Origin of the sequence: Curtobacterium sp. MCBD17_003 (assembly GCF_003234885.2) — a bacterium.
Taxonomy (GTDB): Bacteria; Actinomycetota; Actinomycetes; order Actinomycetales; family Microbacteriaceae; genus Curtobacterium.
In genome coordinates this window covers 1,359,084-1,589,769 of sequence record NZ_CP126275.1, presented here as the reverse complement: position 1 = coordinate 1,589,769, position 230,686 = coordinate 1,359,084, and the positions used below count along the sequence as shown (strand labels likewise).

The window sequence follows — 230,686 nt, the reverse complement described above, 5'->3', positions numbered from 1 at the left end:
GTGGCGAGGAGCTGGAACTGCACGTAGCTGAGGTCGCCGGCCTCACGCAGCTGCTGCTCGACCGTGTGGCGCAGCAGACTGCTCACCTCGATGAGCGCGAAGTACGCGTCGAGTTCGACGGGGTCGAGCAGGGGTCGGGCTTCGTCGGCGGGCATCCGTCCATCGTAGGTGCTTCGAATTCCCAGCACCCGAGGGGCAGCGGCGCGCCGGTGACCGCGCACATGCCGGGAGGCCCGGCGGACGTGACCGGTGAACCGGACGTCCGCCGGGCCTCCCAGCCGCGCGGCGTGCGCGTCAGCGCTTGAGGTTCGTCAGCTCCTCGAGCACGGAGTCGGACGTCGTGATGATGCGGGCGTTCGCCTGGAACCCACGCTGCGCGACGATGAGGTTCGTGAACTCCTGCGAGAGGTCCACGTTCGACATCTCGAGCGTGCCCGACGCGAGCGAGCCGAGGCTGCCGGACGTGGGGCTCCCGACCTGCGCCGATCCCGAGTTCGCCGTGGCGCGGTAGCCGGAGTCGCCGACCTTCTCGAGGCCACCCGGGTTCGCGAACGACGCCAGGGCGATGCGGCCGAGCGCCTCGGTCGAGCCGTTCGAGAACTGGCCGACGAGCGTGCCGTCCTGCGAGATGGAGAAGCCCTTGAGGGTGCCGGCCGCGTGGCCGTTCTGGCTGCTGATCGACGCGGTCGAGAGCGTGGCGAACCCGGTGAGCTGGGTCATGTCAGCGGTGATGCCACCGATCTTCAGCGTCCCACCGCCGCTGATCTTGCCGTCGGCGCCGAACGTGATCGTGCCGGACGCGGCGTTGCCCTCACCGTCGGTGCCGCTGACGTTCCAGCCCGCGGCGGTCTTCGTGAACGCGAGCGTCATCGCGTGCTTGGTGCCGGACGCGTCGTACACGTCGCTGTCGCGGGTGATCACCTGTCCGGTCGCGGTGTCCGACGGCAGGTTGCCGTCGACCGTGGCCGAGGTCGTCACGGCAGCGGGTGCCGCTGCGGTCAGCGGCAGCGTGATGTCGCCGAGCTGGCCGCCGTCGTCGACGACGCCGTTGGTGGCCGAGTAGCCCTGGACGATCTTGCCGTCCGGGGTGGTCAGGCGGCCCTGGGCGTCGAAGTCGAACGAGCCGGCCCGCGTGTAGACGGTGTCGTTGCCCTGCCGGGTGACGAAGAACCCGTCGCCGGAGATCATGAGGTCGGTGGCCTTGCCGGTCGCCTCGGCCGAGCCCTGCGCGAAGTTCGTCGAGACGCCGGCGACCTGCACGCCGAGGCCGATCTGGGCAGGGTTCGTGCCGCCGAGGCCGGACTGCGGGGAGCCCGCACCCTGGGTCATCTGCGACAGGGTGTCCTGGAACACGGTCGTCGACGACTTGAAGCCGGCCGTGTTGACGTTGGCGATGTTGTTGCCCGTGACGTCGAGCATCTCCTGGTGGGAGCGGAGTCCGGAGATCCCGGAGTACAGCGAGCGGAGCATGGTGCGTCCTTTCGGAGGGCGACGGGCCGGCTGGCTCGCCGTCGGTGACGGAAGTGGTGGTCTCCGCGGCGCGTCCGTGCTGTGCGGTGGTGGTCCGACCGGCCGTCCTGGCCGGGGTGGTCGTGCGGGCAGGGCCCGGGGATGTGCAGGGCCGTCAGGATCCGCTGCTGGTCGTGGTCGTGACCCCGGAGACGCTGTCCAGAGCGACCTCCTTCCCGTTGACGGTCACCTGCGGGACGCTCCCGGCGTACGAGACGGCGGTGGCGGTGCCGGTCACGTCGGTGCCGGTCGTCGCGTCGGTGTAGGAGACCTGCTTGCCGACGAGGTTGGCGGCGGCGATCCGCATCTGGAGCGAGAAGTTCTCGTTCGCGGTCGACGTCTGGTTCGTCATCTGCTCCATCATCGCCATCTGCGTCTGCTGGCTGATCATGGCGTTCGTGTCCATCGGACTCGACGGGTCCTGGTTCTGCAGCTGCGTGACGAGCAGCTTGAGGAACATCTGCGAGTCCATCGTCGACGAGGTCGTCGTCGGGTTCGCCGCGAGCGCTGCTGCCTGGGCGGCCGTGTCCACGGTGCCGGTGATGCCGTCGAGTGCCATGTGCGGTCCTTCGTTCGTTCTCGGTGACTATCGGTCGTCGTTCGGGTCTCGTCAGCGCCGTCAGGCGAGGACGTCGAGCCCGGTGGTCGGAGTGGCCGTCCGTCCGGCGGCCGCAGCGGCGTCAGCGGACGCCGCCGTGGCGCCGGTGGGCCCGACCGGACCGCCCGACGCGGGCGTCGGGGCGGTCGAGGGTCGCCGGTCGCCGCCGCCCGTGTCCGACGGCTGGTTCTGCCCCGAGAGGTCGAGTGTCGTCGCCACCCCGGTCTGCCCGAGGTCACGTCGGAGCTCGGGCAGGATCGACCGCACCGCGTCCCGGCCCGCGTCCGACGCGGCGAACAGCTCGACGCGCATCCCGTCAGCGGACACGTGCGCGCGGACGGTCACCGATCCGAGCGTCTCCGGGCTCACCGTGACGGTCACGACGTGCTCGCCGTGTGGCGCTGCCGCGAGCGTGAACAGCGGTCGCGCGAGCTGCTGCGCCAACGGCGCGGTGGTCGGCGACGGCGCTGCGGCGGTCGCCGACACCGCGGGACCGGCCGGTCCGGCTCCCGGGGCCACCGCGGGTACGGCGAACGGGAGGGACGGGGCCGCGTCCGACGCGCGCTGGTCGACGGCCGCGGGTCCGGTCGTCGTGCGCGCCGGACCGGCCGGAGCCGGTCCCGCGGTGCGGGTCGGGAGGGACGGTGCGGCGTCCGCGGAGGCCATGCGGACCGCCGGTCGCTCGGTCGCCGTCGACGGCGGAGCGGTGAACGCCCCGCTGGCCGCCGCCGCGCTCGGCAGGGGTCCGCTCGTCGCGGTGCCGGTCGTCGCGGTACCGCTCGTCGCGGTACCGCTCGTCGCGGTGCCGGTCGTGGCGGGTCCGGTGACGCTCGCTCCGGTGCTCGAGCCGTCGGTGGCGCGCCCGGTGATGCCGACCCCGTCGGTGGTGGCTTCGGAGGTCCTGGTCTCGACGGAGCCGGATCGGGAGGTGCCGGTGCCGGTGGCACTCCGGCCGAGCCAGCTGCGGCCGACGGTGTCGAGTCCGACCGGCGACGTCGACGTGACGGAGGCGCCGCCCGGGGCCGTGGTGCCTCCGGCGAGCGTGCCGGGGACGCCTGCGGTCGCGCTCGCGTCGGACGTCGCGTCGGCCGCGGTGTTCCTCGGAACGGCGTCGGGCACCGGGGCGGCGGCGAGCCCGGGCAGTCCCCCCATCGGGGTGAGCGTCGCCGGCACGGCGGGTGTCGGGCCGGAGGCACCGGACCCGAGCGCCGCGCGGCGGCCGGTGGTCGTGTCCGCGCCGAGACCGACGCCCGTGGGCGCGGCGCCCCCGGCGACGGTGGTGGCCGTGGCGGTCGTGGCACCGGGGACGTCGAGCGCAGCACCCGCGCCCGTCGGGACAGCGCCGGCCGAGCCGGACGCGGCTCCGGTGTCGGCCACGGCCGAGGGCGCACCGGCGGTCGCCGAGGACGCCCCGGTGACGGCAGCAGCCAGGCTCGCGAGCGCCGCGGCACCGGCGACGTCCACGAGCCCGTCCCCGACGTCGGCGCCGGACTGGTCGCCCGCGTCCGTCCCGTTCGTGGGCGTCGATGCCGACCGGGCTCGTTCCGCATGGCGGTCGGCGCCGTCGTGGCGACCCCGTGGTCGTGCGGCGCGGTCCTCGTGGCTGCTCCCGGGCCTCCCGGTCGACGGAGCGGGCCGGTGATCGGGTCGGACGACGGCCTCCTGGTCCAGCCGGTCGTCGGACCGGCCGTCCCGATCGCTGTCGGTGACGACGGAGGCCAGGGTCGCGTCGAAGTCCCCGGAGCCGGTGGGCGACGTCGGACGTCCCGTACCGGACCGTGGCGCCGCGGGCGGCGGTGCCGCGGGCGTGGCGAGCACGGTCATGCGATGCTCCCGCCGCCGAGCAGCGACATGAGCGCCGCTGTCTGGAGGTCGGCCGACGAGGTCCCCGCGGTGCCGCCGAGCGACGAGAGCGAGGACAGCCCCCCGAGCGAGGACAGCGAGGACAGCGAGGACAGGCCGCCGAGTGAGGACAGCCCGCCGAGCGACGCCAGCGCGTCGAGCGACGACGCGCTCGAGCCCGCTCCCGTCGCGGACGACAGCGACGCCAGGAGGGATCGGGCGGACGCGACCGCGGACGCGTCGGAGGCGGAGGCGGCCGGGGGCGAGGACGTGGCGGTCGACGGCACGATGCGTCGGATCGTCGCGATGTCGCTGTCCTTCAGCCAGTTGTCGACGATGCGGACGTCCTTGCCGGGGTGCGGCGCGTGGAGCACCTTCCCGTTGCCGACGTAGATGACGACGTGGCCCTCGCCCTTCGGGATGATGAGGTCCCCGGGCTGCGCCTGGGCCAGCGAGGGCACGGCGACGCCCATCTTCGCCTGGTCCGGCACGACGCGGGGCATGTGGACGCCGAGGTCCTTGAACACCGTCTGGACGAGTCCCGAGCAGTCCATACCGGACCGGGTGGTGCCACCGAACACGTACGGCACGCCGAGGTATTTCTCCGCGTCCGCCACGACCTCGGTTCCCGTGGCCCCGGACCCCGTCGCCAGCGTGCCGGCCTCGGCATCCGTCGACGTCGGCGCGGCAGCGTCGGTGGTGGCCGGAGCAGCGGTGGCACTGGCGCCGGTCGCCGTCGTCGGGTCGCTCGCGGCGCTCAGGGCGTCCGCGAACGCGGTCGAGGCATCGGTGGAACTCGTGGCGGTCGCGCTCGCGTCGACACCGCCGCGCAGGGTGGCGATCTGGGACTGGATCTCCTGGATCCGGGCGAACACCGCGTCGACGGTCATCGGGCACCTCCGGTGGGGTCGGTCGGGGCCGCGGGACGCTCGGTCTCCGGCGGCGTGGGTCGTGCCGTGCGGGCGGCGATCTCGTCGAGGACGAGCTGTTCGGCGCGCAGGTCCTCCTCGGCGACGCGCTCGGCGTGCCGTTGCTCGAGCTTCTCGAGTCCGATCGCGGCACGGCGTGCGTCGTGGTGGGCGCTGCGGGCCCGGTCGGCGGCGGCACGGCGGGTGGCCTCGACCCCCGCGAGCTCCTCGAGCATCCCGCGGGTCGCGGCGCGGGCGGCGGCGACCGCGCTGAGCACCGCGGCGTCGGTGACCTCCGCCTGCGGGTCGTCGAGCGTGCGGCGGGCGGCCATCCGTGCGTCGGCGGCGTCGCGGAGCCGCTCGTTGGCGGCAGCCAGCTCGGCGGCGGCCTGGTCCTGTTGCGCGTGCCGGAGGCGGAGCAGTCCGGCCAGGGCGAAGCGGCGGGGCATCAGACGCCCCCGAACCGCGCGACCAGGGCGGCGAGCCGTCGCCAGGAGTCCTCGGCCTCGGCGCGCTCGTCCATGCCCTGCCGGAGGAACGCGTCGATCGCGCCCTGGTGGTCCACCGCGGCGTCGACGAGGGGGTTGCTCCCCCGCTGGTACGCCCCGACGTCGAGCAGGTCCTGCGCGGCCTTCCGCGCGGCCATGACCGATCGGAGCGTGGTGGCGAGGGCGCGGCGGTCCGCGGGCGTCACCTTGCCGGCGACGCGGGACACCGACCCGAGTGGGTCGACGGACGGGAAGTGTCCCGTGACCGCCAGGCGCCGGTCGAGCACGACGTGCCCGTCGAGGATGCTCCGCGCCGCGTCGGCGATCGGCTCGTTGTGGTCGTCGCCGTCGACGAGCACCGTGTACAGGCCGGTGACGCTGCCGACGCGGTCCGTTCCGGCACGCTCGAGCAGGCCTGCGAGGAGCGAGAAGGTCGACGGCGGGTACCCGCGGGTCGCGGGCGGCTCGCCCACGGACAGGCCGATCTCCCGCTGCGCCATCGCGACGCGGGTGAGCGAGTCCATCATGAGGACGACGTCCTGTCCGGCGTCGCGGAACGACTCGGCGATGCGGGTCGCCAGGAACGCCGCCCGGAGCCGCATGAGCGCCGGCTCGTCGGAGGTGGCGACGACGACGACCGAACGCGCGAGCCCGGCTGGCCCGAGGTCGTCCTCGAGGAACTCCCGGACCTCGCGACCGCGTTCACCGACGAGGGCGATGACGCTCACGGCCGCGTCGCTCCCCCGCGCGATCATCGACAGCAGGGACGACTTGCCGACACCCGAGCCGGCGAACAGCCCCAGGCGCTGCCCTCGGCCGACGGTGGTGAGGGTGTCGAGCACGCGGACACCGAGCTGGAGCGGGGTCGCGATCCGTGCGCGGTGCATGGCGGAGGGCGTGTCGTGGTCGAGGGGCACCAGGTCGTCGGCGTCGAGCGGCCCGGCACCGTCGATCGGCCGCCCGAGCCCGTCGAGCACACGCCCGAACAGACCGGTACCGGTGGGCACGAGCACGGGACGCCCGGTCGGCCGTGCCGGGGTGCCCGCGGTCACGCCGGTGAGTCGGCCGAGCGGCATGCAGCGGATGCCGCTCGCGTCGGTGGCCACGACCTCGACGGCGACCGGTGGTTCGCCGTCCCGGCCGACGGCGACGACCTCGCCGATCGCGCAGTCGAGCCCCGCGATCGTGAGTCCGAGTCCGACGGCGCTCGTGACGACGCCGACCCGCTGCGGACGTGCCGCCGCGACGGCGCGGTCGAGGGCCGCCGGACGGATCCGCGGCGGCGTTCCCACGCTCACGAGGCGGTCCCGTCGTCCGGCGCGAGGTCGAGCGCGGCACGCACGCGGGCGAACGCCGTGGTGATGCGCGCGTCGAGGATCCCGGAGGGCAGGTCGACCACGGCGTCGCCGTCGCGCAACGCCGGGTCCGCGACGACGGGGACCGGCAGAGCGGCCCCTGCGACGGCGGCGGCGTCCGCCGGGCTGAGGCGCACCGCCAGCGCGACGTCGGTGTCGAGGGACGCGAGCACGCGTCGGACGGTCGCGAGCGCGCCGGACGGGTGCTGCGCCTCCCGGCCGTCGCTGGGCACCGCCCGGGAGGCCCGGATCTCGTGTCCGACGACGGCTTCGGCGAGCTCGACGGCGGTGGTGACCACGGTCTCCTCGGCCTCGTGCAGCACCGGGACCACGCGTGCCACGAGCGCGCGCGTCGCGGTCTCGAGCGCGGCCACGGCGGCGGCCGTCCGCGCCTCGAGCGCTGCGGTGCGGGCCACGTGCTCGGCCTCGAGCTCAGCCCGCCGCACCGACGCCTCGGCCTCGGCGGCGCGCAGGCCCGCCGCGTAGCCCGCGGCGTGACCGCGCACGTCGGCCTGCGCCTTCCGACGCTCCTCGGCCGGGGCCGCGATCGAGGGGTAGGCAATCCGGGTGAACGTGGCAGCGCTCGTGTCGACGTCACTCAACGAAGTCGTCCTCCTCGGCGCGGTGCACCGTGATGACGCCCTGGGCCTCGAGCTCGCGGATGGAACGGACCACCTCGGCACGTGCTTCCTCGACCTGCGACATGCGGACCGGCCCCATCGACTGCACCTCGTCGTCGAGCAGGTCACGGTTGCGCTCGGACACGTTCGCGCGGATGGTCTCGACGACCGCCTGCTGCGCGCCCTTCATCGCCGTCGCGAGCACCTTCGAGTCGATGCCGCGGAGCACCTGCTGGATGTCCCGCGCCTCGAGCTTGACGATGTCGGCGAACGTGAGCATGCGCGACCGGATGTCCTCGGCGAGCTCCGGGTCGCGCGACTCGAGGCTGTCGAGCAGGGCCCGTTCGGTCGACACGTCCGACCGGTTGATGATCTCGACCAGGGGCGCGATGCCGCCGACGACCTCGACGCTCTCGCGGGGAGCGACGACGGCGCCGGCGCGACCGCGGAGCGTCGCGGCCACGATCCCGACGGCCTCCGGGGTCGCCGTGCCCATGGTCGCGAACGCCTGCGCGACGTCGGTCCGCGCGGCCTCGTCGATGCCGGCGAGCACCGCGGACGCCTGCCCGGCGCTGAGGTGCGCGAGCACGAGCGCGATCGTCTGCGGCAGCTCGCCGTCGAGCAGCGTGACGACCTGCCCGGGCTCGGCCTCGTCGAGGAACTCGAACGACGCCCCGGCCATCGTGGACGCCAGGCGTTCCATGACACCCGCGGCCCGCTCGGAGCCGAACGACGCCTCGAGCAGTCCGAGCGCGGCGTCCTTGCCCCCGCGGCGGGTGACCCGACCGGTCGTGCTGATGCGGTGGAACTCGGCGATCGCGCGGTCCGCCACCGTCTGGTCGACGCGGCGCATCCGGACGATCTCGGCCGTGATCTCCTCGGCTTCGAGCTCCGAGAACTGCTTCATGACCTTCGCGGCGCTGGCCGTGTCCATCTGCATGAGGATGACCGCGACCTTCTGCGCGCCGGTGAGCTGTTGCGTCCCGGCCGTCGGGCCCCCGCTGCTCGGGGTCGTCAGCGGGGTGCTCACACCGAGGTCCTGTCGTCGAGCAGCCCGCGGAGCAGGTCGGCGGTCTTCTCGGGATCACGCTCGGCGAGGGCGGCGATGTCCGCCCGCCGGCGCTCCGCCGTGACGTCCTCGCTCGAGAGCACCTCGGTCGGGGCGTCTCCGGTGGGCGCCTCACCGAGCGTCGGCAGCGCGATGGTCGGTGCGTCCGCCGCGGCGAGCGACGCACGCGGGTCCGCACCGTCGAGCGCGATCGGCAGCTCGTACGCGTCGGAGAACGCGTCGAGCTCGCCGAGGTCGACGTCCTCGCGTTCGGCGCGCCGACCCCGGCGGGCCATCATGACGAGCACGGCGACGATCGCGAGCACGACACCGCCCACGATGGCCGCGGTGCGGATGGTGGACCACATCGCGGTCGCGGCGGCCTGGGCGTCGGCGGCCTTGAGCGCGGCGGCGGCCTGCTTGGCCGCGTCGTTGTTGAAGTCGACGACCGCGACCTTCACCTGGTCGCCGCGGGTCTGGTCGACACCGGCGGCGTTGGCCACGAGGTCGTCGATGCTCTGCAGGTTGACGCCCTTGGCGGCCTTGCTGTTGAGCGCGACCGAGATCGTCTGCCGGTTGAGCGCACCGGCCGGGATCGTGGTGGTCTCGGTCGTCTTGTCGACGGCGTTGTCCTTGGTCGACGACTCGTTCGTGTAACCGTTGCCCGAGCCGCTGGACCCACTCGATCCGCTCGTGCCGCTCGTCGAACTGCCGCTCGGCACGGCGATGTTGTCGGGGCCGAGGACACCGGTCGCTCCGGAGCCGTCGGCGCCGGACCCGTCGTAGCTCTCGGTCGAGCTGGACTCGTTGAGCGCCACCGGGCCGCTCGTGGGCTGGGCGAACGACTCGGTGGTGCGCGTCCCGGAGTTCGGGTCCATGGTCGCCGCGACGACGACCGAGGAGTTGCCGGCGCCGACCACCTTGTCGAGCAGTGCCTGGACCTGCTGGCCGACGCGCGTGTCGTAGTCGCTCGCCTGGTCGTCGGACCCACCGGTGGTGCCGGTGCCGACGGCCGAGAGCACGTCGCCCTTCGCGTCGACGACCGAGACGTCGGTCGGCTGCATGCCCTCGACCGCGGCGCTCGTCAGGTGCACGATCGCCTGGACCTGCTCGGTGCTCAGCGTCTGGCCGGCCTTCGGCTCGACGAACACCGACGCGGTCGGGTCCTTGGTCTCCGAGACGAACACGCTCTTCTCCGGGATCGCGAGCTGCACGGACGCCGTCTGCACGCCGTCCATGGCGCTGATCGTCTTGGCGAGCTCGCCCTCGATCGCGCGCTTGTACGTGACGTTCTGCTGGAACTCCGACGCCGTGACGCCCATCTTGTCGAGCAGTGCGTACCCACCCTCGTTCGACGACGGCAGCCCGTTCGAGGCCGCCTTGAGGCGTTCCTGGTACACGTCGCCCTGGGGCACGAGGATGGTCGCCCCGCCGTCGGTGAGCTGGTACGGCACGTTGTCCGTCGTCAGCTGGTCGGTGATCGAGCTGGCGTCGGTGGCGGCGAGGCCGGTGAACAGCGGCGCGTACGAGGGCTTCGAGAGCCAGCTCGTCAGGGCGATCGCGCCGAGCACGACGGCCGCGATCCCGATGACCGCGATGGTGCGCTGCGCGACACTGAAGCCCTTGAGGGTCGCGCCGAGACGCGCGAACGCGTTGCGGAGTGCGAGCGGCATCAGGCCTGCATCCTCATGATCTCGTTGAAGGCGTCGACGCCCTTGTTCCGCACGGCGGAGACGAGTTCGAGTGTCACCTGCGCGCGGGTGGCGGCGATGGTCGCGTCGTGGATGTCGTCGAGGTTCCCGGTCACGGCCTTGACGGCGAGCGTGTTCGATTGGCTCTCGAGCGACTGGAGGCCGTCCACCGCGTTGCCGAGACTCGTGGCGAACGACCCGTCGGTGCCGGTCGTGGGCTCGGCGGTGGTGGCGGGCGTGGTGGCCTGCGAGGTGCCGAACACGCCGGAGAGCGCGTTCGTGGTGACCCCGTTGACGGCGTCGATGGGCATCAGTTCTTCCCGATCTGGAGTGCCGCCTCGTAGGCGGTCTTGGCACGGTCGACCACGGCGGCGTTCGCCTGGTAGCCGCGCTGGGCCATGATGAGGTCCGCCATCTGCGTCCCGAGGTCGATGTCCGGCATCCGGACGTACCCCTCCTTGTTCGCGAGCGGGTTGTCCGGGTCGTAGGTCACGCGGCCGGCGGCGCTGCCGAACGCGGCGCCCTCGACGTAGGCGCCGGAGACGCCGTCGCCTTCCTGGACCTCGACGTACCGGGCCTGGAACGCCGAGTCGTCCATGGACTTGACCGTGTTGACGTTCGCGATGTTGTCCGAGATCGCGTCGAGCCACTTCCGGTGCACCGTGAGGCCGGTGCTCGCGATGCCGATCGCGTCGAACGTGGTCACGAGTCGGTCCGCATCGCCGCGCGGATCGCCGTGAGCTCCGCGTTCATCGCCTGTGACGCGAACTGGTACCGCAGGGTCGTGTCGACGTTCGACAGCGTCTCCTCGTCGAGGTCGACGTTGTTGCCGTTCGTGTTCGTCGGCTCGAGGCTCCGCGCGATGGTCGGCGTCGTGCTGCCGTTCCCGTCCGCGACGGACTGGGCGAGCGCGTCCTCGAACTGCACCTTCTCGGCGCGGTAGTTCGGCGTGTTGATGTTCGCGATGTTGTTCGCGATCACCTTCTGCCGGAGCGAGAGACCGTCGAGCGCGCTCTGCAGCGCCGAGGTCGACACGGAGTCGAGCATGACCAGCCGTTCCACGAGGACGGCGACCGTGCGGGGTCGCCGGTGGCGGAGGCCGATCCGTGGCCGAGGACGAGCGATCCGTGCTCGAGAGGGGCTATCGGCGCACCGCCCGCCCGACGTAAGCGGTCGCCCCGAACGGGGGTCGGTCAGCCCGTGACGTCGAGGTACCGAGCCGGTTCCGGCGCCCGCGACGACGCGACGGACCGCAGCGCGCCCAGGTGCGCGGCGACGTCCCTCCTGGCCGCGTCGACGCGCGCGACGGCGTCCCGCTGTGCTGCGAGCAGCCGGGAGGCCCGACCCATGAGCTCGCGCGGGATCCGTCCCAGCCCGGTCGGCGGGGTCCACGGCGGCACCGCGACGCCGACGGCGTCGGCGCGCGCGACCGCGACCTCGAGGTCGGTGAGGACGCGGTCCCACGCCGAGTGCGCGTCCACGGTCACCGCGTCGCCGCGATCCTGACCGGACTGCTCGCCGGGCGTCGACCACTCAGGCGACACCGAGTGCTCCCCCGGTCCCGGTCGCCGTCGCCGACGCGGGCAACGCCGCGGCGGCGTCGTGCCACGCGGCACGGAGCGGCTCGAGCAGACGGATGCACTGCCGTGTCGCGTCGACGTCGTGGTGCACGTTCGCGGTGATCAGCGCGGTCGACGCGTAGTTGTAGATGGCGAGCAGCCCCTCCCCGCCGTCCCACACGTCGATGCGGAGCGACGTGGACAGCTCCCCCACGATCGCCTGCGCGTGCATGAGCTGCTCCCGAGCGGTCGACCAGTCGGCGGTGGTCTGCGCCTGCTCGGCGCGGTGCAGGTCGAGGAGCAGCCGGTCGTAGAGCATCGTGACGAGCTGGGCCGGGGTCGCGGACAGCACCGACTGGGTCGCGTACTGCGCGCGGCGACGGTCGTCAGCGGCGGTGCCCTCGGCGGCGGCGCGACGGAACGCGGCGGCGGAGGCGAGGTCGAAGGCGTTCATCGGGTCACTTGCTCGACGACGAGTACGAGGGCAGCGACGAGATCTGGCTCGTGAGCCAGGTCGACTGCGACTTCAGGGTGGACAGGTTCGTCTCGAGGTTCGTGTACTCCTCCTGCAGCGTCGCACGGCGGTCCGCGAGCCGCGTGTCCCAGTCGCTGATCTGCTGGTTGAGGTCCGTGACCACGGACTGCTGCCCCGTGATCGCGGTCGTGATCGAACCGCTGTACTTGTCGGACGCGCCGTTCGCGACGTTCGCGACGTTCTGCGCCAGGCCCGAGAGGATCTTCTGCGTGCCGGCGGGGTCCGTCGCGAGCGCGGCCTGGAACGCGTCCGAGTCGAAGGTGAAGTCGCCGTCCTTCGTGATCTCGATGCCGATCGAGGACGGGGACTGTCCGTTCACCGGTGTCGACATCGCGCTCGTGATCTGCTGCACGGCGTCCCGCGTCGTCGCGTCACCGAGGAGCACACCCGCGGTCGTGGACTGCGAGCCGTCGGTGGCGCTCGTCGTCGTCGACACGCTCGTGTTCGAGGAGTAGTAGCTCGTGATCGCGTTGAGCGCGTCGACGAGACCGGACGCGACGGCGGTGGCCTTCGTCGTGTCCTGGGCGACGTTGATCGTGACCGGCGACGCGGACACCGCCGACACGTTCACGGTGAGTCCGGGCACGAGGTCGGTGAACGTGTTCGTCGAGCTCGTGATCGTCTGCGCGGCCGCGGTCCCCGCCCACAGCGTGACCGAGGCGTCGGACGCCTGCTGCACCACCGCGGCGCCGGACTCGGTGAGGACGTTCGTCGCGGTCCCCGCGTCGACGTCGCTGCCCGAGCCGCGGTAGAGGCTGAACGCGCCCGCCGACCCCGAGGCCGTGGCGGTGAGCTGGAGCCGGTACTGCTTCGTGCCGTCGGCCGTCGTGCCCGCGGCGACCTTCGTCGCGGTGACACCGGCGCCCGCCTTGTTGATCGCGCTGACGACGTCGTCGAGCGAACCGGAGGCGGGGCTGATCTCGGTCTTCGCACCGCTCGCGGAGACGAGTGTGAGCGTCGGCGCGCTGCTCGACCACGTCGTCATCGCGGCGGTGACACCGACCTGCGTGGCGGCGGTGCTCCCGACCGTGAAGCTGACGCTGCCGGCGGCCGCGGTGCTCGACACGCTCGCGGTGACCGCGGAGGACGAGCTCGACGCGGTGAGGAGGTTGAGGGAGGTGCTCGTGGCGGCGGCCGTGGCCTTCGTCGCCATCGTCGCGAACAGTCCGTTGATCGTCTGCAGCGACGAGATGAACGCGCTCGTCGACGTGACCTTGTCCTGGAGCAGCGACTGCGGCAGCTGCTCGATCGACATGAGCGAGTTGATGATGCTCGTGGTGTCGAGGCCACTGGCGAGGCCGTCGATGCCGAGCGTGCCCGATGCCGACGTCGAGGTGGTCGTCAAGGCGGAGGTGGTGGACACCGTGGGGCTCCTTCCGGTCGTTCGACGGCAGCGACGCCGCCGCACGGATCACCCGAACGGATCCGTACGGCGGCGGCCGCCAGGGGTGTTACTTGAGCAGCGAGAGGACGCCCTGCGTGCTCTGGTTCGCCTGCGCGAGCATCGCCGTGCCGGCCTGGCTCAGGATGTTGTCGCGCGTGTAGTTGACCATCTCCTCCGCCATGTCGACGTCGGTGATCCGCGACTGCGCCGCGGTGAGGTTCTCCTTCGCCACGTTCGTCACGTTGATGGCGTGATCGAAGCGGTTCTGGACGGCACCGAGGTTCGAGCGGGCGGTCGACACGGCCGTGATCTGCGCGTCGATGGCACGGATCGCCGCCTGGGCGTGGTCCGCGGTGTCGAACTGCAGGCCCGTCGTGGACGAACCGGCGGCACCGACCAGGGTCGGCGTCGTGGCGGTGGCGTCCGCGGTGAGCGGGCTGGTCGTGCTGACGGCGCTGCCGTCGTCCGCACGGACGTTGAAGCCCGTGGTCGCGCCGTTCGCGTCCTTCACCGCGGTGGCGGTGAAGTTCTTCGAGAACGTGGCGTCGCCGTTCAGCGCCGACACGACGTCGTCGATCGAGGTGAACGAGCCGCCCGTGCCGGAGCCCTGCAGGGCGCCGGTCGTGATCGACAGGTCCGAGGTCGAACCGGCTCCGGACTCGAACGAGAGCGTCGCGCCCTTGAACGCGGTGTCGAGGTTCGTGCCCGCGGCGATCGTGAACGCGGTGCCGTCGGACTGCGTCGCGCCGAGCGCGTCGACGACCTTGTTCACGTTGGCGCCGGACAGGTCGACCGAGATCTGGCTGTTGGCGTCACCGTTCGCGCCGACCTGGAACTTCAGCGTGCTGTTGCTGTTGAGCAGCGACGTGCCGTTGAAGTTCGTGGACGAGGCGATGCGGCTGAGCTCCGACTGGAGCGACGAGACCTCGGTCGTGATCGCGGTGCGCGAGTCGGCGTTGTTCGAGTCGTTGCCGGCCTGCACGGCGAGGTCACGCATGCGCTGGAGGATCGAGTGGACCTCGGTGAGGCCACCTTCAGCGGTCTGCACGACGGAGATGCCGTCCTGGGCGTTGCGGGCCGCGACCGTGAGGCCACCGACCTGCGACTTCAGGCCCTCGGAGATCGACAGACCGGCGGCGTCGTCGGCGGCCTTGTTGATCCGCAGACCGCTCGAGAGCTTCTCGAGCGAGTTCGACAGGTCGTTCTGGGTCGCGTTGAGGTTCCGGTACGTGTCGAGTGCCGAGAGGTTGGTGTTGATGGACATACCCATGGTGATTTCCTCCGTGAAACGTGGGTGTGGTGCGCCGGCCCGTCCATGGGCTGGCATCGAGGACTCTCGGCCGTGCGGCCGGAGCCGTTAGGAGACGGTGCGGACCGATTTCCGCGGTGCCGTGCTCCCGACGTTCTCAGCTCGCCGCGGCGGCAGTTCCGGCGAGGGGTTCGATCACGGCGCGGGCCATGCCGACCGCCGCGTTCGAGGCGACCCGTGCGAGGTAGGCGCTGCGTCGCGCGGCCGTCGTGCGGGAGCGCGGCTCGACGACGACGTCGTCGCTGTCGCCGTAGTGGGCGGTCAGGCCGTCGTGGAGCAGGCGCATCGCCTCGGACCGCTGCTGCGACACCGCCGAGTGGGTGATCCCGAGCTCCTCGGCGACCTCGGTGACGGTGCGGTCCCCGAAGTACACGGCCTCGACGATGAACCGCATGCGCTCCGGCAGAGCGGCGACGGCAGCGCGGAGGTAGCGGGTGCGCTCGGTGGCGAGGAGGTCGTCACCGGGCAGCGGGACCTCGGCCGCGAGCGAGTCGTGCACGGTCTCGTCGATCGTGGTGACCGTCCGGCCCGCGTCGGCGAGGGCGTCCGCCGCGGACTGGCGGTCGACCCCCATGGCGTCCGCGAGCTCCTGGACCGACACCGCGCGTCCGAGCTGCGCCGTCAGGGTGTCCTGCACGGCGAGGGTCTCCTTGATGCGCTTGCGCGTCCCACGGCTGGCCCAGTCGCCGGCGCGCATGTCGTCGGCGAACGCCCCGGTGATGCGCGTGCGGGCGTACGCGCCGAACGGCACCCCGAGCGAGGGGTCGTACGCGTCTGCGGCGGTGACGAGCGCCAGGGCACCGACGGAGGCCATGTCGTCGCGCGACAGGTGGGTCGCACGGGCGCAGACCTCGGCGACGAGGTACCCCACCAGCGGGAGGTTCTCCACCACGAGTGCGTTGCGTGCCGTGCGGTCCATCCGGTGTCTCCCCCTCGATGATCGGTGCGGTCGCCCGCGGTGCAGTCATGAACCTATCGACGAGCTGAGGGGGACAGGAGACCTCCACCGGCCCCAGTCCGGGGGTTTCCTGGGTGGCAGGTGTCGTCATTTCGGGGGACAAGTCGGACCGCGTCCCCCCGAAGTGGAGGCGCACTGCCACTGGTGCCTCCCTGAGGGTTCGGCTAGCGCACGCCCAGCTCGCTCTTGCCGTGACTCCTAACGACGGCGTCCGCGCGGACCGATAGTCCCCGTCGACGCAGCGAGCCGATCACCGGGAGGAGACCTTGGGCATGAACGAACTGTCCGCCGTGCTGTGGCGGGAACGCGAGCTCCTCGAGCTCCTCACCTTCAAGCTCGAGGAGGAGCAGCTGCTCCTGACCGCCGGACGCTCGCGGTGGGTCGACCACGCGAGCCGTGAGGTCGAACAGGTCCTCGAGCGGCTGCGCGCCGTCGGCCTCGAGCGCAGCGTCGAGAGCGCCGCCGTCGCCGAGCAGCTCGGCGCGCCGACCGACGCACCCCTCCGCGAGATCGTGTCGGCCGCCGCGCCGGAGGGGCCGTGGGGCGAGATCCTCGCTGCGCACCTCCGCGCGATGATCGAGCTGACCGCGCAGGTCGCCGCGCTGCGGGACGAGAACGAGCGGTTCCTCCGAGCGGCGGCGCGCGCCACGCAGGAGACGCTGGCCGGTGCGGTCGGCGAGGTCGCGACGTACGACGGCCGCGGGTCCGCCGACGCCGGCGCCGCCGGAGCGCACTTCTTCGACGGGAGCCTGTAGTCATGGTCAGCACCTTCGGATCGCTCGCAACCGCCTACTCCGGGCTCTCCGCCGCCCGTGCCGGACTCGACGTCGTGGGTCAGAACATCGCGAACGCGGGGACGACCGGGTACACCCGGCAGCGGATCACCCAGACGTCCATCCCGCCGGTCGCCGCGACCGGGCTCCTCACCGGTACGGTCGCGACCGCCGGCCAGGGCGTCTCCGTCGACGGCATCGCCCGACTCGCGACCATGACGCTCGACACGCAGGTCCGTGCCTCCGCGTCCGCCTCCGGGTACGCGTCGGCTCGCTCGTCCGCACTGTCCGACCTCGAGACGTCGTTGAACGAACCCGGGGCGAACGGACTGTCCAGCCAGCTGGACACGATGTGGTCGGCCTGGTCGGACCTCCAGAACAATCCCGGGGACACCGCGTCCGGCGGCGTCGTGCTCAGCTCGGCCACGCAGGTGGCGAGCACGCTGCGGACCGGATCCCAGGCGATCGACGCGCAGTGGGCCTCCGCGCGGTCCGACGTCGGCGACGCGGTCGGGCAGCTCAACACCGCGGCGACCCAGGTCGCGGCGCTCAACGACCGCATCCGCACCACCGCCGCAGGGGGCGGCTCGACGAACGAGTTGATGGACCAACGCGACGTGCTCACCGAACAGATGGCGTCCCTGTCCGGCGCCACGGTGCGGGACAACGGCGACGGCACGGTCGACGTGGTCATCGGCGGGAACGCGATCGTCGACGGCACGTCCGCCCAAGCCGTGGCCGTCACCGGCTCCGACACGCTGCGCGGCGCCGCCGCCTCCCCGGTGACCCTGTCGTGGGTCGGCGGGTCCGGCTCGGCCGTCACACTGGACGGCGGCAGCATCGCCGGCACGCTCAGCGTCCTCGCGCCCGCGAACGCCGACGGCACCGGGGGCGCCCTCGCCGAGGCCTCCGCGGGGTACGACCGTGTCGCGACCGCGCTCGCCACGCAGGTGAACGCCGTGCACGAGACCGGGTACACCCCCGCGGGTGCCACCGGCACGGACTTCTTCGCGATCGCGGCCGGTGTCCCGGCCGCGCAGGGCCTCACCGTCGTCCCGACCGACGCCGCCGGCATCGCCGTCCGGACCGCGGACGGCTCGTACAGCGGCAGCATCGCGGACACCATCGGCCAGATCGGCTCCGCCGCGGACGCCCCCGACCGGACCTGGTCGGACGTCGTCACCGGCATCGGCACGACGTCGAAGACGGCCGCGACCCAGACCACCCTCACCGGACTCGCCGCGACGAGCGCCAAGACGCAGCAGCAGTCCGGGGCCGGCGTCGACCTCGACGAGGAAAACGTGAACCTGCTCACCTACCAGCACGCCTACCAGGGGGCCGCGCGCGTGCTCACCGCGGTCGACCAGATGCTCGACACCCTCATCAACCACGTCGGCGTCGTCGGGATCAGCTGATCGTCATGCTCACTCGTGTCACGACCCAGATGTCCATGGCGGCGGCGCAACAGCGTCTCCAGACCGGTGCCGCGCGGCTCGCGCAGCTGCAGGACCAGGCGTCGAGCCTGAAGAACATCACCGTCCCGTCGGACGACCCCAGCGGTACCGGCAAGTCGATCACCGTGCGGAGCGCCCAGGCCCAGAACGCGCAGTACTCTCGCAACGCCGACGACGGCGCCGGGTGGCTGGCCACGACCGACTCCGCGCTCGCGAGCGTGTACTCGGTCATGAACAAGGTCCGGGACCTCACCGTGCAGGGATCCAACAGCGGCACCATGAACGACACCGACCGGAACGCGATCGTCACCGAGCTCCAGGGACTCAAGCAGGACCTGCTCCAGGACGCCAACACGCAGTACGGCGGTCGGGCCGTCTTCGCCGGCAACACGGACGCGTCCGCCGCGTACGGCAGCGACTTCACCTACAACGGGTCGACCGACGGCACCGACGTCGGCGTGCAGCGCCGGATCGCGTCGGGGACGACCGTGCGCGTCGACACCGACGGCAGCGCCGTCTTCGGGACCGGGAGTGACTCGGTGTTCAGCCTCATCGACGACATCAGCAGCGACCTGCAGTCCGGTGCCGAAGTCAGCGCGCGGATCAGTCAGGTCGACAGCCGCATCGCCGCCGTCCGTGGCGTCCAGGGCGACGTCGGCACGCGACACTCCTCGGTCATCGCCGCGCAGTCGACGCTCGCGTCCCGGTCTACCGACCTCGAGGGACAGCGCTCCCAGATCGAGGACAAGGACGTCGCCAAGGCGATCCTCGACCTGCAGCTCCAGCAGACCAACTACCAGGCAGCCCTCGCCGTCACCGCGAAGACGCTGCAGCCGACCCTGATGGACTACCTCTCATGAACATCCCGCTGACGTTCACCGTCCCACCGTTCGGTCTCGAACCCCTGACGTCGTTCACCCTGCAGGAGGTCACCGGTGCCGAGGGGCTCTTCGCCCTCGCCGGGCACGGCACCACCGCTGCCGGCACCGATGACCCACGCCTGTTCGTCCTCGACGCCGCCGTGCACCTGCCCGACTACGCGCCCGTCATCACCGAGGAGCAGACCGCGCTCCTCGACCTCCGCGACGCGGGCGAGGCGATGCTCCTCGTCGTCGCGAACCCCGCCGAGAGCGGCACGACGGTGAACCTGCTCGCGCCGGTCGTCGTCAACGCCCGGACGGGCGTCGGCGCGCAGCTCATCCTCGAGGGGCAGGACCACCCCCTCCGAGCGGTGCTCGCGCGCCGCTGACGCCGCCCCGCCGCTCCCGCTGGTTTCCCGACAGGTCAGCGGTCGTCCGACACGCACGACGTCCCCGAAGACGCGTGCATCTGGTTCCCGCGCATACGACGACATCGCCGATGACGGACGACAGCGGGATCGTCGCCAGGTGACGCACCACTCGCTTCCGACGGTGACGACGCTCCTCCCCAGGTGATCCACCAGGAGGCCCGTCCCCAGTCCAGTGCTCCCGGTGCGTGGGCGCGCCCGGAGCTCCACGAGCATCACTGCATGCCGTCGACTCGTCACGCCCGCTCTGGTCGCGCCGCCGACAGCCGCCGGTGCCGCCACCGACCGGGAGGCCCACCTCGTCCCCGCCGGACCGGCAACCGCCGGGCGCGCACGGTCGGTGCGGGCCCCGTTCACGGATCCCCGCAGCGCACGACCGGCGTCCACGCCGCCAGCACGCGTCCACGACGCCGACGCCGCCCGCGGGCCGAGCTGCCGACGCTCCCCCGCGCGGGCTTACCCCTCCGCCCCATCGCCGCCCCGACGCGCAGTCTGAAGCGGAAGAAGCGCGCAGGCAGGGCGGGCGGAACGCACCGGCCCCGGCACCCGCGAAACCGCCGAGCGTAGGGTGCACGAATGGCCAAACGAGGCACCCCGGGCGATCGAAACGCCATCGTCCCCCTTCCCGTCACGGTTCCGACCGACAACACCTCGGTCGAGGCGCAGACCGACGTACCCGGCCCGAGCGGCCTGGCGTCCACTCGCTGGTCGGCGACGCTCGACCGCGTGCTCAGCGTGCAACGCCCGGTCGTGGTCGCACACGTCGACCGGATCCGTCGGCGCCGCCCGGACGCCACACCGGCCGAGGTCATCGCGATCCTCGAGCGCCAGTACCTCACCGCCGTGTCGACGGGCGGCGCTGCGGTCGGAGCGAGCGCGGTGATCCCCGGGGTCGGGTTCGCGACGAGCCTCGGCCTCACGGGCGCGGAGACGGCGGCGTTCCTCGAGGCGAGCGCCCTGTTCGCCCAGTCGGTCACCGAGGTGCACGGCATCGCGGTGACCGACCCCGAACGAGCGCGGACGCTCGTGATGGCGATGATCCTCGGCGCGCCCGGAACCTCGCTCGTCAAGCAGCTCGCGGCCCAAGCCGGGGGTGGCCCGACGCGGACGGCGTTCTGGGGCGAACTCGTCACGTCGAGCCTGCCCCGCTCGGTCGTCAGCGGCATCGGCGGGCGGCTCCGTGACTCGTTCGTCAAGCGCTTCCTGGCGCGGCAGGGGGCGAGCGTGCTCGGCCGCGCGGTGCCGTTCGGGATCGGTGCGGTCATCGGCGGGGTCGGGAACCACGCGCTCGGCCGCAAGGTGATCGACGGCTCGCGGACGGCGTTCGGCCCGCCGCCGGCACACTTCCCGCTCCCGGTGTCGCCGCGCACCGAGCGGGCTCGACGCGGGCGCGACGTCGCCCCGGGCGAGGCCGGGACCTCGCGGCGCCGGCAGCGCGCCCTGCCCTGGCGTCGTCCGGCCGACACGGACGACCTCTGGGCCGACCCGGACACGGGCACGGACACGCCCGCGTCGTAGCGAGCGGGCCGGGCGCGTCACGGCCGCGCCGACGGTGGACTCAGCCCCGCCGGACCGGCGTCCGGACGACCTGTCCGGCGTGCGCGAAGCCCCCGCCGAACCCGAACAGCAGCGCGGGCACGCCCTCGGGCAGTTCCCCGGCCGCCCACGCCTTCGACAACCCGAGCGGCACGCTCGCGGCCGAGGTGTTCCCGGACTCCTGCACGTCGGTGATCACGAACTTCGTGTCGCCCCCGAGCGCCTTGGCGAGCGGCTCGATGATCCGGAGGTTCGCCTGGTGGAACGCGAGCACCTGGATCTCGTCCATCGTCATCCCGGCCTTCTCGACGACGCGGCGCGCGTGCCCCTCCGCCTCGGTGATCGCCCAGCGGTAGATCGAGCGGCCTTCCTGCGAGAACCGTTGCGGGTCCCCGTCGACGAGCACGGCCTCGAGCAGGTGCGGGACGCTCCCCCAGGACACCGGGCCGATCTCGGCGGTGTCGCTGCGTTGGACGACGGCGGCTCCGGCTGCGTCGCCGATGAGGACGCACGTCGACCGGTCGGTCCAGTCGACGAGGCCGGAGATCTTCTCGGACGCGATCACGAGCGAGGTCGTGGCGCTGCCGAGCCGGATGGACTGGTCGGCGAGGGCGAGCGCGTACTCGAAGCCGGAGCATGCGGTGTTGATGTCGATGGGCGCCGGGCCGGCAGTGAGTCCGAGCGCGACGGCGACGCGTCCGGCGGTGTATGGCGCGCGGTCGGTGGCGGAGGTCGACGCGACGAACACCTGGTCGATCTCGGCGGGGTCGATGCCCGCATCGGCGATGGCGGCGCGGCCGGCCTCGATCGCCATGCTCGTGACGGTGTCGGTCTCGGACGCGATGTGCCGCGTGCGGATCCCGGTTCGGGTCCGGATCCACTCGTCGTTCGTGTCGACGATCGCCGCGAGGTCGTCGTTCGTCATGATCCGGGCGGGCTGGTGGTGCCCGAGGCCGATGATGCGGCTGCCGGGCGTGTTCGCGTCGTTCACCGGATCGACGCTAGTCGACGCGCGCCCGGCGACCGTGCAGTGCGCACGACAACGAACCCGACCCCGTCTTGGGGGCCTCGTGCACGTTCACGAGCGGGCGTCGCGCGTCGCCTTCGCGTTGGCCTTCTTGATCGCGTCGATGAGTTTGTCCTTGGTCATCGACGATCGCCCGCTGACGTCGAGCCGCTTCGCCACGTCCATGAGGTGCTGCTTGGACGCGTTCGCGTCGACGCCCTGCTGGGTCTCACCGTCGTCACGACTCCCGGCTGCACCGGAGTCGGACGGACCGTTCTCCGCCTTGCGCTCCCAGTGGTCGCCGATCTTCTCGTACTCGTGCTTGACGGCGGCGAACGCGGTCCGGTGGGCGCGCTCCCCGGGGCCGTAGGTCTCGTTCGCCGAGTCGAGCGTCTTCGCGTAGATCTCCTGCGCGTGCTCATCCGAGCGCTGCAGGGTGCTCGGGATCTCGTCCTTCGCGGGCATGGTGTCTCCTCTCGCTGGTCCAGTCGTACCCCACACGGCCGGGTGTCGGACGGGAGGCGCGGCACCGGCCCGGTGTCGCGCCTCCCGTCCGTCCCGTGGTCGCGGATCAGAGGATCGGCGTGCCGCCGGTGACGGCGATGCGGGCACCGGAGACGTAGCTGCCGTCGTCACTGGCGAGGAGCACGTACACCGGGGCGAGTTCCGCGGGCTGGCCGGCGCGACCGAGCGGCGCCTGCGACCCGAACGACTCGACCTGCTCCTCGGGCATCGTCGACGGGATGAGCGGCGTCCAGATCGGCCCGGGCGCGACGCTGTTCACGCGGATGCCGCGCGACCCGACGAGCTGCGCGAGCGCGGCCGAGAAGTTCGCGATGCCGGCCTTCGTCACGTCGTAGGGCAGGAGCGTCGGCACGGGGTTGTCTGAGTTGACCGAGCTCGTGCCGATGATCGACGCGCCCGCCTCCATGTGCGGCAGGGCGGCCTTCGCGAGGTGGAAGTAGGCGCTGAGGTTCGTGGCGATGGTGTGGTCCCACTCCTCGTCGGGGATCTCCTCGAGCGTCTCGTGCGTCATCTGGAACGCGGCGTTGTTGACGAGTACGTCGAGCCCGCCGAACTCCTCGACCGCCGTCGCGATCACGGAGCGGCAGTACGCCGGGTCGGACAGGTCACCGGGGAACAGGACGGCCTTCCGGCCGGCGTCCTCGATCCAGTGCTTCGTGTCCTGGGCGTCCTCCTCCTCGTCCGGGAGGTAGCTGATGAGCACGTCGGCGCCCTCGCGGGCGAACGCGATGGCCACGGCCTTGCCGATGCCGCTGTCGCCGCCCGTGATGACGGCACGCTTGCCGGTCATCCTGCCTGAGCCCTTGTACGACTGCTCGCCGTGGTCCGCCTTGGGGCCGAGCTCGGCTTCACTGCCGGGGGTGTCCTGCTGCTGCGGGGGCTGCTGCTGGTCGCTCATGTGGTCCTCTCCTGTCGTTGCTCCGTCGGCGTCCGTTGGCGATGCGTGGCGGACGCACGGCACCCAGGCTGGTCCGCTGCTCCTGGGCCCGCGCTCAGCGGGAGGCGTAGACCCGGAGGCATGGAATACACACACCTCGGACGCACCGGCCTGTCCGTCTCCCGCGCCGTGCTCGGCACCATGAACTTCGGACCACAGACGAGCGAAGAGGACTCGTTCGCGATCATGGACCGCGCCCACGACCTCGGCGTCAACTTCTTCGACACCGCCAATGTGTACGGCTGGCAGAAGGGCGAGGGCGTCACCGAGCAGATCGTCGGCCGCTGGTTCGCGCAGGGCGGCGGCCGCCGCGAACGCACGGTCATCGCGACCAAGCTGTACGGCGACATGGGCGACTGGCCGAACGAGTCGAAGCTCTCGGCCCTGGCGATCCGTCGTCAGCTCGACGACTCGCTCCGCCGGCTGCAGACGGACCACGTCGACCTGTACCAGTTCCACCACATCGACCGGGAGACGCCCTGGGAGGAGATCTGGCAGGCGATGGAGGTCGCCGTCCAGCAGGGCAAGGTCCTGTACGCCGGGTCGAGCAACTTCGCCGGGTGGCACATCGCCCAGGCGCAGGAGGCCGCCGCGCGCCGGAACTTCGTCGGCCTCGTCAGTGAGCAGTCGATCTACAACCTGCTCGTCCGCGACGTCGAGCGCGAGACCCTGCCCGCCGCGCGCGCGTACGGCCTCGGGATGATCCCCTGGTCGCCGCTCCAGGGCGGTCTGCTCGGTGGCGTCATCGAGAAGACCGAGGAGGGCTCGCGCCGGCTGGAGGGTCGCGCGAAGGAGGCCCTCGAGGCGAACCGACCCGCGATCGAGCAGTACGAGGCGTTCGCGAAGGAGATCGGCCACGCGCCGGGCGAGCTCGCGCTCGCGTGGCTGCTCCACCAGCCGGGCGTGACCGCGCCGATCACCGGCCCGCGGACGATGCAGCAGCTCGAGTCGGCGGTGGCATCCGTGGACATCCACCTCGACCAGGCGGCGCTCGACCGCCTCGACGAGATCTTCCCGGGGCACAAGACGTCCCCGGAGGACTACGCCTGGTGATCACGACCACAGCGGACACACGGCACGTGGCCTGGACCACGGAGAGGACGACGACATGGTGAACGACCGCGGCGGGATGAACGAGGGTGCCGCGAGCGTGGGTGCGAGCCTGCAGCACGAGGCATCCGAGTCGGGCGACCGGCACATGGACCAGCACCCGGAGCAGATGGGTCGCGCCGAGGACGGCTCGTCCGGCCTCGACCGGGAGGACCGGGGCGAGCAGGAGCAGAGCGCTCTGGCCGCACTCGGTGACGACGCGCGCGGCGGCGACGCGATGGTCGGCGCGGCCGATGCGGCCGGCGACGCGTCCTCCGGCACCCAGCAGGACGACCAGGAGGCACCGGGCGGCGACCGTGCCGACGGCGCCGACGTGCCGTGACGGGCTGACCCGGCCGATGCCCGGGGCCCGGCTCCGGGATCCGGGACCCAGGACCCAATCCGCGAGATCGCAGGAGATGCCGCTCTGGAACACTCCGGGGCGGCATCTTCCGCGATCTCGCGGTGCTGTGCGACCTCGCGGTGCTGTGCGATCTCGCGGTCCTGGGTGCGGTGCCAGGTCGGATCCGGGTCAGAGCCGGTCGACCTCGCGGTCGCTCAGCCCGAGCCAGCGTAGGTAGCCGCGGACGGACAGGAACCGCTCCTCCACGTGCTCGACGACCGCGACGGCCGTGGCGGCCTCCGATCGGGCGTTCCGGTCGAAGTGCTCGGCGTCGGCAGCCTCGGCGCGTTCGCGGGCGAAACGGTCCGCCAGCGCCGCCCCGGTCGCGGCGTAGTCCGCGCCGATGCGGTCGAGGTCCGCACCCCAGAGCCGGGCGAGCAACGCGCTGACGACGCCGGTGCGGTCCTTGCCCGCGGAGCAACAGACCAGCACGTCGCCCTCGGTCTCGGCCAGGGCGCGGAACACGAGGAGCATCGTCGCTCGGTGCCGCACGAGCCAGTCCACGTACTGGTCGCGGAGCTCGAGGGCGTCGGGGGCCGACTCCTCACCGGCCGCGGGGTCGAACAGCGGCACGTTCCGGTAGCCCGCGGCCGCGCGGAGCGGGTGCGCGAGCGCGGCGACCTCGTCGCCGCGGCGCAGGTCCACGACCGTCTCGAGCACGACGGGGTAGGCGGTGGCCGGCACGTCCTCGGTGTTCGAGCGGTAGACGGTGCGGGTTCGCCCCGCCTGGAACCCGGGTCCGCCGACCTCACGGAAGTTCGCGAGCGTGGGCGGTGTCGTCGTGGTCACCGCGTCAGTCTGCCACCGGACACGACGACGCCCCCGGCGCGGAGCCGGGGGCGTCGTGCGTGTCGCGTGGGTCAGCGGACGGAGACCGGGGTGCGGTCGGCCTCCTCGTAGAGCACGTAGCCCTCTTCGCCGTGGACGGCGGTGTCGATGCCCGCGACCTCGTCCTCGGCGCGGACGCGGAACCCGATGGTCTTCTCGACGATCCAGCCGATGACGAAGGCGAGGACGAACGAGTAGACGAGCACGACGCCGGCCGCGGTGGCCTGCTTGCCGAGCTGCACGAACGAGCCGGAGTAGATGAGGCCGGTGGTGTTCGCGAAGAACCCGAGCCACAGCGTGCCGACGATGCCGCCGACCAGGTGGACGCCGACGACGTCGAGCGAGTCGTCGAAACCGAGGCGGTACTTCCAGTCGATCGCGAAGCAGCAGATGATGCCCGAGACGAACCCGAGGACGACGCCCCAGCCGGGCGTCAGCGCGGCACAGGCGGGCGTGATCGCGACGAGACCGGTGACGGCGCCCGACGCCGCGCCGACCGAGGTGGCCTTGCCGTCGCGGATCTTCTCGATCATGAGCCAGCCGAGCACGGCGGCGGCGGGTGCGGCGAGCGTGTTGATCCACGCGAGCGAGGCGATGCCGTCCGCGGCGCCCTCGGACCCGGCGTTGAACCCGAACCAGCCGAACCAGAGGATGCCGGCGCCGAGCAGGACGAACGGGGGGTTGTGCGGCTTGTGGGCGCCCTTGGCGAACCCGACGCGGCGGCCGAGCACGATCGCGAGGGCGAGGCCCGCGGCACCGGCGTCGATGTGGACCGCCGTGCCACCGGCGAAGTCGATGACACCCCACGTGGCGAACATGCCGGACTTGAGGTTGAACACCCAGCTGGCGACCGGGAAGTAGACGAGGGTCACCCAGATGCCGGAGAAGATCATCCACGCGCCGAACTTGGCGCGGTCGGCGATGGCGCCGGAGATGAGCGCGACCGTGATGATCGCGAACGTGGCCTGGAACCCGACGAACGCGAGGTCGGGGTACGTGGCGTGGAGCGTCGACGCCTGCGACTGCTCGAACGCCTGGCCGAGACCGAGCTGGTTGAGGTCGATGCTGAAGAACCCGACCTTGCCGACGACGTGGGTGCCGGGGCCGGTGTTCGCGAACGAGATCGCGTAGCCGTACAGCACCCACAGGACGCTCACGAGACCGATCGCGCCGAAGGACATCATCATCATGCTGATGACGCTCTTCGCCTTGACCAGGCCGCCGTAGAAGAACGCGAGGCCCGGCGTCATGAACAACACCAGCGCCGCCATGATCAAGATGAAGGCCGTTTGACCTTGGTTGAGCATCTGTTCACCTCTCTGTTGCTGTGGACCGCGTCGGCGGCGCTGTCCGCGTCTGACGGGCCCGCCTCGGGTGGGACCAGTGTGGCGACGAGAGGTTTCACTCCGGAGCACGGCGTGTTTCACGGATGTAACACGACGCGCCGCCGTGTGAACGTTGTGTTTCGGCAGGCTGGCGCGGCGCTCGACAGCAGCCGAGGACCTCCCCCGAACAGGTGCCGACGCGCAGCCGACGCGCCGGAGCGGCGTTCAGACGCGCGTCAGCGCGACCACGCGCGACGCGGCACGGAGGTACTTCTTGCGGTACCCACCCGAGAGCATGGACTCCGGGAACACCTGGTCGAGCGGAGTGCCGGACGCCACGAGCCGCACCTGGGCGTCGTACAGGCGGTCCACGAGCGCGACCCACCGGAGCGCGTCGGTCTGGTCGGTGAACGGCACGACGTCGACGAGGCCGGCCGCGTCGAGCCCCTCGACCATCGCGACGTACCGCGAGGGGTGCACCGTCCCGAGGTGCGCGACGAGGTCGGCGAACCGGTCCTCGGTGACGCGCGCCTGGCCTCCCGGCAGGGCGCGGAGGACCGCGGCGACGTCGTCGACGGTCGCGGCGGTCTCGTCGGTGGAGCGGCGGCGGAAGTCGAGCCCGTCGATGCGGAGCGTGGTGAACCGGTCCGCCATCGCCTGGATCTCCCGGAGGAAGTCCTGCGCCGCGAACCGGCCCTCGCCCAGGGCCCCGGGCGGGGTGTTCGACGTCGCCGCGATGCGGGTACCGCGCTCGGCGAGTTCCCGGATCAGCCGGGTCATCATCATGGTGTCGCCCGGGTCGTCGAGCTCGAACTCGTCGATGCACACGAGCGCCGTGCCCGTGAGCAGGTCCACGGTGCCCTGGAACCCGAGCGCACCGACGAGTGCCGTGTACTCGATAAACGTCCCGAACGTCCGGCGGCCGGTCTCCGCGTGGTACGCCGCCGCCAGCAGGTGGGTCTTGCCGACACCGAAGCCGCCGTCGAGGTACACGCCCGACGTCGTCGGCTCGGGTGCGGGACGCCGACGGCCGAACAGTCCGCGGCGGGCGGACACGGGCCGGTCGGCGACGAACCGCTCGACGGCGTCGCGGACCTCGGCCTGCGACGGGAAGTCGGGGTCGGGTCGGTACGAGGCGAACGACGCGTCGGCGAACTGCGGCGGCGGGACGAGCGCCGCGGCCATCTGCTCCGGCGTGACGACGGGGTCCCGGTCCGCCAGACGCGGCAGGGTCCCGACGGCGTCGTTCGGCATGCTGGGCGGACCTTCCGTCGAGGGATCGGGAACAGCGTCACCCGTCGTCACGTTGATCGACCACGGACGGTGCGGACGCGTAGCGTTGTCCGGGCGCCGCCCATCGATGCTATCCGCGTCCGATGTCCACCCGCACGATCCGAACCGGCCCCGAGGGGCCCAGGAGGTACCCATGACCGCCCCGGTCGACCCGTCCGAGCAGTTCGCCGCGTACGCCCACCCCGAGCGACTCGTGTCGACCGCGTGGCTCGCCGAACGGCTGACGGCCGCGGAACCCGGTCAGCACGACCTCGTCGTCGTCGAGTCCGACGAGGACGTGCTCCTGTACGAGACCGGCCACATCCCCGGCAGCGTCAAGATCGACTGGCACACCGACCTGAACGACCCGGTGCAGCGCGACTACATCGACGGCGAGGCGTTCGCGCGCCTGGTCGGCGGCAAGGGGATCGCGCGCGACACGACGGTCGTCATCCACGGTGACAAGAACAACTGGTGGGCCGCGTACGCGTTGTGGGTCTTCACCCTCTTCGGGCACGAGGACGTCCGTCTGCTCGACGGCGGGCGGGCGAAGTGGGTGGCCGAGGGTCGCCCCATGACGACGGACCGGACCGAGGTGACGCCGGTCGAGTACCCCGTGGTCGAGCGGCGGGACAGCGCCGTCCGCGCCTTCAAGGAGGACGTTCTCGCGCACCTCGGCGAGCCCCTGATCGACGTCCGGAGCCCCGCCGAGTACTCGGGTGAGCGCACCACGGCGCCGGACTACCCGGAGGAGGGCGCGCTGCGCGCCGGCCACATCCCGACCGCCACGAACATCCCGTGGGCGACCGCGGCGGCGCCGGACGGCACGTTCCGTCCTCGGGCCGAGCTGGACGCCGTGTACCGCGACGGTGCGGGCATCGGCGACGACGACGCCGTGATCGCCTACTGCCGCATCGGCGAGCGGTCGAGCCACACCTGGTTCGTGCTCACGCACCTGCTCGGGATCCAGGACGTCAAGAACTACGACGGCTCCTGGACCGAGTGGGGCAGCGCGGTGCGCGTGCCGATCGCGACGGGCACCGAGCCGGGCGACATCCCGGCGGGACGGACCCGATGACCGACACGCTGCCCGCGTCGCTCGCCACGATCCGCGACGACTTCCTCGCGCTGGGGCTCCAGGACCGCCTGCAGCTGCTGCTCGAGTTCTCGGACGAACTCCCGGCGCTGCCGCAGGAGTACGCCGAGCACCCGGATCTGCTCGAGCGCGTCGAGGAGTGCCAGTCCCCCGTGTTCATCTTCGTCACGGTCGACGACGGCGTGGTCACGATGCACGCCACGGCTCCGCGCGAGGCCCCGACCACCCGCGGCTTCGCGTCGATCCTCGCGCAGGGACTCAGCGGACTGACCTCGGACGAGGTCCTGGCGGTGCCGGCGGACTACCCGCTGACGCTCGGACTCAGCGAGGCCGTGAGCCCGCTGCGGATCCGCGGCATGGTCGGCATGCTCGGCCGGGTGCAGCGGCAGGTCCGGGCGGCCGTCGCCGCGTAGGTCACGGTGCGTCCGAGGGTGACCGTGCCGGCGCCGCGACCGACCGTGAGGACACTCCTCGCGAGGCGCGCCGACGACGTCGTTCCGGTCATCGCACGCGTCCTCCCTGCCGAGCAGACCGACGGACGGCGTGCCGCCCCTCCCGGTCCCGGCTCCGGAGCCTAGTCTGCAGAGGTGTCCGATACCCCTGCACCGACCGCGGAACCCGAGGCGTTCGCGCGCCTGCGGGCGTTCGTGGCCCAGGGCTCGACCCGGTCGGAGACGACCGTGACCGAGATCCCGTCGCCGAGCCGGGTGGCGCCGCACTCCCTCGCGCTGGCCGCCGACGTCTCGGGAATCGCTCACGGGGTCGACTCCGACCTCGGCACCGGTCGGTTCATCGCCATGTACGACCCGGCGGAGCCCGAGGGCTGGTACGGCCCGTTCCGCGTCGTCACGTTCGCCCAGGCGCCCCTCGAGCCCGAGATCGGGGTGGACGAGTTCGTCGCCGACGTCACGTGGAGCTGGCTCGTCGACGCCCTCGCGGCGCACGGTGCCGCGTACGACCACGCCTCCGGCACGGCGACCAAGATCATCTCGCGCGGCTACGGCGAGCTGAGCGCCCAGGGCGACGGCGCCCAGCTCGAGCTCCGTGCCTCGTGGAGCCCGACCGATGACGACCTCACGGCGCACGTGCGGGCCTGGGAGGACATCGTCGCGATGCTCGCCGGACTCCCACCGTCGTCGGACGGCGTCACCCTCCTCGCCCCGAGGCGGCTCGCCCGTGACTGACCAGCGCACGACGCCCGACGGAACGGACCCCGGCGTCGAGGACTCCCACGCGACCGTCCGCGTCATCGAGGACCTCGCGGCGTACCGGCAAGCCGTCGCGCACATCGCCGCCGGTCACGGTCCGGTCGCGGTCGACGCCGAGCGCGCGAGCGGCTACCGGTACTCCCAGCGCGCCTACCTGATCCAGGTCTACCGCCGCGGTGCCGGGGTGTTCCTGCTCGATCCGATCGCGATCCGGGCCGAGGACGCCGACGCGTTCGCCGCGCTCCAAGAGGTCATCGGGGACGAGGAGTGGGTGTTCCACGCCGCGAGCCAGGACCTGCCGTGCCTCCGCGAGGTCGGGCTCGTGCCGCGGCGCATCTTCGACACCGAGCTCGGAGCGCGGCTCGCGGGGCTCAGCCGCGTCGGCCTCGGCGCGGTCGTCGAGGAGCTCCTCGGGATCCACCTCGCCAAGGAGCACTCCGCCGCCGACTGGTCCACACGTCCGCTCCCCCAGGCGTGGCTCGTGTACGCGGCCCTCGACGTCGAGCTCCTCGTCGACCTCCGCGACGAGATGGCCGAGCGCCTCGAACGGTCCGGCAAGGCCCGCATCGCCGAACAGGAGTTCGCGGCGGTCCTGACGCGCGTGCCGAAGCCCGCGCGCGCGGAGCCCTGGCGTCGGCTCTCGGGGCTGCACACGCTCCGCGGACAGCGGTCCCTCGCGATCGCACGGGCGCTCTGGCAGGCGCGTGACGCCTACGCCCAGGCAGCGGACGTCGCGCCCGGGCGCACGATCCCGGACTCGGCGATCATCGCCGCCGCGGCCGCGAACCCGTCGTCGAAGCGCGAGCTGGGTGCCGTCAAGACGTTCTCCGGACGCGCGAGCCGCAGCGAACTCGACCGGTGGTGGGCCGCCGTCGAGGAGGGCCGGGCGACCACGGACCTCCCCTCGGTGCGTGGGACGGGTGAGCCGTCCCTCCCGCCGCCGCGCGCGTGGTCGGACCGCAACCCCGCGGCCGATCGGCGGTACAAGGCGGCGCGACCGGCGGTCGTGGCGCGCGCCGAGGAGCTCGTGCTCCCGGTCGAGAACCTGCTCACTCCGGACACCCTCCGGACGCTCGCGTGGGAGCCCCCCTCGCCCGTGACGCCCGAGACCGTCGCCGACGCCCTGGCCGCGCTCGACGCCCGCCCATGGCAGATCGAGGAGACCGCGGACCGCATCGCCGCCGCGTTTGTGGCAGCCGGACAGGCCGACGAGCCGGGTGGCGAGTCCGCCTCGTAGGAACCGGCCAACCGACTCGCTCCGGGGTCGCGCCCGGCATAGCGTCGGCGATGATCGAGGAAGATCAGGAGGCTCATGTGACCAAGGCATCAGACGTCGTCTTCGTGGACGGTGTCCGGACCCCGTTCGGACGTGCCGGCGAGAAGGGCGTGTTCTGGAACACCCGGGCGGACGACCTCGCGACGCACGCGATGCGTGGCCTGCTCGACCGGAACCCGTCGCTGGACGGCGCCGCCGTGGACGACGTCGCGGTCGCCGCGACGACGCAGCAGGGCGACCAGGGGCTGACGCTCGGCCGCACGGTCGGCATGCTCGCGGGCCTCCCGAAGTCGGTTCCCGGGTACGCGATCGACCGGATGTGCGCCGGCGCGATGACGAGCGTGACAACCCTGGCCGGGGCGATCGCGTTCGGCGCCGCCGACGTCGCGATCGCCGGCGGGGTCGAGCACATGGGTCGGCACCCGATGGGTTTCGGGGTCGACCCGAACCCCCGGTTCCTCGCCGAGCGCATGGTCGCGGGCGACGCACTCGTCATGGGCAACACCGCGGAACGACTGCACGACCGGTTCCCCGCGATCACGAAGGACCGCACCGACGCCTACGCCGTCCGCTCCCAGCAGCGGTACCAGGCGGCGTGGGAGGCCGGGAAGCTCCAGCCGGACCTCGTCCCCGTCGCGGTCGCGACCGGATCGGGCTGGGACGTCGTCGACCGCGACGAACCGCCGCGGCCCGGCACCACCCTGGAGGCCCTGGCCGCGCTGGGGACACCGTTCCGGCCCCACGGACGGGTCACCGCCGGCAACGCCGCCGGCCTCAACGACGGCGCCACCATGAGCCTCCTCGCCTCGGAGGACGGCGCGAAGCAGCACGGACTCCCGACGAAGATGCGCATGGTGTCGTTCGCGTTCGCCGGCGTCGACCCCGAGGTCATGGGCGTCGGACCCGTCCCGGCGACGGACAAGGCGCTCCGGAAGGCCGGGCTGTCGATCGACGACATCGGGCTGTTCGAGATCAACGAGGCGTTCGCCGTGCAGGTCCTGGCGTTCCTCGACAACTACGGCATCCCGGAGGACAGCGAGAAGGTGAACCCGTGGGGCGGGGCCATCGCGGTCGGCCACCCCCTCGCGTCGAGCGGTGTCCGGCTCATGACCCAGCTCGCCGCCCAGTTCGCCGAGCACCCCGAGGTCCGGTACGGGATCACGACGATGTGCATCGGACTCGGGCAGGGCGGCACGGTGGTCTGGGAGAACCCGGGTTTCTCGCGCAGCGCGGCACGGAAGGCGGCCTGACATGACCACGACCGGCACGAACGCCACCGCGGCACCGGACCAGGCCGTGCTCGACCGACTCGAGGCGCTCGCGGCCGACGAGGTCGTCACGAACGCCCACGTCAAGCACGTGGCGCTGCCCTCCGGAGGCCGTCTGGCGCTCATCACGCTCGACAACGGCAAGGACCACAAACGCCCCAACACGCTCGGCCCGCGGTCGCTCCGGGCGCTCGGCGAGGCGCTCGACCAGGTGCGCGCGGACGCCGCCGCCGGCACGATCCGCGCCGCGGCCATCACGGGCAAGCAGTACTGCCTCGCCGCCGGCGCCGACCTCTCCCAGGCCTCCCGCGTGCCGGACCGCGAGACCGCGCACGCGCTCGCCCGGCTCGGACACGACACCCTCCGGCGGCTCGGCGACCTCGGCGTGCCGTCGTTCGCCTTCGTCAACGGGATGGCCCTCGGCGGCGGACTCGAGGTCGCGCTGCACTGCACCTACCGCGTGTTCTCGTCCGCGGCGCAGGGCATCGGGCTGCCCGAGGTGTTCCTCGGGATCATCCCCGGCTGGGGCGGCGCGACGCTGCTCCCGCGGCTCATCGGGCCCGAGCGCGCGCTCCGCGTCATCGTGGAGAACCCGCTGAAGAACAACCGGCTCATGGACGGGCCCACCGCCGTCGAACTCGGCATCGGCGATGCGCTCGTGCCCTCGGCGATGTTCCTCACCGATGCGCTGCGCTGGGCCGACGGCGTGCTGTCCGGTCGGGTGACGGTGCAGCGCCCGAACGAGCCGGGCACCCTCGCCAAGGCCACCTGGGGCACGGTCGTCAAGGTCGCCCGAGGGCAGGTCACGGGCCGGATCGGCACCGTGCCGCGCTCGCCCCGGGTCGCTCTCGACCTCGTCGCCGCCGCCCGTTCCGGCAGCCTCGACGACCGGTTCGCGGCCGAGGACGACGCCCTCGCGGACCTCATCAGCGGCGACCAGTTCGCCGCGTCGATGTACGCGTTCGACCTCGTGCAGAAGCGGGCCAAGCGTCCGGTCGGCGCACCCGAGGCCGCTCCGCGGACGATCACGAAGGTCGGCGTGCTCGGTGCCGGACTCATGGCGTCGCAGTTCGCGCTGTTGTTCGCCCGCCGTCTCGGTGTGCCCGTGGTCATCACCGACCTCGACCAGGGCCGCGTCGATGCCGGGGTGGCCCGGATCCGCAGCGAGGTCGACGCGCTGCTCGGCAAGGGACGGATCTCGCCCGACGACGCCAACCGGATCGTGGGCCTCGTCTCCGGCACGGTGTCCCTCGAGCCGTTCGCCGACGCGGACTGGGTCATCGAGGCCGTGTTCGAGGAACTCGGCGTCAAACAGGACGTCCTCCGCCGGGTCGAGCAGATCGTCGCCCCGGACGCGATCCTCGCCACGAACACGTCGTCGCTCTCGGTCGAGGCCATGGCCGACGCGCTCGAGCACCCGGACCGCCTCGTCGGCTTCCACTTCTTCAACCCGGTCGCGGTCATGCCGCTCGTCGAGGTGGTCCGCGCACCCCGGACGTCGGACGAGGCCGTCTCGACCGCACTCGCCGTCGCGCGGACGCTGAAGAAGACCGCGATCATCACGGCGGACGCCCCCGGCTTCGTCGTGAACCGTGTGCTCGCCCGGGTCCTCGGCGAGGCGATGCGCGGCGTCGAGCAGGGCACCCCGTTCGAGGTCGTGGCCGAGGGCGCCGCACCGCTCGGCCTCCCGATGTCGCCGTTCGAGCTGCTCGAACTCGTCGGTCTGCCCGTCGGCGCCCACGTGCTCGACTCCCACCACCAGGCGTTCCCCGACCGCTACTGGCCGGGCGACGGACTCCGGCGGCTCGCCGAGCACGGTGCCATCACGACGCGCGACAAGAAGGGCGCCGTGACCGGGTACGACCGGGCGGCGGTGGAACTCGTCGCGCCCGCGAAGAAGGACGCGACACCGTCGACCGCGGCCGAGATCCAGCGACGCTTCGAGGACGGCCTCGCGGACGAGCTCCACCGCATGCTCGACGAGGGCGTCGTCTCCGCCGTCGAGGACATCGACCTCGGGCTGATCCTCGGCGCCGGGTACCCGTTCCACTCGGGCGGCATCAGCCCGTACCTCGACCGGGTCGGCGCGTCCGAGCGGGTGTTCGGCGGCACGTTCCACGACCCGCGGATCGTGGGTCCGGCCTCCCGCTGAGCGTCGCTCCGGCCGCGTCGCACCGGGGCATCCCGTTCGAACACCGGGATGCCCCGGTGCGACCGGCACCCGGCGGTGCGACGGCGGTCGGGGACCCCGCCGCCGTCAGCGCTGCGCCGAGCCCGACGACTCGCGAGCGGGGGCGGGCTTCGCCTTCGGCAGCTTCGTGCCCACGACCTGGTCGATCACGTCCCGCGCGATCGCCTGTGCCGACAGTCCGACCTGCTCGAGGATCTGGGACCGCGACGCGTGGTCGATGAACGCGTCGGGCAGCCCGAGCTCGTTCACCGCGGTGTCGACCCCGGCCGCGCGGAGGTCCTGCCGCAGGCGCGTGCCGATGCCCCCGACGCGGACGCCGTCCTCGAGCGTGATGACGAGCCGGTGGTCGCGCGCGAGGTCGACGAGCGAGGTCGCGATGGGCACGACCCATCGCGGGTCGACCACCGTGGCGCCGATGCCCTGCGCTTCGAGGAGCGCGGCTACGTCGAGCGCGATCGGTGCCATCGCCCCGACCGCGACGATGAGGACGTCCTCGGCGTCCGACGAGTCCGAGGCCGACCGGAGCACGTCCACGCCGTCCGCGAGGCGGTGCACCGCGGGGATGTCCGGCCCGACCGCGCCCTTCGGGAACCGCACGACGGTCGGGGCGTCGTCGACGGCGACGGCCTCGCGGAACTCCTCGCGGAGGGTGCTGGCGTCACGGGGCGCAGCGATGCGGATGCCCGGGACGACCTGCAGGATCGCGAGGTCCCACATGCCGTGGTGGCTCGGCCCGTCCGGACCGGTGACGCCGGCGCGGTCGAGCACGAAGGTCACGCCGGCGCGGTGCAGGGCGACGTCCATGAGGACCTGGTCGAACGCGCGATTCACGAACGTCGCGTAGAGCGCCACGACCGGGTGCAGTCCGCCGAACGCGAGCCCCGCTGCCGTGGTGACGGCGTGCTGCTCGGCGATCCCCACGTCGTACACGCGCTCCGGGTGCCGCTCCTGGAACCGGTGCAGTCCCGTCGGCCGGAGCATCGCCGCGGTGATCGCGACGATGCGCTCGTCGTCGTCGCCGGCCTGCGCGAGTGCCTCCGCGAACACGTCCGTCCAGGCGGGTCCGGCGCTCGCGCTCTCGAGCGACTCGCCCGTCTCGGGGTCGATGTGCCCGACGGCGTGGAACTGGTCGGCGACGTCACGGAGCGCGGGCTCGAAGCCGTGCCCCTTCTCCGTGATCGCGTGCACGATGACCGGCGTCCCGTAGTCCTTCGCCTGCCGGAACGCGGCTTCGAGCGCGCGCTCGTCGTGGCCGTCGACCGGTCCGATGTACTTGATGTCGAGGTTCGAGTACAGCGCCTCGTTGTTCGTGAACCGCGACAGGAACCCGTGCATGCCGCCCCGGAGTCCCCGGTACACGGCGCGTCCGGGATGCCCGAAGTGGCTCGCGAAGCGTTGGGTGCGCTCGTACATCTCGCGGTACTCACGCCGCGTCCGCACCTGGTTGAGGAACCGCGCCATGCCGCCGATCGTCGGCGCGTAGGAGCGGCCGTTGTCGTTGACGACGATGACGAGACGGCGGTCGTTGTCGTCCGAGATGTTGTTGAGGGCCTCCCACGTCATGCCGCCGGTGAGCGCGCCGTCACCGACCACGGCCACGACGGTGCGATCACTCTGCCCGGTGAGCTGGAACCCCCGCGAGATGCCGTCCGCCCACGACAGCGACGACGACGCGTGCGAGGACTCGACGATGTCGTGCTCGGACTCGGATCGCTGCGGGTACCCGGCGAGACCGCCCTGGGTCCGCAGGCCGCTGAAGTCCTGTCGCCCCGTGATGAGCTTGTGGACGTACGACTGGTGCCCGGTGTCGAACACCATGGGGTCGTGCGGCGAGTCGAACACCCGGTGCATGGCGAGGGTGAGTTCCACCACGCCGAGGTTCGGCCCGAGGTGCCCGCCCGTCTTCGCCACCTCGGCCACGAGGAACGTGCGGATCTCCGCTGCGAGCTCGACCATCTGGGTGTCGGACAGACGCTTCAGGTCGCGTGGCGACCGGATGCCGGACAACAGGCTCACGGACGCTCCTTTCGTGGGCGAACGCTCAGTGTATTCGCGCCACCGCAGAACGGTCTGGTTGCGGGCGGCGCGGGGCTCGTCGCGCAGATGGTGACCTGGACGGACGGGAGGGACGGTGCCAGTCGCACCCTCCCTCCCGTCCGTCCACCGGTCACCTAGACGAGCGAGCGGAGCACGTACTGCAGGATGCCGCCGTTGCGGTAGTAGTCGGCCTCGCCGGGGGTGTCGATGCGCACCACCGCGTCGAACTCGACGGGCTGGGCACCTGCGGGCGAGTGCTCACTCGGCGTCGCGGTGACGTGCACGGTGCGCGGGGTCGTCCCGTCGTTGAGCTGCTCGAGCCCCGAGATCGACACGACCTCGGTGCCGTCGAGTCCGAGCGAGTCCGCGGTCTCGCCCGCCGGGAACTGCAGCGGCACGACACCCATGCCGATGAGGTTCGAGCGGTGGATGCGCTCGAAGCTCTCCGCGATCACAGCACGGACGCCCAGCAGGTTCGTGCCCTTCGCCGCCCAGTCGCGGGAGGACCCGGAGCCGTACTCCTTGCCGCCGAGGATCACGAGCGGGACACCCTGCGCCTGGTAGTGCTGCGACGCGTCGTAGATGAACGCCTGTGCACCCTCCGGGGTCGTGAAGTCCCGCGTGTACCCGCCCTCGACGCCGTCCAGCAGCAGGTTCTTGAGCCGGATGTTCGCGAACGTCCCGCGGATCATCACCTCGTGGTTGCCGCGGCGCGACCCGTACGAGTTGAAGTCCTTCCGGTCCACCCCGTGCTCGGCGAGGTAGTGCCCGGCGGGGCTGTCCGCCTTGATCGACCCGGCGGGCGAGATGTGGTCGGTCGTGACGGAGTCGCCGAGCTTCGCGAGCACCCGGGCGCCGCTGATGTCCGACACCGGGGTGGTCTCGATCGTCAGGCCCTCGAAGTACGGGGGCTTCCGGACGTAGGTCGACTCGGCGTCCCACTCGAACGTGTCACCGGTCGGCGTCGGCAGGGACTTCCAGCGGTCGTCGCCCTCGAACACCGAGGCGTACTCGTGCGTGAACATCCCGGTGTCGATCGAGTGGTCGATGACCTCCTGCACCTCGGCCGCGTCGGGCCAGATGTCCTTGAGGTACACCGGCTCCCCCGACTGGTCCGTGCCGAGCGCGTCCGCGTCGAAGTCGAAGTGCATGGACCCGGCCAGCGCGTACGCGATCACGAGGGGCGGGGACGCCAGGTAGTTCATCTTGACGTCGGGGTTGATGCGCCCCTCGAAGTTCCGGTTGCCGGAGAGCACCGCGGTCACGGCGAGGTCGTTGTCCTGCACCGCCTGCGAGATCTCGTCGGGCAGCGGGCCGGAGTTGCCGATGCACGTGGTGCAGCCGTAGCCGACCGTGTAGAACCCGAGGTCCTCGAGGTACCCGGTGAGCCCGGCCTTCTCGTAGTAGTCCGTGACGACCTTCGACCCGGGCGCGAGCGTGGTCTTGACCCACGGCTTCGACTTCAGGCCCTTCTTCGCGGCGTTCCGGGCGAGGAGCCCGGCCGCGAGCATGACCGACGGGTTCGACGTGTTCGTGCACGACGTGATCGCGGCGATGGCGACCGCGCCGTGGTCGATCGTGAACGCGTCGCCGCCGTCGAGCGCCACCCGGACCGGCTTCGACGCCGTGTTCGGCGCGCTGGCGGCGTGGAGCGGGACCTCCGACGGCTGGGCGTCCGCGTCGTCCTGGACGGCGTGCTCGTCGCCGGGCGCGGCGGCCACCGGGTCCGACGCGGGGAACGAGTCGGCGACGGCCTTGTCCTCTTCCGACGGCGTCATCGTGGCGTAGTTCGCCAGGTCGACCTCGAACTGGTCCTTGGCGACCGAGAGCTCGATCCGGTCCTGGGGGCGCTTCGGTCCGGAGATCGACGGCACGACCGTCGAGAGGTCGAGCTCGAGGTACTCGGAGTACGCCGGCTCCACCGAGGGGTCGTGCCAGAGGCCCTGCGCCTTCGAGTAGGCCTCGACGAGGGCGATCTGCGACTCCTCGCGCCCGGTGAGGCGCAGGTACTCGAGCGTGACGTCGTCGACCGGGAAGATCGCGGCGGTCGACCCGAACTCGGGGCTCATGTTGCCGATCGTCGCGCGGTTCGCGAGCGGCACCTGGGCGACGCCCTCGCCGTAGAACTCGACGAACTTGCCGACCACGCCGTGCTTCCGGAGCATCTGGGTGATCGTCAGGACGACGTCGGTCGCGGTGACGCCGGCCGGGATCGCACCGGACAGCTTGAACCCGACGACCTTCGGGATGAGCATCGACACCGGCTGACCGAGCATCGCCGCCTCGGCCTCGATGCCGCCGACGCCCCACCCGAGGACGCCGAGTCCGTTCACCATCGTGGTGTGCGAGTCGGTGCCGACGAGGGTGTCCGGGTAGGCCGTCAGCTCGCCGTCGATCTCGCGCGTGTAGGTGACACGGGCGAGGTACTCGATGTTCACCTGGTGGACGATGCCGGTGCCCGGCGGGACGACCTTGAAGTCCTCGAACGCGGTCTGCCCCCAGCGGAGGAACTGGTACCGCTCGCCGTTCCGCTCGTACTCGATGTCCGTGTTGACCTTCAGCGCGTCAGCACGCCCGAAGAGGTCGGCGATCACCGAGTGGTCGATGACGAGCTCGGCCGGTGCGAGGGGGTTGATCTTCGTCGGGTCCCCGCCGATCTCCGCCATCGCCTCACGCATGGTGGCGAGGTCGACGATGCACGGCACGCCGGTGAAGTCCTGCATCACCACGCGCGCGGGCGTGAACTGGATCTCGGTGTCGGGTTCCGCGGTCGGCACCCAGGAGCCGAGCGCGCGGATCTGCGCCTCGGTGACGTTCGCGCCGTCCTCGGTGCGGAGCAGGTTCTCGAGCAGGACCTTCAGGCTGTACGGGAGTCGCTCGTGTCCGGGCACGGTGTCGATGCGGTGGAACGCGTGGTCGACACCCCCGACCGTGAGGACGTCCTTCGAACCGAAGCTGTTCAACGCAGCCATCGTGCCGCCTCCCTTGCTGGTCGGGCCCGCTCCGTCGCGGGCCCGAGATGTCTCGATGTCGAGACAGATGCTACACGCGGTCGGGGCCTCCGGCGGCGTCGACGTCCCCGGTGCCGCCGTCGGCGACCTGCCCGAACACGGAGCGGACGAGCAGCCACGTCACCCAGAGCATCGCCGCGTAGAGCGGTACCCCGGTGACGAGCTTGATGCCGGCCAGGAGCTCCACCTGCGCGGCGAGGTAGAGCGGGACCTCGATCGCGAGCCGCACCGCGAACAGCCCCGCCCAGAGCCAGGTCGCCACGGTGAGCACACGGCGCTTGCCGGGGTCGCTGCGCCAGTGGTCGCCCTCCGGCAGCAGGAGCCCCACGACGATCCCGATGAGCGGCCGTCGGGCCACGAGGGTGGCGAGCAACACGGCCAGGGACACCGCGTTCACGACGATGCCCGGCACGAAGTTGCTCTCGGCGCGCCCGGTGAACAGCGACAGGCCGGCGGAGATCGCGACGCCGAGGATCCCGGAGAGCGCGGTGACGAGCGGCTGACGCTGCACGAGCCGCAGCCCGACGAACACGAGCCCGACGAGCACGGGGACCACGACACTCGGCACGAGCTGGTGCGTGACGGCGAACACGATCAGGAACGCGAACCCCGGGAGGATCGACTCGGCCAGTCCGCGCACCCCGCCGACCGCCGCGACGAGCGCCCGGCCCGATGGCGCCTCGCCCGGAGCGACCCGCGCGATGCCGGCCCGCGCGACCGCGTCACGCAGCTGCGCCGACAACGACAGCGCGTCGGCGTGGTCTGTGGCGTGGTCCTCGGGGAGCGGGGCGCTCGGGTCCGACGTCATCAGATCGTCGCGGTCGGCATCGTCTTCGGCATGTGGAGCGGGATGAGGTCGCGGGGCGGCATGGGACTCGTCCCACGGACGACGACCACGCTCCGGAACAGGTCCTCGATCTCGGTCGCGGCCTCGGGGTCCTCCGCCGCCTTGCCGGCGATCACACCGCGGAGGAACCAGCGGGGCCCGTCGACCCCGACGAAGCGCGCGGTCCGCAGCCCGTCGGTGACGCCGTCCTCGCCGACCACCGGGACGTCCGCGCGGAGCTCCGGGCCGAGCGGCCCGTCCACCTCGGTCGCCACGCCACCCTGCCGACCGATCTGCTCGGCGATCTGCGCGCGGATCTCGTGCCAGAGCCCCGTCGTCCGGGGCGCGGCGAACGGCTGCACCTGGAGCGTCGACTCCTCGAAGTCGAGACCGACCGCGACGACCCGCTGCGAGCCCTCCTCGACCTCGAGGCGGAGGTGGAGGCCCTCACGCGGCAGGATCTTCACCCCGCCGAGGTCGACGTACGGACGCACGGGATTCGCCTCGGTCTCGTCGAGCGGCCCGTTCTCCTCGCGGTCCGCAGGAGCCGACTTCGCCGTCGGCTCGACCGTCACGACCTCGTCGAGCGCCTCGTCGGCCTCGTCCGCGATGTCCACCTCGGGCGTGGTCGAGGCGAGCTCGACCTCCTCGGCGGGCTCGGTGCCCTTCTTGCCCCTGCCGATCCTCATGCGCCGGCTCCTTCCTGGTCGTCCGTTCCGGGTCGCGTGCCGTCCGCCGCGCCCTCCGTCGTGGGGGCGGCCGCCACGCTCACGTCCACCGCCGTACCGTACCCGGACGACCCGAATCCGCCGTGTCCGCGGACGCTGTCCGGGAGCTCGTCGACGGCGACGAACCGCACGGCGGGCACGGGCATCACGACGAGCTGGGCGATGCGGTCCCCCACCGCCACCGAGTACGACTCGCGCTGGTCCGTGTTGAGCAGGGCGACCTTGAGCTCCCCGCGGTACCCGGCGTCGATCGTGCCGGGCGCGTTGACGATCGTGATCCCGTGCTTGGCGGCCAGACCGCTCCGCGGCACCACGAACCCGGCGTACCCGTCGGGCAGGGCGATCCGTACGCCGGTGCCGACGAGTCGACGCTCACCGGGGGCGAGCACCACCGCCTCGGTGGAGACGAGGTCGGCTCCGGCGTCTCCCGGGTGGGCGAACCGAGGGGCGTCCGCCCCGGTCCATGGCACGTCGAGGGGCTCGGTCACGTGACGAGGGTAGTGCACACGGCGTGGTCGAATAGGGGGGTGACCGTGTACCGCGAACGACTCTGGGCTCCCCCGACCCTCTACCTCGCGACCGCGCTGGTGATCCCCGCCAGCCTGCTCGTGTTCCTGCCCATCAACACCACCGTCGGCGTCGTCGTCGCGATCAGCATGGAGCTCGCGGTCCTCGTCATGCTCTGGCTGCTCGCACCGATCGTCGAGGTGACGGAGGACGAGTTCCGGGCGGGCCGCGCGCACCTGCCGCGGAGCGCGGTCGGCGCGGTGCAGGGGTACGACGGCAGCGCGGCGACCCGCGAGCGCGGGCCGACGTTGGACGCGCGTGCATGGACGCTCTTCCGTGGCTACGTCCACGGCGTGGTCAAGGTCGAGGTCGCCGACGCGCAGGACCCGACCCCGTACTGGTTGGTGTCCGTGCGGCACCCCGACCAGGTCGTCGCGGCCCTCGGACGCTGACCGGTCGGGAGGACGACGAACGGCGCCGGTCCGGAGGACGACGAACGGCGCCGGTCCGGAGGACGACGAACGGCGCCGGTCCGGAGGACGACGAACGGCGCCGGTCCGGAGGACGACGAACGGCGCCGGATCCCGATCGGGATCCGGCGCCGTTCGACGTGCGGGGTGTGGACTACGCCGAGGCGCACTCCATGCAGACGGGACCGAGCTTCGTCTCGTGGTCGAGCTGCGAGCGGTGCTTCACGAGGAAGCACTCGACGCAGGTGAACTCGTCCACCTGCGGCGGCAGCACGACGACGTCGAGGTCGACGTCGGAGAGGTCCTGTCCGGCGAGTTCGAAGCTGCCGGGGTTGTCGGCGTCGTCGACGTCCACGACACCCGACATCTTGTCGGGGACGCGCTCCTTCAGTGCCTCGATCGACTCGGAGTCGTCGTCGGTCTTCCGAGGGGCGTCGTAGTCGGTGGCCATGCCCATCCGTTCTCGTTGAGAGGGGTCGTCGCCGGGATCGGCGGCGACAGTTTGCATCAAGTACCGATGATTCGCAAACCGTGCGATCCGGTGCTCCAGCAGGCGGTGCAACCCGTCGGGCCGGCTGCGCATTCCCGCTTCCAGCCCGTCTTCACGCCATCGTCGGCACCGGCGTCAGCGGCCGGCCACGGACACGAGGCCGACGACGTTTCCGCGCGGCACGCCCACGACGTCCCGGTCGCGGGGTCGGGCGGGTGGCACACTTCCGGACTGTACGCATGCACGGGAAGGCGGACAGATGCAAGACGTGAGAGTCATCGGTGTGGAACCGGGCGCGATCCTCCTCGCGACCGACTCCGGGAGCGAGTACCGGCTCGCGGTCACCCCCTCGCTGTCCGGCCAGGTCCGCCAGGCGAGCCCCGCCGAGGGCGAGCCGCACCGCCGGATCCCGCCCAAGGAGATCCAGGCGCGCATCCGCGCCGGGCTGAGCAGCGAGCAGGTCGCCGAGCTCATGGGCGTCGAGGTCGAGGACGTCCGTCGGTTCGAGGGGCCGGTGATGGCCGAGCGGTCGTTCGTGCTCGACGCCGCCCGACGCGTCTCCGTCACGGGCGAAGCCGGAGCACCCGAGGTCTTCGGTGACGCCATCACCGCGCGGCTCGAGGCCGGCGACGCCACCGACGTCCGCTGGTCCAGCCGGAAGGACGTCGAGCACGGCTGGCAGGTGCAGGTCCACTACATCGCGGACGAGGTCGAGCACGACGCGCAGTGGCGCTTCGACCCGAAGACCTCGACGCTGACGCCCGACAACGGCGACGCGCACCGCCTGTCGCGCGAGGACGACGACGAGGGCCTCACCCCTCGGCTCCGCGCCGTCGATCCGGAGCCCGAGGACAGCGCGTCCACCCGGTTCGACTCCGGCGCGTTCCGGGTCGAGACCGACCAGCGTCCGGCACCGGACCGGGAGGCCGCCGACCGTCCGCCACTCCGCGCACCGCTGCCGCGCATCGGCGCGCCGGCCGTCGAGGAACGGGGCCCGGGGAACGAGACCGCCGACCTGCTCGAGGCGCTGCGGCGCCGGCGCGGTGAGCGCGAGGCCGCCACGTTCGGCGACCACTCGGACGACCGCCGCGGGGACGACCGGCAGCGCCGGTCGGTGACCGTCGTGGACATCCCGCTCGACACCCTCGCTCCCGGCGAGGTCGGCGACGCCGACGGGGTCGACGACCCGGTGGGCGACGGCGGCCGCCCGTCGTCCGCGCCCCGGGCGGACGAGTCCGGCTCCACCGCGGAGCAGCCCGACGGAGGCCGACCGGACCGGAAGAAGCGGAGCCGACGGGCGATGCCGAGCTGGGACGAGATCGTGTTCGGCACGCGGCCGGACGACGACCTGGCCTGATCCGGCACCCCGACCTCAGGTGGCGAACGCCCCCGCGAGGAGCAGCGGGACGTAGGTCTCGTCGTCCGACATCGATCCGTGCTGGCCGAGCATCCGCCGGGGGTGTTCGCCGGCCTCGCGGTCGTCGTTGAACGCCCACTGACCGCGAGCGGCGACCACGACGTCGCCGAGTCGCGCCCGGACCGGGTCGGTGACCGCCCCGAACCACCCGGCAGCGATCGCCTCGTCGCGGCTCGCCACCCACGCGCGCTTGCCGACGCGCTCCCGCCACGCGCGCACGGTGGCGTCGACGTCGGTCCCCGGCGCCAGGGTGAGCTGTCGGCAGCGCGGATCCCCCGCGAACCCGACGACCGGTTCGAGCAGGTCGGGAGCGATGGCGACGTTCGCCTCGTCGGGGACGTCGAGCACGCCGTGGTCCGCGGTGACGACGAGGCCGACATCGGCCGGGAGCGTCGCCGCGAGCCGGGCCAGTTCGGCGTCGAGGGCCTCGAGCGCACTCGTCCACCGGTCCGACTGCCAGCCGCGCTTGTGGGCGATCGAGTCGAGCTCCGGCACGTACAGGTAGACGAGCGTGGCCGGCCCGTCGGCGACCGCCTCGAGCGCGGCGTCCACCCGGGCGGGGATGGTGTCGGCGTCGACGTAGTCCGCGCCCGCCAGGACGTTCGCGGTGAACCCCGACGTCCGGTATCGCGCCGGCCCGACCGACCGCACCACGAGCCCGTCGGCCACGGCCCGCTCGAACAGCGTCGGGACGAGCAACCACCCCGCGGGGACCTCGGTGTCCCAACCGCTGAGCAGGTTGACCACGCGGCCCGAGCCCGGGTCGAACCCGCTGTACCCGACGACGCCGTGCGTCCCGGGCGTCGCACCCGTGCTCAGCGTCGTGAGCGCGGCTGCGGTCGTCGTGGGGAATCCGCTCCGCAGCCGGCGCTTCTCGGCGGCGAGGAACCGCGCGTGACCGGCGCGCGCCCGCACGGCGTTCGCACCGAGTCCGTCGACGAGCACGACGATCGCGGACCGGGCGGGACGGAGCCGGATCCGGGCCTCCCGACCGAGCCCCGCGAGCGCCGGTCCAGGGTGGCCGAGTGCGGTCAGGCAGGCCGGCACCACGTCGGCGAGGTTCGCGGTGTCCTGCGTCGCCGTCGGTACCATCGGAGTCATCCGGCCCAGTCAACCAGACAGCGCCGCGACAGAGAGGGCCCATGGCACGCACGGACGCAGTCGGCCTCCCCGACGGTGAGCGCATCGAGGACGTCGACGTCTCCGAGGAGATGCAGGGCTCGTTCCTCGAGTACGCGTACTCGGTCATCTACTCCCGCGCGCTGCCCGACGCCCGTGACGGCCTGAAGCCCGTCCAACGCCGGATCCTGTACCAGATGTCGGAGATGGGCCTCCGCCCGGACCGCGGACACGTCAAGTGCGCGCGCGTGACCGGCGAGGTCATGGGCAAGCTGCACCCGCACGGCGACGGCGCGATCTACGACGCCCTCGTGCGGATGGCACAGGACTTCACGATGCGCGTCCCGCTCGTCGACGGCCACGGCAACTTCGGCTCGCTCGACGACGGACCCGCCGCCGCCCGCTACACCGAGGCACGACTCGCCGAGCCGTCGATGGCGATGACCGACGGCCTCGGTGAGGACGTCGTCGACTTCGTGCCGAACTACGACAACCAGCTCATGCAGCCCGAGGTGCTGCCCGCGGCGTTCCCGAACCTGCTCGTGAACGGCGCGTCCGGGATCGCGGTCGGCATGGCCACGAACATGGCGCCGCACAACCTCGGCGAGGTCGTCGAGGCCGCGAAGCACCTGCTCCGTCACCCCGACGCGACCCTCGACGAGCTCATGGAGTTCGTGCCCGGCCCCGACCTGCCGTCGGGCGGCACGATCGTCGGCCTCGCCGGGGTCCGGGACGCCTACGCCACCGGCCGCGGCTCCTTCCGCACGCGCGCCAAGGTGAGCGTCGAGAGCATCACCCCACGCAAGACCGGGCTCGTCGTCACCGAGCTGCCGTACCTCGTCGGTCCCGAACGGGTGATCGAGAAGATCAAGGACGGCGTCCAGTCCAAGAAGCTCTCGGGGATCTCGGACGTCACCGACCTGACCGACCGGAACCACGGACTCCGGCTCGTCATCGGGATCAAGACCGGGTTCAACCCGTCCGCCGTGCTCGAGCAGCTGTACAAGCACACCCCGCTCGAGGACGGCTTCGGCATCAACAACGTCGCCCTCGTCGACGGCACCCCGCAGACGCTCGGGCTCAAGGAGCTCCTCGAGGTCTACGTCGCACACCGCCTCGACGTCGTGACCCGCCGGTCCCGCTACCGCCTCGCGCGGCGTCGCGAGCGCCTCCACCTCATCGAGGGCCTGCTCATCGCGATCCTCGACATCGACGAGGTCATCGAGGTCATCCGGACGTCGGACGACTCCGAGGCCGCACGCACGCGGCTCCAAGAGGTCTTCGACCTGTCCGAGGTGCAGGCCGAGTACATCCTCGAGCTGCGCCTGCGGCGCCTCACCAAGTTCTCGCGCCTGGAGCTCGAGCGGGAACGCGACGAGCTGCTCACCGACATCGCCGCCTTGGAGGAACTGCTCGGCTCCGACGCCCGGCTCCGGACCCAGGTGGCCACGGAACTCACCGAGGTCGCGGACCGCTTCGCGACCCCGCGCCGCACCCTGCTCACCGAAGCCGACGCGCCCGTGCGCGGCGGACGCAAGGCCGCCGTCGAGCTCGAGATCGTGGACGCGCCGTGCCGCGTGCTCCTGTCCACCACCGGACGGCTCGTGCGCGTCGACCAGACGGAGGGCTCCGACCGCGTCGCGCGCACCCCGGCGCGATCGAAGCACGACGCCGTGCGGTCCACCGTCGCCACCACGGTGCGGTCCTCCGTCGGCGCACTCACGGACCGTGGCCGCGTCGTGCGGTTCTCGCCCGTCGACGTCCCCGCCGTCCCGCCGGCCTCGGTCCGCCTGGACGCCGGCGTGCGTGTCCGCGACTACCTGGGCCTGCCGTCGGGTGAGACCGTCGTCGCGCTCCTCGACCCCGAGTCACCGAACGCGCTCGCGATCGGCACACGGCAGGGCGTCGTCAAGCGCGTCGTGCCGAACGCGTGGCCGGACAAGCCCGACGTCGTGGCGATCGCCCTCAAGGACGGCGACGCCGTGGTCGGCGCCACACAGGGACCCGAACAGGACGACGTCGTGTTCGTGACATCGAACGCGCAGCTCCTGCGGTTCCCCGCCGCCGTGGTCCGCCCGCAGGGGCTCCCCGCGGGCGGCGTCGCCGGCGTCCAGCTCGCCGCGGGTGCCACGGTCATCGCCTTCACGACCGTCGACCCAGCGGCCGACGTCGTCGTCGCGACCGTGTCCACGTCGTCCGCGACGCTCGCCGGCACGGACCCCGGCCGCGCCAAGGTCTCCGCTCTGTCCGAGTTCCCCGCCAAGGGGCGCGGCACCATGGGGGTCCGGGCGCACGCGTTCCTCAAGGGCGAGGACGGCCTCGCCGTCGCGTGGGCCGGCGTCGCTCCCCCGCACGCGCTCGGTCCGGACGGCGCCGCCCGGACACTGCCCGACTGGTTGTCCAAGCGCGACGGGTCCGGGTCACCGCTCGAGGCCGTCGTGACCACGATCGGTGCGAGCCCCGCCGTCCCCATCGGGGCGGAGTCCGACCCCGCGTAGCGGGGCCGGAAGGCGACCCCGCGGAGCGGGCCCGGAAGGCGACCCCGCGGAGCGGCCGGAAGGCGACCCCGCGGGGCGGCCGGGGCCTGGGCCGGTCAGGCGTCGATGCGGTCCCGGTCGAGCCCCTGGCCGGCCAGGATGAACTCCTTGCGTGGCGCCACGTCGTTGCCCATGAGCAGCTCGAACACCCGAGCGGCGTTCTCGGCGTCCGACACGTTGACGCGCCGGAGGGTCCGGTGCGCCCGGTCCATCGTGGTCTCGGCCAGCTGGTCGGCGTCCATCTCGCCGAGGCCCTTGTACCGCTGGATCGGCTCCTGGTACTTCTTGCCCGACTTCTCGAGCTTCCGGAGCACGCCCTGCAGCTCCTGCTCGGAGTACGTGTACAGCGTGTCGTTCGGCTTGCCCCGGTGCACCACCACGACGCGGTGCAATGGCGGGACGGCGGCGAACACCCGGCCGGCCTCGATCATCGGGCGCATGTACCGGAAGAACAGCGTCAGCAGCAGCGTGCGGATGTGCGCACCATCGACATCGGCGTCGCTCATGACGATGACCTTGCCGTAACGGGCCTGGTCGAGCTCGAACGAGCGTCCGGATCCGGCTCCGACCACCTGGATGATCGACGCGCACTCCGCGTTCGAGAGCATGTCGCTCACCGAGGCCTTCTGCACGTTGAGGATCTTGCCGCGGATCGGAAGCAGCGCCTGGTACTCGCTGTTCCGGGCGAGCTTGGCGGTGCCGAGCGCGGAGTCGCCCTCGACGATGAACAGTTCGCTCGCGGCGACGTCGTTCGACCGGCAGTCGGCGAGCTTCGTGGGCAGGGACGAGCTCTCGAGCGCGTTCTTGCGGCGCTGGGTCTCCTTGTGCGCGCGAGCGGAGATCCGGGACTTCATCTCCGAGACGACCTTCTCGAGCAGCGCCTGCGACTGTGCCTTCTCGGTCCGCTGCGTCGACGTCAGGATCTCGGTCATCCGGGCGGCCACGACGTTCGCGACGATCTGCCGGACCGCCGGCGTGCCGAGGATCTCCTTCGTCTGCCCCTCGAACTGTGGCTCGGGCAGCCGCACCGTCAGCACCGCAGTGAGTCCGGCGAGCACGTCGTCCTTGTCGAGCTTGTCCTGCCCCACCTTGAGCCTGCGGGCGTTCGCGTCCACCTGCGCGCGGATCGCCTTCATCAGACCGTTCTCGAAGCCCGTCTGGTGCGTCCCGCCCTTCGGCGTCGCGATGATGTTGACGAAGCTCCGGGTCACGGTCTCGTAGCCGCTCCCCCAGCGCAGCGCGACGTCGACCTCGCAGGTGCGCTCGACCTCGGTCGCGACCATCGCCCCGGCGTCGTTGAGCACCGGCACGGTCTCGGTGAAGGTACCCGTCCCCGTGACGCGCCACGTGTCGGTCACGGCCGTGTCCGGAGCCAGGTGTTCGGCGAACTCGCTGATGCCACCGTCGAACCGGAACCGCTCGACAACCGGTCCCTCGAGCCGCTCGGCGCCCTGCCCCTCGGCGAGCCGGGACGCCGCGGCGATCGCGTGCGGGCGTTCGTCGGTGATGGTGATGCCGAGACCCGGCACGAGGAACGCCGTCTGCCGCGCCCGGTTCGTCAGGTCGCCGAGCTGGAACACCGCGTCGGCGGTGAAGATCTGCCGGTCGGCCCAGTACCGGACGCGCGTGCCGGTGACGCCGCGCTTCACCTTGCCGATCACTCGGAGCTCGCTGCCCGAGGTGAACGGGGTGAACGGTGCGTCCGGGCCGATGCCCGCAGCGTCGTCGAACACGCCGGGCTCACCGCGGTGGAACGACATCGCGTACGTCTTGCCGCCGCGGTCGACCTCGACGTCGAGGCGTTCCGACAGTGCGTTCACGACGGATGCGCCGACCCCGTGCAGACCGCCGGACGCGGCGTACGAGCCGGACCCGAACTTGCCGCCCGCGTGGAGCTTGGTGAACACGACCTCGACGCCCGTCAGCCCCGTCTTCGGCTCGACGTCGACGGGCACGCCACGCGCGACGTCCCCGACCTCGACGCTGCCGTCCGCGTGGAGCCGCACCGTGATCTCGTCGCCGTGGCCCGCGAGGGCCTCGTCGACGGAGTTGTCGATGATCTCCCACAGGCAGTGCATGAGCCCTCGTGAGTCCGTCGAACCGATGTACATCCCGGGACGCTTGCGGACCGCCTCGAGCCCTTCGAGCACGGAGAGATGGCGGGCGTTGTAGTCGGAACTCACCTGCCGAGGCTACCCGCGACCGGTGACGCTCCTGGCGCACCACCCCGGACGTGAGCGCACGACGCTCGGCCGACCGGGCCTCCCGGCGGTGTCCGCGACGCGCAGGTGACCGTCGACGGAATCCGCGGTCAGCGAAACAACGCGACCACAATGCGGGGATCCCAGGGAGCGCGTGCTGAAATGGACGCACCAACCCCGGCACCGCCTCCGATCAACGAGGAGCACACCATGTCCCAGACCGTGCAGGACCTCTCCATCGACGACCTCGGCAGCAACCAGCTCACGGCGGCCGACCGCTGCGACAGCTGCGGCGCGCAGGCCTACATCCGAGCCACGATGGCGAGCGGCGAGCTCCTCTTCTGCGCCCACCACGGTGCCGAGTTCAAGGACAAGCTCGCCGCGACCGCCCTCGAGTGGCACGACGAGACCAGCCGTCTCTACGAGAGCAAGTAGCGCCCGGCCCCGCCACGGCGATCGCCGCGGTCGGTCCGACGAACAGAGGCCGGATCCCCATCGGGGATCCGGCCTCTCGCGTACCCGGCCTGTGTGCCGCTCGCGACCGCGTCAGGCGATGCGCTTGAACGCCTTGTCGACGTAGCGCGTGATCACCGCGCGGGCCTCGCGAGCGTAGCGGTCCACGGCGGCGGTGCGCGCCGGATCCGGCGCGTATTCGCGACCCAGACGACCGGTGGCGGCGGCCAACACCGCATCGGTCAGGTGCGGGTTCAGTGGCAGGAGCGGCCCCTGGGTGTGGGTGCCGAACGCCGCGGCGGTCGCCGAGCCGTCGGTGCCGGTGCCGTCCTGGTTGCCGCCGCCCGACACGACGTCCGCGAACACCGCCGTGGGATCGATGTTCTCGATGCGGGTCGCGTGGTCCTCGAACCCCGCCACGCGTTGGTCTCCGCCGGGCAGGGTCGCACGCACGTCGAGCAGGAAGTAGTTGACCCGGCGCTCGGCGCCGCGCACGGCGCGGGCGTCGAACACCCCGAGGCCGGTCACCGGCTTCCCCTCGGTGGGGACGACCTCGCGGGTCGCCAGGTCGTAGCCGCCACCGACCGCCACGAGCGGCACGCCGGCGGCGACGGCGTCCTGGAGGAACGGTGCGAGCCGGGCGGGGTCCCCGCCGAGCGAGCGCATCGCGCTGAGCGGGCCGTTGCCGACCACGACGACGTCGGCGTCCGTCGGGAGGCTGTCCCCGACGTCGTGGCGCACGACCTCGGTCGGGATCCCGGCGGCGTCCGCGCGGGCGACGAGGGCGGTCACGTTCCCCCGGTCGCCCGAGACGCCCATCTGCCGCGGGTAGAGGTGCAGGATCGTGAGGCGATCGGCCGTCATGCCGTCCTCTCCAGGTCGGGATGACCGAGGGCCTTGCGGGCCAGCATCATGATCTCGTAGTTGACGATGAAGTGCTTCGTGCCGGACGTCGTCGCTCCGAGTCCGGACATCAGTCGGATCGCGGCCTCGACATCGGGCTCCACACGGCCGATCCGCACCCCGGCGAACTCGAGGGCGAGGGCGATCTGCCACGCTTTGTCACCCGACACGACGTCCACGTGGTCGAGATGCGAGAAGTCGATGTCGTAGATCCAGGAGATGTCCGGCGTGCCCTCGTCGATCGCCATGAGCACCTGCTCGGGCGGCGTCGACAGGGCGTCGAGGTTGAGCTGCAGGCTCGCGGCGTTCTTGAACATGGTGAACTCGGCGTGCTCTCCCGCGATCGGGATGCGCTCACCACGCCCGTAGGCCGGCTTCATCGCGGTGAAGGCCCGGGTCACCGCTTCCGCGCGGAACTGCTCGCCGAGGGCGGCCGAAGCGGTCGCGGTGGCAGCAGCGGCGTCCACCGCGTAGTGCAGCCCCCGGGCCGGCAGCCGCACCGGGATGTCGGCCCCACCGAAGCGGACCACCGCTGCGTCCCCGGTGGACTCGACGACCTCTGCGTCCGCGGCGGTCGTGCCCGACGCGTCCCGGGCGAAGTCGTCCGCGTTCTGCAATCCGTTCGGGGCCGCAGCGACGACCTCGGGCGCGGCGCCGAAGCGCAGGACCCGCTGCCCGGCCCGGCCCTCGTAGGCGTCGAGGAACTGGTCGTCGTGGTTCGTGATGACGTTCCGCGACGACGTCGCCGCGGTGTCGAGCATCATCGTCGCGACGCGCTCCGTCTCGAAGAACCGGTACAGCTGGTCCACCTGCACGTTGAGCATCGTGACCGTCGACGGCGAGAGGATGCCGGACAGCTCCACGGCGAAGGCCTCGTCGACCTCGAGGATGCCGATGTCCGCCTTGAGGCGTCCCGTCAGCCCGACCTCCGAGAGGAGCGCCGACGCGATGCCCTGCGGCAGGTTCGCCCCGGACGGGTTCGTGAACACGCGGAGTCCGTGCGCCCGCATGATCTCGGAGATCATGTGGGTCGTCGTCGACTTGCCGTTCGAACCCAGGACGAACACGATCCCGTTCGGGAACTGCCGCGACACGTGCCGGAGGAAGTCGGGAACGAGCTTGAGGAGGATGTAGCCGGGGTAGGCGGATCCCCCGCCGCGCGCACGAGCGAGGGCGCGGAGGATCCGCCCGATGAGGATCGGGACGACGAAACGCACGCGGGGCCTACTCGAGGTAGTCGCGCAGGGACTGCGACCGCGACGGGTGGCGCAGCTTCGCCATCGTCTTCGACTCGATCTGGCGGATGCGCTCGCGGGTGACGCCGAACGTGTCGCCGATCTGGTCGAGGGTCTTCGGCATGCCGTCGCCGAGCCCGAAGCGCATGCGGATGACGCCCGCCTCGCGCTCGGACAGCGAGTCGAGCAGGCTCTCGAGCTGCTTCTGCAGCATCGTGAAGCCCACTGCGTCCGCCGGGACGACGGCCTCGGTGTCCTCGATGAGGTCACCGAACTCGCTGTCGCCGTCCTCGCCGAGCGGGGTGTGCAGCGAGATCGGCTCGCGGCCGTACTTCTGGACCTCGACGACCTTCTCGGGCGTCATGTCGAGTTCACGCGCGAGCTCCTCGGGCGTGGGCTCACGTCCGAGGTCCTGCAACATCTGCCGCTGGACGCGGGCGAGCTTGTTGATGACCTCGACCATGTGGACCGGGATGCGGATGGTCCGCGCCTGGTCCGCCATGGCGCGGGTGATCGCCTGCCGGATCCACCAGGTCGCGTAGGTCGAGAACTTGAAGCCCTTCGTGTAGTCGAACTTCTCGACGGCACGGATGAGGCCGAGGTTGCCCTCTTGGATGAGGTCGAGGAACTGCATGCCGCGACCCGTGTAGCGCTTGGCGAGGCTCACCACGAGGCGGAGGTTCGCACCGAGCAGGTGGGACTTCGCGCGCTGACCGTCGCGGGCGACCCACTTGAGCTCACGCTCCTCTTGCTTGGACAGCCCCGTCGCGTGCTGGAGCTTGTCCTCGGCGAACAGGCCGGCCTCGATCCGCATCGCGAGCTCGACCTCCTCGGCCGCGTTCAGGAGCGGGACCTTGCCGATCTGCTTCAGGTAGTCCTTGACCGGGTCCGCCGTGGCGCCCGTGATCGTGGTCGAGTAGACCGGGACCTCGTCGTCGTCGGCCTGCGAGATGACGAGCGCGCCCGCCGGAGGGGCCGCCTCGGGCGCGGGGGTCGCCGTGTCCTCGGACTCGGTCTCCTCGCCGTCCTCGGTGTCGCTGTCCTCAGAGTCGGCCGCGACCTCGGTGTCGTCGGCCTCGACGTCGACGGCGTCCTCCGACGCGTCCTCGTCGGTGTCCGGCTCGTCGTCGGCGGGGGCGGCCGCCTTGCCGCGCGCGGTCTTGGCGGTCGTCTTCTTCGGCGCGGCCTTCTTGGCGGGGGCGCGCTTCTTCGGCGCGGCGGGTGCCGCGTTCTCGTCGGTCGCGGTCTCCACCGTCTCGGCGTCGGCCGTGGCCTTCGTCGCATCGATCGTCGTGCTCCGGGCAGCCATGCGATCACCTCTCTCGTCGTGTCACGTCCTGGGTCGTGACGGCCCCTCGCTGTCCTGCCCCCGCCGTCGGCGGACCGACGTCAGGACCCTGCGTTCCGGGCAGCATGAGGACCCATGTCAAGTCCTCGTGCCCCGATCACCACGAGCCGGAGCTCGCCGCTGATCGGCGTACCAGGACCCGAACGGGTCCGTACGCCATTATTGCACGTCCCGCCGCCGCCCGACGCGTGTCGTCCGCTCGAGGTCGATCGAACGCACGATGTGTGGTCGGGTGGGATGCGATGTCAGGGTCTGGTCGGCCCGTCCGTCGTACGGCCGGCGCGCATGCGCCGCACCAGTGCAACCCAGAGGGGGCCGACGCGTATTCCGTCCTCGGCGTGGATCCGTGCTCGCGTGCGGTGCCGCGCCACGAGGAGCATCACCACGCCGAACCCCACCACGACGTACTGCACGAGCAGGGCGACCCGGAAGGACGACCACGCGAAGACCGCCGCGCCCGTGTGGTCGTGGACCGCGTCGAGCACGACGCCGATGCAGTACATCATGACGAAGGCAGCCAGGAACCCGCCGACGTTGACGACGCCGTTCGCCGAACCGAGCGACCCGACGGGGTTGAAGGTCCGCGCGAAGTCGAAGCCGATGAGGGACCCGGGGCCGCCCACGCCGAGGACCACCACGAGCACGACGACGAGCCACGTCGGCGGAGCGCCGGGCCAGAGCAGCACGGCCGTCCACGCGGCGAAGATGACGCCCACGATCGTCAGCACGAGGTTCGACCGCCGGAACGGGAAGCGTGCGCAGAGCACCCCGAGGACCGGGCCGACCACGAACCCGACGAGCACGATCACCGTGAGGAACGCCGCCGCCACGGTCGCGGAGTACCCGAGCCCGCGCTCGAGCATCGGCACGCCCCACAACAGGCTGAACACGGTCCCCGACGACTGCGTGACGTAGTGCGACCAGAAGCCGAGCTGGGTCCCGGGACGCCGCAGCGCCTGCCCGAACGTCGAGAACGCGCCACGCCGCGAGCCGGGCAACGGGATGGCGTCCGTCCGCACCGCGATCGGACCGTTGCGGACGAACGCGGCGACCAACACGAACCCGGCGAGGCTCACCGCGGCCGCGACGCCGTACGCGGCGCTCCACCCGGAGGCGTGGAGCAGGACCGCGAACGGGAACGCCGAAGCGATCTGCCCGAGCTGCCCCAGGTTGCCGGTCCACTGCGAGATCTGCGGGAGGATCGGCCCGGTGAACCACATCGGCAACAGCCGGATCACCGAGATGAAGGTCATGGCGTCGCCGGCGCCGACGAGCACCCGACCGCCGATCGCGGGACCGATCGTCGGTGACATCGCGACCACCGCCTGACCGACCGCGAGCAACGCCGCGCCCGCGGCGACGAGCCGACGTGGCCCGACCCGGTCGAGCAGGATCCCGACCGGGATCTGGAGGCCCGCGTACACCGCGATCTGCACGACCGCCAGCGTCGAGAGCACGGCCGCGGACACGGCGAACCGCTCCTGCGCCTGGACGCCCGACACACCGAGCGACGACCGCTGCAGCACGGCCAGCACGTAGGCGAGCACGGCGACGGACCAGACGGTCCACGAGCGGCGGGAGTTCATCCTCGCCAGCGTATCCAGCGGCCGCCCTCCGGACCGTGCGGCTCCGGCTGCCGACGTCCTGCGGCTCAGTCGAGCGTGGCGTCGCCCGCGACCCCGTCGGGGCCGTCCGGGCGGCGGTCCGCCAGGAAGCGCTCGAGCTCGGCCGCGATCGCGTCCGCCGTCGGGACCTCACCGTCGGCACCGGTGAGCGGCGACGACACCGGGTTGCCCTCGACGTACGTGTCGTGCCGCTCCTCGAGTGCCTGCACCAGGTGCTCGAGCTCGCCGTTGCCCGCGACCTGCTCGTCGACGCGGTTGTGGAAGTCGCGCCCGAGTTCGCGGAGGCGGTCCGTCGGGAAGATCAGGCCGGTCGCCGCCGCGATGCCGGAGAGCGCGGCGACGGCGGCGTCGGGGTACTCGGTGTCGGACAGGTAGTGCGGGACGAGCAGCACGAGACCGGTGACCTGGCGGTCGAGTTCGCTCATGCGGTGCTCGACGAGGTGCAGCACGTTCGCCGGTGCCTGGGTCTGCGGCTTCCAGATGCTCATCGACTCGACGAGGTCCGCGCGTGTCCCGCTCACCGTGATCCCGATCGGACGGGTGTGCGGGACGGGCATGGGGATGGACTGGATCCACGTCGTGTCGGTGACGGCCAGGTCCTCGGCGAGGTCGACCACCGCGCGGACGAACCGGTTCCACTGGAAGTCCGGCTCGTACCCGGAGAGGAAGAGGAACGGGCGACCGAGTTCGTCGTGCACGAGGTGCAGCGTCAGACGGGACGGCGTGACCTCGGCGATGTGGTCGCGGTCGAACGTGATCACCGGGCGGCGCGCCCGGTAGTCGAGCAGGATGTCCGGATCGAACTCCGCGACGAGCACCGCCCCCGGACCGGCGAGCAGCGTCTCGGTCACCTGACCGACCGCCGTTCCGGCGTCGGCGAACCCCGTCAGGCCCGCGACCAGATGCAGACCGGGCGGGACGTCCGCCGCTGCCGCGGTCAGCGTGTACAGGTCTTCGGGGTTCATCCCGACCATGCTAGGCGGGGCCGTCGGACACCCCCGACCGCCGCTGCACGCCCAGAGCGAACAGCTCCGACGGTCCGGCACGAGCGCGTCAGTAGGGTTGGCGGTATGGTCCACCCCACGCTCGACACCACCTCCGACCGCCCCGACAGCGTCGACGCCGACGTCCTCGTGCTCGGGGTCCGCCCGGGCTCCGACGGCTCGCCCGCCGTCGTCGCCCCCACCGCCGACGGCACCGTCGTCGACCTCGGGATCGACCTCGCGGCGCTCGGCGTCCGCGGCACGAAGGACCAGCTGGTCCGGCTGCCGGCGCCCGGCCTCGCCGCGCGCAGCGTGGCGCTCATCGGCCTGGGGAGCCGGGTCGACGCGGCGTCGATCCGTGCGGCTGCGGGCAGCGCCGTCCGACAGCTGCACGACGTCGTCTCGATCGCGCTGGGCCTCCCGACCGATCACGAGGACCTGGTGGACGCAGCGCTCGAGGGCGCGGCCCTCGGGACCTACACGTTCACCCGGCACCGCGGCACCGGCACCACCGGACCGGTCCGCGGCGACCAGCGGATCACGGTGCTCGCGGCCGCCCCGGCCGAGGCCACGGTCCGACCGGCGATCGTCGCCGACGCGGTGGCGCTCGTCCGTGACCTCGTCAACACCGCTGCCGCCGACATGGCGCCCGAGGACGTCGCCGAGGCCGCCCTGGACGCAGCGCGCGGTCTCCCCCTCGACGTCGAGGTGCTCGACGTCGCCGCGCTCGAGGAGCAGGGCTACGGCGGGATCCTCGGGGTCGGCCGCGGCTCCGTCCGGCCGCCCCGGCTCGTGGTCGTGCGGTACGCGCCCGACGGAGCGTCGAAGCACCTCGCGCTCGTGGGCAAGGGCATCACCTTCGACTCCGGGGGTCTCTCGCTGAAGCCCGCCGCGAGCATGAACGGCATGAAGGACGACATGACCGGCGCCGCCACCGTGCTCGCCGCCACGGTCGCCGCCGCCCGCCTGGGGCTCCACGTCCGCGTCACGGCGTGGCTGTGCCTGGCCGAGAACATGCCGTCGGGGTCCGCCACGCGCCCCGGCGACGTCCTGACGCTCAAGAACGGCAAGACCGTCGAGGTGACGAACACCGACGCCGAGGGGCGCCTCGTCCTCGGGGACGGCCTCGCCGCGGCGTCGCTCGAGGTCCCGGACGCGATCGTCGACGTCGCGACACTCACGGGTGCGCAGGTCGTCGCCCTCGGTGACCGCACGTCCGGGCTGATGGGATCGGACGACCTCGTCGACCGCGTCCGTGCGGTGGCCGAATCCGTCTCCGAGCTCGTCTGGCCGATGCCCCTGCCCGACGAGCTGGACGCGCGGCTCGCGAGCGAGGTCGCCGACATGGTGAACGCCACGCCGGGGCAGCCGGCCGCCGGGATGCTGCTCGCGGGCCGGTTCCTCGAGCGGTTCGTCGGCACCCGCCCGGACGGCAGCACGATCCCGTGGGCCCACCTCGACATCGCCGGGCCCGCCGAGAACAAGGGTGGCGGGTACGGCTGGCTCGGCAAGGGTCCGACCGGCGTCATGGTCCGGACACTCGTCGCCCTCGCAGAACAGCTGCAGTCCGAGGAGTAGGGTCGTTCCGGCGGATGTGCTTGTCATCCGCCGACTGCTCACACACGGCACGGGACCCGAACCAGGGCACCGACCGCCGGGCGCCGCCGCGGCGCGGCGTTCCACGAGGGCCCGATCGGCCCTCTCGCACGAGGGAGTTGCACCAGGTGACGGAAGAGACTTACGACGTCGTGGTCCTCGGTGGCGGCAGCGGCGGGTACGCCGCGGCGCTCCGGGCCGCGGAGCTCGGGATGAGCGTCGCGCTCGTCGAGAAGGACAAGCTCGGCGGGACCTGCCTGCACCGCGGATGCATCCCGACCAAGGCACTGCTCCACGCGGCCGAGATCGCCGACGGCGCCCGTGACGCCGAGCGTTTCGGCGTCAGGGCCCAGCTGCACGGCATCGACGTCCCGAAGGTGATCGAGTACCGCGAAGGTGTCATCACCTCGAAGTACAAGGGCCTGCAGGGGCTGATCAAGGCGCGCGGCATCACCGTGGTCGAGGGCTCCGGTCGACTCACCTCCCCCACCACCGTGCAGGTCGGCGAACGCACCGTGACCGGCAAGAACGTCGTGCTCGCGACCGGTTCCTACTCGCGCAGCCTGCCCGGTCTCGAGATCGGCGGGCGGGTCATCACCTCCGAGACCGCCCTGCAGATGGACTACGTGCCGAACAAGGTGGCCATCCTCGGCGGCGGTGTCATCGGAGTCGAGTTCGCCAGCGTCTGGAAGTCCTTCGGCGCCGACGTCACCATCATCGAGGCGCTGCCGCACCTGGTCCCGAACGAGGACGAGGCGATGTCGAAGCAGCTCGAGCGGGCGTTCCGCAAGCGCGGCATCGGGTTCTCGCTCGGCGTCCGGTTCCAGGGCGTCGAGCAGCACGAGAACGGCGTCGTCGTGACGCTCGAGAACGGCTCCACCGTCGAGGCCGACCTGCTGCTCGTCGCCGTCGGCCGCGGTCCCGTCACGGCCGGGCTCGGCTACGAGGAAACCGGCATCCGGATGGACCGTGGGTACGTGCTCACGGACGACCGGCTCCGCACGAGCGTCCCCGGCGTGTTCGCCGTCGGCGACATCGTCCCCGGCCTGCAGCTCGCGCACCGCGGGTTCCAGCAGGGCATCTTTGTCGCCGAGGAGATCGCGGGGCTGAGTCCCGTCATCATCGAGGACAAGAACATCCCGAAGGTCACCTACTGCGACCCCGAGGTCGCCTCGGTCGGGCTGTCCCAGGCGAAGGCGGAGCAGGAGTACGGCGCCGACAAGATCGACGCGTACGACTACAACCTCGCAGGGAACGGCCGCAGCCACATCATCGGCACGTCCGGCTCGATCAAGGTCGTGCGCGTGGTCGACGGTCCGGTCGTCGGCGTGCACATGATCGGTGCGCGCGTCGGCGAACTCATCGGTGAGGCCCAGCTCGCGGTGAACTGGGAAGCCCACCCCGAGGACGTCGCCCCGCTGGTCCACGCACACCCGACCCAGAACGAGGCGCTCGGCGAGGCGTTCCTGCACCTCGCGGGCAAGCCCCTCCACGCACTGTGACGCTCCGCCGGACCCGGTCGAGCACCACCGCACCACCACACCACCACGCCTTCGAAGAGGAGTCCACCTGATGAGCGAATCCGTCAACCTCCCGGCGCTCGGGGAGAGCGTCACCGAGGGCACGGTGACCCGATGGCTGAAGAACGTGGGCGACCGCGTCGAGGTCGACGAGCCGCTGCTCGAGGTCTCGACCGACAAGGTCGACACGGAGATCCCGTCACCGGTCGCGGGTGTGGTCGAGGAGATCCTCGTCGGCGAGGACGAGACCGTCGAGGTGGGGACGCCGCTGGTCCGCATCGGTGACGGTTCCGACCAGGGCGCGTCCGACGGCGCCCCCGCGCAGGATGCCGCGCCCGTGGAGTCGAACGAGCCGGTCGCGCCCGAGAACGAGCAGGCGGCCGACCAGGAGGCCCCGTTCGCCGCCCCGACGGACGAGCAGGACCACGAGGTTCCCGCGCCCGTCCCGGCACCGCCGGCGCCGCCCGCCGTCCAGCCGATGCCGGCCGCGCAGGCCGCTCCTGCCGCTCCGCCGGCCGCCGTGCCGGCGCCGCCCGCCGCCGTGCCCGCGCCGCCGGCGCCGGTCCCAGCTCCTCCGGCCGCCGTGCCGTCAGCCCCCGCGGCGGCGGCGCAGTCCCCGGCGACGTCGGCCACGGTCCCGAACCCGACCACGTCAGGCACCTCCGGGTACGTCACCCCGCTCGTCCGCAAGCTCGCGAACGAGAAGGGCGTCGACCTCGCCACCGTGACCGGGTCCGGTGTCGGCGGGCGTGTCCGCAAGGAGGACGTCCTCGCGGCCGCCGAGGCCGCTGCCGCAGCGGCGGCCTCCACCGCGTCGACCACGGCTCCGGCTGCGAGCGGGACACCGTTCGTGGCCGAGGTGTCGCCGCTCCGCGGCACCCGCGAGAAGATGACGCGCCTGCGCAAGGTCGTCGCCGAGCGGGCCGTGCAGTCGATGCAGTCCACCGCCCAGCTCACGAGCGTGGTGGAGGTCGATGTGACGAACGTCGCCCGCTTCCGTGACGCGCACAAGGCCGAGTTCCAGCAGAAGACCGGCTCGAAGCTCAGCTTCATGCCGTTCTTCGCCCTGGCCGCCGCCGAAGCCCTCAAGGCCCACCCGAAGCTCAACGCCACGGTGGAGGGCGACGAGATCGTGTACCCGGAGACCGAGAACCTCTCGATCGCGGTGGACACCGAGCGCGGGCTGCTGACCCCGGTCATCCGGGACGCGGCGGAGCTGAGCCTGGCGGAACTGGCCGGCAGCATCGCGGACCTGGCCGCGCGGACGCGCAACAACCAGCTCAAGCCCGACGAGCTCTCCGGAGGCACGTTCACGCTCACGAACACCGGTTCGCGTGGTGCGCTGTTCGACACCCCGGTCGTGTTCCTGCCCCAGTCGGCGATCCTCGGCACGGGCATCGTCGTCAAGAAGCCGGCGGTGATCACCGTCGACGGTCAGGACGCGATCGCCATCCGATCGACCGTGTTCCTCGCGCTGTCGTACGACCACCGGATCATCGACGGTGCCGACGCCGCGCGGTACCTCGTCGCGGTGAAGAACCGGCTCGAGGCGGGCGACTTCACGGCGCACCTCGGGTACTGACGCGATCACGGCGGCCCCGGTCCTCGCACGAGGACCGGGGCCGCTGTCGTGCCCGCACCGGGCGACACCGGCATCGCGGTCGCCGCACGCGGCCCGCCCGTGAGCACGAGCCCGGTGACGAGCCCGACCACGCCCAAGAGGACGCCGATCGCCACCCGGAGCGGGAGCCGCCGACCCCCGGGTACCGGCAGACCGGCCGACAACGCGCCGACAATTATGCCCACGTGGCTCGGGAGCGGCGCGGACGCGCCGTCGCCGTGGCCCGCGCCGGCACGCACCGCTCCCCCTGCGCCCCACCGCGTCGCTCCCCCATGCACCGCAGCCGGCGAGGCCCTGTCGGTGGCGACCGTGCCCGGGAACGTCGCGTCGTGAGGCCATCGGACCGGGCGAGGCACTGCCGCGGCGACCATCGCCGCGGGCACGCGATCGGTCCAGCCGTCGACGTCGGCGCGCGCCTCGTCGAGTGCGCGCAACACGCGGTCGACTTCGGGCAGACGCGGGTCCGCGCGCTCCCACACGACGCGGCACGCCACGAGCAGGCCGTCCACACCGGCGGGCGCGCGGTGGCGACGTCCCGCCGCCGAGGAACGCATCATGGCGCTCTCCGTGCCGGAACCGGGCAGGTGCGGCGGACCCCCGGATGCGCCGGGGGGCCGCTCGGCGACGACGACCGCCCCCGAGCGGTCCACGAGCACGTCCGACGGGCGCACCGGGCCGAACGGCAGGAGGCCCGGGGTGCTGCCCGACACGGCGGCGCGCACGGCGAGGCGGACGAGCGGCAGCCCGAGCGTCACCGCGACACCGACCGTGAGTCCGCCGAGCACGTCGAGCGCGATGGGCAGCGGGAGACCCTCCACCTGACGGACGAACGCCATCGGGAGGCCGTCCGGACCGGCAGCCAGCGCGGAGACGCGGACGAGGTGGCGGTCCTCGTCAACACCTCTCGCTGCCACCCATCCGAGGAAGCCAGCAGCCGCGTCCACGTCGACGCACGGGATCCAGGAGCCGGGCCACCCCTGGTCGTCCACCACGACCGCCTCGGCGACGTCGGTACCCCCGTCCGCTTCGGTACCGTGGCCCCGTCCACGGTCGACGCGCGGGGTACGCCGGTCGGGTCTCCGGGTGATCCGGACCTGCGGTGGCGCGATCCGCCCGTTCCGTCGCCCGTCCCTTCCTCGCAACCATCCGTCCATGCCCGGTAGCATCGCGGTCCCCACGCCGCCACGGCCCGCCACGGAATCCACCAGGGGAACGATCGGGCGGCCGGGCACATGTGGACGACGGCTCCCGCGCCCTCCACACGGACCAGGACGGTTCGTTCGCCCACAGCGCCGACCTCGGGATCACCGGTGTCCGGGCAGGCCGTATCCTGGACGCATGGCACGCACCACGACCCCGGAGCCGACGGCGAAGGAGCCCGGACGTCTCAAGCAGATGTTCCAGGTCTTCCAGATGACGCGGCGCGCCGACCCGACGTCGCTCGGGTGGTTCATCCTCGCGTTCGGCGTTCCCGTGCTCGCGGGCGTCCTGCTGGCGTTCCTGCTGCCGAACCAGACCGTCTTCGCCCAGATCCTCTGGATCGTCGCGGGCGTGCTGCTCGGCGTCCTGTTGTTCCTCATCGTGCTCGGGCGTCTCGCCGAGCGGGCGGCGTACTCGCAGATCGACGGCCAGCCCGGCGCAGTCGGCGCCGTCCTGTCGAACTCCCTCCGCCGCAACTGGCGGTCCAGCGAGATGCCCGTCGCCGTGCATGCCCGGTCGCAGGCCGCGGTCTACCGCGCCGTCGGGACTCCCGGCGTGGTCCTCATCACCGAGGGACGGACGGCGACGCTCTCCCGCCTGGTCGAGGAGGAGCGACGCAAGGTGCACCGCATCGTGCCGAACGTCGCGCTCCACGTGATCGCCGTGGGTGACGGCGAGGACGCTGTCACGCTGCACCGGCTGCCACGGCGGATGAACCGTCTGAAGCGTTCGCTCAACCGCAACGAGGTCGTCGCCGTCGCGAACCGGCTCGACTCGCTGACCCAGAACCCCGCGTCCGCGATCCCGAAGGGCATGGACCCGACGCGCATGCGTGCCGGGCGACCTCGCTGAGCACCCCGGATCACGACGAAGGCCCCGCTCGACTGCGGGGCCTTCGTCGTCTGCGCCCTCCGCTCGCGCGGCGAAACGTCGGCGCCCTCAGCTCCCGGGGCGAAACGTCGGCCCCCTCCGCTCGCGGCGGCGGAACTCGCGTGTCCGCCTCGTCCCCTGAGGGCGCGCTCGGCTATCGGCGGACGAGCACGGTGCCCGGGATCCGGTCGTGCAACCCACGCTGATCCCGGTCGAAGATGAACGCGGGGATCACGATGCACAGCAGGACCGTGCGGACCACCGGCCGAACCACGCCGATGTACCCGGGTCGAACAGGTACGACCCGCAGCCCCACGCACAGGTGACCGAAGCTGCCGCTGAGCACGGCGATGAAGACGATCTGCAGCACGGCGAAGATCCCGAGGACCCACCAGCCCTCGGCGACGTCGCGGCCGGACGGGTAGACGTGGAGCGCCGCGGCGACCAGGTCCGCCAGGACACCGTCGATCGCGAGGGCAGCGATCCGACGACCGAGCCGAGCGACGCTCCGGGACCCTTCAGCCGGGAGCCCGAGGTCCTTCCCGGGCCAGGTGTCCGACGAGGCGGCGGGGGCTGAGTTGGTCGGACCGGGCATACCACCCAGGGTACTGGGCCGACCGCCACGTAACATGCCGGAAACAATGCAGTCACGTCGGGGAAATGCCGGGTCAATAGCCTCGACGGAGGTAGCCTCCTGGCCCCCGCCATCACCAACCATTGGAGAACGACTCACATGTTCAGTGATTCCTCCGAGGTGCTCGCGTTCATCAAGGACACGGATGTCAAGTTCCTCGACATCCGCTTCACGGATCTGCCCGGTGTCCAGCAGCACTTCAACATCCCCGCCTCCACGGTCGACGAGGACTTCTTCGCCGTCGGGCAGCTCTTCGACGGTTCGTCGATCCGCGGGTTCGCCTCGATCCACGAGTCGGACATGCAGCTCATCCCCGACGTGACGACGGCCTACATCGACCCGTTCCGGGCCGAGCGGACGCTGATCATGGTCTTCGACATCTACAACCCGCGGAACGGCGAGATCTACGCCCGTGACCCGCGTCAGGTCGCCAAGAAGGCGGAGAAGTACCTCGCGTCCACGGGCATCGCGGACACCGCGTTCTTCGCTCCCGAGGCCGAGTTCTACATCTTCGACGACGTCCGCTACGAGGTGAAGCAGAACAGCAGCTTCTACGAGGTGGACAGTGAAGAGGGCGCCTGGAACAGCGGTCGTCGCGAAGAGGGCGGGAACCTCGCGAACAAGACCGCGTACAAGGGCGGGTACTTCCCGGTGTCGCCGGTCGACAAGACCGCCGACCTGCGTGACGACATCTCGCTCAAGCTCATCGACTCGGGCCTCGTGCTCGAGCGCGCCCACCACGAGGTCGGCACGGGCGGGCAGCAGGAGATCAACTACCGCTTCGACACGATGGTGCACGCGGCCGACGATATCCTGAAGTTCAAGTACATCGTCAAGAACACCGCGGAGCAGTGGAACAAGGTCGCGACCTTCATGCCGAAGCCGCTGTTCGGCGACAACGGCTCGGGCATGCACACACACCAGTCGCTGTGGAGCGACGGCTCGCCGCTGTTCTACGACGAGAACGGCTACGGGGGTCTGTCGGACATCGCCCGCTGGTACATCGGCGGGCTGCTCAAGCACGCCCCGGCGGTCCTGGCCTTCACGAACCCGACGATCAACTCGTACCACCGGCTCATCCCGGGCTTCGAGGCCCCCGTCAACCTCGTGTACTCGGCGGGCAACCGGTCGGCGTCCATCCGCATCCCGATCACGGGCACGAACCCGAAGGCGAAGCGCATCGAGTTCCGTGCACCGGATGCCTCGGGGAACCCCTACCTCGCGTTCGCCGCGCAGATGATGGCCGGGCTCGACGGCATCCAGAACCGCATCGAGCCGCACGAGCCGGTCGACAAGGACCTCTACGAGCTCCCGCCCGAGGAAGCCAAGGGCATCCCGCAGGTGCCGTCGTCACTCCAGGAGGCCCTCGCCGCGCTCGAGGCCGACCACGAGTTCCTCACGAAGGGCAACGTCTTCACCGAGGACCTCATCCGCACCTGGATCGACTACAAGTACGAGAAGGAGATCCTCCCGTACGCGCAGCGCCCGCACCCGTTCGAGTACGAGATGTACTTCGGCGTCTGAGTCGCAGCCGCTCACGAGAGGCCCGCACCCGCCAGGGTGCGGGCCTCTCGTCGTCTCGTCACCGCGGAGGACGGCCGGGAGGCACGGATTGGGGGGCACGGGCCGGGCCGCCCGCGAGCGTCACCGCAGCGCGCGACGCGGGACGGACCTCCCGGCCGTGTGCGGGAACGGCGAAGGGCCCGTGTCCGCCGACACGGGCCCTCCGGTTCCCCGCGGGGCTAGCGACTCGTGGCCATCAAGTCGTTCGTCCCGGCGGCGATGCTCACGGGTGCACCCGCGACCGAGGCGGTCCGGCCCAGGGATCGGACGGACCACCCCGCCTTGACCCAGTCGGTGACCGGGATGCAGTTGCGCGCGTCGATCACGATCGCGCGACCGACGAGCGCACGGAGGCTCGACGGGTCGGCATGCACGATGTCGTCCCACTCGGTGAGGACGAGCACCATGTCGGCACCCTCGACCGCGGCCTCCATGCTCTCCGCGTAGGTGAGCGTCGGGAAGCTGCGCTTGGCGGTCTCCATGGCCTCCGGGTCCCAGAGCGAGACCTGGGCACCGCGGAGGTGCAGGGCCGCGGCGACGTTGAGCGCCGGGGAGTCGCGTACGTCGTCGGTGAGCGGCTTGAACGCGGCGCCGATGACGGCGATGCGCCGGTTGAGCACCGAGCCCTGGGCCGCCTCGATCGCCATGTCGATGACGCGCTGGCGCTGGCCCATGTTGATCTCGTCGACCTGCTGCATGAGGCCAACCACCCGGTTCGCGCCGAGTTCGGACGAGCGGTGCATGAGCGCACGGATGTCCTTCGGCAGGCAGCCACCGCCGAAGCCGAGGCCCGCGTTCAGGAACTTGCGACCGATGCGCACGTCGTGCCCGAGGGCGTCGGCGAGCGTCGTGACGTCCGCGCCGGCGATGTCGCAGAGTTCCGAGATCGCGTTGATGAACGAGATCTTCGTGGCGAGGAACGCGTTCGCGCTCACCTTGACGAGCTCGGCGGTCGGCAGGTCCGTCGCGATGACGGGCGTGCCCTCGGCGATCGGTGCGGCGTAGACCTCGCGGATGACGGCGTCCGCCGCGGCGGAGGCACCGCCCCAGACCAGGCGGTCCGGGTGCAGCGTGTCCTCGACCGCCTTGCCCTCGCGGAGGAACTCGGGGTTCCAGATGAGCTCGACGTCGATGCCGGCGGGCGAGAACTCGGCGACGAGGGAGCGCAACCGGGCCGCGGTGCCGACGGGGACCGTCGACTTGCCGACGATGAGGCCGGGGTGCGTCAGGTGCTCCGCGACGGACCGGGTGGCGCTCTCGACGTAGCTGAGGTTCGCCGCGTGGCTACCGGCTCGCTGGGGCGTGCCGACGCAGATGAAGTGCACATCGCTCGCCGCGACCGCCTCGGCGAGGTCCGCCGTGAAGCGGAGCTTGCCGCTCGCGACGTGCTTGGTGATGAGCTCGGGGAGCCCGGGCTCGTAGAACGGGACCTCGCCCGCGGCGAGGGCCGCGAGCTTCGACGGGTCGACGTCCACGCCGATGGTGTCGAACCCCATCTCGGCCATGGCCGCGGCGTGCGTCGCACCGAGGTACCCGGTCCCGATGACGCTGATCCGGGGCGCCGGGCGGGTGTCGAGCCCGGCGGCGGAGTGCTCGCTGTTGCTGTTCGTCACTTGCTGACCTCCTGCAGGTCGTAGTCGATGTCGGTGCGTGCGATGCCCGCCGTGAACGCGGCGAGGCTGTCGGAGCGCGAGTCGATGCGCCAGTCGTTGGTGCTGCGGACCCCGTCCGCGATCGTCGTCGCGGTCTCGTCGAAGTACGAGAACCCGATGATGTCCTTGTTCTGCGGTTCGGCCAGGGCGTCGAAGAGCGACGTGATCCACGCGGCCTTCTGGCTCGGTGCGTTGGCCGAGCCGATGCTGCCGCCGGTCTCGGTCGCGCCGATCTCGGCGAGGAAGATCGGCTTGCTGCCCTCGGTGTGCGGGAGCGCGCGGATCTGCTTGAGCGTCCTGGCGAAGGTCTCGTCGAAGGTCGCCGGCGTGGACGCGTCGCGGTAGTACCCGCTCATCCCGACCCAGTCGACGTACGGGTCGCCCGGGTAGTACTCGTTGAGGTACCCCTGCGTCATCTTCACCGAATTCGCGTTCGGCGACAGGTTGTCGATGCGCGTCGGGGACCAGTCCCAGATCACGTCGGCGTTCGCGCCCTCGTTCTGGAAGATCGTCCAGACGTGCTTCCACATGTCGGTGTAGCTGTGGGTCGCGTTGCGCTCGTTCGCGGGGAGGCTCGTGATGTTCTCGGACCAGTTGTACCAGGATCCGTTCATCTCGTGGTCGAGCCGGATCACGAGCGGCATCCCATTCGCCTTGACGGCGTCGGCGTACTGCTTGATGTAGGCGTCGAAATTGCCGTTGATGATGTCCGCGTTCGAGTACCCCGCGATGTAGGGGCTGTCGTTGCCGGTCTGCGACGGTGCGGTCTCCCATGTCATCACGGGGAGGCGGCCGTTCGCCCACGACCGCTGCACGGCAGTCGCGTTGAACGCCTGGTCGAAGCCCTGGAAGTACCCGGCCATGTTCGCCGCTGTGCCGACCTTCTGCTCGATCGCGTCGTAGTCCGCCCAGTTGAACGGGGACTGCGGCGTGTACAGGCCGTACCAGCGGGCGGTCTGCGCGAGGACCTCGGCCTTCGTCGGGGCCGCGACGGCCGCCGTCGAGGTCGACGAAGCCTTGGCCGGGCTCCCGGCGGCTGCGGGGGCGGCACCGGACCCGCCGGACCCGTTGGAGGCGCTGGCGGAACCGGACCCGCCCGACGTCGATCCGGACGCGGTCGTGGTCCCACCGGACGCCGCCGACTCGGCCGTGCCGAGCTTGGCGTACGCGGTCTTCAGCTGCGCCTGCAAGGAGGCGAGACGTTCGGCGCGAGAGGCGCCGGAGGCGTTCGCGGACTGGAGCTGCCCCTCGAGCTTCCAGATACGGTGCTGCGCGGCGGTGAGCTTCGCCTGCAGCTTCGCCGCGTCGGCTGTGGCGTCCGCGGTCTTCTGGGCCTGGGTCTTCACGCCCAGCGCGTGGTGCACGGCGGTGCTGACCACGTTGCCGGGCGAGATCCAGACGGCCCACGTGATGAGTGCGAGGGCGACGACGATGGCGGTGGTCCCGACGGCGGTGCGCTTGGCGTGCTTGCTCGACGGGGCCCACCAGCTTCCGGAGTGGCGGATGGATTCAGACAATGGTGAGTGCCTCCAGGGCGAAGATCGCGACACCGATGAGGTACGGGATCACCGCGTAGGGGTTGACGCGCTTGGCGGGCGTCGCCGCCGCCTTGCGCGAGATGCGGGCGTCGCGGACGGTGTCCCGACGCGTCGCGAGGACGGTGGTGGTGGAGGTGCTGGTGGCGTCGGCGCCGGTCGAGGAGCCGAGTTGGAACATCTGCTCGAACTCGCGGTCGACGTCCTCGGAGCGGACCTCGTCGATCCGGTCGATGGGGCTGACGGGCGGGGTGCTGTCGTGGCCGGGGACGGGTACGGCGGGCTCGGTCTCCATCGGTCCGCCTGCGTACGCACCGGCGCGGGTGCCCCAGCCCGAGGCGTGCGCGAGGCGGAAGAACCCGAGCAGCCGGATCGGCATGAGGAAGAACGTCGAGACGATGATGAACATCGGCAGGCGGACGAAGTCGGACGGCTTCTCGGCGAGGTGCCGCATCTGCCGGATCGCCATGCTGAGCACGCTCGAGACGACCATGAGCGCGGCGACGTAGACGAAGCCGGTCGAGAACCCGTACTGGTGCAGGATGCCCTGGTAGAGGTTCTGGCCCTGACCGGTGAACGCGCGGTACACCCAGCCGGCGATGACACCGAAGAGCATGAACGGCAGGATGATGTCGGTCACGAAGAACAGCGCGAGGATCGGGGCGTGGCCGATCATCCACGGGAGCATCCGCAGCGTGTTGTACTGCGAACCACGCGCCCAGCGGAGCTGCTGCTTGAACAGCTTCTTCACCTTGAGCGGCGCGTCCGTGTACACGAGTGACGTGTACTGGTAGACGGTCCGGTAGCCCTCCTTGAGCGTGAGGTTCGTGAGCGTCCGGTCGTCGGACACCTCGAGGAACACGCCCATGAACTTCTCGGTCATGAACTTCTCCATGACGCGCATGAGGATGCTGCGGCGGAACGCGATCGTCCGGCCCGGCAGGCACCCGATCTGCCCGAGCACGCTCTGCGCCGGCATCGAGTAGAGGGCTCGGGAGTTCTCGAGCCAGTCGGCCCAGCGGGTGATCCAGCTGCGCTCGGGTTCGAGGATGCGCTGGCGCGTCGTGACGCCGCCCACGGACTCGTCGGCGAACGGCTTGACGAGTTCGTCGAGCGTGCCGGGGGTCCAGACGGTGTCCGAGTCGACGAGGATCGTGATGTCACCGCGCGAGAGCTCGGTTCCGATCTTGACGGCGTTGCGCTTGCCCGGGATCGGGGTGTGCGTCCAGGTCACGAGGGGTGCGAATTCCTCGCAGACCTGCACGAGCCCCGCGTTGGGCGCGCCGTTGATGACGACGATGATCTCGCCGGGACGCTGCTCGACCATGCGGCCGATGACGTCGCGGAAGAGGTCGAGTGGCTCGTCGACGACGGGGACGACGACGCTCGTCGTCCCCGTGAACGTGCCCGTGTACGGCCGGTACCGGGCGGAGATCACCACCTTGGCGATCCAGAGGAGCCAGATGATCGCCGAGTACACGGTGAACAAGTAGAACTCCGGGTGTCCATCGACCATCTGGCGGATTTGGAGGATGAAAGTGAACATCGATCCCTGCTTCGGCGTTCGAGGTGGGATTCCGCGCCATCGGGGAACCAGGGTCAGTTCGGGTGCTTCATTTCTGACAGAGCGTGCCGGAGTCCGCAACGCGGCCCCCGTCCGGGGGTGTTTCACGCGCGTTACGGGGTACATCGGGGTCGGTCGTTCGCCCTACCCGACATGTCCGCCGTCCGCCCGACAGCAGGAAGGGGGACCGACGGTTCCGCATCGAGCCGATGTTCCAGCGCCGGAACGGCCGTTCGCCGCTTCGGTCCGTCTCGCATGATCCCCTGGTCACAGCCTGTTTTCGTCCTCGACAGGTGTCGTCCGGGGGCCGGACCGGGACCACTGCGTCGAACCGCGGGCGGCGCCGCGCCGGAGCCGCGCAGTCCCTGAGCGCCGGGGTACACCGTTCCCAGGTCGGGGGACGATCCACGCCAACACGAAATCACCCGTGATCGTCGGGCGAATCACCCGCGAGATCTGCATCTCGGGCGTGTCGGGCGCAGATCCGAGTGGTCTGCCGGCCCGGGAGCACCGACCCTCTCGCGGCGGCTCTCGTCCGCAGGAATGTCAGCCCTCGACGGGGCTCCGGTCCGGTCCTCCGTAGAACTCGCGCTCGAACACCTGCCGAGCGCGGCGCGTCGTCGCGAGGTAGTCCTCCTCGAGCTGCGACGCCGACCCGTGCGGGTACCCGAGCAACCGTGCGACGCCCTCGAGCTGGGCTCGCTCGACGGGGAGCACGTCGGTCGTGCGGCCCGTCCAGAGCACCAGCGCGCTGCGGGCCCGCGATGCCAGGAGCCACGCGTCGGCCAGGCGCTCGGCGTCGTCCGTCGTGACCAGCCCGGCGCGCTCGGCGGCGCGCAGTGCCCGCAGGGTCGATGTCGTCCGGAGCCCGGGGATCGCGAGTGCGTGCCGGAGCTGGAGGAGCTGTACGAACCACTCGACGTCGCTGAGTGATCCCCGCCCGAGCTTGAGGTGCCGAGCGGGGTCCGCGCCGCGAGGCAGCCGTTCCGACTCCACGCGCGCCTTGATGCGCTTGACCTCGCGGACCTCGCGGTCGTCGAGGTGTTCCGGGTACCGCGTCAGGTCGGCCAGGTGCTCGAAGTTCCGGAGCAGTGCGTCGTCGCCGACCGCACCGCGGGCGCGGAGCAGCGCCTGCGCCTCCCAGGTCAGGGACCAGCGGGCGTAGTACGCGGCGTACGACTCGAGCGTCCGGACGACCGGGCCGTTGCCACCCTCGGGCCGCAGTCCGATGTCGAGGTCGAATGGGAACAGGGCGTCCTCGGTGCAGGTCCCGAGGCGCGTCACGATGCGGCGGGCGGCACGTGCGGCGGCCTCGCGGTCCCAGCCGTCCGCGCGGTACACGTACAGGACGTCGGCGTCGGAGCCGAAGCCGAGTTCGCGGCCGCCGAACCGGCCCATCGCCACGATGCCGAACTCGAGCCCCGGCGCGGTCCCCCGGCGCGCGAGCTCGAGCGCGCCCGTGAGCATGGCCTCGGACACGTGCGTCAGCGCCTCACCGAGTTCCTCGACCCGGATCCGCCCGATGACCGCGGCCATGCCGAGCCGGAGCGTCTCGCGCCGACGGGCAGCGCGGAGGACCGCGGCGGCGCCCACGTCGTCCGTCGCGTGGCGCGCGACGGTCGCCTCGGCCTCGGCGACGAGCGCGGCACGTGGACGCGGTCGCAGGAGCTCGTCGGGGTCGTCGAGCCACCGTGCGGCCTCGGGCGTCCGCTCGAGCAGACCGGCCAGGAACGCGGACTCCGACAGCACGACGGTGAGGCTGTAGGCGGCGCCGTCCGAGTCACGGAGCATGCGGAGGAACCAGTTCGACTCCCCCAGCGCGTCGCTGAGCCGTCGGAACGCGAGCAGGGCGCGGTCCGGTGCCGGGCCCTCGGCCATCCACCGCAGGAGGACCGGGAGGAGCGTGCGCTGGATCGTCGCCCGTCGCGACACCCCCTGTGTGAGCGCGCGGATGTGCTCGAACGCGCCGTCCGGGTCGACGAACCCGATCGCCGCGAGGCGCTGCCGCACCTGGTCGCTCGTGAGCACGATGCCGTCCGCCGACGTCGCGGCGACCGCCGACAGCAGCGGTCGGTAGAACAGCCGCTCGTGCAGGCCGCGGACCTCGCGCTTGACCGAGCGCCACCGGGTGAGCAACTGCTCGGCGCTCGTCGCGAGCCCGGTCGACCGCGCCAACACGCGCAGGTCGGACTCGTCGGCGGGCATGAGGTGCGTGCGACGCAGCCCCCGGAGCTGGATGCGGTGCTCGAGGACCCGGAGGAACGCGTAGTCCGGCCCGAACCGCGCCGCCTCGGGACGCCCGACGTACCCGGCATCGGTGAGGGCCGCCATCGCATCGAGCGTCGCACGCTGCCGGACGGTCGGGTCCGTGCGACCGTGCACGAGCTGGAGGAGTTGCACCGTGAACTCGACGTCGCGCAGCCCACCCGGTCCGAGCTTGATCTGCCGGTCCACCTGGTCGCCCGGGATCGCCGCCGTGACGCGTTCGCGCATCCGCTGCACGGACTCCACGAAGCCGGGCCGGTCGGACGACTCCCACACGAACGGCGCGACCGCCGCGACGTACCGCTCGCCGAGGTCGCGCGAACCGGCGATCGGCCGCGCCTTGAGCAGTGCCTGGAACTCCCACTCGCGGGCCCACCGGGCGTAGTACGCCACGTGCGAGTCAAGCGTCCGCACGAGCGCGCCGTCCTTGCCCTCGGGGCGGAGGTTCGCGTCGACCTCCCAGAGGGGCGGTTCCGCTGCGAGATCCGTGATGACGTGCGTCGCGGCGATCGCGATGCGCGTCGCGATGAGGACCGCGCGGTCGGTGCCGACGCCCTCGGTGGGCTCGGTGACGAAGATGACGTCGACGTCGCTGACGTAGTTGAGCTCGCGGGCGCCGGCCTTGCCCATGCCGATCACGGCGAGCGGAGTCGCGGCGACGTCGCCCTCCGGGAACGGGACCTCGCGCCGGGCGATCGCGACGGCGACGTCGAGGGCGGCGCCAGCGAGGTCGGCGAGTCCCGCGGCGACGGCCGGGAACGCCTCGGTCGCGTCCGGGTGCATGACGTCGTGGAGCGCGATGCGGGCCAGGAGGCTGCGGTAGCGCACCCGGAGCCGGACCCGGGCGTCCTCGCCGACCGCGCCGTCGACCGCCCGCTCGAGCGCCTGCCGGTAGCTGTCGGCGTCGTCGGGCGGTGCGACGGGGTCGAGCAGCAGGGCGAGCTCCCCGGGCCGACGGACGAGGAACTCCGCCAGCCCCGCCGACGCCCCGACGAGGCGGATGAGGCGCTCGGTGGCTGCTCGGTCGGCGAGCACGGGGGCGACGGCCTCCGGCGCGGCGTCGAGCAGCCGCTCGACCGCGAGCAGTGCGCCGTCGGGGTCGGCCGTGGCCCCCCAGGTCGACGCGGCCTCGGCGACGGGAACCCGACGGCCGAGGGCCGCGATCCGCTCCTGTGCCGTCCCGAGGTCCGCGAACCCGAGGCGCGCCAACACGCTCCGCGACGTCGTCGTCGTCGTGTCGCTCATGCGGTTCCTGGTCCTGCTCGGCGGTGGTTCCGGGTCCGGAGCACCGTGCGCTCGGACCCGCTCGTGGTCCGGTCCGGCTAGAGCCGCTCGAGGTTCGTCTCGAGCTCGAACGGCGTCACCTGGTCGCGGTAGGCCTTCCACTCCTGCCGCTTGTTGAGCAGCACGAAGTTGAACACCTGTTCGCCGAGTGTCTCGGCGACGAGCTCCGAGTCCTCCATGAGGCTCAGCGCGTGGTCGAGGCTCGCCGGCAACTGGTTGTAGCCGAGCGCACGGCGTTCCGCGTCCGTGAGGCTCCACACGTTGTCCTCGGCCTCCGCGGGGAGCTCGTAGCCCTCCTCGATGCCCTTGAGCCCCGCGGCGAGGAGCAGCGAGAACGCGAGGTAGGGGTTGGCGGCGGAGTCCATCGCCCGGTACTCCACCCGGCTCGACTGCCCCTTGTTCGGCTTGTACAGGGGCACGCGGACGAGGGCCGAGCGGTTGTTGTGCCCCCACGTCACGAAGGACGGAGCCTCGTCACCGCCCCAGAGGCGCTTGTACGAGTTGACGAACTGGTTCGTGACGGCGGTGATCTCGGGCGCGTGTCGGAGCAGCCCCGCGATGAACTGACGGCCCATCGTCGACAGCTGGTACTCGCCACCGGGCTCGTAGAAGGCGTTCTGGTCGCCCTCGAACAGCGACACGTGCGTGTGCATGCCGGAACCCGGCCGACCCGACAGCGGCTTCGGCATGAACGTGGCGTACACGCCCTGCTCGATCGCGACCTCTTTCACGACGGTGCGGAAGGTCATGATGTTGTCGGCGGTCGTCAGGGCGTCCGCGTAGCGGAGGTCGATCTCGTTCTGGCCCGGGCCGGCCTCGTGGTGGGAGAACTCCACCGAGATGCCGAGGTCCTCGAGCATGCGCACCGAACGACGCCGGAAGTCGTGGGCACTGCCGCCGGGCACGTTGTCGAAGTACCCGGCCTGGTCGACGGGCTCCGGGCGGCCGTCGGTGAGCGCCAGGCTCTTGAGCAGGTAGAACTCGACCTCGGGGTGCGTGTAGAAGGTGAAGCCGCGCTCGCCGGCACGTGCGAGCGTGCGCTTGAGGACGTTGCGCGGATCGGCCACCGCGGGCTGCCCGTCCGGGGTCGTGATGTCACAGAACATGCGGGCGGTCGGGTCGACCTCGCCGCGCCAGGGCAGGATCTGGAACGTCGAGGGGTCCGGGTGCGCGAGCACGTCGGCCTCGTACGAGCGGGTGAGGCCCTCGATCGCGGAGCCGTCGAACCCGATGCCCTCGGCGAACGCACCCTCGACCTCGGCGGGGGCGATCGCGACGGACTTGAGCGTGCCGATGACGTCGGTGAACCAGAGTCGGATGAACTTGATGCCGCGCTCCTCGATGGTGCGGAGCACGAAGTCCGTCTGCTTGTCCATGCACGCCCTTTCTGATGGTCGTCACTAGGGTAGTGGCCATGCCCCGACTCCGCTTGGCGCTCGCACAGACCAACCCGGTCGTCGGGGCGTTCGAGCGCAACGCGGCAGGCATCATCACGGCCACGCGATCGGCCGCCGAGCAGGGCGCGGACCTCGTCGCCTTCGGCGAGATGGCGATCTCCGGGTACCCCATCGAGGACCTCGCCTCGCGCCCGTCGTTCCTCCGCGCCGCCCGGGAGGCCGTGGAGACCCTCGCACGCCGGCTCGCCGACCAGGGCCTCGGGGACGTCGCCGTCGTCGTCGGCCACCCGGACGGCCCGTTCGAGCCCCGCTCGGTGGACGTCACCACCGCGCCGAGCGCCATCGCCCAGAACTGCGCGAGCGTGCTCCAGCACGGGCGGGTCGTCGCCACGACCGCCAAGTACCACCTGCCGAACTACTCGGTGTTCGACGAGTACCGGGTGTTCATCCCGGGCGAGGACCTGCTGGTCGCGCGCATCGCCGACGTCGACGTCGCGATCATCATCTGCGAGGACCTGTGGCGCGAGGGCGGTCCGGTCGCCCGGGTGCTCGCCGCCGACGCCGGCTTGCTCCTCGTCGTCAACGCCTCCCCGTGGATCGCGGACAAGGACGAGGTCCGCCTCCCGCTCGTCACCCGGCGGGCCACCGAGTCCGACACGATCGTCGCCTACGTCAACATCGTGGGCGGCCAGGACGACCTGGTCTTCGACGGGGACAGCCTCGTCGTCGACGAAGCGGGGACGGTCCTCGCCCGCGCCCCGCAGTTCCGGGAGCACCTGCTCCTCGTCGACCTCGACCCCGCACCGGCGACCGACCCGGTCGTGACCGAGGACGTCCACCGGGTCCTACTCGACACCCCGGACACCACCCCCGGGAGCATGGCGCTGGACGGCCAACGCCCGGCACTCCCCCGCGACGTCGCCGAACCCCGTGACGACCTCGAGGAGATCTGGAACGCGCTCGTCCTCGGCACCCGCGACTACGTCGAGAAGAACGGCTTCCGTTCGGTCGTCCTCGGCCTGTCCGGTGGGATCGACTCGGCGGTGTGCGCGGCGATCGCGGTCGACGCCCTCGGCCCCGACCGCGTGTACGGCGTCTCGATGCCGTCGCAGTGGTCGTCGGAGCACTCCCGCTCGGACGCCGACGACGTCGCCGAACGCCTCGGCCTGCACTACCGGACCGAGGCGATCGCCGACCTCGTACGCCCCTTCGAGGACCAGCTCCACCTGACCGGGCTCGCCGCGGAGAACATCCAGGCCCGCGCCCGGGCGCTCGTGCTCATGGGGCTGTCGAACCTCGATGGTCACCTGGTGCTCACGACCGGGAACAAGACCGAGCTGTCGGTCGGGTACTCCACCATCTACGGTGACTCGGTCGGCGGCTTCGCACCGATCAAGGACGTCCCCAAGACCCTCGTGTGGGACCTCGCCACGTGGCGCAACCGGTTCGCCGCGGGACGGGGCGAGACCGAGCCGATCCCCGAGAACTCGATCACCAAACCGCCATCCGCCGAGCTCCGTCCCGACCAGAAGGACGAGGACTCGCTCCCGCCGTACGAGGTGCTCGACAGCATCCTGGACGGGTACATCACCCGGGCCCTGGGTGCCGCCGACATCGTGGCGGAGGGTCACGACCCCGACACGGTGGCCGAGGTGACCCGGCTGGTCGACCGCTCCGAGTGGAAGCGCCGGCAGGGTGCCATCGGCCCGAAGATCTCGGGCATGGCGTTCGGACGCGACCGTCGTCTGCCGATCACGTACCGGCCGCAGCAGTACCGCTGAGGCCGGGCCTCCCGGCCGGATGACGAACGGCCCGGCACCCCACGAGTGCCGGGCCGTTCCTCGTGTCGGCTAGCGATCGACCAGCGACGACGCGTCGTCGCTGAAGAAGTCCTCGTACCGTGGGCCGCCGCTGCTCGTCAGCGTGCCGCGGCGCCATTGCTGCCGGAGCCGGCGGTAGGTGGCGATGCGGGCCGGCTCCACGCCGGACTGGGACTCGTACAGGCTCATCTGGTGCCTCCTCTCGACGGAGCGAGGACACCGGACCGGATGCTGGCATCGGTGGGTCGCCGTGGTCAGCCTCCCCGCCCGTTCCGACGCTACGTCCGGCGGGGTCGCGACGCGATCGGACTGCGCGAGCCGGACGAGGTCCTGCGCACATCGGACCTCCGCTCGCGCGAACCGGACATCGGCGGGGCAGCGGCGGGACGGTCAGCCCTGCGCGTCCTCCTGGTCCCACCGTGCGTTGTTCGCACGGACACGCTCGAGTGCCGCCTGCGCCTCCTCGCGCGTGTCGAAGGGCCCGATGCGGTCGCGGTTCGGGGACTGCATGCCCTGTTCGACCTGGTGCGTGGTGGTGTTGAACCAGAACTGGGACTCGATCCGTTCGTCGCTCATGACCGCGAGCGTACGCGCGAGGATCGGGCCCGTGACCGCCGGATAGACTCGGCAGCATGCCCCGGGACGAACACGGACACCTCACTGCCGGCCGCATCAGTCCCACCCGCCCCGTCCCCGCGGGCATCGCCCGACCGGAGTACGTGGGCCACGTCGAACCGCACGAGCACGGCCTGGGCGACACGTACACGCCCGACGAGGTCGAGCGGATCCGGACCGCGGGCCGCATCGCGTCGCAGGCCATCGACGCGGTCGCCGCCGCCATCCGCCCTGGGGTGACCACCGACGAACTCGACCGGGTCGGCCACGAGTTCATCGTCGCGCGCGGCGCCTACCCGTCGACGCTCGGCTACCGCGGGTTCCCGAAGTCGCTCTGCTCCAGCGTCAACGAGGTCATCTGCCACGGCATCCCGGACGACACGGTGCTGCAGGACGGCGACATCGTGAACATCGACATCACGGCGTACAAGGACGGCGTCCACGGGGACACGAACCGGACCTTCGTCGTCGGCACCGCGAGCCAGGAGGTCCAGGACCTCGTCACGCGGACCGAGGAAGCCATGCGCCGTGGCATCCGCGCCGTCGCTCCCGGACGCCAGGTGAACGTCATCGGGCGGGCGATCGAGTCCTACGCCAAGCGGTTCGGGTACGGCGTCGTCCGTGACTACACCGGCCACGGCGTCGGGCGGGCGTTCCACTCCGGGCTCATCATCCCCCACTACGACGCCCCGCAGTACGACACCGTCATCGAGCCGGGCATGGTGTTCACGATCGAACCGATGCTCACCCTCGGTGGCATCGACGCGGACATCTGGCCGGACGACTGGACGGTCTCGACCCGCGACAAGTCCTGGACGGCACAGTTCGAACAGACCCTCGTCGTCACCGAACGCGGCGCCGAGCTCCTCACCGTTTCCTGAACCCACCAGCACCGGAAGGCACTCCCCCCATGGCACAACTCGCGGTCGGCGTCGACATCGGCGGAACCGGCATCAAGGGCGCGATCGTCGACGTCGAGTCCGGCGCGCTCACGAGCGACCGGATCAAGAAGGCCACGCCCGAGGGCGGCAAGCCGGACGACATCGCCGAGGTCGTCGTCGAGATCATCAACGAGCTCGGCATGACGAACGACGAGCCGATCGGCATCTGCTTCCCCGCCGTGGTGAAGGACGGCCGGACCATGTCCGCGGCCAACGTGTCGAAGAAGTGGATCGGCTTCCCGGCAGAGGACCTGTTCGAGAAGCGGCTCGGGCGGCAGATCCACTTCGTCAACGACGCCGACGCGGCGGGGTTCGCCGAGCAGCAGTTCGGTGCGGCGAAGGGCGTCGACGGCCTCGTCATCATGACGACGCTCGGCACCGGCATCGGCACGGCCCTCATCAACGACGGGGTGCTCATCGTCAACGCCGAGCTCGGCCACATCGAGATCGACGGGGTCGACTACGAGACGAAGGCGTCGTACGCGGCGAAGGAGCGCGACGACCTCTCCTGGAAACACTGGGCCAAGCGCCTGCAGAAGTACTACTCCCACCTCGAGGCGTACCTGTCCCCCGAGCTGTTCGTCGTCGGCGGCGGCATCTCGAAGCAGCACGAGGAGTTCCTGCCCCTGCTCGACCTCCAGGCGAAGATCATCCCCGCGACGCTCCGCAACAACGCGGGGATCATCGGGGCCGCGAAGCTGGCGGCGGACAGCAAGGAGTGACGGTCGGGAGGGGCGACGCCGCCTGGCACCGCCCCTCCCGTCCGTCGGTCCTGCCGCATCCCGCCCCGTTGAACCGGTTGGTTCCGGCGGAACCGCGGCATGCCGGTGTTCAACCGGAAGGTACCGGTTCGTCGGCCGTTGACGACGTCGGTGCGAATGGGCCGGCCGTACGCCGGGTTCTGTCCCGCCGCTCGCGCGGCGGTGACGGCCATCTATCTCGGACCGACGTCGCCGTCGGCCTCCAGCGGTCCACCCGAGGACTCAGCGAGCAGCTTCGTCGTCCTCTGTCTGACCTTGCTCCGGGCGAGGTTTACCGAGCAGATCCGGTCACCCGGATCCCTGGTGGTCTCTTACACCACCGTTTCACCCTCACCGCCGGGTCGCCCCGACGGCGGTCTGTTCTCTGTGGCACTGTCTCGCGGGTTGCCCCGGGTGGGTGTTGCCCACCGCCCTGCTCTGTGGAGCCCGGACGTTCCTCGGCACCCCGAGGGGTGACGCGACCGTCTCACCGACCCATTCGCGCGTCCACCCTACCGGCCCGATCGCCGAGATCGCAGTCGTCGCCGCTCGGACGGCCCTCAGCGCGGCCACCGCGGCGATCGCACCGGGTGGTCAGAGCCCGGACTCGGCCGTCCGCACGAGGATCGCGTCACTGTCCGGGCAGAGCAGGACCTCGTCCGGCGCGGCCGCGCGGACGGTCTGGAGGTCCGAGGCCGTGAGCGACACACCGGACGCGGTCGAGACCCCACCCTGGAGCAGACTCGCGCCGAAGCCGTACCGCGCCCGCTGCCGCTCGTACAGCGCGAGGAGGTCCGCGGGGACGCGCGCGGCGACGGTCTCGCGGTTCGCCCGTACGTGACCGAGGTCCTGCTCGAGCGAGGCCACCTGGGCCTCCCGCTCGTGGAGCAGCCGGTCGTGCTCGCCGTCGATCTCGGCGAGCTGCGCCTGGACGTCGCCGAGGCGGGCCTGCGCGACCTCGAGCCGTTCCATGACCTCGAGCTCCGTGGTCTCGAGGTCGTTGATGCGGCGGGTGAGGCTGGCGAGTTCGCTCTCGAGCCCGGCGGCGTCCTTCGCGTTCTTCGCCGCCTGGAGCAAGGTGGTGTCGCGGTCGATCCGGGCCTGTGCCGTCGCGGTGTCGGACTCGAGGCGTGCGAGCTCGCGCTCGGCGTCCTCCACGCTGCCGGTCGCCGCGGCGAGGTCGCTGCGGAGCACCGCCGCACGCCGCCCGAGCTCCGCGAGGTGCTCCCCCTTGCGGAGTCCGGTGATGCGGTGGCCGATGCGGGTCACGTCGTTGTCGATGCGCTGGAGATCGAGGAGGAGGAGTTGTGCCTCCGGGGCTGCCTTCACGCGGCGGCTCCTTCCGGGTCGGTCGGCTGGGGCCCCTCGTCGGTCCCGTCGGCATGCGGGGCGGACGACGGGAGGACGGCGAAGTCCCAGGGGTCGGTTCGGATGTCGCTCACGGTCACCCGGACGCCCGTGGCGTCGGCGAGCTGCGCGGCGGCGACGTCGAGCCAGAGCCACTCCGTGGCCCAGTGCGACGTGTCGACGAGTGCCGGACCGTCCGACAGCATCGCGCGCTCCCGGAACTCCGACGCGGGATGGTGCCGGAGGTCGCTCGTGACGTAGACGTCGGCGGCGAGGACCTCGGGAGCACCGAGCAGGGAGTCGCCGGCACCCGCGCAGAGCGCGACGGTCCGGACCGGGCGGTCGTGCTCGCCCGACACGCGGACACCCGACGCCGTCGCGGGCAGGACGTCGACGAGGTGCCGCGCGAGCGCCCCGAGCGTCATCGGGGCGGCGAGGACGCCAACCCGGCCGATCCCGGTCCCCGGTCGGGCGCCCGGTTCGATCGGGCGCTGCTTGACGAGACCGAGGCGGTCGGCGAGCACCGCGGAGGTCCCGGTCGTCACGACGTCGGCGTTCGTGTGCGCGGCGAGGAGCGCGCAGCCGCCGCGCACGAGGGTGGCGAGGACCGACCCCTTGTACGTGGTCTCGGCGATCGTGGTCACACCACGCAGGAGCAACGGGTGGTGCGCGACGAGCAGATCGGCGCCGAGCGCGACGGCCTCTCGCGCGACCTCGGGAACGGCGTCGACGGTGAGGTGCACGTGACGGACCTCGGCATCGGGGTCGCCCGACACGAGTCCGACGGCGTCCCACGACTCGGCGCCGTCGGCGGGCCAGAGGGCCTCGGCGGCGGCGAGGACGGCGCGGAGGGTCGGCATCGGCCCAGTCTACCGAGGGCCGTCGGCCCCGAGCGGCAGGACAGCCCCCAGCGGCAGGACAGCCCCGAGCGGCACGTCAGGCGCGGCGGAGGACCCGCAGCACGCGGGCGACGACGCGTGCCCACCAGCTCGGCGTGGTCGCCGCGACGTCGGACGGCACGGGCTCCCCCGGTGCCGCCACGTCGGAACGGTGCTCCTCGGTGTCGGTGCCCGCGAGCGGCTCGGCCGATGCCTCGACCGCGGCGGCGGACCCGGACCGGACCGGACCGAGCGGGAACGCGGTCGCCGCACCGGCGTCGGCACCCGTGTGGGCGCGCAACGCGGCGACGAAGGCCTCGTGGTCGATCGCGCTCGGGCCCGTGGCGGGCGGCACGAGCGGCGTCGGACGCGTCACCGCGGCCACCGGAGCGACCGGCGCGCTGGCGGACTCGACGTCGAGGTCCTCGCGGTCGAGCGCGTCGGCGAGGACGGACTGCAGGGCGGGGAGTGTGTCGCCACGGGCCGGCGTGGTGGTGGCCCCGGTCGAGACGGCGGTCCGGGCTGGTCGAGTGACCACGGCGGCGGCGAGGAGGTCCGCGAAGACCTCGGTGGCCCAGGCCCGGGCGGCGGCTACCTCGGGGTCGGAGGACCGGGCGATCCGGGCCTCCCATGCGGCGAAGCGCGCGCGGTCCTCGTCGCGGCGGCGCAGTTCTTCCTCGAGCAGGGAGATGCGCTCCACGGTGCTCCGGCCGGTCGCGGTCGCGAGCTCGACGGCGAGGTCCCCGATCCGGAGCGAGATCCGGGCCGGGGGCTCGGGGAACGTCGGGGCGCAGGCGGAGGCGTGCCGTCCGCGATCACGGCGGAAGGCGGCGGGCGCGGGGTCCACGAGCGTGGCGGGTGCCGGGTCGTCCATCGGAGCGACGTCGAGTGCCCGCACGGGCTCGGCGACGACGGCCGCAGCGGCGACGGGTTCGGCCGCCGTCTCCGGACCGCCCGCGTCCGTGCCGCCCGCGTCCGGAGCGGCCGCCGTGTCGGTCTCGGTGGGGAGTGCGACGGGCCCGGTCACCGGCGGCACGACGAGGTCCGGGACGTAGGGGGCGTGGACCGCCGGCACGTCCCGGAGCCACGCCTCGACCTCGCGGCCGAACGGGTCGACGAGGGCGGGACGTGCTCCGGACTGGGTCTCCATGGCCGAATCGTAGGCAGGAGGAGCGGAGGAACCCGGATGATCGGCGGTGTGTCGCGTTCCGAGCGGGGCCGCGGTGTCGTCCGGAGACGTCACCTGCCAGCGCTACCGCTGCCCGCGGCCACGGCTCCGAGCAGTGCAGCGCCGTCCGGGGAGCCGAGCCCGGTGCAGGCGTCCCACCCGGGAGCCGCCGCGAAGGCGCCGTTCGACCCCGACGTGACGTCGCGGAAGGTCGACGCCGCGCTGTACAGCACCGGCTGCGCGAGCCCGAGCGGCCGCCCGGTCGACTGGACGATCCGGGCGATCAGCGCGGCCCACAGCGGAGCGACCGCGCTCGTGCCGCCGATGACGGTGCGGTTGCCGTCGACGAGGACCTCGTACCCGGTCTGGGGATCGGCGACCGCGGCGACGTCGGGGACGCCTCGGCCGCCCGATGACCCGGCGGTGCCCGGCACGCCGACGCCCTGCTGCCAGGTCGGCAGCGGGAACGCATCGCTGACCCCGCCGCCCGTGGCGCCACCGCTCGCGCCGTCGTTCCACACGGTCTCGGAGGTGATCGTCGTGCCCGAGGCCTCGAGCCGGGTCCCGCCACAGGCGAGGACGTGCGGGCTCGACGCCGGGAAGTCCACGTGCTGCCCGCCGTCCGACTGCCCGTCGGTGCTGCCGTTGTCGCCCGCGGCCGCGGTCACGGTGACCCCGAGGGACACCGCGTCGACCACGGCGTCGTCGAGCGCGGAGCGGGCCTGGGCGGTCCAGGCGTCCTCGCTCTGTCCCCAGCTGATGCTCATGGCCGTCGGGGTCGGGGTCGCGTGCGCCGCGGTGGCCACGGCGTCGACGAAGCCGGCGTCGGTGTTCGGGGCGAAGTACACGACGATCGCCGCTCCGGGAGCCAGCGCCCCCACCACCTCGACGTCGAGCATGACCTCGCCGTCCGCGCCGTTCGGATCCCCACCCGGGACGTTCTCGGCGCCGTCGACACCCACGGCGGTCACCGACGGGGAGCCCACGCCGAGACCGGAGAAGTAGGTGTCGAGGTCGGACTGCACGTACCCCCCGCCGAGTTCGATGATCGCCACCGTCTGGCCGGAGCCGTCGGTGTCGGGCGGGAACGCGTACGCGGTGCCGAGCTCGACGGGCGAGTAGCTGGTCGCGCGGGCGGCGGCGGGCACGGAACGGAACTGCGTCCGCGCCTGCGGGCGGTCGTCGAGGCCGAGCACCGCCACGACGACGCCGTCGAGTGCCGCGGGGACGCTCAGGCCCCCCGACCGGTGCCGGTGCTGGGCACTGCCACCGCCGGGCGCGTCGCTCGTGACGGTCTCGAGGTCCGTGCCGAACGCCCGGCCCATCGCCGCGGTCGTCCCCTCGACGCGCACGTGACGCGTGGCGGGGTCGGCGCTGAGGACGGTCAGGTCGAGGGCCTCCAGCGTGGTGCGGACGAGGTCGAGGTCGGCCTCGGTCGCCCCGTGCGCACTGACGAACGCGGCGCGGTCCATCGGGACGGCGGTGCCGTCGAGCGGCGCGACGGGGTTCGCGCGCCGCACCACCACGGTCGCCTGGACCGGGGAGTCGGGCGGGAGGGCCGCCGCGGCGCGGACGCCGGGGGCGGACGGACGCTCGCTGCCGGCGAGCGGAACGAGCTGCGGGTCCTTCGAGCTGTCGGTCATGGCACCGGTCTACTCCGCACCCATGACGTCGCCCGTGTCCCGGGCGGCGCATGCACGCCGACGACCATGCAGCGGCGACCCGCTCCGGCGTGGCGCCCATCCGCCGCCGTGCCCGTTCTGGGGGTGGGAAGCGGGAGCCGCGGCACCTATCGTCGTCACGATCACTCTCGTGGACGCGGACCGGAGGCACCCCCCATGACCAGCGTGCGTCGGTTCATCCACCGGTACTCGGTGACACCGTTCCTCAAGCAGGCACCGATCGCGGTGCTGGTCGCCCTGGCGGCGGTGCTCTCGGTCGCCGTCCCGCAGCTCGCCGTGTCGGACCACACCGGACTCGCGGTGAGCCTGGTGCTCACCGCGATCGCCACGCTCTGGGCGAGCGTGGTGACCGCGCGCAGCGAGCGGCTCGGTGCCCTCGCGCTCCTCGTGCCCGCGGTCGACTTCGTGGCGCTCGGCGTCCTCCGATGGGCGACGGGCTCGTCGGCGTCGATCTTCACCGCCCTCGTGGTCCTGCCCGTCGTGTGGTTCGCCGCCACCGACGGCCGACGGCACGTCCTCTACGCGATGCTCGGCACGGCGGTCGTGATCCTCACGCCGTTCGTCTTCGGGATCAGCGGCAGCGGCCGGGTCACCGAGCTCATCCGCCTCGTCGTCGTGCTCGTCGTCTACACGACCGTGGCGCTCGTCGTCAACGAGTTCGCCCGGCAGCACGCGACGCAGCTGCGCCTCGCCGCTGAGCGCGAGGCAGCCGTCACGGACGAGATCGACCGCGCCGCCGCGGTGCAACGCTCGCTCCTCCCCCAACCCCTCTGCTCGCTGCCCGGCTACTCCGTCGCCGGGACCTGTCTGCCCTCGGCCACGGTCGGCGGCGACTTCTTCGACTGGTACCGCACCGACGAGGGCATCGCGATCACCCTCGGCGACGTCATGGGCAAGGGCGTCGGCGCCGGGCTCATCGCCGCGGCCGTGCGGGCCGTGGTCCGCAGCTCCCGGCGTGATCCCGACCCCGCGGCCGCGATCGTGCGTGCCTCGGAAGGGCTCTCGACCGACGTCGCGGACCGAGGCGAGTCGACGGCCTTCACGACGCTCTTCCACGCCCGGTTCAGCGGGGACGTCCTCCGCTGGGCGGACGCCGGACACGGCCTGTCGATCGTCGTCCGAGAGGACGGGACCCACGAGCGCCTGACCACCGCGCACCTGCCGATCGGTCTCGGGATCGACGACGCCTGGCAGACGATGGAGATCGCCATCGCGCCGGGGGACGTCCTCGTCACCTTCAGCGACGGCGTGCTCGACCTGTTCGGCGGTGGACTCGACACGATCGACCAGGTCGCCGCGATCGCCCGCCGGGATCCGCGGCCGGGCGCCGTGGTCGAGGCCCTCGTCGCGATGGCCCGCACCGCCGGGCACGACGACGACGTCACGGTCGTGGCGCTCCGGCGTGAACCCGTCGCGACCGCCGCGACCGCCGTGCCGACCAGCGCGATCACCGTCGGCGTCTGATCCCGCCCGGGAGGGACGCCTCCACGGAGACGACGGGAGGCACGGGGACCGCGATCCCCCGTGCCTCCCGTCCGCCGTCGGGACGACGGGATCAACCCGTGTTCTGCAGACCGGCGGCCACGCCGTTCACGGTGAGGAGCAGCAGTCGGTGGTCGGCGTCCTGCGGGTCGCCGTCATTCGCGGTCCGGATGCCACGGAGCGCCCGGAGTTGCAGGAGCGACAGGGCGTCGACGTACGGGCTCCGCAGGCGGACGGCGCGGCTCAGGACGGGCCGGTCCTCGAGGACGTCCGACGAGCCGCTCGTCCGGAGCACCCAGGCGCGCGTCAGAGCCATCTCGTCGAGGACCATGCGGGCGAGGTCCGGACGGTCGCCGAGCGCGAGGTACCGGTTCGCGATCGCCTCGTCGGTCTTCGCCAGGGACATCTCGACGTTCTTGATCATCGCCGAGAACAGCGGCCAGGACCGGTAGGCGTCCTGGAGCAGGTCGACGTCGCCGACCGCGGCCAGCGCCGACCCGAGCCCGTACCAGCCGGCCAGGTTGATGCGCGCCTGGGTCCACGAGAACACCCACGGGATGGCGCGGAGGTCCTCGAGGGACTCGACCGACAAGCCGCGACGGGCCGGCCGGGAACCGAGCGCGAGGAGCCCGATCTCCTCCATCGGCGTGACGGTGGCGAACCACGGCGCGAACCCGTCCGCCTTGACGAGGTCGAAGAAGGCCGCGCGCGACGCGCGGTCCATCGTGGCGGCGACGTCCGCGAAGCGATCGGCGGCCGCGGCGGTCACGGACTCGTTCGAGGGCGCGGACGCCTGCAGGGTCGCAGCGGCCATCTGCTCGAGGTGCCGCGCGCCGATCGTCTTGTCGCCGTACTGGGCGAAGATGACCTCGCCCTGCTCGGTGATCTTGAGTCGGCCGTCGACCGACCCCGGCGGCTGCGCGAGCACGGCTTCGTTCGCCGGACCGCCGCCGCGGCCGAGCGCACCGCCCCGGCCGTGGAACAGCGTCAGCTCGATGTCGTGGTCGGCAGCCCACGCGGCGATCCGGGCCTGGGCGTCGTACAGCGCGAACGTCGCCGACACCGGACCGACGTCCTTCGACGAGTCGGAGTACCCGAGCATCACCTCGAGCCGGCGCCCGGTCGCGGCGAGTCGACGTTCGACCGCGGGCAGGCGGACGGCCTCGTCGAGGATCCGCGTGCTCGCGTCGAGGTCGGCGAAGGTCTCGAAGAGCGGGACGACGTCGAGCACCGGCGCGGCCTCGGCGGACCCGAGTGCGGCCTCGGCGAGCTCGAACACCGTGGCGATGTCCTCGGACGACTGCGTGAACGAGATGACGTACCGGCACGCCGCGCGCACGCCGTACCGCGCCTGCAGGGACGCGATCGCCCGGAACACCGCGAGCACCTCGTCCGTCATCGGGCTGTGCTCGACGCCGGCACGGACCTCGGCGAGGGCGGTTCGATGCACCTGCGAGTGCTGCCGGACCTCGAGCTCCGCGAGGTGGAAGCCGAAGGTCTCCACCTGCCAGATCAGGTTCTGGAGCTCGCCGTGGGCCGCGCGCTCGGCGCCGGCGGCGGCGAGCGAGCCCTGGACGGTCCGGAGGTCGGCGAGCAGGTCCTCGGGCGAGGCGTACGCGAGCGGGACGTCCTCGCGCCGGGTCGCGTCGATGCGGGCCGCGACGAACAGGAGCACGCGGCGGTGGACCTCCTGCGGCGCGCGGACCGCGATGCGGGCGGCGACCTCGGCGTCGAGCGCCTGCTGGGCGTCATCGAGCGCGGTGAGGTCGGCCGTGGGCGGGGTGCCGCCGTCGTCGAGGGTCAGCGCGTCGGCGATCCGGGTCGCGGCGCGGGTCAGCCCGAGCAGCACGTGCTCGGACTGGATCCGGGCCGCCTCGAGCGTGACCTCGGCGGTGACGTGGGGGTTGCCGTCGCGGTCGCCGCCGATCCAGCTGCCGAGGCGGATGAACGCCGGGGCGGCCACCGGACGGCGCCCGGCGTCGTCGCCGAGGAGGCGGTCGTCGAGCAGCCGGTACACCGCCGGCACGATCTCGAACAGCGTCTGGTCGAAGACGCTCATCGCCGTGCGGACCTCGTCGAGCGGGGTGGGACGCGTGGTCCGGAGGGGCGAGGTACGCCAGAGCGTCTCGACCTCCTCGAGCAGGCGGCGGGCGTTCTCGGCACCGTCGACGGCGTTCCGGACGGCGTCCCGTGCGTCGAGCAGGTCGCTGATCCGGCGGATCGTCGTGGCCACGGCTCGGCGTCGGGCCTCGGTCGGGTGCGCCGTGAGCACCGGGTGGAACCGGAGGGCCGCCAGGCGGGCGGCGGCCTCGTCCTCGCCGAGTGCGTCACGCAGTCCGGCGAGGGTCGCCGCGATCGAGTCCCCCGGCGTGCCCCCCACGTCACCACGGCGTCGGAGGACGCGGACGCGGTGGTGCTCCTCGGCGAGGTTGCTGAGGTGGAAGTAACACGTGAAGGCCCGGGCGACCTGCTCCGCGCGGTCCTGGTCGAAGCCCTCGACGATCTCCTGCGCCCGGTCGATGGCCCGGTCGTCCGTGCCCTCGTACGCGTCGATCACGGCGGCGCGGAGGGCCTCCACGTCGGCGAACAGGGCTTCGCCGCCGGTCTCGCGGAGCACCCGCCCGAGCAGGTTCCCGAGGAAGCTGACGTCGCCGCGCAGGTCGTCGTCGACCTCGCCCCGGACGTCGTCGCGTGGCCGGTCGTGGCGGGCCGTGCCGTCGATCGTGGTCATCGTCGTTCCTCCGAGGGATGGGCGGGGTGCACACACGTGAGTACCACATCGTGCTCGCCGGGCGCGATTCGCGTGACGCCGGGAGGCCCGGGTCGGCCCGGCGGGAGCGTCCGAGCGGGGACTGTCGAACGCGTCACGGTCGCGCGGCGGCGCGGGGTGCGCCCGACGAGCCGCGGACCACGAGGGAGGGCCGGATCGCCCGCGCGGTCGGGGGCGGGGCACCCGCCATCGTCGCGCGCAGGACCTCGAACGCGGCGCGGCCCAGCCCGGCGAAGTCCATCCGGACGGTGGTGAGCCCGGGCGTCCACACCTCGGCGAGGGGCATGTCGTCGAACCCGACCACGCTGACGTCGCCGGGGACGGCGCGGCCCTGGTCCGCCATCGCCCGGAGCACGCCCATCGCGACCTCGTCGTTGAAGCAGAACACGGCGGTCGCGTCGTCCGGGAGCTGCTCGATCGCGGCGGCCCGGGCGCTCATCGGGGCCCAGTCCGTGGCGACCACGGGCGGCACCGGCGCGTCGCGGGCGGCGAGCTCGGCCAGGTACCCGTACGTCCGGCCGTGCCCGATGTCGTTCGGGTAGTCGACGGCGAGATGGTGGACCGTGCGGTGACCGAGCGCGAGCAGGTGCTCGGTCGCCAGTCGCGCACCGAGTTCGTCGTCGAGCCATGCGTAGGGCAGGCCCGACCGGTTCGTGCCGACCATCGCCGCGGTGGCGGTCGGCATGGTCGCGGGGATCCGCGCCAGTGCCGCCGTCACGAACTCGTCGAACTCGATGCCGATGATCCCGGACAACGGCTGGGACAGCACGAGCTCGACCGCGGACCGGACGTGGTCGGGGTCCCCGTTCTCGACGACCGTGATCGTGACGAGGAAGTCGCCCTCACGCGCGGCCTCCTCGATGCCCCGGAGCACCGAGGCGAACCCGTACCGGGTCGTGTTCCCGGTGATGACGCCGATCATCTTCTGGCGACCCGACTTGAGCGCGCGGGCCGCCTCGTTCGGCCGGTAGCCCAGTCGCACGATGGCGTCCTGCACGGCGGTCCGACGCCGCTCGCTCACGACCCCCGGGTCGTTGAGGACGCGGGAGACGGTCGCGACCGAGACGCCGGCCATCCGGGCGACGTCCGCGATGCCCGGCGCGCGGGGCGGACGCTCGACCATCGGACGATGCTATCCCGACACCACGCGCCGGTCACTTGATGCCGGACTCCGCGATGCCCTGCACGAACTGCCGCTGGAAGACGAAGAACACGATCATCACGGGGATCATCGAGATGAGCGTGATCGCCATGATCTCGTCCCACGGGTGCGAGTAGGACCCGTTGAGCGAGGACAAGCCCACGGAGATCGTGTAGCTCTCCGGCTTCTGCAGGGCGACGAGCGGCCAGACGAAGTCGTTCCACCGCCACACGAACGTCAGGATCGTCAGGACCGCGACGAGCGGGCCGCACGCCGGCAGCACGACGGTCCGGAAGGTGCGGAACTCCCCCGCGCCGTCGACCCGAGCCGCTTCGATGAGCTCGGTCGGGATCGCCTGGATGTACTGCCGGGCCATGAAGATCGAGACGGCCTGTGCCGCCGAGGGCAGGATCACGGCCCACGGGGTGCCGACGAGTCCGAGCTTCGAGATGATGACGAACTCGGGCACCATGACCACCTGGATCGGCACCATGATCGTCACGAGCATCGCGCCGAACAGCAGGTTCCGTCCGCGGAACGAGAACTTCGCGAACGCGTACCCGGCGAGCACGCTGATGAACACCGAGATGACGACCCCGGCGACCGCGATGACCACCGAGTTGACCAGCCACGTCAGCACCGGCTGGTCCGCGAACGCCTTGGCGAACACCCCGAGGTCGACCCGATGCGGCCACAGCGAGAACCCCGACGTCTGGGCGAGGCCGCCCGGGCTGATCGCGGTGACGAACACCCAGTAGACCGGGAACACCATGACGAGTCCCCCGAGGACCATCGCCGCCCAGATGACCCACCGCGCGGGGGTCATCCGGTCCTGGATCGGTACGCGGCGGTCGGGACGGGTGCGCACGACGCGTGCCGTGCCTCCCGGGCGACCGGCCGTGGAGCGTCCGACGGCACGGGCGGGAACGGCGGTGGAGCTGCCGACCCGCTCGACGGGACGCGATGTCGACGTGCTCATGCCTGGTCCTCCTCGGTGCGGCGCGCGAGGACGTTCCGCACCAGTGTCAGCAGGAGCAGCGTCAGCACGAGGAGCACGCCGACGGCGGACGCGTACCCCATCGTCCCCTGCGTGAACGCGGCCCGGAAGATGTACTGCACGAGCACGGTCGTCGAGAACCCGGGACCACCGCCGGTGAGCACGTAGATGACGTCGAACGCCTGGATCGAGAAGACCACGTTGAGCACGACGAGGATGTAGGTCGTCGGTCGCAGCAGCGGCCAGACGATGTTCGAGAAGCGCTTGCCGCTGCCGGCACCGTCGACGCTCGCCGCCTCGAGCACGCTCGGGTTGATGTTCTGCAACGCCGCCAGGTAGGTCACCATGCAGAACCCGATCCGTCCCCAGACCACCGTGAGGATGACCGTGGCCATGGCCCAGTGCGGCGACGACAACCAGGTGATCCGCGGGAGCCCGAGCGCCTGGAGCGCGGCGTTCGCGATCCCGTTGTCGGCGTTGAAGATCCACGCCATGACGAGCGACACGGCCACGCCGGACACGACCATCGGCAGGAAGTACAGGCTGCGGATGACGCCGCGGCCCGGGAGCCTGCGGTTGAGGAGCACGGCGAGCAGCAGCCCGATCGCCGCCGACGTCGGCACCGTGCCGAGCGTGAACACGACGGTGTTCCACACGCTCGTCCAGAACACCGGGTCGCTCGGGATGTCGGCGTAGTTCTTCCCACCGATCCAGCTCCCGCCGCCGAACGTCTGCACGTCCTGGAACGACAGCACGACGGACACGATGATCGGTCCGAACGCGAACACGACGAAGAGGAGCAGCGACGGGGCGACGAAGGTCCACGGCACGGCGACCGGGACGCGACGCCGCCCGCCCCGACGCGGCGGCCGCCCGCCGGTGCGGGACGACGGTCGCACGTCGACCGACCCGACCACCCCGCGCGCGGCGACCTCGCTAGCCGACGACACGGCTGATCCCGTCCGAGATGTTCTTCGCCGTCTCCTTCGGGGTCTGCGTCCCGATGAAGCAGAGGTCGAGCTGGTCGGCGAGCACCTCGTTGATCTGGTTGAACTGCGGGCTCGTCTCGATCTTCGCCATGTTCGTCGGGATCGTGGCGACCTGCTCCACGAACGTCTTCATCTGGTCGTTGTTGGACCTGAAGTGCAGCGAGTCGGCGTCGAGCGCGGTGCGGATCGGCAGGAACAGGTCGTTCTCGCAGAAGTACTCCATGTTCGCCTGGTTGCAGACGAACTTGATGAAGTCGGCGGCGACGTCGGGGTGCTTCGACGACTTCGAGACGCCGAGCAGGTTCCCGCCGAGGTCGGACGCGGCCTTCTTGCCCTTCGGCATGTACGTGACGTCCCACTTCGACTGGTCGAGGCCCTTGCCGACGTCCCCCATGAGCCAGTCGCCGTAGAGCATGACGCCGACCTGACCGGTCGTGAAGCTGTTGAGCGTCGAGGCGTCGTTCGAGGCCTTGATCGTGTTCGACTTCGGGATGAGGCCGTCGTTGTACAGGCCCTGGAACCAGTCGAGCGCGGCGATGCCCTTCTTGGTGTTGATCATCGGCTTCTTCAGGTCGTTGTCGAGCAACCGGCCGCCCATCATGTAGAGGAACGGGAGCCAGCGGTAGGCCGTGTTCGGACCGCCGAAGCCGTAGACCATGCCGTACTTGCCGGTCTGCTTCTTGACCTTGACGAGCAGGTCGTGGAACTCGGACAGCGACCACGCCTGCCCGATGCTCGCCGGGGGCTGCTCGCCGATCGCCGCGAAGACGTCCTTGCGGTAGTAGGTGGCGAACGTGTCGGTGTGTTGCGGGATCGCGTGCGGCTTGCCGTCGAGCAGCGACGCCTGCCAGAAGCTCTTCTGGAACCCCTTGCCGTACCGCGCGGGAACCCACTTCGACAGGTCGATGAGGCCGCCGTTCTCGGCGTACCGGCCGAACGACTGCCACGTCACGCGGACGATGTCGGGCGCGCTCCCACCGCTGAGCTGTGTCGTGAACCACTGGTTGAAGTCGCCGCCGGGCGTCTTCTGGATCTTGATGTTCACCCCGGGATGCGTCTTCTTGTACGCCGCGGCGAACTTCGCGTACGTGACGAGGTCCGCGGCGATGTCCCACGTCGACAGGACGAGGTCGGCCTTCACGTTCTTCGGGACGGCGGCCTCGGCGGCGCCGGACGGCACGCCGGCGGCGGCGAGGGGGGACAGCAGGGCCCCGCCCGCGATGGCCGCGCCCATGCCGACGAACCCACGGCGCGAGAGCCGTCCGTCGTCTCCGGGCTGGGCTTTCTGATCGTTCACGGACGCCTCCTCGAGTCCTGACGAGACCGCCGGCGGGCACGCCGACGGACCACCGGCGCCATCGCCGATGGGGCCCCGCGGACGGGGTGTCCGCCTGGGCCGGATGTGGGTCCCGGGCTGCTCGGCTCCGGAACGTGGGGACGATCATGTCCGGCGGCCGGGAAGCCGGTCAAGCGCGTCCGGTAACGGGATGATAACGAATGTAAACGTTACCAAAACCGCTCTCGCGGTGCTACGGTCGCCGCTGACCGACCCGTCCGACCGATGCGAGGAAGCACCGTGACGCACTTCTCCTGGGAACCCTCATCCCTCACCCTGACGTTCGCCGCCGATGAGGACGGGCCGGTCCGGCTCGTGTCGCTGGCGGGTCCGGCCGCTCCGGCGCCGCGGATCCAGGACGACCTGCTGCCCACGCAGCCCCTCGTCGAGGTGCTCGCGCCCCGGTACGGGCGGCGGAACAACAGCTACCGGTTCGACGGCACCGAACTCGGCGCGGGCCTCCGGTACGTCACGCACGTCGCGACGACCGAGCCCGCGACCGACGGACGGCCCGGGCGCGAGTGCCTCGAGATCCGCCAGGAGCACCCCGACGGGCTCGTCGTGACCTCGCGGTTCGAGCTCGTCGGCGGAGCGCCCGCCGTCCGCACCGCGACGACCGTGTCGCTCCGTGACGGCGCGGCTCCCCTCACGCTCTGGGCGGTCACGAGTCTCGCCACCGGGGCCGTGGTCTCCGAGGACATCGACGACCTCGACATCTGGTCGGCGCGCACCGGGTGGTCCGCCGAGAACCGGTGGGCGCCCACCGCGCTCCGCGCCCCCGGTCTGCCGTCCATCGACCCCGGGGCGCGCGGCGAGACGAGCCGGAACCGCATCGCCGCCACGAGCACCTCGACGTGGTCGTCCGGCCTGTACAACCCCGCGGGTGCCGCCGTCGCCCGGAGCACCGGCCGAACGCTCGCGTGGCAGATCGAGCACAACGGCGCCTGGCACTGGGAGGTCGGCGAGGACCCCGACTGGAACCGGGGCGCGGTGCCGATCGAGGACCGGGTCCGCGCGCCGGAGCCGTACGGACCACCGAAGGGCGACCGCTCCCACGACGGTGCCTACGTCGCGCTGCTCGGTCCCGAGGACGCCGACCACCAGTGGTCGCTCACCCTGACGCCCGACGTGACGTTCACGACCGTGCCCGTCACCGTGACCGTCGCGGCGTCGTTCGAGGACGCCCTCGGGAACCTCGCCACACATCGACGCGCGGCCCGACGACCGCACCCCGTCGGTGACACGCTGCCCGTGGTGTTCAACGACTACATGAACACCCTCGAGGGCGACCCGACCACGGCGAAGCTCCTGCCGCTCGTCGACGCAGCAGCGCGGGCCGGTGCCGAGTACTTCTGCATCGACGCCGGCTGGTACGACGACTCCGCCGGATGGTGGGCGAGCGTCGGCGACTGGCGGCCGTCCACCCTGCGGTTCCCGGACGGCTTCGGCGCGGTCGTCGACCACATCCGAGACCGTGGCATGGTGCCCGGGGTCTGGCTCGAACCCGAGGTGGTCGGCGTCACGAGCACCGCGGCCGAGACGCTCCCCGACGAGGCGTTCCTCCGACGGCACGGCGAACGGATCCGCGAGCACCAGCGGTACTTCCTCGACATGCGCTCCCCGGCGGCACGCGCACACCTCGACGAGGCGGTCGACCGGCTCATCGCCGAGTTCGGCATCGGCTACTTCAAGTTCGACTACAACGTCACGCCCGGCGCCGGCACGGACGTCGGCGCCGAGTCCGCGGGCCAGGGCCTGCTCGAACACGACCGGGCGCTGCTGGCGTGGCTCGGCGACGTGCTCGACCGCCACCCGGACCTGGTCATCGAGAACTGCGGATCCGGGGCCATGCGCTCGGATCCCGCGATGCTCGGCACCCTGCAGCTGCAGTCCACCTCGGACCAGCAGGACCCGCTCCTGTACCCGGCGATCGCCGTCGGGGCCCTCGCACACGTGCTGCCCGAGCAGGCGGGCAACTGGGCGTACCCGCAGCCGACGATGTCGGACGAGGAGATCGTGTTCGCGATGGGTGCCGGACTCGCCGGTCGCCTGTACCTCGCGGGCGTGCTCAGCGGCATGGATGACGACCAGCTCGCCCTGGTCGGTGCCGCCGTGGAGGCCCACCAGGCCACCAAGCACACCCTCGCCCGCGCGGTCCCCCGGTTCCCGACCGGGCTGCCGACGTGGGACGACCAGTGGCTGTCGGTCGCGTTCGACGCCGGTGACGAGACGCTCCTGGTGGTGTGGCGCCTCCCGGCCGCGGCCGGCGACGTCGAGCTCGCCCTGCCGCACCTGGGTGGCAGCGTGCCGACCGTCGAGCAGGTCTACCCGCCCGCCGGCGTCGGCGCGCCCTGGTCCGTCACGCCCACCACCGCCGGGCTGACGATCGGCACCGAGGCGGGGAACGCGCAGGCGCGGATGTACCGGTTGACGGTCTGAGGAGGAACGGCCGCGACGGCGGGCCGCCGCGCCAGGAGCGGGCCGCCGCGCCCGGATCGCGCTGCGCCCGTCGGCCCTGGACGATGACCGTCTTCTCAGGGAGCCGTCCGGCGCACACCACGCCGCCGGCCCTACGCTGGGCGCGGGCGCCGACGGCCGGTCGCCGGAGGGGGAACACCGCATGTCCGAACTCGACCTCGACGCACCGCTGACCCCGCCGGAGCCGACCGGGCAGGAACTCCAGCTCACGCCGCCGGCCGCCGTGCCCGAGGTGGAGCCGGACCAGGCCGTCGGCATGGTGGCCGTCCCCGCCGACAAGCGGTCGGAACTGCAGGACAAGGCCCGGGCCTTCGCCGATGCACTCGCCGCCGAGCAGCCCGGCAGCCCCGAGTTCACGAAGCGGGTCGACGACCTCGTGCGGATGGGCGAACAGGACATCCGGTCGGCGTCGCAGGTGTCGAGCCGCATGCTCGAGCGGCCCGCCACGTCGCTCGCCGCCGCGAAGGGCCAGGGCCCGGCGGGTGATCCGCAGGCGGCGGTGGCCCGGACGCTGCAGGACCTCCGCGAGACCGTCACGGACCTCGACCCCGCGCGCGCCGAGTTGACCGGCGCCCGCCGCCTGCTCGGTCGGTTGCCGGGCGCGAACCGGATCGCCCGGTACTTCCACAAGTACGAGTCCGCGCAGCAGCAACTCGACGCGATCATCACGGCGCTCGTGTCCGGTCAGGACTCGTTGCGCCGGGACAACGCCGCCATCGAGCAGGAGCGGGCGGAGCTGTGGGCCACGATGGGACGACTCGCGGAGTACGCCACGCTGGCGGCCGCCCTCGACGACGCGATCAGCGCGAAGGCCGAGGCGCTCCGGGCCTCGGACGGCCGCGCGGCGGACGCGCTGGTCGCCGACGCGCTGTTCCCCGTGCGGCAGCGGCGGCAGGACCTCGCGACGCAGATCGCCGTGTCCGTGCAGGGGTACCTGGCGCTCGACCTCATCCGCAAGAACAACCTCGAGCTCATCCGCGGCGTCGACCGCGCACGGACGACCACCGTCGCCGCGCTCCGCACGGCCATCGTCGTCGCGCAGGCGCTCGGGCAGCAGCGGCTCGTCCTCGAACAGGTCGCCGCGCTCAACTCGGCGACCGACGCGATGATCGGCCGGACGAGCGACCTGCTCCGGCAGCAGACCGCGGCCGTGCACGAGCAGGCGACGTCGTCCGGGGTCAGCGTCGAGACCCTCCAGCACGCGTTCGACCAGGTGTTCGCGACGATGGACGCGATCGACGCCTACCGAGCGGGTGCCGTGCAGTCCATGGCGACGACGGTGGACGCGCTGGGCGCGCAGGTCGAGCGTGCCCGCGGAGCGCTCGCTCGTTCCCACGCCGAGGACGCGAGCCGGACCGCCTGACGCGCGTGGCAGGCCGGGCGGCTAGGGCAGGTCGAGCCGGGAGGTCCGGAACCGGTCGTCGAGGAAGCGCCCGTTGACGAGGAGGGCGTCGGCGTCGCGTTCGACGGCCGCGTCGCGCATCCGCGCGGCCGCCTGCTCGAGCGCGGTGAGCTGCTGGACGAGCGCCTCGGCCGGGGTCCGGCCGTCGGACAGCCGGTGGTGCGCCGCCCACTCCGCCGGGAGCGCGAGGTACGCCCGCAGCGTCTCGGGCAGGTAGTCGGTCGCCGTCCGGGTGACCACGACCTCGGGTTCGCCGGTGCCGGTGACGCGCGGCAGGGCCTCCTGGAGGGCCGTGGCGATCCGGTCGACGATCGCGGCGGCCGGCTCGGGCACGCGTCCGGCGACGGCCGCGCGGAGCGGGAGCAGACCGCCGGCGACGTCCGACGGGTCGACGCGCACGACGTCGGCGGCCGGGGCGACACCGAGGGCCGCGAGCGCCCGTGCGGCCACGGCCGCGTCGCCGGCGGCGTCCGCGGCCACCGCGGCGACCTCGCCCGCGAACGCCTGGAGCCATGCGCCGAGCGGCATCGCCCGACGCGCGATCACGACGCCGCCCGAGACCTGCGCGGCCTCCCCCGTGAGTCGGTGCCGCTCGAGGCGCAACGTCATGCGCGCGTCGACGCCCTCGAGCCGGAGGGCGGTCACCGTCCCGGGACGCCCGGCGAGGCGATCGCCGAGCGACCGGTCGCGCTCGACCGAGAGCGCCGCGTCGGCCGCGGGGCCGAGCGCGCGCGCGGCGTTCACCGCGAGCGCCTCGACGAGCGCCTGCGGCTCGTCCGCGGACGGCAGGGGCACCGGGAGCGACACGGTCATCGGTCGGTGAGCGGCAGCACGAGCCCCGGCGTGGCGATGACGTGGTCCTCGCGCAGGGGCCGGACCGCGGTGCCGATCGCGAAGAACTCCGTCGTGTGGCCGCCCCACCGGTGCGGCAGCGACAGGAGCTGCACGCCGACGATGCCCTCGGCGTCGAGGTACTCGGCCTCGGTCTGCATCCGGCCCATCGCGAGCTCCCGCGCGTCGTAGAGGGCCTCGGTGTACTGCGGGATCTCGGTGTTCTGGCCGATCGTGCCGAGCGACGCCATCATGCCGCGGTGGGCGATGTGGTAGACACACGTGCCCATGACGAGGCCCTGGGGCGCGTACCCGGCCTGGATGAGGGTCCAGAAGTCCTGCCCGGACAGGTCCGACGTGAACGGCAGGCCCCGGGTGTTGCGCCACTTGCCCGTGGGCGGCGGGGCGTCCGCGACGACGGCGGTGCCGACCGCGACGAACTCGGCGAGGTCGTTGCCGTACTCCTTGAACTCGATCTCGAGCCGGACACCGACGATGCCGTCGGCACCGAGTCGGTCCGCCTCGGCCTCCATGCGCGTCATGGCGAGCTCCCGGGCGTGGTACATCGCCTGGCTGAGCTTGTCGAGCTCCATGTTCTTGCTCCAGCGTCCGGTCTGGATCCCGACGTGGTAGACGCTCGAGCCGAGGACGAGGCCGACCGGACGGAACCCGGCCTGCCGCACGAGCAGGAACTCGTTGACCGACAGGTCCGACGTGAACAGGCGGCGCCGTCCCTCGTCGAGGCGCGCGGTGGCGTCGGCGGGGAGCGGGACGCGGGACAGGTCGGGTCCGGTGGTGCTCATCGGCGGGTGGTTCCTCTCGTGGTGTCGCGGAGCGGGATCACGGTCGTGACGTCGCGCCGGGCGGCGGCCGTCGCGGAGTGGTCGCGGAACGCGTGCATGGGGCCTGGCGCGATGACCGTGCCGGTGAAGGTCGCTTCGGCGTGGAGGTCGACCTCCTCGCCGCACGGGGTGTCGAACTCGCCGAGGCTGCTGCCGGTGATGACGATGTCCGAGCCGTTCAGCGGTGCGGCGCGACGGGTGAGCTGCACCCGGGCGTCGTGACGGGCGGCGTTCACGAGTTCGGTGAGGCCCTCGATCTCGACGTTGCCCGACCAGACGCTCCGCTGTGACTTGAGGAGCGGGTCCTCGTGCTTCGTGGCGATGGAGACGCCGAACGCCATCCCGCGTGGGACCCAGCCCGAGCGGATGAGGGCGGCGACCTCCTCGGCGGTCGACCCGGCCGCCCAGACGTCGCGTGCCGACCGCGCGTGCGGCGAGACCGAGGCGTCGAGCGTGCGCACGGCGGTGCCGGTCGCCGTGAACTCGTGGGTCGCGGTCTCCAGCCGCGTGCGCCGGATGCGGACACCGACGACACCGTCGGCGCCGAGGGCCGCAGCCTCGGCGATCATCCGGTCGAGCGCCCCGTGCCAGGCCTCCTGCACGGCGTGGACGTAGGAGCCGAAGCCGGCGTTCCGGCCGTCGCTCCCCGTGGTGAGGACGGGCGAGGTCCAGGGGACGTACCCGCCGGGCTGGGAGGCGAACGGACCCGAGGCGAAGGGTCCGGACCCGAAGCCGCCCGAGCCGAACGGTCCCGAGCGTCCGAGGGTCGCCGTCCCGGAACCGTTGGGGAAGGCCGAGTACCCGCCGCCGAACGGGATGTTCAGCCCCGACGACCAGATGCCACATCCGCCACCGGCGTAGGCGAGCTGCTCGACCACGCACCCGAAGACCTCGCCGACCGGCGCGAGGTCGACCGCGCGGATCGCGGCCGCGCCGGCGGCGGACAGCAACGACCCGGCCACGCCGCTCGACCGTTGGCGTTCGATGCGGTCGTGCGCAGCGGGCGGCAGCCCCCCGGCCCAGCCGTCCATGCGTTCCCCTCCGTCGGCCCGGTTCGGCGCGCGGACGGCGCGCGGACACGGGAGACCCCGCCAGCATGCCAGGCGCGGGGCGCGCTGGGAACGGCGAGAACGCTCAGGTTCCCGGCAGTCCGTAGGCTGGCGCCGTGACCTCCCGGGTGCGTCTGCTCCTCGCCGCGTCGCACCCGGGTCCGACCGTGGCCGTGACCGTGCTCGCCACGGTGATCGCCGTCGCCGTCGGACACGCGGTGTGGAGCGTGCTCCTCGTCGCGCTCGCGGTGTTCGCGGGCCAGCTGTCGATCGGCCTGGCGAACGACTGGATCGACGCCGACCGCGACCGTGCCGTCGGCCGCAGCGACAAGCCCGTCGCGCGCGGGCTCGTGCCCGTCGCGACGGTCCGCCGCGCGGCGATCGGCACCACCGTCGCCGCGGTGCTGCTGTCCGTACCGCTCGGACTGGTCGCGGGTGCCGCGCACCTCGTCCTCGTCGCCGCGGGGTGGGCGTACGACGCCGGACTCAAGCGCCGCGTGTGGTCCGTCGCCCCGTTCGTCGTCGCGTTCGGGCTGCTGCCGGTCGTGGCGGTGTCCGCCGACAGCGGCCTCGGGCCTGGCGGGATGCCAGCGGTGTGGCCGGCGCCCTGGGCGATCGCCACCGGCGCGGTGTTCGGCGTCGCGATCCACTGCACGAACGTGTTGCCGGACCTCGTCGACGACGCCGCCACCGGGGTCCGGGGATTCCCGCATCGTCTGGGGCTGCACGCGTCGGGCGTCCTGGCGTTCGCCGCGCTCGTCGTGGCGGACGGGCTCGTGCTCGTCGGACAGACGACCGGCGACGACCCCGCGCGGGGTCCGGCGCTCGCCCTGGCGGTCGCGGGCGCGGTCGCGGTGGTCGTCCTCGCCGCGGTGGGCATCCGCCTCGTGCTCACCGGTCCCCCGACGCGCACGCTGTTCCGCCTCGTCATCATCGCGTCGCTCGTGGTCGTGGTGCAGCTGGCGCTCTCCGGCGCACGACTCGCGGCGTGACCCGCCTGGGACGTCGCCCTCAGGCCCACCGCATGGCGTAGACGCGGGCCAGGGCGTCCGCGGTCGGCAGGGCCAGGAGCGTCCGCAGCAGGGCCTCCCGGACCGCGAGCGCGGGGCCGGCAGCCGGTCGCCCGAGCGCCATGTTCAGCTCGGCCTGCCGCGCGGCCCGACGCGCCGCGGCCTGTCGGTGCCGCGCGTACTCCGGCCATGGGCCGGCGCTGCCGGTGGCCACGGCCTGGGCGAGGATCGGTGCGAGCGCGGCCGCGTCGAGCCATCCCAGGTTCATGCCCTGCCCGCCGATCGGACTGATCTCGTGGGCGGCGTCGCCGACGAGCACGACCCGGCCCACCCCGACCCGCTCGGCGGTGCGGCGACGCACCCGGAACGGACTGAGCATGGTGCAGGTCTCCGGGTCCGCCTCGGTGCCGGTGCGCTCCCGGATCGTCCGCGCCAGGTGTGCGGCGGCGCGGGGGTCGGGGTCGTCCGGGTCGAGCGGCCGGCCCGGCGCGCGCGCGTCCCGATCGAGCGATGCGCCGTCCAGCCCGTGCCGGTCGGCGGGGTCCGAGCGGAGCACGACGTACCGGCGGCGACCGCCGGGCAGCGGGAACGACTCGACGACCCCGTGCCGACCGACGTCGACGAGTGCGGTGGTCGCGGGCGACGGGCCCGAGCCGCCGCGACCGGAGCACGGGGGTTCCGCGTCCGCGAAGTCGCCCATGACGTACCGGTCGCGGTAGTCCCGCCCGTGGCTGCGGACCCCGATGCGGTCGCGGACGACGCTCCGGGCGCCGTCCGCTCCGACGACGAACCGTGCGGTCAGCGTGACGGGCCCCTCCGGGCCGTTCCCCTGCGCGGTGACGCGGTCCCGCCGTCGTTCGAGTGCGGTGAGTGTCGTGCCCGTGCGGAGCGATCCCGGGGCGAGGGCCGCGAGACGCTCCCGGAGGATCGCCTCCGTGCGGTGCTGGTCGAGGGTCGCGACGAACGGATGGGTCGACGACGCTCGGGCGAACGACAGCGAGCCGATCGGACGTCCCCCGTTCCGCGCCGTCCCGCGGTCGACCCGCGCCGCCTCCGCGAGCACCGGTGCCGTCGCGCCGACCGCGGCGAGCGCGTCGAGCGACGGCGGGTGGATCCCGATCGCGCGGGAGCCGGACGGCGCTCCGGCGCGCCGTTCCCACACGGCGACGTCGACGCCGGCCTGCGCCAGGAGCGCGGCGAGGAAGAGGCCGACCGGACCGCCGCCGACGACGAGGACGTCCGTGCGCTCCTGCGACATGTCGCCGAGCCTAGTGACGGGACCGCACGGCCGTGCCGGGCCGCTTTACCTCGGTGGTCCGGACGGGCTATCTTCGGCCACACGGGCAGACCATGCTCGCCTTCGACCCGTCCGGAGCCCGAATCCGGCAGCGGGTCCGGTCCGGACACGAGCAGTGTCGCTCGACACGTCCCCACACGCCCCGAACCCGAACGGGAGCACCAGATGACGACGCACGCCCCTTCCGTGCTGCCCACGGCCGTGCCGCCTCCCTCGGCGCGCGTGCGTGCGGGCGCCGCGGTGCCGCCCCGGTCCGTGCACGTCCCCGCGGAGGTCCGGTCGTGAGGGCCGCGATCGCGACGGTGAGCCTCGGTGGCGGGCTCGAGGAGAAGCTCGAGGCAGTGAGCGCCGCCGGGTTCCGAGGCGTCGAGTTGTTCGAGCAGGACCTCGTGACGGGGTGGCTGCGTCCGGAGCAGGTCGCCGCACGCGCGCGTGACCTCGGTCTCGAGCTCGACGTCTACCAGCCGTTCCGGGACCTCGAGCAGGTGCCGGACGACGTGTTCCGTGCGAACCTGCGGCGCGCGGAGCAGCGGTTCGCCCTCATGCACCGGCTCGGGATCTCCACGATGCTGCTGTGTTCCAACGTCGCGACGGCCGTGTCGGACGACGACGCCCGGGCGGTGGACCAGCTCCGGGCGTTGGCGGAGCTCGCGGAGCGGAACGGGGTGACGGTCGCGTACGAAGCGCTCGCCTGGGGCCGGAACGTGTCGACCTACGACCACGCCTGGCGGATCGTCCGCGAGGTCGACCACCCGGCGCTCGGCATCTGTCTCGACAGCTTCCACATCCTGGCCCGCGGCACGGACCTCGGCACGATCGCGGAGATCCCCGGTGAGCGGATCATGTCGTGCCAGGTGGCCGACGCCCCGATGCTCGACATGGACGTGTTGCGCTGGAGCCGGCACCATCGGCTGTTCCCGGGCGAGGGCGACTGGGACCTGGCCGGGTTCCTGTCGCACGTGCTCGACACCGGGTTCGCGGGGACGCTGTCGCTCGAGGTGTTCAACGACGTGTACCGGCAGACCGACCCGACGGTGACGGCACGGGCGGCGCGCCGGTCGCTGCGGGCACTCGAGGACGCGACGCGGGTCCTGCGGTCGGCGTCCGACCGGGACCGCGTGGACGCGGAACCGCGGCCCGACATGGACGAACGGGGCGACACCGGGCGCGGCGCCGAGGAGCCGGGTCGGTCCTCCCGGTCGGCGGCGGTCGGATGGTCAGCGCACGGTCTGGAGGCCCTGCCCGCCGTCCCGGAGCCGGTCACGACCCACGTCGTGCTCGCGCCGGACGCGGAGGGAGCGCTCGTCGCGCTGCTCCGCCGCGCCGGTCTCGCATGCGTGGGGCGGCACCGGACCGGTCGGACGGAGTTGTTCGAGGCGGGCGGCCTCCGGGTCGTCGTCGACGGCGCGCAGGCCGGGCTGGCCGCGCGGGTCGCGGCGGTCGGCCTCGGGGTGGCGGACGCGGCGGCGGCAGCGACGCGGGCCCGGGCGCTCGGGGCGCCGGTGCTGCCCCACGGGTCCGTGCCGGAGGGGACCGACGAGTACGTGGTGCCCACTCCGGAGGGCACCGGCGTGGCGTTCGGTGGCCGCAGCGCGGACGGGACACCGTCCTGGTCCCGGGACTTCGCACCGACCGGCGAACGCGCGTCCGCGGCGGCGTCGGACCTGCTCGGTGTGGACCTGGTCGGGATCACCGTGCCGTGGGACCGCACGGACGAGACGACCGGCTTCCTGCGGGCCGTGCTCGGGGTGGACGGTCCCGTGGCGGCGGACGCCCCGAGGACGGACGGGTTGGCGCGACGGCGGCTCTTCACGACCGGGGCGACGACGACGTCCGGTCCGGCCGTCCGGATCGCGGTGACGACGCCAGCGCCCTCGTCCGATTCGCCGTCACCGACACTCGTCGCGCTCGCGAGCGCGGACGTGGTGGGCACGGTGACCCGGATGCGGGACTCCGGGGTGCGGTTCCTGCCGACGCCGCCGAACTACCACGACGACCTCGCCGCGCGGACCGGCCTGGACGAGGTCACGGTGACGCGGCTCCGGGACGCCGCCGTGCTCGTGGATGTGGACGCATCCGGGACGTACCTGCACGCCGTGGTCGAACCGCTCGGTGGCGTCGTGTTCGAGGTCGTCGAGCGGCGGGGCGGGTACGACGGCTCCGGGGTCGGCGACGCGGCGGTCGTCGCGGCGATGGTCGAGCACCACGGACAGCGCCGCGGGGTCGACCGCCGCGGGGTCGCGCGGCGGACACGTCGCGCGTAACGTCGGGTGCATGACCGATGCCGCAGCACTCGACGCCCGCCTGACCACTCCCGACCGCGTCACCATGTACGGCGCTGCCTGGTGCTCGGACTGCCGTCGTTCCAAGGCGTTGCTCGACCGGCTCGCGGTGGACTACGAGTACGTCGACCTCGAGGCGGTGGCGGACGGCGCCACCCGGGCCGAGGCGATCAGCGGCCGGAAGAGCATCCCCGTCATCGTGTTCCCGAACGGCCGGCACGTGGTCGAGCCGTCGGACGCCGAGCTGACCGAGGAGCTCGCGACGGCCGGCGTCGTGGAGCCGGTGGCCTGACCCACGGACGTGGCGCGCGCGCCGCTCATGCGGCGCTCGCTGCCACCGCCAGCCGCGCCCCGGCCGTGCGGGACCACGCGAGCGCGCCCCGCATCGCCGACGCCCGGTCCGTCAGGTCGGTGAGCGCCACGGCGTGCGCGAACCCACGCGGGTCCACGGCGATCTCCCCCGCCACCAGGGCGACCGGGCGCCGTGCGGCCGCGGCGAGCGCCTGCACGACGGCCACGACCTTGCCGCCCGCGGTCTGACCGTCGAACCGTCCCTCGCCGGTGACGACGAGGTCCGCGTGGAGCACGCGGTCGGCCAGGTCGAGGACCTCGGCCACCGCCTCGCCGCCGAGTGCGATGGTCCCGCCCCAGGCCAGGAGGCCGAACCCGGTGCCGCCCGCGGCTCCCGCTCCCGGGGTGTCCGGGTCGACGTCGGGGAACATCGAGGCCCATCGGCGCAACCGTGCCTCGTGCACGGGGACGCGATCCGGTGTGATGCCCTTCTGCGGTCCGAACACGGCGGCGGCGCCCCGGGGCCCGAGCAGCGGGGCGGTGACGTCGGTCAGGATCCGGACGCCCTCCGGGGTCGGACGGAGCGTGGCGCGGTCCACGGCCTCGATCCGGTCGAGCGCGGCACCGCCGGTGTCGTCCGGCCCCAGCGGTGGGCGCAGGCGGAGTCCGAGTTCCCGCAGCACGCCGAGACCGCCGTCCGTCGAGGCGCTCCCCCCGATGGCGAGGACGACTCCGCGTGCTCCCGCCCCGAGCGCGGCGGCGATCGCGGCACCGAAGCCATGGGTGTGGGCGCTGTCCGGCCGGGGGTGGTCGAGCAGGGTGATGCCGCTCGTCGACGCCAGTTCGACCAGGCCTCGGCCGTCCGGGAGCCGGAGCCACTCGGCGTGCACCGGCCGGTCGTCGGGGCCGCGCACGACGACCGGGACGCGCTCGGCGTCGGGGAACGCGGTGGCGAAGGCGTCGATCGTGCCCTCGCCGCCGTCGGCCATCGGTGCGAGGTCGAGGACGTCACCGGGCCGCTCGGCGCGCCACCCGTGGGCGAGCGCACGGGCGATGGACGCCGCCGACGCCGTGCCCTTGAACGCGTCCGGAGCGACGAGCACGCGCATCAGGGCCGACCCCGGTCGGGTCCGCTGCCGCCGCTCGCGCCGTCGCTCACGTGGCACACGCTACTGCCGGCGCGCTGGTGCGTCCCTCGGGCGCGCGCTGGTGCGTTCCTCACGCGCGCTGGTGCGTCCCTCGGGCGAGGGCCCGGGACGGTTCCTGGATCGTGGTCGCCGGGCGGACGGTAGACGGGGTGCATGAGCGACGAACTCGACCAGGCCGACGCACCGTTCCTCGACGCCCTCCGGGACTACCACGGCCGCGACCGCTACGGGTTCTCGCCGCCCGGGCACCGGCAGGGCCGCGGGATCGACGCGGACACCCTCGCCGTGCTCGGCAAGGACCCGTTCCGCGACGACGTGCTCGAGAGCGGCGGCCTCGACGACCGGACCTCGTCGAACGGCTACCTGCCCACGGCCGAGGCCCTCATGGCCCAGGCGGTGCACGCCGACACCGTGTTCTTCTCGACCTGCGGCAGCTCCTTGTCGGTCAAGGCCGCGATGCTCGCCGTGGCGGGTGTCGACGGCGGGATCATCATGCCGCGGGACGCGCACAAGTCCGTGACCGCGGGCCTGGTGTTCTCCGGACTCCAGCCGTACTGGGTGACGCCGCGGTTCGACACGGACCAGCACATCTCGCACCCGGCCTCCCCCGAGGACTACCGCGCCGTGTGGCAGGAGCACCCCGACGCCGCGGGCGCGCTCGTGGTGAGCCCGACGCCGTACGGCACCTGCGCGGACATCGAGGGCATCGCCGCCGTGTGCCACGAGTTCGGCAAGCCGCTCATCGTCGACGAGGCCTGGGGTGCGCACCTGCCGTTCTCGGAACTCCTGCCGACGTGGGCGATGAACGCCGGCGCGGACGTGTGCGTGACGAGCGTGCACAAGATGGGTCTCGGGTTCGAGCAGGGGTCCGTGCTCCACCTCAAGGGCGACCTCGTCGACCACGACCACCTGTGGGCGTGCGCGGACATGCTCATGACGACCAGCCCGAACGTGCTCATCTACGCGGCGATGGACGGCTGGCGTCGGCACATGGTGCGGGACGGGGCGGGCCTCATCCGGAGCGCCGTCGACCTGGCCGACCGCACGCGGGACCGCATCGAGGCGATCGACGGGATCCACGTGCTCCGTGACGAGCTCCTCGGCGCCGAGGCGTCGCACCAGCTCGACCCCATGCGGATGCTCCTCGACGTCCACGAGCTCGGGATCACCGGGTACCAGGGACTCGACTGGCTCCGCGAGCACCACCGCATCGACCTCGGCCTGTCGGACCACCGGCACCTCGGCATCGACATCTCGGTCGCCGACGACGCGTTCACGACCGACCGGCTCGTGCACGGGCTCGAGTCCCTGGCCGCGTCGGCGTCGGAGCTGCCACGGTCGCCCGAGGTGCGGATCCCCGACCCGTCGACGCTGCTGCTCGAGTCCGTCGTCACCCCGCGCCGGGCGTTCTTCGGCGAGTGCGAGAACGTCCCCGCCGAGGAGGCCGCGGGGCGGATCGCCGCCGAGCAGGCGACCCCGTACCCGCCCGGCGTCCCCGCGTACGTGCCCGGGGAACGCCTGACCGCCGAGGTGATCGACTACCTCAGGAGCGGGCTCGAGGCGGGCATGGTGCTCCCCGACCCGACCGACGGCAGCCTCGGCACGATCCGGGTCATGGTCGAGTGAGGTCCTCCGCTGCGGCGGGCCCGGCCGCAGCGGCGGTCGTCGTCGTCGCGGGCGCCGTCGTCGCGGCGAGCGATCCGAGCAGCGCGAGCGCGGCCTCCGATGTCGACCCCGGCTCCGCGTGGTACAGGACGAGCACCTGACCGTCCGTGCCGGTGACCGCGAGCTTCTCGCGCAGCAGCGTCATCGGTCCGACCTCGGGGTGGACGAGTTCGGTGGGGGCACCCTCGACCGGGCGGACGTCGTGGCGCGCCCACAGGGTGCGGAACAGCGGACTGCGGAGCGACAGCTCCCCGACGACCTCGACGCACCGGGGATCGTCCGTCGCCGCTCCCACGGAGGCGCGGAACCCGGCGACGAGGCGGGCGACCGCGCGGTCCCAGTCGCGCCAGAGCTCCCGCTCGGCCGGGTCGAGGAACACGTCGAGCAGGCGGTTCCGCCCGGGCCGGAAGCCGGGGGCGAGGGCTGACGCGTGCCGGTTCGCGGCGAGCACGTCGAACGTCCGGGTCTCGACGAACGCGGGGATACCGAGGGACTCGAGGAGCATCGCGACCCCGGAGGGGACCCGGTCCGGTCCGGTGCGACGGGTCGGAGCACGGTGTGCGCGCTGCGCCGCGAGCGACATGAGGTGATCGGTCGCGGGCGCGTCCAGGCGGAGCGCGTCGGCCAGCGCGGCGAGCACCTGGGCCGACGGGTTGCGGTCGCGACCCTGTTCGAGCCGCAGGTAGTAGTCGGCGCTGACACCGGCGAGCATCGCGACCTCCTCACGCCGGAGCCCGGGGACGCGGCGGAGGCCGCGGACGGTGAGACCGACGTCCTCGGGTCGGACCTGCTCCCGTCGCGCGCGGAGGTACTCGCCGAGCGGGTTGCCGTCGTCCATGTCCGGCAACGCTAGTCGTCCTCCCGGACCGCGTTCCTGGTCCTGCCGTCCCCAGGAACGCAGGGACGTTCCCGCCGGACGGGCGACACGGCCAGCATGGTCCACGGACGAGGGGACGACCGCGCCAGCCCCGGCCGGCACGTCCTCGTCCGGAGAGGACCCATGATGACCACCACACTCCCCGGCGGCACCTACCGCCTGGCCGACGACCTCGAACTCACCCGCTTCGGGTACGGCGCGATGCAGCTCGCCGGTCCGAACGTGTTCGGCCCGGCCCGCGACCACGACGAGGCGATCGCGGTGCTCCGCACCGTCGTCGAGCTCGGCGTCACGCACATCGACACCGCGGACTTCTACGGACCGTTCGTGACCAACGAGCTGATCCGGGAGGCCCTGCATCCCTACCCGGAGCAGCTGACCATCGTCACGAAGGTCGGCTCCGTCCGTGGCGACGACGGTGCCTGGATCCACGCGAACGAACCGGACCAGCTCCGCACCCAGGTCCACGACAACCTCGAGCGGCTCGGCGTCGACACCCTCGACGTCGTCAACCTGCGCGTCGGGGGCTTCGACTCCCCCGAGCCGGGATCGATCGGGGAGCGCTTCGCCGCGTTGGCCGACCTGCAGCAGCAGGGGCTCATCCGCCACCTCGGGCTGAGCACGGTGAGCCGCGAGCAGTACGACGAGGCCCGAGCGATCGCCCCGGTCGTCACGGTGCAGAACTTCTACAACATCGCGAATCGACAGGACGACGCCTTCGTGGACCTGCTCGCGGAGCACCGTGTGGCCTACGTCCCCTACTTCCCGCTCGGCGGGTTCACGCCCCTGCAGTCCGACGTGCTCGCCTCGGTCGCTGACCGCCTCGACGCGACCCCGATGGCCGTGTCGCTCGCCTGGCTGCTGCAGCGGTCACCGAACGTGCTGCTCATCCCCGGTACGTCCTCGGTCGCCCACCTGCGCGAGAACGTGGCGGGCGCGGCGCTCGACCTGCCGGAGGACGCCGTCCGCGAACTCGACGCGATCGCGGGCTGACCGAACGGGCTGGCGGCGGGTCTCCCGGGCGCCCGGGGCACGCCGTCGTCAGTCGGCGCGCAGGGTCTCGCGGGGCGACCGCCCGTACTCGCGGAGGTACTGCGTGGCGAACCGGCCGGGGTTGCTGAACCGCCAGTGCGCGGCCACCGCGGCGACCGTCGTGCCGGAGCCGTCCCGCGCGAGCAGGAGTGCCTCGTGGGCTCGCCGGAGTCGCTCACGACGGAGCGCGGTCATCGGGCTGTGGCCGAGCTGCCGGAGGAACGCCGCCTGCAGACCCCGGGGACTCATCCCGGCTGAGGCCGCGATCTCGTCGACGGACAGCTCTTCGGCGGCGTGGGCCTGGATGAACTGCAGGGCCCGGCGCACGCCGATGGGCGAACCCGCTCCCGGGTCGACCGGCACGGGAGTGGCCTGCCGGTCGACGAAGGCCTCGACGAACGCGGCGACCAGGACGTGGAACGTGGCCGCGCGCACGATCGGGCTGTCGACGAGCATCCCGCTCGCGGTGACCTGCCGCACGTGGTCGGCGACGGCCTGCCAGTGCAGTCGGGCGACCTCGCCGTCCGGTGCGTCGTGCACGCGCAGGGCACCGGGCGGCAACCCCATCGTGTCGAACTCCCGGCGCGCGTCCTCCTCGCGGAGCACGATCTGGCGGAACTCGGCGTCCTCCCAGACCACGCGCTTGCGTCCGTCGCGGGGGAACAGGAGCGGCGTGGCGTCGGACCGGACGAGGGTGCCGGCGGCGGTGCTCACCTCGACCCGTCCGGCGTCGAGCGCGATGACGGACCAGAACGGCAGCGGCTGGGACTCCATGACCAGCCGACCCTGCACGCGGACCCGGGCGACCGCGAACCGCCCCTGCCCGGTGACCTCCTGCCGGAACCGGAACGGCCCGTCGGCGACCTCGACGCGCTCGACGTCGAAGGCGTCCCGGAGCGCGACGAGGGCACGGTCCGCCGAGTCGGTGTCGACACGGACGGACCGCCCGGAGCTGAAGAAGACGTTGCGCATCGCGGAAGGAGGGTGTCCTGCTCACTCGGCCCTGAGGGTGTCCTCGGGACCGACGGTGTACACGGCACGGTACCGCGTCGCGAACCGTCGCGGTGACGCGTGTCCCCAGCGCGCCGCGATCGTGTCGATGAGCCCGTCGTCACCCGGCTCGGCGGCGAGGAGGTCCCGGTGCGCCCCGGCGAGTCGCGCGCGCTCGAGTTCGGCCTCGGGCGCTCGCGAGCGCCAGAACCCGAAGGCACGGCGGAGGCCGGCCTCGCTCGTGCCGACGTGCCGGGCGATGTCCGCCACCGTGATCGGGAGTGCGGCGTGGTCGTCGATGTACCGGCAGGCACGGTCGACGGTGGCGAGCATCCGGCGACGGCACGTCCGCTCGCGGTCGTCCGCGCCCTCGGTCGGCACGGACTCGAGCAGCCCGACGACGAGCAGGCGGTAGACCGAGGCCGCCACCAGCGCGCTGCTCCCCGCCGCCCGGCCCTCGAGGACCGCGGCCTGCAGCGCGACGGTCCGGGCGAGGTGCTCGGCGCCCTCGCGGGTGGGTGGGAGCGACTGGGCGAACCGGACGGGGCGCGGGTCGTCCCCACGGACCGCCGCAGCGAGGTCGTCGAACCGTGTCTGCTCGAGCCGCACGATCGTCAGGTGCATGTCCTCGGACCGACCGTGGTAGCCGACGCCGTGACGCATGACGAACGGTGCGTCCTGATCGCCCCGCTCGTCACCCGCGGTCCACTCGTAGACCCCGCCACCGGGGACCACGAGCGTCACCCCGCTCGTCTCGGTGCTGCGGCCACCGTCGACGCGCGCGCGGAACCCCCACCGCGTGAGGTCGAGCCGCTCGTCCCGGTACTGCTCGGCGTGGAACCGGAAGTCCGGCCGGTCGGACTCCACGCTCGCCGCGGGCATGGAGCGGCGGATCGCGGCGGTGGCCGCTTCCGGGTCGTCCACGTCGAGGGCCGGGCGCCATCCGGACTGCGGCTCCTGCATGGTGCCTCCCCCAGCCGTTGTCGCCAGGGTAGGCCACCGTCGCCGTCGCGTCCGGAACCCGTGGAGGACCGTGGTCCCGGCGGCGATCAGGTCGCGGCGATGACGCCGGTCGCCAGGAGCACCGCGACGACGATCGCGAGCGCCACCCGGTACCAGATGAACACCGCGATGCTGTGCCGCGCGACGAGGCGGAGCAGCCAGGCGATCGCGGCGAGGGCGACGACGAAGCTGACGGCGGTCGCGACGAGGGTCGCGCCCCAGCCGACCGTGGCGCCGATCGCGCTCGCCTCGGTCGCGGCCTCGTATCCGCCGGCAGCGACGAGCGCGGGGATCGACAGGAAGAACGACAGGCGGGTGGCGGTGACGCGGTCGAGACCCCGGAACAGACCGGCGCTGATCGTGGCCCCGGACCGCGACACGCCCGGCACGAGCGCGAGCACCTGCACGAGACCGATCACGACCGCGTCGGTCACGGTGGTGCGCTGCTCGCCGCGGTCCTGACGACCGACGCGCTCCGCGACCCACATGACGATGCTCCACAGCACGAGCGCGGCGACGACGACCCAGAGGTTCCGGAGACCGCCCGAGATGAGGTCCTTCGCGAGGAACCCGATGAGGCCGATGGGGATCGTCGCGATGATGACGTACCAGGCCAGCCGGTAGTCGTGGTCGCGGTCCTCGCGGTGCGCCAAGCCGCGGAACCACGCGCGGACCAGGCGCAGGATGTCCCGCCAGAAGTAGACGATCACCGCGATGATGGCGCCGACCTGGATCACCGCGGTGAAGGCGGTCACGCCCTGGCTGGCGACCCGGAGGCCGAGCAGCTTCTCGACGATCGTCAGGTGGCCGGTACTGGAGACGGGCAGGAACTCGGTCACGCCCTCGACGATGCCGAGCAAGAGGGCCTGGAGCAGATTCACGCCGGACACTCCATCACGGATCTCCCCAGAAACCGCCCACCGTGCTCGGCTCGGCGTCGGAGCCGACGATGCCTCCCGGCCCCGGGAGCCTCCGCCGTTCCCGGGACGACCGCTCGACGGTCCGCCGTCAGCGGACACGGGCTGGGCGATCGTCGTACGCGGCGGACGCGCACCCCGACCGGTGAGAGGATGAGCGGCGGTCCGTCGCCACGACGGATCCCCCACGACCCAGGAACAGGAGCGACGGTCGGTGACAGACACCCGCACGTCCGCACCCGAGAGCACCGAGAGCACCGAGACGACATCGGGCGGACACGGCGGACGCGGTCTCGCCGCGTTGGCCCTGACGGCACTCGGCGTCGTCTTCGGCGACATCGGCACGAGCCCGCTCTACGCACTCCGCACGGTGTTCACGATCGACAACGGCGCGGTCCGCCCCACCCCGGACGACGTCTACGGCGTCATCTCGGTCATGTTCTGGAGCGTGACGGTCGTCGTCTCGATCAAGTACGTGACGATCCTCATGCGTGCCGACAACAACGGCGAAGGCGGCGTCATGGCCCTCGCCGCGCTCGCTCGTCGGCTGTTCGCCAAGCGCTCCGGCCGGGTGGGGGTCTTCATCCTCATCGGGATCATCGGCGTCGCCCTGTTCTACGGCGATTCCATCATCACCCCGGCGGTGAGCGTGCTGTCCGCGGTCGAGGGACTCGAGGTCGCCGCCCCGGGCGTCGCACACCTCGTCGTCCCGATCGCCGGGGTGATCCTCGCCGGGCTGTTCGCCGTGCAGCGCTTCGGCACCGGCCGTGTCGGCACGTTGTTCGGGCCGATCATGCTCCTCTGGTTCCTCGTCCTCGCGGTCGCGGGCGTCGGCATGATCGTGCGTGACCCCTCGGTGCTCATCGGCCTGTCCCCCACGTACGCGTTCGCCTTCGTGTTCGCCCACCCGACCATCACCTTCGTCGCGATGGGTGCGGTGGTCCTCGTCATCACCGGTGCCGAGGCGCTCTACGCGGACATGGGGCACTTCGGGGCGCCGCCGATCCGCCGCGCGTGGTTCTTCGTCGTGTTCCCGGCGCTGACGCTGAACTACCTCGGCCAGGCCTCGCTCATCCTGCGCGACCCGACCGCACGCCAGAACCCGTTCTTCCTGCTGTTCCCGGACTGGGCGCGGATCCCGGTGGTCGTGCTCGCGACCGCAGCGACCGTCATCGCGAGCCAGGCGGTCATCTCCGGTGCGTTCTCGCTCTCGCGTCAGGCGATGCAGCTCGGTCTGCTCCCGCCGCTGACCGTCCGGCAGACCTCCGAGCGCGAGGGCGGCCAGATCTACCTGCCCGCGGTGAACGCGCTGCTGTTCGTCGGCGTCATCGCCGTGATGCTCGCGTTCCGGTCGTCGGAGCGCCTGGCCACGGCGTACGGGGTGTCGGTGACCGGCGCGCTCGTCGTCGACTCGGTGCTCCTGCTCATCGTCGCCCGGCCGCTGTTCAACTGGCATCGCTGGCAGATCGTCCTGGCCGCGGTCGTCTTCGGCGGTCTCGAGCTGACGTTCCTCGCCGCGAACCTGTCGAAGGTCCTCCACGGTGGTTGGGTGCCGCTCCTCATCGCCGCCGCCGTCATCACCGTCATGACGACCTGGCGTCGCGGGCGGCAGCTCGTGACCGACGAGCGGAACCAGAAGGAGGGCTCACTCGCCGACTTCATCGACCGCGTCCGGTCCGAGGACCCCCCGCGGGTCGACGGGATCGCCGTGTTCCCGCACCCGAACAAGGACACGACGCCGTTGGCGCTCCGCGCGAACTTCGAGCACAACCACGTGCTCCACCACCACGTGCTCATCGTCTCGGTGCAGACTGCGAACGTCCCGCACGTGCCCGCGTCGAAGGCCTACACGTTCGACGACCTCGGCTACTCCGACGACGGCATCGAGCACCTGACGATCAAGTTCGGGTTCTCCGACGAGCCGAACCTCCCGGTCGCACTCCGTCGAGCGTGCGTCGCCGACGTGCTCTCGCTCGACCCGGACGCCGTGGAGCGCGCCTCGTACTTCGTCTCGCGCGGCGCACTCCGGACCGGCCACGGCCGGGGCATGATGCGCTGGCGCAAGAAGCTGTTCGTGGCGCTCGCGCAGAACGCCGCCAACCCGAGCGCACGCTTCGGCCTCCCCTCGAACAGCACCGTGACGATGGGCAGCGACGTCGACGTCTGATCGAGGCTGACCGTCCAGCGGTTCACGGCCCCCGCGCGGCGCGCTGGCCGGGCCTGCCGACCGGGGAACCGACATGAGGACCCGCCGCCCGATGGGGCGGCGGGTCCTCGTGTCCGTTCCGAGCGCGGTCCGCGCGGCGCTCAGTGGATGGCGGCGCGCAGGGCGGCAGCAGCCGCGGCAGGGTCATCGGCCGAGTAGATCGCCCCGCCGGCGACCGCGACGGTGGCGCCCGCGTCCTGCACGGCACCGATCGTGTCCGTGGAGACGCCGCCCGCGACCGAGAACGGCACGCCTCCGGCCTTGCCGTCGTCGAGCAGGGTGTCGAACGTGAAGCCCGGCTCGGCCTGCTCGTCGAGACCGGCGTGCATCTCGACGAACGTCACGCCGAGCGCGACGACCTCCTTGGCTCGTGCGGCCTTGTCGGGCACGCCGATGAGGTCGGCGACGACCCCCTTGCCGTGCTTCGTCGCGGCGGCGACGGCGCCGGTGATGGTGCTGTCACCCGCGACACCGAGGACGGTGACGAGGTCGGCGCCGGCCTGGAAGGCGATGTCCGCCTCGAGTTCGCCGGCGTCCATCGTCTTGAGGTCGGCGAACACCGTCTTGTCGGGATGCGCCTCCTTCACCGCGGTGATGGCCGCGAGCCCGGCGCTCTTGATGAGCGGCGTCCCGAGTTCGATGATGTCGACGTGCGGGGCGACCTTGCCGGCGAGCGCGAGCGCGTCCTCGGTGGTCAGCACGTCCATGGCGACCTGGAGCTGCATGGTGGTTCCTCTTCTCTGGTGGTCCGCGGGGTGGGTGCGGGTGGTCGGCGGGAGGGTCATTCGAGGTTGGCGTGCCGGGGCCAGAGATCCGCGGCCGGGACTCCGGAGCGCTGCCACGCCGCGTGGAAGAGGGCGTCCCCGACGAGCACGACGACCTGCTCGAAGAGGCCGCCCGCGTACTGGATCGAGGCGCCGTTGCCGTGCGCCTGCTTCTCGGGGGCCGGCACCAGGACGACGGCGTCAGCGAGGTCGGCGAGCGGGGACGCCCCGGCCGTGGTGATCACCGCGACCCGGGCCCCGACCTCGCGAGCGGTGCTGGCGGCGCGGACGATGCCCGTGGTGGTGCCCGAGCCACTGGCGGTGAGCAGGACGTCACCGGACCGGATCGCGGGCGTCGTGACCTCGCCCACGACGTGGACCGTCCGACCGAGGTGCATGAGTCGCATCGCCGTCATGCGGAGGGCGAGCCCCGACCGGCCCGCGCCGTGGACGAACACGCGGTCGGCGTCCTCGAGGAGCGCCGCGACGGCGTCGATCCCGGTGCCGGTAGCGGCGTCCGCGTCGGCGGTCGTGACGACGGCGTCCGCGGCGGCGCGGAGTTCGTCGGAGATGGCGCGGAGGGCGCGGGCCGGCGTGGTGGTGTCCGTCATCACCACGATGCTCCTCGCCCGGGGCCGGATGGGTCACTCCCCCGGCGCACGGGTCCGCCTACCCGAACGAGTGGGTGCGGCAGGTCCGGGTAGGGTCGGCCCATGCCCGTCACCGACCAGGACGCCGACCCCGACGCCGAGACCGGTGCCGACACGCTCGTGGTCGCCACTCGCGCCGCCGCGACCCGCGCCGGCCGCGACCGCTCCGAGCTCGTGGACCAGCACGGCGTGACGCTCGAGTCCTTGCTGGCGGTGCTCCGCTCGGAGCGGCTCGACGACCGCGCGGCCAGGACCGTCGCGACCGAGATCGCCGCGAACGCGCTGGTGGCGATCCGCACGGCGACGGACGATCAGCGGAACCGCGTGCTGGAGCCGGTCGTCGGGGCCTTCGCGCGCCTCCAGACCGACCTGCGGCCGCTGGTGCGGTTCGGTGACCTGTCCGTGCAGTTCGTCGAACCGCCCGCGACCGGTCGGGCGCTCCCGGGTGAGGTCGCGCACGCGGCGCGGGCCATCGTCCGCAGTGCCGTGCTCGCGCTCGTCGACGCGGGCGAGTCCCACCGCGTGCGGATCCAGTGGGACTGCGACGGGCGGAACCTGCTCGTCGACATCCGCGACGACGGTGCCGGGACGCTGACGGAGCACGACGACGTACTCCGCCCCATCGCAGAGCGGGTGACGGCACTGGACGGTCGCTTCGCGGTGTCCTCGACGGCGGGCTGGGGCTCGGAGCTGTCCGTGGTGCTCCCCCTCGACCCACCCGCGGAGACGGAGCCGCTCGACGCGGTCGTGGCCCTGAGCCGGCGCGAGCGCGAGGTCCTGCGACTCGTGGCATCCGGCGCTCGCAACCGGTCGATCGCGCGCGAGCTCGGCATCAGTGAGAACACGGTGAAGTTCCACGTGTCGAACCTGCTCCGCAAGGCCGGCGCGGCGAACCGGGCGGAGCTGGCCGCACTCGGGCGGTGACCCGGGCGACGATCTCCCTGGCGAGCGGCACCCGGACGCGCGCGACGCCCGACCGCTGCTGCGGCCGGGCGTCGGGCGGGAGGATCGTCAGGCCTGCACGTCGCCGCGCCAGGCGCCGTCCGGGGCGCCCTTCGACTCGATGTACTCCTTGAAGTTCTTCAGGTCCTTCTTGACCGCGTGGCTGCCGGCGCCGACCGCGCCGCCGACCTTCTCGAGGAGACCGGTGGGCTCCCAGTCGAGCTGCACGGTGACGCGTGTGGTCGTGTCCGAGAGCTTGTGGAACGTCACGACGCCCGCGTGGTCCATCTCGCCGCCGGTGCTGTTCCAGGCGACGCGCTCGTCGGGGTGCTGCTCCGTGATGTTCGCCTCGAAGGTGCGCTCGACCGGACCGACCTTGATCTTCCACTCGGTGAGGGTCGGGGTCGCCTGCGTGATCGACTCGACCTCGTCGAGGAACTTCGGGAACTCCTCGAACTGGGTCCACTGGTTGTAAGCGACGGAGACGGGGACGTCGACGTCGATGGTCTCGATGATCTGGCTCATGCCTGCTCCTTGCGTTCCACGGTTGCTGTGCAGGCCAGACGGTAGGCCGACCACGACACGGGGGTACGGGCCAGCACGAACATCCCAGTGACCTCGGAGATTGCCGCCGCGGGTGTCAGTCGGTGGCGCCGGTGCGCTCGTCGAACGTCCGGCGCTGCGCGACGATGACGTCCTGGTGTTCGCGGACCCATTCCCCGAGCGTCAGCACGACCGTCTGCAGCGACCGGCCGAGCGCGGTGAGGTCGTACACGACGCGTGGCGGCACCTCGGCGAACACCTCGCGCTGGACGAGACCGTCGCGCTCGAGCGCCCGGAGCGTGACCGTGAGCATGCGCCGTGAGATGCTCGGGATGACGTCGGCCAGTTCCGTGAACCGGTGCGGACGTTCGCCGAGCACGCCGATGACGAGGAGCGTCCACTTGTCGCCGATCCGGGCGAGGAGGGACCGGAACACCTCCGGGTCGTGCTCGGTGCAGAGCCGGCTCATCATGGGCAGCGACCGCATGATCCGGTCCTGCTCGAATGCGGCGTCCCGGGTGTCGGTCACGGTGGTCCTCCTGCTGGTGGTCGGGCGGGCTCGGCGCCTGCATCCGAGCGGCCTGCACGGGCACGTGGGGGCCGAAGCGACGGGGTCGGTCACTCCGCGGTAACAGAGGGTCGTTTGCAGTGACCGACCTCAGCAGGGTACACCCGTTACGTGCAGTAACCGAGGGCGACGTGCCCCGCTGCCGACCAGGAGGAGTCCCATGTCCCTGTTCCGTCTCGACGCCAGCATCCGAGTCGAAGGATCCACCAGTCGTGCCCTCGCCGACATCGTCGAGCAGGAGTGGACGGCCGGTGACCCGGCAGCCGAGGTCGTCCGCCGTCACCTGGGCGTCGACCCGATCCCTGCCGACAGCTGGGCGAGTGCCGTCGCCGCGTCCATGACACCGGAGGACGCACGCACCCCCGAGCAGCGCACCGCGGTCGAACTCGCCGCGACCCTGACCGACGAGCTCGCCGACGCGGACGCCCTGCTGTTCGCCGTCCCGCTGTACAACTTCGGCCTCTCGCAGCACTTCAAGACCTACGTGGACCTCGTCATCACGGACCCGCGGATGGCGCCCGGCCAGACCCCGGTCACCGCCGGCAAGCCCGCTGTGCTCGTGACCGTGCAGGGCGGGAACTACGCCGCCGGCACGCCGCGCGAGGGCTGGGACCACGCGACGGCGTGGATGCGCCGCATCCTGGAGGACGTCTGGCAGCTCGACCTCGAGGTCGTCACGCGCGAGTTCACGCTCGTCGGCGTCAACCCCGCGCTCGACCAGTTCACCGAGCTCGCCGACCAGCTCCGCGCGGCCGCCGAGGAGCGCGCCCGGGAGCACGGCCGCACCCTGGCGACGCGGCGGGCCGCGGCGGCCTGACGCCCCAGCACCCGCCGTCACCGGCGACGACGTGACGGACGGGAGGTCCGCCTCCCGTCCGTCACGCTCGCCACGTGATCAACTGAGGGGTCCCGCGAGCTCGACGGCAACGGTCGTCGACGGTCTCGACCGGGTGACCCGCCCGCTCGGACGCGCGCCGGGGATCGGACGCGGGCCATTACCCTGTCCCCATGCGGCAGACGGCACCCCGATGAAGGCCCCGACGATCTACGACGTCGCACGGCTCGCGGGCGTGTCGCACCAGACCGTGAGCCGCTACCTGTCGGGCTTCGAAGGCATCCGGCCGGAGACGCGCACGAAGGTCAAGACGGCGCTCGACGAGCTGCAGTACCGGCCGAACTCCGCCGCTCGGTTGCTCCGCGCCCGCCGCTCGAACCGGATCGCGGTGCTCGCCCACCACATCGACTACACGGGGCCGGCCCGCATGCTCGCCGGGGCGACGCAGACGGCGCAGGAGCGCGGGTACGTGCTCGACGTGGTGATCACGGCGGACCTCGACCGCGACGCGATCGACGAGGCCCTGGCCGTGGCGACCGGGCACCAGGTGGTGGGGATCCTGGCGACGGCACAGACCGAGCTGATGCTCGAACGCATCCAGAGCCACGCCGCGAGCGTCCCGGTGGTCATCGACTCGCGCATCGAGTCGTTCCCGGGTGGCCCGACCGTCAGCGAGGAAGCCGGCCGCCTCGCCGCCGAGCACCTGCTCGAGCTCGGACACCGGCGCGTCGGCTACCTCAGCGGCCCGGTCGACTGGATCGCCGCGGTCGAGCGGTCCGAGGGCTTCGCCCGGTGCTTCCGGCAGGGCGGCGGCGAACTCGTCTGGCAGCACGCGGGCGACTGGTCCGCCGGCTCCGGGCACGCGGCGTGGCGACGGTTGACCGCCGAGGAACGGTCCGTCACGGCGATCGCGACGGGCAACGACAGCATGGCGATCGGGCTCCTCTCGGCGGCCGCCGCCGACGGGGTCGTGGTGCCCGCCGACCTCAGCGTCATGGGCGGCGACGACCTCGACGAGGCACGGTACCTCGTCCCCGCACTGACCACCGTCACGGTCGACTTCGCCGGTGAGGGCCGGTACCTCATCGAGAAGCTCCTGGCGGGGCTGCCCGGGGCCGCGCCGGACGCGCCCGTGACCCCGCCGAACCCCGTGCGGGCCGCGGTCCGCACGTCGACGCGCCGGATCTGACGGAGCGGAGCACCGCCTCCCGGCCACGCGCGGCGACGCGAGCGGAACGGGTGCTTGCGCGATCCGCCCGGATGCGGTTACTGTCATCGCCACCGACGGATGTTATCGACAACATCCGCAGAGCGAAGGTCAACGATGACGACTTCCCCCCGGTTCAGTGGCGTGCTCTTCGGCGCCGCCTACTACGCCGAGTACCAGCCCGCTGGCACCCTCGACGCCGATCTCGACCGCATGCGCGACGCCGGTTTCACGGTCATCCGCGTCGGCGAGTCCGTGTGGTCGACCTGGGAGCCCCGCGAGGGCGTGTTCGACCTGGACTGGCTGCAGCCGGTCCTCGACGGGGCCCACGAGCGCGGCATCGGCGTCGTCCTCGGCACGCCGACGTACGCCGTGCCACCGTGGCTCCAGCGCCTGCACCCGGAGATCGCCGCCGAGCCGTCGACGGGCCACCGCAACGGCTGGGGCGCCCGGCAGGAGATGGACCAGTCCCACCCCGCCTACCGGTTCTACGCCGAGCGCATCGCCCGCAAGGTCGTCGCCCGGTACGCCGACCACCCCGCGGTCATCGGCTACCAGGTCGACAACGAGCCGGGCATGCAGCTCCCCCACAACGAGCACACCTTCCAGCGGTTCGTCGGCTGGCTCGAGGACCGCTACGGCACCGTCGAGGACCTCAACCGCGAGTGGGGTCTCGTCTACTGGTCACACCGACTCAGCGACTGGGCCGACCTCTGGCGGCCCGACGGCAACGCGATGCCGCAGTACCAGCTCGAGTGGCGACGGTTCCAGTCGACACTCGCCACGGACCTCATCGCCTGGCAGGCCGACCTGGTGCGCGAGTACGCCCGCGACGACCAGTTCGTCACGACCTGCATCTCGTACTCCCGCCCGCAGGTGTCCGACGACGAGCTCGTCGCGTCCCTCGACGTGGTCGCCGGCAACCCGTACTACAAGATGCAGGACGGCCTCGACTGGCACGCGGAGGTCCAGCGCGAGGCCGAGTGGTGGCACACCGGCGTGTGGGCGCTGTTCGAGTGGGGCGACCGCGCCTGGTCCTCGGCGGACACGCAGTACCTGGTCACCGAGACGAACGCGCAGTCCATCGGCGGGTCGTGGCAGAACCACCCGCCGTACCCCGGGCAGATCAAGCAGGCCGCGTTCGCCCTGCTCGCCCGCGGCGGCCGGATGATCGAGTACTGGCACTGGCACACCCTGCACTTCGGCGTCGAGACGTACTGGGGCGGCGTCATCCCCCACAGCCAGGTCGGCGGCCGCATCTACCGCGAGGTCTCCGAGCTCGGTGCCGCGCTCGGGGCGATCGGGTCCGCGCTCGACGAGCACGTGCCCGACGCCGACGTCCTGCTGCTCTACAGCACGGACACGAAGTGGGCGTTCTCGTTCTACGGGCCGCTCGCGAAGGCGGACGGCAGCCCCGACGAGCACGCGTACTCCCGCATCTTCGACGCCCACTACCGCGGACTGTTCGAGGCCGGCGCGCAGGTGCGGGTCCAGCACGTCCGCCGGTTCCTCGACACCCCCGTCGAGGAACTCGTCGCGCGGTTCCCGGTGCTCGTCGCACCCGCGGTGTACGTCGCCGAGACGGCGGTGCTCGAGCACATGCGGGACTACGCCGAGGCCGGCGGGCACCTGGTCGTCGGCATCCGCACCGGCTACGGTGACGAGCTCGCGCGGGCCCGGCTCGCGGTCGCCCCCGACGTGCTCGCGGGGCCGGCGGGCGTGCACTACGACGAGTACAGCAACCTCGGCGCGCCGCTCGCGGTCACCGCCGCGTCCGACGCAATGACGCTCGAGCCGGGTGCCGCCGCCACCGAGTGGGTCGACTTCCTGCAGGTCGACGACGCCGAGGTGGTCGTGTCGTACGCCCCGACCGAGTTCGGTCTGGAGGCCGCGCTCACCACCCGCACGACCGGTCGCGGCCGGGTGTCCTACCTGGGCACGGTCCCGGACCCCGCGCTCGGGCGGAGCATCGCCCGCTGGCTCGTGCCCACCACGGCGAAGCAGGCGTGGTCCGCCCCGGACCCCGTCACCGTGTCGACCGGCACCGCCGGCGACCGGCGCCTCGCCTTCGTGTCGAACTGGTCCGCCGAGCCGACGCAGGTCGTCGCGCCGGCGGCCGCCGTCGACCTCGTCTCCGGCGCCGAGTACGCCGCCGGCGACCCCGTACCCCTCGACCGACGCGCAGCAGTCGTGCTCGAGGTCCGGGGCTCCTCGATCGAGTAGTCCCTCCCTCCACCGAAAGAAGACCATGAGACGTCCACGCAGCGCCGCGCTGGCACTCGGAGCGATCGCCGTCACGATCACGCTCGCACTCACCGGTTGCAGCCCGTCGAGCACCAGCGGCGGGTCCACCAAGGCGGTGAGCCAGTCCGACATCGACAAGGCGATGAACACGCCGACCACCCTCACCTTCTGGACCTGGGTCCCCGACATCCAGAACGAGGTCAACCTGTTCGAGAAGAAGTACCCGAAGATCAAGGTCAACGTCGTCAACACGACCGGCGGCTCGCAGCACTACCCGAAGGTCCGCGCGGCCCTGAAGGCGGGCAAGGGCATCCCCGACGTCGCGCAGATGGAGTACGACTACATCCCGTCGTTCACCCAGACGAAGAGCCTGCTCGACCTGACGCCGTACGGCGGGGCCAAGCTCGAGGACGAGTACACGGACTGGGTCTGGAACCAGGTCGACCAGAACGGCGGCGTGTGGGGCATCCCGCAGGACTCCGGCCCCCTCGGCACCCTCTACCGCAAGGACATCTTCGACAAGGCGGGCGTCGCCGCGCCGAAGACGTGGTCGGCCTTCGCGTCCGCCGCGCAGCAGGTCAAGTCGAAGACCGGGTCGTACATCACGGACCTGCCCGGCAACGACATGTTCCAGATGATCAGCTTCTTCTGGCAGAAGGGCGCGAAGCCGTTCTCGTACGACGGCAAGAAGACGGTCGGGATCGACCTGGACTCCAAGGCCGACCAGCAGGTCGTGTCCTACTGGCAGGACCTCATCGACAAGAACCTGGTGGCCACGGACCCGGACTTCACGGACGACTACTACCAGGGGCTGTCGCGGGACAAGTACGCGTCCTGGCTCGTCGCGGCGTGGGGCCCGGTGTTCCTGCAGGGCACCGCGAAGAACACGAGCGGCAAGTGGGCCGCTGCGGACATCCCGCAGTGGCAGGCGGGTCAGAACGTGTCCGGGAACTGGGGTGGGTCGTCGGACGCCGTGATGGCCGCGACGAAGCACCCGATCCAGGCCTACGAGCTGGCCAAGTTCATCAACAACGACCAGCAGTCGACGCTCCAGCTCGCGAACCAGCAGTACCTGTTCCCGACGAAGAAGTCGACGCTCACCGACGACTCGTTCACCAGCCAGAAGTCGGCGTCCTACGGCGGCCAGCAGGTCAACCAGTTCTTCGCCGGCGTCTCCGACACCGTGGACAAGAAGTTCGAGTGGCTGCCGTTCATGGACTACGTGAACTCGAGCTACGCGAACACGCTCGGCAAGGCCATCAGCAACCACGGTGACCTCACGGCGGCCCTCGCGACCTGGCAGTCCCAGGTGACGAGCTACGCCAAGCAGCAGGGCTTCACCGTCAAGTGACCGGACGGGGGCGGGGCCACCAGGCTCCGCCCCCACTTCTCATCGGAGCAACATGACCGCCATCCCCAGCCGCAGCGACGCGGCGACCACCGGCGCCGCCCGTCCGGCCCGGGTCCGGACGGGAGCGCGCACCGCGGCTCCCCGCCGCGGCCCCACCAACATCCGTTCCGCGCAGACCCGCGCGGCCTGGATCCTCGTGATCCCGTTCCTCGTCGTGTTCGCGGCGTTCTTCATCGTCCCGCTCGTGTACTCGGCGTACCTCAGCCTGTTCACGTCGCAGCTGGTCGGCGGCGAGGTCTTCAGTGGCCTGACGAACTACGTCCGCGCCCTGCAGGACCCGAGCTTCTGGGGCGGCCTCGGCCGCGTGGCCCTGTTCCTGTTCGTGCAGGTCCCGATCATGCTCGCGGCCTCGATCTTCTTCGCGCTCGCACTCGACAGCGGCCGGATTCGTGGCGGCAAGATCGTCCGCCTGCTCATCTTCGTGCCGTACGCCGTGCCGAGCGTCGTCGCGACCCTGATGTGGGGCTACCTGTACGGCAACGACTTCGGGCTCATCACGCAGTTGTTCCACGCCCTGCACCTCACGGCACCGAGCCTGCTCAGCGCGCACAACGTGCTCGGCTCGACGATGAACATCGTGTGCTGGGAGTTCATCGGCTACAACATGATCGTCCTGTACGCGGCCCTGCGCTCCGTGCCGAACGAGATCTACGAGGCGGCCGAGATCGACGGCGCCGGCCAGTGGCGGGTGGCGTGGAGCATCAAGCTGCCCGCCATCCGGCAGGCCCTGCTGCTCACCGTGATCTTCTCGATCATCGGCTCGTTCCAGCTGTTCAACGAACCGAACCTGCTGTTCAACATCGCCCCGAACGCGATCGGCACGGACTTCACGCCGAACCTGTACGCCTACAACATCGCGTTCCGCAACCAGGAGATCAACTACGCGGCGGCGATCGCGTTCCTGCTCGGGATCATCATCATGATCGTCTCGTTCGTCGTGCAGACGAGCATCAACCGGAAGGAGCGGCTCGGATGACCGCCACCCCACTCGCCACCGAGGCCCAGGTGGTCTCGGACGGCACGCGCGTGCGGCGGTCCGCCGGCCGACGGGCCGTCGAGCGCGACAAGCGTCGGAGCACCGTCCTGACCGTGATCGTGTGGATCACGCTCGTCTACTTCCTCGTGCCGCTGCTGTGGCTCCTGGTGTCGACCACCAAGGACAACAGCGACCTGTTCACCACCTTCGGGCTGGGACTCGGGCACTCGTTCCAGTTCTTCCACAACATCGTGCAGCTGTTCCAGTTCCAGGACGGCGTCTTCACGCGGTGGTTGATCAACACGGTCGTCTACGCGGTGGTCAGCTCGGTCGGTGCCGCCGCCCTGGCCACGATGGCCGGCTACGCCCTGGCGAAGTACCGGTTCCGCGGCTCGACGGCGGTGTTCTCGATCATCCTCGGCTCGATCATGGTCCCGCTCACCGCCCTGGCGATCCCGACCTACCTGCTCTTCGCCGCCGCGAACCTCACCGACACCCCGTGGGCGGTCATCCTGCCCTCGCTCGTCAGCCCGTTCGGCGTCTACCTGATGCGGGTGTACGCCGCGGACGCGGTCGACGAGAGCCTGCTCGAGGCCGCGCGGATCGACGGCGCCGGCGAGTTCCGCATCCTGTTCACGATCGCGACCCGGCTCATGGGCCCGGGCATCGTGACGGTGCTGCTGTTCCAGCTCGTCGCGACGTGGAACAACTACTTCCTGCCACTCATCATGCTCAGCACGCCGAAGCTGTTCCCGGTGACGGTGGGTCTCGCGCAGTGGCAGGCGACCGCCTCCGGCGGTGGCGGCGCGCAGGTGCTGTTCTCGACGGTGATCACCGGGGCGTTCGTCTCGATCATCCCGCTCGTGATCGCGTTCCTGTTCCTGAAGCGGTACTGGCAGTCCGGCCTCTCGACCGGCGGTGTGAAGGGATGACGATGGACAGGGTCTGGTACGGCGGGGACTACAACCCGGAACAGTGGCCGAGCGAGGTCTGGGACGACGACGTGCGGCTCATGCAGCGTGCGGGCGTCACCGTCGCGACCGTCGGCGTGTTCTCGTGGGCGAAGCTCGAACCGTCCGACGGGCGGTTCACGTTCGACTGGCTCGACGACGTGCTCGACCGACTGCACGCCGGGGGCATCCGCGTCGACCTGGCCACCGCGACGGCCTCCCCGCCCCCGTGGCTGACGCTGGCGTACCCCGAGGTCCTGCCGGTCACCGAGGACGGTGTCCGACTGTCGGTGGGGAGCCGCCAGCAGTACTCCCCCAGCTCCGCCGTCTACCGCCGGTACGCCGACCGACTCGTGCGCGCGCTGGCCGAGCGGTACCGGGACCACCCGGCACTCGAGGCGTGGCACGTCAACAACGAGCTCGCCTGCCACGTGCCGGCCGACTACTCGGACGCGTCGGCTGCCGCCTTCCGCACCTGGTTGACAGCACGCTACGGCTCCGTCCCGGCGCTCAACGAGGCGTGGGGCACCGCGTTCTGGTCGCAGGCCTACGGCGCGTGGGACGAGGTGATGCCGCCGCGCGCGGCTCCGACCTTCCGCAATCCCACGCAGCTGCTCGACTGGGACCGGTTCTCGTCCGACGCCTGGCTCGGCGTGTACCGGGCCGAGGCGGCGATCCTCCGCGAGGTCACGCCCGGCGTCCCGATCACGACGAACTTCATGGGCTTCTACAAGCCCTCGGACTACTGGGCCTGGGCTCGCGAGGTCGACTTCGTCTCGGACGACCACTACGTCGACCCCGCGGACCCCGCCGCGCCTGCGACCGCGGCGATGACCCGGGACCTCATGCGCTCGCTCGGCGGCGGCGCCCCGTGGATCCTCATGGAACAGGCGACGAGCGCGGTGAACTGGCGGACGCGCAACGCGGCGATCCCGCCCGGCTGGCACCGCACCCTGTCGCTCCAGGCCGTCGCCCGTGGCGCGGACGGCGTCATGCAGTTCCAGTGGCGGCAGTCGCGCGCGGGCGCCGAGAAGTTCCACTCGGCGATGGTCCCCCACGGCGGCGAGGACACGCGGGTGTTCCGCGAGACCGTCGAGCTCGGAGCCGACCTCGCCGACCTGGCCGACGTGGTCGGCACGCGCCTCGACGCCGACGTCGCGATCGTGCTCGACTGGGACAGCTGGTGGGCGCTCGAGCAGGAGGCCACGCCGGCGTCGCTCCGGTACCTGCCGATCATCGCGCGCTGGTACCGCTCGCTCTGGGATCGCGGCGTGCTCGTCGACTTCGTGCGACCCGACGGCGACCTCGACGCCTACCGGGTCGTCATCGCCCCGGCGCTGCACGTGCTGCCCGACGCGGCACAGCGGACCCTGTCAGCGTTCGTCGACGGCGGTGGGACGCTCGTCGTGGGCTACCAGTCCGGCATCCTCGACCAGGACCTCCACGTCCACCTCGGCGGGTACCTCGGTGCGCTCCGCGACGTCCTCGGCCTGTGGATCGAGGAGTTCGTGCCACCCGCCGAGCCGTGGGCGACCGGCGGCCTGGTGCCGGCCCTCCAGATCGCCGGTCTCGGGGCGGGCACCGCCCGCGAGTGGGGTGAGGTCGTCCGGCCGACGGGTGCTGAGATCGAGGCGACGTTCGTCGGCGGGGCGCTCGACGGCCTCCCGGCGATCACGCGGAACGCGCACGGCGACGGCACGGCCTGGTACGTCGCGACCGCTCCGGACGACCTGCGGGCCGTGCTCGACGCGGTGCTCGCGGACACGGGCGTCGCGCCGGTCGTGGCCGACCTGCCCGCGGGCGTCGAGGCCGTCGCGCGGGGCGCCCACCTGTTCCTGCTCAACCACGGCGACCGGTCGGTCGACGTCCACGGCACGCACCTCGAGCCGCACGGTGCGGCGGTGGTCGGCCGGGAGGCGGTGCCCGGCCGACCGGAGCCGGTCGCCTCCGCCTCGGCCTGACGCGCGCGTGGTGGTGCCGGCCGTCCGGTCGGCGCCACCACCTCCGCCCGTTGGACGACCGCTCACCGCCTGCCGGTCCCGCGACACGCTCCTTGACCGATCACCCCGGGTCCGCATTCAATGACCCCATGACCGGTCCTGTGCTCGAGCGACGGCCCGGCGCGCCCGTCGCCGCCCTGGTGCTCGCGATCCTGCTGACGCTCACGGGATGCACCGCCGCGACCACCCGGGCATCCGGAGGCGAGCCCACGACTCCGTCCGCCGTCGCGCGCGACCCGTTGGCGACGTGGAACGCCGCCGTCGAGGACCGGGCGCACGCGCCGGCCCGGTGGGTGGCGGTCGGGGACTCCCTGAGCGAGGGGCAGGGCGCCTCCACCCGCTCCGACCGGTGGCTCGACCTGACCCTCGCCGCCCTGCGCGAGGCGCACCCGACGGAGGGCGCCGCCGGAGGAGCGGGATACCTGCCCGCCGAGTTCGCCGTGTACGGCCCGGACTCGACGTGGGGCGACTGGGCCAGCGCCACCACGGGGTCGACCAGCTTCGACGACAGCGTTCCCGACCTCGGGTACCGCGCGGTGCGGATGCTCCCCGGATCGTCGCGCACGTACACGTTCACCGGGACCGGCGTCGACATCTGGTGGACCCGCTACCCCGGATCCGGGTCCTTCACCTACCGGGTGGACTCCTCGTCCCCCGTGCAGGTCGACACCGACGGCGCCGCGAGCACCGGCACGATGACGAAGGTGGACGGGCTGACCGCCGGGAAGCACACCGTGACCGTCTCGGCGCTCGGGACGGTCGACCTCGAGGGCTTCACCGTCTACGACGGCGATCGCGACCGGGGCGTCACCCTGCTCGACGCGACGCACTCCGGCGCGACCGTCGGCCTGTTCACGAAGGACGAGGCCGGGTTCCTCGGGGCGATGCGGCGTGCTGCTCCCGACCTCGTCACGATCACCCTGGGCGGCAACGACGCCAAGAGCCTGACCGCGGACCAGTTGCTGCCGGACTACGAACGCTTCGTTCGGGCGCTGCGGCGGTTGCCGTCCAAGCCGTCCGTCCTGGTGATCGGCGAGTTCGCGCCCGGTCCCTCCATGCAGGCGCAGCTGCGGGAGCCGTGGTCCGCCTACCGGGACGTCGCGAAGCGGGTCGCGGCGGCGACGGGCTCGGCGTACGTCAGCATCGCGGACGCGTTCCCCGGCGACCTCGCGTCGCGCCCCGGCATCTCGCCGACCGACGACCTGCACCCGGACGACCGGGGTCAGCGGACGATCAGCCGTGCCGTGCTCCGCGCGCTCCGTGACGGAGCACAGTGACGGTTGCCGTGCTCGCCGACGCCGGAGCCTGAGCGGCGGGTCGTCGGCGTGCCCTACGCTCAGGAGCGTCCGCACGACGCCGTGCGTGCCGAGCACAGCGAGGGGAACCGTGAACGCGTCGACGACGACCGGGCTGCGGGGCTGGTCCGCGCTCCTCGCGCCGACGGATCGCCGGCACCTCGCGGCCGCCGGACTCGTCGCGCGGATCCCGCTCGCCGTCGTCGGCTTCAGCGTCCTGTTCTTCGTCCGCTCGGTGACCGGGTCGTTCGCCGACGCCGGGTTCGCCTCGGGGGTGGCGATCGCCGCCAGCGCACTCACCGGGCCGGTGTTCGGCCGCGTCGCCGACCGTCGTGGGCAGCGCGGAGCACTCCTGGTCGCCGCCGTGGGGCACCCGGTCGCGGTCGTGCTCCTCGTCGCCGCCGGCACCACGCGCCAGTCCCTGGTGGTCCTCACCGTGGCGGTGCTCCTCGTCGGCGCGACGATCGTGCCGGCCGGGGCGTTCACCCGCGCGCGATGGACGGCGATGGTCGGCGCCGGCAGCGGGATCCACCTGGCGTTCTCGCTCGAGGCGATCGCGGACGAGCTCGTCTGGGTCTTCGGGCCGGCCCTCGCGGCCCTCGTCTCGGCGGCGGTGGACCCGGCCGCAGGGCTGGTGGCGTCGGGCGTGTTCGGCGCCGCGGGGTGCCTGTGGCTCCGGCGCGGGGTCGGGCGCGGACCGACCGGGGGCGTCAGCGTGACACGGCGCGCGTTCGTCCCGTGGCGCTCCCGGCGCGTGATGGCGTTGTTGGTCTCGAGCGTGGCACTGGGTCTGACCTTCGGGGTCAACGACGTCACGGTCGTCGCGTGGGCGACGGAAGCGGGCCTCCCGCAGATCGCCGGTCTCGTGCTCACCGCGTACTCGATCGGCAGCGTGACCGGTGGTGTCCTCATGAGCGCCGTGCCGTCGCGGGTCCCGCCCTTCCGCCTGCTGCTCGCGGCTTCCGCGGCCGTCGCGGTGTTCTGGAGCGCGCTCGCACTGTCCCCCGGGCTCGGCTGGCTGTTCCCCCTCGGACTGTTCGCGGGCGCGACGATCACACCGTTCACGATCTCCACCAACCGGGTGCTCCACCAGGAGGTCCACGGCGCGGTGTTCACCGAGGCGGTGGCCTGGGTGAGCGCGTGCGTCGCCGGCGCGATGGCACTGGGGTCGTTCGTGGGCGGCGTCGTCGGTCAGGCCGGCGGGGACGGATTCCGCGTCGTCGCGATCTCGGCGCCGGCCGTGTTGGTGGTCATCGCCGTCGCCACCGTGCTGCCGCCACGGCGTCAGCCGGGGTAGGCGCTCGCCGTGGCCGCAGTCCTCCCTGCGCGCCACCGGCCGCGGATCAGCCGCGGTGCAGCACGGCCTCCAGCTGCTCGACGACGAGGTCGGGCCGGGTCAGGAACGGGTGGTGACCGGTCGGGAGATCCACGGCGCGGGTGGCGCGAGCGGCGTGGGACCGCTGCAACGCGACGGTCGTGCTCCGGTCCTCCTGGCAGACGAGGTACGTCGAGTCGACGCCCTGCCACCCGGCGGTGCTCGTCGGTGTGACGAAGGCCGCGGCCGCCTGGGCCGTCCGCCGCTCCCACGCCTCGCGTTGCACCGTCTCGTCGGCGTCCTGGAGGAACCGGGCGCCGAACGACGCCGCGTCGTAGCCGGACAGGTGGACGGTCCCGTCACCGCCGTCGGCGATCGTGACGGGGTCCGGTTCGCCGCTCATGACGCCGCCCTGCGTCTGGCCGACGTCGGGCAGGTACGACGACACGAGCACCAGGTGGGCGACGGCGGGGTGGGTCCCGGCCTCGGCGATGACGGTCCCACCGTAGGAGTGGCCGACGACGATCGCCGCGTCGAGGCCGTCGAGCACGCCGCGGAGCGCGGCGGCGTCGGCGACGAGTCCCCCGGCCACGTCGTCAGGCGCGGTCTCACCGCACGAGGGCAGGGCGACCGCCGTGCTGCGGACGCCGGTGCGCTCGCGGAGCAGCTCCGCCGTGGGGCCCCACCACCACGAGCCGTCGCGCACGAGCGCGCCGTGGACGAAGACGAGTTCCATCGGGGGTCCCTCCTTGCCGTGCGCGACCTGCGCACGTCGACCGTACGGCGGATCCGGCGTCAGCGGCGGTACGCCGTCCGGCGTCGTCCGAGGAGCACCGACACCGCGGCGCCGAGCGCGACCATGAACCGCGACTCGGTGGGCTTCGCCGGCTCCACGGCGCGTACGGGTGCACGCGCCGCGATGTCGTGGAGGTTGTTGCGCTTGCTGCCGTCCCAGTTGGCGAACAGGTACGCCCCACCGAGGACCGAGAGGGTCCGGACCGGTGCGCGCCGCCAATCGGTCGCTTCGACGTAGTAGCCGGAGTGTCCCGCCTGGATGTTGCGGATGACCGCGTCGGCGTCCACGACGCCGGTCGACGTCACGACGGCGGTGATGCCCGTGCGGTCACGGGTCACGAATTCGATGCGATGGTGGGTCACGATGCGCTCAGGGGTTCGATGCCACGCCTGACCGCGGGGACGCGCCACGGCGACCAGGCTCTTCTACCGGAATCGCCATTGCTTCCACCGTCAGGATACGGGGAACCGACTGGGAACGGTGCGCGGGACGGTCACCGCCCGGATCAGTGGAAGGGACAGCGCGCGCCGGTCCCGCTCCGCCGCACCCGGACGCCCGACCGGGGCTTCGTCGGCATGCGACGGCGGTCGACGCCGAGTCCGGTGGCGAGGACCGTCACGCGGGGATCGCTCAGCGCCGCGACGGCCGCCGCGAGCCCGGCGATGGCGAGCTTCTCCCCGGGGCAGCGATGGCCACCGGGCACCGATGCGCCACCGTGCGGGACGAACGCGGGGAGCGCTTCGTAGTCGTCGACGCCGACGAACCGCTCCGGGTCGAACACGTCGGGCCGCTCCCACGAGCGGTCGTCGGTGTCCGTGCCGAGGATGTCGAGCACCAGTCGACCGCCCGCCGGCACCCGCGCGCCGTCGATCTCGACGTCCTGCACGGCGCGCGCCGGGAGCATCGGCACGAACGGCGCCGTCCGACGGATCTCCTGCGCGAACGCGGTCGCGAGCGGACCGCCGACCAGCGAGCCGCGCGCCGCGGTCTCGTCGGCGATCCGCGTCCGCCAGTCCGGGCGGTCGTGCAGCGCCGCCGCGGCGAATGCGGCGAACCGCGCGACCGCGATCATCGGACGGAAGCTGTTCTGCAGCTCCACGCCGGCGGTGCGCGACGGGAGCAGCGCGCCCTGGCGGTCGCGGTGCCACGCCCACTCGTACAGGGCCGTGCCGGCAGCCGGGTCGAGTCGGCCGCTCCGGACTGCCTCGACGAGGCGCCGCGCGTGTCGGTCCGACCACAGCCGGTTCCGGACCGCGAGCAGGTACTCGGGCGAGTACGGCACGCCGAAGCCGTCGACGATCTGCGCGAGCCGTGCGGCCCACCGGGTCCTCGCCTCGTCCGTGCCCGGGAGGCCCGCCCACCGCATGCTCGCCCGTCCGTACGCGCCGACCGCGGCCCGGTACGCCGACCGCTCACCACCGGCGATCCACGCCGCGAGTTCTGCCCGCCACTCCCGCTCGAACAGGGGCGAGAGCCGCTCGACCTGAGCGTCCTCGTATGCGACGTCGACGAAGGTCGCCTTGCGGTGCCGGTGGTCGTCGCCGTCGAGACCGTGCACGGATCCCGGGCCGAACAGGGTCAGCCGGACGACGGCGGGCATCGCTCCGTGGCGACGGACCAGGCGTTCGTCGTAGAACGCCGCGACGCCCTCCGCCCCGCGGACGAGCAGTGCCCGGTTCCCGAGCAGGCGCATGGGGACGGATCGTGCCCCGGCGTCCGCGCGCCGCCAGATGTGCGCGCCGAAGCCGTAGCCGCGGGTCAGGAGGCCGATCGTGTCGTCACGGAGGACGTTGCGCGACGCCGTGGTGGATGCCATCGGTCCATCGTGCCGGGCCGGGTCTGCTCGGCTCCCAGGGGCGACGCCGGAGCTGTTCAGCGTCGATCGAGCAGCGCGAGGACCGTGACCGCGATGTCGTCTGGTCGCCGCACGGAGGTGTCGATCAGCACGTCCGCGGGGATCGACGGCAGGAGTCCCCGGAAGCGCCGGTGGGCCTCGTGGTGGAACGCGGCCACGCGGGACCGTCCTCGGGTGGCATCGGCGGCGGCACGACCCAACGTGACCTCCACCGGCGCGTCGAGGACCACCCAGGTCGGCGTGACCCCTGGTGGCAACGGTCGGGTGAGGGCGTCCCGTTCCTCGGCCGAGAACACGGGGCCGACGGCGATCACGACGTCGACCACCGAGCGCATCCAGGAGGCGACGAGGGCACCGTGGGCCTCGTGCGCCGCGGCCCAGAGTCCGGAGTCGGCGGCTCCCCCGGCGACCATCGCGGCCACGTCGTCGACGTCGACGACCACGACGGTCCGCCCCCGGGCCCGGAGCAGGCGAGCGAGGGCGTCGGCGGTCGTGTCCTTCCCGACCGCGAGTGGACCGGTGACGACCAGGAGGTCCGGCATGCTCCCACGCTACGGCGTTCCGACACGCTGCGGCCGAGCACTACCGACGGGGCGTCGTCACCGATCCCCGGTGCTGCAGGGTCGGCGGGATGCGCGACGCCTCCGGTGTCCCCCCGTCGAGGATCTCGAGCAACATCGCGAAGGACGTCCGGGCCATCTCGCCCGACGGCAGGTCCACGTTCGACACGGGCGGCACGCAGTGCTCGGCATCGGCGTCGGGCGCGAGAGCGGTCACGGAGACGTCCCGCGGCACGTGGCGCCCGAGCTCGCGGAGCCGGTCGAGCACGGTCGGGAGCGCCGTCTCGTTGTGGACGACGAGCCCGGTGATGTCCGGGTCGAGCGCGAAGAGCCGTTCGAGCGACTCCGCGACGTCCGCCCGGGAGCCCCCGGTCGACACCCACGTGGCGGTGCCGCCCGCGTCGCGCACGGTCCGCAGCACGGCGTCCCGCGCGGTGACCGCGAACCCGAGGCCGCGGTCGAAGGTCTCGACGGCGTGTCCGACGTAGCCGATGTGGCGGTGGCCCTGGTCCATGAGGTTCGTCGCCTCGAGCTCCCCAGCCGCGGCGAAGTCGAAGTCGATCGACGGCAGGGTGACCGGCGGCCCCGGGGTGCCGAGCACGACGGTCGGGAACCCGAGCTGCTCGAGCAGGGCGACGCGGGCGTCCTCGGTCTCGACCTCCATGAGGATCACGCCGTCGACGAGCGAGCCCGCGGTCACCTCGCGGATCGCCTGGACCCCGTCCTCGGTGCTGAGCAGCAGCACGTGCTTGCCCTCCTGCCGGGCGGCGCTGAGGATGCTCAGGACGAACTCCATCTGCACACGCACCTGCGACTCCGGGCGGAGCGGGAGCGCGAGCGCGACCACGTTGGTCCGCCGCCGTCGGATCGACCGCGCGCCGGCGTGTGGGATGAACCCGAGTGCGTCGATGCTCGCCTCGACCCGCCGCCGGGTCTCCGCGGAGATCGGTCGGTTCCCGCTGAGCACGTACGACACGGTGCTCGTCGACACGCCCGCGTGCCGGGCGACGTCGGCGATGCGCTGCACTGGCACGGTGGGCCCTCTCTCTCCGCCCGGACCCGGACCGCGACGCGGTCGAACCCATTCGACGATAGCGCGGACGAGCCCCACGCGATGCCCTGGAATGCGCGCGTGTCATCGTCGAATTGTTTCGACGATTCTCTTGTGCTCGCTCCGGACGTGCAATAGCGTGACCGCCGTTGAGTGACGAAGGAGTTACGAGATGAGCAGTGTCGACGGCACGATCCGGGTCGCGATGATCGGACACGGGTTCATGGGCGCCGCCCATTCCCAGGCATGGCGCACGGCGCCGGTGGTCGCGGACCTGCCGCGCTCGGTGCGTCGATCCGTCGTCGTCGGCCGCGACGCCGCCCGTGCCGCGGCCGCCGCGGACCGCCTCGGGTGGGAGTCGAGCGCCACCGACTGGCGCGACGTCATCGCCCGCGACGACATCGACCTCGTCGACATCTGCACGCCGGGGTCCTCCCACGCCGAGATCGCGGTCACCGCGCTCGAGGCGGGCAAGCACGTGCTGTGCGAGAAGCCCCTGGCCAACAGCGTCGCGGAGGCGGAGCGCATGGCCGCGGCCGCTGCCACGGCCGCGGACCACGGGGTCGTCGCGATGGTCGGCTTCAGCTACCGTCGCGTCCCCGCGCTCCGGTTGGCGCACGACCTCGTCCGGGCCGGGAGGATCGGGGACGTCCGCCAGGTGCGCGCCACCTACGACCAGGACTGGCTCGCCGACCCCGACGGACCGATGACCTGGCGCCTCGACCAGGAGCAGGCCGGCAGCGGCGCCCTCGGCGACATCGGAGCCCACGCGATCGACGCCGTCGAGTACGTGACCGGAGCGGCGGTGGAGCGGGTGTCCGGTCTCCTGCACACCTTCACGACCGAACGACCGGTGATGACGGAGGCCGTCGGTCTCGGGGGCCGCTCCGCCGCCGACGCCCCGCGGCGCCCGGTGACCGTGGACGACCTCGCCCTCATCACGGCGCGGCTGTCCGACGGCTCGATCGGCCAGTTCGGCGCCTCGCGCGTCGCGAGTGGTCGGAAGAACGCGCTCCGCATCGAGATCAGCGGCACGACCGGTGCGGTGGCGTTCGACCTCGAGCGGCTCAACGAGCTCGCCTTCCACGACGCCACCCTGCCGGAGACCGAACAGGGCTTCCGTCAGGTCCTCGTCACCGACCCCGGCCACCCCTGGGTCGACATGTGGTGGCCAGCGGGGCACGTCCTCGGGTGGGAGCACGCGTTCACCCATCAGGTCGTCGACCTCGTCACCGCCATCGCCGACAGCACCCGTCCCGAGCCGTCCTTCGCGGACGGCCTCCACGTCCAGCGCGTCCTCGACGCCGTCGCGCGCAGTGCCGACGCCGACGGCAGCTGGGCCGACGTCCCCGCGGACTCCGCGGCCGACGTCCTCACCTGACCCGTCCCTCCCGACCGGCCCAGACCGACACAGCACGACCCGCCCGGCGACGAGCGCCGGGCCGGGCGCTCGACCACGCCCGCGCACCCGCGACCGGGCGCAGCACGACCCTCGCGCAGCCGCGAGGTCCCATCCAGGAAGCGAGCACCGCAATGAAGCGCAGCAGCAGCACATCCGCCCCCACCCGGGCGCGACGACGAGCCACCCTCGTCGGAGCGGCCGCCATCGCCACCACCATCCCGCTCGTCCTCGGCGGCTGTGCCACCGGCTCGAGCCCCGCCGCGAGCAGTGTGAAGAGCATCAGCGTGCTCGACTACTACAACCAGGGCAACGACAAGGTCGTCATCGGCAAGACGCTCAAGCAGTGCGGCAAGCAGATCGGTGTCACGATCAACCGCAACGTCGTGCCGGGTGCGAACCTCGTCCAGAAGGTCCTGCAGCAGGCGTCGTCGAGGACGCTGCCGGACGTGCTCATGCTCGACAACCCCGACCTGCAGCAGATCGCGGCGAGCGGTGCCCTCGCCCCGCTCAAGGACTACGGGATCTCGTCCAAGGGGTACGCCAAGGGCGTCGTGTCGGCCGGCACGTACAAGGGGAAGCTCTACGGGCTCGCCCCCACCGTGAACACGATCGCGCTCATGTACAACAAGAAGGACCTCAGCGACGCGGGCGTCCAGGTCCCCACCACGTGGGCCGAGCTGAAGACCGCCGCCGCCAAGCTGACGTCGGGATCGCAGTACGGTCTGGCGTTCGACGCCAACGCCACGTACGAGGGCTCGTGGCAGTTCCTGCCGTTCATGTGGTCGAACGGCGGTGACGAGAAGCACCTCGACACCAAGGGCACCCAGGGCGCGTTGCAGCTCTGGACCGACATGGTCAAGAGCGGCTCGGTGTCGAAGGGCGCGCTCAACTGGACGCAGGCCGACGTGAACGACCAGTTCATCGCGGGCAAGACCGCGATGATGATCAACGGCCCGTGGCAGATCCCGGCCCTCAAGGCGAGCGGCATCGACTACGGCATCGCGAAGATCCCGGTGCCGAAGGCCGGCGACGACTCGGTCGCTCCGCTCGGCGGCGAGGTCTGGACCGTGCCGCAGACCGGTGACAGCGCCAAGCAGAAGGTCGCGGCGAAGGTCGTCAAGTGCCTCAACAGCGCGAAGAACCAGCTGTCCATGGCGAAGCAGCGGTACACGATCCCCTCGCGCACCGCGGTGGCGAAGCGGTTCGGCCAGCAGGTGCCGTCGGAGCAGGTGTTCGTCGACATGGTCGCGACGGCCCGGGCCCGCACGGGTGAGCTCGGCGCGAAGTGGCCGGCCGCCGCGACGAAGATCTACACCGCGATCCAGTCGGCGCTCACCGGGCAGTCGTCGCCCGCGGACGCGCTCAAGGACGCGGCGAACAGCTGATGACGGTCGACACCGCCGGCGTGCGGAGCCGGGCGACGGGGACGGGGGGCGGCTCCGAGCGGGACCGCCGCCCCGCCCCGGGGCCCCGGCGCGGCGCCGGGAGCCTCCGCCGCGAACGGGTGTTCCGGCTGCTGTTCCTCGCACCCGCCGTGGTCTACATGCTGTTGTTCTTCGGCTACCCCGTGGTCAAGAACATCGTCATGAGCTTCCAGGACTACACGACGACGACGTTCTTCACCGGGAGCGCCCCGTTCATCGGGCTCCGCAACTACGTCAGCGTCATCAGCGCGCACTACTTCGGCACCGCGCTGCTCAACACCGCCCTGTTCACGGTGATCTCCATCGTCGGGCAGTTCGTGCTCGGGCTCCTCATCGCGCTGTTCTTCAAGCGGTCGTTCCCGCTGAACGGTCTGCTCCGGTCGCTCCTGCTCCTGCCGTGGCTCCTGCCCCTCATCGTCTCGAGCGCGGTGTGGAAGTGGATCCTCGACCAGGACAGCGGCGTGCTCAACCAGGTGTTGCAGGGCCTGCACGTCGTCGCGGGGCCGGTCCCCTGGTTGACGAGCACGTCCATCGCGCTGCTCACGGTGATCGGCGTGAACATCTGGATCGGGATCCCGTTCAACACGACGATCCTGTACAGCGGTCTCCAGGACATCCCCGAGGAGCTGTACGAAGCCGGCTCCCTCGACGGTGCCACGGGCTGGAAGGCGTTCCGGCACATCACCTGGCCGATGCTCCGTCCGGTCGTCAGCGTCGTGCTCGTGCTCGGCGTCGTCTACACGATCAAGGTGCTCGACATCATCCTCGGGCTCACGAACGGCGGCCCGGCCAACTCCACCCAGACGATCGCCACCCAGTCGTACCAGCTGTCGTTCCAGCAGTTCAGCTTCGGCAAGGGCGCAGCGCTCAGCGACATCCTCATCGTCATCTCGGCGGTGTTCGCGGTCGTCTACCTGCGCGCCACGAGGAGGGCGATCGATGAGTGACCACGTCGTGGCACCGGACCAGGTGCTCACCGCCCCGACCCGCTCGCGGGCCGTCAGAGGGGCGACCACCCGCTCGACCGCCGCCGATGCTGGGCGGCCGCGCCGGGCCTCCCGGAAGTGGATCCTGACCGTCATCGGGATCCTGATCCTGTGCGTCATGCTGTTCCCGGTCTACTGGATGCTCAACATCTCGCTCCAGCCCGCCGGACCCGCGATCGACGCCGCGTGGTTCCCGTTCCACGCCCAGTTCTCCGGGTACGCGCACGCGCTCGCCGACCAGGGCGGGAACCTCGTGACGAGCCTGCTCATCGCGGCGGGGAGCGTCGTCCTCAGCCTGCTCATCGCGGCGCCGGCCTCGTACGCGCTGGCGCAGCTCCGGATCCGGGGCGCGGACACGATCCTGTTCGGGATCCTCATCGCGCAGATGATCCCCGGGATCGTCGTCGCGAACGCCCTCTACACCGCCTACAACCAGCTCGGGCTCCTCAACTCGGTGCTCGGCCTGGTGCTCGCGGACTCGACCGCGGGGATCCCGTTCGCGATCATCGTCATGCGCGCGTTCATGGCCGGGATCCCGACGTCGATCATCGAGGCGGCGAAGATCGACGGCGCCGGCAACGTCCGGGCGTTCACCGCGGTCGTGCTGCCCATCAGCGTGAACGCGCTCGTCACCGCGGCGCTGTTCACCTTCCTGTTCACGTGGAGCGACTTCCTGTTCGCCCTGACGCTGACGACCACCCAGAAGATCCGGCCGATCACCCTCGGCATCTACCAGTACATCGGCACGTACACCGCCGACTGGAGCACGGTCATGGCGACCGCGGTCCTGGCCTCCCTGCCCGCGATCATCCTGCTCGTCATCGCGCAGCGGTTCATCGCGGCGGGCGCCACCGGCGGTGCGGTCAAGTGACCGCCACGCACCACGACACCACACCACCACGAGCAACGGAGCAACCGTGACCGACACCACCACCCCCATCCGCGTCGTCGTCTGGGGCGAGAACCGCCACGAACAGGTCGAGCAGCACGTCGCCGACCGCTACCCGGACGGCATGCACGGCGCGATCGCCGCCGGCATCACGAACTGGCTCGGCGACGCCGCGTCGGTGACGACCCACGTGTTCGACGAGCCCGAGCACGGCCTGACCGAGGAGGTCCTCGAGCAGACCGACGTGCTCACCTGGTGGGGCCACGCCGCCCACGCCGAGGTCGACGACGAGGTGGTGGACCGCGTGCACCGGCACGTCCTCGCCGGGATGGGCCTCCTCGTGCTGCACTCCGGCCACTGGTCCAAGATCTTCGGCAAGCTCATGGGCACCACCTGCACGCTCCGGTGGCGCAGCGAGCACGACCGGGAGCTCGTCTGGACGGTGAACCCGCAGCACCCGATCACCCGCGGGATCCCGAACCCGATCGTCATCCCCGAGCAGGAGATGTACGGCGAGTACTTCGACGTCCCCACGCCGGACGAGCTCGTGTTCATCAGCGGGTTCAGCGGCGGCGAGGTGTTCCGGAGCGGCATGACGTACCGGCGGGGGTTCGGCAAGGTGTTCTACTTCAGCCCCGGCGACCAGGACTTCCCCGTCTACCACCAGCCCGACGTGACCCACGTCATCGCGAACGCGGTCGAGTGGGCCCGTCCGGAGCGCGAGCGCGCGACGCCGACCCTGCTCCGGTACGACACGGACGACTTCTTCAACGGCAAGGTCTACCAGGGAGCGATCGAGGCATGACCGAGACCATCGACGCGGACCGCCCGGTCCGCATCCTGCAGGTCGGCGCGGGCGGCATGGGGCAGGCGTGGCTGCGGAACGTCGTGGCCAGTGCCGACGTCGAGCTCGTCGGCATCGTCGACCTCGTCCCCGAGACCGCGCGCGCCGGTGCCGAGCTCGTCGCCGCCGCCGGCGGCGGGACGGTGCCGACGGGTGCCGTGCTCGCCGACATGGTCCGGGAGGTCCGTCCCGACGCGGTCCTCGACGTCACGATCCCCCGCGCCCACCACCCGGTCACCACCGAGGCGCTGTTCCTCGGTCTGCCGGTGCTCGGCGAGAAGCCCGTGGCCGCCTCGGTCGCCGAGGGCCTGTCGCTCGCCGCGGCCGCCGAGTGCACGGGCGAGCTGTTCATGGTGAGTCAGTCCCGCCGGTACAACGACCATCTGACGCACCTCCGTGCGCTCACCGCCGAGCTCGGCGACGTCGGCGTCGTGACCCACACCTTCGCGAAGGCCCCGCACTTCGGGGGGTTCCGCGACGTGATGGACCACCCGCTGCTCCTCGACATGGCGATCCACCCCTTCGACGCGGTCCGCGCCCTGCTCGGACGCGATCCCGTGTCGGTGTACTGCGAGGCGTTCAACCCCTCGTGGAGCTGGTACCGGGGCGATGCCGCGGCGAGCGCCGTGTTCTCGTTCGAGGACGGCGTGCGGTTCGTCTACTCGGGCAGCTGGTGTGCCGCCGGCGCCGAGACGTCGTGGAACGGCGACTGGCGGGTGACTGCCGCCGGGGGCACCGCGCTCTGGGACGGCGACGCGGCGCCGTGGGCCGAGCGGGCCGACGGGTCGCCACTCGTCGTCGACCCGCCGACGAGCACCCCGGCGGAGATCGCCGGGTCGCTCGCGGAGTTCGTCACCGCGCTGCGGACCGGACGGCGTCCGCAGGGCGAGGTGCACGAGAACGTCGTCAGCCTCGCCATGGTCGAGGCGGCCGTCGAGTCGGCCGCCACGGGCCTCCCGGTCCGCATCGATGACGTGCTCGGCCGCGCGCTCACCACCGCGATCGCCGACGAACAGCGGGACGACGTGCGCGAACGGCTCCGGTCGTGGCCGTCCGTCCGGGAGGCCCTGGCCGCGCCCGCGGCGGAGGTCGCCTCGTGAGCGCCGCAGCCGGCACCCGCCCGGTCACGCTGTTCACCGGTCAGTGGGCCGACCTGCCGTTCGAGGAGGTGGCGCGCCTGGCCGGCGAGTGGGGGTTCGACGGTCTGGAGATCGCCTGCTGGGGGGACCACCTCGACGTCCGCCGCGCCGCGTCCGACCCGGAGTACGTCGCCGAGCGGAAGGCCGTGCTCGAGCGGAACGGGCTCGAGGTCCGGGCGATCGCCAACCACCTGGTCGGGCAGGCCGTGTGCGACGACCCGATCGACGCGCGGCACGAGGACATCCTGCCGCCGCACGTCTGGGGCGACGGTGACCCCGAGGGCGTCCGCCAGCGGGCTGCTCGCGAGATGCAGGACACCGCACGGGCGGCCGCGGCACTCGGTGCCCACACCGTGACCGGGTTCTCCGGGTCGGCGATCTGGAAGACCGTGGCGGGGTTCCCGCCGGTGCCCCCGGGCATGGTCGACGCCGGGTACCAGGACTTCCACGACCGGTTCGCGCCCATCCTCGACGTGTTCGAGGAGGTCGGGGTGCGGTTCGCGCTCGAGGTCCACCCGTCGGAGATCGCGTACGACTACTGGACCGCGAAGCGGACGCTCGAGGTGTTCGCCGACCGGCCCGCGTTCGGCTTCAACTTCGACCCGTCGCACTTCGTGTGGCAGGACCTGGACCCGGCCGCGTTCCTGCTCGACTTCGCCGACCGGGTGTACCACGTGCACTGCAAGGAGTCGGTCAAGCAGCTCGACGGACGCAACGGCCGGTTGGCGTCGCACCTGCCGTGGGGCGATCCACGTCGCGGTTGGGACTTCGTGACCGCCGGGCACGGGGACGTGCCGTGGGAGCGGGTCTTCCGGGTGCTCAACGCGATCGGGTACGACGGCCCGACGAGCGTCGAGTGGGAGGACGCGGGCATGGACCGGCTCGTCGGGGGGCCGGAGGCGCTCGCGTTCGTCCGGGCACTCGGGCGGATCGCGCCGCCGGACGCCGCGTTCGACGCGGCGTTCTCGCGCTCGCGGTGACCGGAGTCAGCGGACGCCGCGGGGCGCTGCCGGTGCATGCTGGCGCGACGCGTCAGCGCGTCCAGGGGTCCTCGGGCCGCGATCCGGCACGGAACCCGAACGACTCCACCATGAGCACGGCCTCGGGGAAGTGCGCGGCGACCGCCTCGGGGACGTGTGCGTCGCTGCCGAACGTCACCGCTCGGCCGCCCTCCTCGCTCCACCACTGCGGCACCCACGACCAGAGCCGTCGGGTGTTCATCTCGAGCGCGCGTCCGGATCCGGCGATGGCGCGCATCGCGGCGCGGAAGCCCTCCTCGAACCGTCGGGGGTCGAAGGGCCCAGCGGTCGCGGTCGGCCAGGCACGCACCGCGTAGTCGATGTGCGTGAACACGGCGAAGGCGTCGGACCCCGCGACCATGCGGGGGACCTCCTCGAGGTACGCCCACATGACCTCGTCCGCGGGTCGGTGGTGGTACAGCGTCGTCGGTTCGGTGCGGTCGTCGCCGAACGGGAGCATGTGCAGCGACCCGTTCACGCGATCGATCGCGCCGGTGTCGAGGACCGTGGCAGCCGCCTCCCCCCAGAGGTGCGGCTGGCCGAACTCGACGCCGGTGAGGATCCGCAGTCCGGGGAACGCGGATCGGCACCGGTCGATCGACTCGAGGTACCCGTCGAGGTCGAACGACGGCAGGTGGACGATGCCGTCGTCGCCGACGAGCGCCCCGGCGTACGGTCCCAAGTCGCCGTCGTCGACGCGCCACGTGTCCTCGAGGTCGAGGTGTTCGGTGAACACGATGGCCGGGAGCCCGACCCGGACCGCCTGCTCGCAGGTGCGCACCATCCGCCCCGGCGACGCCGGGTCCGATCCGCTGTCCCAGGACCACTCGCTGTGGACGTGCCCGTCCCCGGGGAGCCTCACGGCGCCACCACCGCCTCGAACGGACCGTACGTGTTCAGCACGTTGCCCTTGCTCGTGACCTCGCTCCGGAGCAGCCGCAGGCGGAGCGGGGGGTCGGTGGGTTCGAACAGGCGGCGTCCGGCGCCCGCGACGGCGGGGTGGATCATGAGTTGGAGTTCGTCGAGCAGGCCCGCGAACACGAGCTGACGGACGACCGAGATGCTGCCGCAGACCGCGACGTCCCCGCCGTCCCCCGCGCGGAGCTCGCGGAGGACGTCGAGCAGGTCGCCGTCGACGAGGGTGCTGTGCTCCCACGCCAGATCCGGTCCGAGGGTGCGCGAGACGACGAGCTTCTCGATCGGGTTGATGAACCGCGCGAACGGGTCCTCCGGGTGGGCGGGCCACCACGTCGCCCATTCCTCGTAGGACGTCCTGCCGAGGAGCACCGTCGACGTCGCCGCCATGAACCGGCCCATCCCGGCACCGAGTTCGTCGTCGAACGAGTCGTACTGGAACCGGAACGGGTCCTGGACGACGCCGTCCACGGACGTGAAGAGACCACTCGTGACCGTGCGCATGCGGCAGAAGCTAGTGCACCCGGGCACCGCTCGGCCAGCATCGTCCGTTCGTCAGGGAGCCGGCGTGCACACCGGGTCCGGGTCGCCGGCACCCGGGAGGCGGATCGCGGCCGTCGTCGCCGGTCCCGCGGTCGTCGCGGGTCCCGCGGTCGTCGCCGTTCCCCCGGTCATGGCCGGACTCGACGGCCGGCGCTGCCCGAGCCAGACGAGCACGACGGCGCCGACCACCGCGACGGCGCCCGAGAACCAGAAGTCGGTCGCGAGCCCGAACGACGTGACGGCGGCGCCGCCGAGCACGGACCCGCCGGCGATGGCGAGCTGGATGGTCGTGACGAACAACGCCAGACCGCTCTCGGACGAGCCGGGCGACGCGTTCGACATCCAGGTCTGCGTCCCGAGGGGCAGCGCACCCCACACGAAGCCCCAGACCGCGAGCAGGACGAACACCGCGACGACCGATTGTGCCGCGAGGGGCAGCAGGACGACCGAGGCGGCGAGCACGGCCTTCGCGACGCCGATGGTGCCGATCACGCTGCGGCTCAGGGTCCACCCCGCGGCGAAGTTCCCGATGATCCCCGCGATGCCGAACACGAGCAGGGCGATCGTGACGGTGTCCGCGTCGACGCGGACCATCTGTTCCAGGTACGGCGACACGTACGTGTAGGCGGCGAACTGGGCGACGAACAGGAACACCGCGGCGATGAGACCGACGCGAGCGCGCGGGATCCGGAGCAGCCCGCCGAGCGTCGCGAACCGGACGGCCTGGGTCGCCGGGATCCGCGGCAACATCGCGACCTGGAGGCCCAGCGCCACCACACCGAGGCCGCCGCCGATGACGAACGCGAGCCGCCAGCTGGCGAGCGACGAGACGAACGCGCCGAGCGGCAGGCTCACGACCGTCGCGACCGAGATGCCGGCGGTGATGAACGAGGTCGCGCGGATCACGGCGGACGGCGCCACGAGCCTCCCGGCGATCCCGGCACCGATCGACCAGAACCCGCCGATCCCGACGCCCAGGAGCATCCGCGCCACGAGCAGCACCCAGAACGACGGCGCGACCGCGGCGAGCGCGTCGGCCACGACCAGGAGGGCCGTGAGGGCGACGAGGACGACGCGACGGTCCACGCGGGAGGTGGCGACGGTGACCACCGGTGCGGCGACGGCGCCGGTGAGTCCGGTGGCGACGACCATGAGGCCTGCGGTGCCGATGTCGACGTGCAGCCCGCGGGCGATGGCGGGCAGGAGTCCGATGGGCAGGAACTCCGAGAGCACGAGCACGAACGAGCCGAGTGCCACCGAGAGCACACTGAGCCAGCCGCGGCGTTCCGTCGACGATGTCATGGAGTGCTCAAGAGCGCTGGTGCCGTCGTCCATTCCCGTGTGACGGACGGACCCGCGCATCGACGCCGTACCGCAGCGCTACCGCGGAGTGGGCGCGGTGGGTGTGCTCCATGGCAGACGGGCGAACACGGGCATGAGCGGGCCGACCATCGGTCCGATGGCGAACGCCGCGACGACGGTCCCGACGCCGACGTCGCCGCCGAGGAGCCACCCGACCACGACGACGGTCAACTCGATCGCGGTCCGTGCCAGCCAGACCGGCCAGCCGAGCCGCTCGTGGAGTCCGACCATGAGGCCGTCCCGGGCGCCCGCTCCGAACCGGGCCCCGATGTAGCAGGCCGTGGCGACGGCGAGCAGGACGAGCCCGAGCGCGAACAGCCCGATGCGTCCCGGCAGCCCGGCGGGGGTGTGGACGACGGCGAGGACGAGGTCGGCGGCCGGGCCGATGGTGAGCGCGTTGAGGACCGTGCCGATGCCGGGCCGCTGGCGCAGCGGGATCCAGAACAGCAGGATGACGCCGCTCGACACCAGGGTCACGGTGCCGAACGACCACGGCACGATCCGCTCGAGCCCCTCGGTGAGCACGCTCCACGACGCGACGCCGATGACCGCGCGGACCATGAGCGCCGTCGCGGCCCCGTAGAGGAACAGACCGACGAGGAGCTGGACGACACGGAGCACGAGCGCGGGGCGGCGGGACACACGAGCACCCAACCGCGGATTGGACTGGTCGTCGAGAGCCAATCATCCTACGCTGGCCACCGTGATCCCCCTCGTGCTCTCGGCCCGGGCCGCCGCCGCCCTGCTCACGCACTGGCGCGACGGCTCGTCCGGGCCCGCCTACAGCGCACTCGCCGACGCCGTCCGCGTGCTCGCGATCGACGGGCGGGTCGCGGTCGGGACGCGCCTCCCCGCCGAACGGCAGCTCGCCGACGCGCTCGGCGTCAGCCGGACGACGGTCGCCAGCGCCTACGCCCTGCTCCGGGACGACGGGTTCCTCCGCAGCACCCGCGGGTCGGGGAGTGTGCTGCGGCTCCCGTCCGCGGTCGCCGGGCGGCCCGACCCGGACCACCTCGCCGCGCCGGTGGACGGCGACCTGCTCGACCTGCGGAAGGCAGCGCTCCACGCGGCCCCGGGTGTCGCCGAGGCGGCGGTGCGGGCGGTGCAGGGCCTCCCGGCCGCACTCGTGGGCAACGGGTACGACACCGTCGGCGACCCGGGGCTCCGGGCGGCGATCGCCGACCGCTACACGACGCGGGGCCTGCCGACGACGGCGGACCAGGTGCTCGTCACCCTCGGCGCGCAGCACGCGATCGCGCTCCTGGCGCGCGTGCTGGTGCGCCGCGGCACGGAGGTCCTCATCGAGTCCCCCACGTACCCGCACGCCCACGAGGCGTTCCGCGCGGCCGGGGCACGGTTGGTGGCCGTGCCCGTGGACGCGCACGACGGCTGGGACGGTGACGCGCTCGTCAGCGCGCTGCGGCGGAGCGCGCCAGCGGTCGCGTACCTCATGCCCGACCTGCACAACCCGACCGCGGCGACCATGCCGTCCGCACTCCGGGAGGCCGTGCTCGCGGCGGCCGCGGACGCCGGCACCGTCGTCATCGCCGACGAGACCATGGCGGAGCTCCGGATCGACGGCGACGTGGTGCCGCCGTTCGCGACGGCCGGTCCAGCGGTCCTCATCGGATCGGCCGGCAAGGTCTTCTGGGGTGGTCTGCGGGTCGGCTGGATCCGGGCGGACCCCGCGCTCCTGCAGCGCCTCGTGCTCGCCCGGCCGACGGGCGACCTCGGCACGCCCGCGATCGAACAGCGCATCGTCCGCGAGCTCGTCCCGGACACGGCGGCCGCCCTGGAGGCCCGGCGCACCTTCCTCCGCGCCGCCCGCGACACCGTCGTGGCCGGGTTGCGGGACCGGGTGCCGGAGTGGGAGGTCCCGGCACCGGCCGGCGGGTTGTCCACCTGGGTGCGCCTCGGCCGTCCGGTCTCGAGCGCGCTCGTCCTCGCCGCCCGCGCCGAGGGCCTCGTCCTCACCTCGGGTGGTGCGTTCGGGCCGCACGGGGGCTTCGAGGGGTTCCTCCGCGTCCCCTACGCGGTGCCGGCGGACGCGCAGGTGCGGCTCGTCGAGGCCCTGGGCCGCGCGTGGACGCGGCTCGACTCCGCGGTCCGGGCCCCGGGTCGGCCGATCGCGGCCGTCGTGTGACCGGGTCCCGGCCGGGGGCTACTTGCTGTCGGGGTCGAGGTTGATCGTCGTGTCCTCGTAGAGGTACTGCTGGTCGCCGAACACCTGCAGGCCCGCGTTGAGCCAGATGAGGTCCTGCACCGAGATCCCGAACCGCGACGCCACCATGGCCGTCGTGTCGCCGTGGGCCACCCGGTACCGCTTCGGGGCGCCGCTGGCCGTCGTCGCGGTGACGGTGCCGGAGGCGTAGGGGCGTGCCCCGCCGTCGACCGGGTGGACGTTCGACTGCCGTACGGGGATCGACCAGTGCACGGTGTCCACGGCGAGGACCTTGTCGGGGCCGAGTTCCTGCGGCACGTCGGCCTCGGCCGCCGCCGACGAGTAGGTCACGAGCGTCCCGAGGTACGCCGGCTGCCCGATGTCGCCGAGGGACGCGGACGACGCGGGTGCCGGTGTGGTCGTCGGACCCCCGAGCTGGTGGTCCGCGACCCCGTGGTAGGTCAGGCCGTCCCCCACCTCCGGCGGGACGTCGAGCAGCGTGACGGAGATCGGCACCGGCACGGTCGAGGTGAACCCGGAGTAATCGGCGGAGTACGTGTCGTCGCCGTTCGCGACCATCCGGTAGTGGAAGTGGATGCTGCCCTTCGGCGACGCGACGTCCCCCTGGGCGACGACGGTGCCCTGCGGGACGGACGTGAGCGTCGGACTCGGGCTCGGTGCCGCCTCGGGTCCGGCGGTCGCGGGGCGCGGCGTCGCGGACCCGGGGATGACGCCGGCGTTCGGGGCGGTCGGCGTGGCTGTGGGCGTGGCGGACACGGTCGCCGCGCGGTGGCGCGTCGGACGGTGCGATGTCGTGACGGACGGGCCCGGGTCGGTCGTCCCGCCGAGCATCGAACACCCGGTCAACAGGCCCGCCGTCGCCACCGCGACCACGACACCGATCACGCGCACCGTCGGCGTCCCGCTCTGCTCCGCGCCGACTCCGTCGCGGTCCCCCCACCTGGACATGATGCCTCCTCAGGGAATCCTAGCCGCCGCTCGGGTGGCGACCGAGCGCGTCGACCGAGCACGGGCCGGGATCGGCGGAACACGACGGGTCCCCCCGGTGTGCTCGGAGCCTGCCAGTCTGGATCCGTGACGGAACTCCTGGTGCTCATCGTGTCCGCGCTCGTGCTCATCGCCGCGGCCGCGGTGGTCGGCCCGCGCATCGGGATCGCCGCGCCGCTCGTGCTCGTCGCGATCGGCGTCGGTGCGAGCTTCCTGCCGTGGTTCGCCTCCGTCCACATCGAGCCCACGTGGGTGCTCGAGGGCCTCCTCCCCCCACTGCTGTACGCGTCGGCGGTGTCGATGCCGGCCATGAACTTCCGGCGCGAGTTCGGGGCGATCAGCGGGCTGTCCGTCCTGCTCGTCGTCGGCAGCGCACTCGTGCTCGGCCTGTTCTTCATGCTCGTCCTGCCCGGCCTCGGGTTCGCCTGGGGCGTCGCGCTCGGCGCGATCGTGAGTCCGACCGACGCCGTGGCCACGTCGATCATCAAGCGGACGTCGGTGTCCAAGCGCGTCGTGGCGATGCTCGACGGCGAGAGCCTGCTCAACGACGCGACGGCGCTCGTGCTCCTCCGCACCGCGATCGTCGCGACGGCCGCGTCCTTCTCGTTCTGGGGCGCGGTCGGGACGTTCGCGTACTCGGTCGTCGTGGCGCTGCTGATCGGGTGGCTCGTGGGCTGGCTGGACCTCGTGGTGCGCAAGCGCGTGACCGACCCCACGGTGAACACGGTGATCTCGTTCGCGGTGCCGTTCGCGGCGGCGGTCCCGGCGGAGGCCCTCGGCGCGTCCGGACTCGTGGCCGCCGTCGTCGCGGGCCTCATCACGGGCGTCTTCGCGCCGCGGGACCTGTCGCCGCAGCACCGGTTGTCGGACTCGCAGAACTGGCGGACGGTGGAGCTCGTGCTCGAGGGCATCGTGTTCCTGACCATGGGCCTGCAGATCACGTCGATCGTCGGGGCCGTGCACCACGACCACGCCGGTGTCGGGATCGCCGTCCTGGTCGCCGTCGGCGCGTTCGTGCTCACGGTGATGGTCCGGGCCGCGTACGTCGCGCCGCTGCTCCGGGTCCTCCGTGCCCGGGCGGGCCGCGGAGTCCGGCTGGAGGACCGACTGCAGGGCGTGCAGGCGAAGCTCGACACGCCCGAGGGCCAACGGCAGGCGTTCGTCGAGGTGAACGCGCGGCAGCGCGGTCCGGGCTCCGGTGGCCGCCCGCGGTCCGCGCGGGACCTCGAGCGGTTCGCCCGACGCGTGACGCAGGTGCTCGCCGACATCGCGTACTTCCGGCGAGAGCCGCTCGGATGGCGCGAGGGCACCGCGGTCGTCTGGGCGGGCATGCGCGGTGCCGTCACGGTCGCCGCCGCCCAGACCCTCCCGCACGACACGCCACAGCGCTCGGCTCTCGTGCTCATCGCGTTCGCGGTCGCGGCCCTGTCGCTCCTCGTCCAGGGCGGCACGATCGGGCCCCTGCTGCGGCGGATCACGCCACCACGGGACACCGCGGCGCTCGAACAGCAGACGGACGCCGAACGCACGCGGCTCTTCGAGCTCATGCGGTCGAGCGGCGAGTCCGTGCCCGAGCCGCCGCAGCTCGGGGGCGACCCGACCCAGGAGCGGTTCGGCATCGCCAAGCAGCACCGCCTCGCCGTCATCGCGGCGCAACGGTCCGCGCTGCTCGACGCCCGCGACAACGGCACGTTCGACGCCGACGTCCTGGAGGACGCGCTCGCCAACCTCGACGCCACCCAGATCGCCATCGAGCTGCGCGGCACGGCCGCCACCTGACACGCCGGGCACGACCACCGGGACGCGACCGTGCCGAACGACGTGCACCCGATCGCAGGGGACGGTCGCACGGCAGCGGCCACCGAGTGCCCAGCGGCTAGCATCCCGACCATGGACGACGAGACCACCCCGCGAACGGACGCCGACGAGGACGAGCCGCGGATCTCCGGGTGGCTCCAGCGGCACGCGGACCTCGTCTGGTACGCGCTCGGCGTCGTGTTCGTCGTCGACGGGATCAGCGCGCTGGTCAACCTGGTGCGCGGCGTGCCCGGCCCGGATGATTCGAATGTCATCAGCACGTTCGGCGGCTTCATCGCCGGCATCGCGGCGCTCGTCGTCGGCCTGCGCACGGCGCGGGACCACCGCGAGCACCCGGACGACGAGTAGGTCGGCGACGCCGCGAGTGCGTGTCGCAGCCCGCGCGGAGTCACCGGCGGCGACGATCATGCGGTGGACTCCATGCAGGTCGGCGCGCACCGCGGCCGCTCCCGTGCTCGCCTCATCGCGATGGTCGTCGTCGGCGTGGCCGCCGGCGTCGTCGCCTTCGTCGTGCACGCCGGGCTCGCGGCCTGGGCGATCGGCTGGACGGCCGCCTGCCTGACCTACCTCGTGCGGGTCTGGACCGCCGTCCACGGCCTCGACGGCGTCGCCACCCGCGTCCACGCGCTCCGCGAGGACCCGACGCGCCGCGTGAGCCACGTCCTCCTCGTGCTCGCAGCGGTCGGGAGCCTGTTCATCGTCGGCATGACGCTCATCGGGTCGAAGGAGAGCGGCGGGCTCCGAGCGGACCTCCTGGCGGCCCTCGCCGTGCTCAGTGTCGCCCTGTCGTGGATCCTCATCCACACGCTGTTCATGCTGCGGTACGCCGTGCAGTACTACGGCGGCGACGCCGAGGGCGGCATCGACTTCAACCAGCGGACGCCGCCCGCGTACGGCGACTTCGCGTACTTCGCCTTCAACCTCGGGATGACGTTCCAGGTCAGCGACACGGCCGTCACGTCCACGGCGATCCGTCGCGTCGTGCTCCGCCACTGCCTGCTGGCGTACGTGTTCGGATCGGTCATCCTCGCGACGCTCGTCAACCTCGTCGCCGGACTCGGCTGACGCCGGACGGGAGGCGCGGGCCCGCGATCCGCCACGCGGGACACCCTCGACCGGATACCGTTCCTGTATGAGCACCGACACGGACACGCCGACCGCCGCCGACACCGACGGGGCTTCGCCGACGTTCGCCGACCTCGGGTTGAGCGAGCCGGTCCTCAAGGCCGTGCGCGACATCGGGTACGAGGTGCCGTCCGCGATCCAGGCCGCCACGATCCCCACGCTCCTCGAGGGGCGCGACGTCGTCGGCCTCGCACAGACGGGCACGGGCAAGACCGCTGCGTTCGCGCTGCCGATCCTGTCGCGGCTCGCGTCCTCGCAGAAACTGCCGCAGGCCCTCGTGCTCTCCCCCACCCGTGAACTCGCACTCCAGGTGTGCGAGGCGTTCGAGCAGTACGCCGCGCACATGCGCGGTGTGCACGTCCTGCCGGTGTACGGCGGGCAGGCGTACGGCGTCCAGCTGTCGGCGCTCCGCCGCGGTGTCGACGTCGTCGTCGGCACGCCGGGGCGCATCATGGACCACATCGCCAAGGGCACCCTCGACCTGTCCGAGCTCAAGTACCTCGTGCTCGACGAGGCCGACGAGATGCTCAAGATGGGGTTCGCGGAGGACGTCGAGACGATCCTCGCCGAGACGCCGGACGACAAGCAGGTCGCGTTGTTCTCGGCGACCATGCCGGCGCAGATCCGTCGGATCTCGAAGCAGTACCTGGACGACCCGGCCGAGATCACCGTCAAGCAGAAGACGACGACCTCGGCGAACACGACCCAGCGCTACCTGCTCGTGTCCTACCCGCAGAAGGTCGACGCCCTGACCCGCATCCTCGAGGTCGAGAACTTCGAGGGGATGATCGTGTTCGTCCGCACGAAGAGCGAGACCGAGACGCTCGCCGAGAAGCTCCGGGCCCGGGGGTACGCCGCCGCCGCCATCAGCGGGGACGTCGCACAGGCGCAGCGCGAGCGCACGGTCAACCAGCTCAAGTCCGGCAAGCTCGACATCCTCGTCGCCACCGACGTCGCGGCACGGGGCCTGGACGTCGACCGCATCACGCACGTCGTGAACTACGACATCCCGATCGACACCGAGTCCTACGTGCACCGCATCGGACGCACCGGCCGCGCCGGCCGGAGTGGTGCGGCCATCAGCTTCGTCACGCCCCGTGAGCGCCGCCTGCTCGGCGCCATCGAGAAGGCGACGCGTCAGCCGCTCACGCAGATGCAGCTGCCCACGGTCGAGGACGTCAACGTCACGCGTCTGGCACGGTTCGACGACGCGATCACCGCGGCGCTCGAGCAGCAGGACCGGATCTCGGCGTTCCGCGACATCATCGGGCACTACGTCGAGCACCACGACGTGCCCGAGGCAGACGTCGCGGCGGCCCTCGCCGTCGTCGCCCAGGGTGAGGAGCCGCTGCTGCTCGACCCGCAGGAGGAGCGGCAGCGCCGCGCCACCGAGGACCGCGGACCGCGCGTGTACGACCGCGACGACCAGACCGGCGGACGCGGCGAACGGCCCGAGCGGCGGGCCCGGTCGACGCAGCCGATGGCGCCCTACCGGATCGAGGTCGGTCGTCGGCAGCGCGTCGAGCCGCGCCAGATCGTGGGCGCGCTCGCGAACGAGGGTGGCCTCGGCCGCGACGACTTCGGTCAGATCCAGATCCGTCCGGACTTCTCGATCGTCGAGCTCCCGGCGGACCTGTCCGAGGACGTCCTCGACCGCCTGCGGGACACCCGGATCAGCGGCAAGCTCATCGAGATCCGCCCGGACCGTCGTGGCGGTCCGCGCCGCGACCGCGACGACCGAGGCGGGCGCGACGACCGCGACGACCGGCCGCCGCGCAAGCCCCGGTACCGCTGAGCGGGAGCGTCAGGAGCGCTCGGGCTCGATCGACGCGCCGAGTTCGGTCCACAGGTGCGCGATCGAGGCCGCGCCGGCGACGAGCATCTCGAGGTCGATGCTCTCGTCGCTCGAGTGCCAGTGGTCCTCGGGGAGCCCCGTGCCCACGAACAGCACCGGGACGTCGAGCTCGCGTCCGAGCAGCTCGGCCGGTCCGCCGCCCGCGTTGCCCATGCGGCCGGCGGTGGGGGTCCCGTGTCCGCGCGCCATGGCTCGGTCGAGGGCGTCGAGCGCGGGCCCGGACGGTGTGACGTACGGGTCCTGCCCCGACTCCTCCGGGATGGTCAGTTCGTAGACCACGGTGTCCGGGATGTGCTCGTCGAAGAACGCGCGCACCTGCTCCGCGACGGTGTGCACGTGCTGCCCCGGGACGGTGCGGATGCTGAGTTCGGCGGTGGCATGGGACGGGATGACCGCACGCGAGACGCCGGTCGGGTCGCCCGCGAGGACCGAGAGGATCTCGAGTGACGGCCGTGCCCACAGACGCTCCTCGACCGTGAACCCGCGCTCGCCCGTGACGATCCGCGTCTCGGTGCGCTCGAGCCAGACGTCGGTGTCGAAGGACAGGTCCTCGAGCTCGCGCCGCCGCTCGTCGGTCAGCTCCTCGACGTCGTCGTAGAAGCCGGGCAGGGCGATGCGGCCGTCGTCGTCGTGCAGCCGCCCGAGGACGTCGACGAGCACGTGGACGGGGTTCGGCGTCGGTCCGGACGCCGCTCCGCTGTGGACGTCGCGCTCCGGCCCGGTGATGGTCAGCGTGGCCCCGGTCATGCCGCGCATCGAGGTGACGACGGCGGGGTTGCCCTGCTTCCACTGCAGCGTGTCGGAGAACACGACGACGTCACAGGCGAACCGGTCCCGGTGGGTCTCGATGAGGTTCGCGAGGTGCGTCGAGCCGAGCTCCTCCTCGCCCTCGACGATCACCCGGAAGTTGACCGCCGGCAACCCGTCCGGTCGGGTCGCCAGGTGCGCCCGCAGTCCCCACAGGTGCGCGATCATCTGGCCCTTCGCGTCCGACGCACCGCGGCCGTAGAGCCGGCCGTCGCGGAGCACGGGCGCGAACGGCGCGGTCTCCTTCCACTCCTCGGGCTTCGCGTCCCGCACGTCGTGGTGGCTGTACACGAGCACGGTCGGCAGCGCGGGGTCGACCTGCCACTCGGCGTACACCGCCACGGACGGCCCGGCCCGCAGGAGCTCGGTCGTGAACCCGATCGCCCGGAGTTCGCCGGCGAGCCAGTGCGCGGACCGCTCGACGTCGATGGCCCGCTCCGGGAGCGCGCCGACGGACGGGATCGCCACCCACGCGCTCAACTCGTCGACGACACGCTGCCGGTGCTCGGCGAGGAACCGGACGACCTCGGTCGCGTCGGTGTCCGTGATCGCGATGTCGGTCGACGCGGTGTCGGTCGTGTCGTTCGTGGCGCTCATCCTGGTCCGTTCCTCGAGGCGGTTGCCGTGACGGTACGGACCACCGCCTCCACGGAGCGTCAGGCGTCGGTGTCCTCGAGCGCGTCGAGCGTCGCGATGTCCTCGGCCGACAGCGCGAAGTCGACGTCGGCGTTCTCGGCGATGCGCGACGGCGTGGTGGACTTCGGCAGGGGCAGGACGTCCTTCTCGAGCAGGTAGCGGATCGCGACCTGGGCGACGGACTTGCCGTACCGCTCGCCGATCGCCCGGATCGCCTCGTTCTCGAGCAGACCGCCCGTGGCGAGCGGCGAGTACCCCTCGACGAGGATGTCCCGCTCGCGGCAGTAGGCGGTGGTCTCGTCCTGGGTGTTGCCGATGAACCAGCGGATCTGGTTGGCGTGCGGGACGACGTCGGTGTCCGCGGCGAGGGACTCGAGGTCGTCCACCTCGAAGTTGGAGACGCCGATCGAACGGGTGCGCCCGGCGTCGTAGAGCTCCTCGAACACCTTCCACACCTCGATGTTCCCGGCGCGGTGGTCCGAGCCGATCGCGTTCCAGGGCCAGGGCGCGTGGATGAGGTACAGGTCGATCGGGCCGACGTCGAGCAGGCGCTCGGACTCGGCGAAGGCGTGACGAGCGCCGTCGGCGGTCTTCACCTCGGCCGGGCACTTCGTGGTCACGAACACCTCGTCGCGCGGGACCCCGCTGTCCTTGATCGCACGGCCGACGCTCGCCTCGTTGCCGTAGGCGCGTGCCGTGTCGACGTGCCGGTACCCGGCGTCGAGCGCGGCGCGGGTGGCGTCGTACGCGGCCGCCCCGTCGGGGATCTGCCAGGTGCCGAAGCCGATCCCCGGAATGTGCAGGCCGTTCGACGTGGTGAAGGTGTCGATGAGTGCGGGCATGGCGGGACCTCCTTCGTCGGGCGCCGCGGACCGCGGCGTCGGGTGCCGAGGCGGACGCTACTCCCCGCCGGGGGCGGTGCGTGCGGTCGAGTCGCTCAGCGGCAGCCGCCGCACGTCCCTCCCGCCCGCCCCGTGGCGCGGTCAGCCCTGCGGCGGCGTGTAGTACTGCAGGTCGTTGCCCTCGGAGTCCTTGAACGGCATGATCCGACCCCACGGGTGCTCGCTGACGGAGCCCTCGATGTCGGCGCCGCGCTCCTTGAGCGTCGCGATCTCGTCCTCGATGCTCCCGTCCGGCTGGAACGTGATGACGGCGCCGCCGTCACTCGCGGGCTTCGCGTCCTCGCGGGCGTTCAGGCCGATGCGCAGGCCACCGCCGTCGATCTCGCTCCAGTCGTCACCCTCGTGCGCGACCTCGAGTCCGAGCGTGTCGCGGTAGAACGCGACCGCGCGCTGCATGTCCGTGACGGGCACCCAGACCGCCGCTACTCCCTGTGCCATGTCGTCTCCTTCGTCTCGCACCGACAGGGCGTCGGCCGCTGCAACCCTTCCTACGCGTCGGATGGCCGGAGCCGTGGGACGAGGACACCGGTGCTTCCCAGGGAACGCGTGTCTCAGCGCAGCGAGACGAGCCGCCCCCGCGCGGTCGGCAGGACACCGACGCGGTACTCGAGGACCGCGGGGGCGGCTCCGCCCCCGCCGACGGTGGTGCTGGCCGCGCCGAAGCGCCACACGCGGTTGTAGAGGTACACGGCGATCTCGGTGCCGCCCGCGTCCGACACCGCCCACGTGCCGGTCCCCCACTGCGCCGGGTGCCCGCGTCCGTCGACCACGACGGTCGGTCGGGCGAACCACGCCAGCGCCGGCTTCCGGAGCCGCAGCTCGATCCGTCGTCTCGTCGTCCCGGAGGGCTGCGTCGCATCCACCCGCGAAGCGTACCCACTGGCACCGGCGACGACGGCCGCACGCAGATGGTTCGGAGCCGGAACCATCCGGCGTAGAGTGGCGCGGGTGACCGACCCGAGCACCGAGGGCTGGATCCGCCGCCTCTGGCGTTACATGCTCCGCCACCGCAGGAGCGTCGTCATCTCGCTCGTCGCGGCGCTGCTCGGGAGCCTCTGCCAGGTCGTCGTACCGCTCGTCGCCCGTCGCATCGTGGACGGCGTGATCGTCGCGCACACCTCGCCGCCCGGACCGTGGCTGGCGCTGCTCCTGGCGCTCGCCGCCGCGACGTTCGGGTTCACGTACCTGCGGCGGTACCGCGGCGGCCGGGTGGCGCTCGAGGTGCAGAACGACCTCCGCAACGACATGCACGACCACCTGCAGCGCATGGACTTCGCGAGCCTCGACCAGATGCCGACGGGGCAGCTCGTCAGCCGGGCGAACTCCGACTCGGCGCTCGTGCAGGGCCTGCTCAACATGCTGCCGATCATGAGCGGCAACGTGATCCTGATGGTCCTGTCGATCGTCGTGATGTTCACGCTGTCACCCCTGCTCGCCCTGGTCAGCCTCGTGATGGTGCCGGTCCTCGTCGTGACGGCGTACCGGATGCGGCGCAGGATCATGCCCGCGACCTGGGACGCCCAGCAGCGCGAGGGCGAGGTGGCGCAGATCGTCGACGAGGACGTCAACGGGGTCCGCGTCGTCAAGGCGTTCGGCCGGGAGCGGCACGAGGTCGAGCACCTGACGCGCGTCGCGACCGGCCTCTACGGCGCGCAGATGCGTTCGGTGCGGATCCAGGCGCGGTTCCAGCCCCTGCTCGAGTCGATCCCGACCCTCGCGCAGGTCGCGATCCTCGCGTTGGGCGGGTGGCTGGCCCTGGAGGGCCGGATCACCATCGGCACGTTCCTCGCGTTCACGAGCTACGTCGCCGCGCTCATGGCGCCCGCTCGGCAGCTCGCGGGCGTGCTGACGATCGGACAGCAAGCGCAGGTCGGCATCGAGCGGATCTTCCAGCTCATCGACCGGGAGCCCGCGATCCGGGACGCGCCGGACGCCGTGGCGGTGGACCACGTCCGGGGCGACGTCGTGTTCGAGGGTGTGACCTTCTCCTACGGAACCGGGAGTGCCGACATCCACCCCGCGCTCGACGGGCTCGACCTGCAGGTGCGGCCCGGCGAGCGCGTCGCCCTCGTCGGGCCGAGCGGGAGCGGCAAGTCGACGGTCGCGTCCCTCGTCGCCCGGTTCCACGACCCGGAGTCCGGGCGGGTCCTGCTCGACGGACACGACCTCCGCGACCTCAGCCTGCACTCGATCCGTGGCGCCATCGGCATGGTGTTCGAGGACAGCTTCCTGTTCTCGGACACGGTCGGGGCGAACATCGCCTACGGGCGTCCCTCCGCGACCGAGGCGGAGATCCGCCACGCGGCCGAGGTCGCTCATGCGATCGGGTTCATCGATGCGCTGCCGAAGGGGCTGGACACCGTCGTCGGTGAGCGTGGCCTGTCGTTGTCCGGCGGGCAGCGGCAGCGGATCGCCCTCGCCCGAGCGCTCCTGTCCGATCCGCGGATCCTCGTGCTCGACGACGCGACGAGCGCGATCGACGCCTCGACCGAGCAGTCGATCCACGACGCGCTCCGCGGCGAACTCCGGGTCCGGACGGTGATCCTCATCGCCCACCGCGAGTCGACACTGCACCTCGCCGACCGCATCCTGGTCCTCGACCACGGGCGCGTCGTCGACGAGGGGACGCACGAGTCCCTCGTCGCCACGAGTGCGGTGTACCGCGCGCTCGTCACCGGCCTCGACGACGACGCGACCGACGACACCGCGGCGGCGGCCGCGGCGGGTGACATCGACGCCCTGAGCCGGCTCGCGCAGGCGGCGGGCGGCGTGACGGACGATGCCTGGAGGCCCGGAGCGGCTGCGGCGACCACGGTCGCGACGTCGGGGCCCGGTGGTGGCCTCGGCATGGGGCTCGGCGGTCGCGGACGCGGCAGCGGGCGGGGCATGGCCGGCATGTTCGCGGCGACCCCGGAACTGCTCGCGCGGGTGGCGGCGCTCGGACCGATCCGGGACGTCCCGACGGTCGACCTCGACCGCGAGACCGTGCAGGACCGACGGTTCTCACTCGCCACGCTGCTGCGGGAGTTCCGACGTCCGCTGCTGCTGGCCCTCCTGTTCGTCGTGGTCGACGCGGTCGCCGGCCTGCTCGGGCCGGTGCTCGTCAAGACCGGCATCGACGACGGCGTGCAGCGGGGTTCCGAGGTCGTGCTGTTCGGCGCCGCGGCCCTGTTCCTGCTCGTGACGCTCGCGGACCTCGCCGACGGCATGGCCGAGACCTTCGTGACGGGCAAGGCGGCCCAGCGGATCATGCTGAGTCTGCGGATCCGGATCTTCGCCCAGCTCCAGCGGTTGTCCCTCGACTTCTACGAGCGTGAGATGGCGGGCCGGGTGATGACCCGGATGACGACGGACGTGGACCAGTTCGAGACGCTCATCCAGAACGGCCTGCTCTCGGCGCTCGTGTCGATCGTGACGTTCGTCGGGGTCGGCGTCGCGCTCGTGCTCATCGACCCCGAACTCGGTCTGCTGACCCTGTCGGTCGTGGTCCCGCTCGCCGGGGCGACCGTGTGGTTCCGGAGCCGGTCCTCCCGGTTGTACGACGAGGCGCGTGAGCGCATCGCCGTCGTCAACGCGGACTTCCAGGAGAGTCTGTCCGGCGTCCGCGAGTCCCAGGCGTTCGTGCACGAGGCCGCGACGGTGCGGCACTTCCACGCGCTGGGGCGGCGGTACCTCGACTCGCGGATCGCGGCGCAGCGTCTCGTCGCGACGTACTTCCCGTTCGTGCAGTTCCTGTGCGGGGTCGCCGACGTCATCGTGCTCGGCGTCGGCGCGACGCTCATCGGGTCCGGACACCTGACGTCCGGGGCGCTCATCGCGTTCCTGCTCTACATCGACATGTTCTTCTCGCCCATCCAGCAGCTGTCGCAGGTGTTCGACGCGTGGCAGCAGACGCGGGTGTCGGTGTCGCGGATCAGCGACCTCATGGCGCTCGAGACCCTCACCCCGGACGCGTCGGACGCCGTCGTCCCGCCCCGCCTGTCGGGTGCGCTGGAGCTGCGGTCGGTGCGGTTCGCCTATCCCGTGGTGCGCACGCCCGTGCGTCCAGCGGAACGCCGCGGCCCGGCCGACCCGCGCACGGCGTCCGCCGCCCCGCCGGCGAGGGCGGTCCGACCGCCGGAGGCACTGCACGACGTCACGCTCGCCGTGCGGCCGGGCGAGACGATCGCGTTCGTCGGCGAGACGGGCGCCGGCAAGTCGACCGTGATGAAGCTCATCGCGCGGTTCTACGACCCGGACGACGGCGCCGTCCTCGTCGACGGGCGGGACCTCCGCACGCTCGACCTGCGGGCGTACCGCCGGCAACTCGGGTACGTGCCGCAGGAGGCGTTCCTGTTCACCGGCACCGTCCGGGACAACGTCGCGTACGGCCGGATGGACGCCACCGATGCCGAGGTGGAGGCGGCGGCGCGCGCCGTCGGTGCACACGAGTTCGTGTCCGAGCTGCCCGGCGGCTACCACCACCAGCTGTCGGAACGGGGGCGGTCCCTCTCCGCGGGGCACCGGCAGCTCATCGCCCTCGCCCGTGCCGAACTCGTCGATCCCGCGGTCCTGCTGCTCGACGAGGCCACCTCGAACCTCGATCTGCTCACCGAGGCGCGCGTGACGGCGGCGATGCAGACCGTCGCGTCCGGTCGGACCACGATCGTCATCGCCCACCGGCTGCAGACGGCACGCGCGGCGCACCGCATCGCCGTGATCGCGGGAGGGCGGATCGCGGAACTCGGCCCGCACGACGAGCTGCTCGCGCGCGAGGGCCGGTACGCGGCGATGTGGCAGGCGTACGAGGCCGTCGACGCGCGATGAGGACGCGCTCGCCGCTCGCGACGACCCCGCTCCGACGGACGGGAGGGACGGCACCAGCTCGTGCCGTCCCTCCCGTCCGTCGGTGGTGCGGTCAGCGGCGCCGCTTGTCGATCACGCCGGCGGCGGACCGCTGCTGCTCCCCCTGCTGGGCGCCCATCACGAGCAGGATGCCCGTGAGCACCGGCGTCACCCACTGCAGGATCTTCTGCTGACGCTGCGCTGACGTGAGCGTCGAGGAGGCGGCGGGCGACGCCTCCGTCGTGCCGGCCGCGCCCTCGGAGGCGTGCTCGGCCATCTTCTTGCCCAGCGATGCCGACCAGAAGGTCGTCACGGCGGCGACGATCGTGAGCGTCAGCTTGACGCCCGTGTTGGTCCGGGCCTCCGGCTGCACGCCGAGCCGGTCCCGGTTGGCGATGATCAGGCCGGCGCCACCGATCGCGTGGACCGAGAGCGCCGCCAGCTGCAACGGCGCCCACTTGCTCCACCCGAGCGCCGACAGCGTGAGCCGCTCGACCGGGTCCTTCGCTCCCGCCGCAGCGCCGTTCAGGCCGGTCGCCCCCATGAGGTTCCCGCCGAACCAGGCGGCGAGCCCGATGTCGTGCATGCTGCGGATGACGGTGTTGTTCTCGGACATGGCGGTGCTCCCTGGTCTGCTCCGGCGGTGCCGGCGGTGTGTTCCTCGGCGGTGGTGCGGCTCCGGCGCGTCGAGCGTCGCAGCGACGACGCGGGTGGTGGCCGATGGCGTCCGGACCCGGGCTGGCGTGGCAGAGCGGACGCTACGCGGGTGGAGGATCGGGGCGGCCCAGGACCGTCCCATGCACGTCGGTACGCCTGGTCGGCTGGTCAGCCCGCCGTGCGGGCGAGCACGAACCCCTGCCGGTGCCGCTCCACCTGCCGGGGCGCGCGGTCGAGGACGGCGTCGACGCGGAACCCGAGTGACCGCAGGAGCCCGGTGACCGACGACGGCTCGTGCAGGAACGCCCTGAGGGGAGCCTCCTGTCCGCGAGGTCGCTCTGCCGCAGGTCCACCGCGATCCCTCGTCGGGCGGCGTGGGCCAGCATCCCGGACGAGATGTCGACGCCGGTGAGCCGCATCGTCCCGTCACGGTCCTGCAGGTGCCGGAGCATCCTGCCGGTGCCACATCCGGCGTCGAGGACGGTCGCGGCAGGAGGGAGCATGTGCGCGAAGTGATCGACCATCGCCATGTCGATCGGCGCTTCGAAGGACGTGTCCGGCAGGTGTTCCGCGTAGGTGTCCGCCGCTGCGTCGTACCCGGATCGGGTCTGCTCGAGAAGCGGGTCGCTCACGCGCTGGAGGCCGAGCGGTGCGCCCGGAGCGCCTCCACCACCAACTCGTGATCGGCGTGCATCTCGAGTCCGCTGACGCCGAGGACCCCGACGAGCGCGCCACGGACCCGGAGCGGGAATCCGCCCCCAGCCGCCTGGTACAGCAGCGGGTCGAGCGCGGAGGAGTCCCGGAACGTCGTGCCGTCGGCCTCGTACTGCGTCCGGACCGCGAGCGTCGAGTGCCCGAAGTGGCGGACGACCCGGAACTTCCGATCCAGCCACGCGTCGTTCACCGCGCCGGATCCGGGCGTCGCGACGTGGAACACACGCTGCTCACCGAAGGCGACGGCGACGGCGACGCCGAGCCCGCGCTCGATCGCGGTCGCCCGCAGCCAGGAGCCGACCGCCCATGCGTCGTCGAGGTCGAAGCGCTCCTGCTCGAGTTCACGCTCCTCGGCGAGCAGGCGCTCGAGCTTCTCCTCGGGCTGCAGGTCGCGCAGTGCCGCCGACGCCAACTCCTCGTCGTCCTCGACCGATCGGGTCGACACCGACCGTACCGGTACCGGTACCGGGCGGGGCCCGTCACCGGGCCGGACGTGCCCCCACCTCATGCAGACGGGGGCGGTTCCCGGTCACCGGTTGGTCCCGGTGGCCCACACCGCCTTGCCGTTCTTGTAGAGGACGAGGTTCCCGTCGCTCTGCTGCGTGAGCTTCATCCCGGAGCCACCGAACCGACTGGTCTTGCTCGACCACAGGGCCTTGGCCGCCTTCGTGTAGAGCACGAGGTTCCCGTCCGACTGCAGGGTCAGCTTCGCGCCGCCCCTACCGCTCGTACGGGTCGACCAGACCGCCTTCCCGTCCTTGTAGACGACGACGTTGCCGTCCGTCTGCAGGACGAACTGGCGTCGCTCGGCGGAGTCCCAGATGGACTGACCGGCGGTGATCACGGCGCCCGGTGTCAGGGTGTCCGCGCCGGGGCGCTTGTTGTTCCACAACGTCGAGCCGTTGCGGGTGAGCCTCAGGCGCCCGTGGTCGTCGATGCTCAGGACGGCGCCAGCTCCCTTCCCCGAGGTGCCCGTGGCCCACACCGCCTTGCCCGTGACGGCGTACAGCACGGCGTTGCCGTCTGCCTGCAGTGCGAGGTGCGCGCCGTGGTACCGGGTCGTGCCGGTCGCCCAGAGCGCGCGGCCGTTGCCGTACTCGACGAGGTTGCCGTCCGCCTGCATGTCGAGGTGGTACTGACGCGACGGGGAGTGGATGCTCTGGCCGGCCGTCATGGTGGTGGCGCCGAGGAGCTTGGTGCCGTCGGCGGAGATCCCGGTCACCGGCGGTGCCGGGGTCTGGGTGGGCGCCGGGGTCGGCGACGGGGTCTGGGTGGGCGACGGGGTCGGCTTCGGGGTCTGGGTGGGCACCGGGGCCTGCGTCGGCGTGGCGGTCGGAGCCGCCGTGGGCGAGCCGGTCGGCGTCGGGCTCGGGGTCCCCGTGGGCGAGGTGCTCGACACCGGCGGGGTGGACGAGCACGCCGGTGACACGGGCAGGTCGCCGCGGAGCTTCGACCAGTTGGGGCTTCCGAGACCGGTCGCGAGGTCGTAGCCCGCCGTCGCCGGGTACGTGCCGTTCGACCCGCTCGTGACGTCCTGGAAGTCACCAGGGTGGGCGTAGATCGCGGCGTGGATGTCGCCGATGCCGCTCGTGCAGCCGCGGTCCGCGAGGGTGGTGGCGAGCTGCGCCGCCATCATCGGCGTGGACAGGCTCGTCCCACCACCCAGCACCCAGCCGTTGGTGCTGCTGGTGTAGATGCCGGGGCCCTGGTAGGGGTCGGCCTCGGCCGCGATGTCGGGAACGGCTCGTCCCCGCGACGGATCGGCGTTCGTCCCCGCCTGGTACGACGCGGAGTCGAGGCTGGCGTACCCGCCACCGCCGGAACCACTGCTGTTGTTCCACACGCTCTCGGAGAACGAGCCGTCGGCGTTCTCGGTGAGGCTCGTGCCGCCCACGGCGACCACCGCGGAGCTCGCTGCGGGGTAGAGGACGCTGGTCGCCGGGCCGGACAGGCCCTGGCACGACGCCCCCGTGTCGCCGACCGCGGCGAACATGGTCGCGCCCGCTCCGACGATGCGGTCGATGGCGTCCTCGAGTGCTGCGTGCGTGGCCTGGTCCATGTCGGCCTCGCAGGACCCCCAGGACTCGCTGACCGCGGTGATGCCGTGGGCCACGACGTCGTCCGCGATGCGGCTGTAGGCGTCGTACACGCCCTGGGCGTCCTGGTTGACGAAGTAGATGCGTTGCGCGGCCGCGGGCGCGTTCCCGAGGATGGTCTCCTGGTCGAGCGCGACCTCGACCCCGCCGTTCGTGTCGCTCGGGGCGGTCGGGTCCGCTCCGTCGATCGGGATCTGTGTCACCGACGGGACGGCGGTCCCCGCCGCGTTCGCGTAGGTGGCGAGGTCCCCGGCGTTCCAGCCGGAGAACTGCACGGTGGCGATCGTGGTGCCGGCGCCGGCGTTCGCCGAGGCCGAGTAGGCCGTGCGGAAGTCGCTGACGGGCGTCCCCGGCACGCTTGCCGGCACCGCGACGAGCCGCCGATCGAGCCCGAGGACGGTGGTTGCCGCGCCTCCGAAGGACGCCGGCATGGTCAGGTGGCCGACGGGGTGCATCTGCGTGCCGGTGCCGACGACGCGGACGCCGAACACGGCCTCCGCGTCACCCACGGTCCCGCTCGCACTGACGTTCCAGGGCCCCGCGTCGGACACGGTGAACCCGGCGTCGACGAGTGCCGCCTCGACCCGCGCGCGACCCGAGGTCGTGGGGCTCGTCCCGGCGATCCGGGTCCCCCGCTGGTGCGCGGAGAGGCCGTGCGCCCTCGCGGGCAGGTCGCGCAGCGCCGCGCGGTCGCGCGGCGTCAACACGACGGTGAGGTCGACCCGGGTGTCCGCCGGTGTCGCACCGGTGGACGCGGAGCCGGTGGAGGCGTGGGAGGCCGGCACCGTCGGCTCCGGGACGACGGGCTGGAGCCGCGACGCGGACGCGGGCGCGGCGATGCCGATGACGGTCGCCCCGGCGAGTGCGGCGACGACGATGCCGGCGAGGGCTCCCTTCGTCGCTCGGGATCCGGCCCCGGTCGTGTGGGCGGAACGGTGGTCGCCGCGGTTGCCGGTCATGCTGCCTCCCTGTCCGGTCACGCCGTCGGTGGGACTCGATGGCGTGGGTGCGATGTCGCTCGTCGGCTCGTCGATCGGCGCGACCCCGACGTGCGCCCTCCCCGATGGGCGGCAGCACGTGGACGAGGTCTGCGGACACGACTGACCCGTGTCCGCCGACGGTGCCCCGAGCCCCTGTTCGCTCGGTCGACGGCCGGCGCCCACGATACGTTCGGGCGGCGACTCGGCAGTAGTGGTGCCGACTGTTTCACCCTCGAACTGGGACGTCGAGCACCGCACCCGGCGCTGCGCGGAGCTCGCCGGGACGGTCCGCGGTGCGGTCCACCGTCGCGCACCGTTTGTCCCACGTTCTGGGAGGGTCCCCAGAACGCGGGAATTGTCCGCAGCGCACGCTGCCGCATTCCTTGTCTCATGGCCAACCACCACGACCTGACCGGCAGGCCGCGGACGCGATCAGGAAGCGTCAGCACTTCCCTCGCTGTACCCACCGGGTCCTCCCGGCGTCCTCGGACACGGAGGACCTGGGCAGCGATCGCCGTTGCCGTGATCGCGGGCGTCACGCTGACCGGGTGCGTGAGCGGGCCCGGCGCGTCCGGCACCCGCGCCGCGGGCGACGCCGACGTGGCCTTCGGTGCACCCGCCTCCCCGACGGGCGCCGCAGTGGCGGCACCCGCGGCGCCCGGTGCGGTCAGCGGGACGGTCCGGGGCGGGTCGGCTCCGAGCGAGCGCCCGCAGGTGTCGTCGGTTCCTCGGACTGGAGGCCCGTCCGCCGCAGCAGCGTCGGTGGAAGCCCGGACGACCCGTGGGCCCGCGACCGGGACAGCACCGCACACCGGCGCGCTGTCCGACGCACTCCCTGCCGCACAGCTCGCCGTCGGAGTCCGGACGCCGGCACCGGCCGCACCGAGCAGCTCCTCGCCCGCCGCGGCACCCAGCGCTGCGCCGTCGCCGGCCGCCAGCGCCGCCTCGTCGACCGCCATGGTGCCCCCGCAGACCCCGATCACCATGATCGGGACCCCCGCGTGGGTCCCGGTGGGCGCCAGTCCGTCCCCTGCCTCCTCGGGGCGCGGGAAGGGCATCTCGCCCGGTGGTCTGTACGAGAACACGATCAACACGATGAGCGCGTCGGCGGCGACCGCCGTCTTCGCCGACATGCGTTCGACGGGTGCGACGTGGGTCCGCCTCGACTACAACTACGCCGGGAACACCACCCGCCACGGTGGCGCGACGACCCAGACGATCACGGCCGCGCGGTCGGCCGGGCTGGACGTGCTCGTCATCCTCGGTGACGGCACCGCGCCGATGCCCGAGTCCGCCGGGTACAAGGCGGCCGGTGGGTGGATGACGTCCTCCGTGACGCAGCTCGCCGCGCTCGGCGTGCACACGTTCGAGATCGGCAACGAGGTCAACCTCGGGGCGAACTGGGGCGGGACCGCGGACCCGGCCGCGTACACGGCGTTGCTCGAGACCGTGTACCCGATGATCCACGCTGCGGACCCGAAGGCGACCGTCCTGATGGCCGGTATGGCGCCCTACGGCAAGGAGTCCCCGACACGGAGCGCGCAGGGCAGCAACTACCACCCGTTCGACTTCATCGACCAGATGTACGTGGACGGGGCGCGCGGCAGCTTCGACGCGCTGAACCTGCACCCGTACGTGTACCCGGCGATGCCGGCGACGTCGGACGGGGGCTACAACGTCCTCTCCGTGCTCCCGGACCTGCTCGCGATCATGTCGAGCAACGGGGACAGCGCGAAGAAGATCTGGATCACCGAGGCCGGGATGCCCACCGGCACCGACGGCGGCTACCCCGCGTACACCGTCGCGCAGCAGCAGCAGACGATCACCCAGCTGTTCCAGGTCGCCGCGAAGTACCCGCAGCTCGGTCCGGTGTTCCTCTACGACTGGCAGGACGGCGGCATCGACGGTGACTTCGGCCTGTACACGTCCGCGCACGTCAAGAAGCCGTCGTACGCGACGTTCGCCGGCATCAGCTACTGACCAGCAGCCCCCCGACGGACCCGGCGGCGGTGACGGAGGACCGACCGACGACGCGGTACGGTCGGCGGCGGGATCGACCGCGCGTCCTCAGGCGAGCAGCTGTTCGCTCAGCTCCCACAGGCGCCGTGCGTCGGCGGGGTCACGCATCGCCGAGTTCGCGTCGGCCGGGATGCTGTCGGCGGTCACCGGGCGCTCGACGTCGTCGAGCACGGCGACGTCGTTGTCCTTGAGGTAGACGCCACCGACCCCGTCGAGCCACGGGCTGGCCGCGCCGAACACGATGGTGGCGGCGCCCTGCTCGACCGTCTTCTTGCCCACCTCCGGGTCGATGACGGTGGCACCGTGCTCGTCGACGAGACCCTGCGCGCGGTAGGAGTCGACGCGCCCGGGTGCGTGCGGACCGGGTCCGATGACGACGCCGGGGTGTACCGCGAAGGCCCGGATGTCCTGCCCCGCGGTGCGTCGGTCGAGCTCGACCGTGAACAACACGTTCGCCTGTTTCGACTGGGCGTAGGCCGCGACGGGGTCGTAGCCGGACCGGAAGTCGAGGTCGTCCCACCGCACGCCCCCGATGCGGGCCGCGCCGGAGGTCACGGTGACGACGCGTGCCCCGTGCGCCGCCCGGAGGGCCGGGAGGAGGGCACGCGTGAGCTGGAAGTGACCGAGGTGGGACGTCGAGAAGGCGAGTTCGTGCTCGCGCGCGTCGAGCTGGAGCTCGGGGGTGAACAGCACCGCGGCGTTGTTCACGAGCATGTGCACCGGCCGTCCGGTCTCGTTCCACCGCGCGGCGAAGGCGTCGATCGAGTCCGGGTCGGTGAGGTCGAGCTGCTCGACGCGCACGCCGTCGATCTCGGCGACCGCCTCGGCGGCGCGGGCGGTGTCGCGGGCGGCGACCGTGACCGACGCACCGGCGGCGGCGAGGGCGCGCGAGACCTCGCGGCCCAGCCTGCTGTGGCCGCCGGTGACGATCGCCTCCTCCCCGGTGAGGTCGACGCCCCGGAGGACATCGGTTGCGGTGGAGGCTGCGGTGAACGGCGTCCCGAGGGGGATCTGCTGCGAGGTCATTCCGTCAGTCTCATCGTCGAGGATCGGACGCGGAATCATCGCGCGTCCTGTTCTCATGCGGGAGAGTACGGACCATGGTCCACTCCGCGCAGGGCGACGCCCTGTCCGACGTCTTCGACCAGGTCGAGGTCCGCGGCCTGATGACCGGTGGCTTCGCGGTCCGCGGTTCGTGGACGTCCCACGGGACGATCAGGCGGCCGCTCAAGCTCGTCGCGCTCGTCGCCGGTTCCGCTCGCATCGTCGTCGACGGACCCGGAGGACCGATCGGGCCCGTCGAACTGGGCCCCGGTGACGTCGTCCTGCTGAACCACCGGACGCACCTGGAGGTCCGGGGTGGCGTCGGCGACGGACCGCCCGCGGAGTTCGTCCCCGACGCGCGCTTCGACTCCATGGCGTTGGCCGCGGCCGACCTCTCCAAGGACGACGTCCTCGTCGGCGGGTGGATCCAGGTCAACCCGGCCGGGCAGGCGCTGTTCCGGACCGCGCTGCCCGGTCTCGTGCACGTCCGCGCCTCGGCGCCCGCGGCCGACCGACTCGCCACCCTGGTGGCGCAACTGTTCCGCGAGGCATCGAGTGAACGCCTGGGGTCCGCGTTCGCCATCCGTCAGAACGCGCAACTCATCCTCCTGGAGGTCCTCCGCGCGTACCTGGAGCAGGAGCGTCCGCCCGTCGGGTGGTTCCGCCTGCTCGCCGACGAACCGCTCGCGCCCGCGCTCCGACTCATGCACGATCACCCCGGCCGGTCCTGGGGCCTCGCCGAGCTCGCACGTGCCGCCGGGATGTCCCGCACGACCTTCGCCGAGCGGTTCCGGTCGGTCGCCGGCATCCCACCCCTCGCGTACCTGTCACGGTGGCGGATGCTGCTCGCGCAACGGGCGCTCCGCGACCCCGACGTCCGCGTCGGTGCCCTGGCCGCGGAGCTCGGCTACGGCTCGGAGAGCGCCTTCAGCACCGCGTTCAAGCGTGCGGTGGGCGTCTCCCCCGCCCACTGGCGTCGCCGCTCGTCGGAGCAGACCGGTGACGCACCGGCACCGGCGATCGCGGCCGGCTGACCGGGAGAGGCGGTGTCAGCGCGGGCCGGCCGCCGTGCCACGGTCCCGCACCCGGGCGACGGCGGATCGCACGAAGCGCGGCACCGGCGACGAGACGGCGTTGACGTACGGCCGCTCGACGGCCCCGAGCGACATCTTGAACCTGCTCACGCCCAGGTCGACGTAGCCGACGAGGTCGACCGCGCTGTGGCCCCGGGCGAGGGACCACTGGAGCATGTCGTGGTACAGCACGGTGCTCGGGTTGACGGCGCGGTGCGCTCGGAGCGTTCCACCCGCCCATCCCGTCACCACGTCGTGGCTCCCCAGCGCGACGAGCACACCGACCGGTTCCCCCGCGACGAGTGCGGTGGAGAGGTAGACGTCGGACCGATCCGCTGCCCAGCGTGCGACGCGCTCGCCGATCTCCCAGGGATAGGGCGAGGGCACGCCCCGGCTCTCGTAGGACTCGCTCAGGACCCGCGGCAACAACGTCGTGACCTCGTCGGGCAGCGCGGGTCTGACCTCCACCGCGTGACGTCCGGCCGCGCGGAGGGCCTGGCGCGCGCCGCGTTTCATGCCGGCCACCAGGGACTCGGGCGAGGAACCGACCAGGTCGATGACGAACGTGCGGTCGGCGCTCCACTCGGATCCGTTGCCGACCAGTGCTGCTTCGCCGGCCGCCGCGACGCCGGGCCCGAAGTCGAACCGGACGACCGGCACCCGGTGCACGAGCTGCCAGCGTCGGAACTGGCGCAACGTGCTCGCCAGGAGCGCCTCGGGCACGAGCGGTCCGACGAAGGGGAACGGCGGATCCGCGGGTCGCGCTCTGCTGGGCGACCGCAGCAGGACGGGGAACACGCCGACCGCACGGCCGCGGTGCTCGACGACCAGGGGCTCGAACCGCCAACCGTGGAGGTCGGTCTGCATCCGGAGCCACGACCAGTCGTGGAATGCGGTGGCGCCCGGACTCGCCGCGACGAGGGCGTCCCACTCGCGCTCGTCGTGGCCGACTCGGAACCGGATGTCCGTTCCCACGGATGACTCCTGACTCCCGCGTCGCTTCGGCGCGGGCTCGTCCGCAGCGTGCGGACCGATCGGACGGGTCCCACGGACGCGGGCTGTCGAGGTGGGCCCTGCCGGGCTCGAACCGACGACGTCCACGGTGTAAACGTGGCGCTCTACCAACTGAGCTAAAGGCCCCCGCCGCCGGAGCGGCAGGCCCAGTGTACCGAGCGCTCGGGTCCCGTGAGGCTGCGCGGACCGGTCCTCCGTCGACACCCGCCCTACCCCTCGCCCTGGGCAGCTGCAGCCGCGGCGAGGTCCCGCACCACGTCGTACGCGGGCTTCGCGGTCCCGTCGGTGTCGCGGACCCCGAAGTTGTCCTCGGGGTCGCGGGCGCCGGTGTCGAGGTCCTGGTACGAGTAGATGACGATCGGGCCGGCCCACGCACGGGCGCCCCAGATCCGCGCCCCGACCGCCAGGTACCTCGCCTGCTGCGCGTCCGAGACGCCGCGATCGCTGTTCGTCGGGAACCCGAACTCGGTGGCCCACATGGCCTTGTCGGCGTCGCCGTTCGCCACCATGACGGCGCGCACGTCCGTCGCTCCCTTGAACCAGTTCCACGCGACGTCCGCGGTCGGCGGGTCGGGCCAGGAGTACGGGTGCATCCCCACCGCGTCGAGGTACGGACCGCCTCCGGCCGCGTAGACGCCACGGAGGAAGTCGGGTGGAGACCACGTGCCGCCGCCGGTCTTGCCCGGGGCGAGGCCGGTGGAGATCACGCCGACCGTGACGCCCGCGGTGATCGCGGCGGCACGGAAGGCACGGGCACCCGGGACGAGCAGGTCGCGGGTGTACGCCTGCGGTGACATCCCGGTGATGTTCACCTCGTTGCCGATCTCGACGGCACGCACCCCGGCTGCGAGCATCGGGGGCGAGGCACGGTCCATGAAGGCCGCGAAAGCCGGCCCGCATCCGCCGGGCGCCGAACTCGCCCACCCCGGCACGCCGGTGAGGACCGGGAGCACCGTGAGGCCGTGCGCCGTCGCCGCCCGGTAGACGGCGAGCGTGTGGGTGAAGTCGTACGAGTCCGGACCGGACGGCTCGATCGCCGCCCAGTTCAGGTCGAGCCGGACGATCGTCGCGCCCGTGGCGGCGATCCCGCGGAACAGCGTCGTCAGCCGCGCCGAGCCGAGGGTCATCGGCTGGTCGCCCTGGGTGAACCCGAGTCCCCCCATCCGCCGCAGGGCGTCCCGGGAGGCGCGGGTCGAGCTGTCGACGGCCGTGCCGGACCGCACCTGCGCGCTCGGCGCCGAGGCCGACGCCGACGGGGCGGCCGCGTCGTCCGCCGGGACGGAGCCGTGGTCACCGCAGGCCGACAGGGTCGACGCCGCGCCGGACGTCCGGTGCACCCACACGGCGCCGACGCCGACGAGCACGACGAGGGCCACCCCGCCCGCGACGAGGTACGCCCATCGGTGGCGGCGGCGTGCCCTCGTCGGGCGGTGCGCCCCGTCGCCGGGAGCGTGTGCCGCCATCAGACCTCCGGCACGACGATCGGGGCGACGGCCCCGGATCCGGCAGGCGGGAGGCCCGGTGCGGCGGGCTCGGTGGGCTCGGGGGCGTCGAGCAGCACGATGTCGGACTGGACGTCCGCGTGCCGCGGCATCGCCCGCACGAACACGGTGGTCTGGTACAGGACGGTGACGATCCCCGTCACGACGAACCCCGCGGCGAGGGCGTCCGCCGCGCCGATGAGCGCGGTGAGCAGGACGGCGAGGAGCCCGGCGCCGAACCCGATGAGGGAACCGCGGCTGATGACGCCGACGCGGTCGACGGCCACGAGCGCGACGCTCGTCATGTAGCTCCCGAGGACGCTGAAGCCCATGAACGCGCCGAGCATGAGTCCCGCGAACGCGGGCACCTGGACCTGGCCCGCGGTGAGCAGACCGCTCGCGACGGGCAGCAGCACGGTGTAGACCACCCAGGCCAGCACCGAGATGACGAGGATCGCGGCGAGCGAGCGCCGGAGAGCGCGGACGAGGGCACGTCCCTGCTGGGACGGGACCGCGGCCTGCATGTACTGATGCACCGGCTGCATCGCCATCGTCGCGAACCGCAGGAGCTTCTCGTTGAGCGCGTACAGCGGGAGCTGCGCCGGGATGAACCGCGCGACGATCACGAGCACGAGCGGGTAGTACGCGGCGACGGCGACGGCGACGGCGACGCCGTGGCGCTGTTCGCGGATGACCCGCCACGCGCCGGCCGCGTCGTGGACCCCGCCCGCGGGCCGCCGCACTCCGCCGAGGAGTCGCACGGACACGATGACGAACGCGGCGAGTGCGCCGGCGAGCTGCAGCGCCGAGAAGGCGATGAGCCCACCGCCCAGGGCGAGCGCGCCGACCCCGAGGACCGTCCCGACCACGCGCGGCACGGTGTCGGCCCAGAACAGCGCCACGGGCTCGCGTCGGCCGATGAGGGCCCACGTGCCGGAGAGTCCGCCCGCCGCCATCGCCACGCCGGCGACGACGGCGGCCAGGTGCGCGGTCGGCGCGATGACCCACGTCACGCCGACCGTGATGGCGAGGACGGGGACGAGCACGATCAAGCGGGCGACGATGGAGTCCCAGTAGGCGACGGCGTGCTCGCTCCGCGGCATCATCGCGATGCGGGCGGGCCCGGTGATGCCCCACCCGAACATCGTCAGGACGCTGAGGGACGACCCGACGGCCTGCCCCAGCGCGACCGCGGCCCAGGAGTGGGCGCTCGTGAGGGTGACGATCACGGGGATGGTGACGATGCTCGACGCCCCGGACACCACGACGGTCGCGAAGAACCAGCCGAAGGTGCGGATGCGGCGACCGACGCCCTCACTGTCGACCCGGGCCTCCCGGCGGGTGCGTCCGTCAGTCTCGGTGGTGTTCACAACGGCCTCCTGGATGAACGGGGTGCGGGAACGGTGACGGGCCCGGTGTCGACGGCGCGGGCGTGGGAGCCCGATGCGCCGAGGACGAGCATGACGATCGACATGGCGGACGTGTACTCCCAGAGCTCGACGAAGAAGAACCCGACGAGGACGCCGATCCAGATCGTCACGGCGAGCGCGGCGCGGCGGTTGCCGCGGCGGCCGGCACGGTACAGCGCGACCGCGACCGCCAGGAACAGGACGATGGCGAGCACGCCGCCCACGCCGAACTGGAGCCACATCGAGATGTAGTAGTCGTCGGTGAAGACCTGGAGCGCGGAGCCCTTCGCCTGCGACGCGGCACCGGCGAATCCCAGTCCGCGTCCGAAGAACCGCGGTGACGCGGCGAGGAGCTGTCCCCAGACCGCGAAGCGCTCCAGGAGACTCCCCGCGTTCCCGAGGCCGACGGCCAGGAACCCGATCACCGCGAGGAGACCCCCGACGGCCGCTGCGACGCGGACCCATCCGGCGACGACGCCGCGAGTCAGGAACACGGCGGCCGCGATCGCGACCACGAACACGACGATGCCCGTGCGGTAGGTGCTGAAGACGAGGCACGCGACCCCGGACGCGATCGCGACGATCCGCCACACGCGGTCGCGTCGGGCGTCCTCGAGGGTTCCCCACCAGAGCAGCGCGACCGCGCCGAGCACCCCGGCGAACGCGCCGAGCTGGTAGTTCGTGCCGAACGTCCCCATGGCGCGGAGCGTGGTGCCGATGTTGCGGATGTTCGTGCCGTAGGACAGGCCGGTCAGGGCCAGGAGCCGGTCGGACCCGAGCGCGGACTCGATGCCCGAGACGACGGCGTTGACGGCGAGCAGCGTGGTGAGCACCCGGAGCACCGTCCGGACCGTGCGCGCCGTCATCGTCGATGCCAACAGGGCGACGAGCAGGGGGATGAACACGTACCGCAGGCCGCTGAGCCACTGCGCGGACGGCAACTCGAACACCGCGAGGACGGTCGCGGGCAGGACGAGGGCCACCATGCCGAGCACCGGCCACCCGACGCGTCGGTCGATCCGCCCACGGAGGACGGCGACCAGTGCCGCGAGGATCGTCGCACCGAGGACGGCCATGTTCACCGCGGTGGCGCTGTGCACCGTGAGCAGCAGCGGCAGGGTCACCCCGTCGGCCGCGGCGGCGAAGCAGACCGCCACCGCGGGTACGAGCGCGACGAGCGGCAGCGCCACGAGGAGCACGATCGCGGCGGGTTGCGCCACGGCGGCGGCGCCGAGGCCGACGGCGGCCACGCTGCCGACGCCCACGACGGTTGCTCCGCGGCGACGGGAGCGCAGGGCCTCGCTCGTGCTCATGCCCCGGACGGTGCGGTCGCCGCGATGGACCGGCGGGCCGCCGCGTGCGCGGACGGGACCCGGACGTGAGCGGGGACCCGGACCGCCACGACGCCGAGGACCTCCTGCCCGCTCGTCCAGAGCCGCTCCACCACGGCGCTCAACGTCGGCGTGGTGACCTCGCCGATGCCGACGACGAGCACCACGGCGGTGGCGATGCGGGCGGCCGCGAGGGCCTCACTGAAGCCGTTCGCCGGCGGCGTGTCGACGAGGACGACCTCGGCGCTGCCGTGCAGATGGTCCACGACCGGCTGCAGGTTACGGGCGGTGAACACGTCGCCCGCATCGGACCCGCGGCCGCCGGGGACGACGCTCAACGCGGGGAGCGACGCCGGGCGGAGCAGGACGTCCGACAACTCGGCACGGCCGTTCACGACGTCCACGAGGCCGCGCTCTCCGCGCACCGCGAGTCCGGCCTGGAGGTCGGACGACCGGAGGTCCATGTCGAGCACGGTCGTCGGGACACCGGCACGGGCGAACGCCGTCGCCACGTCGGCGACGACGGTCGTCACGCCCTCGCCCGTCGTGCTCCCGAGGAACGTGATGGTGGGCCGGTCGCCTGCCCGGGCGAGGAGCGACTCGCGGAGGTCACGGACGGCCTCCGTCCAGGCGGGGACCGACGACCGGTCGTGCCAGGCGCGGGCCGGGAGGCGCGGGAGCCGTCCGATGACCGGTGCGTCGGCGATCGCGGCGGCCTGCTCGGCGCTCCGGACCCGACGGTCGGCCGCGCCGAGCGCGAGCGCGATGCCGATCCCGACGATCAACCCGGCCACGAGCCCGAGGAGGACCACGACGAGTCGCCCGGGGCTGGTCGGACCGGTCGGGGTGGTCGGCACGCTGACGGTCGAGAGCCGGAGGTCCGCGGGCGTCGTGTCCCCGGACGCCCCGGCCGTGGCGGTGCTGGTACCCGCCGCGCTCGTGGGTGAGAGCAGGTCGGGTGCGACCTGGATGAACCGGTTCGTGACCGCCGCGGCGAGCGCACGGGCGGCGCGCGGGCTGCCCGCGTCCGCCGTGACGGTGATGATCGCCGTGTCGGTCCCCGCGGTCGCCGAGACGTCCTTCGCGAGGGCGGCGACCCCGGTCGACAGGTGGAGCTGTTGGATGACGGGCTCCAGCACCGACGAGCTCGTGATCGCCGACGTGTAGGTCGGCAGGACCTGGCTGATGTACGACGCGCCCTGTAGGCGGTCCGTCGTGCTGCCGCTCGAGCGGATCGTCACGAGCACCTGCGACGACGAACTGTACGTCGGGCTCGCGGTGGCGCTGTAGACGGAACCGCCCACGACGCCGAGGACGACGGCGACGAGCACGAGTGCCCAGTGCCGGAGGACGGTGCGGACCGCGTCGGGTGCGCTCATCATGCGTGGTGCTCCTCTCGCACCCGAGCGGCCGGGGTGACGGCGGCTCGGAGCGACTGTTCGAATCGGTCCTGGTCGATGATCCCGGTCTCGTCCCAGAGGGCGATCGAGGCCTCGGACCCGACCAGCGACATCTGGACGTACGGGTTCGCGACGTGCCCCGGGTGCACGAGGATCGTGCCCAGGAGCGGGGTCGCACCCGGTCGCCAGACGGCGTCCGGGATGAGTGAGGGGAAGACGGAGAGGGCGACGTCGAACTGCGTGCGGATGACGTCGCCGGACGGGATCGGGAAGGGGTGTCGCACGCGGTCGCGGACCAGGCCGACGACGTCGCCGACGAGGGCCGCGAGCGGTGCCCGCGTCTCGATCGCCCGGCGGACCTGCTCGTGCACCGAAGCCGCGTCGCGTCGCATCGTCCGGAGCCGACCGATCGGGTACGACGTCGAGAACGGGCCCTGGACCCGCTCGCCGCGGGGCGCCCAGCGACGGAGGTCGACGTTCATCCGGATGGTGAAGTCGGTCGTCGGCGGGACGGCGTCGGCGATGGCGTCGAGCACGGCGGCCGACAGCTTCATGCCGCGCGTGGTGCGGCGCCCGGCTCCGTCGACCGCACGGGCGTCGAGCGTGCGCAGTTCCTGTTCGTCGAGCTGGACGGTGCGGAACCCGCGGAGGCGCCGTGCACGGTCGACGGCGAGCCCGCCGGGTACCTGGGGGTCGGGTGGCACCTGTCGCTCCGCGTCCCGCCGGGCCGCCCGGGCGAGACGGAGCGGGCCGGGACGGTCGAGCCCCGCGACCCGCATGGTGGCGGCCAACGGCCGCCGGGTCGGCGGGCGCACGGTGCGCCCCTCCGGCTCACCCGCGGCGATCGCGAGCACGCGCCGGATGTGGTGGCCGCTGGAGGCGCCGTCGAAGAGGTCGTGCGGCACGAGGACCGCGATCAGTCCGCCGGACACGAGCATCCGGATCGGGAGGACCGCGTAGCCGGCGTCGAGGAGGTGCGTCGCCATCTCGGCCGGTTCCAGGCCGTCGACGGCGACGTCGAGGACGTCGTCCGCGAGCGAGTCGGCGGCGCGGCGGGAGACGTGCCCCCAGGCCCGGTCCGGACGGTAGGCGCGACGGAGCTCGCTGCCGTCGTCGCTGATCAGGTGTCGGTGGAGGGCGTCGGGCAGGGCGTCGATGACGTCCTCACGGACGGGACCGAGGACCACGACCAGGTCGAGTTGGTCGTGGAGCCGCTCACGAATGGGCATGGGTGGGCGCCGTTCGGGTATGGAGCCGGGCGTTCGGGTACGCCACCGTCGGTTCGCTCGACGTCAGGCTGCGGGGTTTCGGGTCCTCGCCGCGAGTCGTGCCCTGGGTTCGGGGTCCGGGGCACCGTGGTCGTGACGCCGGTTCGGGGCGGCGTCAGCGGGTTGACTGGCTCGTCGTGGCTGCGACAATAGCGAGGCTCAGCGCCGATGTCCAGTACCCGTCCGGCTCGTGCGCCGACCCTGACCCGAACCCGAGAAACGCGAGACCCGAATGTCGCACCTCCCGACCATCTCCGTCGTCGTCCCGTCCTACCGACGCCTCGACCGCCTGTCCGACATGCTCGACCACTGGCTCCGACAGGACCTCGACGAGCTCGTCGTCGTGCTCGACGGCCCGCACGACGGGGCGGAGGCCGCGCTCGCCCGGGCGACGGCGGACCCCCGCATGCGCCTCATCACGCTCCCCGAGAACCGCGGGAGGTCGATCGCGCGCTCGGTCGGGCTCGAGGCCGCCACCTGCGACGTCGTGCTCGTCGCCGACGACGACGTCCTGCCGCTCGAGGGGCTGGTCGAACGCCACCGGGCCTTCCACGCGGAGCACCCCCGCAGCGCCCTGCTCGGCTACATGCCCGTGCGTCTGACACCCCGTCGGGGCCGCGACGAGGCGGCGACCCGCATCTACGCCCGCGACTACGAGAACCAGGTCGCGGTCTGGCGCACCGGGGACGCCATGACGCTGCTGACGTCCTTCTGGGGTGGCAATGCGAGCATCCCCCGCGACCTCTACCGCGAGGCCGAGGCGTACCGGCCGCCGGTGGAGCTCGGCTACAACGAGGACCTCGACCTCGGGCTCCGGCTCGCGGCCATCGGCGCGGGCGCCGGCTTCGACGAGCGTGCCGCGGCTCGGCACCTGCACACCCGGGGCATCGACGCGTTCGTCGCCGAGTGCGTCGTGCGCGGCGAGGCCGTCGCGGATCTCGAGGACCTGTGGCCGGAACTCCCCGGCCAGCTCGGTGACCTCGTCGTCGTGCCGGCCACCCACGGGCGCCTCGGGCGGATCCAGCAGCACATCGGCGACCGCGACACGCCCGGGACATCCGAGTCGATCATCCGGATCGCGTACCGAGTCGCCGGCGTGTTCCGCGCGTGGCGCCTCCAGGACGCCCTGGCCCGGTTCCTCCGCCGTGCCATGGCGATCCGGGGGTACCGACTGCGCCGCGCCCTCCACCCGACGCCGGTCGGCTGACCGACGGCGACACGCCGCTGGACGCCCGTCCGGGTCAGGAATCCCGTCACGGTTGCTTGACGCTCGCGAGCCGGGGCAATACCGTGACCAGCACGCGGAACCCGAATCCGCTCGACCCTCGGTTACCCGGCCAGGATCGACCCTCCGACTGCTCAACCGCGTCGTGCCCCGAACACGACCGCGGACCCGTCGTTCCCGAAGACGACGAGTGCGTCGGCGATCGTCGTCCCCGAACGGATCGCCGTCGGTCACCTGTTGACCCGAAGAGCAGGCTCACCCATGTCGAATGCAGTGTTCGACGCGCCCGGCAACCCCGACCCGGACGCGCCCACCGCTGAATCCCCCATCTGGACGGATGCCCCGCACGCCGTTGCGGTGCCCGACCGGTCCGCCGAACGGCTCCGTGCCGTGGTGGGTCTGACGGACGCCGTGCTCGTCGTGGCGGCACTCGGAGCCTCGATGCTCGTACCCGACCTCTCCCGCTCCACGATCTCCCGCATCGCCCTGCTCGCAGGTGTCGCCGTGGTCTGGATCGTGTGGCTCGCGGTGTTCGAGCGACGTGGCCTCCTCGGGCTCGGCAACGGGAACCACGGTGTGGGGGCGATCCTCACCGCGACGGCTGCGTCCGTCGCGACCCTCGCCCTCGCATCGTGGTCCACCGGGATCGACCTCCGTGGCGTCGGCCTCCCCTGGGCCGTCGCCGCGGGGGTCGTCCTCCTCCTCGTGGCCCGGCTGTCCTGGGTGCGGTGGATCCGACGGGAACGACTCGCGGGCCGCCTGCGCCGCCGGATCGTCCTCGTCGGCTCCCCCGCCGGCATCGCCGAGGCCACCGCACACCTCTCCAGCCGTGTCGCCGCCGGGTGGGACGTCGTCGCATCGGTCGTGCCCGCGCCCGACGCCCTCGACGTCGACCTCCCCGTGCGCGTCGCCGAGGCGCTCGACGCGACCGGGGCGGACCTCGTCCTCGTGACCGGGGCCGACGCCCTCACTGCGGACCGGGTCCGGAAGCTCAGCTGGGACCTCGAACACCGCGCGTGCGAACTCGTCGTCGCCCCGACCATCGTCGACGTCGCGACCGGGCGGCTCCGGAGCGAACGCATCGCGGGTCTGTCCGTGCTGCACGTCGCCGCGCCCACCTACACCGGGCCGCAGCGCGTGGTGAAGCGGGCGACGGACGTCGTGGGCTCCCTCCTGTTGCTCGCGGCGCTCTCGCCGCTCCTCCTCGTCGTCGCGATCGCGGTCCGGACCACGAGCGCCGGCCCGGTGTTCTACCGGCAGGAGCGGATCGGCGCCGGGCACCAGGCATTCGACATCCTCAAGTTCCGCTCGATGGTGACCGACGCCGACGCCCACCTGCACAAGCTCCTGGCGGCGCAGGGCACCAGCGACCGGCCCCTGTTCAAGATCGCGGACGACCCCCGGCTGACCCGGATCGGGGCGTTCATCCGCCGGTACTCCATCGACGAGCTGCCCCAGCTCGTCAACGTCCTCCGCGGCGACATGAGCCTCGTCGGTCCCCGCCCCCAGCGGCCCGCCGAGATCGCCCTCTACGACGCCAGCGCACACCGACGTCTCAAGGTGCGCCCCGGCATGACCGGCCTCTGGCAGGTGAGCGGCCGCTCCCGCCTGTCGTGGCAGGAAGCCATCCGCCTCGACCTCGACTACGTCGAGAACTGGTCCCTCGCCCTCGACCTCGGGATCATCTGGCGCACCGCTCGTGCCGTCGTCGGTTCCGACGGCGCCTACTAGGAAGGAACGACGAGTCATGCCCGGACTCATCGTCCACGAGTGGATCGGCCGTTCCGGCGGGTCCGAGAAGGTCCTCGACGCCTTCGCCCGCATGTACCCGGACGCGGACGTGTTCTGCCTCTGGAACGAGGCGCCCGACCGCTTCGCACCCGGACGGGTCACCGAGAGCCTCCTCGCTCGCACCCCGCTCCGCGGTCGCAAGGCCCTGGCGCTCCCCGCGATGCCCGCCGTGTGGCGTCGGCTCCGCGCCGAGGGGTACGACTGGGTGCTGTCGAGCTCGCACGCGTTCTCGCACCAGGTCGTCGCCCACTCGGCCGTGCCCGCCGACCGGCACTTCGCGTACGTGCACACGCCCGCCCGGTACGTCTGGACCCCGGAGTTCGACGGCCGCGGGAACGGGCTCGCGAGCCGGATCGCCGCCGTGCCGCTCCGCGTGACCGATCGGCGCCGCGCTGCGGCCCATCGGAACATCGCGGCGAACAGCGCCTTCGTGCAGGGCCGCATCCGCGACACCTGGGGCAAGGACTCCCGCGTGATCCACCCGCCGGTCGAGGTCGCCGACCTCCAGGCCGTGTCCGACTGGCGGGCCCTGCTCGACGACGACGAACGCCGCGTCCTCGACGCCTTGCCGGCCGGTTACGTGCTCGGGGCCTCCCGGTTCATCCCCTACAAGCGACTCGACCTCGTGATCGCGGCCGGCGAGGCCGCCGGGCGTCCCGTCGTGCTCGCCGGGGGCGGCCCGGAGCAGGCGGCGCTCGAGGCCCACGCCGCGGCGGCGCGTGTGCCCGTCCGGTTCGTGCTCGACCCGTCCGACCGGCTGCTCCGGGCCGTGATGGCGCAGGCGGCCGTGTACGTGTTCCCGGCCGTCGAGGACTTCGGCATCATGCCGGTCGAGGCGATGGCGCTCGGCGTCCCGGTCGTCGTCGGACCGACCGGCGGCGCGACCGAGTCGGTCGTCGACGGCGTCACGGGCGCGGTGGCGTCCGGCCTCGGCGCGCACGAACTCGCGGCCGCCGTCGACCGTGCCGTCACGGTCGACCCCGACGCCTGTCGCCGACGGGCGCGGGACTTCGGCGCCGAGCGGTTCGCCGACGAGGTGCGGGACTGGATGCTCCCGGTCCTCGCCGGTGGCACGGCGGCGGCGCTCGTCACGGCGGGCTCCGGCGTGCCGATCGCCACGGCCGCGACGTCCGCCCCGGCCTGGTCGGTGACCCGGCACGGCCTGACCGCCGTCGCGAGGGACGAGCCGGCCGACACGGCGTCGGCCCCGCTCCGCCCCGGTGCGCGGCGGTCCGAGCACGACCTCGACGACGAGCCCCTCCTCGCGGTGCCGGTCCCCGGCCGCGGACCGCGTACCGGCCGCCGCGGTCGGCGCTCCCGCGTCGGCGCCCGCATCGTCGTGAACGGCGCCTTCCGCACCCAGCGGGTGACAGGGCAGCAGCGGTACGCGACCGAGATCGCGGATCGGCTGTCAGGCCTCCCGGACGTCCGCGAGACCGCGGCCGGCACCGGTGGGGACCGGCCGATCGCCGCCTGGGCCCGAGCCCAGTCCGCCGGCGTCGGCCGGTCCGCCGACGAGTACCTGCTCACGCTGACGAGCCGCGGTCCCGCGCTCGCGGCCCGGCACGTCGTCGTCGTGCACGACCTGTTCGTCCTCGACCACCCGGAGTGGTTCAGCCGGCGGTACGTCGCGACGCACGCGCCGGTGCTGCGGACCCAGCTCCGCTCGGCCGCCCTCGTGGTCGCGGTGAGCGAGCCCATCGCGGGGCGCGTCCGGGCCCTGCTCGGCCCGGGCACCCCGGTCGTCACGGTGCCGAACGCGCCCGCGGACCCGTTCCGCCCCGGCCTCCCGGTGCCCGAGTCCGCCGGTGCGCGTGAGGCCGCCGGACGGTACGTGCTCGCCGTGGGCAGTGACGACCCGCGCAAGAACACCGCCCGGCTCGTCGCCGCGCACGCCGCGCTCCCGGAGGCCCTGCGGACGACGCACCCCCTCGTGATGGTCGGCGGCGGGAGCGCGATCTACGCGCGCACTGACGCGGACGACCGCGGGGCGCTCCGCCTCGGGTACGTCGACGACGCCGAGCTCGCCCGCCTCTACGCCCACGCCGCGCTGGTGGCGTTCCCGAGCCTCGACGAGGGCTTCGGCCTCCCCGCCGTCGAGGCGTTCGCCGCCGGATCGGACGTCCTCGTCTCGGACGTGCCGGCCCTGCGCTGGGTGTGCGGTGACGACGCCACCTACGTGGACCCGACCTCGACCGACGCGATCCGCGACGGGCTCGCCGCCGCGCTCACCGCGCCGACCGCTGCCGACGAGCGCACCCGCCGGGCCGCGACGATCCGCGACCGGTTCTCGTGGGACCGCAGCGCCACGCTCCTCCACGACGCGGTGACGCGCCTGGTCCGGGCGGGAGGCGCGGCATGAGGATCGCACATGTGTCCAGCTCCCTGCTCAGTCCGTTGGGCGGCGCCGAACAGTACTGCCTCGCACTCGCCGGAGCACAGGTCCGGCGCGGGCACGACGTCACCGTCGTCACCGGATGGGTCGACGACGGCGCCCGCGCCCTCGTGGCCGCGACGGGCGCACGGCTCGTCGTCGTGCCCGGACGCCGTCCCTACTCCCCGGACCGCCAGGGCACGGGCCGCCTCGCCCGGGTCCGGTTCCACGCGGCCGAGCTGCGCGACTCCCTCCGTCCGACGGCCATCACCCGTTTCCTCGAGGACGGCGGGTTCGACGCCGTGCACGTCCACCGGTTCTCCGGGTTCGGGGCCGCACCGTTCCGGCTCGCCGGTCCGCGGGTGGTGCACACCGCGCACGACTTCACGCTCGTCCACACGTCAGCGTCCCTGACGCGCGGCGACGCCCCGATCGACCACGTCGGTCGGGTCCAGGGGCTCCGATCGCGCGTCGTCGCCGCTGCCATCCCGCGCGACGCGACGCTCATCTTCCCCAGCGAGCGCACGCGCGACCGGCACGCGGAACGCGGTTTCCGACTCGACGCCCACCGGAGCACGGTGCTGCCGCACGGTTGGTCGGCGCCCCGGGACGCCCCGCCGCGGAGCGAGTCCGACGTGCTCCGCGTCCTGTTCCTCGGCAAGCTCGCCGAGCACAAGGGGATCCCGCTGCTGCTCGACGCGTGGGGCGCCGGCGTCCCGGGCGCCACGCTCACCGTCGGCGGTGACGGCCCCCTGCGCGACGCCGTGTCGGCGGCCGACGCGGTGGTCGCTGCCGGCTGGCTCGACGAGGCCGGGCGGGCCCGCGCCCTCGCCGAGACCGACCTGCTCGTGATGCCGAGCCGGTGGGCCGAGAACTTCCCGATCGTCGTGGCCGAGGCCCTGCTCGCCGGGGTGCCCGTCCTCACCACGACCACGGCGTCACCCCCGCTCGTCGTGGACGGCGACAGCGGCCTCGTCGTGCCGCCCACCGCCGCCGCGCTCCGGGGCGCGATCGAACGACTCGTCGACGACCGCGCGCTCCGCGCCGCACTCCGCGCGGGAGCGACCCGTCGCGCCGAGGAACTCGACATGGACCGGCACGTCGACCGGGTCCTCGAGCACTACGGAGCGTCCGCATGAGCCCCCGCATCCGGGTCGGCACGGACATGATCGCCGTGCAGACGGTCGCCGCGAGCATCGACCGGTTCGGCGACCGCTACCTCGACCGCATCCTGTCGCCCAGGGAGCGGCTCCAGTGCCACGACGAGCCGCACCGCGTCGCCGCGCGCTTCGCCGGCAAGGAGGCCGTGGTCAAGCTGCTCCGCCCGGCTCCCGACGAGCCGGTGCTGCCGCACGACGTCGAGATCCTCAGCCTGCCGAGCGGCGCACCCGTCGTCCGGCTCCACCACGCCGCCCGTGACCGATCGGTCCGCGAACGGCTCCAGTCCGTGAGCGTCTCGCTCACCCACGAGGGCGGATTCGCCGCCGCGACCGCCGTCTCCGTCATCCGGGGGAAGGAACACCAGCCAATGTCCACGATCATCCGCGAGGTCCTCGAGCGCCACGGCCACCTCTCCGTCCCCGTCGCCCAGGTCCTCGACACCGACGACCTGTACCAGGTCGGCCTGACGTCACACGCGACCATCACGGTCATGCTGGCCGTCGAGGAGGAGTGCGACATCGAGTTCCCCGACGAGGCGCTCACCCGCAGCACGTTCGCCACGATCGCGTCGATCGAGGCGGTCGTCCGCGCTCAGGCGGTGGCAGCGTGACGGTCCTCCCCGACGTCCGCGCCACGGACGTCGTCTCCCTGCACGACCGCGCGGTCGAGGCCGCGGGCGTCGCCGCCGAGTGGGCGGACCGGATCGACGCCGAAGGGCGGTTCCCGAGCGAGTCCGTGGCGGCGCTGCGCCGACTCGGACTGCTCGCAGCGGTCCTCCCGGTCGATCTGGGCGGCGAGGGCGCCACGCTCACGGAACTCGCCGACGTCGCCACCGTCCTCGGCGGTGCCTGCGCCTCCACGGCCATGGTGTTCGCGATGCACGTCGGGCAGGTCGCCACGCTCGTCCGCCACGGCGGCACGAGCGTCGCCGCCGCCCGGCTCCTCGCCCGGGTCCGGGACGAGGGCGCCCTCATCGCGTCGGCCACGACCGAGATCACGACGGGCGGCGACACCGGATCGAGCGGCTGCTCGGTCGAGGCCACCACCTGCGGCGTGCGTCTCGCCAAGGAGGCCCCGGTCATCTCCTACGGTCTCCATGCCAGCGCGGTGCTCGCCACCGCGCGCCGGACCCCGGACAGCCCGCCGTCCGACCAGGTGCTCGTGGTCTGCCCGGCCGAGCGCACCGAACTCGTGCGTCGGAGCGGCTGGGACACCCTCGGCCTCCGCGGCACAGCGAGCGAGGGGTTCTCGCTGACCGCCGAGGTCGACGCGGACCACGTGCTCGCCCAGCCCTTCGCCGAGATGTCGGCGCAGACCATGACGCCGGTGTCGCACGTGCTCTGGGCCGCGGCGTGGCTCGGCATGGCCCGGAGCGCCACCGAGACCGCCCGAGCGTCGGTCCGTCGCGCCGCCCGCAAGGCCCTCGGCACCACCCCGCCCGCAGCACTCCGCCTCGCCGAGGTCGAGCTGCGCGTGCAGTCCCTGGCCGACACGATCGAGGCGTCCGCGCGACGGTGGGAGGCGGCGGCGAACGAGCCCGCCGTGCTCGAGTCCGTGGCGACGGCCCGCTGGGTCAACGGCCTCAAGGTCACGGCGAGCGAAGCCGTGCTCGACATCGTCTCCCGCGCGCTCGTGATCACGGGCATCGCGGGGTACCGGCTCGGAGACCCGTCGAGCCTGGGCCGGATCGTGCGCGACGCGCACGGCACCGCCCTCATGGTCGGCAACGACCGCATCCTGCACCACAACGCCAAGATCGCAACCATCAGCAACGGAAGGTCGAACCCGTGACCGACACGACAACAGCACCGCAGACCACCGACCTCGACGCCGCCCGCCTCGCGTTCCGCGACGAGCTCGTCGACGCCGGCCTCCTCGTCCCCGCCGGGGAGCCCGGCCTCTTCGGCCGCAACGGCACGTTCGACGACGTCGTCGACGCCGTCGACCGGTACATCACGCTCGGGTTCGCCGAGCTCGCACCGGAGCGGATCCGCTTCGCCCCGGTCATCGCCCGGTCCGCCTTCGAGCGCACCGACTACGTGGCCTCGTTCCCGCAGCTCACGGGTGCCATCCACACGTTCACGGGCTCCGACCGCGACCACGCCGCGCTCCTCGCCGCGCGTGCCGCGGGCGAGGACTGGGACCGGTTCCTGCACCCCGGCGAGACCATGCTCGTGTCCGCCGTGTGCCACCCGCTCTACGACCACCTGGCGGGCCAGCAGGTCGACGGTCGCGTGTTCGACGTCGTCGGGTACACGTTCCGCCACGAGCCCTCCGACGACCCGATGCGGCTCCAGTCGTTCCGCATGCACGAGTTCGTCTACGTGGGCGGCGAGGACGACGCCAGGACCTTCCGCAACACGTGGAGCGAGCGCCAGGCCGCGATGCTCGCCGCCCTCGGGCTCGACGTCACCCGCGTCCCCGCGAACGACCCCTTCTTCGGCCGCGCCGGCAAGTTCCTCGCCGCGAACCAGCTCACCGACGAGCTGAAGATCGAGGTCACCGTCCCGATCTACCCCGGGCTCTCCGACGGCACCGCGATCGCCAGTGCGAACAGTGCGGCCGACCACTTCGGCGCACCCTTCGGGATCACGACCGCGGACGGCACCGTCGCCCACACGTCGTGCATCGCGTTCGGCATGGAGCGGATCACGCTCGCCCTCTTCCGCACGTTCGGGACCTCGCTCGCCGACTGGCCGGTCTCGACGCTCGACCAGCTGTCGCTGCGCTGATGCCGGCGCTCGACACGTGGCTCGGCGGTGGGGCCGTGCTCGCGACCGTCGAACGCCCCACCCGGCCCGGTTCCACCGGGGTCGTCGTCTGCCCACCGTTCGGGCACGAGCACGTCCTCGCCTACCGGACCGAACGCCTCCTCGCCGCGCGACTCGCGGACCACGGCATCGCCTCCGTGCGCTACGACCACCCCGGCAGCGGGGACTCCGTCGTCGCCGCGACCGCGACGTCCCATCGTGACGGCGCACGGCTCGCGGCCGAGGCGCTGCGCACCGCCGGCTGCACCCGAATCGTGTACGTCGGCCTCGCGTCCGGGGCCCTCGTCGCGGCCGCGGCCGCCGACGACGACCCGGACGCCGCGGGGCTCGTGCTCTGGGACCCGCCGCGGTCCGGACGCTCCTGGCTCCGCGCGGCACGGGCACTCGCCGCGGTCTCGGTGGCGGGGATCGACACCAGACCCGGATCGGCGGTCACCACCGCCCACGACGGCACGGTCACCGTGGTGGGTGCGGACATCCCCGCCGACCAGGCAGCGGCGATCGGGGCCCTCGGGTACCCGACCGGACCGGCCGACCGCATGCCCGTGCTCGTGGCGGTGCGGAACGACGGGGACCGCCGTGTCCCGGCCGGGTACGACCGGGACGGCATCGACATCGTGCGGGTCGACGGGCACGAGGCGCTCCTCGGCGTGTCGAGCCTCTCCGCGCGCATCCCCGCCGCGAGCGTCGACGCCGTCGGCGAGTGGGTGACCCGCCGTGTGCCGCCCGAGCCCGTCCCGGCGCCGATGGAGCTCGTCCCGACCGAGCGGGCGGTCGTCGACCAGGACGTCGAGGAACACCTCGTCCGCATCGGACCGGACCACCTCTTCGCCGTCGACACCAGGCCGCGGCACGGCGACGACGCCCCGACCGTGGTGCTGCTCAACGGTTCGTCCGAACACCGCATCGGCGTCACGCGCCTGCAGGTCGCCCTCGCTCGACGACTCGCCGCGGCCGGCATCCGGTCCGTCCGAGTCGACCGTCGGGGCACGGGCGAAACCGGGCCCGTCGTCGCCGACGAGCCGAGCCTGCTCTTCACCCAGGAGTGGATCGACGACGTGAGCCACGTCCTCGACCACCTCGCGCTCCCGGCCGACCGGGTCGGGATCGTCGGACTCTCGGTCGGCGGGTGGTTGGGCCTCCGGGTCGCCGCAGGCCGTGCCGGGTTCGTGGTCGGCCTGAGCCAGGCGGACTACCGGTCCCGCCCCGCAGCACCGGGTGCCGTCGCGGCCGAGGACGCGGAGGCACGGCCCCACCTCCGCACACGCCGTGACGCGCTCGTCGCCGCCGTCAAGCGGCACCTGCCGTACCGCGTGGCGTTGGCGCTGGCCCGGCGTGGACACCTGCAGTTCGTCGAACCCGTCGTCCGCGGGCCGCTCGCGGCCGGCACCGACGTGACCCTCGTGCTCGGCCCGGGCGACGGTGCCGTCTTCCGGGCACGGGGCGGCGCCACGGCAGCCCACCGGCTCGCGCACCTGCCCGGGACGCTCCGGGTCGTGGAGCTCCCCGAGGCCGACCACGCGATGTTCGGTGCCGCGACGCGCGAGGCGGCCACGGAGGCCGTGCTCGCCACCGCCGTCGCGGCCTTCGTCCAGGACCCGTCCGTCCGGCAGGCCGTGGGCGTCTGACGACCGAGGGGCCGTGCCGGGTCGGCACGGCCCCTCGGCGCACGGCCCCTCGGCGCACGGCCCCTCGCCGCACGGCCCCTCGCCGCAGGGCTCAGGCGGCGGCGGGTGCGGGCGTCAGGCGATCGAGCGCGGCTCGGTACTCGCTGACGTCGCGGGCGAGCCCCGGCTCGGTGATGATCGAGGCGCGGATCCGACCGTCGGTGTCGATGACGAACGTCGCGCGGTTCGCGAAGCCCTTCTTCTCGAGGAAGACCCCGTACTCCTTGCTGACCGCACCGTGTGGCCAGAAGTCAGCGAGCAGCGTGAAGTCGTACCCGTTCGAGTCGGCGAACGAGCGGAGCGTGGCCTTCGAGTCGACGCTGATGCCGATGAGCTCGACGCGGTGGTCGGCGAACATCGCGATGTTGTCGCGGAGCGCGCAGAGCTCGCTCGTGCAGGTGGAGGAGAACGCGAGCGGGAAGAACACGAGCGCCACCGGACGCACGCCGCGGAAGTCGCTGAGGCGGACGTGCTCGCCGCGCTGGTCCGGCAGTTCGAAGTCGGGAGCGAGGGAACCGATCTCGAGTGCCATCTGGCGTGCTTCTCTCTGGGTCTGCCCCGGTCGCGGGACGGCATGGGTCCCGGCTGCATCACGCGCACACCCGGGCGGGCGCGCGCACGACGTGAGATCCTACGCCGACGGCACGCGAACGCAAGCGCGGTGCCCGATGCGCGTGCGCTGGCACCGAGCCGCGCGAGCGCGTCGGACGCGGGAACTAGAGTGGTCTCGCCCATCCACGCGTCGTGACCCGGCGACGGATGCATCGACATGTCCACCACGAACGAACGAGGTCAACGGTGACGGTGAACGACCAGGACCCCCAGCGTCAGCCATGGATCGCGGGTGCCGACACCCAGGACCAGGACCCGGAGGAGACCGCCGAGTGGCGTGAGTCCCTCGACGGCCTGGTCGCCGCGAACGGCCACGGCCGGGGGCGCGAGGTCATGCTCAGCCTGCTGCAACGCTCGCGCGAGCTCCACCTGGGCGTGCCGATGGTCCCGACCACCGACTACGTCAACACGATCGCGCCCGAGAACGAGCCGGAGTTCCCGGGCGACGAGGACCTCGAGCGCCGCTACCGCCGCTGGATCCGCTGGAACGCCGCCATCACGGTGCACCGCGCCCAGCGCCCCGGTGTCGCGGTCGGCGGCCACATCTCGACCTACGCGTCGAGCGCCGCCCTGTACGAGGTCGGCTACAACCACTTCTTCCGCGCGCAGGACCACCCGTCCGGCGGCGACCAGGTCTTCTTCCAGGGCCACGCCTCCCCCGGCATGTACGCCCGCGCGTACCTGGAGGGCCGTCTCAGCGAGGACCAGCTCGACGGCTTCCGGCAGGAGCACTCGCACCAGGGCGGCGGACTGTCGTCCTACCCGCACCCGCGTCTCATGCCCTCGTTCTGGCAGTTCCCGACGGTCTCGATGGGCATCGGGCCGATCAACGCGATCTACCAGGCGCAGCAGGCCAAGTACCTGACGAACCGCGGCATCAAGGACGCCTCGGAGCAGCAGGTGTGGGCGTTCCTCGGCGACGGCGAGATGGACGAGGTCGAGTCCCGGGGCCAGCTGCAGGTGGCGGCGAACGACGGCCTCGACAACCTGAACTTCGTCATCAACTGCAACCTCCAGCGCCTCGACGGCCCGGTGCGCGGCAACGGCAAGATCATCCAGGAGCTCGAGGCGTTCTTCCGCGGTGCGGGCTGGAACGTCATCAAGGTCGTCTGGGGTCGCGAGTGGGACGACCTCCTCGCCCGCGACACCGAGGGCGCGCTCCTCAACCTGATGAACCGCACCCCCGACGGTGACTACCAGACGTACAAGGCCGAGAACGGCGCGTACGTCCGCGAGAACTTCTTCGGACGCGACCCGAAGGCGCTCGCACTCGTCGAGGACTACACGGACGACCAGATCTGGAACCTCAAGCGCGGCGGCCACGACTACCGCAAGGTGTACGCGGCGTTCAAGGCGGCCTCCGAGCACAAGGGCCAGCCGACCGTCATCCTGGCCAAGACGGTCAAGGGCTACGGACTCGGTCCGAGCTTCGAGGGCCGCAACGCGACCCACCAGATGAAGAAGCTGACGCTCGACAACCTCAAGCAGTTCCGCGACGAGATGCGGATCCCCGTGTCGGACGCGCAGCTCGACGAGAACCCCTACCTGCCGCCGTACTACCACCCCGGACACGACGACGAGGCCGTGCAGTACATGCACGAGCGTCGGCGCGCCCTCGGCGGGTACGTCCCGGAGCGCCGGACCAGGTACACGCAGGTGACGCTGCCCGACGACGGCCGCTACGCCATCGCCAAGAAGGGCTCGGGCAAGCAAGAGGTCGCGACGACCATGGCGTTCGCCCGCCTGCTCAAGGACCTGCTCCGCTCGCCCGACTTCGGCGACCGCGTCGTGCCGATCATCCCGGACGAGGCCCGCACGTTCGGCATGGACGCGTACTTCCCGACCGCGAAGATCTACAACCCGAACGGCCAGCACTACACCTCGGTCGACCGCGAGCTCCTCCTCGCCTACAAGGAGAGCCCGCAGGGACAGATCATCCACGTCGGGATCAACGAAGCGGGAGCCCTCGCGGCCTTCACCGCGGTCGGCACGTCCTACTCGACGCAGGGTGAGCCGCTCATCCCGGTCTACGTCTTCTACTCGATGTTCGGGTTCCAGCGCACCGGCGACGCCCTGTGGGCCGCTGGCGACCAGATGGCGCGCGGGTTCCTCATCGGCGCCACCGCGGGCCGCACGACGCTGACGGGTGAGGGTCTGCAGCACGCCGACGGCCACTCGCTGCTCCTGGCGTCGACGAACCCGGCCGTGGTCGCGTACGACCCCGCGTACGGGTACGAGATCGCACACATCGTGCAGTCCGGACTCGACCGCATGTACGGCACGAACGAGGACGGCTCGCCGAAGCACGCCGACCCGAACGTCATGTACTACCTCACGGTGTACAACGAGCCGCTCGTCCAGCCGGCGGAGCCGGAGCACGTCGACGTCGACGGCATCGTGCGCGGCATGTACCTGCTCAAGGCCGCCGAGCACGACGGCCCGAAGGCGCAGCTGCTCGCGTCCGGTGTCGCCGTGCCGTGGATCCTCGAGGCCCAGCAGCTGCTGGCCCAGGACTGGGGCGTCTCCGCCGACGTCTGGAGCGTCACGAGCTGGAACGAGCTCCGTCGTGACGGCCTCGCCGCCGCATCGGACGCCTTCCTCCACCCCGAGGAGCAGCCGCGCACGCCCTTCGTCACCGAGAAGCTCCAGGGCACGCACGGCCCCGTCGTCGCCGTGAGCGACTGGTCGCACGCGGTTCCCGACCAGATCCGCGAGTTCGTCCCGAGCGACTACGCGACGCTCGGAGCCGACGGCTTCGGGTTCTCGGACACCCGTGCCGCCGCGCGTCGGGTCTTCCTGATCGACGGCCCGTCGGTGGTCGTGCGGACACTGCAGCAGCTCGTGCGTCGCGGTGAGATGGATCCGTCGGTGGTCCGTCAGGCGATCGACAAGTACCGCCTGTGGGACGTCACGGCCGGCACGACCGGCAGCGCGGGCGGCGAGAGCTGACCCGCCCGTGAGCGCACTGCGCGCCGATGCCCTGGGCCGGGCGGGCGACCGGGGACGGACGCTCGCCTGGCTCCGCCAGGTGTCGGGCGAACTCGCGAGCGCGACCATCAAGCGCCTCGAGGACACGCTCCCCTGGTACGGGGAGATGCCGCCCGGCCGCCGGTCGGCCGTCGGCCTGGTCGCACAGGCGGGCATCACGTCGTTCATCGCCTGGTTCGAGGACCCCGCGGCCACTCCGTGGATCGCGGCCGACGTCTTCGGCGCGGCACCGCGCGAACTGCTCCGGTCGGTGAGCCTGCAGCAGACGCTCCAACTCATCCGCGTCGTGGTCGAGGTCGTCGAGGACCGCGTGAAGGACGGCGACGACGGCCTGCAGGAGGCCATCCTCCTGTACTCCCGCGAGATCGCGTTCGCCGCGGCGGACGTCTACGCCCGGGCCGCGGAGGCACGCGGGCTGTGGGACGCCCGACTCGAGGCCCTCGTCGTCGACTCGATCCTGTCGGGCGAGTACGACGACGAGCTGCCGAGCCGGATCGCCGCGCTCGGCTGGCACGGGCACGGCGAGGTCGCGGTGCTCGTCGGCACCGCGCCGCCGCAGCTCGAGGTGGACACGATCCGTCGGACCGCCCGGCACCTCGACGCGGACGTCCTGATCGGTGTGCAGGGGGCGCGCCTCGTCGTCGTGATCGGCCGGGCCACGCCCCGGGACGACACACCCGAGGGCGAGGAACCGACCTCGTTCACGACCATCGCCGAGGCCCTCGCACCGTCCTTCGGCGACGGACACCTGGTCCTCGGCAACGAGGTCCCGGGTGTCGTCGACGCCTCGACGAGCGCCAAGGCCGCCCTCGCCGGCTTCGCGGTGGCCCGTGCCTGGCGGGGCGCGCCCCGACCCGTGCTGGCCGACGACCTGCTGCCCGAGCGTGCCCTCGCGGGCGATCCCCTGGCGCGGACGGCGCTCGTCCAGCGGATCTACACGCCGCTCAAGGACCAGTCGGGCGAACTCCTGCAGACCCTCTGGTGCTACCTCGACACGGGACGCAGCCTCGAGGCAACGGCGCGGGAGCTGTTCGTCCACCCGAACACGGTCCGCTACCGGCTCCGGCGGGTGGCCGACGTCATCGGGTGGGACGCCACCCACGCCCGCGACGCGCTCATCGTGCAGTCGGCGCTCATCATCGGGGCGATGTCGGAGTCCACGGGCCAGCGACGACGCCGACCGCCACGGCGCTGACCGACACCGTCCCGGCCACCAGGGCGGGTCCCTTCGTTCGGGTCCCACAATGTCGGACCCGATTTCTGTGACGGTCCGCACACACGCGTGCCCCTGCACGCCGGGGAGGATTGTCCGGTGATCGTCGTCGTCGCCCCCGGACAGGGCTCGCAGACCCCCGGATTCCTCGCCCCGTGGCTGGAGGACCCGGCCGTCCGTGACCGGGTCGCCGCGTGGTCGGACGCGATCGGCGTCGACCTCGTCGCGCACGGAACGACGAGCGACGCCGACACCATCCGCGACACCGCCCTCGCGCAGCCCCTCATCGTCGCCGCGGGACTCGTGACCGCGGACGCGCTGCTCGCCGACGGGCGCCGGACCCTCGTCGGCGGCGTCGCCGGGCACTCCGTCGGCGAGTTCACCGCCGCCGCGATCGCGGGTGTGCTCGCCCCCTCGGACGCCGTCGCGCTCGTCGCCGAACGCGGACGCGCCATGGCCGACGCCGCCACCCGCACGCCGACCGGCATGAGCGCCGTCCTGGGCGGCGACCAGGAGGCCCTCCCCGCCGCGATCGAGGCGGCCGGGCTCAGCGCCGCCAACCACAACGGCGGCGGTCAGACCGTCGTCGCCGGTCGCGTCGAGGCGCTGGCCGCGTTCGCCGCGGAGCCGCCCGCCAAGGCCCGGGTCGTCTCCCTCAGCGTCGCCGGTGCGTTCCACACGGACTTCATGGCCCCCGCGGTCGACCGCGTGGCCCCGCTCGCCGCAGCGGCCTCGGTGGCCGACCCGACCCTCCCGATCTGGACCAACGCGGACGGCTCCCGTGTCGACGACGGCCGCCGCTTCGTGGACCTCATGGTGCGGCAGATCGCGAACCCGGTGCACTGGGACGCCGTCATGGACTCGTTCGTCGCCGCCGGGGTCACCGGCATCGTCGAACTCGCGCCGGCCGGTGCGCTCGTCGGGCTCGCCAAGCGGGCCATGCGCGGCACGCCGGCCGTGGCAGTGAAGTCGCCCGAGGACCTCCCCGCCGCGATCGACCTGCTCGAGTCGGCGGGAGCGGCCGCGTGAGCGCGGACGAGGGCGTCCTCGACCCGGCGCCGTCGCGCCCGATGCTCGCCCAGCGGACCGGTCACGCCTTCACCCGCATCCTCGGCATCGGGGCGGCCCGGGGCGAGCACGCGGTCCCGAACGACGACCTCGTCGGACCCATTGACTCGTCGGACGAGTGGATCCGCCAGCGCACCGGCATCGTCACCCGTGCGCGGGCCGGTGACGACGTCCAGGCCGTGGACCTCGCCGAGGCGGCGTCCCGCGAGGCGATCGCGGCCGCCGGGATCACGGCGGACCAGATCGGCGTCGTGCTCGTCTCCACCGTCACGAACACCGTCGCGACGCCGTCGATGGCGTCGCTCCTCGCCGAGCGCATCGGCGCCGCGCCCGCCGCCGCGTACGACATCAGCGCCGCGTGCGCCGGCTACGCGTACGGCATCGCCCAGGCCGACTCCTTCGTCAAGACGGGCGTCGCCGACCACGTGCTCGTCGTCGGGGCCGAGAAGCTGAGCGAGATCGTCGACCCCACGGACCGTTCGATCTCGTTCCTGCTCGGCGACGGCGCCGGCGCGGCCGTGGTCGGGCCGAGCGACACCCCGGGCATCGCGCCGACGGTCTGGGGATCCGACGGCTCCAAGTGGGACGCCATCCGCATGACGAGCACGTTCTCCGAGTGGCGCGCGGGCGGCGAGCAACCCACCATCCGTCAGGAGGGCCAGACGGTCTTCCGCTGGGCGGTGTGGGAGATGGTCAAGGTCGCCAAGCGCGCGCTCGAGGTCGCCGGCGTGGAGGCCTCGGACCTCGCCGCGTTCGTACCGCACCAGGCGAACATGCGGATCATCGACGAGTTCGCCAAGCAGCTCGGGCTCCCGGAGCGCGTGGTGATCGGCCGCGACATCACGACGACCGGCAACACGTCGGCCGCGAGCATCCCCCTCGCGACCCACCGCCTGCTCGAGGAACACCCGGACCTCCACGGCGGCCTCGCCCTGCAGATCGGCTTCGGCGCCGGACTCGTGTTCGGCGCGCAGGTCGTCGTGCTCCCCTGACCGTTCCACCCGGCGTGCCGCCTGCGGCGCTCCCGAACCCCCCGACCCGGCGTGCCCTAGGCTTGTCCACGGTCATCGACACCCCCTCAAGGAGAAGAACAATGGCAGCGTCCACCGAAGAAGTCCTGGCCGGCCTGGCCGAGCTCATCAACGACGAGACCGGCATCGCGACCGACACCGTGCAGATGGACAAGTCGTTCACCGACGACCTCGACATCGACTCGATCTCGATGATGACGATCGTCGTCAACGCCGAGGAGAAGTTCGACGTGAAGATCCCGGACGAAGAGGTCAAGAACCTCAAGACCGTCGGTGACGCCGTGAACTACATCGTCAAGGCGCAGGGCTGACACCCGCCTGACCCGTCGTGGTCCGGATCCCCTCGGGTCCGGGCCACGACGTGTCCTGGCGCCCGTCGCGCCGCCCGTCGCACCGTCCGTCCTGCAGAAAGACCGTCGTCCATGACCACCAAGCACACCGTCGTCGTCACGGGGATCGGCGCCATCTCGCCGCTCGCCGCGACCGCCCCCGCCACGTGGGATGCCCTGCTCGCGGGCGAGTCGGGCATCACCGCCATCGAGGAGGACTGGGTCGAGCGCTACGACCTGCCCGTCCACTTCGCCGGGCAGGCCCGCCGCTTCATCGGCGACCAGCTGACCCGCCAAGAGGTCAAGCGGCTCGACCCGGGTTCGCAGCTCGCGCTCATCGCCGCGCGCGAGGCCTGGTCGGACGCCGGCATCGACGACGAAGCCGTCGTCCCCGAGCGCCTCATCGTCGACTGGGCGACGGGGATCGGCGGCGTCAACACGCTGCTGGACGCGTGGGACACCCTGCGCGAGCGCGGTCCCCGGCGGATGCTCCCCATGACCGTGCCGATGCTCATGGCGAACGGTCCGGCCGCCGCGATCGAGATGGCGTTCGGCGCCCGCGGCGGTGCCCGCACCTACATCTCGGCCTGCGCGTCGAGCACCGAGTCCCTGGTCGAGGCCTATCGCCACGTCGCGACCGGTGACGCCGACATCGTCATCGCCGGTGGGTCCGAGGCGGCGCTGCACCCGATGCCCCTCGGGGCGTTCGCGGCCATGCAGGCGCTGTCCCGCCGGAACGACGACCCGGCCACGGCCTCCCGGCCCTACGACGTCACGCGCGACGGCTTCGTGCTCGGGGACGGCGCAGCGGCGCTCATCCTCGAGACCAAGGAGCACGCCGAGGCCCGAGGCGCCCGGATCTACGCCGAGGTCGCCGGTGGCGGCATCACCTCAGACGCCTTCCACATCACCGCCCCCGACCCCGAGGGCAGCGCGGCCGCCCGGGCGGTCATCCAGGCGCTCGAGCACGCCGGTGCCGCGCGAGAGGACGTCGTCCACGTGAACGCGCACGCCACGAGCACCCCGGTCGGCGACGTCGCCGAGTACCACGCGATGCGTCGCGTGTTCGGGGAGCACCTCGACGGCGTCGCCGTGTCCGCCACGAAGGCGTCGACCGGGCACCTGCTCGGCGGTGCGGGTGCGATCGAGGCGATGTTCACGGTCCTCGCGCTCGCGAACCGCGTCGCACCGCCCACCATCAACCTGACGGAGCAGGACCCGGAGATCGTCATGGACGTCGTCCGCGAGCCACGCACGCTCGGGGACGGCGACCTGCTCGCGATCAGCAACTCGTTCGGGTTCGGCGGCCACAACGCGGTCGTCGCGTTCCGGACCGTCTGACCGCGCGCCCGGGCGACACGACACAGGGCCGGGAGCATCTGCTCCCGGCCCTGTGTCGTGTCCTGACGATCCGCGTCTGATCAGCCGACGCGGTGCAACCAGACGACGGGGTTGTCCTCACCGGCGTACCGGAACGGCTCGAGCTCGTCGTCCCACGCCTGCCCGAGCGCGAGGCGTAACTCGCGGTGCAGCTCGAGCGCGTTGCTGCCCGCCAGCTCCATGGCGTACCGCACCCGGTCCTCGGGGACGACCACGTTGCCGGCAGCGTCCGTCTGCGCGTAGAACACGCCGAGGTCCGGCGTGTGCATCCACCGGCCGCCGTCGGACTGCTCGGTCGCGTCCTCGGTGACCTCGTACCGCAGGTGCTCCCAACCCCGGAGCGCGGACGCGATCGCCGCACCGGTGCCCACCGGACCCGTCCAGGTGTACTCGGTGCGCCGGGCGCCTTCGAGCACGGGCTGGTCGAGCCACGAGAAGTTCACGGCACGGTTCATGGCGCGACCTGCCGCCCATTCGACGTGCGGGCAGAGCGCGCGAGGTGAGGAGTGCACGTAGAGCACACCCCTCGTGGCCGGACGTCCGGCCGTCACGGTTCCTGGGGTCACGATTCCTCCGATCATCAGGTGCGACTTCCCCATCGACCTGGACCCGGAGGCTCACGACCACGCCTGCCTCCGCAGACGGAACCGATTCGATATGCGATTGTGACGTCCGAGGGACGTGCTCATTATGCACGGGCACCGCTGGGAACGCCAGTGTGCTGCGCGCGTCGGCGGCGGCCCTCAGTGCAGGACGGCGCCGTCCACGTCGTACCCGTGGGTCTCCCCGGCCTCGACGGGCACGGGCAGGCGGTTCTCGGGCGGCGGGACCGGGCACGCGTACTGGTACGAGAACGCGCACGGCGGCAGCACCGCACGGTTGAAGTCCACCGTGATCGCACCGGCCGCACCGGGATCGTCGAGGAACAGGAACCGGCCCATCGAGTAGGACCGCTCCCCCGAGGTGGCGTCCTGGAACACGAGCTGGAGCCGGTCCCCCGCACGGACGACGACGAGCGCGCGGTCCTCGACGCCGATCCGGATCCGGAGGGTTCCCGCGACGGGGAGCGGGGCGCCGGCCGCGTCGGTGACGCTGCCCCGGCCCTCCCGGTCGCCGGGCTCCCACACGCCGGTCCGCACCCACGCCGTCGACACGGGGAACACACCGATGTGCCCGAAGCGGGCGATCGCCGGCGAGGCCGGATCCCACACCCGGAGTGCGTGGCCGGCGGTGGTCGCGGCGACGGAGCCGGAGGTGCCGTCGGCGAACCGGACGGCCGAGGCCACGACGGCGTCGTCGCCGGCGACGTGCACCGTCCCGTCGATGAGCACGTCGTCCACGACGACCCCGGCATCGGCCGTCGCGGTGACGCTGAGCCCGCCGATCGCGGGCGCCCACGTCCCGGGGACCGGCCACACGGGCTGCGGCACCGTGACGGTCTGGCTGTTGACCAGGGCGAGCGGCCCCCGTGGACTCCGCACCCACCGCTCGCGCTCGGCACGCAGCGCCTGGAGGGCCGGATCGCCACCGTCGCGTCGGTCGCCGTCCGCGGTCGTCACAGCTGGTCCTGCCGGGGGTAGATGACCTCTTGCACGATGATGATCACCGACGCGGCGACGGGCACGGCCACGAGCGCGCCGAGGACACCCCCGATCGTGCCACCCGCCACCGCGGCGATGACCACGAGGGCACCGGGGACCTGCACGGCCCGCGACATGATCCGCGGGGCGATCACGTAGGCCTCCACCTGCATGTACACGAGGTAGTAGATCGCGGCGACGAGCGCGGTGAGGGGTGATGCGAAGAGGCAGATCAGACAGATCACGATCGCGGCCCCGAGGGTGCCCACGAGCGGGACCAGCGCGCCGAGGAACGCGAACGTCGCCAGGAGCACGGGCAGCGGCGCGCGGATGATCAGGAGGAACACGAGGCTCAGCACGCCGTTGAGGACGGCCTCGGCGATCTGCCCGACCACGTAGCGACCGACGGACCGGGTGATCTGCTCGGTGACGTCGGCGAAGTTCGCGCGACGCGACGCCGGCACGAAGCGGTACGTCATGCGCTTGATCGACCGCATGGACGCGAGGAAGTACAGCATGAGGATGAGCACGATCACCGCGCCGGTCAGCCCCGAGACGATGCCGGTCCCGACGGCGAGCAGTCCGCCGCCGACGCTGAGGAGGTTGCCCGGGTCCTCGACGTACTTGCTCGCCGATCCGAGCGCGTCGTCGATGTTGATCGAGCCGTTCAGCTGCCGCGACAGGTCCTGGACCCAGTCCTGCTGCGACAACCCCTGCACGAAGTCCGGGAACGACTGCACGAGGTTCGTGGCCTGGTCGACGATGACGGGGACGATCGCGAACAGGATCCCGACGAAGGCGCCGATGACGCCGAGCACGACCACGGTGACCGCGAGCCACCGCGGGATGATGCGTTCGAGCCAGTTGACGACGGGGTCGAGGCCGAGGGCGACGAACACCGCGACGCCGATGTAGACGAGCACGGTGGAGAGCTCGCGCAGGAGGATCGCGGCGAGGAGCGCGACGAGGACGCCGATGCCCCCCATGAACCCGATACGGAACGCGTTGACCCGGACGCCCGTCGCGCCACGGTGCAGCTCGAACGTGACGTCGGGGCTCGGGGCGTGCGTCTGCGACGTCTCGGCGACGCGTTTCCTCATGCCCTGACCCTACCGACCGGCACCGACGCGAGCGGGACGACGCGGGCGAGCGGCGTGCTCCGAGGACGACCACCGACCGGACGCGCCGCGGCGGAGGCGGCGGTGGGGCGGGCGGGACTCGAACCCGCGGATCGTTCGGTTATGAGCCGACTGCCTTGACCAGCTTGGCTACCGCCCCGCGCCGGGGCCATCGGGCACCGGCTCACCACGATACAGCGCCTCGAACGTCGACAGGGTGCGGTTGATGTCGTGGTCGACGATCATGTCGAGGCTCTGCCGCTTCATGCGGAGGTACTCGTCGTCGGGCGCCGCGAGCACGGCGGTGAGCTTGTCCGCCAGGTCCTGCGGGTCGCCCGGACGGAACAGGTACCCGTTGCCGTCGATGAGGTGCGGCAGGGCCATCGCATCCGCTGCGACGACCGGCAGTCCGGAGGCCATCGCCTCGAGCGAGGCGATGCTCTGCAACTCGGCGGTCGAGGGCATCGCGAAGACGGTGGCGTTCGTCAGCGCTGCCCGGAGGTCCTCGTCCGACTGGTACCCGGTGAACACGACGCGGTCCGCCACCCCGAGTTCCTCGGCGAGCGAGGACAGCCGCGGGATCATCTCGCCGCCACCGACGATGCGGATCGTCGCCTCGAGCTCGGCGGGGATGAGGGGCAGGGCACGCACCAGCACGTCGAGCTGCTTCTCGGGCGCCACGCGGCCGACGAACACGATCTCGTTCCGCGGCGGTCGGAGGTCACGCGAGGTGTACCGGGATGCGTCGATGCCGCACGAGATCGCGAGCACCTGCTGGGCCTTGATCGCGGCCTGCAGGTAGGCCGCCGCCTTCCGGGTGGGCGTCGTGACCGCGTCGGCGAGCCGGTAGGTCCTGGCCGCGTCCGCCCACGCGATCTTGAGGGCGATCGGCAGCGTCCACCGTCCGAACGGTGCGTACTCGAGCAGGTTCTCGGGCATGAAGTGGTTCGTGGCGATGACGCGGATGCCGCGTGCCTTGGCCTCGCGCGCGATGCCACGACCGATCACGATGTGGGACTGGATGTGCAGCGCGTCGGGCTTGAACGCGTCGAGGATCGGGGCGGTGTTCCGGCGCACGGTCCAGGGCCACGCGAACCGGAGCCAGGAGTGGAGCGGCCACTTCATCGAGAAGAGCCGGTGCACCACGAAGGTCACGCCGCCGTGTTCCTCGTCGTGCGTGCCGTGGTGGCGGTTGGCGGCGGGCGCGACGACCTGCACCTCGTGCCCGCGCTCGGCGAGGCCGATCGCGAGTCGTTCGCAGAACACCGCGGCGCCGTTGACGTCCGGTGGGAAGGTGTCGGCGGCGAGGAGGATGCGGAGCCGCTCCGGTCGCCCGCTGGGGGTGGTCGTCGATTCGTCCTGTCCTGGCACGGGGCGCGTCGTCCTCTCGTCTCATGCTCGGCTGGCCTCCGACGCTACCGCACGCCTCGCCGCGCACGCCCCCACCGGGCGTCGGCGGGTCGGCCCGGTCCTGCGCATCGGTACAGACCGTGGCCCGGCCCGATGCGCCGGGCGACGCTCAGCGTCGCGCCTCGGGGTGGTGTTTCGCCAACTGGAACACGCCCGTGATCGCGATCGCCGCGGCGAGGAGGAACCCGGCCACGGCGAACCACGGCGCACCGGTGGCCTCGCGCAGGACGACGATGCCGATCCCCACGGCGACGATCGGGTCGATGACCGTCAGGCCGGCGATCACGAGGTCCGGCGATCCGCTGGCGTAGGCGTTCTGGACGAAGTAGCCGCCGAGTACCGCGGCGACGATCACCCCCGCGATCGCGACGGCGGTCACCCAGTCGAACGTGCCGTTCACCACACGGTTCAGCGTCACCTTGGCGAGCGTGGCGACGAAGCCGTAGAGGATCCCGGCCCCGACGATGAAGTACAGGGGGTTGCGCCGCCTGCGGACGAGCCGGAAGGACAGCAGCACGATCGCCAGCACGACGGCGAGGACGACGAGCACCGTCACGAGCTGACTGTGCGAGATCGGCGTCTCGTGTCCGACGAGCGCGGCGATCCCCACGAAGATCCCGACGCCGACGATGCAGGTCCACACGGCCCGACGCGAGGGTACGTCGAGCGGGACGCCCGAGGAGCGCGTCGAGAACCACGTCGTGATGACGAGGGCGACGGCCCCGAGTGGCTGCACGACGATGAGCGGTGCGAAGGTGATGCTGACGAGTTGGAGGACCACGGCGCACCCGAGCATGAGGGTGCCGAGCACCCACGATCCACTGCCGACGAGCGCGAGCACGTGCCGGACCGACAGGCCGCCGGACTGCCTGCCGATGCGCGCCTCGACCCGGTGCACGCCGGCGCTCTGGAAGTGCGCGCCGAGCGACAGGAAGACGCTGCCGACGAGGGCCACCGGGATCATGAGCGCCTGGAACGGCGTCATGTTGATGCGATCGGTGAGATCGACGAGGTCCGGCGCCACGGGGTCGAGGCTACCGCTCGGCTGGCCGATAGCCTGGACGAATGGCCGTCCTCCCGATCCGCATCACGGGCGATCCCGTGCTCCACGCTCCTGCGACCGAGGTCACCGCCTTCGACGACGGACTCCGTGCGCTCGTCGACGACATGTACGCCACCATGGACCTCGCTCCGGGCGTCGGGCTGGCCGGGCCGCAGGTCGGGGTCGCCAAGCGTCTGTTCGTGTTCTCGTGGACCGACGACGACGGCGAGCTCTGGCGGGGCGCGGCGGTGAACCCCGTGCTGTGGACGTCGCCCCTCGTCCCGGAGACCCACGCGGACCTCGACGAGGACGAGGAGTCCGAGGGCTGCCTGTCCATCCCGGGCGAGCGGTTCCCGCTCCGTCGGGCCGAGGGCGCCATCCTCCGCGCGCAGGACGTCGACGGCACCCCGTACGAGATCGAGGCGCACGGCTGGCTCGCCCGCGTCTTCCAGCACGAGTACGACCACCTGGACGGCGTGCTCTACGCCGACCGGTTGTCCCACCCGCACGGCAAGGCCGCACTCAAGGCGGTGCGCAAGCAGAGCTGGGGGGTGCCGGGCAAGTCCTGGCTCCCCGGTCGCGACCACCCGGAAGGCTGACCCCTCAGCCCTCGACCGCGGCGATGGCGGCGCGCACGCGCGCGATCTGCGGGTGCCCCGGGCAGTAGAGGACGACGGCACGGGCCTCGAGCAACGCATGTCGGGAGGCCACCCTGCCGTCGAAGAGACCGGTCCCGACCTCTGCGCACCGGCCCGCGAGCGCGCGGAGCCCGAGCGCCCCGCCCGCCGCCGCCACGGCGGCGCGCTGTTGGTCGGACGGCACCGACCCGGCGATCCGCACGGCGGTGCAGGAGCGACTCCGGGCCTCCCATGCGGCGGCGTACGTGGTGAAGAGCGTGACGTCGCCGGAGTCGTCGTCGGGGACGCCGTCCGTCGCGCTCCTGCTCGTCGTGGTCCGGCAGCGGAAGGCGAACACGACGGGGCTCGCGCCGACGCTGTCCGTACCCGCCCCCGTGCCCGTGCCCGTGCCCGGAGCGGTGTCCGACGAGGCCCCCGTGTCCGCTGACGCACCCGCGCCTGCTGCGGTCCTCGAGGATCCCGAGGCCGGGCCGGGTGCCTGCGGGCTCGCGGTCGACGGCAGCGCGCCCGCGGTGGGCGGCGCGGCCGGCTCGTTCGTCGTGCACGCGCCCAGGGCCAGCAGCGACGCGAGCGCCAGCCCGAGCGCCGTCGCCGACGCCGCGCTCCTCCGGACGATCCGCACCTGAGAACGCTAACAGGGTCTCCTGGTGCGGACGGGCATCCGACGTGACCGCACCGGTGTCATCTCGAAGCGTGACGCGCCCGGGATGCGGCCCCGTGGTCGTGGCGAGCCCGGAGTGCTGGTATGCTCGTACCCGCTGTTCAGCAGCATTCCTCGATAGCTCAATTGGCAGAGCAGCCGGCTGTTAACCGGCAGGTTCTTGGTTCGAGTCCAAGTCGGGGAGCGATCCACGGCAACGGCCCTCCGCATCTGCGGGGGGCCGTTGCCGTTCCCGCCGAGTCGACGAGGAACAGCGAGCCGGGCCGGCGCCGGGCCGCCGGCACCTGCGATCAGTACCCGGCAGCCGGATCGACGACCCCGATGAACCCGGTGCCGTCACCACTGAGGAACGCCGCGGTGTTCACGCGGATCCGTTCGGCGAGCAGCGGCGCCACCATGTCCGGGGTGTCCGCCTGGTGGGGCGTGATGACCACGCCCGGCTCGTCCCACAGGGGGTGGCCGTCGGGCAACGGTTCGGGATCGGTGACGTCGAGGCCCGCGCCGCCGATCTGCCCGCTCCGCAGCGCGGCGAGCAGCGCGTCGGTGTCGACGAGTCCGCCACGGGCGATGTTCACGATCCGGACCGAGGGACGCATGCGGGCCAGGCGGTCGGCGTCGAGCAGTCGCGCGGTGCCGGACGTCATCGCGGCGGCGATCATCACGACGTCGGCATCCGGCAGGACCTCGTCGATGTGGTCGACGGTGACGGTGCGCGCCGCTCCGGGCACGGGCTCCGAGGACCGTCGGACGACGGTGACCTCGGTGTCGAACGGGGCGAGCAACCGGATGTACTCGAGGGCGATCCCGCCCGCACCGATGACGACGACGTTCCGTCCGTACAGCGACACGCCCTCGGGCTCGGTCGCCCAGCTCGTCGCCCGGGCGCGCTTCGGCAGCACGCGGAGCGTCGCGAGCGTCAGGGCGAGCGCGTGCTCGGCCACCGGCTCCGCGTAGGCACCCTTCGCGCTCGTGAACAGCACGTGGTCGCCGTGGTCCGCGATGAGGTCGGCGAAGGCGTCGACGCCGGCGAACGGCAGCTGGACCCACGTCACGCCGGGCGAGGCCGCGAGCGCGTCCGCCAGGCCCTGCGCGTCGCGCGCGTCGAGCCAGACGATGCCCCGCGTGTCCGCCGAGGCCGGCGCGACGGAGCCGCCCGCCGCCTCCACCGCGGCGACGTGCAGGTCCGCCGGGGCCGGGAGGACCGCGACCGGGCCCGGGGTCGGGACCGGTCCCGGGAGGGGCCGCCCGGCGTCGGTCACGACGGCGCGGTGGCCGCGGGTCGCTTGCTGCCGTTCGTTGGTGCTCACACGGTTCCTTCGGTGGTCGTGGCCGCGACGGCCGTCTCGATCGGGGGTGCCATCCGACGCGAGGTCGGCTTGGCCCGCTTGACGGGCCGTGCGGCGGTCGCGGCGAGGGTCTTGACGTAGGGGTCGAGTGGCGCGTCGAACACCTCGTCGAAGGTGCCGAGCCCGACGAGCCGCCCCTCGCGGAGCACGGCGACGCGGTCGGCCAGGGCACGGGCCTCCCGGACGTCGCTCGAGACGACGACCGCCGAGAACCCGAGGGCGCGCTGGATGGTCGCGAGGGCCTCGAGCACGGACTGGCGGACGAGGACGTCGACGCCCCGCGCGGGCTCGTCGGCCACGAGGAGCTGCGGCTCGAGCACGAGCGCCCGGGCGAGGGCGACGCGCTGCCGCTGCCCGCTCGAGAGCTCCCACGTGTGCGAGCGCATGATCCCGAGCGGCAGGTGCACGGCGTCGACGAGGCGCGCGACCATGAGACCGGCAACTTTCCGGTCGAACCGTCGGTCCCGCGCGTACACCGGCTCGGCGATCGCCTCGCCGACGGTCAGGTCCGGGCTCAGGTGGTCGGCCGCGTCCTGACTCAGGTAGCCGATCGTGCCGGTCAGCCGGGTGCGGCGCCGCGAGTGCGTGCCGAGCCGACGCAGGCCCTGTCCGAGCACGGTGAGCTCGCCGCCGACGATGTGCCGACGGGCCGATGCCTCGCCCTCGCGCGGGTCCCCCACCTGTCCGGCGATCGCCGCGGCGAGGGTCGACTTGCCTGACCCGGAACCACCGAGCACGGCGAGGATCTCGCCTTGCTGCACCGTGAGGCTGACGCCGTCGACGGCACGGACCGGCCGGGCCGCACCGGTGCCGCGGTACTCGATCGACACGTCGTCCGCGATGACCGCGGGACCGTTCACCCCGACCATGCGTCCCCTTCCTGATCGCGGGAGCCGTCGATCACTGCGCCGCCAGCTGCTCCAGGGTACGCCGTCGCTCCGCCTGCTCCGCCGGGTCCGGCACCGGCAGGGACGCGAGGAGGCGCTGGGTGTACGGATGCCGGGGCGCGCCGAGGACCTCGGCCGCGGTGCCCTCCTCGACGAGGTCGCCGCGGTACAGCACGGCGATCCGGTCGGACAGCGCGCCGACGACGGCGAGGTCGTGGCTGATGAACAACGACGCGAACCCGAGGTCCTGCTGGAGCTCGAGGAACAGTTCGAGCACGCGGGCCTGCACGGACACGTCGAGCGCACTCGTCGGTTCGTCGGCGATGAGCAGCTTCGGCCGCAGCGCGAGCGACCGCGCGAGCGACGCGCGCTGCCGCTGACCGCCCGAGAGCTCGTGCGGGAACCGCTCGCCGTACGCCCGGGGCAGCTGGACGGCCTCGAGCAGTTCGTCGACCCGTGCGCGGGCGGCGCGCGGGGACCGGGCCTCACCGTGCACGACGAGCGGCTCGGCCACGGCCTCCGCGATCGTCAGCAGCGGGTTGAAGCTCGTCGCGGGGTCCTGGAACACGAACCCGATCTCCTTGCGACGGGGCTTGAAGTCGCGCTCGCGGTAGCCGAGCATCTCGGTGCCGAGCACCTCGAGGGACCCGCCGGTCACGCGCGTGAGGCCCGCGATCGCCCGGCCGATGGTCGTCTTGCCGGACCCCGACTCGCCCACGAGTCCCAGGACCTCGCCCGGGCGGATCGCCAGGTCGACGCCCTTGACGGCGCGGAACGCGGGCGATCCGAGCCGCCCCGGGTACTCGATCTCGAGACCGCGAGCCCGCACGACCGGCGCGACGGACTCGTCGACCAGCGCCCGCCGGTCGCTCGTCGTCGCGGCCGACAGCCGCGGCACGGCCGCGAGCAGGCGCTTCGTGTAGTCGGCGGTCGGCGCGGCGAACAGCGTCCGTACGTCGGCCTCCTCGACGACCTCGCCCTGGTACATCACGGCCACCCGGTCCGCGAGGTCGGCGACCACGCCCATGTTGTGGGTGATGAGGACGATGGCGGCACCGAACTCGTCGCGGCAGCGCCGGAGCAGGTCGAGGATCTCCGCCTGCACGGTGACGTCGAGGGCCGTCGTCGGCTCGTCCGCGATGATCACGCTCGGCTCGAGGACGAGGGCCATGGCGATGACGACGCGCTGCTTCTGACCGCCGGAGAACTGGTGCGGGTAGTGGTCGACCCGCTGCTCGGGGTCGGGGATCCCGACGCGGCGCAGGTACTCGATGGCGCGCTTCCGGGCCTCGTGCTTCGAGACCCCACCGTGGGCACGGATGCCCTCGGCGATCTGCCATCCGACCGTGAACACGGGGTTCAGCGCGGTCGACGGCTCCTGGAACACCATCGCGCCCGCGGTGCCGCGGAGTTCCCGGAGCCGCTGCGACGAGACGCGCACGACGTCGTCGCCGCCGAGTACGACCGCACCCGACACGGTGGCGGTCTCCGGGAGCAGCCGCAGCATGCTCCGGGCCGTCACCGACTTGCCGGACCCGGACTCGCCGACCAGGGCCAGGACCTCACCCGGCCGCACGTCGATCGACACGTGGTCGACCGCGGCGACCGCACCGTTGTCCGTGGCGAAGGTGACCGACAGGTCGTCGACGGTCGCCACCGCCTCCCCGGTGCTCCGACCGTTCTGGAGGCGCGGCGCGGCGCCCGCCTCGTTCGTCGCGTCCGTCATGCGCCCGCTCCTTCCGTGGCCGCGGCCGGGACCGGCCGCTCGGTGACCCGCTGCTTCGCGCGGCGGCGCGCACGGAGGCGGGGGTCGGAGATGTCGTTGAGGCTCTCGCCGATGAAGGTGACCCCGAGCACGAGCAGCACGATCGCGATGCCCGGGTAGACACCCGTCCACCAGATCCCGCTCGCGGTGTCGGACAGGGCGCGGTTGAGGTCGTACCCCCACTCCGAGCCCGCGGTCGGGCCGATGCCGAAGCCGAGGAACCCGAGGCTCGCGAGCGTCAGGATCGCGTCCGACGCGTTGAGCGTCAGGATGAGCGGCAGGCTGCGCGTCGCGTTGCGGAGCACGTGGCGCGTCATGATGCGCCACGGGTTCGTGCCCACGACGCGGGCCGACTCCACGAACGCCTCGCCCTTGAGCCGGACGGCCTCGGCACGGATGACGCGGAAGTACTGCGGCACGTACACGACCGTGATCGAGATGCCTGCCGAGACGATGCCGCCCGCGTAGCTCGACTGACCGCCGGAGATCACGATCGACACGACGATCGCGAGCAGGAGGGACGGGAACGCGTACACGGCGTCGGCGACGACCACGAGCACCCGGTCGAGCCAGCCGCCGATGTACCCGGAGACCATGCCGAGCAGGACGCCGACGACGATGGAGATCACGACCGCGACGACGACCACGAGGACCGCGGTGCGGGCGCCGAACACCACCCGGCTGAACACGTCGAACCCACCGACGGTCGTGCCCCAGACGTGCGTGCTGCTCGGGGCGCCGGTGCGTGGGAACGGATGGCCCGCGCCGTCCTGCAACTGCGCGAACCCGTACGGCGCGATGAGCGGCGCGAAGAGGGCGACGAGCAGGAACAGCGCGCAGATGACGACTCCGGTGACGAGCATCGCCCGCTGCCAGCCGACGCTCCGCCGGAGCTGTTCGACGATCGGCAGGCGCTTCCACCAGGCCTCGCGGCGGTCGAGGAGGGCCACGTCGGACATCTCAGTACCTCACTCTCGGGTCGATGAGCGCCGCGACCACGTCGACGACGAAGTTCGTGACGGCGACGATGACGGCGAGGACCGCGACGATCCCCTGCACGGCGACGAAGTCGCGCGCGGACAGGTACTGCTGGAGCTCGAACCCGAGTCCCCGCCACCCGAAGGTCGTCTCGGTGAGCACGGACCCGCCGAGGAGCATGGCGATCTGCAGCCCCATGACGGTGATGATCGGCACGAGGGCCGGCCGGAAGGCGTGCGTGCGCACGAGCCGGGACTCGCGGACACCGCGCGACCGGGCGGCGTCGACGTAGTCGGACCCGAGGGAGCCGATCATGTTCGCGCGGACGAGGCGCAGGAAGATGCCCGCCGTCAGCAGCCCGAGCGTGAACGCCGGCAGCACCGCGTGCTGCAGGACGTCGCCGATGATGACGCCGTTGCCGGTCCGGAGCGCGTCGATCAGGTAAATGCCCGTGGCACCGGGCACGTTGTTCAGCGCGAGTTCGACCCGGGTCGAGGCGCGGTCGCCGAGCGGCAGCCACCCGAGCCAGATCGAGAACACGAGCTTGAGCAGCAGACCGCCGAAGAACACGGGGGTCGCGTACGTCAGGATCGCCAGGGCGCGCAGGAGGACGTCCGGCCACTTGTCGCGCATGTACGCGGCGAGCATGCCGAGCGGGATGCCGAGCACGAGCGCGATGATGAGCGCGTAGAACACGAGCTCGACCGTGGCGCCGCCGTACTCGAGGATGATCTGGCTGATCGGCCGGTGGTCCGTGACCGTCGTGCCGAAGTCGCCGCGGACGATCTGTCCGAGGTACTGCAGGTACTGCACGATCACCGGACGGTCGTAGCCCGCGGCGTGCAACCGCGCCTGCAGCTGCTCGGGCGTCAGGCGCCCTCCCACCGAGGCGACGATCGGGTTCCCGATGACGCGCATGAGGAAGAACACGAGCGTCACGAGGATGAAGACGGTCGGGAAGATGAGGAGGAACCGGACGAGGACGTACCGTCCGAGCCCTCCCCCGCCGGCCGAGCGACGAGCGGCGGTCGCCTTCGTCGGCTCCGCCGCCACGGGGTCCGCGTTGGTCACGGTCACGAGTGCTGTGTGCCTTTCTGTCCGGTGCCGGTCGGGAGGGACGGTTCGCGCCCGCCTCGTCGGCGTGCGGACCGTACCGGGGTCGCCCCGGTCCTCCCGGTCGGGCAACGAGAGGGGGCGCCCCGGTCGGAGCGCCCCCTGCACGTGGTGCCGAGATTACTTGGTGAGCGTCCCGTACCGGAACTTGAACGAGGGGTCGAGCACGAGGCCCTTGACGTCCTTGCTCGCGACGGCGACCTGCTTGCCCTGGAGGAGGGGCAGGGTGGAGATCTGCTCGGCCTCGCGCTGCTGCGCCTGACCGATGATGTCCGCACGCTTCGTCTTGTCGGACTCCGCCTGCTCCTGCGCGATCAGCTTCTGGATCGTCGGGTCGTCGTAGTGGTTCTGCACGAAGTTGTCCTTCGTGAAGAACGGCGACAGGTAGTTGTCCGCGTCCGAGAAGTCCGGGAACCAGCCGAGCTGGTACTCCGGGTAGGCGTCCTTCACGCGCTCGGCCGAGTAGGTCGTGTACAGCGTCGACTGGATGTTGACGTCGAACAGGCCCGAGTTCTCGAGCTGGGTCTTGAGGAGCGCGTACTCGTCGTCGCTCGCCTCGCCGTAGTGGTCCGGCGCGTACTGGATGTTGAGCGTCACCTTGCCGGTCACACCCGCGTCGGCGAGGGTCTTCTTCGCCTTCTGGACGTCCGGGCCGCCGTTGCCGTCGCCGTAGAGCGTCTTGAACGGCGTGGTCGCACCGGTCAGGCCGTCCGGCACCATCGAGTACGCCGGCGTGTAGGTGTTGTCGTAGACCTGCTTGGCCAGGGCGTTGCGGTCCACGACGTCGGCGACGGCCTTGCGGACCGCGAGGGCCTTGGCCGGGTCCTTCTCGCTCGTCGTCGCGCCGAACGGCTGCGTGTTGAAGTTGAACACGACGTAGCGGAGCTCGCCGCCCGGGCCGTAGGTGACCTTGAGGTTCTTCTTCTTCGCCAGGTTCGTGACGTCGGTCGGCGTGAAGGAGCGGTACGCCACGTCGACGTCGCCCTTCTGCACCGCGAGCTTGAGGTCGGTCTCCTTGGTGAAGTACTGCGCCGTGACCTGGTCGGTCTTCGCCTTGCCGAGCACGCCGTCGTACTTGTCGTTGCGGGCGTACTGGATGAGGTCGTTCTGCTTGTACGACGTGATCTTGTACTGTCCCGCGAAGGCGTCGCCGGAGACGATCTTCGACGCCGGCGTCAGCTTGGTCGCCGAGAACACCTGCTCGTCGACGATGGGGCCGGCCGGGCTCGACAGCACCTGCGGCCAGGTCTGGTCGGCGTGGTTCAGGTGGAACACGACCGTCGTCGCGTTCGGGGTCGAGATGCTCTTCATGTTGGCGAGCAGCGACTGCGGGCCGTTCGCGTTGTTGATCTTGACCTCGCGGTCGAACGAGAACTTGACGTCGCTCGAGGTGAGCTTGTGCCCGTTCGCGAACTCGAGGCCCTTCTTGAGGGTGACCGTGTAGGTCGTCGGGTTCGTGAAGGTGCCCTTGGTCGCGATGTCCGGCTTGACGTCTGGGCTGCCCGACGGCGTGTTCATGAGGAACGGGAACACCTGGTTCTGGACCACGAAGGACCCGGTGTCGTACGACCCGGCCGGGTCCAGCGAGACGATGCTGTCGCTCGTGCCGACGATCAGGCCGTTCAGGTTCGAGGACGAGCCGCCGCCCGCACAGCCGGTGAGCACGAGCGTCGTCGCCAGGGCCCCTCCGGCGAGCACGGCGGCGCGCTTGCCCAGCTTGGTCACGGAAGCCATGTCCGTATGCCTCTCTGTCATGGATGCAGGAGTCCTCGGTCGCGCGTGTGGATCTGCTGGGCGCGCGAGGACACTCAAGATTGGCACCCCCGCCACCTGGAGGACGAATCGGGGGACGTTTGTTTACACCGTCGTAATACCGTCCGGCCGGACGGAAGCGTGCTCCGGCGCGCATCGGCGCGAGTCGGCGCGCGGCGGCGCGATTCGGCGCGCGGCGTCAAGCCGACTCGGCGTCCGCTTTGAGCCGCATCCGCTGGGCATCGATCGCGACGAGCTGCCGCTGGAGCTCGGCGCGGCGGTCGGCTTGCTCGTGCGGGTCGGTGCGCTGGAGCTGTCCGAGCAGGGACGCCTTCCGGGCGAGCAGGTCCCGTTCGACGAGTGCCACGACGATGCTGCGGCAGTACAACGCCAGGTCCTCATCCGTACGGGCGGGCAGCGGCGCGACGGCGAGTTCCTGGACGAACGGGGCGAACGGCCCGGGCACGTCGCCGAGCACTCGGTCGAGCCACCCCGGTCCACCGAGCGCGTCCCCATTCGCCACGACGGCGTCGCGCACGACCGCGAGCACCGGGGCCGTGAACACCGCACCCGCCGTGAGCCCGACGAGCGTGGCACCGACCCGTTCGGGCTGCTGGACCATCGCCATGACGGCGTCGCGTTCCATGCGCGTGATCGGGTCGTTCGGGAGCGCGCGGAGCGTCGCGGTCGGGGCGTCGTCCGGGATCGGGGCACCGGTGCCGCCCGTGCCACCCGCCGCGAGCGCACGGGCCCCGGCCGCGCCGAACGCTGCTCCCGTGCGGCGGTCGGCACCGCGGACTGCCCCGGTGTCATCGGCGTACCGGGACCCCGCCGCGGCGGATCGTCCGGGCCCCGCAGCGTCACCGGAGGTGCCCTGCCGGCGCCGCGCGGTCTCGACGGCGCTGCGGACCTCACCGATGTCCATGCCGAGCCAGCCGGCGAGTTCGCGGACGTAGCCCTGCGTCATCGCGCGGTCCCGGATGCCGGCGAGCACGGGAGCCGCGGCCCGCAACGCGGCCACGCGCCCCTCGACCGTCTCGAGGTCGTGGCCGTCCAGCGTCCGCCGGATCATGAACTCGAACATCGGGCGTCGCCCGGCGACGAGCCGGCGGATCGCGTCGTCACCCCGAGCGAGGCGGAGGTCGCACGGGTCGAGTCCGCCCGGGGCGACCGCGACGAACGTCTGCGCGGCGAACCGTTGCTCCTCCGCGAAGGCCCGGGAGGCCGCGCGCTGACCGGCCTCGTCCGGGTCGAAGGTGAACACGACCTCGCCCGTGGCCGACGGGTCGCGCCCGGACACGTCGCCGAGCATGGGGCGGAGGACCTTGATGTGGTCGACGCCGAACGCCGTGCCACAGGTCGCGACGGCCGTCGTCACACCCGCGAGGTGGCACGCCATGACGTCGGTGTAGCCCTCGACGATGACGACCTGCTTGCTCTTCGAGATGTCCCGGCGGGCGAGGTCGAGCCCGTAGAGCACCTGGCTCTTGTGGTACACGGGCGTCTCGGGGGTGTTGAGGTACTTCGGCCCCTTGTCGTCGTCGAGCAGCCGCCGCGCGCCGAAGCCGATGGTGGCTCCCGTGACGTCGCGGATGGGCCAGATGAGCCGTCCGCGGAAGCGGTCGTACGGGGACCGATCGCCCTGGCTGACGAGGCCAGCGGTGACGATCTCCTCGAGGCTGAACCCCCGTCCGCGCAGGTGGTCCCGGAGGGCGTCGTACGACTTCGGGGCGAACCCGATGCCGAACCGCGCCGCCGCGGAGGGGTCGAACCCGCGTTCGCCGAGGAACCGCCGGGCGGGTTCGGCACCCGGGGTCGTGAGCTGCTCGATGAACCAGGTGGCCGCGGCCTCGTTCGCGGCGAGCAGGCGGGCACGCGTGTTGTGGTCGGTGCGGGGGCCGTCGCCGTCCTCGTAGTGGAGCGTGAAGCCGATCTTGGCGGCCATCCGCTCGACGGCCTCCTGGAACGTCGTGTGGTCCATCTTCATGAGGAAGCTGTAGACGTCGCCGTCCTCGCCGCACCCGAAGCAGTGGTACCGACCGACCTGGGGCCGCACGTGGAACGAGGGGCTCCGCTCGTCGTGGAACGGGCAGAGCCCCTTGAGGGAACCGACGCCGGCGGACTTCAGCGTCACGTAGTCCCCCACGACGTCGGCGATGTTCACACGCTGACGCACCTCGTCGATGTCGTCCCGCGTGATGAGTCCCGCCACGCGACGATCCTACGCGGCGGCGCCGACCCCGACTGCGGACCCGGCGTCGGGAGGTGGACAAGCCCCGCGCCGCGGGACCGGGTTCAGACCGCGATGTGCACGGTCTCGCGCACGCCCGCGACGAGGCGCTTGTGCCATGCGAGCGCGCCTTGGTCGGTCAGGCTCGCGACCTGGTCCACGACGGCTCGACGCCGGCCGGCGTCGTCGGTGGCCGCCCGCCAGTCCGCGGCGAACCCGGGCTCGAGCTCGCGGTCCTCCGCCGCGACGAGCGCGTCGAGGAGTTCGGTGAGCACCGCCCGCTGGCGTTCGTACACGGGCTGCCGGTCGCCCTGCGTCATGACGAAGGCCGCGACGATGCCCTTGAGCACCGCGATCTCGCCGATGATCTCGGGCGGGACGACGACGCTCGCCGCGAACCGGACCAGGCTGCCCGAGGCGTAGGAGGCCCGCGTCGCCTGGGTCGCGGTGCGGGCGAACCGCCCGATGAACTGGCTCGTCAGGTTCTTGAGCCGGGCCTGCGCGACGCGTGAGCCGTCGTACGAGGTCATCCACAGCGACAGCGACCGCAGCCGGTCGAACGCCTCGAGGAGTTCCTCCCGGCTCAGGGTGTCGCCGACCCAGGCGTGCATGGCGGACACGATGTCGTTCTCGCCGACGCGGTCCCCGAGGGCGGCCACGTCGATGAACCCGGCCACGACGGCGTCCTCGAAGTCGTGCACCGAGTACGCGATGTCGTCGGACAGGTCCATGACCTGGGCCTCGATGCACCGCTGCCGCCGTGGTGCGCCCGAGCGGAGCCACGTGAACGCGTCGACGTCGTCGTCGTAGAACCCGAACTTCCGCCGGCCCGACGACGGTTCGAGCACGCCCTGCGCCGCTGGCCACGGGTACTTGCAGCTCGCGTCGAGGCTCGCCCGCGTCAGGTTCAGTCCGTAGGGTCGACCGTCCTCGCCGTAGAGCTTCGGCTCGATGCGCGTGAGGAGCCGGAGCGTCTGCGCGTTGCCCTCGAACCCGCCGATGTCCGCCGCCCAGGCGTTGATCGCGGTCTCGCCGTTGTGGCCGAACGGCGGGTGTCCGATGTCGTGGGCCAGGCACGCGGTGTCCACGACGTCCGGGTCGAGCCCGAGGCTGTCCGCGAGCTCCCGTCCGACCTGGGCGACCTCGAGCGAGTGCGTCAGGCGGTTGCGGGCGAAGTCGAGGCCGGTGGTCGGGCTGAGCACCTGCGTCTTGGCCGCGAGCCGCCGGAGCGCGCTCGAGTGCAGCAGGCGGGCGCGGTCACGGGCGAAGTCGCTCCGTCGGCTCGAGTGTTCCTCGGGCAGCCACCGCTCGGCGTCGGCGGGGCCGTAGCTCGCCAACCCGCCGTGCCCCGTCAGGGAGTCCATCAGCCGCCCGAGTGGTGCAGCTCGGCCGCGGCGAGGACCTGCCGGAACTCCGCGTCGACGTCGCGGCTCTCGAGCCACCGGTCCGGCAGCGCGGTCTTCTTCGGGTGTCCCGCGCGACCCCGTGGGCCCTCGACGTCGGCACCCGGGTAGGGAGCGGACCAGTCGAGTCGGCCGAGGAGGTCGTCGATCTCCTGCAGACTCGACGCCATCGCGAGTGCGGACCGGACCTCGCCGCCGATCGGGTAGCCCTTGAAGTACCAGGCGACGTGCTTCCGGATGTCGCGGCAACCGTGCTCCTCGGACTCGAGGAACTCGACGAGGAGTTCCGCGTGCCGCCGGAACGCGACCGCGACCTCGCCGAGCGAGGGCATCGCCCGGACGTCCTCGCCGCGGAAGGCCGCCGCCAGGTCACCGAACAGCCAGGGGCGACCGAGGCAGCCGCGACCGACGACGACGCCGTCGCACCCGGTCTCGTCGACCATGCGCAGCGCGTCGGCCGCCGACCAGATGTCACCGTTCCCGAGTACCGGCAGGTCGGTGATCGTCTCCTTCAGGGTCGCGATCGCCGACCAGTCCGCCTGGCCCGAGTAGTGCTCGTTCGCCGTCCGGGCGTGGAGCGAGATCGCCGCGACACCGGCGTCCCGCGCGATCCGCGCGGCGTCGAGGTACGTCAGGTGGTCCGCGTCGATCCCCTTGCGCATCTTGACCGTGACCGGCACGTCGCCGGCGGCGCGGACCGTCTTGGTCACGAGCTCACGGAACAGGTCGAGTTTCCAGGGCAGTGCCGCCCCGCCGCCCTTGCGGGTGACCTTCGGCACGGGGCACCCGAAGTTCAGGTCGATGTGGTCGGCGCGGTCCTCCGCGACGAGCATGGTCGCCGCCTCGGCCACCGTGTTCGGCTCGACGCCGTACAGCTGGATCGACCGCGGGGTCTCGGACTCGTGGTGCTGGATGAGCTGCATCGACACCGGCGTCCGCTCGACGAGTGCCCGCGACGTGATCATCTCGCACACGTACAGTCCGGCGCCGTACTCGCGGCAGAGGCGGCGGTACGCCATGTTGGTGATCCCCGCCATGGGGGCGAGCACGACCGGCGCCGCGACCTCGATGGGGCCGATGCGCAGGGGCGCTGCGGGTGCACTCGTGATCGTCATCGTCCTCCATTGTCCCAGATGCTCGGTGTCGGAGCGCCGCGCCGGATCCCCCTGTTAGCGTCTCGGGCATGACGACCGCCATGGACGGCCCCGACCGCTTCGCCGCCGACGCCGCCGCTCGTGCGCTCGAGGTCGAGATCGTGGAGCGGGGCCCGTCCGCCTCGCTCGGGGAGGCCGCGGCCGCGCTCGGCATCCAGCCCGGTGACATCGTCAAGTCGCTCGTGGTCAAGCGGCACGACGGCGGGTACCTGTTCGCGCTCGTGCCGGGCGGCCGCAGCATCGCCTGGAAGAAGCTCCGCGCGGTCGTCGGTGTCAACAAGCTGTCGATGCCCGACGCGGGTACCGCGCTCGAGGCCACCGGCTACGAACGCGGCACGATCACGCCGATCGGCAGCACGACGCCGTGGCCCGTGTACGCCGACGAGCGGATCGCCGGCCGCCGCATCGCGATGGGCAGCGGTCGCCACGGCGCGAGCGCCTTCGTCGACGCGGACGCGCTCGTCGCCGCCTACGGCGCCGTCCTCGCGGACATCACCGACGAGGAACCGCAGCGCTCCTGACCCGCCCCGGCCCCGGCCCCGCCCGCCCCGGGCGGGCCCGGGCCGGCCCGGCCCCGTTCCGCGAGATCGCAGTCGTTGCCACTGTCGCCGCGCCCAGAACGGCAACGACTGCGATCTCGCGCCCGTGATGGCGCATCGGCGGTCTAGTCAGGGACCTCGGTCCAGGCGCCCTCGGCACCCGGCACGAAGCAGACGTCGCCATCGCAGACCGGCGCGCCTCCGGCCAGGTCGAGCGCCACCAGCCCACCACCAGTCGGGAGGAGCGGGACCGGTCGCTGCACCGCCTCCCGTCCGTCGAGACCCGGCAGCGCGCTCATCGTGCGCCCTCGGCGACGACCGCCGCGTCGGCGTCCGCGTCGTCAGCTGCCCGCGCCGTCGTCGCGGCGACGTCGTCCGCGGTCCGCATCGCGACCACCTGCTCGAGCACCTGCGTGAACGTCGCGGCGTCCTGGGCACCCGACACCCCGTACTTGCCGTCGATGACGAAGAACGGGACGCCCGTGATGCCGAACGCCTGCGCCTGCGCCTGGTCGGCACGCACGGCGTCGAGCTGCGCGTCGTCCCGGAGGACGGCGAGGACCTCATCACGGTCGAGACCGACCTCGGCACCGAGGTCCGCCAGGTCGTCGTCGTGCCCGACGTGGCGACCCTCCACGAAGTAGGCGGCGAACATGCGCTCGACCATGGGCAGCTGCAGGCCCTTGGTCTTGGCGAGGTGGATCACCTGGTGCGCCTTCACCGTGTTCGTGTGGTGGAGCGTGTCGTAGTGGTACTCGAGGCCGACCCCGGCCGCGATCCCCGTCACCGTGTCGATCATCTGCTGCGCCTGCGCGACCGGCAGCCCCTTGTGGCGCGCCAGGAACTCCGCCTCGCTGCCCTCGAAGTCGACCGGGGTGTCCGGGCTGAGCTCGAAGGAGTGGTACTCGATCTCGATCCCGGTGGCCTCCGCGGACCCGGCCGTGAAGGCCGCCGCCCCCGCCTCGAACCTGCGCTTGCCGATGTAACACCAGGGGCAGGCGATGTCGGACCAGACATCGACCTTCACGGTTTCGCTCATGACGGGCGCAACCCCGGCCCTCCCGGCCGCATTCCCGCGGTCGGGAGGGCCGGGGCGGCCGATCGACTACGCGCCGACGAGGCGTGACCCGAGGTACCCCTGGAGCTGGTCGAGCGCCACGCGCTCCTGCCCCATCGTGTCGCGCTCGCGGACGGTGACGGCGCGGTCCTCGAGCGTGTCGAAGTCGACGGTGATGCAGAACGGGGTGCCGATCTCGTCGTGCCGGCGGTACCGACGGCCGATCGCACCGGCGTCGTCGAAGTCGACGTTCCACAACTGTCGGAGGTCGTCGGCGAGGCCGCGCGCGACGGGCGACAGCTGCTCGTTGCGCGACAGCGGCAGCACGGCGGCCTTGACCGGGGCGAGACGGGGGTCCAGGCGCAGGACCGTGCGCTTGTCGACGCCGCCCTTGGCGTTCGGGGCCTCGTCCTCGTGGTAGGCGTCGAGCAGGAACGCCATGAGGGCGCGGGTGAGTCCGAACGACGGTTCGATGACGTACGGCGTGTACCGCTCGCCGGACGCCTGGTCGAAGTACCGGAGGTCCTGGCCCGACGCGTCGATGTGGTTCGTCAGGTCGAAGTCGGTGCGGTTCGCGACGCCCATGAGCTCGCCCCACTCCCCCGACACGAAGCCGAAGCGGTACTCGATGTCCGCGGTGGCGTCGGAGTAGTGCGCCCGCTCGCCGTCCGGCACGTCGAAGCGGCGCAGGTGCTCCGGGTCGATGCCCAGGTCGGTGTACCAGGCGACGGCGTCCGTGATCCAGCGCTCGTACCACTCGGCGGCCTCGGCCGGGGGCACGAAGTACTCGATCTCCATCTGCTCGAACTCACGCGTGCGGAAGATGAAGTTGCCGGGCGTGATCTCGTTGCGGAACGCCTTGCCGACCTGGCCGATGCCGAACGGGGGCTTCATCCGGCTCGTGGTGACGACCTGCGCGAAGTCGACGAAGATGCCCTGCGCGGTCTCCGGACGGAGGAAGTTCAGGCCCTCCTCGTTGTCGACCGGCCCGAGGTAGGTCTTGAGCATCCCCGAGAAGTTCTGCGGCTCGGTCCACTGGCCGCGCGTGCCGCAGTTCGGGCAGGCGATCTCGGCCATGCCGCCCTCGGGCTGCCGGTCCTTCTTCGCGACGAACGCGTCCACCAGGTGGTCCTGCCGGAACCGGTGGTGGCAGTGCAGGCACTCGACGAGCGGGTCCGTGAAGGTCGCGACGTGACCCGAGGCCTCCCACACCTTGCGGGGCAGGATCACCGCGGAGTCGAGGCCCACCATGTCCCCACGGCCACGGACGAACCGCTGCCACCACTGGCGCTTGATGTTCTCCTTGAGCTCGACGCCGAGGGGCCCGTAGTCCCACGCCGACCGTGATCCGCCGTAGATCTCGCCGGACTGGAAGACGAAGCCACGACGTTTCGCGAGGGCGATGACGTTGTCGAGACGGGAGGGCTGTGCCAAAGGGTGCTCCAGAGGTCGCCGAGCTGGACGCCCGGTGCGGTGACGTACCGGGCAATGCTACCGGCGGCACTCCGCCTGTGCGGGCACTCAGCGCCCACAGCCGACACCGAGCGGACCGTGACCGGACCGGTACGCCAGGTCGTCGGGGAATGCGTACCGTCATGTCCAGTTGACGATCAGTCAGCAAACACCACGAACGACAGGACGAGATCCGATGACAACACACCGCGTGCGTGGCGGCAGCAGCCGTGCGCTCGCTTGGGGGACCACGATCGCGATCGGCGTCACCGCCGCGCTCACGATCACCGGCTGCAGCGCGGCCGCGACCCGGCCCGAGGGGACCGCAGTCGCACACCGCTCCACGACGAGAACGACCGCGAGCGCGACGTCGACCCCGTCGGCGCCCGCGACCACGTCCAACCCGCACGCGACGCCGGCGCCGTCCGCCGCCGAGGCCGCTGCAGCGGCCTCGGCGTCCGCCGCCTCGGCCTCGACGTCCGCCGCGGCGGCCGCTGCCGCCGCTGCCGCCGCTCCGAGTACACCGAGCAGTGCCGCGCTCGTCGCGATGCTCCAGGACGCACCCGTCCCCGCACTGTGCCGGCACACCGCCGGGACCCTCGTGCACGGCACGCTGCCCGCCCAGGCGGGCCACGCCGGGACCGTAGCGCTCTCCTACCTCGTCGGCACGGGCCGCCCCGAGGCAGCGCTGACGAGCGTCGGCGCACTCGAGGGCGCCGGGAGTCACGACGTCGTCGCGGGCCTGTACTGCGACGCCGGTGGAGTGCCCTGGCCCGAGGTGGTCGGCGTGTGGCGGTGGACGGGCGGCTCGACGCTCCGGTTCGTGTCCGTCTACGCCCCCGAGCAGCTCTCGCACAACATCGTGTCGCTGCACAGCATCGCCGTGTCGGGCGCCGCGATCGACGTGACCTGGACCGGCCCGGCTCCGGGCAAGGACGATGCGGACGGCAGCGAGCACTCGAGCGCCGTCCTCACCCTCCGGGGTGAGCAGCTCGTCGCATCCGGGTACCACTCGACCGTCGTCTGACGCAGCCACGATCCGGCAGGTCGACCGGTCCCGCGCCGCGGTGCGGGGCTGGTCGACCGGGTCGGTCGCGCTTCAGGCGCGCGGCGTCGGCGCGTCCACCGCCCCGCCGAACCGTCGGTCCCGCGAGGCGTACAGCTGGATCGCGTCCCAGAGGTCCTGCCTGCGGAAGTCGGGCCACAGGCGGTCGAGGAACACCATCTCGGCGTACGCCGACTGCCAGAGCAGGAAGTTGCTCGTCCGCTGCTCCCCCGAGCTCCGGACGAACAGGTCGACATCGGGCATCTCCGGCGTGTAGAGCCGCCGGGCGATCGCCTTCTCCGTGACCTGTGCCGGCCGCATCCGACCCGCCGCGACGTCGTCCGCGATGCTCCGGACCGCGTCGGCGATCTCGGTGCGGCCGCCGTAGTTGACGCACATCGTCAGCGTCAGCCGGTCGTTGTGCGCGGTCATCCGCTCCGCGTACTGCAGCTCGTCGATGACGCTCCGCCACAGGCGCGGCTTGCGCCCGGCCCAGCGCACCCGGACACCCCACTCGTTCAACTGGTCGCGGCGGCGGTGCAGGACCTCGCGGTTGAAGCCCATGAGGAACCGGACCTCGTCCGGCGACCGCTTCCAGTTCTCGGTCGAGAACGCGTACGCCGACAGGTGCTTCACGCCGATCTGGACCGCACCGGCGACGACGTCGAGCAACGACGCCTCGCCCGCGCGGTGTCCCTCGATGCGGGTCAGGCCGCGCTCGTTCGCCCATCGCCCGTTGCCGTCCATGACGACGGCGACGTGCTCCGGGACCGCACCGGCCGGGAGGGACGGCGGCTGTTCGCCGGTCCAGTCCAGCGGTCGGAACGGTTCCGCTGGCACGGATCGGCGGGGGCTCATGCGCTCGGGGTTCCTTCTGCTCGTCCTGCGGTCGGTCCGGGGGTCACCGGAACGGGGTGCTCGCTCCGGTCGACGTGCGGGAGGGAGCGCAACGATCGTTCCAGGTGCCACTGCGCGTACGCCGCGACCACGCCGGAGGCCCGGGAGCGCGTCCGCTCGTCCGCCGCGTCGGCCGTCGCCCAGTCCCCGGCGAGCAGCGCACCGAGCAGGCCGAGCGTCACCGGATCGAGTCGTGGGGAGCCCGGCGGCGCCGCGCGGTCCGCGACGACCCCGCCGAGCTGCACGACGAACGCCGAGTGCGGGCCGGGATCGCCGGTGACGGCGCAGTCCCGGAAGCTCGGGGCCCACCCCGCGATGCTCATCGCGCGGAGCAGGTAGGAGTCGAGGGTCAGGCTCGACGCGTGCTCCTGCCGGGACAGCGACCGGAGCGCCCCGACGAGGAGCAGGTACTGCTGCAGGCCCGCATCGGCGTCGCTCAGCCGGTCGGCGGTCTCGACCATGGCGCTCGCGGCCGTGTAGCTGCCGTAGTCGGCGACGATCTGCGCCCCGTACGACCCGATCGACTCGGCCTGCGTCACGATGTCGAGCGACCGGCCCTCGTAGAACTGCGCGTCGACGACCATGAACGGCTCGAGGCGCGCACCGAACTTGCTCGCGGTGCGCCGGACGCCCTTCGCCACGGCGCGGACCTTGCCGTGCTGCCGGCTCAGCATCGTGACGATGCGGTCCGCCTCACCCAGCTTGTGGGTGCGGAGGACGACGCACTCGTCACGGTACAGGGGCACCGGACCATGATCCCACGGGCCTCCGACGGCGCTGGCGCAGGGCGTCAGGCGGACGCGAGCACGGCCTCCCCGGCGACGGCACCGGCGCGCACCGCGCGGTTGACGGCCGACACGATCGCCTTGAGCGAGGCGGTCGCGATGTCGGCGTCGATGCCGACGCCCCACAGGCGGGAGCCATCGACGTCGAGCTCGACGTACGCGGCGGCCTTGGCGTCACCGGAGGCGCTCATGGTGTGCTCGACGTAGTCGTACAGCGTCACCGCGACGCCCTGGTCGGCGAGGATCCGGATGAACGCGTCGATCGGGCCGGTCCCGACCGCCTGGGCGTCGAGCGTGCCGTCGTCAACGCGCATCGTGACGGAGAGCTGCGTCGTCCCACCGAAGTCGCTCGACGTCGCCGTCTTCGTGAGCTCGTAGCGGCCCCACTTGTCGTCCTCGGCGGGCGCCGGCAGGTACTCGTCGCTGAACAGCTCCCAGATCGCCTCGGACGTGAACTCGCCGCCCTCGGCATCGGTCCGCCGCTGCACCACGCCGGAGAACTCGATCTGCAGCCTGCGCGGCAGGTCTAGGGCGTGGTCCTGCTTGAGCAGGTACGCGACACCACCCTTGCCGGACTGGGAGTTCACGCGGATGACCGCTTCGTAGCTCCGGCCGATGTCCTTCGGGTCGACGGGCAGGTACGGCACCGCCCAGACCATGTCGTCGACGCTGCTGCCTGCTGCCTCGGCCCGGGCCGTCATGGCCTCGAGCCCCTTCTTGATGGCGTCCTGGTGCGACCCGCTGAACGCGGTGTACACGAGGTCGCCCGCCCAGGGCTGTCGCTCGGGCACGGGCAGCTGGTTGCAGTACTCGACCGTGCGCTTGACCTGGTCGATGTCCGAGAAGTCGATCATCGGGTCGATGCCCTGCGTGAACAGGTTCATGCCGAGCGCGACGAGGTCCACGTTGCCCGTCCGCTCCCCGTTGCCGAACAGGCAGCCCTCGATCCGGTCGGCGCCGGCCATGTACCCGAGCTCGGCCGCGGCGACGGCGGTGCCGCGGTCGTTGTGCGGGTGGAGCGACAGGATCACGTTCTGCCGGTGGTTCAGGTGCCGCGACATCCACTCGATCGAGTCGGCGTAGACGTTCGGCGTCGCCATCTCGACGGTGGCGGGCAGGTTGATGACGACCTTGCGCTCCGGTGTCGGCTCGAGGACCTCGAGCACCTCGTTGCAGATGCGCAGCGCGACCTCGAGCTCGGTGCCTGTGTACGACTCCGGCGAGTACTCGTAGTACACCGTGGTGCCGTGACGGAGTGTGGCCTCGGCCGCCTTGCACATCCGGGCGCCCTCGAGCGCGATGTCGACGACCCCCTGGACGTCGGTCCGGAAGACGACGTCACGCTGGACGACGCTCGTCGAGTTGTACAAGTGGACGATGGCCTGCTTCGCCCCGTCGATCGCCTCGTACGTGCGGGCGATGAGGTGCTCACGGGCCTGCGTCAGGACCTGGATCGTCACGTCGTCCGGGATCGCGCCTTCGTCGATCAGACTGCGGACGAAGTCGAAGTCGGTCTGTGAGGCGCTGGGGAACCCGACCTCGATCTCCTTGTAGCCCATGCGCACGAGCAGGTCGAACATCGCCCGCTTGCGGTCGGCGTCCATCGGGTCGATGAGGGCCTGGTTGCCGTCACGGAGGTCGACCGCGCACCAGCGGGGTGCCTCGGTGATCTGCTTCGTCGGCCAGGTGCGGTCCGGCAGGTCGACCGTGATCTGCTCGGAGAAGGGGACGTACTTGTGGATCGGCATCCCGGAGGGGCGCTGCGTGTTCTGCATGGTGGTCACTCGCTTCGTTGCTGGTCTCGTGTCGGCCGACGACGGACTCCGCGACGAGGGGGGCCGGTGGTCAGGCCTCGTCGCGGCGGCGAAGGAGGAGGAGTGCAGCGTGCATCGGCACCCACGGTAGCACCGCAGCGGCCACCGTGGGCGATGACGCCCAGGTGGCCGCGACCGGGAGGCCCCACCCCTCAGTCGACCGCGAGGGCCTCACGCGGGGTCACCCGCATCGCCCGACGCACCGGAGCGACGGTCGCCACGACCGCGAGGAGGAGCGCGCCGCCCACCACCACCGCCACGGTCACCGGTGGCAGGACGGGCGTCAGCGGGAAGTGCAGCGTTCCGAGCAGCGTCCGCGCCGCCAGCCAGCCGTAGACGACGCCGAGCACCAGTCCGGTGACGACGGCGGCGGCGACCATCTGGACGGCCTCGGTCACGATCATGCGCCGGACCTGTGACGCGGTCAGGCCGAGCACGCGGAGGAGGCCGAGCTCGCGGCGCCGCTGCACGACCCCGAGCGCCAGGGCGTTGACGACACCCACCGCGGCGAGGACGCCGGAGAACCCGACGAGTGCGCTGACGACCGCGTTGAGCTGGGCGAAGAAGTGGTCCTCGGAGCGGATGGTCGCCGCGGACGCCGCCGAGCCGCCACCGAGTTCCCGCACCGAGAGCGCCGAGACGTGCTGGAGGATCCCGAGCGCGACCGCGAACGTGACGAGCAGCGTCACGCCGATCACGAGTCCGATCACCGCGCGTGCGGTGCGTCCCGGGGCGCGGAGCGCGTTCCGCCCCGCGAGCAGCACGACCGGGTCACGGGAGCCGATCCGTCCGGCCAACGCGAGGACCGGCGGCATGACGAGCGGTGCACCGACGACGACGCCCGAGAACGAGACGAACGCGCCGAAGGTGCCCGGCAGCACGGCGAGCACGGTGACGCCGCCGAGCGCGACGGCGAGGAGCATGGACGCCGCGCCCACGACGAGCAGCGTGATCGCGACCGCGCGGCGACCACGACCGGCGCGGAGGTCGGCGGCGGTGGGTTCGACCGTGTTCGACAGCGCCTGCAGGGGCGTCACGGCGAGCACGCGCCGGCTCCCCGCCCGGAACGCCGCCCAGGTCGCGACGACCACCGCGCCGACCGGGAGCACGATGCCCGCGGGCACGAGGTCGTACGTGGTGTCCGGCAGGAAGTGTCGGGCACGCAGCATCGCGACGACGACGGCGGCGACCCCCACGCCCAGGACACCGCCGAGGAGCGCTCCCACCACGCCGACCAGGACCCCCGACCGACCGATGCCACGCCGGAGGGCCGCCCCGGTCGCCCCGACGAGCCGCTGCAGGGCGAGGACCCGCGTCTGCCCGGCGATGATCGTGCTGCAGGTGTTCGCGGTGACGATCGAGCCGACGTAGACGGCGACCGCGAGGAACACCCACCCGACCACCGACAGCACCGCCTGGACCGAGCCGACGTCCTCGAGCCCGATGGCGCGCAGTGCGTCGGCGACCACACCGGGCGTGATGACGAGCACCGTCCCGAACATCGAGGCGAGCGCCGCGACGAGCAGCGTCGGGCGGAAGGCGCGCAGCGTGTCGAGTCCTCGAGCCGTCGGCCGTCGGGTCGCGCGTCGGAGCGGCCGTGGCGTCCGGGACGCGATGGCCGCGTCCGTACCGCTGGTCGAGCTCATGCCGCGGCCTCCATCCCGAGCATCGTCGTCGAGATCTCCGCCGGCGTCATGGACGGCCGATCCCCGACCACCCGTCCGTCGGCGAGGAACAGGATGCGGTCCGCGTTGGCGGCCGCGACGGCGTCGTGCGTCACCATGACGACGCTCTGTCCCCACTCGCCGACGGCACCGCGGAGGATCGCGAGGACGTCCCTCCCGGTGCGGGAATCGAGGGCTCCGGTCGGCTCGTCCGCGACGACGACGGCGGGACGGGTGGCGAGCGCGCGCGCGATCGCCACGCGCTGCTGCTGGCCGCCCGACAGCTCGTGGGGTCGGTGGTCGAGTCGATCCGCCAGGCCGAGGCGACCGACGAGGTGGTCGATGAAGTCCCGCTCCTCGGCGGTCGGACGGCGGCCTCCGAGCAGGAACGGCAGCTCGATGTTCTCGAGGACGTCGAGCGTGGGGACGAGGTTGAAGGACTGGAACACGAACCCGAGGCGGCGTCGGCGCAGGTCGGTGAGTCCGCGGTCGTCGAGGGTCGTGAGGTCGGTGCCGTCCACCACGACCCGGCCACTCGAGACCGAGTCGAGGCCCGCGGCGACGTGCATCAACGTCGACTTGCCGGAGCCCGAGGGACCCATCACCGCTGTGAACGCACCAGCGGCGATCGTGACGCTGACGTCGTCGAGCGCGACCACCGCGCGGCCGTCGCTGCCGTACTGCTTCCGGACGTGTTCCAGACGGATGATCGGTTCGTTCATGCCTCCGAGCCTGGCGGCCGGGAGGCCCGGCGCGCGTCCGTCCCGCGGCGCGCGCCCGTCATCCTCGCGGCTGATCCGACGGCTCTCGAGGGACCAGGCCGTGCTCGTGCGCGAACACGACGAGGCGCACGCGGTCGCGGAGCCCGAGCTTCCCGAGGACACGGGAGACGTGGGTCTTCACGGTCGCCTCGCTGACGAACTCGTGCCGGGCGATCTCCGCGTTGCTCAACCCACGCGCGGCGAGGTCGAAGACCTCGCGTTCCCGCGGGGTCAGGTCGGCGAAGGCAGCCGGAGGTGCCGGCGGGGCGGACCGTTCCTGGAACCGGCGCAACAGGTCGCGCGTGGCCGCCGCCGCGAACACCGTCGTTCCTGCGTGCACGGTCCGGATCGCCGCGAGCAAGAACTCCGGGTCGGCGTCCTTGAGCACGAAGCCGCTCGCACCGGCACGGATCGCCCGCGCCGCCGCCTCGTCGAAGTCGAAGGTCGTGAGCACGAGCACCTGCGGGCCGGCACCCTCGGCACGCGCCTCGACGATGCGGGCGGTCGCCGTGATGCCGTCCATGACCGGCATCCGGACGTCCATGAGCACGACGTCGGGCCGCGTCCGTCGGACGAGCTCGACCCCGGCGGCGCCGTCGCCCGCCTCACCGACGAACAGCAGGTCGGGTTGCGACTCGACGAGCATCGTGATGCCCGTGCGGAACAGCGCCTGGTCGTCGACCAGAGCGACCCGGATCGGTGCAGTCATCGTGCGCCTTCCTCTCGGCCATGTCGGGGCAGCGGGACGGCCCCGGTGCTCCCGGCGGTGGGCAGCCGGACGGCCACCCGGAACTCACCGTTGGTCGGCCCCGCGGACATCGTCCCGCCGGACAACGCCGCGCGCTCCCGCATCCCGACCAGACCGTGCCCGACGCCCTGGCCGCCGTGGCCCTCGGGCGGGAGCCGGTTCGCCACGGCGACCTCGACGTGGTCGGGAGCGTACCGCAGCGCGAGACGGACGGGTCCGCTCCGGTCGCCGTGCTTCAACGCGTTCGTCAGGCCCTCTTGCACGACGCGGTAGACGGCGAGCTGCGATGTGGTGGGCAGGTGCTCGGGTTCGCCCGCGCGCTCGACCTGGACGTCCAACCCAACCTGCCGCATGTCCCGCACGAGCTGGTCGATGTCGTCGAGGGCCGGCGTCGGACCCGGTGCCTCGTCGTGCCGCAGTGCGCCGAGGAGTTCGCGGACGTCGCCGAGGGCACGGCGGGCGGTCGCGCCGATCGTCGCCAGCGCGGCGTCCGCGCTCTCCGGGGAGGACCGCATCGCGTAGCGGGCGCCGTCGGCCTGAGCGATCACGACCGCGAGCGAGTGCGCCACGATGTCGTGCATCTCGCGGGCGATGCGCACCCGTTCCTGCTCGACCGCCACGGCTCGGTCCGAACGGGCCGCGTCGCGCTCGGCGAGGAGTTGGGCCTCGAGACTGACGCGCGCCACGCCGCGGGCGCGGGCCACCGCGCCCGCGAGCCACGGCAGGACGAGCAACGCCACGATGACGACGAAGTAGCCCGCGCCCTGCGCCGCCTCGCGCACGAGCTGCGTGGGGTGCTCGATGAGCGAGCCGACGAGGTCGTATCGCTGGAGGTACTCCTTGACCGTCAGGTACAGCGCGCCGACCACGGACCCCACCAGCGCCGACGTGAGGCCGAACCGACGCACCCGGGGTGAGCCGTAGAGGGCCGTCCCGTAGAGCACACCGGGGATCATGAGGTCGGCGACGGCGACGTTCGCGCTGACGTACATCTGGACGAGTGCGCCCACCCACGCGATGGCGAGCCCACGCCCGGGCGCGAGTCGTCGGAGCGCCAGGGCGAGTCCGAACAACCCGCCGAGCAGCCAGGTCAGACCCGACCACCGGTCGCCGCCCAGGACCGCGACGACCGCCGCGACGAGCGCCAGCACGACGTCGAACGCCATCTGGCTGCGCAGCATGGTCCGGAACACGCCGACAACGCTACGGCCGCTGACCGGCGCCACGCACCCGTCGTCCGGGAAGTCCCCCGCGAGGCGCTCCGGCGTCATCCGATCGGATGACGCCGGACTGGCGATCAGAACCCGAGACGACCGAGCTGCTTGGGGTCGCGCTGCCACTCCTTGGCGACCTTCACCCGGATGTTCAAGTAGACGTGTCGCCCGAGGAGCCGCTCGATCTCCGCGCGCGCCCGGGAGCCGACGTCCCGCAGGCGTTCACCCCCGCGCCCGATGACGATCGCCTTCTGGCTGTCCCGCTCGACGAAGAGGTTCACGTACACGTCGAGCGTGTCGTCGTCCTCGTCGTCCCGCTCGACCATGTCGTCGATCACCACCGCGAGGGAGTGCGGCAGTTCGTCGCGGACGCCCTCGAGCGCGGCCTCGCGGACGAGCTCGGCGACGCGGTCGCTCGCGGTCTCCTCGGTCACGGTCTCGGCGTCGTAGAGCGCGGGCGACTCCGGCAGCAGCCGCACGACCTCGTCCAGGAGTTCGTCGAGCTGGGTGCCGCGGATCCCCGACGTCGGCACGATCGCGTCCCAGTCGCGCAGTTCGGACACCGCGAGCAGTTGCGCCGCCACCTGCTCACGTGAGGCGCGGTCGGTCTTCGTGACGATCGCGATCGTGCGCGCGCGCGGGTGGGCGTCGAGCTGCGCGTTGATGAACCGGTCGCCGGGACCGATCGGCTCGTTCGCGGGCACGCAGAACCCGATGACGTCGACGTCACCGAGGGTCGCCTGCACGAGGTCGTTGAGGCGCTCCCCGAGCAGCGTCCGGGGCCGGTGGACCCCGGGCGTGTCGACGATGACGACCTGCCCGTCGGGCCGGTGCACGACGCCGCGGATCGCGCGTCGGGTGGTCTGGGGCTTCGAGGAGGTGATGGCGACCTTCTCGCCGACGAGGGCGTTCGTCAGGGTCGACTTGCCCACGTTCGGGCGGCCGACGAACGAGACGAACCCGGCCCGGAAGGGGGTCCCGGCGGCATCGCTGGTGGATCCGGTGGTGGTCATGCGGTGTGGTGTCCCGTCGTCGTGGGGGTCGGTTCGTCGTCGAGTGCCGGGGCGTCGTCCGGCGTCGGTGCCCGCTCGACGAGCAGGGTGACCAGGTCGCGACGTCGGCCTTCCACCCGCTCCGCGGTGAGCTCGACGCCGGACACCGTGGCGGTGTCCCCCGCGGTGGCCAGCTGGCCGAGCTCCTTGACGAGCAGGCCACCCGCCGTGTCGACGTCGTCGTCGTCGAGCTCCATCCCGAAGAGGTCGCCGAGCTCGTCGACCGGAAGCCGTGCCGAGATGCGCCAGACGCCCGGGCGGATCTCGGTGCGGTCCACGACGGTGCGGTCGTACTCGTCCGAGATGTCTCCCACGAGTTCCTCGATGAGGTCCTCCATGGTGACGAGTCCCGCGACGCCGCCGTACTCGTCCACCACGAGGAGCAGGTGGTTCTTCACCGCCTGCATGAACCGGAGGGTCTCGTCCGCCGGTTTCGACTCCGGCACGAACTCGGCGGGACGCAACACGGTCGTGACGTCAGCGGTGGCGGATCCCGCGCGCTCGTACAGGGCGCGGGCGACGTCGCGCAGGTGGACGACCCCGAGGACGTCGTCGCTGTCACGGCCGATGACCGGCATGCGGGACACCCCCGACCGCAGCGACCGCTCCATCACGGTGGCGAGGGTGTCGTCGACGTCGACGGTCGTCATGTCCGTGCGCGGGACCATGACCTCGCGGACGAGCGTGTCGCTGAACTCGAACACCGAGTGGATGAGCTCGCGGTCGTCCGCCTCGAGCACGTTGCTCTCGGCCGCCTCGTCGACGATGCTGAGCAGCTGCTCCTCCGTCGCGACGCTCGACCCTCCGCTCCGCCCCGGGGTCACGCGGTCCCCGATCGCGACGAGGACGGTCGCGAGCGGCCCGAGCACGATGCGGACCGCGTGCACGAGGCCGCCCGTCCACGCGATGAGCTGGCCGGCGTGGGCACGGCCGACGCTCCGCGGACTCGACCCCACGAGGACGAAGGAGACGGCCGTCATGACCGCCGCCGAGACGAGCAGCGCGACCCACCAGACCGCGAAGACGCGCACGAGCGCGACCGTGACGAGCACGGCCGCCGCCGTCTCGGCGAGGACGCGGAAGAAGTTGAGGGCGTTGAGGTGCGCTCCCGGGTCGTCCGAGATGGCCTCGACGGCCCGGCGGTACCGGCTGTGCTCGGCGATCTCGTCGAGGTCCGCTCGGGACATCACCGACAACGCGGCGTCCGAGGCGGCGAGCAGACCGCCGAGCACGACCAGTGCGGCCGCCACCGCGAGCAGCACGGCGACCAGGAGCACCGGGGTCACCGGCCTCGACGCTGCGCCGCGAAGGCGCTGAGGATCTCGCCCTGCAACCCGAACATCTCGGCCTTCTCGTCCGGCTCGGCGTGGTCGAAGCCGAGCAGGTGCAGCACACCGTGGCAGGTGAGGAGGAGGAGTTCGTCGAGCGTCGAGTGACCGGCCGTCCGCGCCTGCTCCGCCGCGACCTGGGGACACAACACGATGTCGCCGAGGAGTCCGGGAGGTGTCGGGTCGTCCTCGGTGCCCGGCCGGAGTTCGTCCATCGGGAAGCTCAGGACGTCGGTCGGGCCGGGCTCGTCCATCCACTGGACGTGCAGCTGTTCCATCGCGCCCTCGTCCACGAGCACGATCGCGAGCTCGGCGTCGGCGTGGACGTGCATGGCATCGAGCGCGAAGGCCGCGAGACGTTGGACGGCGTCCTCGTCGACCTCGACGCCGGACTCGTTGTTCAGCTCGATGCTCACCGGCTGCCTCCTCGGGCGCTGGTCG

Annotated in this window: 200 protein-coding genes, 3 tRNA genes and 1 other RNA gene (2 of these 204 only partly in view); 78 read left to right on the top strand and 126 right to left on the bottom strand. The window is 72.2% G+C overall.

The features are described from left to right. The 18 genes from DEI88_RS07540 to DEI88_RS07455 form a co-directional block, all read right to left on the bottom strand. On the bottom strand, positions 1-155 hold the 5' portion of the coding sequence (locus DEI88_RS07540; protein WP_111072110.1) for a MarR family winged helix-turn-helix transcriptional regulator. The gene continues 376 nt to the left of window position 1, outside the view; 155 of the gene's 531 nt are visible here — the first part of the coding sequence; it begins with the start codon at positions 153-155; the stop codon falls past the left edge of the window. Positions 156-294: 139 nt separating this feature from the next. Continuing rightward, positions 295-1,470, bottom strand: coding sequence for a flagellar hook protein FlgE (locus tag DEI88_RS07535; protein WP_111026046.1), 1,176 nt, complete (start codon positions 1,468-1,470; stop codon positions 295-297). A gap of 154 nt (positions 1,471-1,624) precedes the next feature. After that, positions 1,625-2,068 carry a flagellar hook capping FlgD N-terminal domain-containing protein gene (locus DEI88_RS07530; protein WP_111072109.1) on the bottom strand — a complete coding sequence of 148 codons (444 nt, stop codon included), beginning with the start codon at positions 2,066-2,068 and terminating at the stop codon, positions 1,625-1,627. A 60-nt stretch (positions 2,069-2,128) separates the two neighbouring features. After that, positions 2,129-3,931, bottom strand: a complete 1,803-nt coding sequence (locus tag DEI88_RS07525) for a flagellar hook-length control protein FliK (RefSeq protein ID WP_111072108.1) — start codon at positions 3,929-3,931, stop codon at positions 2,129-2,131. Next, positions 3,928-4,839, bottom strand: coding sequence for a C40 family peptidase (locus tag DEI88_RS07520; RefSeq protein WP_181441229.1), 912 nt, complete (start codon positions 4,837-4,839; stop codon positions 3,928-3,930). The genes DEI88_RS07525 and DEI88_RS07520 overlap by 4 nt, the downstream gene beginning before the upstream one ends. After that, on the bottom strand, positions 4,836-5,306 hold the full coding sequence (locus DEI88_RS07515; protein ID WP_111008835.1) for a flagellar FliJ family protein: 471 nt from the start codon (positions 5,304-5,306) through the stop codon (positions 4,836-4,838). Before DEI88_RS07515 ends, DEI88_RS07520 begins: the two co-directional genes overlap by 4 nt. Continuing rightward, the gene (locus DEI88_RS07510) at positions 5,306-6,637 is read right to left on the bottom strand and encodes a FliI/YscN family ATPase (RefSeq protein WP_111048522.1); all 1,332 of its coding nucleotides are present in this window, start codon (positions 6,635-6,637) and stop codon (positions 5,306-5,308) included. Before DEI88_RS07510 ends, DEI88_RS07515 begins: the two co-directional genes overlap by 1 nt. 2 nt (positions 6,638-6,639) lie before the next feature. Next, positions 6,640-7,302: a FliH/SctL family protein gene (locus tag DEI88_RS07505; RefSeq protein WP_181435142.1), complete on the bottom strand. Its 663-nt coding sequence runs from the start codon at positions 7,300-7,302 to the stop codon at positions 6,640-6,642. Continuing rightward, positions 7,295-8,350: a flagellar motor switch protein FliG gene (gene fliG, locus DEI88_RS07500; RefSeq protein WP_258375076.1), complete on the bottom strand. Its 1,056-nt coding sequence runs from the start codon at positions 8,348-8,350 to the stop codon at positions 7,295-7,297. The genes DEI88_RS07505 and fliG overlap by 8 nt, the downstream gene beginning before the upstream one ends. Beyond that, on the bottom strand, positions 8,347-10,041 hold the full coding sequence (gene fliF / locus DEI88_RS07495) for a flagellar basal-body MS-ring/collar protein FliF (protein ID WP_111048524.1): 1,695 nt from the start codon (positions 10,039-10,041) through the stop codon (positions 8,347-8,349). The genes fliG and fliF overlap by 4 nt, the downstream gene beginning before the upstream one ends. After that, positions 10,041-10,370: a flagellar hook-basal body complex protein FliE gene (gene fliE / locus DEI88_RS07490; protein WP_111012485.1), complete on the bottom strand. Its 330-nt coding sequence runs from the start codon at positions 10,368-10,370 to the stop codon at positions 10,041-10,043. The genes fliF and fliE overlap by 1 nt, the downstream gene beginning before the upstream one ends. Beyond that, positions 10,370-10,765 carry a flagellar basal body rod protein FlgC gene (locus DEI88_RS07485; protein ID WP_111008830.1) on the bottom strand — a complete coding sequence of 132 codons (396 nt, stop codon included), beginning with the start codon at positions 10,763-10,765 and terminating at the stop codon, positions 10,370-10,372. Before DEI88_RS07485 ends, fliE begins: the two co-directional genes overlap by 1 nt. Beyond that, the gene (locus DEI88_RS07480; RefSeq protein ID WP_111072158.1) at positions 10,762-11,106 is read right to left on the bottom strand and encodes a flagellar basal body rod protein FlgB; all 345 of its coding nucleotides are present in this window, start codon (positions 11,104-11,106) and stop codon (positions 10,762-10,764) included. Before DEI88_RS07480 ends, DEI88_RS07485 begins: the two co-directional genes overlap by 4 nt. Before the next feature lie 146 nt (positions 11,107-11,252). Continuing rightward, on the bottom strand, positions 11,253-11,546 hold the full coding sequence (locus tag DEI88_RS07475; RefSeq protein ID WP_111036412.1) for a hypothetical protein: 294 nt from the start codon (positions 11,544-11,546) through the stop codon (positions 11,253-11,255). Between the two features lie 46 nt (positions 11,547-11,592). After that, entirely contained in the window at positions 11,593-12,072 is a 480-nt protein-coding gene (fliS, locus tag DEI88_RS07470) for a flagellar export chaperone FliS (protein WP_111008828.1), read from the bottom strand. Between the two features lie 4 nt (positions 12,073-12,076). After that, positions 12,077-13,516 (bottom strand): flagellar filament capping protein FliD, encoded by a 1,440-nt coding sequence (gene fliD / locus DEI88_RS07465; RefSeq protein ID WP_258375075.1) that lies wholly within the window; start codon positions 13,514-13,516, stop codon positions 12,077-12,079. Positions 13,517-13,604: 88 nt separating this feature from the next. Then, positions 13,605-14,807: a flagellin N-terminal helical domain-containing protein gene (locus DEI88_RS07460; protein WP_111036411.1), complete on the bottom strand. Its 1,203-nt coding sequence runs from the start codon at positions 14,805-14,807 to the stop codon at positions 13,605-13,607. A gap of 136 nt (positions 14,808-14,943) precedes the next feature. After that, positions 14,944-15,765, bottom strand: a complete 822-nt coding sequence (locus tag DEI88_RS07455) for a sigma-70 family RNA polymerase sigma factor (protein ID WP_111008826.1) — start codon at positions 15,763-15,765, stop codon at positions 14,944-14,946. Positions 15,766-16,070: 305 nt separating this feature from the next. Here DEI88_RS07455 and DEI88_RS07450 point away from each other — a divergent pair, with 305 nt between their 5' ends. The 5 genes from DEI88_RS07450 to DEI88_RS07430 all read left to right on the top strand — a co-directional run bounded on the left by DEI88_RS07450 (position 16,071) and on the right by DEI88_RS07430 (position 20,837). Then, a complete protein-coding gene (locus tag DEI88_RS07450; RefSeq protein ID WP_111008825.1) occupies positions 16,071-16,559 on the top strand; it encodes a flagellar protein FlgN in 489 nt (162 codons plus the stop codon). A 2-nt stretch (positions 16,560-16,561) separates the two neighbouring features. After that, entirely contained in the window at positions 16,562-17,992 is a 1,431-nt protein-coding gene (gene flgK / locus DEI88_RS07445) for a flagellar hook-associated protein FlgK (RefSeq protein ID WP_111072105.1), read from the top strand. 5 nt (positions 17,993-17,997) lie between these two features. Then, entirely contained in the window at positions 17,998-18,891 is an 894-nt protein-coding gene (gene flgL, locus DEI88_RS07440; RefSeq protein ID WP_111072104.1) for a flagellar hook-associated protein FlgL, read from the top strand. After that, positions 18,888-19,280: a flagellar assembly protein FliW gene (gene fliW, locus DEI88_RS07435; protein WP_111072103.1), complete on the top strand. Its 393-nt coding sequence runs from the start codon at positions 18,888-18,890 to the stop codon at positions 19,278-19,280. The genes flgL and fliW overlap by 4 nt, the downstream gene beginning before the upstream one ends. Before the next feature lie 615 nt (positions 19,281-19,895). Then, complete coding sequence (locus tag DEI88_RS07430) at positions 19,896-20,837, top strand: hypothetical protein (RefSeq protein ID WP_181441228.1); 942 nt, start codon at positions 19,896-19,898, stop codon at positions 20,835-20,837. A gap of 40 nt (positions 20,838-20,877) precedes the next feature. Here the strand turns inward: DEI88_RS07430 and DEI88_RS07425 are convergent, their stop codons facing one another. From DEI88_RS07425 to DEI88_RS07415, 3 genes are all read right to left on the bottom strand, one after another. Then, a complete protein-coding gene (locus tag DEI88_RS07425) occupies positions 20,878-21,846 on the bottom strand; it encodes a beta-ketoacyl-ACP synthase 3 (RefSeq protein ID WP_111036406.1) in 969 nt (322 codons plus the stop codon). An 87-nt stretch (positions 21,847-21,933) separates the two neighbouring features. Then, a complete protein-coding gene (locus DEI88_RS07420) occupies positions 21,934-22,326 on the bottom strand; it encodes a ChaB family protein (protein ID WP_111072102.1) in 393 nt (130 codons plus the stop codon). Between the two features lie 106 nt (positions 22,327-22,432). After that, the gene (locus DEI88_RS07415; RefSeq protein WP_111072101.1) at positions 22,433-23,284 is read right to left on the bottom strand and encodes an SDR family oxidoreductase; all 852 of its coding nucleotides are present in this window, start codon (positions 23,282-23,284) and stop codon (positions 22,433-22,435) included. A gap of 120 nt (positions 23,285-23,404) precedes the next feature. Here DEI88_RS07415 and DEI88_RS07410 point away from each other — a divergent pair, with 120 nt between their 5' ends. Together DEI88_RS07410 and DEI88_RS07405 are read left to right on the top strand one after the other, a co-directional pair. Continuing rightward, a complete protein-coding gene (locus tag DEI88_RS07410; protein ID WP_111012491.1) occupies positions 23,405-24,376 on the top strand; it encodes an aldo/keto reductase in 972 nt (323 codons plus the stop codon). Between the two features lie 55 nt (positions 24,377-24,431). Beyond that, on the top strand, positions 24,432-24,755 hold the full coding sequence (locus tag DEI88_RS07405; protein WP_111008817.1) for a hypothetical protein: 324 nt from the start codon (positions 24,432-24,434) through the stop codon (positions 24,753-24,755). Between the two features lie 189 nt (positions 24,756-24,944). Here the strand turns inward: DEI88_RS07405 and DEI88_RS07400 are convergent, their stop codons facing one another. The 3 genes from DEI88_RS07400 to zapE all read right to left on the bottom strand — a co-directional run bounded on the left by DEI88_RS07400 (position 24,945) and on the right by zapE (position 28,222). After that, positions 24,945-25,604 carry a tyrosine-protein phosphatase gene (locus tag DEI88_RS07400; RefSeq protein ID WP_181434640.1) on the bottom strand — a complete coding sequence of 220 codons (660 nt, stop codon included), beginning with the start codon at positions 25,602-25,604 and terminating at the stop codon, positions 24,945-24,947. A gap of 71 nt (positions 25,605-25,675) precedes the next feature. After that, positions 25,676-26,950: an ammonium transporter gene (locus tag DEI88_RS07395; RefSeq protein ID WP_111012494.1), complete on the bottom strand. Its 1,275-nt coding sequence runs from the start codon at positions 26,948-26,950 to the stop codon at positions 25,676-25,678. 243 nt (positions 26,951-27,193) lie between these two features. After that, positions 27,194-28,222, bottom strand: a complete 1,029-nt coding sequence (zapE, locus tag DEI88_RS07390; protein ID WP_111072099.1) for a cell division protein ZapE — start codon at positions 28,220-28,222, stop codon at positions 27,194-27,196. Between the two features lie 172 nt (positions 28,223-28,394). On the opposite strand from zapE, the gene DEI88_RS07385 reads away from it, so the two are divergent. The 6 genes from DEI88_RS07385 (at position 28,395) to DEI88_RS07360 (ending at position 35,240) form a co-directional block, all read left to right on the top strand. Next, positions 28,395-29,318, top strand: coding sequence for a sulfurtransferase (locus DEI88_RS07385; protein WP_111012495.1), 924 nt, complete (start codon positions 28,395-28,397; stop codon positions 29,316-29,318). Further along, entirely contained in the window at positions 29,315-29,749 is a 435-nt protein-coding gene (locus DEI88_RS07380) for a SufE family protein (RefSeq protein WP_111008812.1), read from the top strand. The genes DEI88_RS07385 and DEI88_RS07380 overlap by 4 nt, the downstream gene beginning before the upstream one ends. A gap of 174 nt (positions 29,750-29,923) precedes the next feature. Continuing rightward, a complete protein-coding gene (locus tag DEI88_RS07375; protein WP_146243985.1) occupies positions 29,924-30,520 on the top strand; it encodes a DUF3000 domain-containing protein in 597 nt (198 codons plus the stop codon). After that, a complete protein-coding gene (locus tag DEI88_RS07370) occupies positions 30,513-31,781 on the top strand; it encodes an HRDC domain-containing protein (RefSeq protein ID WP_502866976.1) in 1,269 nt (422 codons plus the stop codon). Before DEI88_RS07375 ends, DEI88_RS07370 begins: the two co-directional genes overlap by 8 nt. Positions 31,782-31,858: 77 nt before the next feature. Continuing rightward, a complete protein-coding gene (locus tag DEI88_RS07365; RefSeq protein WP_111008810.1) occupies positions 31,859-33,070 on the top strand; it encodes a thiolase family protein in 1,212 nt (403 codons plus the stop codon). Between the two features lies 1 nt (position 33,071). Beyond that, on the top strand, positions 33,072-35,240 hold the full coding sequence (locus tag DEI88_RS07360; protein WP_111072097.1) for a 3-hydroxyacyl-CoA dehydrogenase NAD-binding domain-containing protein: 2,169 nt from the start codon (positions 33,072-33,074) through the stop codon (positions 35,238-35,240). 105 nt (positions 35,241-35,345) lie between these two features. On the opposite strand, the gene dxs is transcribed toward DEI88_RS07360, so the two are convergent. From dxs to dut, 5 genes are all read right to left on the bottom strand, one after another. Beyond that, positions 35,346-37,295, bottom strand: a complete 1,950-nt coding sequence (gene dxs / locus DEI88_RS07355) for a 1-deoxy-D-xylulose-5-phosphate synthase (RefSeq protein ID WP_111026032.1) — start codon at positions 37,293-37,295, stop codon at positions 35,346-35,348. A 155-nt stretch (positions 37,296-37,450) separates the two neighbouring features. Beyond that, positions 37,451-40,288 carry an aconitate hydratase gene (locus DEI88_RS07350; RefSeq protein WP_111072096.1) on the bottom strand — a complete coding sequence of 946 codons (2,838 nt, stop codon included), beginning with the start codon at positions 40,286-40,288 and terminating at the stop codon, positions 37,451-37,453. Positions 40,289-40,358: 70 nt separating this feature from the next. Then, on the bottom strand, positions 40,359-41,135 hold the full coding sequence (locus DEI88_RS07345; protein WP_111008806.1) for a DUF3159 domain-containing protein: 777 nt from the start codon (positions 41,133-41,135) through the stop codon (positions 40,359-40,361). Beyond that, the gene (locus DEI88_RS07340) at positions 41,135-41,842 is read right to left on the bottom strand and encodes a DUF3710 domain-containing protein (RefSeq protein ID WP_111008805.1); all 708 of its coding nucleotides are present in this window, start codon (positions 41,840-41,842) and stop codon (positions 41,135-41,137) included. The genes DEI88_RS07345 and DEI88_RS07340 overlap by 1 nt, the downstream gene beginning before the upstream one ends. After that, positions 41,839-42,369: a dUTP diphosphatase gene (gene dut, locus DEI88_RS07335; protein ID WP_111008804.1), complete on the bottom strand. Its 531-nt coding sequence runs from the start codon at positions 42,367-42,369 to the stop codon at positions 41,839-41,841. Before dut ends, DEI88_RS07340 begins: the two co-directional genes overlap by 4 nt. 39 nt (positions 42,370-42,408) lie before the next feature. On the opposite strand from dut, the gene DEI88_RS07330 reads away from it, so the two are divergent. Next, positions 42,409-42,840 carry a DUF3093 domain-containing protein gene (locus DEI88_RS07330; RefSeq protein ID WP_111072095.1) on the top strand — a complete coding sequence of 144 codons (432 nt, stop codon included), beginning with the start codon at positions 42,409-42,411 and terminating at the stop codon, positions 42,838-42,840. 172 nt (positions 42,841-43,012) lie between these two features. Here the strand turns inward: DEI88_RS07330 and DEI88_RS07325 are convergent, their stop codons facing one another. Continuing rightward, positions 43,013-43,309, bottom strand: coding sequence for a DUF4193 domain-containing protein (locus DEI88_RS07325; RefSeq protein WP_111008960.1), 297 nt, complete (start codon positions 43,307-43,309; stop codon positions 43,013-43,015). Between the two features lie 298 nt (positions 43,310-43,607). On the opposite strand from DEI88_RS07325, the gene sepH reads away from it, so the two are divergent. Next, positions 43,608-44,705 (top strand): septation protein SepH, encoded by a 1,098-nt coding sequence (sepH, locus tag DEI88_RS07320; protein ID WP_111008802.1) that lies wholly within the window; start codon positions 43,608-43,610, stop codon positions 44,703-44,705. A 15-nt stretch (positions 44,706-44,720) separates the two neighbouring features. Here the strand turns inward: sepH and DEI88_RS07315 are convergent, their stop codons facing one another. Further along, positions 44,721-45,866 carry an alkaline phosphatase family protein gene (locus DEI88_RS07315; protein WP_220038157.1) on the bottom strand — a complete coding sequence of 382 codons (1,146 nt, stop codon included), beginning with the start codon at positions 45,864-45,866 and terminating at the stop codon, positions 44,721-44,723. A gap of 41 nt (positions 45,867-45,907) precedes the next feature. Here DEI88_RS07315 and DEI88_RS07310 point away from each other — a divergent pair, with 41 nt between their 5' ends. After that, a complete protein-coding gene (locus DEI88_RS07310; RefSeq protein ID WP_111026028.1) occupies positions 45,908-48,382 on the top strand; it encodes a DNA gyrase/topoisomerase IV subunit A in 2,475 nt (824 codons plus the stop codon). 95 nt (positions 48,383-48,477) lie between these two features. On the opposite strand, the gene DEI88_RS07305 is transcribed toward DEI88_RS07310, so the two are convergent. After that, positions 48,478-50,604: a DNA gyrase/topoisomerase IV subunit B gene (locus DEI88_RS07305; protein ID WP_111072093.1), complete on the bottom strand. Its 2,127-nt coding sequence runs from the start codon at positions 50,602-50,604 to the stop codon at positions 48,478-48,480. Between the two features lie 228 nt (positions 50,605-50,832). Between DEI88_RS07305 and DEI88_RS07300 the strand changes: the two genes are divergently transcribed. Further along, the gene (locus tag DEI88_RS07300; protein ID WP_111008798.1) at positions 50,833-51,057 is read left to right on the top strand and encodes a DUF7455 domain-containing protein; all 225 of its coding nucleotides are present in this window, start codon (positions 50,833-50,835) and stop codon (positions 51,055-51,057) included. 111 nt (positions 51,058-51,168) lie between these two features. On the opposite strand, the gene DEI88_RS07295 is transcribed toward DEI88_RS07300, so the two are convergent. The 5 genes from DEI88_RS07295 to DEI88_RS07275 form a co-directional block, all read right to left on the bottom strand. Beyond that, positions 51,169-51,939 carry a type 1 glutamine amidotransferase gene (locus DEI88_RS07295; protein WP_111072092.1) on the bottom strand — a complete coding sequence of 257 codons (771 nt, stop codon included), beginning with the start codon at positions 51,937-51,939 and terminating at the stop codon, positions 51,169-51,171. Continuing rightward, positions 51,936-53,195, bottom strand: coding sequence for a MurT ligase domain-containing protein (locus DEI88_RS07290; protein WP_111008796.1), 1,260 nt, complete (start codon positions 53,193-53,195; stop codon positions 51,936-51,938). Before DEI88_RS07290 ends, DEI88_RS07295 begins: the two co-directional genes overlap by 4 nt. A 7-nt stretch (positions 53,196-53,202) precedes the next feature. Beyond that, the gene (locus DEI88_RS07285; protein ID WP_111072091.1) at positions 53,203-54,522 is read right to left on the bottom strand and encodes an RNA polymerase sigma factor; all 1,320 of its coding nucleotides are present in this window, start codon (positions 54,520-54,522) and stop codon (positions 53,203-53,205) included. Positions 54,523-54,806: 284 nt separating this feature from the next. Next, the gene (locus DEI88_RS07280) at positions 54,807-56,147 is read right to left on the bottom strand and encodes an MFS transporter (RefSeq protein WP_111026026.1); all 1,341 of its coding nucleotides are present in this window, start codon (positions 56,145-56,147) and stop codon (positions 54,807-54,809) included. A 65-nt stretch (positions 56,148-56,212) separates the two neighbouring features. After that, positions 56,213-57,151, bottom strand: coding sequence for a proteasome assembly chaperone family protein (locus DEI88_RS07275; RefSeq protein WP_375334614.1), 939 nt, complete (start codon positions 57,149-57,151; stop codon positions 56,213-56,215). A gap of 105 nt (positions 57,152-57,256) precedes the next feature. Between DEI88_RS07275 and DEI88_RS07270 the strand changes: the two genes are divergently transcribed. From DEI88_RS07270 to sucB, 3 genes are all read left to right on the top strand, one after another. Continuing rightward, a complete protein-coding gene (locus DEI88_RS07270; protein ID WP_111072090.1) occupies positions 57,257-58,747 on the top strand; it encodes a leucyl aminopeptidase in 1,491 nt (496 codons plus the stop codon). A 146-nt stretch (positions 58,748-58,893) separates the two neighbouring features. Next, on the top strand, positions 58,894-60,267 hold the full coding sequence (gene lpdA / locus DEI88_RS07265; RefSeq protein ID WP_111008791.1) for a dihydrolipoyl dehydrogenase: 1,374 nt from the start codon (positions 58,894-58,896) through the stop codon (positions 60,265-60,267). 70 nt (positions 60,268-60,337) lie between these two features. Beyond that, positions 60,338-61,867: a 2-oxoglutarate dehydrogenase, E2 component, dihydrolipoamide succinyltransferase gene (sucB, locus tag DEI88_RS07260; RefSeq protein ID WP_111072089.1), complete on the top strand. Its 1,530-nt coding sequence runs from the start codon at positions 60,338-60,340 to the stop codon at positions 61,865-61,867. A 5-nt stretch (positions 61,868-61,872) separates the two neighbouring features. Here the strand turns inward: sucB and DEI88_RS07255 are convergent, their stop codons facing one another. Continuing rightward, complete coding sequence (locus DEI88_RS07255) at positions 61,873-62,895, bottom strand: hypothetical protein (RefSeq protein ID WP_146246066.1); 1,023 nt, start codon at positions 62,893-62,895, stop codon at positions 61,873-61,875. A gap of 349 nt (positions 62,896-63,244) precedes the next feature. Here DEI88_RS07255 and DEI88_RS07250 point away from each other — a divergent pair, with 349 nt between their 5' ends. Continuing rightward, the gene (locus tag DEI88_RS07250; RefSeq protein ID WP_111008788.1) at positions 63,245-63,958 is read left to right on the top strand and encodes a DUF4191 domain-containing protein; all 714 of its coding nucleotides are present in this window, start codon (positions 63,245-63,247) and stop codon (positions 63,956-63,958) included. A 172-nt stretch (positions 63,959-64,130) separates the two neighbouring features. Here the strand turns inward: DEI88_RS07250 and DEI88_RS07245 are convergent, their stop codons facing one another. Then, positions 64,131-64,571 (bottom strand): RDD family protein, encoded by a 441-nt coding sequence (locus DEI88_RS07245; RefSeq protein ID WP_111072087.1) that lies wholly within the window; start codon positions 64,569-64,571, stop codon positions 64,131-64,133. Positions 64,572-64,709: 138 nt separating this feature from the next. Between DEI88_RS07245 and glnA the strand changes: the two genes are divergently transcribed. Further along, the gene (gene glnA, locus DEI88_RS07240) at positions 64,710-66,134 is read left to right on the top strand and encodes a type I glutamate--ammonia ligase (protein WP_111072086.1); all 1,425 of its coding nucleotides are present in this window, start codon (positions 64,710-64,712) and stop codon (positions 66,132-66,134) included. Positions 66,135-66,352: 218 nt separating this feature from the next. Here the strand turns inward: glnA and DEI88_RS07235 are convergent, their stop codons facing one another. The 5 genes from DEI88_RS07235 to DEI88_RS07215 all read right to left on the bottom strand — a co-directional run bounded on the left by DEI88_RS07235 (position 66,353) and on the right by DEI88_RS07215 (position 75,849). Next, positions 66,353-67,786: a UDP-glucose dehydrogenase family protein gene (locus DEI88_RS07235; protein ID WP_111072085.1), complete on the bottom strand. Its 1,434-nt coding sequence runs from the start codon at positions 67,784-67,786 to the stop codon at positions 66,353-66,355. Beyond that, the gene (locus DEI88_RS07230) at positions 67,783-69,342 is read right to left on the bottom strand and encodes a glycoside hydrolase family 26 protein (protein ID WP_111072084.1); all 1,560 of its coding nucleotides are present in this window, start codon (positions 69,340-69,342) and stop codon (positions 67,783-67,785) included. The genes DEI88_RS07235 and DEI88_RS07230 overlap by 4 nt, the downstream gene beginning before the upstream one ends. Then, positions 69,335-70,906, bottom strand: a complete 1,572-nt coding sequence (locus DEI88_RS07225; RefSeq protein ID WP_111008783.1) for a glycosyltransferase — start codon at positions 70,904-70,906, stop codon at positions 69,335-69,337. Before DEI88_RS07225 ends, DEI88_RS07230 begins: the two co-directional genes overlap by 8 nt. A gap of 564 nt (positions 70,907-71,470) precedes the next feature. Then, positions 71,471-74,434: a bifunctional [glutamine synthetase] adenylyltransferase/[glutamine synthetase]-adenylyl-L-tyrosine phosphorylase gene (locus DEI88_RS07220; RefSeq protein ID WP_111072083.1), complete on the bottom strand. Its 2,964-nt coding sequence runs from the start codon at positions 74,432-74,434 to the stop codon at positions 71,471-71,473. A gap of 77 nt (positions 74,435-74,511) precedes the next feature. Further along, entirely contained in the window at positions 74,512-75,849 is a 1,338-nt protein-coding gene (locus DEI88_RS07215) for a glutamine synthetase family protein (protein WP_111008781.1), read from the bottom strand. A gap of 38 nt (positions 75,850-75,887) precedes the next feature. Between DEI88_RS07215 and DEI88_RS07210 the strand changes: the two genes are divergently transcribed. Then, positions 75,888-77,651: an NAD+ synthase gene (locus DEI88_RS07210; protein ID WP_111072082.1), complete on the top strand. Its 1,764-nt coding sequence runs from the start codon at positions 75,888-75,890 to the stop codon at positions 77,649-77,651. 69 nt (positions 77,652-77,720) lie between these two features. On the opposite strand, the gene DEI88_RS07205 is transcribed toward DEI88_RS07210, so the two are convergent. Together DEI88_RS07205 and DEI88_RS07200 are read right to left on the bottom strand one after the other, a co-directional pair. Beyond that, on the bottom strand, positions 77,721-77,879 hold the full coding sequence (locus DEI88_RS07205) for a hypothetical protein (protein WP_181434642.1): 159 nt from the start codon (positions 77,877-77,879) through the stop codon (positions 77,721-77,723). Positions 77,880-78,080: 201 nt separating this feature from the next. Beyond that, the gene (locus DEI88_RS07200; protein ID WP_111012513.1) at positions 78,081-78,266 is read right to left on the bottom strand and encodes an SPOR domain-containing protein; all 186 of its coding nucleotides are present in this window, start codon (positions 78,264-78,266) and stop codon (positions 78,081-78,083) included. Between the two features lie 56 nt (positions 78,267-78,322). Between DEI88_RS07200 and map the strand changes: the two genes are divergently transcribed. Both map and ppgK read left to right on the top strand, forming a co-directional pair. After that, positions 78,323-79,186 carry a type I methionyl aminopeptidase gene (gene map / locus DEI88_RS07195; RefSeq protein WP_111072081.1) on the top strand — a complete coding sequence of 288 codons (864 nt, stop codon included), beginning with the start codon at positions 78,323-78,325 and terminating at the stop codon, positions 79,184-79,186. 29 nt (positions 79,187-79,215) lie between these two features. Next, complete coding sequence (ppgK, locus tag DEI88_RS07190) at positions 79,216-79,968, top strand: polyphosphate--glucose phosphotransferase (RefSeq protein ID WP_111072080.1); 753 nt, start codon at positions 79,216-79,218, stop codon at positions 79,966-79,968. A 152-nt stretch (positions 79,969-80,120) separates the two neighbouring features. Here ppgK and rnpB read toward each other — a convergent pair. From rnpB to DEI88_RS07165, 5 genes are all read right to left on the bottom strand, one after another. After that, positions 80,121-80,485, bottom strand: an RNA gene (rnpB, locus tag DEI88_RS07185) — RNase P RNA component class A. 95 nt (positions 80,486-80,580) lie between these two features. Beyond that, complete coding sequence (locus tag DEI88_RS07180) at positions 80,581-81,315, bottom strand: zinc ribbon domain-containing protein (protein ID WP_111008777.1); 735 nt, start codon at positions 81,313-81,315, stop codon at positions 80,581-80,583. After that, entirely contained in the window at positions 81,312-82,193 is an 882-nt protein-coding gene (locus tag DEI88_RS07175) for a Nif3-like dinuclear metal center hexameric protein (protein ID WP_111072079.1), read from the bottom strand. The genes DEI88_RS07180 and DEI88_RS07175 overlap by 4 nt, the downstream gene beginning before the upstream one ends. 76 nt (positions 82,194-82,269) lie before the next feature. Continuing rightward, positions 82,270-83,361, bottom strand: a complete 1,092-nt coding sequence (locus DEI88_RS07170; RefSeq protein WP_111072078.1) for a hypothetical protein — start codon at positions 83,359-83,361, stop codon at positions 82,270-82,272. A gap of 89 nt (positions 83,362-83,450) precedes the next feature. Then, positions 83,451-85,022, bottom strand: a complete 1,572-nt coding sequence (locus DEI88_RS07165) for a S53 family peptidase (protein WP_111072077.1) — start codon at positions 85,020-85,022, stop codon at positions 83,451-83,453. A gap of 195 nt (positions 85,023-85,217) precedes the next feature. Here DEI88_RS07165 and DEI88_RS07160 point away from each other — a divergent pair, with 195 nt between their 5' ends. After that, complete coding sequence (locus DEI88_RS07160; RefSeq protein WP_181439664.1) at positions 85,218-86,525, top strand: PP2C family protein-serine/threonine phosphatase; 1,308 nt, start codon at positions 85,218-85,220, stop codon at positions 86,523-86,525. A 91-nt stretch (positions 86,526-86,616) separates the two neighbouring features. Here DEI88_RS07160 and DEI88_RS07155 read toward each other — a convergent pair whose 3' ends face one another. The 5 genes from DEI88_RS07155 to DEI88_RS07135 form a co-directional block, all read right to left on the bottom strand. Further along, a complete protein-coding gene (locus tag DEI88_RS07155; RefSeq protein ID WP_111048558.1) occupies positions 86,617-89,274 on the bottom strand; it encodes a phosphoenolpyruvate carboxylase in 2,658 nt (885 codons plus the stop codon). 133 nt (positions 89,275-89,407) lie between these two features. Continuing rightward, a complete protein-coding gene (locus DEI88_RS07150) occupies positions 89,408-90,436 on the bottom strand; it encodes a LacI family DNA-binding transcriptional regulator (protein WP_111025996.1) in 1,029 nt (342 codons plus the stop codon). 31 nt (positions 90,437-90,467) lie between these two features. Beyond that, the gene (locus tag DEI88_RS07145; RefSeq protein WP_258370060.1) at positions 90,468-91,433 is read right to left on the bottom strand and encodes a carbohydrate ABC transporter permease; all 966 of its coding nucleotides are present in this window, start codon (positions 91,431-91,433) and stop codon (positions 90,468-90,470) included. Next, complete coding sequence (locus DEI88_RS07140; protein ID WP_258370061.1) at positions 91,430-92,401, bottom strand: carbohydrate ABC transporter permease; 972 nt, start codon at positions 92,399-92,401, stop codon at positions 91,430-91,432. The genes DEI88_RS07145 and DEI88_RS07140 overlap by 4 nt, the downstream gene beginning before the upstream one ends. Continuing rightward, the gene (locus DEI88_RS07135) at positions 92,388-93,737 is read right to left on the bottom strand and encodes an ABC transporter substrate-binding protein (RefSeq protein WP_111008770.1); all 1,350 of its coding nucleotides are present in this window, start codon (positions 93,735-93,737) and stop codon (positions 92,388-92,390) included. Before DEI88_RS07135 ends, DEI88_RS07140 begins: the two co-directional genes overlap by 14 nt. Positions 93,738-94,016: 279 nt before the next feature. Here DEI88_RS07135 and DEI88_RS07130 point away from each other — a divergent pair, with 279 nt between their 5' ends. Both DEI88_RS07130 and DEI88_RS07125 read left to right on the top strand, forming a co-directional pair. Continuing rightward, positions 94,017-96,215 (top strand): glycoside hydrolase family 36 protein, encoded by a 2,199-nt coding sequence (locus tag DEI88_RS07130; protein WP_181441227.1) that lies wholly within the window; start codon positions 94,017-94,019, stop codon positions 96,213-96,215. A 181-nt stretch (positions 96,216-96,396) separates the two neighbouring features. After that, complete coding sequence (locus DEI88_RS07125) at positions 96,397-97,617, top strand: toxic anion resistance protein (protein ID WP_111048560.1); 1,221 nt, start codon at positions 96,397-96,399, stop codon at positions 97,615-97,617. A 21-nt stretch (positions 97,618-97,638) separates the two neighbouring features. On the opposite strand, the gene DEI88_RS07120 is transcribed toward DEI88_RS07125, so the two are convergent. Genes DEI88_RS07120 through DEI88_RS07110 form a run of 3 tightly spaced genes read right to left on the bottom strand, consistent with a single transcriptional unit; the run spans position 97,639 to position 100,360 of the window. Then, on the bottom strand, positions 97,639-98,469 hold the full coding sequence (locus DEI88_RS07120) for a hypothetical protein (RefSeq protein ID WP_111036375.1): 831 nt from the start codon (positions 98,467-98,469) through the stop codon (positions 97,639-97,641). Beyond that, the gene (locus DEI88_RS07115; protein ID WP_111008766.1) at positions 98,466-99,290 is read right to left on the bottom strand and encodes a heavy metal-binding domain-containing protein; all 825 of its coding nucleotides are present in this window, start codon (positions 99,288-99,290) and stop codon (positions 98,466-98,468) included. The genes DEI88_RS07120 and DEI88_RS07115 overlap by 4 nt, the downstream gene beginning before the upstream one ends. After that, positions 99,287-100,360, bottom strand: coding sequence for a heavy metal-binding domain-containing protein (locus tag DEI88_RS07110; protein ID WP_111025986.1), 1,074 nt, complete (start codon positions 100,358-100,360; stop codon positions 99,287-99,289). Before DEI88_RS07110 ends, DEI88_RS07115 begins: the two co-directional genes overlap by 4 nt. A 134-nt stretch (positions 100,361-100,494) precedes the next feature. On the opposite strand from DEI88_RS07110, the gene DEI88_RS07105 reads away from it, so the two are divergent. After that, positions 100,495-101,370, top strand: coding sequence for a UbiA family prenyltransferase (locus tag DEI88_RS07105; RefSeq protein WP_111072074.1), 876 nt, complete (start codon positions 100,495-100,497; stop codon positions 101,368-101,370). Between the two features lie 19 nt (positions 101,371-101,389). On the opposite strand, the gene DEI88_RS07100 is transcribed toward DEI88_RS07105, so the two are convergent. Continuing rightward, positions 101,390-102,646 (bottom strand): FAD-dependent oxidoreductase, encoded by a 1,257-nt coding sequence (locus DEI88_RS07100; RefSeq protein ID WP_111025984.1) that lies wholly within the window; start codon positions 102,644-102,646, stop codon positions 101,390-101,392. A gap of 320 nt (positions 102,647-102,966) precedes the next feature. Between DEI88_RS07100 and DEI88_RS07095 the strand changes: the two genes are divergently transcribed. Both DEI88_RS07095 and DEI88_RS07090 read left to right on the top strand, forming a co-directional pair. Then, positions 102,967-104,949 (top strand): sugar phosphate isomerase/epimerase and 4-hydroxyphenylpyruvate domain-containing protein, encoded by a 1,983-nt coding sequence (locus DEI88_RS07095; RefSeq protein ID WP_220038156.1) that lies wholly within the window; start codon positions 102,967-102,969, stop codon positions 104,947-104,949. Between the two features lie 10 nt (positions 104,950-104,959). Continuing rightward, positions 104,960-105,259, top strand: a complete 300-nt coding sequence (locus DEI88_RS07090) for a glutaredoxin family protein (protein WP_181435967.1) — start codon at positions 104,960-104,962, stop codon at positions 105,257-105,259. Between the two features lie 25 nt (positions 105,260-105,284). Here the strand turns inward: DEI88_RS07090 and DEI88_RS07085 are convergent, their stop codons facing one another. Further along, entirely contained in the window at positions 105,285-106,367 is a 1,083-nt protein-coding gene (locus DEI88_RS07085) for a glycerate kinase family protein (protein ID WP_258375067.1), read from the bottom strand. Positions 106,368-106,559: 192 nt separating this feature from the next. Here DEI88_RS07085 and DEI88_RS07080 point away from each other — a divergent pair, with 192 nt between their 5' ends. Continuing rightward, positions 106,560-108,032, top strand: coding sequence for an aminotransferase class I/II-fold pyridoxal phosphate-dependent enzyme (locus tag DEI88_RS07080; RefSeq protein ID WP_111072073.1), 1,473 nt, complete (start codon positions 106,560-106,562; stop codon positions 108,030-108,032). Here DEI88_RS07080 and DEI88_RS07075 read toward each other — a convergent pair. Next, a complete protein-coding gene (locus tag DEI88_RS07075; RefSeq protein WP_111008761.1) occupies positions 108,019-108,909 on the bottom strand; it encodes a helix-turn-helix domain-containing protein in 891 nt (296 codons plus the stop codon). The genes DEI88_RS07080 and DEI88_RS07075 overlap by 14 nt on opposite strands. A 165-nt stretch (positions 108,910-109,074) precedes the next feature. Between DEI88_RS07075 and DEI88_RS07070 the strand changes: the two genes are divergently transcribed. Further along, entirely contained in the window at positions 109,075-109,941 is an 867-nt protein-coding gene (locus tag DEI88_RS07070; RefSeq protein ID WP_220035608.1) for an oxidoreductase, read from the top strand. 48 nt (positions 109,942-109,989) lie between these two features. On the opposite strand, the gene DEI88_RS07065 is transcribed toward DEI88_RS07070, so the two are convergent. The 3 genes from DEI88_RS07065 to DEI88_RS07055 form a co-directional block, all read right to left on the bottom strand. Continuing rightward, positions 109,990-110,952, bottom strand: coding sequence for a helix-turn-helix domain-containing protein (locus tag DEI88_RS07065; protein ID WP_111012531.1), 963 nt, complete (start codon positions 110,950-110,952; stop codon positions 109,990-109,992). Positions 110,953-110,973: 21 nt separating this feature from the next. Next, positions 110,974-111,933, bottom strand: coding sequence for a helix-turn-helix domain-containing protein (locus tag DEI88_RS07060; protein WP_111012532.1), 960 nt, complete (start codon positions 111,931-111,933; stop codon positions 110,974-110,976). Between the two features lie 86 nt (positions 111,934-112,019). Next, the gene (locus tag DEI88_RS07055) at positions 112,020-112,853 is read right to left on the bottom strand and encodes an undecaprenyl-diphosphate phosphatase (RefSeq protein WP_111012533.1); all 834 of its coding nucleotides are present in this window, start codon (positions 112,851-112,853) and stop codon (positions 112,020-112,022) included. Positions 112,854-113,103: 250 nt separating this feature from the next. On the opposite strand from DEI88_RS07055, the gene DEI88_RS07050 reads away from it, so the two are divergent. After that, entirely contained in the window at positions 113,104-115,056 is a 1,953-nt protein-coding gene (locus DEI88_RS07050) for a potassium transporter Kup (RefSeq protein WP_111008756.1), read from the top strand. A gap of 140 nt (positions 115,057-115,196) precedes the next feature. Here DEI88_RS07050 and hxlA read toward each other — a convergent pair whose 3' ends face one another. Then, on the bottom strand, positions 115,197-115,820 hold the full coding sequence (gene hxlA, locus DEI88_RS07045; RefSeq protein ID WP_111008755.1) for a 3-hexulose-6-phosphate synthase: 624 nt from the start codon (positions 115,818-115,820) through the stop codon (positions 115,197-115,199). 56 nt (positions 115,821-115,876) lie between these two features. Continuing rightward, a complete protein-coding gene (hxlB, locus tag DEI88_RS07040; RefSeq protein WP_111072072.1) occupies positions 115,877-116,470 on the bottom strand; it encodes a 6-phospho-3-hexuloisomerase in 594 nt (197 codons plus the stop codon). Between the two features lie 102 nt (positions 116,471-116,572). Between hxlB and DEI88_RS07035 the strand changes: the two genes are divergently transcribed. Further along, positions 116,573-117,433, top strand: coding sequence for a helix-turn-helix transcriptional regulator (locus DEI88_RS07035; protein WP_111072071.1), 861 nt, complete (start codon positions 116,573-116,575; stop codon positions 117,431-117,433). Positions 117,434-117,520: 87 nt separating this feature from the next. Here DEI88_RS07035 and DEI88_RS07030 read toward each other — a convergent pair whose 3' ends face one another. Together DEI88_RS07030 and DEI88_RS07025 are read right to left on the bottom strand one after the other, a co-directional pair. Next, positions 117,521-117,976, bottom strand: coding sequence for an SRPBCC family protein (locus DEI88_RS07030; RefSeq protein WP_111012534.1), 456 nt, complete (start codon positions 117,974-117,976; stop codon positions 117,521-117,523). Between the two features lie 115 nt (positions 117,977-118,091). Next, on the bottom strand, positions 118,092-118,523 hold the full coding sequence (locus DEI88_RS07025) for a winged helix-turn-helix transcriptional regulator (protein WP_349775211.1): 432 nt from the start codon (positions 118,521-118,523) through the stop codon (positions 118,092-118,094). Positions 118,524-118,722: 199 nt separating this feature from the next. Here DEI88_RS07025 and DEI88_RS07020 point away from each other — a divergent pair, with 199 nt between their 5' ends. The 9 genes from DEI88_RS07020 (at position 118,723) to DEI88_RS06980 (ending at position 130,777) form a co-directional block, all read left to right on the top strand. After that, entirely contained in the window at positions 118,723-119,379 is a 657-nt protein-coding gene (locus tag DEI88_RS07020; RefSeq protein WP_111072070.1) for an FMN-dependent NADH-azoreductase, read from the top strand. A gap of 211 nt (positions 119,380-119,590) precedes the next feature. Next, the gene (locus DEI88_RS07015) at positions 119,591-120,586 is read left to right on the top strand and encodes a LacI family DNA-binding transcriptional regulator (protein ID WP_111072069.1); all 996 of its coding nucleotides are present in this window, start codon (positions 119,591-119,593) and stop codon (positions 120,584-120,586) included. Between the two features lie 135 nt (positions 120,587-120,721). Further along, positions 120,722-122,827 (top strand): beta-galactosidase, encoded by a 2,106-nt coding sequence (locus DEI88_RS07010; RefSeq protein ID WP_111048569.1) that lies wholly within the window; start codon positions 120,722-120,724, stop codon positions 122,825-122,827. A gap of 25 nt (positions 122,828-122,852) precedes the next feature. After that, positions 122,853-124,199 (top strand): ABC transporter substrate-binding protein, encoded by a 1,347-nt coding sequence (locus tag DEI88_RS07005; RefSeq protein WP_258375061.1) that lies wholly within the window; start codon positions 122,853-122,855, stop codon positions 124,197-124,199. A 52-nt stretch (positions 124,200-124,251) separates the two neighbouring features. Then, the gene (locus tag DEI88_RS07000; RefSeq protein ID WP_111036363.1) at positions 124,252-125,235 is read left to right on the top strand and encodes a carbohydrate ABC transporter permease; all 984 of its coding nucleotides are present in this window, start codon (positions 124,252-124,254) and stop codon (positions 125,233-125,235) included. Further along, entirely contained in the window at positions 125,232-126,167 is a 936-nt protein-coding gene (locus tag DEI88_RS06995) for a carbohydrate ABC transporter permease (protein ID WP_111072068.1), read from the top strand. Before DEI88_RS07000 ends, DEI88_RS06995 begins: the two co-directional genes overlap by 4 nt. Before the next feature lie 2 nt (positions 126,168-126,169). Beyond that, on the top strand, positions 126,170-128,146 hold the full coding sequence (locus DEI88_RS06990; protein ID WP_111072067.1) for a beta-galactosidase: 1,977 nt from the start codon (positions 126,170-126,172) through the stop codon (positions 128,144-128,146). A 128-nt stretch (positions 128,147-128,274) separates the two neighbouring features. Next, entirely contained in the window at positions 128,275-129,462 is a 1,188-nt protein-coding gene (locus DEI88_RS06985) for an SGNH/GDSL hydrolase family protein (protein WP_111072066.1), read from the top strand. Positions 129,463-129,571: 109 nt separating this feature from the next. After that, positions 129,572-130,777: an MFS transporter gene (locus DEI88_RS06980; RefSeq protein ID WP_181441226.1), complete on the top strand. Its 1,206-nt coding sequence runs from the start codon at positions 129,572-129,574 to the stop codon at positions 130,775-130,777. Between the two features lie 46 nt (positions 130,778-130,823). On the opposite strand, the gene DEI88_RS06975 is transcribed toward DEI88_RS06980, so the two are convergent. From DEI88_RS06975 to DEI88_RS06955, 5 genes are all read right to left on the bottom strand, one after another. After that, on the bottom strand, positions 130,824-131,531 hold the full coding sequence (locus DEI88_RS06975; RefSeq protein WP_111072064.1) for an alpha/beta hydrolase: 708 nt from the start codon (positions 131,529-131,531) through the stop codon (positions 130,824-130,826). 59 nt (positions 131,532-131,590) lie between these two features. Continuing rightward, entirely contained in the window at positions 131,591-131,929 is a 339-nt protein-coding gene (locus tag DEI88_RS06970) for a hypothetical protein (protein WP_146244841.1), read from the bottom strand. Positions 131,930-132,096: 167 nt separating this feature from the next. Beyond that, entirely contained in the window at positions 132,097-133,407 is a 1,311-nt protein-coding gene (locus DEI88_RS06965; RefSeq protein WP_111072063.1) for a cytochrome P450, read from the bottom strand. A 56-nt stretch (positions 133,408-133,463) separates the two neighbouring features. Continuing rightward, positions 133,464-133,988, bottom strand: a complete 525-nt coding sequence (locus DEI88_RS06960) for an AAA family ATPase (protein ID WP_111072062.1) — start codon at positions 133,986-133,988, stop codon at positions 133,464-133,466. 40 nt (positions 133,989-134,028) lie between these two features. Further along, positions 134,029-135,039 carry a LacI family DNA-binding transcriptional regulator gene (locus tag DEI88_RS06955; RefSeq protein ID WP_111072061.1) on the bottom strand — a complete coding sequence of 337 codons (1,011 nt, stop codon included), beginning with the start codon at positions 135,037-135,039 and terminating at the stop codon, positions 134,029-134,031. Positions 135,040-135,229: 190 nt separating this feature from the next. On the opposite strand from DEI88_RS06955, the gene DEI88_RS06950 reads away from it, so the two are divergent. The 7 genes from DEI88_RS06950 (at position 135,230) to DEI88_RS06920 (ending at position 142,721) form a co-directional block, all read left to right on the top strand. Further along, on the top strand, positions 135,230-136,438 hold the full coding sequence (locus DEI88_RS06950) for a Gfo/Idh/MocA family protein (RefSeq protein WP_258375057.1): 1,209 nt from the start codon (positions 135,230-135,232) through the stop codon (positions 136,436-136,438). Positions 136,439-136,590: 152 nt separating this feature from the next. Further along, entirely contained in the window at positions 136,591-137,844 is a 1,254-nt protein-coding gene (locus DEI88_RS06945) for a sugar ABC transporter substrate-binding protein (RefSeq protein ID WP_111012545.1), read from the top strand. After that, positions 137,844-138,830, top strand: coding sequence for a carbohydrate ABC transporter permease (locus DEI88_RS06940; RefSeq protein ID WP_111008737.1), 987 nt, complete (start codon positions 137,844-137,846; stop codon positions 138,828-138,830). Before DEI88_RS06945 ends, DEI88_RS06940 begins: the two co-directional genes overlap by 1 nt. Continuing rightward, positions 138,823-139,740, top strand: coding sequence for a carbohydrate ABC transporter permease (locus DEI88_RS06935; protein ID WP_111008736.1), 918 nt, complete (start codon positions 138,823-138,825; stop codon positions 139,738-139,740). Before DEI88_RS06940 ends, DEI88_RS06935 begins: the two co-directional genes overlap by 8 nt. 46 nt (positions 139,741-139,786) lie before the next feature. Then, positions 139,787-140,563, top strand: coding sequence for a ThuA domain-containing protein (locus DEI88_RS06930; RefSeq protein ID WP_111072060.1), 777 nt, complete (start codon positions 139,787-139,789; stop codon positions 140,561-140,563). Next, positions 140,560-141,702 carry a Gfo/Idh/MocA family protein gene (locus tag DEI88_RS06925; protein WP_111072059.1) on the top strand — a complete coding sequence of 381 codons (1,143 nt, stop codon included), beginning with the start codon at positions 140,560-140,562 and terminating at the stop codon, positions 141,700-141,702. Before DEI88_RS06930 ends, DEI88_RS06925 begins: the two co-directional genes overlap by 4 nt. After that, positions 141,699-142,721: a sugar phosphate isomerase/epimerase family protein gene (locus DEI88_RS06920; protein ID WP_111072153.1), complete on the top strand. Its 1,023-nt coding sequence runs from the start codon at positions 141,699-141,701 to the stop codon at positions 142,719-142,721. Before DEI88_RS06925 ends, DEI88_RS06920 begins: the two co-directional genes overlap by 4 nt. A gap of 52 nt (positions 142,722-142,773) precedes the next feature. Here the strand turns inward: DEI88_RS06920 and DEI88_RS06915 are convergent, their stop codons facing one another. The 4 genes from DEI88_RS06915 to yczE all read right to left on the bottom strand — a co-directional run bounded on the left by DEI88_RS06915 (position 142,774) and on the right by yczE (position 146,222). Further along, a complete protein-coding gene (locus DEI88_RS06915; RefSeq protein ID WP_111072058.1) occupies positions 142,774-143,622 on the bottom strand; it encodes a PHP domain-containing protein in 849 nt (282 codons plus the stop codon). Then, positions 143,619-144,179, bottom strand: a complete 561-nt coding sequence (locus DEI88_RS06910; RefSeq protein WP_111072057.1) for a dihydrofolate reductase family protein — start codon at positions 144,177-144,179, stop codon at positions 143,619-143,621. Before DEI88_RS06910 ends, DEI88_RS06915 begins: the two co-directional genes overlap by 4 nt. 51 nt (positions 144,180-144,230) lie before the next feature. Next, the gene (locus DEI88_RS06905) at positions 144,231-145,520 is read right to left on the bottom strand and encodes an MFS transporter (protein ID WP_111072056.1); all 1,290 of its coding nucleotides are present in this window, start codon (positions 145,518-145,520) and stop codon (positions 144,231-144,233) included. 78 nt (positions 145,521-145,598) lie between these two features. Continuing rightward, positions 145,599-146,222: a membrane protein YczE gene (gene yczE / locus DEI88_RS06900; RefSeq protein ID WP_111008730.1), complete on the bottom strand. Its 624-nt coding sequence runs from the start codon at positions 146,220-146,222 to the stop codon at positions 145,599-145,601. 61 nt (positions 146,223-146,283) lie between these two features. On the opposite strand from yczE, the gene yczR reads away from it, so the two are divergent. Next, positions 146,284-147,723 (top strand): MocR-like transcription factor YczR, encoded by a 1,440-nt coding sequence (gene yczR / locus DEI88_RS06895; RefSeq protein ID WP_258368423.1) that lies wholly within the window; start codon positions 146,284-146,286, stop codon positions 147,721-147,723. Between the two features lie 18 nt (positions 147,724-147,741). Here yczR and DEI88_RS06890 read toward each other — a convergent pair whose 3' ends face one another. Next, the gene (locus DEI88_RS06890; RefSeq protein ID WP_258375056.1) at positions 147,742-148,710 is read right to left on the bottom strand and encodes a LysM peptidoglycan-binding domain-containing protein; all 969 of its coding nucleotides are present in this window, start codon (positions 148,708-148,710) and stop codon (positions 147,742-147,744) included. 126 nt (positions 148,711-148,836) lie between these two features. On the opposite strand from DEI88_RS06890, the gene DEI88_RS06885 reads away from it, so the two are divergent. The 4 genes from DEI88_RS06885 to DEI88_RS06870 all read left to right on the top strand — a co-directional run bounded on the left by DEI88_RS06885 (position 148,837) and on the right by DEI88_RS06870 (position 153,487). Continuing rightward, the gene (locus DEI88_RS06885; protein WP_111072055.1) at positions 148,837-150,528 is read left to right on the top strand and encodes a cation:proton antiporter; all 1,692 of its coding nucleotides are present in this window, start codon (positions 148,837-148,839) and stop codon (positions 150,526-150,528) included. Between the two features lie 111 nt (positions 150,529-150,639). Then, entirely contained in the window at positions 150,640-150,915 is a 276-nt protein-coding gene (locus DEI88_RS06880; RefSeq protein WP_111008728.1) for a hypothetical protein, read from the top strand. A 72-nt stretch (positions 150,916-150,987) separates the two neighbouring features. Further along, on the top strand, positions 150,988-151,632 hold the full coding sequence (locus DEI88_RS06875) for a DUF1345 domain-containing protein (RefSeq protein WP_111008948.1): 645 nt from the start codon (positions 150,988-150,990) through the stop codon (positions 151,630-151,632). A 67-nt stretch (positions 151,633-151,699) separates the two neighbouring features. Next, positions 151,700-153,487, top strand: a complete 1,788-nt coding sequence (locus tag DEI88_RS06870; RefSeq protein ID WP_111008727.1) for a DEAD/DEAH box helicase — start codon at positions 151,700-151,702, stop codon at positions 153,485-153,487. 9 nt (positions 153,488-153,496) lie between these two features. Here DEI88_RS06870 and DEI88_RS06865 read toward each other — a convergent pair whose 3' ends face one another. The 4 genes from DEI88_RS06865 to DEI88_RS06850 form a co-directional block, all read right to left on the bottom strand. Continuing rightward, positions 153,497-154,951, bottom strand: coding sequence for a M20/M25/M40 family metallo-hydrolase (locus DEI88_RS06865; RefSeq protein ID WP_111072054.1), 1,455 nt, complete (start codon positions 154,949-154,951; stop codon positions 153,497-153,499). A 59-nt stretch (positions 154,952-155,010) separates the two neighbouring features. Further along, positions 155,011-155,832, bottom strand: coding sequence for an aldo/keto reductase (locus tag DEI88_RS06860; protein ID WP_111072053.1), 822 nt, complete (start codon positions 155,830-155,832; stop codon positions 155,011-155,013). A gap of 141 nt (positions 155,833-155,973) precedes the next feature. Further along, positions 155,974-156,330, bottom strand: a complete 357-nt coding sequence (locus tag DEI88_RS06855) for a VOC family protein (RefSeq protein ID WP_111072052.1) — start codon at positions 156,328-156,330, stop codon at positions 155,974-155,976. A gap of 113 nt (positions 156,331-156,443) precedes the next feature. Next, positions 156,444-156,755 carry a hypothetical protein gene (locus tag DEI88_RS06850; RefSeq protein WP_111008723.1) on the bottom strand — a complete coding sequence of 104 codons (312 nt, stop codon included), beginning with the start codon at positions 156,753-156,755 and terminating at the stop codon, positions 156,444-156,446. Positions 156,756-156,840: 85 nt separating this feature from the next. Between DEI88_RS06850 and DEI88_RS06845 the strand changes: the two genes are divergently transcribed. Next, positions 156,841-160,698, top strand: a complete 3,858-nt coding sequence (locus DEI88_RS06845) for an ABC transporter ATP-binding protein (protein ID WP_220038155.1) — start codon at positions 156,841-156,843, stop codon at positions 160,696-160,698. Between the two features lie 91 nt (positions 160,699-160,789). Here the strand turns inward: DEI88_RS06845 and DEI88_RS06840 are convergent, their stop codons facing one another. The 4 genes from DEI88_RS06840 to DEI88_RS06830 form a co-directional block, all read right to left on the bottom strand. Next, positions 160,790-161,332, bottom strand: a complete 543-nt coding sequence (locus tag DEI88_RS06840) for a hypothetical protein (RefSeq protein ID WP_111008722.1) — start codon at positions 161,330-161,332, stop codon at positions 160,790-160,792. A gap of 142 nt (positions 161,333-161,474) precedes the next feature. Then, positions 161,475-161,876, bottom strand: a complete 402-nt coding sequence (locus tag DEI88_RS16450) for a class I SAM-dependent DNA methyltransferase (protein ID WP_502866980.1) — start codon at positions 161,874-161,876, stop codon at positions 161,475-161,477. Between the two features lie 125 nt (positions 161,877-162,001). Then, a complete protein-coding gene (locus DEI88_RS06835; protein ID WP_258375054.1) occupies positions 162,002-162,532 on the bottom strand; it encodes a heme-degrading domain-containing protein in 531 nt (176 codons plus the stop codon). An 84-nt stretch (positions 162,533-162,616) separates the two neighbouring features. Further along, positions 162,617-165,142: a hypothetical protein gene (locus DEI88_RS06830; protein ID WP_284183591.1), complete on the bottom strand. Its 2,526-nt coding sequence runs from the start codon at positions 165,140-165,142 to the stop codon at positions 162,617-162,619. A gap of 573 nt (positions 165,143-165,715) precedes the next feature. On the opposite strand from DEI88_RS06830, the gene DEI88_RS06825 reads away from it, so the two are divergent. After that, a complete protein-coding gene (locus DEI88_RS06825; protein ID WP_146246044.1) occupies positions 165,716-167,143 on the top strand; it encodes a hypothetical protein in 1,428 nt (475 codons plus the stop codon). An 87-nt stretch (positions 167,144-167,230) separates the two neighbouring features. Here the strand turns inward: DEI88_RS06825 and DEI88_RS06820 are convergent, their stop codons facing one another. After that, positions 167,231-168,208, bottom strand: a complete 978-nt coding sequence (locus DEI88_RS06820) for an SDR family NAD(P)-dependent oxidoreductase (RefSeq protein WP_111071745.1) — start codon at positions 168,206-168,208, stop codon at positions 167,231-167,233. 74 nt (positions 168,209-168,282) lie between these two features. Between DEI88_RS06820 and DEI88_RS06815 the strand changes: the two genes are divergently transcribed. Beyond that, complete coding sequence (locus tag DEI88_RS06815) at positions 168,283-169,260, top strand: helix-turn-helix transcriptional regulator (protein ID WP_111071744.1); 978 nt, start codon at positions 168,283-168,285, stop codon at positions 169,258-169,260. Positions 169,261-169,275: 15 nt separating this feature from the next. On the opposite strand, the gene DEI88_RS06810 is transcribed toward DEI88_RS06815, so the two are convergent. The 7 genes from DEI88_RS06810 to DEI88_RS06780 all read right to left on the bottom strand — a co-directional run bounded on the left by DEI88_RS06810 (position 169,276) and on the right by DEI88_RS06780 (position 177,163). Continuing rightward, entirely contained in the window at positions 169,276-170,274 is a 999-nt protein-coding gene (locus tag DEI88_RS06810; protein WP_146246043.1) for a lipid II:glycine glycyltransferase FemX, read from the bottom strand. 92 nt (positions 170,275-170,366) lie between these two features. Continuing rightward, a tRNA-Val gene (locus tag DEI88_RS06805) sits at positions 170,367-170,439 on the bottom strand. An 83-nt stretch (positions 170,440-170,522) separates the two neighbouring features. Next, entirely contained in the window at positions 170,523-171,776 is a 1,254-nt protein-coding gene (locus tag DEI88_RS06800) for a hypothetical protein (RefSeq protein WP_111071742.1), read from the bottom strand. Beyond that, on the bottom strand, positions 171,776-173,164 hold the full coding sequence (locus tag DEI88_RS06795) for a hypothetical protein (protein WP_111008714.1): 1,389 nt from the start codon (positions 173,162-173,164) through the stop codon (positions 171,776-171,778). The genes DEI88_RS06800 and DEI88_RS06795 overlap by 1 nt, the downstream gene beginning before the upstream one ends. Continuing rightward, positions 173,161-174,516 carry an O-antigen ligase family protein gene (locus tag DEI88_RS06790; protein WP_111071741.1) on the bottom strand — a complete coding sequence of 452 codons (1,356 nt, stop codon included), beginning with the start codon at positions 174,514-174,516 and terminating at the stop codon, positions 173,161-173,163. Before DEI88_RS06790 ends, DEI88_RS06795 begins: the two co-directional genes overlap by 4 nt. Continuing rightward, positions 174,513-175,916: a Wzz/FepE/Etk N-terminal domain-containing protein gene (locus DEI88_RS06785; RefSeq protein WP_111008712.1), complete on the bottom strand. Its 1,404-nt coding sequence runs from the start codon at positions 175,914-175,916 to the stop codon at positions 174,513-174,515. Before DEI88_RS06785 ends, DEI88_RS06790 begins: the two co-directional genes overlap by 4 nt. Next, positions 175,913-177,163 (bottom strand): transferase family protein, encoded by a 1,251-nt coding sequence (locus tag DEI88_RS06780; RefSeq protein ID WP_111008711.1) that lies wholly within the window; start codon positions 177,161-177,163, stop codon positions 175,913-175,915. The genes DEI88_RS06785 and DEI88_RS06780 overlap by 4 nt, the downstream gene beginning before the upstream one ends. A gap of 271 nt (positions 177,164-177,434) precedes the next feature. Between DEI88_RS06780 and DEI88_RS06775 the strand changes: the two genes are divergently transcribed. The 8 genes from DEI88_RS06775 (at position 177,435) to DEI88_RS06740 (ending at position 188,152) form a co-directional block, all read left to right on the top strand. After that, positions 177,435-178,409, top strand: a complete 975-nt coding sequence (locus tag DEI88_RS06775) for a glycosyltransferase (protein ID WP_111012565.1) — start codon at positions 177,435-177,437, stop codon at positions 178,407-178,409. A gap of 279 nt (positions 178,410-178,688) precedes the next feature. Further along, positions 178,689-180,158: a sugar transferase gene (locus tag DEI88_RS06770; RefSeq protein ID WP_111071740.1), complete on the top strand. Its 1,470-nt coding sequence runs from the start codon at positions 178,689-178,691 to the stop codon at positions 180,156-180,158. Positions 180,159-180,174: 16 nt separating this feature from the next. Further along, positions 180,175-182,580, top strand: coding sequence for a glycosyltransferase (locus DEI88_RS06765; RefSeq protein ID WP_111071739.1), 2,406 nt, complete (start codon positions 180,175-180,177; stop codon positions 182,578-182,580). An 11-nt stretch (positions 182,581-182,591) separates the two neighbouring features. Beyond that, positions 182,592-183,731 (top strand): glycosyltransferase, encoded by a 1,140-nt coding sequence (locus DEI88_RS06760; RefSeq protein WP_181441194.1) that lies wholly within the window; start codon positions 182,592-182,594, stop codon positions 183,729-183,731. Next, a complete protein-coding gene (locus DEI88_RS06755; protein WP_111008706.1) occupies positions 183,728-184,363 on the top strand; it encodes an acyl carrier protein in 636 nt (211 codons plus the stop codon). The genes DEI88_RS06760 and DEI88_RS06755 overlap by 4 nt, the downstream gene beginning before the upstream one ends. Then, positions 184,360-185,544, top strand: coding sequence for an acyl-CoA dehydrogenase family protein (locus DEI88_RS06750; protein WP_220037454.1), 1,185 nt, complete (start codon positions 184,360-184,362; stop codon positions 185,542-185,544). The genes DEI88_RS06755 and DEI88_RS06750 overlap by 4 nt, the downstream gene beginning before the upstream one ends. Further along, the gene (locus tag DEI88_RS06745) at positions 185,541-186,485 is read left to right on the top strand and encodes an amino acid--[acyl-carrier-protein] ligase (RefSeq protein WP_111012569.1); all 945 of its coding nucleotides are present in this window, start codon (positions 185,541-185,543) and stop codon (positions 186,483-186,485) included. Before DEI88_RS06750 ends, DEI88_RS06745 begins: the two co-directional genes overlap by 4 nt. Then, positions 186,485-188,152, top strand: coding sequence for an alpha/beta hydrolase (locus tag DEI88_RS06740; RefSeq protein WP_111071737.1), 1,668 nt, complete (start codon positions 186,485-186,487; stop codon positions 188,150-188,152). Before DEI88_RS06745 ends, DEI88_RS06740 begins: the two co-directional genes overlap by 1 nt. 91 nt (positions 188,153-188,243) lie before the next feature. On the opposite strand, the gene DEI88_RS06735 is transcribed toward DEI88_RS06740, so the two are convergent. Further along, complete coding sequence (locus DEI88_RS06735; protein ID WP_111008703.1) at positions 188,244-188,723, bottom strand: peroxiredoxin; 480 nt, start codon at positions 188,721-188,723, stop codon at positions 188,244-188,246. A gap of 266 nt (positions 188,724-188,989) precedes the next feature. On the opposite strand from DEI88_RS06735, the gene aceE reads away from it, so the two are divergent. From aceE to DEI88_RS06705, 6 genes are all read left to right on the top strand, one after another. After that, the gene (aceE, locus tag DEI88_RS06730; protein WP_502866975.1) at positions 188,990-191,752 is read left to right on the top strand and encodes a pyruvate dehydrogenase (acetyl-transferring), homodimeric type; all 2,763 of its coding nucleotides are present in this window, start codon (positions 188,990-188,992) and stop codon (positions 191,750-191,752) included. Between the two features lie 16 nt (positions 191,753-191,768). Next, the gene (locus tag DEI88_RS06725; RefSeq protein ID WP_181441200.1) at positions 191,769-192,986 is read left to right on the top strand and encodes a PucR family transcriptional regulator; all 1,218 of its coding nucleotides are present in this window, start codon (positions 191,769-191,771) and stop codon (positions 192,984-192,986) included. A gap of 117 nt (positions 192,987-193,103) precedes the next feature. Next, positions 193,104-194,033: an ACP S-malonyltransferase gene (locus DEI88_RS06720; protein ID WP_111071735.1), complete on the top strand. Its 930-nt coding sequence runs from the start codon at positions 193,104-193,106 to the stop codon at positions 194,031-194,033. A 41-nt stretch (positions 194,034-194,074) separates the two neighbouring features. Further along, the gene (locus DEI88_RS06715; RefSeq protein ID WP_111008943.1) at positions 194,075-195,064 is read left to right on the top strand and encodes a beta-ketoacyl-ACP synthase III; all 990 of its coding nucleotides are present in this window, start codon (positions 194,075-194,077) and stop codon (positions 195,062-195,064) included. 101 nt (positions 195,065-195,165) lie between these two features. Continuing rightward, on the top strand, positions 195,166-195,414 hold the full coding sequence (locus DEI88_RS06710) for an acyl carrier protein (protein WP_111008700.1): 249 nt from the start codon (positions 195,166-195,168) through the stop codon (positions 195,412-195,414). Between the two features lie 111 nt (positions 195,415-195,525). Further along, on the top strand, positions 195,526-196,773 hold the full coding sequence (locus DEI88_RS06705) for a beta-ketoacyl-[acyl-carrier-protein] synthase family protein (protein WP_111071734.1): 1,248 nt from the start codon (positions 195,526-195,528) through the stop codon (positions 196,771-196,773). An 80-nt stretch (positions 196,774-196,853) separates the two neighbouring features. On the opposite strand, the gene DEI88_RS06700 is transcribed toward DEI88_RS06705, so the two are convergent. The 6 genes from DEI88_RS06700 to DEI88_RS06675 all read right to left on the bottom strand — a co-directional run bounded on the left by DEI88_RS06700 (position 196,854) and on the right by DEI88_RS06675 (position 201,944). Then, the gene (locus DEI88_RS06700) at positions 196,854-197,393 is read right to left on the bottom strand and encodes a DUF3145 domain-containing protein (RefSeq protein ID WP_258370070.1); all 540 of its coding nucleotides are present in this window, start codon (positions 197,391-197,393) and stop codon (positions 196,854-196,856) included. A 162-nt stretch (positions 197,394-197,555) separates the two neighbouring features. Then, on the bottom strand, positions 197,556-198,371 hold the full coding sequence (locus DEI88_RS06695) for a DUF1684 domain-containing protein (protein WP_111071733.1): 816 nt from the start codon (positions 198,369-198,371) through the stop codon (positions 197,556-197,558). Next, positions 198,368-199,492 carry an AI-2E family transporter gene (locus DEI88_RS06690; protein ID WP_111036739.1) on the bottom strand — a complete coding sequence of 375 codons (1,125 nt, stop codon included), beginning with the start codon at positions 199,490-199,492 and terminating at the stop codon, positions 198,368-198,370. The genes DEI88_RS06695 and DEI88_RS06690 overlap by 4 nt, the downstream gene beginning before the upstream one ends. A 103-nt stretch (positions 199,493-199,595) precedes the next feature. Beyond that, positions 199,596-199,670: transfer RNA gene (locus tag DEI88_RS06685), tRNA-Ile, on the bottom strand. Next, positions 199,661-200,881, bottom strand: a complete 1,221-nt coding sequence (locus DEI88_RS06680; RefSeq protein ID WP_111008696.1) for a glycosyltransferase — start codon at positions 200,879-200,881, stop codon at positions 199,661-199,663. Before DEI88_RS06680 ends, DEI88_RS06685 begins: the two co-directional genes overlap by 10 nt. A 148-nt stretch (positions 200,882-201,029) precedes the next feature. Further along, positions 201,030-201,944: a multidrug DMT transporter permease gene (locus tag DEI88_RS06675; RefSeq protein WP_258374979.1), complete on the bottom strand. Its 915-nt coding sequence runs from the start codon at positions 201,942-201,944 to the stop codon at positions 201,030-201,032. Positions 201,945-201,985: 41 nt separating this feature from the next. Here DEI88_RS06675 and def point away from each other — a divergent pair, with 41 nt between their 5' ends. Beyond that, positions 201,986-202,561 carry a peptide deformylase gene (def, locus tag DEI88_RS06670; RefSeq protein WP_111036740.1) on the top strand — a complete coding sequence of 192 codons (576 nt, stop codon included), beginning with the start codon at positions 201,986-201,988 and terminating at the stop codon, positions 202,559-202,561. A gap of 4 nt (positions 202,562-202,565) precedes the next feature. On the opposite strand, the gene DEI88_RS06665 is transcribed toward def, so the two are convergent. Further along, positions 202,566-202,784 carry a hypothetical protein gene (locus DEI88_RS06665; RefSeq protein ID WP_146246042.1) on the bottom strand — a complete coding sequence of 73 codons (219 nt, stop codon included), beginning with the start codon at positions 202,782-202,784 and terminating at the stop codon, positions 202,566-202,568. Positions 202,785-202,806: 22 nt separating this feature from the next. Here DEI88_RS06665 and DEI88_RS06660 point away from each other — a divergent pair, with 22 nt between their 5' ends. Together DEI88_RS06660 and DEI88_RS06655 are read left to right on the top strand one after the other, a co-directional pair. Continuing rightward, positions 202,807-203,226, top strand: coding sequence for a hypothetical protein (locus DEI88_RS06660; protein ID WP_111036742.1), 420 nt, complete (start codon positions 202,807-202,809; stop codon positions 203,224-203,226). 146 nt (positions 203,227-203,372) lie between these two features. Further along, positions 203,373-203,445 (top strand) — tRNA-Asn (locus DEI88_RS06655). A 106-nt stretch (positions 203,446-203,551) separates the two neighbouring features. Here the strand turns inward: DEI88_RS06655 and DEI88_RS06650 are convergent. The 9 genes from DEI88_RS06650 to dusB form a co-directional block, all read right to left on the bottom strand. After that, entirely contained in the window at positions 203,552-204,568 is a 1,017-nt protein-coding gene (locus tag DEI88_RS06650) for a D-isomer specific 2-hydroxyacid dehydrogenase family protein (protein WP_111071730.1), read from the bottom strand. After that, positions 204,565-205,476 (bottom strand): ATP-binding cassette domain-containing protein, encoded by a 912-nt coding sequence (locus DEI88_RS06645; RefSeq protein ID WP_111036744.1) that lies wholly within the window; start codon positions 205,474-205,476, stop codon positions 204,565-204,567. The genes DEI88_RS06650 and DEI88_RS06645 overlap by 4 nt, the downstream gene beginning before the upstream one ends. A gap of 31 nt (positions 205,477-205,507) precedes the next feature. Beyond that, a complete protein-coding gene (locus DEI88_RS06640; RefSeq protein WP_111012589.1) occupies positions 205,508-207,220 on the bottom strand; it encodes a dipeptide ABC transporter ATP-binding protein in 1,713 nt (570 codons plus the stop codon). After that, positions 207,217-208,218, bottom strand: coding sequence for an ABC transporter permease (locus tag DEI88_RS06635; protein ID WP_111008689.1), 1,002 nt, complete (start codon positions 208,216-208,218; stop codon positions 207,217-207,219). The genes DEI88_RS06640 and DEI88_RS06635 overlap by 4 nt, the downstream gene beginning before the upstream one ends. Before the next feature lies 1 nt (position 208,219). Next, positions 208,220-209,314 (bottom strand): ABC transporter permease, encoded by a 1,095-nt coding sequence (locus tag DEI88_RS06630; RefSeq protein WP_375334748.1) that lies wholly within the window; start codon positions 209,312-209,314, stop codon positions 208,220-208,222. A gap of 156 nt (positions 209,315-209,470) precedes the next feature. Then, positions 209,471-211,084 carry an ABC transporter substrate-binding protein gene (locus DEI88_RS06625; RefSeq protein WP_111036746.1) on the bottom strand — a complete coding sequence of 538 codons (1,614 nt, stop codon included), beginning with the start codon at positions 211,082-211,084 and terminating at the stop codon, positions 209,471-209,473. Positions 211,085-211,301: 217 nt separating this feature from the next. Continuing rightward, positions 211,302-213,314 (bottom strand): DNA primase, encoded by a 2,013-nt coding sequence (dnaG, locus tag DEI88_RS06620; protein ID WP_111071729.1) that lies wholly within the window; start codon positions 213,312-213,314, stop codon positions 211,302-211,304. An 83-nt stretch (positions 213,315-213,397) separates the two neighbouring features. Then, positions 213,398-214,696, bottom strand: coding sequence for a deoxyguanosinetriphosphate triphosphohydrolase (locus DEI88_RS06615; protein ID WP_111071728.1), 1,299 nt, complete (start codon positions 214,694-214,696; stop codon positions 213,398-213,400). Further along, positions 214,696-215,850, bottom strand: a complete 1,155-nt coding sequence (gene dusB, locus DEI88_RS06610; RefSeq protein ID WP_111026100.1) for a tRNA dihydrouridine synthase DusB — start codon at positions 215,848-215,850, stop codon at positions 214,696-214,698. Before dusB ends, DEI88_RS06615 begins: the two co-directional genes overlap by 1 nt. A gap of 68 nt (positions 215,851-215,918) precedes the next feature. Here dusB and DEI88_RS06605 point away from each other — a divergent pair, with 68 nt between their 5' ends. Next, complete coding sequence (locus tag DEI88_RS06605; protein WP_111071727.1) at positions 215,919-216,410, top strand: aminoacyl-tRNA deacylase; 492 nt, start codon at positions 215,919-215,921, stop codon at positions 216,408-216,410. Between the two features lie 143 nt (positions 216,411-216,553). Here DEI88_RS06605 and DEI88_RS06600 read toward each other — a convergent pair whose 3' ends face one another. The 3 genes from DEI88_RS06600 to DEI88_RS06590 form a co-directional block, all read right to left on the bottom strand. Then, positions 216,554-216,727: a hypothetical protein gene (locus DEI88_RS06600; protein WP_181441193.1), complete on the bottom strand. Its 174-nt coding sequence runs from the start codon at positions 216,725-216,727 to the stop codon at positions 216,554-216,556. Further along, the gene (locus DEI88_RS06595; protein ID WP_111071726.1) at positions 216,724-217,467 is read right to left on the bottom strand and encodes a DsbA family oxidoreductase; all 744 of its coding nucleotides are present in this window, start codon (positions 217,465-217,467) and stop codon (positions 216,724-216,726) included. The genes DEI88_RS06600 and DEI88_RS06595 overlap by 4 nt, the downstream gene beginning before the upstream one ends. A gap of 66 nt (positions 217,468-217,533) precedes the next feature. Beyond that, positions 217,534-218,919, bottom strand: a complete 1,386-nt coding sequence (locus DEI88_RS06590; RefSeq protein WP_111008682.1) for a glycine--tRNA ligase — start codon at positions 218,917-218,919, stop codon at positions 217,534-217,536. Positions 218,920-219,133: 214 nt separating this feature from the next. Here DEI88_RS06590 and DEI88_RS06585 point away from each other — a divergent pair, with 214 nt between their 5' ends. Beyond that, a complete protein-coding gene (locus tag DEI88_RS06585; protein ID WP_146244842.1) occupies positions 219,134-219,964 on the top strand; it encodes a hypothetical protein in 831 nt (276 codons plus the stop codon). A 72-nt stretch (positions 219,965-220,036) separates the two neighbouring features. On the opposite strand, the gene DEI88_RS06580 is transcribed toward DEI88_RS06585, so the two are convergent. From DEI88_RS06580 to DEI88_RS06530, 11 genes are all read right to left on the bottom strand, one after another. Beyond that, positions 220,037-220,840: an isoprenyl transferase gene (locus DEI88_RS06580; RefSeq protein ID WP_111012598.1), complete on the bottom strand. Its 804-nt coding sequence runs from the start codon at positions 220,838-220,840 to the stop codon at positions 220,037-220,039. Further along, the gene (recO, locus tag DEI88_RS06575; protein ID WP_111071725.1) at positions 220,837-221,625 is read right to left on the bottom strand and encodes a DNA repair protein RecO; all 789 of its coding nucleotides are present in this window, start codon (positions 221,623-221,625) and stop codon (positions 220,837-220,839) included. The genes DEI88_RS06580 and recO overlap by 4 nt, the downstream gene beginning before the upstream one ends. Positions 221,626-221,669: 44 nt before the next feature. Continuing rightward, complete coding sequence (gene leuA / locus DEI88_RS06570; protein WP_111071724.1) at positions 221,670-223,439, bottom strand: 2-isopropylmalate synthase; 1,770 nt, start codon at positions 223,437-223,439, stop codon at positions 221,670-221,672. Positions 223,440-223,630: 191 nt separating this feature from the next. After that, positions 223,631-225,124 (bottom strand): FtsX-like permease family protein, encoded by a 1,494-nt coding sequence (locus DEI88_RS06565; protein WP_111071723.1) that lies wholly within the window; start codon positions 225,122-225,124, stop codon positions 223,631-223,633. Further along, on the bottom strand, positions 225,121-225,864 hold the full coding sequence (locus tag DEI88_RS06560; protein ID WP_111008677.1) for an ABC transporter ATP-binding protein: 744 nt from the start codon (positions 225,862-225,864) through the stop codon (positions 225,121-225,123). The genes DEI88_RS06565 and DEI88_RS06560 overlap by 4 nt, the downstream gene beginning before the upstream one ends. Before the next feature lie 58 nt (positions 225,865-225,922). Then, positions 225,923-226,612: a response regulator gene (locus tag DEI88_RS06555; protein ID WP_111008676.1), complete on the bottom strand. Its 690-nt coding sequence runs from the start codon at positions 226,610-226,612 to the stop codon at positions 225,923-225,925. Continuing rightward, a complete protein-coding gene (locus DEI88_RS06550) occupies positions 226,609-227,844 on the bottom strand; it encodes a sensor histidine kinase (protein ID WP_220038130.1) in 1,236 nt (411 codons plus the stop codon). Before DEI88_RS06550 ends, DEI88_RS06555 begins: the two co-directional genes overlap by 4 nt. 104 nt (positions 227,845-227,948) lie before the next feature. Next, positions 227,949-228,878: a GTPase Era gene (era, locus tag DEI88_RS06545; RefSeq protein WP_111008675.1), complete on the bottom strand. Its 930-nt coding sequence runs from the start codon at positions 228,876-228,878 to the stop codon at positions 227,949-227,951. After that, entirely contained in the window at positions 228,875-230,203 is a 1,329-nt protein-coding gene (locus DEI88_RS06540; protein ID WP_258370073.1) for a hemolysin family protein, read from the bottom strand. The genes era and DEI88_RS06540 overlap by 4 nt, the downstream gene beginning before the upstream one ends. Continuing rightward, a complete protein-coding gene (gene ybeY / locus DEI88_RS06535; RefSeq protein ID WP_111008674.1) occupies positions 230,200-230,661 on the bottom strand; it encodes an rRNA maturation RNase YbeY in 462 nt (153 codons plus the stop codon). Before ybeY ends, DEI88_RS06540 begins: the two co-directional genes overlap by 4 nt. After that, positions 230,658-230,686: the end of a PhoH family protein gene (locus tag DEI88_RS06530; protein ID WP_258368408.1), read on the bottom strand. Its footprint extends 1,114 nt past the window's final position; only the last 29 of its 1,143 coding nucleotides appear in the window; its start codon lies beyond the right edge, outside the window; it ends in the stop codon at positions 230,658-230,660. The genes ybeY and DEI88_RS06530 overlap by 4 nt, the downstream gene beginning before the upstream one ends.

Bases quoted from the DNA above. Each gene is read 5' to 3' on its own strand.
- DEI88_RS07535 (WP_111026046.1), bottom strand. From the start codon at position 1,470: ATGCTCCGCTCGCTGTACTCCGGGATCTCCGGACTCCGCTCCCACCAG.
- DEI88_RS07530 (WP_111072109.1), bottom strand. From the start codon at position 2,068: ATGGCACTCGACGGCATCACCGGCACCGTGGACACGGCCGCCCAGGCA.
- DEI88_RS07525 (WP_111072108.1), bottom strand. From the start codon at position 3,931: ATGACCGTGCTCGCCACGCCCGCGGCACCGCCGCCCGCGGCGCCACGG.
- DEI88_RS07520 (WP_181441229.1), bottom strand. From the start codon at position 4,839: ATGACCGTCGACGCGGTGTTCGCCCGGATCCAGGAGATCCAGTCCCAG.
- DEI88_RS07515 (WP_111008835.1), bottom strand. From the start codon at position 5,306: ATGCCCCGCCGCTTCGCCCTGGCCGGACTGCTCCGCCTCCGGCACGCG.
- fliF (WP_111048524.1), bottom strand. From the start codon at position 10,041: ATGCCGCTCGCACTCCGCAACGCGTTCGCGCGTCTCGGCGCGACCCTC.
- fliE (WP_111012485.1), bottom strand. From the start codon at position 10,370: ATGCCCATCGACGCCGTCAACGGGGTCACCACGAACGCGCTCTCCGGC.
- DEI88_RS07480 (WP_111072158.1), bottom strand. From the start codon at position 11,106: ATGCTCGACTCCGTGTCGACCTCGGCGCTGCAGAGCGCGCTCGACGGT.
- fliS (WP_111008828.1), bottom strand. From the start codon at position 12,072: ATGAACGCCTTCGACCTCGCCTCCGCCGCCGCGTTCCGTCGCGCCGCC.
- DEI88_RS07460 (WP_111036411.1), bottom strand. From the start codon at position 14,807: ATGGGTATGTCCATCAACACCAACCTCTCGGCACTCGACACGTACCGG.
- DEI88_RS07455 (WP_111008826.1), bottom strand. From the start codon at position 15,765: ATGGACCGCACGGCACGCAACGCACTCGTGGTGGAGAACCTCCCGCTG.
- flgK (WP_111072105.1), top strand. From the start codon at position 16,562: ATGGTCAGCACCTTCGGATCGCTCGCAACCGCCTACTCCGGGCTCTCC.
- flgL (WP_111072104.1), top strand. From the start codon at position 17,998: ATGCTCACTCGTGTCACGACCCAGATGTCCATGGCGGCGGCGCAACAG.
- fliW (WP_111072103.1), top strand. From the start codon at position 18,888: ATGAACATCCCGCTGACGTTCACCGTCCCACCGTTCGGTCTCGAACCC.
- DEI88_RS07430 (WP_181441228.1), top strand. From the start codon at position 19,896: ATGGCCAAACGAGGCACCCCGGGCGATCGAAACGCCATCGTCCCCCTT.
- DEI88_RS07420 (WP_111072102.1), bottom strand. From the start codon at position 22,326: ATGCCCGCGAAGGACGAGATCCCGAGCACCCTGCAGCGCTCGGATGAG.
- DEI88_RS07415 (WP_111072101.1), bottom strand. From the start codon at position 23,284: ATGAGCGACCAGCAGCAGCCCCCGCAGCAGCAGGACACCCCCGGCAGT.
- DEI88_RS07410 (WP_111012491.1), top strand. From the start codon at position 23,405: ATGGAATACACACACCTCGGACGCACCGGCCTGTCCGTCTCCCGCGCC.
- DEI88_RS07405 (WP_111008817.1), top strand. From the start codon at position 24,432: ATGGTGAACGACCGCGGCGGGATGAACGAGGGTGCCGCGAGCGTGGGT.
- DEI88_RS07395 (WP_111012494.1), bottom strand. From the start codon at position 26,950: ATGCTCAACCAAGGTCAAACGGCCTTCATCTTGATCATGGCGGCGCTG.
- zapE (WP_111072099.1), bottom strand. From the start codon at position 28,222: ATGCCGAACGACGCCGTCGGGACCCTGCCGCGTCTGGCGGACCGGGAC.
- DEI88_RS07385 (WP_111012495.1), top strand. From the start codon at position 28,395: ATGACCGCCCCGGTCGACCCGTCCGAGCAGTTCGCCGCGTACGCCCAC.
- DEI88_RS07380 (WP_111008812.1), top strand. From the start codon at position 29,315: ATGACCGACACGCTGCCCGCGTCGCTCGCCACGATCCGCGACGACTTC.
- DEI88_RS07360 (WP_111072097.1), top strand. From the start codon at position 33,072: ATGACCACGACCGGCACGAACGCCACCGCGGCACCGGACCAGGCCGTG.
- DEI88_RS07350 (WP_111072096.1), bottom strand. From the start codon at position 40,288: ATGGCTGCGTTGAACAGCTTCGGTTCGAAGGACGTCCTCACGGTCGGG.
- DEI88_RS07345 (WP_111008806.1), bottom strand. From the start codon at position 41,135: ATGACGTCGGACCCGAGCGCCCCGCTCCCCGAGGACCACGCCACAGAC.
- DEI88_RS07340 (WP_111008805.1), bottom strand. From the start codon at position 41,842: ATGAGGATCGGCAGGGGCAAGAAGGGCACCGAGCCCGCCGAGGAGGTC.
- DEI88_RS07325 (WP_111008960.1), bottom strand. From the start codon at position 43,309: ATGGCCACCGACTACGACGCCCCTCGGAAGACCGACGACGACTCCGAG.
- sepH (WP_111008802.1), top strand. From the start codon at position 43,608: ATGCAAGACGTGAGAGTCATCGGTGTGGAACCGGGCGCGATCCTCCTC.
- DEI88_RS07315 (WP_220038157.1), bottom strand. From the start codon at position 45,866: ATGACTCCGATGGTACCGACGGCGACGCAGGACACCGCGAACCTCGCC.
- DEI88_RS07310 (WP_111026028.1), top strand. From the start codon at position 45,908: ATGGCACGCACGGACGCAGTCGGCCTCCCCGACGGTGAGCGCATCGAG.
- DEI88_RS07300 (WP_111008798.1), top strand. From the start codon at position 50,833: ATGTCCCAGACCGTGCAGGACCTCTCCATCGACGACCTCGGCAGCAAC.
- DEI88_RS07295 (WP_111072092.1), bottom strand. From the start codon at position 51,939: ATGACGGCCGATCGCCTCACGATCCTGCACCTCTACCCGCGGCAGATG.
- DEI88_RS07285 (WP_111072091.1), bottom strand. From the start codon at position 54,522: ATGGCTGCCCGGAGCACGACGATCGATGCGACGAAGGCCACGGCCGAC.
- DEI88_RS07280 (WP_111026026.1), bottom strand. From the start codon at position 56,147: ATGAACTCCCGCCGCTCGTGGACCGTCTGGTCCGTCGCCGTGCTCGCC.
- DEI88_RS07275 (WP_375334614.1), bottom strand. From the start codon at position 57,151: ATGAACCCCGAAGACCTGTACACGCTGACCGCGGCAGCGGCGGACGTC.
- DEI88_RS07270 (WP_111072090.1), top strand. From the start codon at position 57,257: ATGGTCCACCCCACGCTCGACACCACCTCCGACCGCCCCGACAGCGTC.
- sucB (WP_111072089.1), top strand. From the start codon at position 60,338: ATGAGCGAATCCGTCAACCTCCCGGCGCTCGGGGAGAGCGTCACCGAG.
- DEI88_RS07250 (WP_111008788.1), top strand. From the start codon at position 63,245: ATGGCACGCACCACGACCCCGGAGCCGACGGCGAAGGAGCCCGGACGT.
- DEI88_RS07245 (WP_111072087.1), bottom strand. From the start codon at position 64,571: ATGCCCGGTCCGACCAACTCAGCCCCCGCCGCCTCGTCGGACACCTGG.
- glnA (WP_111072086.1), top strand. From the start codon at position 64,710: ATGTTCAGTGATTCCTCCGAGGTGCTCGCGTTCATCAAGGACACGGAT.
- DEI88_RS07225 (WP_111008783.1), bottom strand. From the start codon at position 70,906: ATGTTCACTTTCATCCTCCAAATCCGCCAGATGGTCGATGGACACCCG.
- DEI88_RS07220 (WP_111072083.1), bottom strand. From the start codon at position 74,434: ATGAGCGACACGACGACGACGACGTCGCGGAGCGTGTTGGCGCGCCTC.
- DEI88_RS07215 (WP_111008781.1), bottom strand. From the start codon at position 75,849: ATGGACAAGCAGACGGACTTCGTGCTCCGCACCATCGAGGAGCGCGGC.
- DEI88_RS07210 (WP_111072082.1), top strand. From the start codon at position 75,888: ATGCCCCGACTCCGCTTGGCGCTCGCACAGACCAACCCGGTCGTCGGG.
- DEI88_RS07205 (WP_181434642.1), bottom strand. From the start codon at position 77,879: ATGAGCCTGTACGAGTCCCAGTCCGGCGTGGAGCCGGCCCGCATCGCC.
- DEI88_RS07200 (WP_111012513.1), bottom strand. From the start codon at position 78,266: ATGAGCGACGAACGGATCGAGTCCCAGTTCTGGTTCAACACCACCACG.
- map (WP_111072081.1), top strand. From the start codon at position 78,323: ATGCCCCGGGACGAACACGGACACCTCACTGCCGGCCGCATCAGTCCC.
- ppgK (WP_111072080.1), top strand. From the start codon at position 79,216: ATGGCACAACTCGCGGTCGGCGTCGACATCGGCGGAACCGGCATCAAG.
- DEI88_RS07175 (WP_111072079.1), bottom strand. From the start codon at position 82,193: ATGCCGACCCTCCGCGCCGTCCTCGCCGCCGCCGAGGCCCTCTGGCCC.
- DEI88_RS07170 (WP_111072078.1), bottom strand. From the start codon at position 83,361: ATGGAGACCCAGTCCGGAGCACGTCCCGCCCTCGTCGACCCGTTCGGC.
- DEI88_RS07165 (WP_111072077.1), bottom strand. From the start codon at position 85,022: ATGACCGACAGCTCGAAGGACCCGCAGCTCGTTCCGCTCGCCGGCAGC.
- DEI88_RS07160 (WP_181439664.1), top strand. From the start codon at position 85,218: ATGACCAGCGTGCGTCGGTTCATCCACCGGTACTCGGTGACACCGTTC.
- DEI88_RS07155 (WP_111048558.1), bottom strand. From the start codon at position 89,274: ATGACCACGATCGACGGCACGGCCCGCCACGACCGGCCACGCGACGAC.
- DEI88_RS07150 (WP_111025996.1), bottom strand. From the start codon at position 90,436: ATGGTCGAGCGTCCGCCCCGCGCGCCGGGCATCGCGGACGTCGCCCGG.
- DEI88_RS07145 (WP_258370060.1), bottom strand. From the start codon at position 91,433: ATGAGCACGTCGACATCGCGTCCCGTCGAGCGGGTCGGCAGCTCCACC.
- DEI88_RS07125 (WP_111048560.1), top strand. From the start codon at position 96,397: ATGTCCGAACTCGACCTCGACGCACCGCTGACCCCGCCGGAGCCGACC.
- DEI88_RS07120 (WP_111036375.1), bottom strand. From the start codon at position 98,469: ATGACCGTGTCGCTCCCGGTGCCCCTGCCGTCCGCGGACGAGCCGCAG.
- DEI88_RS07115 (WP_111008766.1), bottom strand. From the start codon at position 99,290: ATGAGCACCACCGGACCCGACCTGTCCCGCGTCCCGCTCCCCGCCGAC.
- DEI88_RS07110 (WP_111025986.1), bottom strand. From the start codon at position 100,360: ATGGACGGCTGGGCCGGGGGGCTGCCGCCCGCTGCGCACGACCGCATC.
- DEI88_RS07100 (WP_111025984.1), bottom strand. From the start codon at position 102,646: ATGTCGCAGGAGCGCACGGACGTCCTCGTCGTCGGCGGCGGTCCGGTC.
- DEI88_RS07090 (WP_181435967.1), top strand. From the start codon at position 104,960: ATGACCGATGCCGCAGCACTCGACGCCCGCCTGACCACTCCCGACCGC.
- DEI88_RS07085 (WP_258375067.1), bottom strand. From the start codon at position 106,367: ATGCGCGTGCTCGTCGCTCCGGACGCGTTCAAGGGCACGGCGTCGGCG.
- DEI88_RS07080 (WP_111072073.1), top strand. From the start codon at position 106,560: ATGAGCGACGAACTCGACCAGGCCGACGCACCGTTCCTCGACGCCCTC.
- DEI88_RS07075 (WP_111008761.1), bottom strand. From the start codon at position 108,909: ATGGACGACGGCAACCCGCTCGGCGAGTACCTCCGCGCGCGACGGGAG.
- DEI88_RS07070 (WP_220035608.1), top strand. From the start codon at position 109,075: ATGACCACCACACTCCCCGGCGGCACCTACCGCCTGGCCGACGACCTC.
- DEI88_RS07065 (WP_111012531.1), bottom strand. From the start codon at position 110,952: ATGCGCAACGTCTTCTTCAGCTCCGGGCGGTCCGTCCGTGTCGACACC.
- DEI88_RS07060 (WP_111012532.1), bottom strand. From the start codon at position 111,933: ATGCAGGAGCCGCAGTCCGGATGGCGCCCGGCCCTCGACGTGGACGAC.
- hxlA (WP_111008755.1), bottom strand. From the start codon at position 115,820: ATGCAGCTCCAGGTCGCCATGGACGTGCTGACCACCGAGGACGCGCTC.
- hxlB (WP_111072072.1), bottom strand. From the start codon at position 116,470: ATGACGGACACCACCACGCCGGCCCGCGCCCTCCGCGCCATCTCCGAC.
- DEI88_RS07035 (WP_111072071.1), top strand. From the start codon at position 116,573: ATGCCCGTCACCGACCAGGACGCCGACCCCGACGCCGAGACCGGTGCC.
- DEI88_RS07030 (WP_111012534.1), bottom strand. From the start codon at position 117,976: ATGAGCCAGATCATCGAGACCATCGACGTCGACGTCCCCGTCTCCGTC.
- DEI88_RS07020 (WP_111072070.1), top strand. From the start codon at position 118,723: ATGTCCCTGTTCCGTCTCGACGCCAGCATCCGAGTCGAAGGATCCACC.
- DEI88_RS07015 (WP_111072069.1), top strand. From the start codon at position 119,591: ATGAAGGCCCCGACGATCTACGACGTCGCACGGCTCGCGGGCGTGTCG.
- DEI88_RS07010 (WP_111048569.1), top strand. From the start codon at position 120,722: ATGACGACTTCCCCCCGGTTCAGTGGCGTGCTCTTCGGCGCCGCCTAC.
- DEI88_RS07005 (WP_258375061.1), top strand. From the start codon at position 122,853: ATGAGACGTCCACGCAGCGCCGCGCTGGCACTCGGAGCGATCGCCGTC.
- DEI88_RS07000 (WP_111036363.1), top strand. From the start codon at position 124,252: ATGACCGCCATCCCCAGCCGCAGCGACGCGGCGACCACCGGCGCCGCC.
- DEI88_RS06995 (WP_111072068.1), top strand. From the start codon at position 125,232: ATGACCGCCACCCCACTCGCCACCGAGGCCCAGGTGGTCTCGGACGGC.
- DEI88_RS06990 (WP_111072067.1), top strand. From the start codon at position 126,170: ATGGACAGGGTCTGGTACGGCGGGGACTACAACCCGGAACAGTGGCCG.
- DEI88_RS06985 (WP_111072066.1), top strand. From the start codon at position 128,275: ATGACCGGTCCTGTGCTCGAGCGACGGCCCGGCGCGCCCGTCGCCGCC.
- DEI88_RS06975 (WP_111072064.1), bottom strand. From the start codon at position 131,531: ATGGAACTCGTCTTCGTCCACGGCGCGCTCGTGCGCGACGGCTCGTGG.
- DEI88_RS06965 (WP_111072063.1), bottom strand. From the start codon at position 133,407: ATGGCATCCACCACGGCGTCGCGCAACGTCCTCCGTGACGACACGATC.
- DEI88_RS06960 (WP_111072062.1), bottom strand. From the start codon at position 133,988: ATGCCGGACCTCCTGGTCGTCACCGGTCCACTCGCGGTCGGGAAGGAC.
- DEI88_RS06950 (WP_258375057.1), top strand. From the start codon at position 135,230: ATGAGCAGTGTCGACGGCACGATCCGGGTCGCGATGATCGGACACGGG.
- DEI88_RS06945 (WP_111012545.1), top strand. From the start codon at position 136,591: ATGAAGCGCAGCAGCAGCACATCCGCCCCCACCCGGGCGCGACGACGA.
- DEI88_RS06940 (WP_111008737.1), top strand. From the start codon at position 137,844: ATGACGGTCGACACCGCCGGCGTGCGGAGCCGGGCGACGGGGACGGGG.
- DEI88_RS06935 (WP_111008736.1), top strand. From the start codon at position 138,823: ATGAGTGACCACGTCGTGGCACCGGACCAGGTGCTCACCGCCCCGACC.
- DEI88_RS06925 (WP_111072059.1), top strand. From the start codon at position 140,560: ATGACCGAGACCATCGACGCGGACCGCCCGGTCCGCATCCTGCAGGTC.
- DEI88_RS06910 (WP_111072057.1), bottom strand. From the start codon at position 144,179: ATGCGCACGGTCACGAGTGGTCTCTTCACGTCCGTGGACGGCGTCGTC.
- DEI88_RS06905 (WP_111072056.1), bottom strand. From the start codon at position 145,520: ATGACATCGTCGACGGAACGCCGCGGCTGGCTCAGTGTGCTCTCGGTG.
- DEI88_RS06890 (WP_258375056.1), bottom strand. From the start codon at position 148,710: ATGTCCAGGTGGGGGGACCGCGACGGAGTCGGCGCGGAGCAGAGCGGG.
- DEI88_RS06880 (WP_111008728.1), top strand. From the start codon at position 150,640: ATGGACGACGAGACCACCCCGCGAACGGACGCCGACGAGGACGAGCCG.
- DEI88_RS06875 (WP_111008948.1), top strand. From the start codon at position 150,988: ATGCAGGTCGGCGCGCACCGCGGCCGCTCCCGTGCTCGCCTCATCGCG.
- DEI88_RS06870 (WP_111008727.1), top strand. From the start codon at position 151,700: ATGAGCACCGACACGGACACGCCGACCGCCGCCGACACCGACGGGGCT.
- DEI88_RS06865 (WP_111072054.1), bottom strand. From the start codon at position 154,951: ATGAGCGCCACGAACGACACGACCGACACCGCGTCGACCGACATCGCG.
- DEI88_RS06860 (WP_111072053.1), bottom strand. From the start codon at position 155,832: ATGCCCGCACTCATCGACACCTTCACCACGTCGAACGGCCTGCACATT.
- DEI88_RS06855 (WP_111072052.1), bottom strand. From the start codon at position 156,330: ATGGCACAGGGAGTAGCGGCGGTCTGGGTGCCCGTCACGGACATGCAG.
- DEI88_RS06840 (WP_111008722.1), bottom strand. From the start codon at position 161,332: ATGTCCGAGAACAACACCGTCATCCGCAGCATGCACGACATCGGGCTC.
- DEI88_RS16450 (WP_502866980.1), bottom strand. From the start codon at position 161,876: ATGCTCCCTCCTGCCGCGACCGTCCTCGACGCCGGATGTGGCACCGGC.
- DEI88_RS06830 (WP_284183591.1), bottom strand. From the start codon at position 165,142: ATGACCGGCAACCGCGGCGACCACCGTTCCGCCCACACGACCGGGGCC.
- DEI88_RS06820 (WP_111071745.1), bottom strand. From the start codon at position 168,208: ATGACCTCGCAGCAGATCCCCCTCGGGACGCCGTTCACCGCAGCCTCC.
- DEI88_RS06815 (WP_111071744.1), top strand. From the start codon at position 168,283: ATGGTCCACTCCGCGCAGGGCGACGCCCTGTCCGACGTCTTCGACCAG.
- DEI88_RS06800 (WP_111071742.1), bottom strand. From the start codon at position 171,776: ATGGCGGCACACGCTCCCGGCGACGGGGCGCACCGCCCGACGAGGGCA.
- DEI88_RS06790 (WP_111071741.1), bottom strand. From the start codon at position 174,516: ATGAGCACGAGCGAGGCCCTGCGCTCCCGTCGCCGCGGAGCAACCGTC.
- DEI88_RS06785 (WP_111008712.1), bottom strand. From the start codon at position 175,916: ATGATGAGCGCACCCGACGCGGTCCGCACCGTCCTCCGGCACTGGGCA.
- DEI88_RS06780 (WP_111008711.1), bottom strand. From the start codon at position 177,163: ATGCCCATTCGTGAGCGGCTCCACGACCAACTCGACCTGGTCGTGGTC.
- DEI88_RS06775 (WP_111012565.1), top strand. From the start codon at position 177,435: ATGTCGCACCTCCCGACCATCTCCGTCGTCGTCCCGTCCTACCGACGC.
- DEI88_RS06770 (WP_111071740.1), top strand. From the start codon at position 178,689: ATGTCGAATGCAGTGTTCGACGCGCCCGGCAACCCCGACCCGGACGCG.
- DEI88_RS06765 (WP_111071739.1), top strand. From the start codon at position 180,175: ATGCCCGGACTCATCGTCCACGAGTGGATCGGCCGTTCCGGCGGGTCC.
- DEI88_RS06755 (WP_111008706.1), top strand. From the start codon at position 183,728: ATGAGCCCCCGCATCCGGGTCGGCACGGACATGATCGCCGTGCAGACG.
- DEI88_RS06740 (WP_111071737.1), top strand. From the start codon at position 186,485: ATGCCGGCGCTCGACACGTGGCTCGGCGGTGGGGCCGTGCTCGCGACC.
- DEI88_RS06735 (WP_111008703.1), bottom strand. From the start codon at position 188,723: ATGGCACTCGAGATCGGTTCCCTCGCTCCCGACTTCGAACTGCCGGAC.
- DEI88_RS06715 (WP_111008943.1), top strand. From the start codon at position 194,075: ATGCTCGCCCAGCGGACCGGTCACGCCTTCACCCGCATCCTCGGCATC.
- DEI88_RS06710 (WP_111008700.1), top strand. From the start codon at position 195,166: ATGGCAGCGTCCACCGAAGAAGTCCTGGCCGGCCTGGCCGAGCTCATC.
- DEI88_RS06705 (WP_111071734.1), top strand. From the start codon at position 195,526: ATGACCACCAAGCACACCGTCGTCGTCACGGGGATCGGCGCCATCTCG.
- DEI88_RS06700 (WP_258370070.1), bottom strand. From the start codon at position 197,393: ATGATCGGAGGAATCGTGACCCCAGGAACCGTGACGGCCGGACGTCCG.
- DEI88_RS06690 (WP_111036739.1), bottom strand. From the start codon at position 199,492: ATGAGGAAACGCGTCGCCGAGACGTCGCAGACGCACGCCCCGAGCCCC.
- def (WP_111036740.1), top strand. From the start codon at position 201,986: ATGGCCGTCCTCCCGATCCGCATCACGGGCGATCCCGTGCTCCACGCT.
- DEI88_RS06645 (WP_111036744.1), bottom strand. From the start codon at position 205,476: ATGGTCGGGGTGAACGGTCCCGCGGTCATCGCGGACGACGTGTCGATC.
- DEI88_RS06640 (WP_111012589.1), bottom strand. From the start codon at position 207,220: ATGACGGACGCGACGAACGAGGCGGGCGCCGCGCCGCGCCTCCAGAAC.
- DEI88_RS06635 (WP_111008689.1), bottom strand. From the start codon at position 208,218: ATGTCCGACGTGGCCCTCCTCGACCGCCGCGAGGCCTGGTGGAAGCGC.
- DEI88_RS06625 (WP_111036746.1), bottom strand. From the start codon at position 211,084: ATGGCTTCCGTGACCAAGCTGGGCAAGCGCGCCGCCGTGCTCGCCGGA.
- DEI88_RS06615 (WP_111071728.1), bottom strand. From the start codon at position 214,696: ATGGACTCCCTGACGGGGCACGGCGGGTTGGCGAGCTACGGCCCCGCC.
- dusB (WP_111026100.1), bottom strand. From the start codon at position 215,850: ATGACGATCACGAGTGCACCCGCAGCGCCCCTGCGCATCGGCCCCATC.
- DEI88_RS06605 (WP_111071727.1), top strand. From the start codon at position 215,919: ATGACGACCGCCATGGACGGCCCCGACCGCTTCGCCGCCGACGCCGCC.
- DEI88_RS06600 (WP_181441193.1), bottom strand. From the start codon at position 216,727: ATGAGCGCGCTGCCGGGTCTCGACGGACGGGAGGCGGTGCAGCGACCG.
- DEI88_RS06595 (WP_111071726.1), bottom strand. From the start codon at position 217,467: ATGAGCGAAACCGTGAAGGTCGATGTCTGGTCCGACATCGCCTGCCCC.
- DEI88_RS06585 (WP_146244842.1), top strand. From the start codon at position 219,134: ATGACAACACACCGCGTGCGTGGCGGCAGCAGCCGTGCGCTCGCTTGG.
- DEI88_RS06580 (WP_111012598.1), bottom strand. From the start codon at position 220,840: ATGAGCCCCCGCCGATCCGTGCCAGCGGAACCGTTCCGACCGCTGGAC.
- leuA (WP_111071724.1), bottom strand. From the start codon at position 223,439: ATGCAGAACACGCAGCGCCCCTCCGGGATGCCGATCCACAAGTACGTC.
- DEI88_RS06565 (WP_111071723.1), bottom strand. From the start codon at position 225,124: ATGAGCTCGACCAGCGGTACGGACGCGGCCATCGCGTCCCGGACGCCA.
- DEI88_RS06560 (WP_111008677.1), bottom strand. From the start codon at position 225,864: ATGAACGAACCGATCATCCGTCTGGAACACGTCCGGAAGCAGTACGGC.
- DEI88_RS06555 (WP_111008676.1), bottom strand. From the start codon at position 226,612: ATGACTGCACCGATCCGGGTCGCTCTGGTCGACGACCAGGCGCTGTTC.
- era (WP_111008675.1), bottom strand. From the start codon at position 228,878: ATGACCACCACCGGATCCACCAGCGATGCCGCCGGGACCCCCTTCCGG.